This window comes from Microbacterium sp. NPDC064584 (assembly GCF_040687315.1).
GTDB lineage: Bacteria > Actinomycetota > Actinomycetes > Actinomycetales > Microbacteriaceae > Microbacterium > Microbacterium lacus.
Map to the genome: position 1 here is coordinate 55,634 of NZ_JBFBMZ010000002.1, position 222,328 is coordinate 277,961.

Sequence of the window (222,328 nt, forward strand, 5' to 3'; positions counted from 1 at the left end):
AACGAGACCTATTGGATCAATCTCGTCGACCAGGGCCAGTCCGATGTGATCGTCGAGGCTTTCACGGGCATGAAGGGTGTGGAGGAGGTCAAGGATCAGCTCCAGTACCTCGAGCCGCTGTTCTCCGCGCTCACGGTCGCGACCTACATCGCCGTCGGCATCGCCGCGCTCATGCTCGTCGCTGCCGTGCTGTTGATCGCGACGACGATCCGCCTGTCCGCGTACGCCCGACGTCGGGAGCTCGGCATCATGCGGCTCGTCGGCGCGTCGAACCGGTTCATCCAGACGCCGTTCATCCTCGAGGGGGTGTTCGCGGCGCTGCTCGGATCGATCCTCGCGGGCGCGGCGGTGCTCGCCGGCGTGCACTTCGGCGTCGACCAGTACCTTCGTCAGCGCGTGGACTTCGTCACGACGTGGGTCGGCATCTCCGAGGCCTGGATCGTGGTGCCGATCCTGATCCTCATCGGCGTGCTGCTGGCGGCGCTGTCTGCGGGCTTCGCGATCCGCCGGTGGCTGCGCGCCTGAGTCGGGGTGCTAGGCTGACAGGCTGCCGTGCGCCCGGTGCGGCATCCCGAGTCAGTCCCGACCCGGTCATCGAGGAGTCGTCATGCCCAAGGAACGCGGTGAGAAGGTCGTCGCGACCAATCGTCGCGCGCGCCACGAGTACAACATCGAAAAGACGTACGAGGCGGGTCTGGTCCTCACCGGGACCGAGGTGAAGTCTTTGCGGCAGGGTCGCGCGAACCTGTCGGACGGTTACGCCTTCATCGACGGCGGCGAGGCGTGGTTGGACGCGGTGCACATCCCGGAGTATTCGCAGGGCCACTGGACGAATCACGCGACCAAGCGCACGCGCAAGCTCCTCCTGCACAAGGACGAGATCGTCAAGCTCTCGCACGCGATCTCGGCGGGCGGGTACACGCTCGTGCCGCTGAAGCTGTACTTCTCCGACGGTCGCGCGAAGGTCGAGATCGCGATCGCCAAGGGCAAGAAGGAATGGGACAAGCGCCAGACGCTGCGCGAGCGCCAGGACAAGCGCGAAGCCGAGCGCGCGATGCGCTCGCGCAATCGCCTCGGCGAGTGACCGACGGACTCAGCGCACGACAGGGTCGGCAGCTGCCTCGAGCACGGCGCGATCGGTGAAGGCGGTCTTCGGCACGAAGATCAGCGCAACAGCCGCGACGAGCGCGGTCGCGCCGCACACGACCCAGACGGTCACGTAGCCCGAGAACGAGCCGGCAGTGCTCTCCGCGGTTCCGGAGACCGCGCCCTGCAGCAGCGCGATGCCGAACACGCACGATGCGATCGCGCCACCGACGGTCTTCACCGAGTTCGTGAGCCCGGTCGCGACCCCGGTCTGCGTGGCGGGCGCCGCGGATGCCGCCGCCGCGGGGAGCGCGGCGACCAGGGCTCCCGAGCCGAGGCCGACCACGAGCATGTTCACGATGACCTGCGTATACGTGTCATGGAACGGCAGGAACATCAGGAATCCGATCCCGACGAGCGTGGAAGCGCCGATGAGCGTGAGCCGGGGAGCGGTGAGCCGGGCGATGACCGGGAACAGCAGCGCGCCGGCGATCATCGCGATCAGATAGATCCCGATGATGAGCGACGTCGCGAATCCGGTGGTGCCCAGCCCGTACCCGTAGACGTCCGGATCCGTGCGGGCGAACGTCGACAACGGCGCCTGCGCGCCGAGCACGCTCACGCCGAAGAGTCCCGCCGTGAGGAAGACTGGACCGAGGGCGGGGGAGCGGAACATCCGGACGTCGATCAGCGGGTCGTGGTGGCGCAGCTCCCAGAGCGCGAACGGGATCACCAGCATGATGCCGAGCACGACGACCGCCCACGACCACGGGTTCACGAGTCCGCCGTCGAGACGCAGAAGGCTGAGGCCGCCCGTGAAGCAGATGAGCGCGAGAGAGATGAGCACGAGTCCGACCGTGTCGAACACGCCACCGGTGGGCTCGGGCGACTCCTTCACCCCGAACAGGATCACGAAGAAGCACACGACGATCAGGACGGCCGGGATGAGCAGCACCGCTGTGAGCGGGAGGGTGTCGATCAGTGCGCCGCCGACCAGCGCGCCGGTGATCGCGCCGAGCTCGAGCGCGGCCACCAGCAGCCCGGCCGCCCGGGCCGTGATGATCGATCGCCCCTCCATGCGTCGCGAGCGCGACCAGATCAGGGCGATCTCCAGCGGCAGCCACACGACGTAGAAGCCCATGAGCGCCCAGGCGATCAGGAACACCGCGAACGAATCGGTGAACGGCAGCACGAGTGCAGCGGAGCCGGTGAGGGCGGTCGAGATGAGCAGCATGCGCTTGTGCCCGACCATGTCGCCGAGCTTGGCGAAGGCGGGCACCACGAGGGCGGAAAGCATGAGCTGCGCCCCCTCGAGCCAGTTCACATCGGCGTCGTTGATGCCGAGGTGACGGGCGATGTCGGTGAGCATCGGCGTGTAGTAGCCCTGCAGCACGCCGCTGGTGAACTCGACGAAGGCGAGGAAGCCGACGACGCTCGCCAGCGCCCCGAGGGCGGCACGCTTCATCGCGGATCCTTCCGGCGGAGGGGTTCGGGTGCGATCACTGTAGCCGCTGCAGGAGGGTGCGGTGGAACAGCTCACCGCGCTCGAGAGACGCGATCTCGACGCGCTCGTCCACGCCGTGGATCGATGCTCGCTGGGCGCCCGTCATCCGCAGCGGAGCGAACCGGTACACCGCGGGTGCGAAGCGATGGAAGTGCCGGCTGTCGGTGGCCGCCATCATGACGTACGGCACGGTGGTGGCATCCGGATACGACGCGGCGACGGCCGCTGCGATCAGAGCGAACTGGTCGTTGTCGGTCGGAGACTCCGGGGACGGCTCGCTCGATTCGAGGATCGTCACCTGGACGAGAGGGTCGCGGATGCGGCGCGTCACCCGCCGGACGGTGCCGGCAACGGTCTCGCCGAGGGCGATGCGCAGGTTCAGGGTGGCCGATGCGTGTGAGGGGAGGACGTTCGCCGCGGTGCCGCCCTCCTGCATGGTGGCGGCGACGGTCGTGCGGACCAGCGCGGCGGGTTCGCCGCCGAGGCTCGTGAAGATGCGCGCGGTGAGGCGCGGAAACGTCGCCAACGTGCGCAGGATCGTCTGATCCCGCCCGCGCGCCCTGTCGGCGAACACGCTCAGCATCCGCGTGATCGCCGGAGGTGTGCGGGCCCGGAACGTGCCGGGGTCGAGCCGATCGATCGCCCGGGCTATCCGGCCGACGGCCGTCATGCGGGGCGGTGCCGACGCGTGTCCGCCCTCGCCTCGGGTGCTCAGATGCAGGGTCAGGACGCCTTTCTCGCCGACCCCCACCATCGCCGCGTCACCGGCGGCGAACGGGAGGGGAGCGTCCACGACCGCGCCGCCTTCATCGACGACGAGCCACGGGACGATCCCGCGCTCGCGCAGGGTGGTTGCGATCGCCACGGCCGCGGCGCCGTAGGTCTCCTCGTTACCGCCGAAAGAGAGGTATACGTCCCGCGGCGGGGTGAAGTCCGCCTCCAGCAGATTCTCGACGGCCTCGAGGATCACCAGGAGCGGGCCTTTGTCGTCGAGGGCACCGCGACCGTGCACCCAGCCGTTCTCTATCGCACCGGCGAACGGCGGGTGCGTCCAGTCGTCTGATCCGTCGACCGGAACGACGTCGTAGTGCGCCATGAGCACGACGGGCGCTGCGGATGCCGACACCCCGGCCCACCGGAAGAGCAGACCGAACTCGGTGATGCGCTCGAGTTCGAGCCGTTCATGCACGAGCGGATAAAGGTCGGCCAAGAGAGCGACGAAGTTCTCGAACGGCGCGGTCCCGCGGCTGTCGATCTCGGCGCTGACCGTGGGCAGCTGGATCATCCGCGACAGGCGCTCGGGCGCGCCGGTGCGCACGGAGACGGGCAGGTCGGTCATGCGCGCTCTCAACGGGCGACGAAGCGCGCTTCGACCGCAGCGGTCACCACGATGTCTTCGGGCTGGAGCTCGACGGCCGGTGCGGAACCGGCGTCCATCGACATCGCCATCGCGCGCATCATCTTCGGTGCCGGCGCGGGGGAGTCCGACGAGCGGGAGAGCAGTCCCACGTCGGCGATCTCGAGCGGGGTGAGGTTCGCGAGGCCCAGGGCGGCGGCGTAGGCCGTGGCCCGGTCGACGGCGACGCCGACCGCCTGTGCGGCGACCTCCGACTCGGTGGCCTTCGACGTCGCCGGGGTGAGACGCCAGGTCACGGTGTCGACCTGCACGCCGTCACGCTCGGCGACGTCGGTGAGCCACCACGACATGACGGCGAAGTCGCTGAAGGTCGCGGTGATCTCCACGGAGGCGTAGTGGACGAGGGCGAGCTGCTTGCCCTCGTTGTTCCACGGACGGTTCGCCCACACCGAAACGCGCTGGCTCGACCAGTCCACGAGCGCGCCGGCGTCCTTGCGGGCGGCGAGGTCTTCGCGAAGCGGAGCCGCGAGGGCGGCGATCTGCTCCACGACGGGACCCCGTTCGGGTCCCTCCGCCCGGACGGTGAGGTGGGCCACGGCCTCTTCGGGGGCGACGCGGGCTTCGTGCTCGCCCCGGACGGTGATGGTGACGTCGGTCATGGCTCAGACTCTACGCTCAGGGCGGGAATCGCCGAGGAGCGGCATCCGTTGTAGACTGGGATGCTCGGCGCCTCCGGTGCCGAGTGGCAAGACAACTCCACAGAGCGTGACAGCGGCCCTCTGCATGACAGGGGAGACCATGGGGATGATCGGTTTCGACATCGCCTGAGCTCCTGCGAGAAGCGGGCCGAGGATGCAGGGTTATCTCGTAAACGATCTCTGCAAAACAATAAGTGCCGATGCAAAGCGCACTGAGTTCGCCCTCGCTGCCTAAGCGAGCCTGAACTCCGTCAGACCGTAGGTGTTCCCGCTACGGATTCTGGCGTCATCTAGGGGACTTGCTGTGTGGCGGCGTCTGGACGTCACGCGGGACTCTTCCCAGACTGGGCTTGTCGACCTGGATGCCTGTGGCAAAGGTCGGAGCCGAGCAGAACGTCAGCACAGGCTACGCCCGTAGAAGGCGCAGAGACACAGCGATGGACGGGGGTTCGATTCCCCCCATCTCCACCGATCCGCTGTCACGCGGAAGGCCCGAGAGCCGCGGAATTCCGTGGATCTCGGGCCTTTGTGTTCTCAGCCACGAGCCTGTGCTCGGCTGGATCACCAGACCGTTCCGCCGCCGATCGAGATCCCGCCCCACGTGAGTGCGATGAAGATCGCCGCGAACACGACGGGAGCGATTCCCTTGCCGCTGCGTGCGAGCCCTTTCAACAAGGCGATCACGGCGAGGATCGCGGCGACGATCGAGAGGCCGCCGCCGAGGATCAGTCCGATGAAGACCGGGATCGGCATGAGGAGGAGACCGGCCAGCGCGAACCAGAAGGCAGCCCATGCTGCGGGATTCGTGCGGCGTTCGACGGAGGAGGACATGCGTACATCATCCCTCACGCGGCGGCTTCGATCCCGATCGCACGGGGTAGCCTCACCCCGACTCCGCCGTGCGCACCGGCACCGAGCAGCTTCTCAGCCACGGAGCGTAGACTGATTCCGATAGGCGGACTTCTCATCCGTCTCGCCCCGGCTGTGTGGTAACGGTCGGGGCTTCTTCTTTTCGCCGGCGCGACTGCCGGCACTCCAAGGGGAGTTGGGGGCCTGCTCTCCAGCGCGCCACCGTTCGGCCTGTGGGATCATCCGGATACCTGCCCTCGAGAAGGACGTGTCCGGATCGCTCGGTGAGCCGGCTGACGATCAGCGCGCGCCGACCGACCATCCACTCGGGTGTCACCGCGTCCCACTCATCCTCGGGCGGAACATAGAGAACGAGCGGCGTGACACCCCAGCCGGCATCGAAGATGAAGCCGCGGGAGCCTTCCCAGTAGATGACCTCCTCTTTCCACCGACCTTCCACTTCGAAGGTGTCGTCGTCGCCGCGCTGCACACACGGAACAGTAGCGCCGTGCGCGTGGTCCGGGCGACGCGGAATGCCGGCACCCTCATCCGGCTTTCACCTCTCATGCGAACGATCATCTACACCCAGCGCGGCCCGTCTTCCGTCCTCGATCTGGTCGATCGTGAACCGGCTCAGCCCGGGCCCGGCGACGTGCGCGTGCGCATCGCGGTCTCGGGCGTGAACCCGACGGACTGGAAGGCGCGTGCCGGCGGAACACCGATGGGCTTCGATGAGATCACACCGAACCAGGACGGCGCAGGCGTCGTGGATGCGGTGGGCGAGGGTGTCAGCGGTCTGACGGTCGGGGATCGGGTCTGGCTCTTTCTTGCTGCGCACGAGCGCCCGACGGGCACCGCGCAGGAGTTCGCCGTCGTCCCCGCGAGCCGGGCCGTCCGGGTTCCCGACGGCATCGGATTCGACGTCGCAGCCAGCCTCGGCGTTCCCGCCATGACGGCCCATCGCGCCCTGACGGTCCACGAGGACGGTCCTGCGCGACTGTCGCCGGGCTCGCTCGCGGGCCGGACCGTCCTCGTGCAGGGTGGCGCGGGCGCCGTCGGGCACGCCGCGATCCAGCTCGCCGTGTGGGCAGGAGCCACGGTGATCGCGACCGTGAGCAGCGAGGAGAAGGCGGAATTGGCTCGCTCGGCGGGCGCACACCACGTTGTGCAGTACCCGGATGCCGATCTCGTCGGCGCGATCCGCGCCGTGGCTCCGGACGGAGTCGACCAGATCGTCGAGGTCGCACCGGCCCAGAACGCGGCGCTCGATGTCGACGTGATCGCCAATCACGGCAGCATCGCGTATTACGCCAACAACAACGGCGACGAGTTCACGGCGCCGATCGTGGCGAGCTTCGCGAAGAACGTACGGTGGCAGGGTCTGCTGCTCTACACCGTGGGAGATACCGCCCTCCAGGCCGCCGCCGCCGACATCACCGCTGCGCTCCAAGACGGTGCACTGCCCGTCGGAGCTGCCGCGGGACTGCCCCTGACGTGGTTCGCACTCGAGGAGACGGCATCCGCTCACGACGCCGTCGAGGCCGGCGTCACCGGCAAGGTGCTCATCCGCGTGGCGGACGACCTCACCTGATCAGGTCCGGTCAGCGCGCCCAGGCCCGCTCGATCGAGACCTCGCGGCCGAGAACGTTCTCGGCGGCGCGGTGGCCTGAGCACATCGCGGCCGTCACCGTGGCGGGGTCATCCGTCCACGTCGCCTCGCCGGCCAGATGCAGCACACCGCCTCCGATCGGTGCCGCCAGTGCGTCGTGGTCGGCGGTCGTGGATCCGACTTTCATGTAGGCGTAGGAGCCGTGACTGAGCGGATCGTCCTGCCAGTCGGTGATGTGCACGTGCGCCGGCGCGGGGATCTCGGGCCCGTAGAGCCTCCGCAGCTGCTCCATCACGGACTCGACGATCTCGTCCTCGGCCCAGTCCCGTGTCTCCCGGGCGGCCGGGCCGGCGGCGAACGTGAGAAGCGTGGGCGTGCCATGCAGCGCGGTGAGGTCGTACCAGGAGTGCCACCAGCGACCCTCCGGTCCCTGCTGGCGGACCGCATAGACGCCGTCGTCCCAGAACTTGGCCGGAAACCGGAGGAAGACCTTCTCGAAGGCGTTCATCGTCAGGCGTCCGAGGGCACCCGCGACCGGCTCGGGAATCGGCGGGTCGATCTCGAAGTCGTCGGACTGCAGGACGCCGACCGGAACCGTGATGATCGCCCGTGCGGCGCTCACCGTCCCGAAGTCGCTCGTGACCTCGACACCGGTCTCGGTCCACACCACGCGCTCGACCACATGGGTGAGCCGGATGTTCAGGCCCTCGGCGAGATGGGAGGCGAGCCGGTCGTATCCGTCGGGGAACACGACTTCATCGCCGTCGATCGAATCGTCGTCGAGCCCGTGCGCCGCGAGATCGTCGATCCATGCGCCGTACTGCTCTTCCGAGCGGTGCTCCAGGTACTCGCGGACGCGCTGGGCGCGTTCAGGGGCCCACCCCTGCCGCGCGAGAGCGTCCTCGGTCACGTCGCGGTAGGAGGCGTCGGGCGCCGAATTCTCGATCACGTCGCGGAGGGTCGTGTCGACGGTGTGGATGTCGTCGACGAAGCTCTGGGCGTCGGCATCCTCGAGCCGCTCACCGTCGGGGCCGTAATAGGCGATCGGTCGGCTGTCGGGCTGGTAGCCGCCGACGGTGAACTCGACCATGCGCATACCGAACGCCTCGGCCGCAGCGGCGACCGGGGAGTCGGTGATGCCGTGGATCCACGATGCGCCGAGATCGGTCGCGAGTCCGTAGCGACGGTCGGTCACGACGCGACCGCCGACGCGGTCGCGCGCCTCGAGCACCAGGACGTCTTCGCCCTCGCCGCTCAGCAGCCGCGCGGCCGTGAGTCCGGCGACCCCGGCGCCCACCACGATCGTGTCGAAATGTTCCATCCAGACCCGCCTCCTCGCCCGCCCTTCCGACCGTAGCGGACGTAGATTGACCCCATGGCTTTCGAGGACTACAACGACCGGATCATCGCGGAGTTCCGCGCGAACGACGGCGAGGTCGCCCACTTCGGGCGGGATCTCGTGCTCGTGCACCACGTCGGCGCGAAGAGCGGCATCGAGCGCGTGAGCCCGCTCATGGGAATCCGCGTCGACGACGACACATGGCTGATCGCGGCGTCGAAGGCGGGAGCGCCTTCGCATCCTGCGTGGTACCACAACCTTCTCGCTCATCCCGAGGTGCTGATCGAGACGGCGGATGCCGGCACCGTCGCCGTGCGGGCGCGCGAGCTCATCGGCGCCGAGCGTGACGAGGCATGGACGCGCTTCACGACGCGCAGCAAGGGCTTCGCCGATTACGAGGCGCGCACGACGCGCGTGATTCCGGTGATCGCACTGGAGCGCCGCTGACCGGGCCTTTCGCTCCCTGACGCGGTCGCACCGATGTCGGAGGTCGGCTCTAGCGTGGAGTCATGAACGAGGGGTCGCCCACCGCCGAGATGCTCCGCGCGAGCGCTCTCGATCTCGTGGTCGACCTCGGGGCGACGATGGCGATGTGGGCGGCTGACCGTCTCGTGCAGATCGATCTCATGCGTCAGGAATACCTCGCGGACGCCGAGGCGGCCGGGCGACGGCTGACCGATGTCGTGCTGCGCGGGTTGCGACTCGAGCTCGCGGCGGCGATGCGCGTCTCCGAGCACGACGCCGGCACCATGATCACGCGGGCTGAGGCGCTCGTGCATCGCTACCCGCAGGCTCTGGATTCCCTGCAGACCGCACGTATCACCGAGAAGCACGCGGACGTGCTGGTCGCGGGCCTCGACGAGCTGGAGCCCGAGCTGCGCGAACGTCTTCAGGGACGCGTCATCGCAATGGCCGAGCAGCAGCCCGTCGGGCAGTTCCGGCGCTCGCTGCGTGCTCTGGTCGAGCAGACGCGCGTCGTCACTCTGTCCGACCGGCACGAGGCGGCGCTGGCCGCCCGTCGGGTCCACGTGGAGGCGGTGGCCGACGGGATGGCCTGGACTCACCTCTACGGGCCGCTGGTCGAGGCGCACGCGGCGTTCGGTCGGCTGACGCAGATGGCGAAGGTGATCAGCGGACACGAGGAGGAGACGCGGACGCTCGACCAGATCCGTGCGGACGTCATGGGCGATCTGCTCATCGAAGGGACCACCGGCGAACGGCCCGACCAGGGACGCGGCATCCGCGCGACCGTCGTGGTGACGGTCCCGGCGCTCGCTCTGCTCGAAGAGGACGACGCCGCCGTGGCCGCACGGGGGAACGAACCGGCGACGGTCGAGGGTCTCGGGCCCATCCCGATCGAGCGTGCGCGTGAGCTGTGTGGCGGCGACGCGGCGTGGATGCGGGTCCTCACCCACGCCGAGTCCGGAATGATCCTCTCGGTGGGACGCACCCGCTACCGGCCGCCGCCGGAGCTCCGACGGCTCGTGACCTGGCGGGCAGATCGGTGCATGGGCCCCGGGTGCGGGATGCCCGCCTCCCGCTGCGACGTGGATCACACGATCGCCTGGGAGGACGGTGGTGCCACCGGCATGGAGAACCTTGCCCCGCTGTGCAGAGGCCATCACATGGTGAAGCACTACGGCGGGTGGAAACTGCGACAGATTCCGGGCAGTGGCGGGGCCGTGGAGTGGGTGTCGCCTGCAGGGCGCCGATACGCGGTTGGACCCGAACGGCGGGTTCCGGTGTTCAGCGTCACCGGGTCGCCGGCCTCGGGCCACGGCGACGCGCCGTTCTGAGCGGGCCCGGCCGGTCCGCGTCGGCCATGACCGCGGATTCGTCTCGATCGGGAAGTCTCGGGGCGCCCGTGCTGTTCACGTATGGGTGGTTCGCGCGATCCGCGCGGCCACGGCCTCAGATCTACAGCAGGGAGCACCACGAATGCGCGCACTCACCCACCCCACGTTCGCCGACGCCGCGGAGGTCCTCGAGGTGACGGAGGTTCCGCTCCCCACCCCCGGGCCCGGTGAGGTACGAGTGCGCACGGTCCTGTCGCCGATCCACAACCACGACCTCTGGACGATCCGCGGCACGTACGGTTTCAAGCCGGAGCTTCCCGCGCGCAGCGGAACCGAGGCCGTCGGCGTCGTAGACGCGCTCGGTGACGGCGTGGAGAACCTGACCGTCGGACAGCGCGTCGCCACGGGCGGGACGTTCGGGGTGTGGGCCGAGTTCTTCGTCGCTCCGGCGGCAGGTCTCGTCCCGGTGCCGGACGGCATCAGCGACGAGACGGCCGCACAGCTGATCTCCATGCCCTTCAGCGCCCTCAGCCTCCTGGACAGCCTCGACGTCAGCGCCGGCGACTGGATCGTGCAGAACACCGCCAACGGCGCGGTCGGGCGCCTCGTCGCTCAGTTCGCCGCGGCGCGCGGCATCCGCGTTCTCGGGCTCGTGCGACGGGATGCCGGCGTCGACGAGCTCGCAGCGATCGGCATCCGCGACGTCGTCTCGACCGAGAGCGACGGGTGGCGTGAGCGTGCCGCGGCGATCCTCGAGGGTTCCGAGCCGCGCGCTGCGGTGGACTCGGTGGGCGGAAAGGCTGCGGGCGACCTGCTGTCGCTCCTCGGCGTCGGCGGCACACTCGTATCGTTCGGGGCGATGGGCTCCGGCAACCTCGAGATCTCCTCGGGTGACCTCATCTTCAAGCAGGCGACCGTGAAGGGCTTCTGGGGGAGCGTCGTGAGCAGGGAGATGGACGCCGCCAAGCGCGGAGCGCTTTTCGGGGAGCTGCTGCAGCGCATCGGTTCGGGCGAGGTCTCGCTGCCGGTGGAGGCGATCTTCCCCTTCGAGCAGGCGCGTGAGGCCGCGGCGGCCAGCGCACAGCCGGGTCGCGACGGCAAGATCCTGCTGCGCTTCTGACAGGCGCGTCGCGGGGCGAGGTCTGTCAACCCCCGAGCGTTCAGGGTCGGGGCGGCGCAGAGTGGACGAGCCTGACCCGCCCGGCCGGTGACCCACCGACCGGATCCGCCACGGAAGGACGCACAATGAGCACGCCCGCCCCGCACTCGCACCACTCCGACGACGCGACCGCCGACGACGCGCCCCCGACCGACGGCATCACCGACGAGGTGCGCAGCGACTCCGCCGCGCACACCGGGGGTGCTCCGGAAACGGGGGGACCGGACGATCGCGGCGACGGCGACGTCGACCCCGCCGATCTGAACATGCCGGGCCGGGGCGGGACCGAGGGCACCGAGCAGGAGCTCGACGCCGACAACGCCGTCGAGGCCGACACCCTCGCGACGCTCGACCCCGAAGCGCCGCCCGCCTGATCCGCCGGGCGGCTGTCCGGGCCCGCGGGTACCCTCGACGCGTGGTCCATCACCTCACCCGCGACCAAGCACGCCGCATCATCGTGCGCGCGCAGCTGCTCGACGGTGCTCGGCCCGGCGACGTGGTCGAGGTCGCCGAGCAGCTCGGGTACATCAAGATCGATCCGACGGCGGTGATCGCACCGTGCGAGCACACCGTGCTGTGGTCGCGGATCGGCTGGTCTTACGAGCCGGGCCAGCTCGCTAAGGCGGTCGAGATCGATCGCCAGCTGTTCGAATTCGACGGTGCCTTCCGCCCGATGAGCCTCCTGCCGCTCATGAAGCCCGCGATGCGACGCTGGCCGGAGCGCGAGAACACCCGGCAGTGGCTCGAGGCCAACACGCGGTTCCGTGCCGACGTGCTCGCGCGGCTGCGCGCTGAAGGGCCCCTGGAGGCGGGGGCCATCGATGACACGGCGCAGCTTCCTCGAAAGCCCGACGGATGGTCCGGGTCGAACGTCGTGACGATGCTGGAGTGCCTCCTGCGCCAGGGCGAAGTGGCGGTCGCGGGCAGGCATGGTCGGCACCGCCGCTGGGATCTCGCCGAGCGCGTGTACCCGCTCGACCTGCCCGAGTACGACGAGGAGGAGGCGCAGTCGCTGTGGGACGCGCGCCGGCTGCAGGCAGCCGGCCTGGCGAAGCAGCGTTCGCCCTGGACTCCGGTCGGCACGGCGGGGGAGGAGGCGCGCGTGGAGGGGAGCGCGTGGAAGTTCCGCGTCGATCCCGACGCGATCGGCGCGCTGGAGGAGGAGGAGGCGGGGCGAGTCGCGATCCTCAACCCGTACGACGGAATGCTGTTCGACCGGCCCCGTCTCGAGCAGGTGTACGAATTCACGTACGTCCTCGAGCAGTTCAAGCCCAAGCCTCAGCGACGTTACGGCTACTTCGCGCATCCGATCCTCCTGGGCGATCGGCTCGTCGGGATGCTGGATGCCGAGGTGGATCGGACCGGCGACACCCTGAAGATCGCGGCCGTCCATGAGTTCCTCCCGCTCGAGGAGGAGGAGCGCGAGATGGTGGATGCCGAGATCCGCGAACTGGCCGAATGGCTGGGCGTCGACCCGGCCTTTTCCCCCTGATCCGAAAAAGATCATTCAGCTGCATCCAAAACCCGTCCACGCACGGAAGTACTCATCACAGGGCGGAAGAGCCGCCCCCCAAGGAGGACAACGTGCGTAAGACCATCGCTGCCGGTGTCGTTGCCGGCTTCGCCCTCGCGGCGGGCTTCGTCATGCCTGCCCAGGCCATCTCTGCCACCAACGCGGATCTGTATGTGTTCCACGGCATTCCCGACACCCCGGTCGACGTCTACGTCAACGGCGCGCTCACGCTCGACGACTTCCAGCCGGGAACGTTCGCCGGACCGGTCGACCTTCCGGCCGGTGACTACGACATCGCCCTCACGGCCCCGGACGCGGCTGACGCCAGCGCTCCGATCCTCGAGGCGACAGTCACTCTTGCGGCGAACACGAGCTACACCGCCACGGCGAACTTCGCCGAGGACGGAACTCCCGCGCTCAACCTGTTCACGAACGACATCGCCACGACGAACGCCGGAGAGGGCCGCCTGACGGTTCGCCACGTCGCAGCCGCACCCGCGGTCGACGTCCTGGCCGGGGGCACCGCGGTCATCTCCTCCCTCGCGAACCCGGACCAGGCCACGCTGAACCTGCCGGTCGGAACCGTGTCGGCGTCCGTCGCCGCCGCGGGGACCACCGAGCCCGTGCTCGGCCCGGCAGACGTGCCGATCCAGGACGGCGTCCTGACGATCGCGTACGCCTGGGGCAGCCTGGAGGACGAGACCCTCGCCCTGGCCACGCAGAACATCACCATCGGTCACTCGACCCCCGGTGGCGTGCCTTCCGGAACCGCCGGCTACGCGGCCGAGCGTGACGCGATGACGCAGGCGTTCTGGATCGCCGGGGTGGCATTCGCCTTCGCCGCGGCATCCGTCGCCATCGTGGTCGCCCGCCGCGCCCGCGAGTCCAAGATCGAGTCCTGACCCGACTCACCCGAGAGAACTGACGATGACCCTGCGACTGATCGCACCCCTGGTGCTCATCCTCGCTCTCTCGGCCTGTGCGCCCGCCCCCGCCCCCAGCGGGGCGGGCGCACCCGTCACCCCTCCGACCTCGCCGGCCCCCACGGCGACCCCGACCGCCGCCGTCGACGTCCCCATCGTCGACGGATCACTCACGTCGGTGCGTGCACCCGTTCCTCCTGTACGGGTGCAGGTGCCGGCGATCGGCGCGGACATGGAGGTGGTCCCGGTCGGGGTCGAACCGAACGGCGCCATGGAACTGCCTGTCGATCCCGCGGTCGCGGGATGGTATCGGTTCGGCCCCGATCCGTGGAGCCCTGACGGCAACACGGTGATCGCCGCCCACATCGACGCTCCCGACTACCCGATCGGCCCGTTCGCGGGGCTTCGCGATCTGCCCGCGGGAGCGGAGGTCACGGTGACCGGGGCGGACGGCGCGTCCGCCGTCTACACGGTGAGCACCGTCACGTACTATCCCAAGCAGGAACTGCCGACGCAGGACCTGTTCGCCCGCCAGGGCACGAGGGCTCTCGTGCTCATCACGTGTGGAGGCGAGTTCGATGAGACAACAGGTCATTACGACGACAACGTCGTCGTCGTCGCCACTCCGGTGGCGTGACCGGCCCGCGCAGGATGTCGGGCACGATCGGGATGACGAGCGGAGAACGGAGGCGCTTCGGGTGAGCGCGAGGGACGCGGCTGCGGCGAGCGAAAGCGCCGACGCCGAAGCGGCGTGGGACGCCCGGTTCATCACGGGTGACGAACGCGCGCTCGAGCATGTCTATCGCCGATGGTCGCCCGTGGTGTTCACCCTCGCTCTTCGCTCGCTCGGCGACCGAACCGATGCGGAGGACGTCACGCAGAAGACCTTCGTCTCGGCGTGGACGTCGCGTGCGTCCTTCGACCCGTCGCGGGCGCGCCTGTCGACGTGGATCGTCGCGATAGCGAAGCGCCGGATCGCCGACACGCACGAGGCGCGCGCACGCGTGCGTGCTCTGCAAGAGCAGCTCCAACGCGTCACCCGGCCTGACGATCTGGTCACCGACGAAGTCGACCTCGGCGAGACGGTCCTGGTCGCACAGGAGATGGAGCGGCTCGAACCCGACGCCCGGCGGGTGATGAGGATGGCCTTCTTCGACGATCTGACCCACCAGGAGATCTCCCGCCGCCTCGACATGCCGCTGGGGACCGTGAAGAGCCACATACGACGAAGTCTGGAAAGAATGCGCACTCGACTGGAGGTGACACATGCCGCACATTGATCCCGAGAGACTCGCCCTGTTCGCGATGGGTGAGCCTGTCGCTACCGCGAGCGAGACCGAGCATCTGGCCGATTGCGCCGCATGCGTCGATGACCTGGCCGCATTGCGTCACGTCGCCGTCGCCGGTCGGGCCAGCATCGACATCGGCGACCTGGAGTCGCCGCCCGAGGCCGTGTGGGCCCGGATCTCCAGCGAACTCGGATTGGGCACCCGCGTACTCGACGGGGGGGAGGAGTCCGCGCCCGCGGCGGCTGCACAGCCCGCGCCCGTCGATGCACGCCCCGCGCTCCCCGTGGATCCCGAGTCGTCTTCCGTCGAACCGCAGCCGGCGCACGACGCCGCGCCGCCACGCCGGCGTCTGATGACCCGACTCTTCGCCCTCGCGGCATCCGTCGTCCTCGTCGCCGGCGTCAGTCTCGGTGTCTGGGCGATCAACCAAGGCTCCGGGCTCACCGAGGTCGCCGAGGCCACTTTGGATCCGTTCCCCGACCACCCCGACGCCGTCGGTGCCGCCGTCGTGGAGGAGCGTCCCGACGGGACGTTCGCGGTGCGGGTGAAGGTCGACGCGGATGCCGCTCCCGACACGTTCCGTGAGGTGTGGCTCATCACCGCCGACGCGTCGGCGCTCGTGAGTCTGGGCGTCATGGACGGCGAGGAGCAGACGTTCGCGGTCCCGGCGGATGTGGATCTGCGCGACTACGTGCTGGTGGACGTGTCGCAGGAGCCGGTGGACGGCGACCCCACCCACTCGGGTGACTCGATCGTCCGAGGTGAGCTCACGTTCCTCTGACCGCGGCGCGGACTGACCGCGGCGCGGACGGCCGCGGCGCGGCTCAGCCCCAGGTGACCAGCAGCAGGCCCTGCTTGGTGTCGGCGTATTTCACCCAGCCGTCACCGAACAGGTAGGTGAGGCCGTAACCGTCGCCGTCCGTGGCGACCGTCGTGTCGGCGCTCTCGGTGACGATAAGTCCCTCCGGCGACTCCTCGACGCGCCAGCCGAGTGCGACGAGCTCGTCCTGAGCGTCATCCGCGGCCTCCGCCGAGATCGGGGCCCAGCCGTAGATCTGGACGTGGTCGGTCGCGGTCGTGAAGTCTCCCCAGACACACTGGACGCCGCCCTCGAGCTCCTGCTCGCCGATGCGGAAAGGCTCGGCGCGGACGGTCCATCCGACGCTGCCGAAATCCTCCACCGTCGCCGCGGGGATGATCGTCTCGCACGTCGGATCTCCGAGCGGCTCGGTCGTCGCCGTCACGGAGGGTGTGGGCGTCGGCGAGGTCGCGACCGGTTGCGGGCTCGGGGGCGGTCCGGCCTCGGTGGACCCCGCGCAGGCGGTCAGCACGAGCACTCCCGCCGTGAGCAGGAGCGAGGATCCGAAGAAGGTGCGGCGGCGGGTCATGCGGGAGCCTCCGTCTTCGCGTGGAGCAGGTCGAGGAACTTTGTGTGAAGCACTCCGTTCGTCGCCAGTGAGGAACGCTCGGAGAGCGAGTCGCGGCCGGCGAACGAGGTGAACCGGCCCCCCGCTTCGGTGATGATCGGCACGAGCGCGGCGATGTCGTACTCCTTCACGCCGAACTCGGCGACGAACTCGAGGCGGCCCTCGGCCAGGAGCATGTACGGCCACGCGTCGCCGTAGCCGCGATCGCGCCACACGGCGCGGGAGAGCCGGATGACGGCATCCAGCTGACCGGCGTCATCCCACTGACGGATGCTCTGGAAGCTCACACTCGCCTCGGCCAGGGTCGAGACAGCCGAGACGGCGAGAGGAGCGACGCCGCCGTCGGGTGTGTTCGTCCACGCGCCCAGCCCCTTCGCCGCCCACCACCGGCGTCCGAGGGCCGGCTGGCTCGCGACACCCACGCGCGGCACGCCGTCGATCGCCAGGGCGATCAGGGTCGTCCACATCGGGATGCCCTTGAGGTAGTTCGCGGTGCCGTCGATCGGGTCGATGATCCACTGGCGCGCACTGTCGCCGCTCGTCCCGTACTCCTCGCCGAACACGCCGTCGGCAGGGCGCTCCGCCGCGAGGACGCGGCGGAGCTCGCGTTCCGTGGCGAGGTCCGCCTCGGTGACGTGGGACGCATCCGGCTTCACCGCGACGTCCAGATCGGCCGCGTCGAAGCGCGACATGGATGCCGCATCCGCGGCGTCGGCGAGCCGGAGTGCGAGGTCGAGATCGGCCTGGAGATCGCCTTCGAAGGGCGCATCGAACGAGACCGGGCGGGAGGGGGAGGTCACGTCGACCAGCCTAACCGCGCGGTGTCGCCTCGATTTCCGGGTCGGCGGATCGTGATGGTAACGTTGACCCTCGGTTCGCCTCATGCGGATCACGCACCTCTAGCTCAATCGGCAGAGCAACTGACTCTTAATCAGTGGGTTCTGGGTTCAAGTCCCAGGGGGTGCACCATGAGCTCTTACACGGTCGCGACCGACGGCGCCTGCATGCGCAATCCGGGTCCGACGGGCTGGGCGTGGGTCGGTGAGGACGGTCGCTGGGCGGCGGGTTCGCTCGAGGACGGCACGAACAACATCGGCGAACTCCTCGCGGTGCTCAACGCGATCCGCGACAACGCCGACGTCGAGAACCTGCACATCCAGGCCGACTCCATGTACGCGATCAACACCTACCAGTCCTGGATGGACGCGCACCGTCGCCGGGGCTGGAAGACCAGTGCCAAGGAGCCGACGAAGAACGTCGACATCCTGGAGGCGCTCATCGAGGCCCGCGACGCGCGGCGGGCGGCAGAACTGCCCGACGTCACGTTCGAGCACGTGCGCGGCCACGCCGGCCACCGCCTGAACGGCTGGGCCGACGAGCGGGCCGTCCGGGCCTCGCAGCACGGCAACCGCGGCCTCGCGTCGGTGTGGTCCACCGACCGCGGTCAGGAGCGGATCGACGTGAGCGTGGATGCGCCGCGCTCCGGCGAGGACAAGCCCGCCCGCAAGCGCTGAGCGGGCGTCCCCACGGGCCGGATTCGACTCACGCGGCGTCGCCGACCAGGACGGCCGCCCCCTCGTCCGCCGCATCGGCCGCACGCCGGTCGACTCCGGCGAGCAGCCCCCGTCCGACGGCGATGATCACCACGGCGATAAGAACCGATCCCGCTGCGAACAGATAGGGCACGGTGGGACCTGCCAGGTGCCACAGCAGCGCCGCGACCGGGGGAGCGGCGGCGCCACCGAGGAACCGCACCGCGGAGTAGGCCGACGATGCGACGGAGCGCGGCAGGTCGGTCGCCTCCATCACGGATTCCGTCAGCACGGTGTTCACGATCCCGAGCAGGAATCCGCCCGCGACGATGCACGCCACGAGTGCGGCGGGGGAGGTGACCACCAGGCCCGCGGCGACCAGGTCGAGCACGAGCAGCGGCAGGACGAGCAGCAGCACACCGGTCCGCGACATACGTCGAGTCAGCAGGGGAGCGACCCATACGCTCGAGATCGCGAGCGCCACCCCCCATCCGAAGAACGTGAGCCCGATGCCGAGCGCGGAGAAGCCGAGCGGGAACGGCGAGAACGCCAGCAGGACGAAGAAGCCGATGTTGTAGAACAGGGCTGCCGCGGCGAGGAGTGCGAGCGCGGGTTGACGGAGAGCGCGCAGCGGCGCGCTCAGGCGCGTGGGCGTCCGAGGTCCCTCGTCGCCCTTCAGGAGCACTGACACCCCGATCAGGGCGATCGCCATGAGCCCAGCGACACCGAAGAAAGGGCCTCGCCAGCTCACCGAGCCGAGAAGTCCGCCGAGAAGGGGACCGATCGCGATGCCGAGGCCCAGAGCCGCCTCGTAGAGCACGATCGCCGCGCCGCTTCCGCCGGCTGCGGCGCCCACGATCGTGGCGAGCGCTGTGGAGATGAACAGGGCGTTGCCCAGTCCCCACCCGGCGCGGAAGCCGATGACCGCATCGACGCTGCTGCTGAGCGCGCACGCGAGTGCGAAGACCAGGATGAGGGCCAGTCCGATCAGAAGTGTGGCCTTCGCACCGATGCGACTGGAGACGAAGCTCGTCACGAGCATCGCCAGACCGGTCACCAGCAAGTAGCTCGTGAACAGGAGTTCCGTCTCGACGGGGCTCGCCTGGAGCTGGTCGGCGATCGCCGGGAGGATGGGGTCGACCAGGCCGATGCCCATGAAAGCGACGACGCACGCGAACGCGACGGCCCACACCCTCACCGGCTGCCGCCACACGCTGGGGGCCTGGCTCGTCTGTGCGCGGGTCATCGGGCGAGCTCCGCCGCGCCGGTCTTGCGGGCGAGGATGCCGGCGGTGCGGCTCAGCGCCTCCCAATCCTGGTCATCCAGATCGGAGAAGTGCGGAGCGAGGGCGTCCGTGAGCTGGGACATCCATGCTTCCAGCGCGGAGACTCCGAAGTCGGTCACCTCCACCCGCGTGACACGCGAGTCCTCGGCATCCGTCGACTTCCGCACGAGCCCGGCCTCCGTCATCGCGCCGACCAGACGAGTCATGCCCGGCTGGGTGACGCGACTGAGTGAGGCGAGTTCGCCCAGACGCAACGGCCCGTTCTCGCGGAGGATCGTGAGGGTCCGCCACTGGGCGGCGGGCGTCTCGTTGCGCGTTTCCTGCGCAGCGATCCGGGTCAGGGCGTGCGCGGCCACCACCAGGTTCCGCAGATCTTCGGAGTGAGTCATATCTCAAGTATATACCATAGGTATGTTTGTGGCCCCGAGAGCTGCAACGGCGGCGCATTGACAGCGGTCGTCCTCTTTCGTAACGTATCGAGTACCTGAATCAGGTTTCAGGTAGATCCCTTCCAATGGTGAAAGACACGCACATGCGGGTTACGAAGAAGTTGCTCCTGGGGTCCGTGATCGCCACGGCCGCGCTCGCCCTGGCGGCCTGCGCACCCCAGACGGCGCCGAGCGGCGGCGCGACCGAGGAGTCCGGCGGCCCGGCCGAGATCACCGTCGGTATCGTCACGAGCGAGACGGGTCCGCTCGCCGGATACGGCAAGCAGTACCTCGACGGGTTCAAGGCCGGTCTCGATTACGCGACCGACGGCACGGACGAGGTCGCCGGGACGAAGATCGTCGTCGAGTACAAGGACGACGCAGGAGATCCCGACAAGGCCGTCACCGCCGTCAAGGAGCTCATCGGCTCGGGCGTCACCATCATCGGCGGCAGTGCATCCTCGGGTGTCGCCCTCGCTGTGGCCGAGCAGGCCGCGCAGAACAAGGTGCTCTTCGTCTCGGGGCCCGCGGCGGCCGATGCGATCACCGGTGTGAACGACTACACGTTCCGCTCCGGTCGACAGAGCGCGCAGGACGTCGCGACCGCGGGCACGTTCCTCGACGACCTCGAGGGCAAGAAGATCACCGTCCTCGCCCAGAACAATGCGTTCGGGCAGGGAAACGAAGCAGCAGTGAACGCGATCCTGGGTGCGAAGGGAGCGACCGTGGACTCGGTGCTCGTCGCGGAGGATGTGACCGAATTCACGCCGTTCGCCCAGCAGGTGCTCGCCGGCAGCCCGGACCTCGTGTTCGTGGCCTGGGCGGGGGCGACCTCCGGCGCGATGTGGCAGGCGATGAGCCAGCAGGGCGTCCTGGACGAGATTCCGGTCGTCACCGGACTCGGCGACTCGGCGACGTTCGGGGCGTACGGCGAGGCATCCGAGAAGATCAGCTTCCTGAACCACTACTTCCCCGGGGCGAACGACAACGACGTCAACACCGCGATGATCGAGGCGATCGAGGCGGAAGGGGGCACCCCCGACCTGTTCAGCCCTGACGGCTTCAACGCGGCGATCATGATCGTGCACGCGATCGAAGAGGGCAAGGGCGACGTCGATGCGATGATCGCTGCGCTCGAGGGCTTCGAGTTCGACGGTCCCAAGGGTGCGATGACCGTGCGCGCGGAGGACCACGCCCTCATCCAGAAGATGTACCAGGCGAAGCTCGTCGCAGACGGTGACGCGTTCGTCCCCGAACTCGTCGATACGGCCACCGCCGACGAGGTCGCCCCGCCCGCTGCGGCGAAGTAGGTCGCGCGTACCATGAGCGCCCCTGTCCCGTCCGCGCTGAAGATCCAGGCCCTCGGCCTGCAGATCGGCGGTGCGACGATCCTCAAGGATGTCGAACTCGATGTCGCCGCCGGCTCGCTGGTCGGGGTCATCGGACCCAACGGCGCCGGCAAGACGACGCTGTTCAACGTCGTCTCCGGCCTCATGAAGCCCACGGCGGGCCGGGTCCTGATGGACGGCGTCGACGTCACGACGAGCTCGGTGCCCGCACGGGCGCGGGCGGGACTGGGGCGCACTTTCCAGACGTCGAGCCTGTTTCCGCGATTGAGCGTGCTCGAGAACGTCCGACTCGCCGCACAGGTGGCGCTCGGCGGGGACTACAGCCTGTTCCACTTCCCCCGCAGATCGGATGCCGCCACCCGGGTGGCCCTGGACGGCCTCGATGCCGTGGGGCTCAGCCACAAGCGCGACACCGCGGCCGGTGACATCTCGCACGGCGACAAGCGCAAACTCGAGATCGCCGTGCTTCTGGTGACGAAAGCGTCGATCGTGCTGCTGGACGAGCCGATGGCGGGAGTGGGTTCCGGCGACGTCGCCGGGCTGGTGGAGATCATCCGGCAGATGCAGCGCGACACCGGCTGCACGGTTCTCATGGTCGAGCATCACATCGATGTCCTGATGGGTCTCGTCGACAAGGTCGCCGTCATGTACTTCGGCAGCATCATCGCCTACGACACGCCCCAGAAGGTCATGGCCGACCCGCTCGTGCAGAGCGCCTACCTGGGGACGGCGGCATGAGCGCACCCATCCTCGAGGTCGCCGGCCTGCGGTGCTCGATCGCCGGGCAGCAGGTCGTCGAAGACGTCAGCTTCACGGTGCCGGCGACAGGCGTGACCGCCGTGCTGGGTCGAAACGGCGTCGGCAAGACCTCGACGCTGCGGGGGATCCTCGGACTCATCCCGCGTCGCGGAAGGGTCACGCTCGCGGGCGAGCGGATCGACGGGCTCCCCACCCACCGCATCGTCCAGCGCGGTGTGGGCTACGTCCCGGAGGATCGCGAGGTGTTCGCGAAGCTCACGGTGGCCGAGAACCTGTTCCTCGCGGAGCGGCAGAAGAATCCGCGCCGCGACTTCGTCGACCAGCTCTTCCCCGACCTCGTGCAGCGTCGCGCTCAGATGGCCGGCACGCTGTCGGGCGGACAGCAGCAGATGGTCTCCGTCGCCCGCGCCCTTCTCAATGACAACCGCCTGCTGCTGGTGGACGAGCCGACGAAGGGCCTCGCCCCCAAGATCGTCGGCGAGGTCGCCGACGCGCTGCAGGAGGCGTCGCGTATCGTGCCGATCCTCCTGGTCGAGCAGAATCTCGAGGTCGTGCGCCGACTCGCCGACACGGCGATCGTGATCGGCGGCGGCCGCGTCGTCCATACCGGCTCCGCTCGCGGGATCCTCGACGACGAGGAGCTCACCCGCCGCCTGCTCGGTGTCCACGCGGAAGTCGGTGCGGCATGAGCATGCTCGTCCTCACCCTGATCACGGGCGTGGGTCTCGGTGCCCTCTACTTCCTCGTCGCGTCGGGACTGAGTCTGATCTACGGACTCATGCACGTGCTCAACTTCGCGCACGGTGCGTTCCTCACATTGAGCGCCTTCATCGGCTGGGCGGTCGCGCAGGCGCTGGGCACGGCATCCTGGGGCGCATTCCTGCTGTCGATCGTGGTCGGCTCGCTCGTCGGCGCCGCGTTCGCGACGCTCACCGAGCTCATCCTGATCCGTCCGCTGTACGAGCGGCACATCGAGCAGGTGCTCGTGACCGTCGGGCTGTCCTTCGCCGCGGTCGCCCTGTTCGAAGGCATCTGGGGCACGGACGCGATCAACGTCTCGGGGCCGCCGTGGCTCCGGCAGACCACCGAGGTGCTCGGTGCACGGATCCCCAACACGTACTGGGTGCTCATGATCGCCGCCGCGCTCGTTCTCGCGGCTCTCGTGCTGTTCCTGCAGCGCACCCGCTACGGCATGATCATCCGCGCCGGTGTGGAGAACAGGTCGATGGTCACGGCGCTCGGCATCGACGTGCGACGCTCGTTCACGCTCGTGTTCGCGATCGGCGGTGCGGCAGCCGGGATCGGCGGGGTGCTCGCGATGCACTACACCACGTTCGTGTCGGCTCATCTCGGATCGACGCTGCTCATCTTCGCCTTCATCGTCACGGTGATCGGCGGGCTCGGGTCCCTCACGGGTGCGGCGATCGCCTCGGTCCTGGTGGCCGTCCTGCAGCAGTTCGCCAACTCGTATCTGAACGGTACGGGGGACTTCATCGTCGTGATCCTGCTCGCGGTCGTGCTGCTCGTCCGCCCCTCCGGCATCCTCGGGAGGAAGGCATGATCCGTCGCTTCGTCCCGACGATCGTCGGCGCTGGCCTGGTGATCCTGATGGCGGTGCTTCCGCTGCTGAACATCTCGATACCCGGCGTCCTGCCCACCCCGACCTATCTGCCGGGAACCCTCGCGCTGCTCTCCCTGTGCATGGTGTTCGCCGCGCTGGCGCTCTCGTACAATCTCCTGCTGGGCTCTGCCGGCATGCTGTCCTTCGGTCACGCGCTCTACTTCGGGGCGGGCGCCTACGGCCTCGGCATCGCGCTCGAGCGCTTCGGCGTTCCGCTCTGGCCGGGTATCTTCATCGCTCTGATCGGCGGGATGCTGATCGCCCTCGTGACCGGTGCGGTCGCCATGCGCGTCTCCGGCATCCCGTTCGCGATGGTCACGCTCGCATTCGCGCAAGCGGGATCCGTGCTCGTGCGGCGCAACTCCGAGATCACCGGCGGCGAGGAGGGGCTCGGACTGCAGACGAGCGGCGTGCCCGACTTCCTCGTCGGGGTGATGAACACCCGCAATCTGTACTGGTTCACGCTCGTCGTCCTCGTGGTGGTCTACCTCGTCGTGCTGTGGGTGGACACTTCGCGGCTCGGCCACCTCGCCCGCGCGACCCGCGAGAACGAGCAGCGGGTCCGGGTCCTCGGGCTCCGTCCCTACCGGGCGAAGCTCGTCATCTTCGTGATCGCCGCAGTGCTCGCGAGCCTGGCGGGCGTGGCCTACATGCTCCTGCAGTCGGGAACGGTTCCGCGCGCGGTCTCGGCAGATCTCACGATCACGATCCTGGTGATGGTCGTGCTGGGTGGCGTCGGATTCCGCTGGGGTGCCATCGTGGGGGGCGTGCTGTACACCCTGCTCGATCAGCGACTGACCGTGATCGCCGGATCCGACGCCGTCGCGGGCCTCCCCGACGCCCTGCGCATCCCGCTGTCCGAACCGCTCTTCCTGCTCGGTGTGCTCTTCATCCTCGTCGTCATGTTCCTTCCGGGCGGCATCGCCGGCACGGTCGATTCCTGGTGGCGCCGACGCAAGGGCGAGCGGGTCCGCCTGTCGCTGCGTCAGATGGACGATGCGGATGCCGAGGCCGAAGCGCCGGCAGAGGTCAAAGCGTGAGTGCCGAGACAGAGGACGGCCCGCACACGATCGGCCGCTGGCTCACCGACCGCGCGGCGCGCTCACCGCACCGGATCGCGATCGACGACCGCGGCGTGCGGACCGACTACGCGACGCTCGGTCGACGTGCCGAGGATCTGGCCGCAGCACTCCGAGCGGCCGGCTACGGGTCGGGGGACCGCATCGCCACCGTGTCGGGCAACTCGACCGACCACGTCGTCCTGTTCTTCGCCTGCGCCCTGGCGGGGATCGCCCTCGTGCCCTTGTCGTGGCGCAGCACGCCGAGCGAACTGGTCGCGGTGATGATCCGGTGCACGCCCGCGCTCATCCTGATCGACGACGAGTACGCCGCGCTTGCTGACGAAGCGATGCGCGGGCTCGAGAATCCCCCGCCCAGCGCGTTCCTGGGTTCGACCGGCGTCGAAGCGTCGATCCCCGGTGCGCCCACGCCGCGCGAGAGCAGGCGCGTCCGCGACGATGACCCGCTCCTGGTGATCTTCACGTCCGGCAGCGAAGCGACGCCGAAGGGTGTCGTGCTCACGCATGCGAACTGCTTCTGGAACAACCTCGCCCTCGCCCAGGCGCTGCCGCTGACGCACGACGACGTCGTGCTGGCGATTCTGCCGCAGTTCCACGTCGCCGCCTGGAACTGCCAGCCGCTCCTCGCATGGTGGGTCGGGGCCACGGTCGTGCTGGAGCGCACCTTCCAGCCCGCCCGCGCCCTGCAGCTGATCGCCGAGCGACGGGTCACGGCGATGATGGGGGTGCCGACCCAGTACGGTCTCCTCGCCGCCGATCGGGACTGGGAGAGCGCGGACGTCTCCTCCCTGCGGCTGGCGCTCGTGGGCGGAGCCACGATGCCGACCGCGCTGCTCGCGCAGTGGGCTTCGCGCGGCGTGCGGCTCGTCCAGGGATACGGGCTGACCGAAGCGGGACCCAACGTCCTGCACGTCGCACCGGACGATGCCGGCGTCACGTCGGGCGGCGTCGGCCGACCGTACCCGCATGTGAGCGTGCAGATCGTCGATCCGGACACACACCTCCCGCTGCGCGGGAGCGCGACGGGTGAGCTGTGGGTGCGCGGTCCGAGCGTCTTCGCGAAGTACCTCGGCGACGATGAAGCGACGCGGCGCGCGATGGCAGGCGACTGGCTGCGCACGGGTGACCTGGTTCAGCGCGATACGGCCGGCACCTACCGGGTGGTCGATCGACTCAAGGACATCTTCATCTCCGGTGGCGAGAACGTGGCTCCGGCCGAAGTGGAGTCCGCCCTCGTGCAGCATCCCCTCATCGAGGCTGCCGCCGTCGTCGGCGTCCCCGACCCGGTGTGGGGCGAACGCGGCGTCGCGTTCGTCGTCGCCGCGGGTCCGATTTCGCCGGACGAGGTGTTCGCGCATGCGCGTCGCCTGCTCGCCGGCTTCAAGGTCCCCGTGCGCATGGAATTCGTCGATACGCTCCCGACGTCGACGATCGACAAGCTCGCTCGCTCCCGACTCAGGGACCGAGCGCGACGGATGGTGGAAGGTGTGCCGCATGACCGTTCCCGATGAGCTGATCGACGAGGAGGCCGCTCTCGTCTCGCCCGCGACCGGCCGCCCGCTGACCAAGCGCGGCGAGGCGACCCGCCGGCGCCTGCTGGAGGCGGCCGAGGTCGTGTTCGCCGAGCAGGGGTACCACGAGGCGTCGATCGTCAAGATCACCGAGCGCGCCGGGATCGGGCTCGGCACGTTCTACCTGTACTTCGACAGCAAGCAGACGATCTTCGAAGCACTCGTGATCGACTTGAACCGGCGCGTGCGCCACTCGATGTCGGAGGCGATGGCGGGAGCAGCGACGCGACTGGAAGCCGAGCGCGCGGGTTTCGAAGGGTTCTTCCGGTTCACGGCGGCGCACCCGGCGTTGTACCGCGTCGTGCGCGAAGCGGAGTTCGTCTCGCCGGAGACCCTGCGGCTGCACTACAGCCGCATCGTCGACGGATACGAGGCGGGACTGCGCGCCGCGCAGCAGGCGGGCGAAGTGGACCGCGCTCTGGACCCGCACGTGACCGCCTGGGCGCTCATGGGCATGGGTGAGCTCATCGGCATGCGCTTCCTGCTGTGGGAGCGCGACGGCCTCGGCGCCGCGCCGTCCGCGATCGAGCCCGCGGTCTTCGACGACATGATGCGCTTCATCGACAACGCCCTGGCGCCCCGCGCCGGCGCAGACGAGAACGGAACCTCCGAATGACCGAACAGGACCTCGCCGGCAGGCGCGCGCTCATCACCGGCGGCGCGAGCGGCATCGGACTCGCGTGCGTTCGGGAGTTCGCCGCGCGCGGCGCGCACGTCATCGTCGCCGACCACCACGTCTATCTGACCGAGTCCGTGGCCGAAGAGGTCGGGGGTGAGCCGTGGCTCGTCGATCTCGCCGACACGGCAGCGCTCGAGGACGTCTCGCTCGACGTGGACATCCTCGTCAACAACGCCGGCATCCAGCGGGTGAGCCCGATCGCGGAATTCGTGCCCGAGGACTTCCGGCTCATGCAGCGACTCATGGTGGAGTCCCCGTTCCTGCTCATCCGCGCCGTGCTCCCCGGGATGTACCGACGCGGATGGGGCAGGATCCTCAACGTCTCGAGCGCCCATGGACTGCGCGCGAGCCCGTTCAAGTCCGCGTACGTCACCGCGAAGCACGCCCTCGAGGGATTGTCGAAGGTCACAGCCCTCGAAGGCGGACCGCACGGGGTCACGAGCAACTGCATCAACCCCGCCTACGTCAACACACCGCTCGTGCAGAAGCAGATCGCCGATCAGGCGGCGGTGCACGGCATCCCCGAGGACGACGTCGTCGAGAAGATCATGCTCACCGAGTCCGCGATCAAGCGCCTGATCGAACCCGAGGAGGTCGCCTCGCTGGCGGGCTGGCTCGTGTCCGATTCGGCGGGCATGGTCACCGGCGCCTCCTACACGATGGACGGCGGATGGACGGCGCGATGACCGAGACGCTCACGCACTACCGCACGCTCGACGTTCCCGTCGAGGGCGGCGACATGCGGGTGGGGCTGTGGGGCCCGGATGCCGGTCCCGCGGTCCTGCTGATCCACGGGGTGACGGCATCCCACCTGTCGTGGCCGTTCGTCGCCGAGCGGCTGCCGGGCGTCCGGGTGATCGCGCCGGACCTCCGCGGCCGCGGCCGGAGCAACGGTCTGACCGGTCCTGCCGGACTCGCGGCGCACGCGCGGGACCTCGCCGACGTGATGGACGCGCTCGAGGTCGAGCGCGCCGTCGTGGTCGGACACTCGATGGGCGCGTTCGTGGCACTCGTCTTCGGCGATCTCTACCCCGATCGGGTCGACGGCATCGTGCTGGTGGACGGCGGACTGCCGCTCGATCTGCCCGCGGGCATCTCTGCCGACGAGGCGATCCGCACGGTCCTGGGGCCGACCGCCGACCGGCTCGCCCTGCGTTTCGCGAGCGTCGAGTCCTACCGGGACTTCTGGCGGGCGCACCCCGCGTTCGCACGGGATTGGACGCCGGAACTCGAGGCCTATCTCGCGTACGACTTGGTGGGAGAAGAGCCCGAGCTGCGCCCTTCCACGAGCTACGCCACGCTCGAGGAGGACTCGATCGATCAGAACACCGGCACGGCGATCGTCGACGCGCTCGCGCACCTGCGTCGTCCGACGGTGCTGCTCACGGCCGAGCGCGGGCTCCTCGATCAGGTGCCCGCCCTGTACGACGCGGAGCGGGTGCCCGAACTGCTCACGCGGTATCCGGGTCTCGGGCACGTCGCCGTCGAGGATGTGAATCACTACACGATCGCGATGTCGCCGCGGGGCGCTGATGTGATCGCGAGTGTCGTGCGGGAGCGTCTGCCTGCGCGCTGATGCTCAGCGCTGCGCGGACGCGACCCTCGTGGTGAGTTGATGCGCGTGTGCGAGCAGGATGCGTCCGAGTTCGGCAAGCCGATCCGGCCCGAAGCGGAACTGCACCCCGGTCAGGCTCAGCGCCCACTGCGGATGCCCCTCGCGCGTGAACACCGCCGCTCCGAGCCCGAAGCTGCCCTCGACGATGAGCCCGGGGTTCAGGGCGAACCCCCGCTCGTGTGTCTCCTTCAGTCGGGTCCGCAGTCGCGGCTCCGCGTGTGCGGCACCCCAACGCTGCCCGAGCTCGGGGTGACGCTCGAAGTAGGCGTCCACATCGTGGGGTGGGAGGAAAGCGAGGATCGCGAGTCCCGCGGATGCGACACCGAGCGGGAACCGCACGCCTTCCGAGAGGACGAACGACCGGATCGGGAAGCTGCCCTCCTCCCGGAGAAGGCACACCGTCTCATCTCCTCGTCGCACCGACAGAAACGCGCTCTCCTCCGTGCGCACGGCGAGGGATCGCACGACGTCGCGCGCGATCCCGGAGATGTCGTAGCGGGATGCCGCGACCGTGCCCATGAGATACAGCTCGGGCCCCGGCATCCATCGCCCGCTGCGTTCGTCCTGGTCGACGAGTCCCTCATGGCGGAGAGCCGTCAGGAGTCGATGCGCGGTCGGGCGCGTGAGGTCGGCGCTCCGCGCGAGCTCGGCCACGCTGAGCCCGTCCGCGCCGGCCGCGGTCACCAATCGCAGCAGGCGTGCCGCCCTGGCGATCGATTGTGCGCCGGGGACGGATCGACCCGATGATGTGTCCACCATATGGACGGTAGCGGCGCAGGGTTCCACATGACAAGCGCAGGGGTGCGCTCGGCATCCGGTCGGCGCAGGATGGGAGCACCCCGCTCGTACCGACACAGGAGTCGCCCGTGATCGACAAGACCTACGCGTCCGCCACCGAGGCCGTCGCCGACATCCCGGAGGGCGCGTCGCTCGCCGTCGGCGGTTTCGGCCTGTCCGGCAACCCGATCGCGCTCATCCAGGCACTGCTCGCTCAGGGCACCGGCGACCTCAGCATCGTCAGCAACAACTGCGGTGTCGATGACTGGGGACTCGGGGTGCTCTTGAACGCGAAGCGCATCCGCAAGATGACCTCGTCGTACGTCGGCGAGAACAAGGAGTTCGAGCGGCAGTTCCTCTCCGGCGAGCTCGAACTGGAACTCACTCCGCAGGGCACGCTGGCCGAGAAGCTGCGGGCCGGCGGCTCGGGGATCGCCGCGTTCTTCACGCAGACCGGCGTCGGCACGCAGGTCGCCGAGGGCGGTCTGCCGCGTCGGTACGACGGACAGGGCGGAGTCGCCGTCGCCTCACCGGTCAAGGATGTCCGCGAGTTCGTGATGGGCGGGATCGCCGGGGACTACGTGCTCGAGGAGGCGATCGTGACCGACTTCTCGCTCGTGCACGCCCTCAAAGGCGACCGCCACGGCAATCTGATCTTCAACAAGGCGGCGCGCAATTTCAACCCGCTCGCGGCGATGGCCGGCCGGGTGTGCATCGCCGAGGTCGAGGAGCTCGTGGAGCCGGGGGAACTCGATCCCGACCAGATCCATCTGCCCGGAATCTACGTCCACCGCATCATCGAGGTCGGGCACGACATCGAGAAGCGCATCGAGCGCCGCACCGTGTCGGTCGCCGAAGCACTGAGCCGCGACATCCCCGAAGGAGCATGACCATGGCCCTGACCCGCAACGAGATGGCGGCCCGCGCGGCCGCCGAGCTCTCCGACGGCTCGTACGTGAACCTCGGCATCGGGCTGCCCACGCTCGTGCCCAACTACGTGCCCGAGGGCATGACCGTCGTGCTGCAGTCCGAGAACGGCATCCTGGGCGTCGGTCCCTACCCGACCGAGGAGAACGTCGACCCCGATCTCATCAACGCGGGCAAGGAGACGGTCACCACGCTCCCCGGCGCGGCGTTCTTCGACTCCGCCACGAGCTTCGGGATGATCCGCGGCGGCAAGATCGATGCGGCGATCCTCGGTGCGATGCAGGTGTCGGCGCAGGGCGACCTCGCCAACTGGATGATCCCCGGCAAGATGGTCAAGGGCCCGGGCGGCGCGATGGATCTGGTGCACGGGGCCGAGAAGGTCATCGTGCTCATGGAGCACGTCGCAAAGGACGGCTCGGCGAAGATCGTCGATGCGTGCTCGTTGCCCCTCACCGGCAAAGGCGTCGTGGACCGGATCATCACCGACCTCGCCGTGATCGATGTCACCGCCGACGGGCTCGTTCTCGTGGAGACCGCGCCCGGCGTGAGCGTCGACGAGATCATCGCGGCCACCGAACCTCCGCTCATCGTCGCGGATGAGCTCACCGCACGAGAGAAGGAAGTCGTCTCATGACCACCACCGAGGACATCGTCATCGTCGCTGCCGCACGGACGCCGCAAGGGCGGCTGAAAGGACAGCTGTCGTCCTTCACGGCACCCCAGCTCGGCTCGCTCGCGATCGCCGGAGCACTCACCCGGGGCGGTGTGCCGGTGGACGCCGTGGACGCCGTGCTCGTCGGACAGGTGCTGCCGGCCGGCTCGGGTCAGAACGCCGCCCGTCAGGCGGCGATCGGCGCCGGCATCCCGTGGAGCGTCCACGCCGCGTCGATCAACAAGGTGTGCCTGTCCGGCCTGACGGCGATCATCGACGGTGCCCGCATGATCCGCACCGGAGATGCGACCGTCGTGGTCGCCGCCGGCATGGAGTCCATGACACGCGCCCCGCACCTGCTGATGGGATCCCGCGAAGGCTGGCAGTACGGGACGGTCGAGGTGCTCGATCACATGGCGTTCGACGGGCTCACCGACGCGTACGACAAGGTCTCGATGGGCCTTTCGACCGAGCAGCTCAACGATCGCTACGGGCTGACTCGAGCGGACCAGGACGCCGTGGCGGCGCGTTCCCACCAGCGCGCGGCCGCTGCGTACGAGGCCGGTCTGTTCGAGACGGAGATCGTCCCAGTCGAGGTGCCGCAGCGCAAGGGGGATCCGCTCATGCTCACGCGCGACGAGGGCATCCGCCCGGAGACGACGACCGACACGCTCGCGGGCCTGCGTTCCGCGTTCGCACAGGGCGGTTCGATCACGGCCGGCAACTCGTCGCCGATCTCCGACGGCGCATCGGCGGTCGTGCTGACGACGCGCTCGCACGCGGACGAGAACGGGTGGGAGGTGCTCGCCGTGATCGGCGCGTCCGGTCAGGTGGCCGGCCCCGACAATTCGCTGCACGCGCAACCCGCGCGCGCGATCGAGAAGGCGCTCGGCAAGCAGGGCATCACCGCCTCCGATCTGGACGTCGTCGAGATCAACGAGGCCTTCGGCGCGGTCGTCGCTCAGTCGCAGCGCGAGCTCGGGCTCTCCGATGACGTGGTGAACATCCACGGTGGCGGCATCGCGATCGGGCACCCGATCGGTGCGTCCGGAAACCGGCTCGTCGTTCACGCGGTGCACGAACTCGTCCGGCGCGGGGCGGGCACCGCGGCCGTGGCCCTGTGCGGCGGCGGCGGCCAGGGGGACGCGCTCATCCTCACCCGCTGAGCGACTACTCTCGCCACCATGTCCGCGATTGCGCCGCTCGCCCCGCAAGATCACGACGAATGGATGCCGCTCTGGCGGGCGTACCTCGAGTTCTATGAGACCGAGCTCACCGACGCGCAGAACGAGCTGACGTTCGCACGGCTCGTGTCAGCGGACGACGCCGTGCACGGCGCCCTCATCCGCGACGACGCGGGCGCGGCCCTGGGTTTCGTGCACTGGCTCACGCACCCGTCCACGTGGTCGGACGGTCCGTATTGCTACCTGGAGGATCTGTTCGTCCATCCCGACGCGCGCGGTACCGGAGCGGGCGAGTCGCTGATCGCGCACGTCCGGGAGTGGGCGAGGCAGAACGGCAGCCCGAAGGTCTATTGGCTCACTCAGCGCACGAATGCCCGCGCACGTCGACTCTATGACCGGGTGGCCGTCGACACCGGGTTCGTGCACTACGAGATCGACCTGGAGGTCAGCGGCGGATCCGCTTCTTGAGCAGGTCCGTGCGATTGTCGTCGACGGGGGAGTCCGTCGCGATGAGCCTGCCGCGGGACGCACGGCGGGTGTCGACGACGGAGCCGATCGCGAGGGCGAGGGTGATGCCCCAGCTGAGCCACGCGAGCGCCGTCCGCCACGTGAACGTCTCCTCGCTGCGCAGGCTCCGCAGCAGAGTGACGCCGCCCATGACGGCGCTGACGAGCCCGGTTCCGAAGAGGTACTTGCGCATGCCGACAACGCTATCGGCTGACCGCAACCCCCACGGCCCTTGACAGCCCGCTGTTAGCCTGGGAAGCCCCCGAGTCAGGAGTCCTCCGTGCACAAGGCCGAGTTCGTCGTCGTCGCCAACCGCCTCCCGGTGGACCGCGTCTCCGACGCCGGAGAGGGGGAGTGGCGTCGTTCTCCCGGTGGCCTGGTGACCGCGCTGGAACCGGTGATGAAGAAGGCCGACGGCGCGTGGGTGGGCTGGGCCGGTCAGCCCGACGTCGATCTGGACCCGTTCGAGTTCGACGGCACAATGCTCGTGCCCGTCACGCTGAGCGCGGAGGACGTGGAGCTGTACTACGAGGGTTTCTCGAACGACACGATCTGGCCGCTGTACCACGACGTGATCGCCGAACCGCGCTACAAGAGAGTCTGGTGGGAGTCGTATGTCCGGGTGAACCGCCGCTTCGCGCAGGCGGCCGCCGACGCGGCGGAGCCGGGAGCCACGGTGTGGGTACAGGACTACCAACTGCAGCTCGTGCCGCGGATGCTGCGCGATCTGCGGCCGGATCTGGTCATCGGCTACTTCCACCACATTCCGTTCCCCGCATACGGTCTGTACTCGCAGCTGCCGTGGCGTCGGCAGGTGCTGGAGGGCCTGCTCGGCGCCGACGTCATCGGCTTCCAGCGCGTCGCGGACGCCGGCAACTTCGCCCGTGCCGTGCGCCGTCAGCTGCGGTACGAGACGAAGGCCTCCGGCATCGTCGTACCCGAGAAGGACGGCACGACCCGCCGTGCCCTCGCGAAGGCCTTCCCCATCTCGATCGACGCGACCTCCTACATCGAGCTCGCACACCGTGACGACGTGCAGGCCCGCGCCCGTGAGATCCGCGAGAGCCTCGGCAATCCGAAGCGCATCTTCCTCGGCGTCGACCGTCTCGACTACACCAAGGGGATCCGTCATCGCCTGAAGGCGTTCGGCGAGCTGCTGACCGACGAGAAGCTCAGCGTCGACGACGTCACGCTCGTGCAGGTCGCGAGCCCCAGCCGCGAGCGCGTCGCCGCCTACATCCAGTTGCGCGACGAGATCGAGCTCACGGTCGGACGCATCAACGGCGATTTCGACACGATGGGGCACACGGCGATCCGCTATCTCCATCAGGCCTACCCGCGCGAGGAGATGGTCGCCCTGTTCCTCGCGGCCGACGTCATGCTCGTGACGGCCCTGCGCGACGGCATGAACCTCGTGGCGAAGGAATACGTCGCGTCCCGGGTGGACAACCGCGGCGTCCTGATCCTGAGCGAATTCGCCGGCGCCGCCGATGAACTCGGCACCGCCCTGCGGGTCAATCCGCACGACATCGAGGGCCTCAAGGAGACCATGATGCGCGCGGTCGAGATGGCGCCCGCCGAGCAGGGGCGACGCATGCGCGCGGCGCGGCGCCGAGTGCTCGAACACAGCGTCGAGGACTGGTCCCGCGAATTCCTGGAGGCACTCGCGCAGTTCCACGGCGCGGGCCGGTCCGGAGTCGACGCGTGAGCGGCGGGTACCTCCACGACGCGCTGGCCCGGGTCGCGGCATCCGATCGGCTCCTGGTCGCCCTCGACTTCGACGGCACGCTCGCTCCGCTCGAGGACGACCCGATGAGTGCTCGGGCGCTGCCGGAGGCGGCGGCCGCCGTCGCGGCGCTGGCAGAGCTTGCGGATACGCCGGTCGCCTTCGTCTCGGGCCGGAGCCTGCACGATCTGCGGGAGATCGCGGAGCACGGCGACGACTCGCCCGTGTACCTCGCCGGATCGCACGGGGCCGAATTCTGGGTGCCCGGCGAAGGACAGGTGGCCACCGGCGGCGACGCGGCGGCAGACGCGCTCCGCGACGTGCTCCGCGAAGAGCTCACCTCGCGGTTGGCGGATCTGGACGGAGTGTGGGTCGAGCCGAAGACGTACGGATTCGGCATCCACACCCGCGTCGCGAGCGCCGCGGACGCCGCCACCGCACGCGACGCCGCCGACCGGCTCGTGGCCGAACGTGCGCCGCACTGGCGGCGCCGCACCGGCCACAACATCGTCGAGTACTCCTTCCGCCACGAGGGCAAGGACTCCGCCATCGCGGCGCTGCGCGAGCGGCTCGGCGCGACCGCGGTGCTGTTCGCGGGAGACGACGTCACGGACGAGGACGCACTGGCGAGCCTCGGGGATGCCGATCTCGGCATCCGCGTCGGCGACGGCCAGACGGCGGCTTCGGTGCGTGTCGGAAGCATCCAAGAATTGGCCGACGCGTTGAGCGCGCTGGCACGGATGCGAGCATCGTCGCGGCAATAGACTTTCAGGATGCCCGGTCCTGAGATCTCCATCGACATCAAACCCCGCAGCCGTGTCGTCACGGACGGCATCGAAGCCACGACGTCGCGAGGCATGCTCCGCGCCGTCGGCATGGGCGACGCCGACTGGGACAAGCCGCAGATCGGCATCGCCTCCAGCTGGAACGAGATCACCCCCTGCAACCTGAGCCTCGATCGCCTCGCGCAGGGTGCGAAGGAGGGCGTGCACTCGGGCGGCGGCTATCCGCTGCAGTTCGGAACGATCTCGGTGTCGGACGGCATCTCGATGGGTCACGAGGGCATGCATTTCTCCCTAGTGAGCCGCGAGGTCATCGCCGACTCCGTCGAGACGGTCGTGATGGCCGAGCGCCTCGACGGCACCGTGCTGCTGGCCGGCTGCGACAAGTCCATCCCGGGGATGCTGATGGCCAGCGCGCGCCTGGACCTGTCCAGCGTCTTCCTCTACGCCGGATCGATCGCGCCGGGCTGGGTGAAGCTCTCCGACGGCACCGAGAAGGACGTCACGATCATCGACTCGTTCGAGGCGGTCGGAGCGTGCCTCGCGGGGAAGATGAGCCAGGAGGACCTCAAGCGCATCGAGTGCGCGATCGCGCCGGGCGAAGGCGCGTGCGGCGGGATGTACACGGCCAACACGATGGCCTCCGTCGCCGAGGCGCTCGGTCTGAGTCTGCCCGGCTCCGCGGCGCCGCCCGCCGCCGACCGCCGCCGCGACTATTTCGCCCACCGCTCGGGTGAGGCCGTGGTCAACCTGCTCAAGCTCGGCATCACGACGCGGGACATCCTCACGCCGGAGGCATTCGAGAACGCGATCGCCCTCGCGATGGCGCTCGGCGGATCGACGAACGTCGTGCTGCACCTGCTCGCGATCGCGAACGAGGCCGAGGTCGAACTCACTCTCCACGACTTCAACCGCATCGGCGACAAGGTGCCGCACGTGGCGGACATGAAGCCCTTCGGGCAGTTCGTCATGAACGACGTCGACCGCCACGGCGGCATCCCCGTCATCATGAAGGCGATGCTCGACGAGGGACTGCTCCACGGCGATGCGCTCACGGTGACCGGCAAGACGCTCGCGGAGAACCTCGCTGACCTGAACCCCGACCCGGTGGACGGCACCGTCATCCACTCCTTCGACAACCCGATCCACGAGAAGGGCGGCATCACGATCCTGCACGGCTCGATCGCGCCCGAGGGCGCGGTCGTCAAGTCAGCGGGCTTCGACTCCGACGTGTTCGAGGGTCCGGCGCGCGTCTTCGAACGCGAACGCGCCGCGATGGATGCGCTGGAAGCGGGCGAGATCTCGGCCGGCGATGTCGTCGTGATCCGCTACGAGGGCCCCAAGGGCGGCCCCGGCATGCGCGAGATGCTGGCCGTGACCGCCGCCATCAAGGGCGCGGGGCTCGGAAAAGATGTACTACTCTTGACGGACGGCAGATTCTCAGGCGGCACAACCGGCCTGTGCATCGGCCACATAGCACCCGAAGCGGTGGACGCAGGTCCGATCGCCTTCGTGCGCGATGGTGATCTGATACGGGTCGATATCGCGGCTCGCACTCTCGACCTACTCGTCGATGAGGCTGAGCTTGACTCCCGCCGCTCCGGCTGGGAGCCGCTTCCTCCGCGCTATACCCGTGGCGTCCTGGCCAAGTACTCCAAGCTCGTGCGCTCCGCTGCGGAGGGCGCGGTCACGGGATAGGCCCGACTTCCTGCTCTTTCATCCCCGACAGAGGACCATCATCATGCCCGCCGAAACCGCCACGGCCGTTCCCCGGCCCCCCGCTCGCACCGCTTCGGCGCCCGTGCTCACGGGCGCGCAGGCGGTCGTCCGTTCGCTCGAACTGCTGGGTGTGACCGACGTGTTCGGTCTGCCCGGCGGCGCGATCCTTCCGGTCTACGACCCGCTCATGGACAGCTCCGAGCTGCGTCACATCCTCGTTCGCCACGAGCAGGGCGCCGGACACGCCGCCGAGGGCTATGCCGCGGCGTCCAACAAGATCGGCGTCGCGATCGCGACGTCCGGTCCCGGGGCGACGAACCTCGTCACCGCGATCGCGGACGCCTACATGGACTCCGTCCCGATCGTCTGCATCACCGGTCAGGTGTTCTCGACCCTGATGGGAACGGACGCCTTCCAGGAGGCCGACATCGTCGGCATCACGATGCCGATCACCAAGCACTCGTTCCTCGTGAAGGACGCCTCCGAGATCCCGGGCGCGATCGCCGCGGCATTCGAGATCGCCGGAACCGGTCGTCCGGGGCCCGTGCTCGTGGACATCACGAAGGACGCGCAGCAGGCGGAGGTGCCCTTCGTCTGGCCGCCGAAGATCGATCTGCCCGGCTACCGTCCGGTCACGAAGGCGCACGGCAAGCAGATCCTCGCGGCGGCACAGCTGCTCGCCGAGGCGAAGAAGCCGGTGCTGTACGTCGGCGGCGGTGTGATCCGCTCGCAGGCATCCGCCGAGCTCCTGGCCCTCGCCGAAGCGACCGGTGCTCCGGTGGTCACGACCCTGATGGCGCGCGGCGCCTTCCCGGACTCGCACCCGCAGCAGCTCGGCATGCCCGGCATGCACGGCACGGTGCCCGCGGTGCTCGCCCTGCAGGAGGCCGACCTGCTCGTGTCGCTGGGCGCGCGCTTCGACGACCGCGTGACCGGCAAAGCGGCGCTGTTCGCTCCGCACGCGAAGGTCGTGCACGTGGACATCGACCCTGCCGAGATCGGCAAGATCCGCACGGCCGACGTGCCGATCGTGGGTGACCTGAAGGAGGTCCTCGTGGACCTCGAGGCCGCATTCCGGACCCAGGTGTCCGCCGCCGGGCCCGACACCGAGGAGTGGTGGTCCTACCTCGACGGCCTGCGCACCGAGTTCCCGCTCGGCTACGCGCAGCCCACCGACGGACTCATGGCGCCCCAGTACGTCATCCAGCGGATCGGCGAGCTCACCGGCCCGGAGGGCGTCTTCGCCGCCGGTGTCGGACAGCACCAGATGTGGGCGGCGCAGTTCATCAAGTACGAGCGCCCGAACGCATGGCTCAACTCCGGCGGAGCCGGCACGATGGGCTACTCCGTACCCGCCGCGATGGGCGCGAAGGTCGCCGAGCCCGACCGGGTCGTGTGGGCGATCGACGGCGACGGCTGCTTCCAGATGACCAATCAGGAACTCGCCACGTGCGCGATCAACAACATCCCGATCAAGGTCGCGGTGATCAACAACTCCTCGCTCGGGATGGTGCGCCAGTGGCAGACGCTGTTCTACGACGGCCGCTACTCGCACACCAACCTCAACACCGGACACGGCACGGTCCGCATCCCCGACTTCGTCAAGCTCGCCGAGGCGTACGGCTGCCTCGCGATCCGCGTGGAACGCGAAGAGGATGTGGATGCCGCGATCAAGCTCGCGCTCGAGACGAACGACCGCCCCGTCGTGATCGACTTCGTCGTGAGCGCGGATGCCATGGTGTGGCCGATGGTCCCGCAGGGTGTCAGCAACAGCTTCGTCCAATACGCCCGCGACCACTCGCCCGCGTTCGATCAGGAGGCCTGAGCCATGTCCACGCACGTGCTGAGCCTCCTCGTGGAGGACAAGCCCGGTCTGCTGACCCGTGTCGCCGGGCTCTTCGCCCGCCGCGGCTTCAACATCGAATCCCTCGCCGTGGGCGTCACCGAGGTGCCGGGCCTGTCGCGCATCACGGTGGTCGTCGATGTCGATCAGCTGCCGCTCGAGCAGGTGACCAAGCAGCTGAACAAGCTCATCAACGTGATCAAGATCGTCGAGCTCGACGCATCTGCATCCGTCCAGCGCGAGCACGTGCTCGTGAAGGTGCGCGCGGACAACGCGTCGCGATCGAACGTCCTCGAAGTCGTGAACCTGTTCCGCGCGTCCATCGTCGACTACGCGCCGGACGCCCTCGTGATCGAGGTCACCGGGGACAAGGGCAAGGTCGAGGCGTTCCTGAAGGCGCTGGAGCCCTTCGGGATCAAGGAGCTCGCGCAGTCGGGTCTGCTCGCCCTCGGCCGCGGCGGCAAGAGCATCACCGAGCGCGTCCTGCGCGGCTGACCCCAGAACCAGAAAAACAAGGAGAAACACACCCCATGGCCGAGATCTTCTACGACGCCGACGCCGACCTCTCGCTCATCCAGGGCAAGAAGGTCGCGATCGTCGGCTACGGCTCCCAGGGCCACGCCCACGCCCAGAACCTCCGCGACTCCGGCGTCGAGGTCGCCATCGCGCTGAAGGAGGGCTCGAAGTCCGCTCCGAAGGCCGAGGAAGACGGCTTCGCCGTCAAGAGCGTGGCCGACGCGACCGAGTGGGCCGACGTCATCATGATCCTCGCTCCGGACCAGCACCAGCGCGGCATCTACACCGACAGCATCAAGGACAAGCTGACCGAGGGCAAGACGCTCGCGTTCGCGCACGGATTCAACATCCGCTTCGGCTACATCGACGCGCCCGAGGGCGTCGACGTGATCCTGGTCGCCCCGAAGGCGCCCGGACACACCGTCCGCCGCGAGTTCGTCGCCGGCCGCGGCATCCCCGACATCATCGCGGTCGAGCGTGACGCATCGGGTCAGGCGTGGGACCTCGCCCTGTCCTACGCGAAGGCGATCGGCGGCACGCGTGCCGGCGTGATCAAGACGACGTTCACGGAAGAGACCGAGACCGATCTGTTCGGCGAGCAGGCAGTGCTGTGCGGTGGCACGTCGCAGCTCGTCCAGTACGGCTTCGAGACGCTCGTCGAGGCCGGCTACCAGCCCGAGATCGCGTACTTCGAGGTTCTCCACGAGCTCAAGCTCATCGTCGACCTCATGTGGGAGGGGGGCATCGCCAAGCAGCGCTGGTCGATCTCCGACACGGCGGAGTACGGCGACTACGTGTCCGGACCCCGCGTCCTGGACGCCAAGGTCAAGGAGCACATGAAGGAGGTGCTCGGCGACATCCAGTCGGGTGCGTTCGCGAAGCGCTTCATCGCCGACCAGGACGCCGGCGCACCGGAGTTCCTCGCGCTGCGTGAGAAGGGTGCCGCGCACCCGATCGAGGCCACCGGCAAGGAGCTGCGTTCGCTGTTCGCGTGGAAGCAGACCGACGCCGACTACACCGAGGGCAGCGCCGCGCGCTAACCGTCCCTGAGACCGCCGTCCGATCCGGCACGGCTTCGGCCCGGTTCCGCTCCTTGCACCACGAGGAGCGGAACCGGGCCACTTCTGTATCGCCGGTGGGCGGAGTAACCTCCCGAACGGGAGGTCCCGATGAGCGAGGGAAGCGGCACGAGGGACGATCCGTGGCGGCTGACCACTGCGCCGGGAACCTCTGCGTACACGATGTACCGCGATGAGGACGCGGACCCTCCGGCGCTCGTCTGCCAGGTCGGATCGACGCGGTTGACGTATCGGTTGAGGGCCGTGGAGGATCTCACGAACTGGCTCCGCGCGCAGGAGGAGTGGGTTCCCCTCGGCGCAGCCGATGAGCAGAAGCCGGCCGCTGAGGGGTCGGTCGAGGCGTGGGGTCGCAGTCAGAGCAATCCGGTCGGCGGCTGGTACGGCCTGCGGAAGGGATATCGAGGCCGATTCGGCATGTACCTCCCGCCGCTCCTCGAGGCGCTCGGTCTGGCTGAGATGACACACGACCCGCGCAACAACCGCGTCCGCGCGATCTGAGAGCTCAGGTCGTCTCGCGCAGGCGTGCGATGCGCGTCAGCGCGGCCTCCTCCGACGTGGACCGCTCGCCCAGGAGCGACCGGGCGGACCGCAGCACCAGGCCGGTCGCCGGCACCGCCAGCGGAGCTGGACGACCGAGGCCGAGCATCGCGCGCTGCGAGGGATCGAGCGAGGCGATCGCGCCCTGGAACATGATCCGGTACGCCGGCAGCATCCCGGGGACGAGGGGAGGCCGGCGGATGAAGCGCACGACGTCGTGGACGCGGTCATCCGCCCGCAGGGTGCCGGCCTCGGAGAAGCCGCGTAGGCGCGCCCGCATGTCCGCGGCGGTGAGCGGGGGATCGGTGAGGCCGATGAGCTCTCCGGCCACGGCCCATTCCCGCACGTACGCGTCCGGTCCGCCCGGGATCTCCGTCTCCCAGATCTCGTGGCACGTCAGGAACGCGTCGGTGAAGGCCAAGTGAACCCACTCGATCAGGTCGGGATCGCCGGCGCTGTAAGGCACGGAGCGCCCAGACGCGTCGAGGTAGGTGCCGCGCACGCGCTCGTGGAGCGCGCGCACCATCGCCGAGGAGCGTTCGGCGGTCGCGCGATCGCCGAACGTGACGGTGATGAGCCAGCGGATCGTCCCGGTCAGCCTGCCGAGCGGATCCTCCCGATACCGCGACCAGTCGTGAACGCCCGCCATCGCACCCGGGTGCATCGCCTGCACGAGCAGGGCGCGGATGCCGGCGACCATCGTGGCCATGCCGCCGTGCACGGCCCATGACGCCGACCCGGGACCGAAGTACCCGGCATCCGTGCCCTCGGCGAGCTGCCTGACCCACGGCGGCGAGCCGTCGTCGGTGCCGGACAGCGTCTGCAACAGGTGCGACCGCCACCGATCCCGCATCGCCGTCATCCCGCCAGTACAGCACGCGCCGGAGCGCCGAGGGTCGGATCGGTCTATTCGCGCGGCTACGCTGGCACCATGGCCCGCGGCACAGACGACGACGCGCTCTCCTGGGACGGCGACGACGACCCGACGCTCGCGGTGGGGCAGACCCAGGATGCCGCTCCCGCCACCCTTCCGGAGGGCTTCACGCCCGTCGGACGCGGGAGCGAGAACGTCGGCGCTGTCTCGACCGGTTCGGCGGCGGATGCTGCGGCGGCGGGGGAGCCTGTGGTCAAGGCTCCCATGGGCAACGTGACGCTCGTGTCGCTCGGGATCCTCGGCGGCGTGTACCTGCTGTACGCCCTCGGCTGGGCGATCGGCGGACTGCGCCTGCAGGGTCGCGCCGCCTACCTGGTGACCGATGTGATGTTCCAGGGGAGCTTCTGGCTCGCCGTGCTCGCAGCGCCGCTCTGGTTCGCCACGGTCTACCTCCTGACGGCCGGAGGGAAGGCGTGGGTGCGTTTCGCGTGGCTCATCGGCGGCGTGGCGCTCCTGCTGCCGTGGCCCTTCGTGATGATCGGGGCGGTGGGCTCATGAGCGGGGATGCCGTCGCACCGGAGACCGCGACCGTCCCGCGCCGCACACCGACCTGGCTCGTGGCCACGATCGCGGGCGGCTTCGGGCTCTTCTACGCCTACGCGGTCTGGAACGCTCTCGGAAACCTGATCCAGAGCGTGCAGTTCGCGGGCGAGAACGGTTTCGTGCTGAGCCCGATCGGCTGGGTCATCTGGATCCTCGCGGTCATCTTCCCGATCGCCGCGTTCGCCGCCGCGTTCGCGATCGGGTATCGACGTCCGGCCCACCATCTGATCCTCGTCCTGCTCACGGGGCTCGCCCTGACCGCCGTGTTCTGGCTCAACGTCGTCGCGTACACCGAACTGAACTACGCCTCGCTGCTGGCGTAGCCGGGTGTCCCGGCCGTCATACGGGCGGGTCCTCACGGGGCGAGCCGATAGAGTGTGAGTGAATGCGCCCCGATGGCGTGCGGCGCAGCATCCACTCGTCTGTTCGGCCGCGATTCGCGCGCCCACGCTCCAAAGGATCCGCTGTCGTGACGAAGCCCGTCGTGCTCATCGCCGAAGAACTCTCTCCCGCCACGATCGACGCGCTCGGTCCGGACTTCGAGATCCGCCAGATCGACGGGACTGACCGCCCCGCGCTCCTGGCCGGTCTCGCCGACGCCAGCGCCGTGCTCGTGCGGTCGGCGACGCAGATCGATGCGGAGGCGATCGCCGCCGCTCCCGTGCTGAAGATCGTCGCCCGAGCCGGCGTGGGCCTGGACAACGTCGACATCAAGGCGGCCACGACCGCGGGTGTGATGGTCGTGAACGCGCCCACATCGAACATCATCTCCGCAGCCGAGCTGACGATCGGGCACATCCTGAGCCTCGCCCGGCACATCCCGGCCGCGCACGCTTCTCTTGCCGCGGGCCAGTGGAAGCGCAGCGCCTACACCGGCACCGAGCTGTTCGAGAAGACCGTCGGCATCGTCGGACTCGGGCGCATCGGCGCCCTGATCGCCGAGCGGCTGCGCGCCTTCGGCGTGCGGGTGGTGGGCTATGACCCCTACGTCACGCCCGCGCGCGCCCAGCAGCTGCAGGTCGAGCTCCTGCCGTTCGATGACGTGCTGCGCCAGAGCGACTTCGTGACGGTGCACATGCCGAAGACGCCGGAGACCACCGGCATGATCGGCGCCGAGCAGCTCGCCCTGATGAAGCCGTCGGCCTACGTGATCAACGTCGCCCGGGGTGGTCTCATCGACGAGGTCGCGCTGCGCACGGCGCTCGTGGACGGGGTGATCGCCGGTGCCGGCCTCGACGTGTTCACGTCCGAGCCTCCCGTCGCCGACTCCACGGCGGCGGCGCTCCTGGACCTTCCGAACGTCGTCGTCACGCCGCACTTGGGCGCCAGCACCGACGAAGCGCAGGAGAAGGCCGGCATCTCGGTCGCCCGCTCGGTCAAACTGGCACTCGAAGGCGATCTGGTCCCGGACGCCGTGAACGTCGCGGGCGGCATCATCGATCCGTTCGTGCGCCCGGGGATCGCCCTGGTCGAGAAGCTCGGACAGTTCTTCACGGGTCTTGCGCACGCCGCCGTCACGAGCCTGGACATCGAGGTCCGGGGCGAGCTCGCCGCCTACGACGTCAGCGTGTACCGGCTCGCGGCGCTCAAGGGCATCCTGACGAACATCGTCAGCGAGAACGTCTCGTACGTGAATGCGCCGCTGTTCGCCGAGCAGCGGGGCATCGAGACGCGGCTCGTCGTCGAAGCGGACAGCCCGCTCTACCGCAACCTCACCGTGCTGCGCGGGACGCTCGCGGACGGGACCGTGCTCACGGTCGCGGGGACGCTGGCGGGCACCCGCATGGTGCCGAAGGTCGTCGGCATCAACGGGTACGAGATCGAGGTGCCGTTCGAGCAGCACCACATCGTGATGCGGTATGCCGACCGCCCGGGAATCGTCGCGATCTACGGGCAGCGCCTCGGCGATGCCGGCATCAACATCGCAGGACTCCAGGTCGCGCACCCGGACGCCTCCGGTCGTGCCCTGTCCGTCCTCACGGTCGACTCGCCCGTGCCCGAGGAGATGCTGACCGAGCTGCACGCCGCGGTCCAGGCAGATCTCTTCCGCCAGATCGAGATCACCGAGCCGTAGTCAGCGCTTCGCGGCGCGCTCCACCAGGGCGATCAGTGCGTCCATCTCGGGTCCACGGGGCACCGGGCCGGGTATCGAGCCGCCGGCCAGGGCATTGTTGAAATAGAGCCCGTCGCTGACGAGCATCACGAGGTCGAGGGATGCGGCATCCCTCGTGTGCGGTCGCAGCGCGTCGCCCCAGCGTTCCCGCACCTCACGCAGCGCGGTGCTCGCCGCCGCGTTCCCGCCCTGAGCGAGCCGCGACGTCGCGAGGATCGCGCGGTCCAGCGGATCGTTCTGCATGATCGAGGATCGCAGGAAGTACGAGATCGGCCCGTCGGGGGCGGACGACATCTGCGTGATGTCATCGCTGACGAGCAGATCGAGCCGCTCGATGACGCCGCGCTCGAGCGCGTCCTTCGACCCGAAGTGATACAGCAGTCCGCCCTTGGAGACGCCGGCCGCGCGGGCGGTCGCGTCCATCGTGGCGGAGCGCTCACCGTCTTCGATCAGGATCGCCTCGAAGGCGTCGAGCACGCTCTCTCGGGCATGCGGGGGACGGCTCATCGCTCGATCGTATCCGTCGGGTTGGTCGCCACATCTGATACTATACCGGCTGGACGGTTTAGAAACTGAGGATGACATGACGGACACACTGACCAGGATCCCGACGACGGTGGCACCGCGCGTCGGATGGCGCGGCTGGGCCGCCCTGGTCGTGCTCATGCTGCCGGTCCTGCTCGTCTCCGTCGACAACACGGTGCTGAGCTTCGCCCTTCCGCAGATCGCGCTCGACCTCGAACCGACCGCGACGCAGCAGCTGTGGATCATCGACGCCTACCCGCTCGTGCTCGCGAGTCTGCTCGTGACGATGGGCGTGCTGGGGGACCGCTTCGGCCGCCGCCGGATGCTCCTGATCGGCGCGACCGGGTTCGGCGTCGTCTCGGCGCTCGCGGCCTTCGCGCCCAGCGCCGAGTGGCTGATCGCCGCGCGCGCGGCGATGGGCGTGTTCGGGGCCATGCTCATGCCCTCGACGCTCTCGCTCCTGCGGAGCATCTTCACGAACCGCGATCAGCGCCGTCTCGCGATCGCGGTATGGGCTGCCGGGTTCTCGGCCGGTGCGGCCCTCGGCCCGGTCGTCGGCGGCATCCTGCTCGAGCACTTCGCGTGGGGAGCTGTGTTCCTCATGGCCGTGCCCGTGCTGGTGCCGCTGCTGATCCTCGTGCCGATCCTGGTGCCGGAGAGCCGGGACCCGAACCCCGGTCGCTTCGACCCGATCAGTGTCGCGCTGTCGCTGCTGACGATGGTGCCGATCGTCTACGCGATCAAGGAATTCGCGGTGCACGGCACGGAGACCGCGATCCCGTTCGTGCTCGTCATGGTCGGCATCCTGTTCGGCGTGCTCTTCGTCCGTCGCCAGAACCGGCTCGAGACGCCCATGCTCGACATGGCGCTGTTCCGTACGCCGAGCTTCTCCGGCTCGATCCTGGTGAACCTGCTGAGCGTGATCGCGCTCGTCGGCTTCCTCTACTTCGTCGCCCAGCACCTGCAGCTCGTGGTCGGGCTCTCGCCGCTGGATGCCGGACTCGCCCTCGTGCCCGGCCTGCTCGCGATGATCGTCGCGGGGATCGGCGTCGTCCCGATAGCGAAGCGCGTCGCCCCGCGGCTCGTGGTGCCGATCGCGCTGCTGTTCTCGATCGCCGGCTACCTCCTGGTCGCGGTGAGCGCGCAGACGGGTGCCCTCGCGGTGCTGATCGTCGCGTTCATCGCCCTCGGCATCGGCATCGGCGCTGCGGAGACGGTCTCGAACGAGCTCATCCTCGCCAGCGCCCCGCCCGCGAAGGCCGGCGCCGCGAGCGCCGTCTCTGAGACGGCGTACGAGCTCGGGGCGGTCCTCGGAACGACGATCATCGGCGGACTCCTCGCCGCGTTCTACCGTGAGAACCTCGTGCTTCCCGACGGCCTGCCCGCGACGATCTCCGAAGCCGCACGCGAGACGCTCGCGGGCGCGGTCGCCGGCGCGGCCACGCTCGACGAGGCTCTCGGCGACGCGCTCCGAGAGGCCGCGGCGCACGCGTTCGACGCGGGCGTCGGGGTGACCGCGCTGATCGGCGCAGGTCTGATCGTGATCGCCGCGGTCATCGCGGCGGTGACCCTGGGCGGTCGCCCGCACCGCGAGCGCGTGGAGCACTGATCCGTCGAGTGTCCAGGGCGCGCCGTGTGCGCACCCGCTGAAGCGGCGCGCCTTGGACACTCAACGCCGATGTCACGCCGGTACGCTGGTCGGATGCACCCCGAACGCACCGTGAAGCTCGCCGTCATCCCGGGTGACGGCATCGGACCCGAGGTGATCACCGAGGCCGTGAAGGTCCTCGACGCGGTCACCGCAGGTTCCGGCATCCGTTTCGACAGGACGACGTTCTCGCTCGGCGCCGCGCGCTACCTCGAGACCGGCGACACGCTGACGGATGCCGACCTCTCGGCGATCGCCGAGCACGACGCGATCCTGCTCGGCGCCGTCGGGGGAGTGCCCGGCGACGCGCGCCTGAAGAACGCGAACATCGAGCGCGGGCTGCTGCTGAAGCTGCGCTTCGCGCTCGATCACTACGTCAATCTGCGCCCGTCGAAGCTCTACCCCGGCGCTCCCGGACCGCTCGCCGACCCCGGTGAGATCGACTTCGTCGTCGTCCGCGAGGGCACGGAAGGCCCGTATGTCGGCAACGGCGGCTCGATCCGCACGGGAACCGCGCACGAGATCGCGAACGAGACGTCGGTGAACACCGCGTACGGGATCGAGCGGGTCGTGCGGTACGCCTTCGACCTCGCCGAGCGGCGCCGCAAGAACCTCACGCTCGTGCACAAGACGAACGTGCTCGTGCACGCGGGCGGCATGTGGCAGCGCATCGTGAACGAGGTGGCGGGGGAGCACCCCGATGTCGCGGTAGATTATCTGCACGTCGACGCGGCGACGATCTTCCTGGTCACAAACCCGTCCCGCTTCGACGTCATCGTCACCGACAACCTCTTCGGCGACATCCTGACAGACCTGGCCGGCGCCGTCACCGGTGGCATCGGTCTCGCCGCTTCCGGGAACATCAATCCGGACGGCGCGTTCCCGTCGATGTTCGAGCCCGTCCATGGCTCGGCGCCGGACATCGCGGGTCAGCAGAAGGCCGATCCCACCGCCGCCATCCTCTCCGTCTCGCTCCTGCTCGACCACCTCGGGCTGCGCGAGGAGGCCGAGCGCGTGACCCGCGCCGTCGAGGACGACATTCAGGCGCGGGATGCCGCTCCCCGACCCACCGCGCACATCGGCGACGCGATCGTGGCACGGCTGCAGGCGTAGCCTGGAGCACGCGCGCGTCGCCCGCACTCTCACTCAGGACGTGAAATGACACTCATCGGAACCGACCCCGACACGGGCCTTGCCCCTCTGCAGTTCGCCGTGACGAAGAACCTCGCCGCGAAGAGCCCGGCAGAGCGGGACGCGATCCTCGCGAATCCCGGATTCGGCCAGCACTTCACCGACCACATGGTCGACATCTGCTGGTCCACCGGCGGCGGGTGGCACCGTCCGCGCGTCCAGCCCTACGGCCCGATCACCCTCGAGCCTTCCGCCGCGGTCCTGCACTACGGGCAGGAGATCTTCGAGGGCATCAAGGCCTATCGGCACGCCGACGGATCGATCCACACGTTCCGACCGGATCAGAACGGCCGCCGACTGCAGCGATCCGCCCGGCGTCTCGCTCTTCCCGAGCTTCCGGTGACGTACTTCATCCAGTCGCTCCGCGAGATCATCAAGGCCGATGGCGCGTGGGTGCCGTCGGGCGAGGACCAGAGCCTGTACCTGCGCCCGTTCATGTTCGCGAAGGAGGCGTTCCTCGGCGTCCGCCCGGCGCACAAGGTCGCGTACTACGTGATCGCCTCGCCCGCGGGGGCCTACTTCCACGGGGGCGTGAACCCGGTGAGCATCTGGCTGAGCGAGGACTACGCGCGCGCCGGGAAGGGCGGCACGGGCGCGGCCAAGACCGGTGGCAACTACGCCGCTTCGCTCCTCCCGCAGTCCGAGGCGTACGAGAACGAGTGCGACCAGGTGGTGTTCCTGGACGCGGACCGCAACGTGGAGGAGCTCGGCGGCATGAACGTCGTGTTCGTCTACAAGGACGGCACGATCGTCACCCCGCAGTCCCCGTCGATCCTCGAGGGCATCACGCGCGACTCGATCCTTCAGCTCGCGAAGGATCGCGGTCACAAGGTGGAGGGACGTGCGGTCTCGCTCGACGAGTGGCGCCGGGGTGTCGCCTCCGGCGACATCGTCGAGGTGTTCGCGTGCGGCACGGCCGCCGTCGTGACGCCGATCGGCGTGCTCAAGGGCGCCGACTTCTTCGACGAGCAGCCCACCGGCACACTGGCCCTCGAGCTGCGCAAGGAGCTCACGGACATCCAGTACGGGCGCGTCGAGGACCGTCACGGCTGGCTGCTTCGTCTGGACGAGTGACCGGTCTGCGGGCCGGGGAGGCGGATGGCTGCCCTGAGTAGGCTGATCGGGTGAAGATCGCTCGATTCAGCCACCAGGACACCATCCGCTTCGGAATCGTCGACGAGACGGACGTCGTCGTCCTGGACGGCGACCCGATGTTCGCGGGGTTCGACACGACCGGTGAACGGATTCCGCTCGCGGACATCGCCTTGCTCGCACCGGTGATCCCGCGGTCGAAGGTCGTGGCCGTCGGGCGCAACTATCGCGCGCACGCGGAAGAGCTCGGCAACGAGGTCCCCGCGGAGCCGATGCTGTTCTTCAAACCCAATACGTCGGTGATCGGACCCGGGGACACGATCGTGCGCCCCCGGCAGTCGCAGTTCACCTCGTTCGAAGGGGAGCTCGCGGTCGTGATCGGCTCGATCGCGAAGAACGTCGCCGCCGAACGCGCATCCGAGGTGATCTTCGGCTACACGATCGCGAACGACGTGACCGCCCGCGATCTGCAGAAGACCGACGGGCAGTGGGCGCGCGCGAAGGGCTTCGACACGTTCTGTCCGCTCGGACCGGTCATCGAGACCGAGTTCGATCCCGCCTCGGCCACTGTGCAGACGCGCCTGAACGGGCAGACCGTGCAGGACGCGCCGCTCACGGACATGATCCACTCGATCGGCGACATCATCGCCTTCGCGTCGGCGGCCTTCACCCTGCTCCCGGGCGACGTGATCCTCACCGGCACGCCCTCCGGCGTCGGCGCCTTCGTGGCCGGCGACACGATCGAGGTCGAGATCGACGGGCTCGGCATCCTCCGCAACACCGCGCGCGACGCGTGAGGTCCCCGCGTGGGTGAGTCGGCGCCGCTGGGCGCCGAGGACCTCGCGCGCATCCAGCGCCGCACCGTCTGGGTGCTCTCGATCGCCCAGGTGCTCGGAGGTCTCGCGTTCGGCGCGACCATCTCGCTCGGGGCGGTGCTCGCTGCCGACATCTCCGGGGACGAGGCGTTCTCCGGGCTCGCCGCAGCTGCCGTCACGTTCGGAACAGCGCTCATCGCGATCCCGTTGGCACGGCTCGCCCGGTCGCGCGGTCGCCGGCTGTCCCTCACGGGCGGCATGGCCGTCGCGCTCGTGGGTGTCGGCCTCGTGGTCTTCGCGGTCGGCATCGGCTCGTTCCCGCTCCTCCTGCTGGCATTCCTCCTGATCGGCGGCGGTCAGGCCGCGAATCTGCAGTCGCGGTTCGCGGCGGCCGATCTCGCCACCGACGCATCGCGCGGCCGGGATCTGTCGATCGTCGTGTGGGCGACCACGATCGGCGCCGTCCTCGGCCCCAACCTCACCGGACCGGGCGCGGTCGTCGGAGACGCGCTCGGGATGCCGCCCCTGACCGGTCCGTATGTCTTCACGATCATCGGCCAGACGCTTGCGATCGTCCTCTACGTCACGGCACTGCGGCCGGACCCACTGCTTCTCGCCCAACGCGTGGTCGCGTCCAAGGACGACGCCGCAGGAGCGATCGCCCGGCCGGACGACCCGCGGCTCGCGCGCTACGCGATCTTCGCGATCGCCGCCTCCCACGGCGTCATGGTCGCCATCATGGCCATGACTCCGGTCCACCTTCTGCATCAGGGGGCGAGTCTCAGCATCATCGGCCTGACGATCAGCCTCCACATCGCAGGGATGTACGCGCTGTCGCCGGTGTTCGGCATCCTCGCCGACCGGGTGGGACGCATCCCCGCGATCCTGGTCGGACAGGTGATCCTCGCCGCCTCGCTCGTCACGGCCTCCTTCGGGCAGGACTCGCCCGCGGCCGTGACGATCGCCCTCATCCTGCTGGGCCTCGGCTGGAGCGCGACGACGGTGGCCGGTTCGGCGCTGCTGACGGAATCCTCCTCCGAAGCGCAGCGGACCCGCCGACAGGGCCTCAGCGACTTCACGATGAGCATGGTCGCCGCAGTGGGGGCGATTCTGGCGGGCGTCGTCCTCGGTCTCATCGGCTACGGCGGACTCGCGCTCGTCGTCGGTGTGGCGGTGGTCGCGGTCTTCGCCCTCGCGCCGTTCGCGACGCGTTCGAGTCCGGTCAGCGGCCGAGTGCGCTGAGGGCGGCGTCGACGTCGTCGCGGTCGTTGAAGACGTGGAAGGCCACGCGCGCGCGTCCCGCGCGACCGGATGCCGTGATGCCGGCATCCGCGAGTCTTTTCAGGTCCGTCCCGGCGGCATCGGCCCACGTGACGATCGCGCTCGGGCGCTCGGGGAGATCGAGACCCATCCCGAGGCGGAAGGCGGTCGCGAGCTGCGTCGCGTGCGCGTACAGGGCGGCGCGATCCGTCGCGGCGAAGAGCTCGAGGACGGGTTCGGCGCCCACGAACGCCTGCCATGCGGGGGAGACGTCGAAGCGCGTGGCGTCGTCCGCGAGGGCGCCGGCTGACCCGTAGCACGAGGTCCACGGGTCTGCGGCGGAATACCAGCCCGCGAAGATCGGAGGCACCGCCGCGGCGAACGTCTCGCTGATCGCGAGGAACGCCACGCCCCGCGGTGCGCAGAGCCACTTGTACGCATGGCAGATGAGCGCGTCGTGGTCCTTCGCGTTCACGGGAAGCCAGCCGATCGCCTGCGTCGCATCGCACAGCGTGCGTGCTCCGTGCCGGTGTGCGGCGGCGGAGATCCCCGCCGCATCGGCCACCTCGCCCGTCGCGGACTGCACGATCGAGTACGCCACGAGCCATGTGTCGGCGGTGATCGCGTCGGCGAGCTCGTGCACCGGCGCGGTGCGCAGCCGGATGCCGCGCCCGGCGTGTGCGAACGGCTGCACCATCGACGCGAAGTCGCCGTCGGCGCACAGCACCTCGGCGCCGTCCGGCACCGCCGCGGCGATCAGACCCGCGAACACCGAGGTCTGCGATCCGATCGCGATGCGCGCGGGGTCCGTATCGACCAGTCGCGCGAAGTGGCCTCGCGTGCGCTCCACCACGGCGGAGTACGCCACCGCGCACGCGCGACCGGACGCCGCGGCATCCAGGTCGGCGATCATCGCAGCGCGGCTCGCCCGTGTCGGCAGGCCCAGCGTGCACGCCGCGAGGTACGACCGCCCACCGGTGAACTCCGCGCGCACGGAGAGCAGGTCGGGAGGGGCGAGAGTGGTCATGACCCCAGCGTGCTCCGCGCCGAATCATTCGTCTACAGCAGGTCTTCGATCGGAATCATGCTCAGACGTTATTCTTGCGGAATGACTGATGCCCTCGATGTGGACGTGCAGTCGCTTCGGGTGCTCAAGGCGATCGCCGATGAAGGGTCTCTGACCGCGGCGGCAGCGGCCCTCGGCTACAGTCAGCCCGCCGTCAGTCAGCAGGTCAAGCGGCTCGAGCAGCGGCTGGGGCTCGCGGTGATCGAGCGCGCGGGCCGCCGGGTGCGGCTCACGGAGGCGGGGCGCGTGCTGGCCCGCCACGCCTCGGCCGTCACGAGTGCCCTGGACGCCGCAGCGGGCGAGCTCGCCGAGCTGCAGGGTCTGCGCGCGGGACGCGTCCGCATGGTGGGGTTCCCGTCGGCGTCGCCGGGGGTCATTCCGCGTCTCCTCGCCGATCTGGGCGAACGCCGCCCGGGCATCACGATCACCTATGTCGAAGCCGAGCCGCCCGAGGCGGTCGCCGCCGTCCGTGAGGATCGCGCCGACATCGCGCTGACGTTCAGCTATCCCGGCGACCGGAGCGATCCCCACGGGGCCAGCGCACGGGGGCTGTCGGTGCGCACGATCGGCACCGACGATCTGGTCGCGGTGCTGCCGGAGGGGCACCCGGCGGCCGCCGCCGCCGCTGTGGATGTGTCCCTCCTCGTGGACGAGAACTGGATCGCCGGCTGCCCGCGGTGTCGTGGCCATCTGCTCGAGCTGTGCGGACGTGCCGGGTTCACTCCGCGCATCGGCTTCGAAACCGACAACTTCGTGGCCGTCGAAGGGCTCGTGGCGCAGGGTATCGGCGTCGCCACCCTTCCCCGGATGGCGATCGAGTCGTTCCCCCGCATGCCGGGCGTCCGCACGGTCGCGCTCCCGGCACAGGAGGCGCGGACGCTCCACGTGGTCACGGCGTACCGCGCTGATCGGGTGCCGGCGATCCGCAGTGCGCTCGACGCGCTGGATCGTGTCCTCGCCCCGGTGGGTCTCGCCCCGGTGGGGCACGACGCGGCGAACTAAGCTGGGGGGCGATGTCTACTCCCGATCCTCGCACCACGACCGCTTCCGGCTCCGACGTCCGGGTCCGCTTCTGCCCGAGCCCGACGGGACTGCCGCACGTCGGTCTCATCCGCACCGTGCTGTTCAACTGGGCCTACGCCCGTCACAACGGCGGCACGCTCGTGTTCCGCATCGAGGACACGGACGCCGCGCGCGACAGCGAGGAGAGCTATCAGCAGCTTCTCGATGCGCTGCGGTGGCTCGAGATCGACTGGGACGAGGGCGTGGAGATCGGGGGACCGCACGCGCCCTACCGGCAGTCCCAGCGTCACGACATCTACTTCGACGTGCTCGAGAAGCTCAAGGCGACGGGAGCGGTGTACGAGAGCTATTCCACGCCCGAGGAGATCGATGCCCGCAACGTGGCGAACGGGCGCGCGAAGCAGCTCGGCTACGACAACTTCGATCGCGACCTCACCGAGGACCAGAAGGCGGCCTTCCGTGCCGAAGGTCGCGAGCCCGCGTGGCGGGTTCGCGTCCCCGACGAGGATCTGACCTACGTCGACCTGATCCGCGGAGAAGTCACCTTCCCGGCAGGATCGTTCCCGGACTTCGTGATCGTCCGGGCGGGAGGGGTACCGCTGTACCCGTTCGTGAACCCGGTCGACGACGCGCTCATGGGCATCACGCACGTGATCCGCGGCGAGGACCTCATGCCCTCGACGGCCCGTCAGCTGGCGCTGTACCGCGCGCTCGTGGATGCCGGCGTCACGGAGTTCATCCCTCGTTTCGCGCACATGCCGCTCGTGTTGGGCGACGAGGGGAACAAGAAGCTCTCCAAGCGCGACCCGAAGGCCGACCTCTTCCTCCAGCGTGAGCGCGGTTTCATCCGCGAAGGACTGCTGAACTACCTCTCGCTGCTGGGCTGGTCGCTCTCACATGACCGCGACGTGTTCTCGCTCGATGAGCTCGTCGCCGCGTTCGACATCGCCGACGTGAATCCGAATCCGGCCCGGTTCGACCAGAAGAAGGCCGAGTCGATCAACGGCGACCACATCCGGATGCTGGAGCCGGAGGACTTCGCGCGCCGACTCGTCCCGTATCTGGCGTCCGCCGGCGTCGTGAGCTACCCGCCGACGATCCCTCAGGGCGAGCTCCTCGCGCAGGCCGCGCCGCTCATCCAGGAGCGCCTCCAGCTCCTCGGCGATGCGCCGGGTCTCCTCGGCTTCCTCTTCACGGATGACGTCGTCTATGCGGACGACGCGCTGGCCGCCCTGCCCGAGAACACCGGGCTCGTGCTGGCCGCCTCCGTGAGCGCGCTCGAGCTCATCCCCGAAGCCGACTTCACCGCGGCGGCCGTCCAGGAGGCGCTCTCCGGTGCGCTGATCGACGGGCTCGGACTCAAGCCGCGGGTCGCGTACGGCCCGCTGCGGGTGGCGGTCAGCGGCCGGCGCGTCTCGCCGCCGTTGTTCGAGTCGATCGAGTTGTTGGGCAAAGCGGAGTCGCTCCGACGACTCGCCGCGCTCGAGGCGTTCCGCGCGGGCTGAGCCTCCGCCCGGTTTGGCGAGGCCGCGCTCGTCACGTAGACTTGATCTTCGGCACGGGCTCCGGCTCAGCGCCTTGGGGTATGGTGTAATTGGCAACACGGAGGTTTCTGGTACCTTTGTTCTTGGTTCGAGTCCAGGTACCCCAGCCATCGAAAACCCCCGCTGAGCGGGGGTTTTCGGCATTCCGGCCCTACTCGCCCGACACCTCGGGATAATTGAGGCATGAGCGCTCCGCTGCGATCGTCCGGGTCGCCGGAGGCGCAGGCTGAGCTCGACGCCCTGCGCTCCCGCGCGTACGGACCGGATGCCGACATCGATCGCGATGCCGATGCGCTCGCGCGACTGGTCGAGTTGGAGGAGCAGCTGCGCAGCGGTGCCGCGCCCGAAGAGGCGGTCGAGCTCGGTGTTCGGCAGGCCGTGGACCCCGAGGTCCCCGTGCCGGACGGAGCAGTGGTCACCGTTACGCCGGACGGTTCGGCGTCCGACGTGCGTCGGCGCGGCCTTCGGCGCGTTCCGGTGTTGGTCTGGGTACTGCTGGCCCTTGCCCTCGGGGCGGCCGGCGGGTTTCTTCTGCCCTTCGTCGGAGCACCGCAGCCGGTGACCACCCTCGAGCGTGCACCACTCGGAGATGCACCGGTGGACTTCGAACTGTACGGCGTGAGCGCGGAGTCACCCATCCGCTACGAGCCCTACCACGACCTGCAGATCTGGTCGGGGATCACCGAGCAGGGCTCGACCTGCATCGTGATCACGAACGATGCGGGGGAGTGGATCGCCGCCGGGTGCGCGCCTGAGCCGCTGCATCCCGTCGCCGATGTCATCTTCTTCCCGGGCATGCGCCAGATCGAGGGACTCGACCTGCCCGACGGCAGTGTTCTCCGTTTCACGCTGCGTGACGACGTCATGGAGGTCTGGGTCGCCGAGACCGTCGGCGACGCTCAGTCCTCCGCCGCGACGAGCTCGGCGACGGCCTCGGCGCCGAGCTCGGCGTACGGCGGATCGTTGTCGCTCTGACCGAGCAGCATGAGCGCCACGGCGGCCGCCCATCCTTTCGCCCGGGTCCACGTCGCTTCGTCGTACCGATCCGACAGCTCGGCGCGGAACGCGGTCCGCCCGTCCCGGTCGAACGCCATCCAGGCCACCGAGAGGTCGTACGCCGGGTCGCCCGCCGTGACGTCTCCGAAGTCGATCATCGCGACGAGTCGTCCGCCGCGGGCGACGAGGTTGCCGGGATGCAGATCGCCGTGGATCCATACCGGGCCGTCCGACCACGCGGGGGCCCGCAGTGCGGCATCCCAGATCAGAGCGAGCCGCGCCAGCGCGTCGGCAGCGACCTGACCCTTCAGGGCATCCACCCGGGCGTGCACGGCCGCGGCGCGGGTCCGCAGTGCGACGCCGCGGACGGGGTTCGGCGGAAACCCGGGCGCAGCCGGAGTGTGCAGCAGCCGGACGGCCCGCGCCAGCGGTGCGGCCCAGCCGATGCGTCGGACGCGCGGGACGACGAGCCCGGTGTCGCCCGCGAACCACGGCACGATCGACCACGCCCAGGGGTAGCGCCTTGCCGGGCGACCCGTCACGAGTGGGACGGGAACTCCGAGGCCAGCGGGAGCGAGGCGGCGCGCGATCCCGGGCAGCACCTGCTGTTCGTGCAGGATCAGCGGTGCGGCCACGGCGCGCCGCGGCAGGCGGACGGCGAGATCGTCGCCGAGACGCCAGACCGCGCAGTCCCACCCGTCCGCGACGTGACGGAGGCCCTCGTCTGCGGCGCCGGCGAGCTGGGGTGCCTGCTCCTGCAGGAGGTCGCGGACGAGCTCCGCATCGATCCGGATCTCCGCGGCCGGCTTGTCGGGCATTCCCCGACGCTAGTGCAGCGGCATCCGACTGAAGAAGAACTCCGCGACAGTGCTTGTGTTCATGTTGGTTTGTGTTGTAATGTGTGGGAAATTCCAGTGGAGCCCTCGCAGACGAAGGAACACGATGTACGCAATGGAGCGCCAAGAGCTCATCGAGCGGATCCTGCTCGATGAGGGCAGGGTGAGCGTCGTCGATCTGTCCCGTCGCTTCGACGTCACGACCGAGACCGTGCGGCGCGACCTCGATCAGCTCGAGCGCAGCGGCGCCCTCCGCCGGGTGCACGGCGGCGCGGTCAGCCGCGAGCGCGACAGCACCGCCGAGCCGACGCTCGCGGAGCGCACGCGGGTCCGCAGCGAGGCGAAGTCGGCGATCGCGCGCCGCGCGATGGAAGTGATCGGGCCCCGGTTCCACGGATCTCTGTACCTCGACGCCGGCAGCACGACCCAGGCGATCGCCACGCAGCTGCCCGAGCGGCTGTCCCTCGCGGGCGGGCAGGTCGAGATCGTCACGCACGCGATGCCGCTGGCCTACGCGCTCGCGGGGACCCCGGATGCCGACGTCACCGTCATCGGCGGACGCGTGCGCACCGCCACGGCGGCGGCCGTGGGCGCCGACACGGTTCGTTCGATCGAGCGGCTGCGGCCCGACATCGCGTTCCTCGGAACCAACGGCATCTCCGCCTCGTTCGGTCTGAGCACCCCCGACCCCGATGAGGCGGCCGTCAAGTCCGCGATCGTCGGCGCGGCGCGGCGCGTCGTGGTCGTCGCCGACACCGACAAGCTCGGTACCGAGCTCCTCGTCAGCTTCGCCCGGCTCGACGCGATCGACGTCCTCGTGACGGATGCCGCTCCCGACGCCGCGCTGGCCGCAGCCCTGTCCGACGCCGAAGTGGAGGTCTGGATCGCATGAGTCCGATCGCACCGGCGGGTTCCATCGTCACCGTGACCGCGAACCCGTCCCTGGACCGCACGATCACCCTCGATGCCGCGCTGCAGCCAGGCGAGGTGCAGTCCGCCGTCTCCTCCCGCGAGGACGCCGGCGGCAAAGGCATCAACGTCGCCCGCGTGGTCGCCGCCGCGGGCGTGCCCACGACCGCGGTGCTGCCGCTCGCCCAGGACGACCCCTTCTCGACGGCGCTGCGCGCCTCGCACGTGCCGGCCCACCCGGTCGAGGTCGCAGGGCACGCCCGCGCGAACGTGACGATCACGGATCCCGCGGGCGTCACGACGAAGCTCAACCTGCCGGGCGCGGCGCTCTCCACCGCAGATGTCTCCGAGCTCATCGCGGCGGTCGTGACGGCGAGCGAAGGTGCGGCGTGGCTCGTGCTGGCGGGCTCGCTGCCGCCGGGGGCGGGCGACGGCCTCTACGTCGAGATGATCCGCGCGGTGCGCGCACGCTGGGGGGCGGGCGCTCCGCGGATCGCCGTGGACACCTCCGGACCTGCTCTTCGCGCCGTCGTCACCGAAGCCGCGCCGGATCTGATCAAGCCGAACGACGAGGAACTCGCCGAACTGGCCGGGGTCGACCTGGAGGCGGGCGCCGACCTCGCCGCCGCGGTGCTCCCCGTCGCGCGAGCGCTCGTCCCCGCGCAGGTCGCTGCGGCCCTGGTGACCCTCGGCGCGGACGGGGCCGTCCTGGTCAGCACGGACGGCGCCTGGCAGGCCACACCGCCGCGCATCCGCGTCGTGAGCACCGTCGGCGCAGGCGACAGCTCGCTCGCCGGCTACCTGCTCGCCGACGTCGCCGGCGACGCGCCGGCCGATCGGCTGCGTCGATCCGTGCGGTACGGCGCGGCAGCGGCATCCCTCCCCGGAACCCAGGCACCCACCCCCGACGATCTGCCTCCGGGCGAGGTCGTCGTCCGAGAACTGAACGACTGACGAACCCACCGCATCATCCGCACTACCGACCATTGGAGGTCATCGTGTCCCAGACCATCACCGCCGAGCTGGTGTCACTCGACACCCCGCTCGGATCCGACAAGGCGGCGGTGATCCGCTCCCTCGCTGCGCGCGTCGCGCAGCAGGGTCGCGCCACCGACGCCGAGGCGCTCTTCGCCGACGCATGGGCGCGCGAGCAGAAGGACGAGACGGGCCTGCCCGGCGGCATCGCGATCCCGCATGCCAAGAGCGCCGCCGTCGTCACGCCGTCCCTCGCCTTCGCGCGGCTCAAGCCCGGAGTGGACTTCGGCGCCACCGACGGCCCCGCCGACCTGGTCTTCCTGATCGCGGCGCCGGACGGTGCCGCCGAGGCGCACCTGGCCGTGCTCTCCAAGCTCGCCCGGAGCCTCATGCAGGACGACTTCACCGCCGGGCTGCGCGCGGCCACGACCGCGGACGACGTCGTCGCGATCGTGAACGCGGCGATCGGCGAGGGGCAGGCCCCGCGAGCCGCGGCCCCGGCGGCGGCTGCCACGGCCACGGCGTCGGACGCCCTCAGCATCGATGGACACCCCGCGCGCATCGTCGCCGTGACCGCGTGCGCGACCGGCATCGCCCACACCTTCATGGCGGCGGATGCGCTGACGGCCGCGGGCAAGAAGGCCGGCATCGACCTCGTCGTCGAGCCGCAGGGCTCCAGCGGCTACCAGGCTCTTCCGCGCGACGTGATCGACGGGGCGGATGCCGTCATCTTCGCCACCGATGTGGACGTGCGCGAGCCCGGGCGCTTCGCCGGCAAGCCGGTCGTCCGTTCGGGGGTCAAGCGCGGTATCGAGCAGCCCGACCAGCTGATCGCCGAGGCGATCGCCACGGCGAAGAACCCGAACGGCGCCCGGGTGAGCGGCAATGCCGAAGCGGCATCCGCGAGTTCGGCCGCGCCGATCTCGTTCGGCGCCCGCATCCAGCGGATCCTGCTGACCGGTGTCAGCTACATGATCCCGTTCGTCGCCGGCGGAGGCCTCCTGATCGCGCTCGGCTTCGCGCTGGGCGGGTACGAGATCACCGCCGACGCCGGCACGATCATCACCCAGAACTCGCTGTGGGATCTGCCGACCGAGAACATCACCTCGCCGTTCGGGCCGTTGGGTCAGTACCTGGGCGCGGTGTTCTTCATGATCGGCGCCACCTCGATGGGCTTCCTCGTCTCGGCGCTGGCCGGATATATCGCCTACGCGATCGCCGACCGGCCGGGTATCGCTCCCGGCTTCGTGGCCGGCGCGGTCGCGGTGCTCATGAACGCGGGCTTCATCGGCGGTATCGTCGGCGGTCTGCTCGCCGGTGTGGTGGCGTGGTGGCTGGGACGACTGCCGGCTCCGCGCTGGCTGCGCGGCCTGATGCCGGTCGTGATCATCCCGCTCGTGGGATCGATCGTCGCGTCCGGCCTGCTGATCCTCTTCCTCGGTCGACCGATCGCGACGCTCATGACCTGGCTCACCGACTGGCTCACGAGCCTGACCGAGTCGGGCGGATCCGCGGTCGTCCTCGGCATCATCCTGGGTCTCATGATGTGCTTCGACCTCGGCGGTCCGGTCAACAAGGTGGCGTACTCGTTCGCCGTCGCCGGGCTCGCCGCCGGCTCGATCGACAACCCCGCGCCGCTGTACATCATGGGTGCGGTGATGGCCTCCGGCATGGTCCCGCCGCTCGCCATGGCGCTCGCCTCGACGGTGCTCGCCCGCAAGCTCTTCACGCCGGTCGAGCGCGAGAACGGCAAGGCCGCGTGGCTGCTGGGCGCATCGTTCATCTCCGAGGGTGCGATCCCGTTCGCCGCAGCCGACCCGTTGCGCGTGATCCCCGCCTCCATGGTCGGCGGCGCCGTGACCGGTGCGCTGTGCATGCTGTTCCAGGTCGGCTCGTACGCGCCGCACGGCGGCATCTTCGTCCTCTTCGCGATCAGTCCGATCTGGGGCTTCCTGGTGGCGCTGGCGGCGGGCGTGGTCGTGACCGGATTCCTCGTGGTCGGCTTCAAGCGCTTCATCGCTCCGAAGGAGCTCGCGCAGGCGGAGTCGAACCTCCAGGTCGCGGCCGTTCCGGCCTGACCCCTCGCCACAGCATTCCGGATGAGGAATGCTGGATCCTGCGATCTCTACGAAAGGCACATCATCATGGCAGAACGTCAGGCAACCATCGCCAGCAGCTCGGGCCTCCACGCCCGCCCCGCGAAGCTGTTCGTGCAGGCGGTGCAGGAGAAGAAGGTGCCGGTCACCATCTCGGCCGACGGTGGACCCGACCTGAACGCCGGCAGCATCCTCTCCCTCATGGGCCTGGGTGCGTCGCACGGCACGGTCGTCACGCTCAAGGCGGAGGGCGACGGTGCCGAGCAGGCGCTGGACGAGCTCGTGGCGCTCCTGGAGACGGACCTGGACGCCGTCGAGTAGAAGCGGGAACGACGGATGCCGCGGACCGACCGGTCCGCGGCATCCGTCGTTCGCGCTCAGAGGTCGACGGAATCGCCCGGGTCGAGGTCGAGGAACTCTCCGCCGTTCTTCTCCGTCGCCCACCGCAATCGGGCGCGGTGCATGTTGCGGCCGATCACCGAGAGAGTCATGTCGTGCGTGCCGAACGCCTGACGCGGCGCGACGGCCAGGACGAAGTCCATCGCGTCGCCGATCTTGAGCCACGGCGCGCCGAGCGGCGCCGCGAGAAGCGCCACCTCTACGCCTTCGGGAACCTCGTACGAGTCGCCGGGGTAGTACAGCTCGTCATTGACCAGGACCCCGACGTTGTCGACGACGGGCAGGGTCTCGTGGATCACCGCGTGCGTTCCGCCGAAGAAGCGCAGGGTGAACGGCTCGACCGATACGGTCTCGCCCGGTCGGACGACGGTGATCGGGTACCCGGCGGCGGCTTTCGCCACGCCTTCCGGCGCGAAGATCGGGACGCCCGGCGCCTTCTCCAAGAGCCGGTCCAGATGTTCCGGCGTCCAGTGATCGGGGTGCTCGTGCGTCAGCACGATCGCGACCACCTCACCGAGGTCGACGAGGGGATCGGTGAAGGAGCCGGGGTCGATGACGAGGGTCTTGCCCGACTCATGCACGGTCAGGGCGGCGTGGTGGAACTTCGTGACTCGCATGTCTCGAGTCAACCGACCGCGCGCGGTGCTGGCAAGCGGTCCGCGGATGCTCGTGTTGATTTGTGGCGTCGCCGGGCGCATGGCATAATCGAACGGTTGCGTGAACGGCCCCATCGTATAGCGGCCTAGTACGCCGCCCTCTCACGGCGGTAACGCGGGTTCGAATCCCGCTGGGGTCACCAACGAGAAATCCCGGTCTTCCAGACCGGGATTTCTGCGTTTCCCGCCGACCCGCGGAGTACCCTCACGACATGGATCACTCTCCGCACACGGATGAGCCCGGCTGGTCGGACGAAGTCTCGGCGGCCCGCGACGCACTGGGCGGCCTGCACGCACCGCTCGCGGGTCGACCTGCTCGCGCCGGCGACCGTGCGGTGCCGAATCTGCCCGCCCGCGACTTCGCGGCCACGATCGCGTTCTACGGCTCGTTCGGTTTCGAGGTGTCCTACCGCGACGGGGGCTGGCTCATCCTGCGCCGCGGCGGCATCGTGCTGGAGTTCTTCCTCGCGCCCGAACTGGATCCGTACTCGAGCGGCTACATGGTCAGCATCCGTGTGGCCGACCTCGATGCCTTCTACGCCGCCGTCCGCTCCGCGGGCATCGCCGAACGGACCACGGGGATCCCGCGGCTCGTTCCGGTCGCCCTGCGCGAATGGGGTCAGCGGGCGGGCTATCTCGTCGATCTCGACGGAACCCAGCTGCACCTCATCGAGGACGCCGGATGACGTCGGAGCCGCGTGCCATGATCGCGGCATGACGCGCTTCGCCATCGACGCAGCTACCGCGCTGCGGATCGTCCTCGAGGATCGCACCGTACGGCCGGAGCACGCCCTCGTCGGCCCCGTCGTCCTCCGATCGCACGTGCTGTCCTCGCTCTATCGGCAGACCCGCGCCGGGCAGCTCGACGAGAAGGCGGCGCGAGCGGCACTGGACCGGCTCGCGACCATGAAGATCAGGCTGCTGGGCGATCGGGTCTCGCGCGCCACGGCCTTCCGCATCGCCGGGTCCCTCGACGGGGAGGACACCGCCCTCGCCGAATACCTTGCGGTCGCGACGCTGCAGGCAGATGTGCTCGTGACAGACGATCGCGAGCTTCGACGGGCCGCCGAAGGCCTGATCGCGATGGACGGCTATGACGCGCTCTGGCGCTGACGACTCCCGCCCGGGGGGCCGAGAGTGCGTCGCAGGGCTCGTCGCGTCACCCGCACCGGCGGCAGATCGTGGGGCCAGTGGACGAAGACGGTCCGGTATCCGCGTGAGAGCCGACGTACCAGGGCACGTCCGTCGCGGAACGGTCGCATCGACATGCCCATCGCGGCGCCCGGCAGATAGCGGATGCTGTGGCGCTCGCCCAGGTGGAACGACAGATCAAGATCGTCGTGGACCTCGGGATCGTTTCGATGCACACGCGAACGTATGCCGAGCCAGGCTTCGCGGCGGAACGCCAGATTCGATCCGAACAGTGGGAGGTGGCCCAGTGCGGTCGCCGCAGAGACGTTGTATGCGGTGAGATATGCGGCGGCGGAGATCCGCGCCGGTGTGCGGCGCGATCGCCCCGTCATCCGCCCGCTGGGTTGTCGACCGGGCGGCCGTTCTCGTCGGTCGTGTCGGGCAACTCGACCGTGTCGGACGTGTTCTGTCGATCCTGGGGGTCGTGATCCGGCTCGCGCTCTTCCGAATTCCTCGGGTCGCTCATGTCTGTCTCCGTTCGTCGGGAAGTGCAAGGCAATCACACCGCCCGTCTCCGGGAGAGGGGCCTTGCCAGGCGCGGGCTGCTGTGCATGAGTGCACCCCCGCGGGGTCAGCTGAGCGCGCGCAGGGCGGACCCCTTGTGCGCGGCACGGTCGCCGCTCTTCTCGGATTCGACGATGTAGCTCGGCTCTTCCTCGGATGCCGTGAAGTGCTGACCGGCGAACTCGAAGTCCTTCACCCGCCGCTCGACCACGGTCCCGCTCGTGCGCCCCTGCGACGTGTTCCAGCTGACACGGTCGCCTTTCGACAGATCCTTCGACATCGGCTCCTCCTCGTCCTCATCGATAGCGGTAGTGCTCCGACGAGGCATTCACCCATGTCGCGAACCTGCCGGCTTGGACATCCTGACCTGCGGGCACGGGGACGAGCCAGACCTTGCCCTGGACGTCGATCACGAGGTAGAGGGCGGTCGGATCGACCGCCCGGGGGAGGAGTCGGGGCGTGATGCCGCCCGCGGGGCCCGCGAGAACGCGGGCCCGGGCTGCCGCTCCGAGCTTTCCGGTGCGCAGCAGATCCGCACCGCGCGCGACGACCGCGACGGCCCCGGCGATCTGCTCGCTCAGCCGTCCGAATCGGATCGTCCGGCCGTCGACGACGATGCCGCCGAAGGCATCCGGAGTGCCGAGACTGTCGCCTTCACGGAGCGCGACGTCGCGTTCGCGGAGATCGATGAAATGCTCCGTCCACTGCCGACCGTCCCACCATCGCTGCGCGCCGCGTCCGTCGTCGTACCAGCCGGGCTCAGGTCCACTCGCCATGCACTGAGCGTACGACCGCGGCGCCGCCGGTCGCCGTCAGGATGCCGAGAGGATCGCGGCGATCCGACGGAAGAGCTGGTCGGCAGGGTGCGCCTTGGGCTCCACATTCGACTCGTTCATGAACACCGCGATGGTCGCTGCGGTCGCCGGATCGTGGAACACCGCGGCGGTGAAGCCGAGTCCCTCCCCGTTGTGGCCCCACCACCCGTCGGTCTCGCCGATGCCGAGTGCGTACAGGTCGTACGGCGGGCCGACCTCCAGCGGCGCCCCATCGAGGCGCTCGGCCTGCGTCTCGGGACTCAGCAGCGCTCCCGTGGCGAGCGCCGTGCCCCAGACCCGCATGTCGTCGATCGTGGAGACCATCGAGCCGGCGGGCCCGAAGATCGACAGGTTGTCGGGTTGCACCAGGGGATCGCCGTCGTCGATCACGTAGCCCACCGGGTGGGGCTGCTCCCAATCCGCGGCGTCGAGGATGTAGCGAGTGTCGGTGAGCTCGAGCGGAACGAGGATGCGCTCTTCGAGCACGTCCCCGAAAGACTCACCCGTCACCTTCTCGACGACCGCGCCGAGCAGGTTGGTGTTCGCGTTCGTGTACACGTGCCGTGCGCCGGGATCGAACTGCGCGGGCTGACCGAGGACGAAGCCGTTCAGTTCCTCCAGCGTGAACAGACGGGTGGGGTCGGCGCTGAACTCCGCCACGAACGCGTCGTTCGTGTAGTCGGCGTTGCCACTGGTCATGTTCGCGAGCTCGCGGAGTGTGATGCGATCGCCGTTCGTGATCCCGTCCACGTACTCGTCGATCGTGTCGTCGAGGCGCACACGGCCTTCGTCGACCAGCTGCAGGATCAGGGTGACCGTGAACGATTTCGTGACGCTGCGCAGGGGCCACTGCATGGTCGGATCCGCGACCGTGCCGGTGGAGAGGTCTGCTGAGCCTGCAGCGAAGACCCAGCTGCCCTGGCCGGGTACCCAGACCCCCACCACCGCTCCCGGGACCGCATACTCGGCGACCGTCGCGTCGAGCGTGGTCGCCAGCGCGGTGCGCACATCGTCGTCGAACTCACCGGTCGGCGCGTCGGGGATGATGAGGGCCCCGCCGGGTGGCGGAGATGTGTCGGGGTCCGGGGTCGCCGTGCACCCGGACAGAAGGGACATGGTCGCCGCAAGGGCGACGAGCGCGGCAGCGGCGCGACGCGTCTGTGATCCCGACATCGGTACCCTCATGAGATGACTGTACGACCCCTTGCCGACGGCGCGACGCTCAGGGCTGCCGAGCCCGGCGACGAAGACGGCATCCTCGCCGGCATCCACGCCCTCGCCGTCTACGAACGCGAGCCCGATGCCGTCGCGAACACGGCTTCCGCCCTCGCCGACACGCTGTTCGGCCCTGCGCCCGCCGCGTTCTGCCATGTCGTCGAGCGTGAAGGTCGAATCGTGGGCATCGCGCTCTGGTTCCTGACGTACTCGACGTGGACGGGACGTCACGGGATCTGGCTCGAGGACCTCCATGTCGATGAGACCGAACGGGGACGAGGCTACGGGAAGGCGCTCATCGCCTCCCTCGCGGAGCTGTGCGTCCAGCGCGGCTACAGCCGCCTCGAGTGGACCGTGCTCGACTGGAACGCGCCGTCCATCGCGTTCTACCGGGCCCTCGGCGCCGAGCCGATGGACGAGTGGACGACGCAGCGTCTGACGGGGGAGCCCCTGACGGTGCTCGCGCGGCACGCCGCGAGCTGATCGAGCGACAGGACCAGGCAAGCGGAAGGATCGACGCGTGTACCCGATACCGGCACCGAGCGCGCAGGGGGATGGACCCGGCGGGCACTCCTACGGAGCGATCATCGCCCCGGACGGCGAGGATGCGTCAGCTCGAGTGGACCGCGTTCTTCGCGACATCCGCTTCTCGGGCTGGATCGCCCCGCCGGCCGACGGGGTGATCGTGGTGGTCGGTGATCCGGGCGACGGGGTCGTGGCCGATGACCGACGCGGGATCATCGAGGTGGCGGGCCAGCTGGCGGCGGTGATCCGCGGTCCGGTGCTGGCTGTGCGCGTGCGCGGCGACCGGCAGCTCGCGCTGGTGGCATGGAGCAGTGCGGAGGAGGTCGTCCGCTATTGCAGTGACCCGTCCCGGGAGCCGGGCGCGGATCCGGAAGTGCTCACCGATCCGATCGGCGCGGAGGGCGCGGGCGTCCTGGCCGACCTGTGGCACCGTCCGGACGCCGAGGAGAAGCTCGGCGAGCTGCTCGAGGAGGAGCTCGACCCCGACAGCGTGAACGAGTCGGAGCGCCTCGGCATCGTGCTGCGGCTGCTCGGGCTCCCGACCTGGATCGTGTCCGCGGGAGCCCTCCCGCGGGCCATGCCCCGGGGGCCCGCCGTGTCCGAGCTGACGCGGCTGCGCGCCGGTGCGACCGGCATCGCCGGCCGCTCCCGGGATGCCGCCCTGGGGCCGCTGCGGAAACGCCAGCAACCGCCGCCCGTCATCGAGGATCCACCCACAGGGATGGCCCCGGAGCCCTGGATGTTCTGATCCGGGTCAGACGCGCGTGCCCACCCAGCCGAGTGCCGGCGCGACGTAGCGCGCGAAGGACTCCACGACCCGGAGGTTGAAGGCGACCCCGAGCTGGCTCGGGATCGTGAGCATGAGCGTGTCGGCGCTCCTGATCGCGGCATCCTGCAGCAGCTGCTCGACCAGCACGTCCGGCTCCGCCGCGTACGTCTTGCCGAACGTCGACCGCATGCCGTCGATCACGCCGATCTGGTCGCCGTCCTGGCGTCCGCCGAAGTACATGTGCTCCTCGGCGGTCGTGATCGGGAAGATCGACCGGCTCACGGACACGCGCGGCTTACCCGCGTGTCCGGCATCGCGCCAGGCGGTCCGGAAGGTCTCGATCTGCTGGGCCTGGAGCTCGTCGAACGGCTGCCCGCTCGCTTCGGTCAACAGGGTCGACGACATGAGGTTGACCCCGACGGTTCCCGCCCAGCGCGCGGACTCGCTGTTGCCGGCGCCCCACCACACGCGGGATCGCAGCCCGGGCGACTGCGGCTCGACGGCCTGGAGTCCGGTGCCGCCGCCGAAGGGGCTGTGCGGATCGCGCTCGGCGAAGCCCTCGCCGTCGATCGCCCGCAGGAACGTGGCGAAGTGGTCGCGCGCGAGATCCGCACCACGCGGGTCGCTCGACCCGGTGTAGCCGAACGCCTCGTACCCGCGCAGAACCGTCTCCGGTGAGCCGCGGCTCACGCCGAGGGCGAGCCGCCCATCACTGATGAGGTCCACCGCCGCCGCTTCTTCCGCGAGCGCGAGCGGGTTCTCATAGCGCATGTCGATCACGCCGGTCCCCACCTCGATGCGCTTCGTCGTCGCGGCGATCGCGGCCAGGAGCGGCATCGGGGAGGCCTGCTGACGCGCGAAGTGGTGGACGCGGAAGTAGGTCCCGTCCACGCCCAGCTCGTCCATGCCCTGGGCGAGCTCGATCGCCTGTTTCATCGAGTCGCCGGCCGAGAGCGTCCGCCCGCCACCCAGCGGTCCGTAGTGCCCGAAGGAGAGGGTTCCGAAGCGTTCCATATCGGGTGCAACGATATCGGGCGCAATCTGTATTCCGCTGAATACAGCAAGTGCCGCGTCGTCGTCGTCGTGCGCTATTTTCACGGCATGAGCGATACGAGTCCGGAGATCACGTCCGACCGTCGCCGCGACATCCCCCTCGCGGTGATCTCGGTCGGCATGGCCGTCGTGGTCTGGTGGCCGGCCTTCCAGCTCGGCGCGTGGGGCACTCTGTTCTTCGACACGCTGCTCACCCTGTGGGCGGCATCCACAGCGGCGTTCGTCTTCGTCCTCGTGGAGCGTCGGCCCACCGGCAGCCGACTCTGGCGTGCTTTCGTCCTGCTGCTTCCGTCGGTCTGGCTCATCCTGTCGTTCATCGACATCGACACCACCGATATCTTCGCCTTCCTCGCCACGGTCTTCGGGCTCCTCGTGGTCCTGGTGGCGAGTCCGTTCACCGTCTGGGTGCTGGCGCGCATCATGTGGCCGGACTTCGGCGAGAACTCCACGCGGCGCCAGCGGTGGCTGATCGTCGGCGTCGTACTGGGCGTCGCCGTGGTCGCGTTCTTCCTCGGGCTGAACCAGGACCAGTTCCTGACGTGCCAGGAGTTCACGATCAGCGGCAACTCCGAACCCGCGGGGTGTGTGGACGCCCCCGAGTAGCAGCGGCGTATCCTGTCCGGACCATGACCGAAGACCCGCGAGAGGCCGCGGCCCGGTATCGCCTGCACAGAGAGGATCCGGATGCCGCCGCACAGGCGGCCGCCGAGGCCGAGGCCTCCGCGGCGCGGTTCCGCAGCGAGGCGGACCGCGCCGCAATCGTCGAGACGGCGATCCAGCAGGCGATCAGGCGCGGCGATTTCGACGACCTGCCGGGTGCCGGCAAGCCGATTCCCGGACTCGGGTCGACGACGGATCCGGATTGGTGGATCCGACGCAAGATCGAACGGGAGCGTCTGACCGGGCTCGGCCCGCCGGCACTCACGTTGCGGACCGAGTACGCGGGTCTCATGGAGCGGGTGGACGGGATGTCCTCCGCGACCGACGTCCGCGAGCACCTCGAGGATTTCAACCGCCGCGTGATCGACGCGCGCCGGCAGCTGCTGGGCGGACCGCCCGTGGTCACTCCGACGGTGGACATCGAGGAGTGGGTGGCCGCGTGGCACGCGCGCCGTATCGAGGAGACGCCACGCCGGTCCGTTCCCGCCGAGCCTCGCCCGCGACGCCGACGGTTCGGCTGGTTGCGACGCTGATCAGCGGGCGCGCGGGTCCTCGCCGACGTGCTCCTGATAAAGGTCGACCACCCGCCGCAGATAGCGCGTGATCGTCTCCTGCTCACCGGCGGAGAAATGGTCCAGCTGCGCGTCCACGCCGATGATCATCGGCATGAGACGCGCCATCGCCCGTGCGCGCGATGCCTCGTTGGGGACGACGAGGACACCTCGCCGATCACGGGGATTGGGTTCTCGGGTGACGTGCCCGACGGCGACCAGGCGGTCGATCGCGGTCGTGGCGGACGCGGTCGAGATGCCGAGTCGTCGGGCGAGTTCGCTCGGGCCGAGCGGTCCGCTCATCAGGAGGTGCTCCATCGCCTCCAGGTCGGTCTGATTGACCTCGAGCTCGACGCCGAGAGAGCGCTCGAAGGCGTCGCTGACGTCCAGGAACTCCCTGAGCAGGCGCGTGGCATCGCGGACCCGGGGTTCGCCCATTCCCGCGTCGGTCCCGAGGAATTCCTCTTCCTCCGTTTGCATGGCCCCCACGATATCGCTATTGTCTCTAGATAACCTGGTAGTTAGAGAAACTAGCTACATTTTCTCCTCGCAACCGAATGAGGCGCGCATGTCCGGCCTGCTCCGATTCATCACCTCGGCGAAGACGTCGTGGATCGTCCTGGTGCTCGCCGCACTGGCCGCCGGGGCGCTGTTCGCTCTCGCCGGGGGAGAGGAGTCGGACGCCGCGCCCACTGTGGGGCTGCCCGACTCTGCGGAGTCCGTCCAGGCCGACAGGCTGCTCGACGAATTCGACAGTGCCGACGGCACCTCGGCGCTCCTCGTGTTCGCCGCCGACGACGGAGAACTCAGCGCGGAGACCCTCGCCGCGATCGACGCGAAGGCGTTCGGAGAACTCGCGGACCTCTCCAGCGACGGGTTCGTCCCGCCGGCGCAGGTGTCCGAGGACGGCACCGTCGCGTTCCTCGTCGTGCCGTTGGACCCCGAACCGGACGTGGCGGCTCAGACCGAGCGCGCCCAGGAGCTGCGGGACGCGGCATCCGCAGATCTGGAGGGCGTGCGCGTCTATCTGACCGGCGCCGAGGGATTCGAGGTGGACATCGCCGCCGTCTTCGCCGGTGCCGACTTCACGCTTCTGCTGACGACCGTCATCGTCGTGGCGATCCTCCTTCTGGTCACCTACCGCAGCCCGTGGCTGTGGCTCGTGCCCCTCGTGGTGATCGGTGTCGCTGACGCCCTCGCGGGTATCGTCGCGCGCCTGGTCGCCTCGGCGGTCGGTGTCACCCTGGACGCGTCCGTCACCGGCATCCTCTCGGTCCTCGTCTTCGGCGCGGGGACGAACTACGCCCTGCTGCTCATCGCGCGCTACCGCGACGAGCTGCGGCTGCACGAGGACCGCCGGGAAGCGATGCGCCGGGCCCTGCGCGGTGCCGGCCCCGCGATCATCGCGAGCGGCTCCACGGTCGCCCTGGCCCTGGCCACTCTGCTGTTCGCGGAACTCGCCGGCAACCGGGCGCTGGGCCTGGCCTGCGCGGTCGGCATCATCGTCGCGATGATCTTCGCGCTTTTCGTCCTTCCTGCGGCGCTCCTGCTGTTCGGTCGCGGCCTCTTCTGGCCTTACGTTCCGCGCTTCGGATCGCCCGACGCGATCTCGCGGAGCGTCTGGGGCAAGCTCGGGCGCGCGGTCTCCAGGCGTCCGGTGATCGTCGCCACGAGCGGCTTCATCGTGCTCGGCATCCTCGCGAGCGGCCTGTTCTTCGTGCAGACCGGCCTGTCGCAGAACGATCGCTTCCTGCAGAAGCCCGAGGCCGTGCAAGGTCAAGAAGTGCTGGCCGAGGCGTTCTCCGCCGGTGCCACCTCGCCTGCGGCGGTGGTCGTGCCGGTCGAGGACGCCGACGAGGCCGCCGCGGTGCTCGCCGACACGGAGGGCGTGGATGCCGCCGTCATCGGGGAGACGACGGAAGACTGGGCGCGCATCGACGTCACGCTGAGCGCCGCCGCAGAGACTCCCGAGGCGTTCGCGACGATCGAGCGGATGCGCGCGGAGCTGGACGACATCGGCAACGGTGAAGGACTCGTGGGCGGGCTGGACTCCCAGGCCCTCGACGTCACGAACGCACAGGCCCGCGATCAGGCCCTGATCATCCCGTTGATCCTCGTGCTCGTCTTCGTGGTGCTCGTCGTCCTGCTGCGGGCGCTCGTCGCTCCGCTGCTGCTCCTGATCGCCGTCGTCGCGAGCTTCTTCTCCGCTGTGGGGGCGGCGTGGTGGCTCTTCCAGACCCCGCTGTTCGGGTTCCCCGCGATCGACACGAACGTGCTGCTGTTCAGCTTCCTGTTCCTCGTCGCGCTGGGCGTGGACTACAGCATCTTCCTCGTGACGCGGGCGAAGGAGGAGAGCGACAGGCTCGGGATCACCCAGGGGATGATCCGCGCCCTCGCCGCCACCGGCGCGGTGATCACGAGCGCGGGCATCCTGTTGGCGGCGGTCTTCGCGGTGCTGGGCGTGCTGCCGCTGATCACACTCACGCAGATCGGCATCATCGTGTGCATCGGCGTGCTCATCGACACCCTGCTCGTGCGCACGGTGATCGTTCCGGCGCTGGCGTTCATCACGAAGGACGCGTTCTGGTGGCCCCGCAAGCCGGTCCTGCGTGACGCCGACGCCGCAGCGCAGGGAGCCGATGCCCTCGCTCCGGTCAGCAATGAAGAGGCGCTCGCCCGCGAAGGTGCGGAAGCGACGGCCAAGGTCTGAGTCAGAGGACCGGCTCGGGCGGGAGGACCATCTCCCGCTCGAGCCGGTCGACGTCCTCGGCCCGGCACAGGTCCGTCGCGGACAGCATCGCCGTCGCGCTGCCCGCACAGACCGCGGTGCGGAAGGCGGCGGCCGGTTCTCGGCCCTGTGCGAGTCGCAGCACGAGTGCGCCGAGGAAGGCATCGCCGGCACCGACCGTGCTGCGCACCGCCACCCGCGGCGAGTCCAGTGCGAGCGTGCGGTCGCGCGTGACCAGCGCCGCCCCACGTTCGCCGAGGGTGAGCGCCACGATCTCGCACCGGCCCGATCGCACGAGTTCGCGCGCGGCATCCCGCATCGCGGGGTCGTCGTCGATATGGACACCGAGCAACTCGCCGAGCTCGCGCCTGCTGGGCTTGACCAGGAAGACGCCCTCGTCGAGGGCCGCTCGCAGCGCCGGGCCGGACGTGTCCACGACGCAGCGGGTGCCCCGCTCGCGCGCGATCCGGGCGATCCGCGCGTAGAGGTCCTCGGGCGCACCGGGCGGAAGACTGCCACTCGCGACGACGTACCCGCCGGAGGGCATGTCATCGCCGACGGCGGACAGGAGCGCCCGCCACTCCGGTTCGCGCAACGTCGGCCCCTGCAGCACGAAGCGGAACTGCGCACCGGTCGAGGTCTCGTCCACCGTGAAGCTCTCGCGGGTGCTCGCCCGGATCCGCACGGCGCGGCCGACGATCCCCTCGCGCTCCAGAAGTTCTCGATAGGCCTGGCCGGTGGGGCCCCCGACCGCGTACACGGCGGTTGATCGGCCGCCCAGATTCCGGACGACGCGCGAGACGTTGACCCCGCCGCCGGGATCCAGATCCGTCGGTCCGCAGCGCATCTTGTGCTCCGGCACGACCTGCGCGACCGACGTGCTGACATCCAGCGCCGGGTTGGGCGTCACGGTCAGGATCGGATCGTGGCGGAGCGGATGCCGCACCCCGCTCGCCGGTGCTGCCATGGGGCCAGTGTAGGACTCAGGCCTTCCGGCGGCGACGGCGGACGAGTGTGACGACCCCCCAGACGATCAGGGCGACGACCCCTGCCACTGCGAGCCAGGGGAGCAGGAACCCGAGCGCGATCACGATGCCGTTCAGTGTGGCGACGAGGCCGTTCCAGCCCGCCGCGAGGCCGTCGCCGAACCCGGCGTGGTCGGCTGCGACGCTCTGCGCCGGCTCGGTGAGCGTGACGGTCAGGGTCGACATCGCGACCTGCTCGTCGTAGTACTTCAGCTGCTGCTGATACGACTCCAGAGTGGCCTGGCGTTCGGCCAGAGCGGACTCCGCCGCGATGAGGTCGGTGAGATTGGTGGCACCGGCGAGCAGCTCGGTCATGCGATCCACGGACGCCTGCGCGGCATCCACGCGCGCCCGGAGATCGACCGTCACCTCGGTGACGTCCTGCCGGTTCACGGAGGAGGCGGTGACATCGCCGAGGCCGGAGAGCTGGTCCACGAGCGAGTCGAGCGCATCCGCGGGCACCCGCAGGGTGACCCATGCCGCGTCGGCCGCCGGCGTGGGATACGGCATCGACGTGTCCGTGGTCCCGCCCATCATCGGGTCGATCGGCATCACGACGCCGGACTGCCCCACACTCATCGACTCGACATAGCCGTCGCGCGACGTCGCGGCATCCGTCAGGGCGTCGACCGCGTCGGCGATGTCGTCGACGACCACGGTGGCCGAAGCCGTCGTGATGATGTCGCGCGCTGCGGTCGAGTCGACCGTCGAATCGGCGCCCGAGCTCAGACTCTCCTTCGAGATCGCGGTGTCCTCGGCGGCTCCACCCGCGTCCGAGAACGGTGTGGCGGGGGCGACGGCGGCATCGGAGGACGTGGTGACACCGGCCGGGGCGAGCACCCCGCCCACGCTCGGCGCGATCACGGCGGCGACCGCGATCACGGCGGCGGCAGCGCCGCCGAGGGCCCAACCGCGGGCACGTCGCGTGCGGTGGGTGCGGCGGTCCGCGGCGATTCCGGCGAAGACGGCATCCTCCATGCGGTCCACGCGCTCATCGTCGATCGGGGGCAGCGATCGTGTTTCGGCGGGTCGATCGGGCATGTGCGGGTCGATGGTCATGTGCTGCTCTCCTCGGCGACGGTCCGCAGGCGCGTGCGGATGCGGGAGAGACGGTTGCGGACGACACCGTGCGCCACGCCGAGCTGTTCGGCGGCGGCGGAGTAGGCGTACCCCTCGGTGGCGCACAGGCGGAAGATCTCGCGATCCAGGCTCGACAGGCCCTGCACCTCGCGAAGGATGCGCTGCGCGAACTCGGCGTCGATGATCTGCTGTTCGACGTCCACGGTCGAGCGGATGCCGTCATCGGGCGCTCCGGCGGTGTGGGCTCGGTCTCGCTGCTGACGCCGGATCCGGTTCGCCGCCTGGAAGCGGCACACCGTCACGAGCCACGGCAGCAGCGAATCTCCCGCGAGTTGCAGGCCGCCGAGCTTGCGCCACGCGACCAGGAACGTCTCCTGCGTCACGTCCTCCGCGTCGGCGGGGTTGCCGACCAGTTCGTGCGCGAGCCAGTACACCGGCCGGACATAAGCCCGGTACAGCGCGCGGAACGCGAGCTCGCTTCCCGCGGCGGCGCGGGCCACGAGCGTCGCGTCATCCGTCGAGCGCTGCTCGGTCATCGGCATCCCTTCCCGTCGCCGACGGTGTCGGCGAGCGGAGCTTCATTGTCTCTCACCGGATAAGTGTCGACGCGGTGCGGATCGTCTCACGCGCTATCCTGGGGAGCGCGAGGGGGAGTATCCCGTCATCGCGTGCCCGTCATCACGGGAGCCGTCGTCGGCTCCCCGGGCCCGCGCCGCCGCGGGGGACACCCCCGCGCACGGGGGAGAGACTTTCGACGATCCGTCGACCCCACCTCCGAAAGGCCTCCATGGACCTGCAGCTGCCTCTTTGGTTCGAAATCGGCTCGCTGGTCGTGCTGACCCTCATCCTGGCGGCCGACCTGCTGCTGATCCTGAAGCGCCCGCACATCCCGTCCACGCGCGAATCGACCCTGTGGGTCGTGTTCTACGTCACGCTGGCGCTGCTCTTCGCGGGCCTGATGTGGATCTTCGCCGGGGGCGAGTACGCCGGTCAGTTCGTGGCCGGGTGGCTGACGGAGTACAGCCTGTCGATCGACAACCTGTTCGTCTTCGTCCTGATCATGAGCCAGTTCGCGGTGCCGCGGCGCTATCAGCAGGAAGTGCTGATGGTGGGCATCATCATCGCGCTCGTGCTGCGCGGCATCTTCATCCTGATCGGCGCGGCGGCGATCGAGCAGTTCAGCTGGATCTTCTACATCTTCGGCGCGTTCCTGGTGTGGACCGCGTACCGACAGGCGTTCCCCGGCGGCGATCACGACGACGACGTGCAGAAGGAGAACTTCATCGTCCGGCTCCTTCGCCGCACGATCGACATCAGCGACCACTACGACGGCGCGAAGATCCGCACCGTGGTGAACGGCAAGAAGATGTTCACGCCGATGATCATCGTCTTCGCCGCGATCGGTGTGACCGACCTGCTGTTCGCGATCGACTCGATCCCGGCGATCTTCGGCATCACCACGAGCCCCTTCATCGTCTTCACGGCGAACATCTTCGCCCTCATGGGACTTCGCCAGCTCTACTTCCTCCTCGGCGACCTGCTCGATCGCCTGCGGTACCTCCACTACGGCATCGCGTTCATCCTCGCCTTCATCGGTCTCAAGCTCGTCTTCCACGCGATGCACGTGAACGAGCTGCCCTTCATCAACGGCGGGGAGCACATCGAGTGGGCGCCGGAGATCTCGACCTGGATGTCGCTCGCCGTGATCATCCTGTCGATGGCGGTGGCGACCGTCGCGAGCCTGATCGCCTCTTCGCGAGAGAAGAAGGCGGGCAGCGCGGATGCCGCCGCCCAGGTGGTCGCCGATGAGAAGGGCACGCCCCCTACCGTGGACCAGCCCGCCTCGTCCGAGCCTCAACGGGGCGCGTGATCCCGCGGACCCCGCTTCCCGCCGCCGAAGTCTGTGAGACGTCCAGGGAGCGGGCGTAGGTTTCGAGCATGACAGCGGGCGCAGCCCGGCCCGCCGCATGAATCGACCTCTGGAGGTCGTCATGTCCGCAGGCATCATCCTCACCAAGCCCCGAGTTCCTCGGACCGGGACGAGCGATTTCACCGAGCTGGCGGCGATCGTCCGCCGCTCCGGACTGCTCCGGCGTCGCTACGGCTACTACTGGACGAAGCTCGCCGCGGTGCCCGTCGTCCTCGCCGGCGCGATCCTCGCGTTCATCTGGATCGGCGACACGTGGTGGCAACTGTTCACGGCCGCCGGATTCGCCGTCCTCTTCACGCAGATCGCGATGCTCGGCCATGACGCGGCTCATCGGCAGATCTTCGTGTCGGGCAAATGGAACGACTGGGTGAGCCTGATCCTCGGCGATCTCCTCGTGGGGATGAGCTACGGCTGGTGGCGGCACAAGCACACCCGCCATCACGCGAATCCCAACAAAGCCGGTACCGATCCGGACATCGACCTCCCGGTCATCGCGTTTACCCCGGAGCAGGCGCGAGCCCCTCGGTCCCGAGCCGCGCGCTGGCTGGTCGCGCACCAGGGGGTTTTCTTCTTCCCGATCCTCCTGCTCGAGGGTGTGTCTCTGCACGCCTCCGGCGTGCGCCGGGTGGCATCGCGCGAGAAACTCGACCGGCGATGGGTTGAGATCGGCTTCCTGTCGATTCGCCTTGCGGGCTTCGGCACGCTGGTGTTCCTCGTCCTCTCCCCGGGGATCGCGGCCGTCTTCCTCGTTGTCCAGCTGGGACTCTTCGGGGTGTACATGGGGATGGTCTTCGCCCCCAATCACAAGGGCATGCCGATCGTGCCCGGCGACGCGAAGCTGGACTTCCTGACCCGTCAGGTCCTGATGAGCCGGAACGTGCGCGGCACGCGCGCGCTGGACGTGATGATGGGGGGACTGAACTACCAGATCGAGCATCACCTGTTCCCCTCGATGCCTCGTCCGCACCTGCGGCGGGTGGCACCGATCGTGCGGGAATACTGCCAACGCCACGGTGTGATCTACACGGTGACCGGCCTGTGGCAGTCCTACGCGATCGTGGTCCGATACATCAACAGGGTCGGTCTGGGCGAAAGGGATCCCTTCGCCTGCCCGCTCGTCCAGCAGCGCGCCGTCATCTGAGCAGGGAGGGGTCCCCGTCCGCCGCCGGTGTTATCCTGGGCCGATGCGCACCGCTCTCCTTCTCCTTAGCGGCCGCGGCGAGTCCTCGTAATCTCAGGCCTTCCTCGTCGCGGAGTCCGTCGGGCTTGATCCCTCTTCCTGGAGAACGACAGACATGACCACCGACATCCCCGATCACCCGCGCACTCTGGCCGAGAAGGTGTGGGACGACCACCTCGTCGTCAAGGGCGAGAACGGCGAGCCCGACCTGATCTACATCGATCTGCACCTGGTCCACGAGGTGACCAGCCCGCAGGCGTTCGACGGCCTGCGCGCCGAGGGCAGGGGTCTGCGGCGCCTGGACCTCACGATCGCGACGGAAGACCACAACACCCCGACGCTGGAGATCGACAAGCCGATCGCCGACCTCACCAGCCGGACGCAGATCGAGACGCTGCGCCGCAACGCCGAGGAGTTCGGCGTGCGCCTGCACTCGCTCGGCGACAAGGAACAGGGCATCGTGCACGTCGTGGGTCCGCAGCTCGGTCTCACGATGCCGGGCATCACCGTGGTCTGCGGCGACTCGCACACCTCGACGCATGGCGCGTTCGGTGCGATGGCGTTCGGGATCGGCACGAGCGAAGTCGAGCACGTCATGGCGACGCAGACGCTGCCGCTCAAGCCCTTCAAGACCATGGCCATCACGGTCGAGGGGACGCTTCGACCCGGCGTCACCGCGAAGGACATCATCCTGGCGGTCATCGCCAAGATCGGCACCGGCGGCGGCCAGGGCTACGTCCTGGAGTACCGCGGCAGTGCGATCCGCGCCCTGTCGATGGAGGGCCGGATGACGATCTGCAACATGTCGATCGAAGCCGGTGCCCGCGCGGGCATGGTCGCCCCCGACGAGACGACGTTCGCGTACGTCAAGGACAAGCCGCACGCGCCGCAGGGGCAGGACTGGGAGGACGCCGTCGCCTACTGGCGTACGCTCCCCTCCGACGAAGGCGCGGTGTACGACGCCGAGGTCTACCTCGACGCCGACGAGCTGGAACCCTTCGTCACGTGGGGCACGAACCCCGGACAGGGCGTGTCGCTGAACGACGTCGTCCCCTCGCCTGCGGACTATGCCGACCCGAACGACCGCGCCGCGGCCGAGCGAGCGCTCGAGTACATGGACCTGGAGCCGGGGACGCCGCTCAAGGACGTCGCCGTGGATGCCGTCTTCATGGGCTCGTGCACGAACAGCCGGATAGAGGACCTGCGGGCGTTCGCCTCGATCGTGCGAGGGCGGAAGAAAGCGGAGGGCGTGCGGGTCATGGTCGTCCCGGGATCGGCGCGCGTCCGGCTCGAGGCCGAGGCGGAGGGCCTGGACAAGGTCTTCACCGAGTTCGGCGCGGAATGGCGTTTCGCGGGCTGCTCGATGTGTCTCGGGATGAACCCCGATCAGCTCGCTCCCGGGGAACGCTGCGCGTCCACGAGCAACCGCAACTTCGAAGGACGCCAGGGCAAGGGCGGACGCACGCACCTCGTCTCGCCGCTCGTCGCGGCGGCCACGGCGGTACGGGGGACTCTGTCCAGCCCGAGCGACCTTCCGCCGCGTGCGGACGACGATCTGTCCGAGACTCCGATCTTCGCGCGCGTCCAGGCGGGGGAGGCCTGATCATGGAGAAGTTCACCACCCACACCGGCATCGCCGCGCCGCTGAAGCGCTCGAACGTCGACACCGACCAGATCATCCCCGCGGTCTACCTCAAGCGCGTGACCAAGACGGGGTTCGATGACGCCCTGTTCGCGGCGTGGCGGCAGGACCCGGACTTCGTCCTGAACCAGCCCGCGTACCAGGGCGCGAGCGTCCTGGTCGCCGGACCCGACTTCGGGACCGGGTCCAGCCGGGAGCACGCCGTCTGGGCACTGCGCGATTTCGGATTCGCGGTCGTCCTCAGCCCGAAGTTCGCCGACATCTTCCGAGGGAACTCCGGCAAGCAGGGACTGCTGACCGGCGTGATCTCCGAAGCGGACCTCGAGCGCATCTGGGCGGCGATCGACGCCGAGCCCGGCATCCGCATGACGGTCGATCTCGAGGCCCGCACCGCGTCGATCGGCGACCTCCAGGTGCCGTTCGAGATCGACGATTACACTAGGTGGCGGCTTCTCGAAGGGCTCGACGACATCGGGCTCACCCTGCGCAACGAGGACAAGATCGCGCAGTTCGAGGCTCGCCGAGAGGCGTGGCGCCCTCGGACACTGCCTGTTCCATAGACTCAGTCGGTTCCGTAGGCTCGGGCATCCAGCCCACGAGGCTGGGCGCGGACGGCCGTTCCCTCGAGACACAAGTGAGGATCCACCGGATGAAGACGCTTCTGGACGACCAGGCACGATCGAAGGCGACAGGGGGCGGCATGACCGGTGAGACGCTCGCGATCCGCGGCGGTCGCCCACTGACCGGACGCGTGGAGGTCAAGGGCGCGAAGAACCTCGCCACGAAGGCGATGGTGGCGGCACTCCTCGGAGAGACGGTCAGCGTCCTGCGCGACGTGCCCGACATCAGCGACGTACAGGTCGTCCGGTCCCTGCTCGAGGTGCACGGCGTGACCGTGCAGGAGGGTGACGAGGAAGGCTCCCTCGTGTTCGACCCGAGCGGGGCCGTCTCGGCGCACTTCGAGGAGATCGACGCGCACGCCGGGGCCTCCCGCATCCCGATCCTCTTCTGCGGCCCGCTGCTGCACCTCCTCGGCGAAGCCCTCATCCCCGACCTCGGCGGCTGCCGGATCGGCGACCGCCCCATCAATTTCCACATGGACGCACTCCGCGCGTTCGGCGCGATCGTCGACAAGACCTACGAGGGCATCCGCATCACGGCACCGAACGGCCTGCACGGCGCGGACATCGAGCTGCCTTACCCGAGCGTCGGCGCGACCGAGCAGGTCCTGCTCACCGCCGTGCGAGCGAAGGGTGTGACCGAGCTGCGCAACGCGGCGATCGAGCCCGAGATCATGGATCTCATCGCCGTCCTGCAGAAGATGGGCGCGATCATCTCCTACGAGCCCAACCGGGTGATCCTGATCGAGGGCGTGGAGAGCCTGCGCGGGTACGACCATCGCTGCATCTTCGACCGCAACGAGGCAGCGTCGTGGGCGTGCGCCGCGCTCGCGACCGACGGCGACATCTACGTCGGCGGCGCGAAGCAGCAGGAGATGCTGACGTTCCTCAACGTGTACCGCAAGGCAGGCGGCGAGTTCGACGTGCACGAGGACGGCATCCGGTTCCGCCGGGGAAGCGCGCTCAAGCCGGTCGTCGTCGAGACGGACGTGCATCCCGGCTTCATGACGGACTGGCAGCAGCCCCTCATCGTCGCGCTCACCCAGGCGCCCGGCACGTCGATCGTGCACGAGACCGTATACGAGAACCGTCTCGGATTCACCGAGGCCCTCGTGCAGATGGGCGCGGACATCGTGGTGCATCCGCAGGGGATCGACAGCCCCGACCGCCGCGTGCCGCGTCGCGCGCTCGAGCAGGCAGCGGTGATCAACGGCCCGACCCCGTTGCACGGCGCCGATGTCGTGGTGCCCGACCTGCGGGGCGGGTACAGCTACCTGATCGCGGCTCTGGCGGCCGAAGGCGAGTCCGTCGTCCGCAACGTCGGCATCATCCGCCGCGGCTACGAGAAGCTCTTCACGAAGCTCGACGCCCTGGGCGCCGATTTCGACGTCATCGGCTGACGCGTGGCCACCGCCTCACCCCGCACTCCGGGCGCGCGTACGCCCCGACGCAGCACGGAGCGAACCCGCCCGAGCGTGTTCTGGCCGCTCTCCTGGGTCGTCGTGCCGCTGACCGCAATTTTCGCCAAGATCGAGATCATCGACGCTCACAAGCTCCCGCAGGAGGGCGCGTACGTCCTCGCGCCGAGCCATTCGACGGAGTTCGACCCCCTCATCGTCGCCGTCGCCGTGTGGCGGATGGGGCGCGCGCCGCGCTTCATGGCGAAGGAGAGCCTCTTCAAGGTTCCGGTGCTCGGATGGGCGCTGCGGGCGACCGGCATGGTCCCCGTCGCCCGTTCCTCCTCGGCATCCGCCGCACGCCAGACGATCGAGGCGTCCGAGATCCTGGTCGAGCACGGCCGGGGGGTCATCGTCTACCCCGAAGGCACTCTGACGCGCGATCCGGACCTGTGGCCGATGCGGGGGAAGACCGGTGCGGTGCGCCTGGCCCTCGCGGACGGCATCCCGCTCATCCCGATGGCGCACTGGGGAGCCCAGGACATCCTGCCGCGGTACGGCAGGCTGAGCTTCTGGCCGTTGCGGCGGCCCGTGCAGGTCATCGTCGGCGATCCGGTCGACCTCGGTGAGTATGCCGGGAAGGGGACGCAGCCGGCCGCCCTCGTAGCCGGAACCGACCGCCTGATGAATGCGATCGCCCAGCTGCTCTCGCAGTTGCGTGGCGTTCCCGCTCCCGCGAAGCGCTGGAACCCCAGCGAGCACGGGCAGAAGGAGACGGGTCGCCTTGAGCCGTAGACAGGAAGCCGCCCTGCCGCGCGTGGCCGTGATCGGCGCAGGCAGCTGGGGGACGACGTTCGGCAAGATCCTCGCGGACGGCGGTGCGCACGTCACGATGTGGGCACGTCGACCCGAGCTCGCGAACGAGATCCACGAGGCCAAGCGCAACAGCGAGTATCTCCCGGGGATCAACCTGCCGCGCGACATGCACGCGACGCATCATCTGTCGGAAGCGCTCGACGGCGCCGAGCAGATCTATCTGTCCATCCCGAGCCAGGCGCTGCGGGAGAACCTCAAGGCGGTCCGTCCGCTCGTGACGGGCACGGACGCGCCGATCGTCTCTCTCATGAAGGGCGTCGAGCGGCGCTCCGGCCTGCGCATGAGTCAGGTCATCGAGCAGGAGCTGCACTGCGACCCGGCGCGCATCGCCGTGGCCTCGGGGCCCAACCTCGCGCTTGAGATCGCCCGCGAGCAGCCGACGGCGGCGGTGATCTCCTCGATCAGCCAGGAGACCGCCGATGCGGTCGCCCGCCGTGCGCGCAACCGCTACTTCCGCACGTTCGTGAACACGGACGTGATCGGCACCGAGTTCGGCGGAGTGCTCAAGAACCTGATCGCCGTGGCGATCGGGATCGTGGACGGGGTCGGATACGGGGAGAACACGAAGGCCTCGATCATCACGCGCGGTCTCGTGGAGATGAGCGATTTCGCGGTCGCCCAAGGCGCGGAGGTGGAGACGTTGCAGGGCCTCGCGGGCCTCGGCGACCTCATCGCGACGGGCCAGTCGCCGCTCAGCCGGAACAACACGGCGGGCCGACTTCTCGGCCAGGGCTACAGCTTCCAGGACGTCGTGAAGCAGATGAACCAGACCGCCGAAGGCCTGGCTTCGGTCGCGCCGGTGCTGCAGCTCGCCCGCGAGGCCGGCATCCAGATGCCGATCGTCGAGCAGGTGAAGATGGTGCTGGACGGAACGATGGACCCGCGTGAGATCGCACCACACCTCACGACGGATGACGATGAGCCCCAGGGCGAAAGGACGCAGAATGGACAGGCCGGCGGTGGTGGTGCTCTTTGGAGGTCGCTCCAGCGAACACTCGATCAGTTCCGCAACGGCGGGCGGCGTTCTCCGCGCGATTCCGCGTGACCGCTACGCGGTGATCCCGGTCGGGATCACCCGCGAGGGTGTGTTCGTCCTCGAGGACGACGATCCCGACAAGTTCGGCCTCGACGCCGACCGGCTTCCGGAGGTCATCGACAACGGCTCGCGGATCCTGTGGCCCGAAGGCGGTGGCGATCGGACGCTGCGCGTGCGCCGCGCGGACGGTGACATCGCCGATCTCGGGAACGTCGATGTCGTCCTGCCGATCCTGCACGGCGTGCACGGCGAGGACGGCACCGTCCAGGGGTTCCTGGACACCCTCGAGCTGCCGTACGCCGGTGGCGGGGTGCTGGATTCGGCGCTGTGCATGGACAAGCACTTCATGAAGATCGTGCTCCGGTCAGCGGGCGTGCCGGTCTCTCCGTGGGTGACCGTGACGGCCGCCGGTTGGGCGCGCGATCCCGACGCAGTGCGGGCGGACGCCGTGGCCCTGGGTCTTCCGTTGTTCGTCAAGCCCGCGCGCGCGGGTTCGAGCGTGGGTGTGTCCAAGGTCGCCGCGCCCGATGAGCTGGACGACGCCCTCCGGGTCGCCTTCGCGGAGGACGAGAAGGTCCTCATCGAGACGGCGATCGTCGGGCGCGAAGTGGAGGTCGCGATCCTCGAAGGCCGCCGCGGTGGCCGCGCGCGGGCGTCGCTCCCGGGCGAGATCGTCCTCACCACGCGCGAGTTCTACGATTTCGAGGGGAAGTACCTCGGCGGTGACGGGGCCGAGGTGGTGTGCCCCGCCGAGCTGACCGACGCCGAGATCGCCGCGATCCAGGAGCTCGGCATCCGCGCGTTCGAAGCCGTCGACGGGCGGGGACTCGCGCGGGTCGACTTCTTCCTCGCGTCCGACGGGCTCGTCGTGAACGAGCTGAACACGATGCCCGGGTTCACGCCGATCTCGATGTTCCCGAAGTGCTGGATCGCGTCCGGCATGACCTACCCCGAGCTGATCGCCGAGCTGATCGACACTGCACTCGAGCGCGCCTAACCCTGCGCTTCAGGATCCGCCGACTCGGGAGCGATGCATTCGCGATCCTTCGGTAGCTGACCGACGGCTCCGGAGAGATCCGACAGCACGTTGTTGGGCGAGACGACCTCGTTGTCGACGAACAGCTCGACAGCCGGCGTCCGCCCATACGTGGTGAGTCGGAAGCGCGGCGCCTCGCTCTCATCGACGAGCCAGTCCACACCCCCGATCGTGATGCAGCGGAGGGTGGACGGGCCGGGTGCTTCGAGCCCGCACGTCAGGATCACCGCGGCCGGATCGCCCCACGCCCCGGTCGCCTGCGCGTCCGTCCAGCGGCGCTCCTGGCCGTCCACGGTGTCGGGCATCCGCACGGTGACGTCCGCGCACTCCGGCGTGTTCGCCTCGGGAGCGGCCTCCAGCGACACCGTCGAGGCGCAGCCGGACAGCGCCACGCCGAGCAGGGTGACCAGCGCTACGGACACGAGGGCAGCGGATCGGTGGGACACTCCTCCAGGCTACCTGCGGGCCCGTTCGCGTGCCTCGCTGCGAGTCGTGGACGCTACCGTGGACGGATGAGCTCGCGCGCGGACGAACGGACGGTCGGTGAGCTCAGCGAGGCGGCGGTCCTTGCGAGGATCCTCGAGCGGATCGGGCCGTCGCGCGCCCTGGTCGGTCCCGGAGACGACGCCGCCGTCGTGTCCGCACCCGATGGGCGGGTCGTGGCGACCACCGACACCCTCGTCCACGGCCCGGACTTCCGGCTCGCGTGGTCGAACGGGTTCGACCTGGGGTGGAAGGCGGCGGCGGTCAATCTCGCCGACATCGCGGGAATGGGCGCGAGGCCCACGGCGCTGCTCGTCGCCCTCGCGATGCCGGGCAGCACCACCGTCGCTTTCGTCGAGCGGTTCGCGGAGGGGCTGTGCGCCGCGTGCGAGGCGCTCGCACCGGGCTGCACGATCGAAGGGGGCGATCTCACGGTCTCGGACACGCTCACGATCGCCGTCACGGCGCTCGGCAGCCTCGACGGGAGACAACCTGTGCTCCGCGGCGGCGCACGCGCGGGCGATGTGATCGCCGTGGCCGGCGCGCTCGGACTCGCCGGACGCGGGCTCGGCATCCTGTTCGATCGTTTCCGCGACGCCTCCGGTGAGGCGGTCCCCGTCGACGCCGACCTCCTCGACGACGCCGAGCGCGACGCGCTCCGCGCGCAGCTGGCGCCGACGCCGCCGATCGCCCTTGGGCCGGTTGCGGCGGACGCGGGGGCGACGGCCCTCATGGACGTCTCGGACGGACTCCTGCTGGACGCATCGCGCATGGCCGCGGCATCCGAGGTATCGATCGGGATCGACTCCGCAGCGCTCGGACCCGATCCTCAGACGGCCCTCACCGGAGGCGAGGACCACGCGCTGCTCGCGGCCTTCCCGGATTCCGATCCGCTGCCCTCCGGCTTCCGGGCGATCGGACGCGTCCTGCCAGCGGGTCCGCATCGCGTGCTCGTGGACGGCAGAGCCCACGACGGTCGCGCCGGGTGGGATCCCTACCGGGACTGGGACGCCCACCGCGGCTGATCAGCCGACCGGCGTCGCCCACCACAGGACGGTGTCGCCGTACCTCTTGGAACGCTCGTGGCGCAGCCCGGGCGGCAACAGCGGCTGCGGGGCGCGAGCGGCCCGCTCGACCACGACGGTGGCCTCCGCCGACAGTGAGGGGACGAGTAAAGAGAGCGCATGTGTCAAGTCCGCCTCGGACAGCTCGTAGGGCGGGTCGAGGAACACGAGATCGTACGGTCCGCGCGGCCCGCCGAGGAAGGTCGCCACCGCATTGCGGTGCACCGTGATCGCGACGTCGCGCCCGACGGACTTGCCGACCTTCGCCGCATTGCGCTGCACGATCGCCGCCGCCTGCGGCGACTTCTCGACGAGATCCGCGGATGCCGCGCCCCTGCTCACCGCCTCAAGTCCCAGCGCCCCCGATCCCGCGTACAGGTCCAGCACCGCGGCACCTCGCAGCGCGTCGGCGGATTCGAGGGCACCGAACAGCGACTCTCGGACCCGATCGCTCGTGGGACGGGTTCCGCTGTCGGCGACGTCGAGCACGATCGATCCGGCACGTCCTGCAATGATCCGTGGCACGCCCCCAGCCTATGCACCCTTATGCTCGGGTCAGGGGGGATCTTCGAGAGAATCGGAACGGCGATGATCCGCACACGCACACGCACGCGCACCCTGTCCACGCTCGTCTTCGCCGGGATCCTGGCGCTGGGCCTCTCTGCGTGCGACGGGGCGGAGAACACCCCCACGGCATCGCCCACGAGCGCCGCGCCGACCGCGAGCGGCTCGCCCACGCCGACGGCGACCCCCACGCCGACGGCGACGGTTGCGCCGGTGACGCTGCCCACCGACTGCGCCGCACTCGGGACGGAGCAGTCACGTGCCGCAGTGCTCGACGGGCTCGACTTCCAGGGCGGCGACTACACGCAGTTCGTCCGACCGGTGCCCGCGAACGCGACGCTCGCCCTGGGCTGCGACTGGTTCGCGGGTGACGCGACCGGGCTGCTGGTGCTCATCAGCACTGCGCCGGCGTCCGATGTCGCCGCCGCCGCGGCAGCGTTGCCGGCGGACGGGTTCACGTGCACGACGGATGACTTCGGGGCTCCGGTCTGCCAGAAGACGACGCCGAACAGCCAGTATCCGGTCGACGTCGTCGAAACGGTCGTCGCGCGCGAGGGTGTCTGGGTCTTCATGGAGACCTCGAACCTGGACGGGACGCCGCTGCTGTCGGACATCGTCGACGGGATCTTCGGGATCACCAACGGGCAGTGACCCGATCGCGGCGCGTCGGGAGGCGTGCCTAGACTCGGAGCATGCCCGCCCTCGCGCTGGAATCGCGTCTCGACGGCGCCGTGGGCGGGAAGACCGCCACGGCGCTCGAGCGTGCGTTCGGCATGCGTACAGTGGGCGATCTGCTCGCTCACTACCCCCGCCGCTACGCGAAGAGGGGTGAGCTGACCCCGATCTCCTCTCTGCCGATCGGCGAGCCCGTGACGATCGTCGCCGAGGTGAGGCGTGCGTCCGAGCGCCGTATGCAGAATCGGAAGGGATCATTGCTGGAAGTCGTGATCAGCGACGGCGCGGGCGAACTGTCGCTGACGTTCTTCAACCAAACCTGGCGATTGAAGGACCTGCAGCCGGGGCGGCGGGGGGTTTTCGCCGGGAAAGTGGGGGAGTACCGCGGCGCCAAGCAGCTCGCGCACCCCGATTACGAACTGTTCGACGACGAGCAGACGGCGCGACTGACCGCGGAGGCGAACGCGAACCTGCCGATCCCGATCTATCCCGCGACGAGCACGATCGCGAGCTGGCAGCTGCGCAAGATCGTCGAGCTGGTCCTCGACGGCCTCGGCCCGGTGGCCGACCCCCTGCCCGAGAGCCTCCGCCGCGAAGAGGGTCTGCTGGACGCGCGCACTGCGATCGACCGCATCCACCGTCCCGAGGTCGAGGGCCAGATCGATCAGGCCCGCGCCACCCTCCGTATGCACGAGGCGTTCGTCCTGCAGGTGGCCCTGCTGCAGCAGCGGCAGTCCGTCCGTGCACTGTCGGCGACGAGCCGGGCGCCGGGTGCGCTCCTGGCGGGTTTCGACGCGGCTCTGCCGTTCGAGCGCACGCCGGATCAGATCTCGGTGGGCGATCGCATCGAGCGCGATCTGCAGGGCGACTGGCCCATGAACCGGCTCGTGCAGGGCGAAGTCGGTTCGGGCAAGACGCTCGTGGCACTGCGTGCGATGCTCCAGGTCGCCCAGAGCGGTGGACAGTCCGCTCTCATCGCACCGACGGAAGTGCTCGCCGGCCAGCACCTGCGCTCGATCGCGCGGATGCTCGGTCCGCGTCTGGCCCCCGAGCTCATGCCCACGCTGCTGACCGGGCAGATGCCGGCCGCGGAGCGGCGCAAGGCGGCACTGCGCGTCGCCTCGGGCCAGGCGCTCATCGTGGTCGGAACGCACGCCCTGTTGAGCGAGTCGACCACGTTCGCCGACCTCGGTCTCGTCGTCGTCGACGAGCAGCATCGCTTCGGCGTCGAGCAGCGCGAGTCCCTGCGGGCGAAGGGCTCTGCTCCGCACGCGCTCGTCCTCACCGCGACCCCCATTCCACGCACCGTGGCGATGACGGTCTTCGGCGACCTCGACGTCTCCACGATCCGCACGATGCCGCAGGGACGGGCTGGAATACAGACGTTCGTCGCGCCCCTGGCCGAGAAACCGGGATGGTTCGCCCGCGTGTGGGACCGGATCGCCGAAGAGGCGGCCGCAGGTCATCAGTCGTTCGTCGTGTGTCCGGCGATCGACGCGGAGTCGCAGACGAAAGATGACACCGCCGACGAGCCGGCGGGGCCCTCGGACGGCGAAACGGTACGCACGCGGTGGGGGGTTGCGCAGGTGCTGGACCTGCTCTCGCGCCATCCGTCGTACGCGCGGCTGCGCGTCGCCGGGCTCCACGGCAAGATGCCCGCGGACGAGAAGGACGCCATCATGCAGTCCTTCGCGCGGGGCGAGATCGACGTGCTGGTCGCGACGACCGTCGTCGAGGTCGGGGTCGACGTCGCGAATGCCTCGACCATGGCGATCCTCGAAGCCGATCGGTTCGGGGTTTCGCAACTTCACCAGCTGCGCGGACGCGTGGGACGCGGCGGAGTGCCGGGACTCTGCCTGCTCGTGACGGAGGCGGCACTCGGAACGCCCGCCCGTGACCGTGTCGAAGCGGTCGCCGGCACGCTCGACGGCTTCCTTCTCGCCGAGATCGACCTCGATCTCCGCGGCGAGGGCGATGTGCTCGGCGACGCGCAGTCCGGCGCACGATCGTCGCTGCGGCTCCTGCGGGTCGTGACGGATGCCGATCTGATCGCCCACGCGCGCAACGTCGCGGAGCAGGTACTGGAGGAGGATCCGGCGCTGCGTGCGCACCCAGGACTCGCGAGCGCCCTGGAGCGGAGGCTCGGGCAGCACGAGCGGGCGGCACTCGCGAAGAACTAGGTATCGCCGCCGCCGATAGGCTCGCCTCATGAGCAGCCGGATCGCCGTCGTTCCAGGATCTTTCGACCCGCCGACCCTCGGGCATCTCGATGTCATCCGGCGGGCGGCGGCGCTGTACGACGAGCTGCACGTGCTGGTCGTCCACAACCCGGGCAAGGAAGCGTTGCTGCCGATCGCGCAGCGGCTCGCGCTGCTCGAGCAGTCGATCGAGGAGAGCGACATCACAGGCCAGGTCATCGTGGCCTCCTGGAGCGTCGGCCTGCTCGTGGACTACGCCACCGACGTCGGGGCGGGAGTCCTGGTGAAGGGCATCAGGTCGCAGATCGACGTCGCGTACGAGACCCCGATGGCGATCGTGAACCGGCACCTCGCGCACGTCGAGACCGTCTTCCTGCTGCCCGACCCGGCCCACGCGCTGGTCTCCAGCTCGCTCGTCCGGCAGGTCTCGTCCCTCGGTGGCGACGTGTCGCCGTTCGTGCCCCCTGCGGTCGCCCGGTTCCTCGACCCGGGAGCTTCGCGCACCTGACCCGGTAGGCTTGAGGATCGTGAGAAATCATCGTCCAGGGCCCTTCGCGCTGCCCGTGCGCGACATCGTCCACCACCCCGGGGAGATGCGCGAGTTCACGATCGACGCGCCGGCGCCGGAGAAATGGGGCGAGGGACTGGTGAGCGTCGCGGCGGGCCGCGACGTGCGGGTCGAGGTCCGGCTCGAATCCGTCCACGAGGGGATCCTGGCCAGCGGGAGCCTCGAGACCGAGTACGACGGAGTGTGCGGTCGCTGTCTGATCGACATCGCCGCACCCGTCGAAGTCGAGTTTCAGGAGCTTTTCGCGTATCCTGGGGAGGAAGCATCTGACTTCGAGGTTCAAGACGACCACGTGGATCTTGAAACTCTGGTCAGGGACGCGGCCGTGTTGTCGCTTCCGTTTCAGCCGGTGTGTCAGCCGGATTGCCCCGGCCTCGATCCGGTCACGGGCGAGCGGCTGGCCGGAAGCACCGGGACAGAGCAGGGCGATCCCCGCGACATCCGCTGGGCCGCGCTCGAGCAGTTCACCCCAGACCACGACGACGAAGAGCCGCGCGCGTAGCGCCGGGATCATCGTCGCGAACACAGAAGAGAGCAAGCCATGGCTGGTAACCCCCCGAAGCGGAAGGTCTCCCGCTCCAACACCCGTTCGCGCCGCGCGCAGTGGAAGGCGGCGCCCATCGCGCTGACCAAGACCATCGAGAACGGCAAGGTCGTCTACGGGCGTCCCCACCAGGCGAAGGTCGTCACCGACTCGCAGGGCACGGAGCTGTTCCTGGAGTACAAGGGCCGCAAGGTCGCCGACGTCTGATCCCGCACCGGCGGATCGTGACACAGGTCGCACCTGAGCGCAGTGCGCTCACCGACAAGCTCGGAGTCGATATCGACCCCGAGCTTTTGTCGCTGGCGCTCACGCATCGTTCCTGGGCGTACGAACACGGCCAGGGGCCGCACAACGAGCGCCTCGAATTCCTCGGCGACTCCGTGCTCGGGCAAGCCGTGACCGTGCGGCTTTTCACGGCCAACCCTTCGCTCGACGAGGGTGCGCTCGCCAAGCGTCGTGCGAGCGTGGTGTCGACCGTCGCGTTGGCCCAGGTCGCCCGCGGCATCGGCCTCGGCGCGCACGTGAAGCTCGGCCGGGGCGAAGAGCAGACGGGCGGCCGCGACAAGGACTCCATCCTCGCCGACACGATGGAAGCGGTGATCGGCGCGACCTATCTGTCGGTGGGCCCGGAGGCCGCGACCGGTCTCGTGCTGCGGTTGATCGACCCTCTCCTGGCGGATCCCGACCGCTACGGCGCCGCCGTGGATCCCAAGACGACGCTTCAAGAACTCGCGTCCCGCACCGGATCGACGCCTCCGGTGTACGAGGTGACCTCGACCGGTCCTGACCACAACCGGCTCTTCTCCGCCACCGTCACCGTCGGAGACTACTCCGCCCACGGAACGGGTTCGAGCAAGAAGCAGGCCGAGATGGCGGCTGCGCTGCACGCCTGGCGCGAGCTCAGCGCACGAGGCTGAGCGCGCCGTGCCGGAGCTTCCCGAGGTCGAGGTCGTCCGAGCGGGCCTCGACCCCGCCGTGTCCGGCGCCACCGTCGTCGGCGTCAGCGCGTGGGATGAGCGCGCACTGACGAGATACGACGGCACGGCCGCGGACTTCGAACGCGTCCTGACGGGACGGGTGCTGCACGGAGCGGCGCGACGCGGCAAGTTCCTCTGGATCCCGCTCGCGCCGGCGGCAGGCGAGTCACAGCCCGCCCACGCCCTCCTCGCTCACCTGGGCATGAGCGGACAGCTGCTCCTGCGGACGCCCGGTGCGCCTGCCGAGAGGCATGAGCGCATCCGCCTGGAGATCCAGCATCCGCAGCACGGTGAGCTGGCCGTCGTCTTCGCCGACCAGCGCACCTTCGGCTCACTCACGGTGGACCCCCTCACGTCGACGCCGGATGCCGCGCCCGGTGGGCTCGGCACGGATCAGCCGCTCGTCCCGGAACAGGTCGCCCACATCGCTCGCGATCCGCTCGATCCCGCTTTCCGCGACGACCGGTTCCGCGAGGCGCTGCGGCGGAAGGGGTCCGCGATCAAGCGGGTCCTGCTCGATCAGACGGTCATCAGCGGCATCGGCAACATCTACGCCGACGAAGCACTCTGGCGCACCCGGCTGCACCCTGAGACTGAGTCGAGAGCGCTCGCGACTCGTACCGTCAACCGTCTGCTGGGCGAGATCCGCGCGGTGCTGCACCAGGCGCTCGCGGAGGGGGGCACGAGTTTCGACGCCCAGTACGTCAACGTCAACGGGCAGGCCGGCTACTTCGCGCACTCCCTGAATGCCTACGGCCGCACCGGACTTCCCTGCCCGCGCTGCGGGCGCGCGATCGTACGCGTCTCCTTCATGAACCGCTCCAGCCACTACTGCCCTGGCTGCCAGCGATTTCGGCCGACGCGCGAGTCCTCTGCACTGGCTAGGATGAAGAGCTCCCCTCCGTCCCCCCGAAGGAACCCTGATGTCTGACAACGAATCCGTGGCGCCCGGTCTGTCCCGCAGGACGGTCACCAAGGCGGCGGCGTGGGCTGTCCCCGCGATCGTCTTCGCCGCTCCCGTTCCCGCTTTCGCCGCCAGCAGCGATGTCGCGGTATCGATCACGGGATCCTGCGCCGGAAGCGGGCCCACCGGTTCGTTCACCTTCACTTCCGGTCCCATTCCGGTCGGCCAGGAGATCGTGATCACGCTCTCGCACTCAGGGGCTGGTTCGTTCGGCTCCTCCGTGAATTTCGTCGCCAGCGGAATGAACCCCTACACCATCACCGGCACCGGAGCCGCGGTCAGTGGCGTGATCACGGTGTCGTTCACCCTCCCCACCAACGGCACGGGGCGCGTGACGGCCACCGTCTCGAGCGGATCCGGAGCCCTCGTCAGCGGCAAGCTCACCGGATTCGTGGAGAAGCGCCGCGACGGCAACAGCAGCAACTACAACCAGTGCTCCGCCGGCTGAGGGCCTAGGTGAGCATTTTCTTCCACGCCCCTGCGTAGGACACCGCCTCGAACCCGATCGCCTCGTTGATGGCGAGCATGTGGCGGTTCTCTTCGGCGTTGAACGTGGTCACGCGCGGCGACTCGGGCACGAGATCGCGCCAGCGGATGAGATTTGCGCATTTGACGACGGTGCCGAGCCGTCGTCCCCGGTGTTCTCGCACGACCAGCGTGCCGTACTGCTGGGTGGCCGCGCTGCGGTCCTCGCCGATCACGAGCTCGTTGAACGCGACGATCGCGCCGGTGGGCACATGGACGACGCACGCGAGCGAAGCCAGCAGACCCTGGCTTCTCAGTCGCTCGTCGCGCGCACGGACGCGCTCGGCATCCCACTTCTCCTCCTCGATGACGAGTCCACCTTGCGGCGCATCCGTCGACATCCGGGAGATGGCGTAGGCGAAGCTGTCGAGATGCTCGGGAGGGGTGGGCGAGGTCCACTCGACGACGCGGTAGTCGTCGCCGGCGGCGCGCAGCGAGTCGTGGAGCATGCGCTCGACGAGTTCGAACGATCCGCGGAGGTCGAACGCGCTGTTGCGCTCGACCTGCTCCAACGTGAAGCCGTGCGTCAGGTGGAGGACGGTCTGGCGATCCTCTGCGGGGATCGAACCCCACCCGGTGGAGGGTTCGAGCCGATGCCCGCCCGCGTCCGGTCGGTGCAGCGTCCAGGTCTGCACGACCGTACGACCGAGCGATCGTGCTTCATCCTCGACGACGCCGAGCAGCGCCTGCTCGGCGCCCTCGCCCCAGTGCTCGGGGTCGACCATGAGGTCGAACTCGAGGGCGGTCGCCCCGTCCTCCTTCGAGTAGGACAGCTTCAGGGCACCGATGATGGCCCCGTTCCGCTCGGCGACGAACCCTTCCTGACCCCAGTAGGTCTGGTCCTGCCAGAAGCCGAGCATCTCGGCCGGTTCCTGGGCCAGGTCGTCGTGTCCCGTGTCGTGCCGGCAGACGGCGTTGCCGATGCGGACCATCTCGAGGAAGGGCGCCGCTTCGGGACCATCGAGACGCGCGGGCGGAGCGATCCGTGTGACCGCCACCTGCTCCGTCGAGATGTCAGGCATCGAGCACCTTCTTCCATGCGCCGTTGTAGGCGATCGGGACGAAGCCGATCGCCTCGTTGATGTCGAGCATGGGGCGGTTCTCCTCCGCGTTGTACGTCAGCACGCGCGGCGACTGCGGGACGAGTGCTCGCCACGTCAGCAGTCCGGCGCACTTGACGAGGGTGCCGAGCCTGTGGCCCCGGTGCTCTTTCAGGACGAGCGTGTCCTCCTGGTGCGATGCCTCCGTCCGGTCTCGGCCGACGACGAGTTCGTTGAAGGCGCACAGCTCGCCGCTCTCGATGTGCTGGGCCGCCGTCACCAGAAGGAGCCGGCCGCCGTCGGTGTAAAGGGCGTCGTGCCGTGAGACGCGCGCCGCGTCCCACAATTCCTCGTCGAATTCCATGGCGGCTGCGGGTGCATCCGTGTTCATCCGTGACTTCATCCAGGCGTAGCCGTCGATGTACTCCGCGGGCGTCGGAGGAGACCATTGCACGATGCGATAGTCGCTCGAGGCTTCTTCCGCCGTCGCGAGGAGCCGATCGACCTCGTCGAACGAGCCCTGCAGCTCGAAGGCGCTGTTGCGTTCGATCTGCTCGAGCGTGTGACCGTGCCGCAGGTAGAAGCGCGCCGCCCGGTCGTGCGGGATCGACCCGAAGCCCGTCGGCGCGGCCAGCTCTGGACCGTCGGTGGCGCGGTGCTCGGCCCAGGATTGCAGGATGGTGCGGCCGTGCTCGCGCGCGGTCTGCTCGACGAGCTCGTATGCCGTCGAGCCGATGCCCTGACCCTGCGCCGCCTCGAGCAGCTCGACGAGCCAGAAGGCCACGCGAGACCCAGGGTGCAGCGGGACGTCCACGCCGACCCTGCCGACCAGGATCCCGTCATGGAGCACGAGCCAGCTGAAGCGCAGCTCGTACTCGTCGGGCAGGTAGTGCGGGAGAAGCTCAGCCGCGGTGATCGCTTCGTCGCCGTGACCGGAGATCTCGCGGTAGATGCGGTTGCGCACGTCGACCATCGCAAGGAAGTCGGCGGCGTCGGGCGCATCGAGCGACGCCGGGATCGTGAGCGGCCGAAGTTCGATGCCCGTGGGGGCGGGGGCGGTGATCATGACGATCTCCGTTCTGTGTGAAGTGAGGGCGCGCGGGGCCTCCGGAGGGCCCCGCGCGGGTCAGGCGCGGATGCTGTCGAGTGCGTGGACGCGAAGGGCAGCATGGTGGAGATCGGAGCGAGCCCGATCATTGCGGATACGGCGTGCGTGCGCGTCGCGATCGCGCGCGCCCTCCTGGCGGCGGGCGCTGCGCAGCAGCAACCAGAGTCCGATCCGCAGTTCGAAGCGGTCGACGGGCGTCAGGTGCGCGCCGTCCGCCGTCGTGGCGAAGTCGAGTCGTCGCTCCGTGCCGGGAGACCGGACGGGCGTCAGGGTGTCGTTCATGATGGTCTCTTCCGAGTGAAGGGTGGTGGGGGAGGGAGGCGCACGAGAGGGCGTTAGATCGCGGAGACGCGACGGACGCGGACCCGCAGGAGGCGCCTGCGCGGACAGCCGCGACGACGCCGGTGGCACCTTCCGCGGAGGCGCAGGGACCGCCTGCAGGGCGGAGTCCTCCTGCGCGGCGGGTCAGACGGCCGTGAGAGCGGTCGCGCCGAACGACGAGGTCACCGGAGCGGATCCGCGGAACGGCGTACGGCAGACAGGCGCGAAGCCGGGTGTGATCATGTGCATCATCGGTGACCTCCTTTCGTGGGTGTGGACGCGAAGAGAGACGTTAGCGCGTGTCCGATACGCTCGTCAAGCGAATTTTCAGTTTCGAGGGATGACGGGCGTGTCGGGCATCGCCGCCCCGCGTGCGTGCTCCTTGCGCCGTGTGCGGCCCCGCCTCCTCTGACGAAGCCGACTCCTCCGGTAGCGTGATGCGGTGAACCGAGCGGGATGGAAGGCGTCCGTATGCACCTGAAGAGCGTGACGCTCAAAGGGTTCAAGTCGTTCGCCCAGCCGACGACGTTCGCGTTCGAGACCGGTGTGACCTGCATCGTCGGACCCAACGGCTCGGGCAAATCGAACGTGGTCGACGCCCTCGCGTGGGTCATGGGTGAGCAGGGCGCCAAGACGTTGCGCGGCGGCAAGATGGAAGACGTCATCTTCGCCGGTACCGCGACGCGAGGACCGCTCGGTCGTGCCGAAGTGCAGCTCACGATCGACAACGCGGATGGCGCGCTGCCCATCGAGTACTCCGAAGTGACGATCAGCCGGACGCTGTTCCGCAACGGTTCCAGCGAGTACGCGATCAACGGTGCGGTGTGCCGGTTGCTGGACGTCCAGGAGCTCCTCAGTGATTCCGGTCTCGGCCGCGAGATGCATGTGATCGTCGGGCAGGGTCGACTGGACAGTGTCCTGCAGGCGACCCCGGAGGAGCGGCGCGGCTTCATCGAGGAGGCGGCCGGCATCCTGAAGCACCGACGCCGCAAGGAGAAGACCCTTCGCAAGCTCGACGCAATGGAGGCGAACCTGACGCGGCTGAGCGACCTGGCCGGAGAGCTGCGACGCCAGCTCAAGCCGCTGGGGCGCCAGGCCGAGATCGCGCGCGAGGCCGCGACGATCGCAGCGGTCGTGCGCGATGCCCGCGCCAGACTGCTCGCCGACGAACTCGCGACGCTCCGTGCGGAGCTCGCCGCCCACGCGCGCAGCGAGCAGGAGCGGCACACCGAACGGCTTGCCGTCCAGGATCAGAGCGAGAACCTCCGCGCGCGGATCGCCACCCTGGAGCAGCAGCAGCGATCCGAGCAGGTCGATCAGGCCCGGACGGTGGCGCACGGCCTGGAGAGGGTGCAAGAGCGACTGCGGAGCCTGTTCACCCTCGCCGGCCAGCGTCTCGCGTTGCTGGGGGACGGCCCGGACGAGGACGGGATCGAGCTCACGACCGTGTCGCAGGCGATGATCGATGACGCCCGCGCCGAGATCGACGACATCGCGGCCGGACTCGGCGACGCTCAGGATGCCGCCGCCGAGGCTTCCCGCGAGGTGATCCGGGCCCGCGCGGAGCTCGACGCGCTCGACGTCGACATCGCGGCCCAGAGCGCGCTCGTCTCCGAGCACGACATGCGCCTCACGGCGCTGCGCGGTTCCTTCGAGGCTGCTTCCTCCGCGCTCACCGCCGTCCGGGCGGGCGTCGAACGGCAGCGTGCTGCGCTGGAGGCCGCGCTCGCACGGCGTGCCGAGGCGGAGCTCGAACTCGATGGCGTGCAGCCCGGGCTGGTTCCCGAGGGGTCGGCGGCCGAATACGCCGCGGCCTACGAGCGTGCGCAGCGCGACGCGGCCGACGCGGAGACCGCAGCGGCGTCGCTCCGCGAGCGTCTGCACGCCGCGGAGCGCGAACGCGAGTCGCTCACCGCGCAGACGGCCGCCCTCGGACGGGCGCTGGATGTGCGCAACGCGGCGGCGGAGCTGATCGAGGCGGGGGGATCCGGCGTCGAAGGGCTCGTGGGCGACGCGATCAAGGTCACCGCGGGCTACGAGGCGGCGATCGCCGCCGCCCTCGGCCCGCTCGCCGAGGGCGTGCTCGTGCGCGGACGCGACGATGCCTTCCTCGTCGCGCAGACCGTCCAGGACGGCGACCTCGGCGTGATCGACATCGTCATCGCGGAGCCGGTCGCGGGTATCCGCCCGGCCGACGCGGTCATGTCCGTGCCGGGAGTGACGCCCGCGGGCGATGTCGTGACCGGGCCGGCGGGGGTGCTCGGCATCCTGGCACGGGTGGTCGTCGCTGACGACCTCGCGGCGGCGCAGGAAGCGGCGGCGCAGGCCGGTGATCTCACGATCGTCACCCGTTCGGGCGAAGTGGTGACCCGGCACACGATCCGCTCCGGATCGGGGCAAGGCCGATCTCGGCTCGAGCTCGCCGCCGAGCGTGACGCAGCCGCCGACCGGCGCGACGAGATCGTGGTCGTCGCGGATTCGCTGCGCGCCGCGTTGTCCGACGCCACGGAGTCGCTCGACGCGGCCCGTGGGCGGACCAAGTCCGCCCTCCAGGCCCTGCGCGAGCATGACGCCGCGCTCGCGGCCCACACCGAGAAGGTCAACCGCGCGAGCGTTCGGCACGAGGCCGCCGTCGCCGAGTGTGATCGCCTCACGGCTTCCCTCGCGCAGGCGACGGCAGCGGTCGAGGATGCCGAGAGAGCGGCTCAGGCCGCGGAGGAGCGTCTGCGGGCGGCCTCCGAGGCGCCGCGCCCGATCCTGGACGCCTCCTCCCGGGAAGGCATGCTCGCCGAGTTGGAGGCCGCGCGCGACGGCGAGATGCGCGCGCGGCTGGACGTCGAGACGCTCAAGGAGCGCGTCCGGGCAGGCGAGGCCAGGGTCGTCCAGCTGGAGCGACAGCGGGAACGTGAGCGGGAGGCCGCAGCCGAGGCCGCTCGGCGCGCGGTGATCCGACGCGCGCAGCGCGATGTCGCGGCCGGCGTCGCGGCAGCGTTGCCCGCGGTCCTGGACTCGGTGGACCGCTCGGTCAGCCAGGCCCGCGTGGAACTGACCGCCGCGGAGACGGCTCGCACCGCCGTGACCGCGGAGCTCGCCGAGCTGCGCAGGCAGGAGAGCGCGGTACGCGAGCGCCTCGCCGGCCTCACCGAAAGCGTCCACGGTCTCGAGCTGCAGATCCACGAGAAGCGTCTGCACGTGACGAGCCTGCTGGAGCGCGTCGCGTCCGAGCTCGGCCTCGAGGAGGATATTCTCCTTTCGGAATATGGACCCGACCAGCCGGTTCCCCGCGACGACGCCGGAGAAGGAGGGGCCGAAAGCGTCCCGTTCGACCGTGCCGCCCAGCGGCGCCGCCTGCAGGATGCCGAGCGCAAGCTCGCGCAGCTGGGCCGGGTCAATCCGCTCGCCCTCGAAGAGTTCGCCGCGCTCGAGCAGCGGCACAAGTTCCTCGTCGAGCAGCTGGCCGATCTCACTCAGACGCGCGCGGACCTGCTGACGATCATCCAGGACCTGGACGAGCGCATGCAGACGATCTTCGCGGCCGCGTTCGAGGACACCCGACGTGCGTTCGGCGAGGTCTTTCCGATCCTCTTCCCCGGCGGAACCGGCAGTATCGCTCTGACGAACCCGGATGACATGCTCACGACCGGAATCGAGGTGTCGGTACGGCCGGTCGGCAAGAAGATCGAGCGGCTGTCGCTCTTGAGCGGCGGTGAGCGTTCACTCGCGGCCGTGGCGTTGCTGACCGCGATCTTCATGGCGCGACCCAGTCCCTTCTACATCTTGGACGAGGTCGAGGCCGCGCTCGACGACGCGAACCTCGGTCGCCTCCTGGGCGTGTTCGAGCGTCTCCGCGAGAGCAGCCAGCTCATCGTCATCACACACCAGAAGCGGACGATGGAGATCGCGGATGCGCTGTACGGGGTCTCGATGCGGCAGGACGGGGTCTCCGCCGTCGTCGGGCAGCGCGTCGGCGAGCGCGCGAGCGCCTGAGTCGTCCCCGTAGGCTGAGATCATGGCAGAGAAGTGGTCCCTCGGCAGTGCTCTGCGCGGGATGTTCGTGCGCCCCACGATCGACGAGACGACGTGGGACGACCTCGAGACGGCTCTTCTGACCGCCGACTTCGGACCGGACATCAGCGAGCGGATCATCGACGAGCTGCGCGCCAAGGTCGAGCGCTACCGCACGACCGATCCGCGAGATCTCCAGCGCATGCTGAAGGAGACGCTCGAGGAGCACTTCGCCAAGTTCGACACGACTCTGCGACTGACCGAACGTCCCGCCGTCGTACTCGTGGTCGGCGTGAACGGCGTCGGCAAGACGACGACGATCGGCAAGTTCGCGAAGTTCCTCCAGCGATACGGACGCAGCGTCGTCGTCGGGGCGGCCGACACGTTCCGCGCGGCCGCCGTCGACCAGCTCGCGACCTGGGCCGAACGCGGGGGAGCCACGATCGTCCGCCCGCAGCAGGAGGGTCAGGATCCGGCATCCGTCGCCTTCCAGACGATCGATTACGCCAAGCGCACCGGCACCGAGATCGTGCTGGTCGACACGGCAGGCAGGCTGCACACCAAGGGCGGCCTCATGGATGAGCTCGGCAAGATCCGCCGCGTCATCGAGAAGCAGGCGCCCATCAGCGAAGTGCTGCTGGTGCTCGACGCCACGACGGGGCAGAACGGTGTGATGCAGGCGCAGGCTTTCCTCGAGCATGCGGGGGTCACGGGTCTCGTCCTGACCAAGCTCGACGGATCGGCCAAGGGCGGATTCGTGCTGGCGGTGCAGGAGCGCACCGGAATCCCGGTCAAGCTGCTCGGTCAGGGCGAAGGCATCGGCGACCTCACGGGCTTCACTCCGCACGTGTTCGCCGCATCGCTCGTGGACTGATCGGCCGGCGCATCCGGGCGGCGCGCCGTCACAGGATGGCGCCCGTCGTCGCGTCCTGGTTTCATGGGGGCATGGCGATCGAACACGACTTCTTCGGACTGCTCGAGTCCGGACCGGACGGGTCGATCTTCTGGTCCGAGAACGTCGACCTCGGCGATCAGAGCGTGACGGTCGATCTCACCGCCCCTGACCAGGACGACGTGTCGGAGGCGGCTCTGGATGTCGCGGCCGCGCTCATCTCGTCGATCGAGGCGATCGATCGCACGGCGCGCAATGCGATGGTCTCCGAGTTGGACGACCGCACGAGCGAGGTCATCGAGTACATCCTCCAGCAGCAGGAGCAGCTGGGCGACGAGCTCGAGGACCTCCTCGTGGACATCTCCGGCGACGTGCAGGTGGACGTGATCCGCTCGCTGCAGCTCATGAGCATGACGATCCTCGCCGACGAGCACGGCGGTGCAGACCCCTTCGCGGTCCTCGAGTACGCGCTGGACCCCGACGCGACCGACGACGTGCTGCTGGTGAACCTCGATTCGGACGGAGACGTCCTGTCGGTGACCAGCGCCGACTGATCGCAGCGCCGCTCAGACCGCCTGAGCGAATCCCCGCTCGACGTGCACGTCGGCGGCGATGTGCGCCAGGTGGGGCGGGATCTCGCGGCCCTTCGAGATCATCGACTGCGCCCAGAGGCGCCCTGCGCGGTACGACGAGCGCACGAGCGGCCCCGCGAGCACCCCGAGGAAGCCGATGCGCTCAGCTTCCTCCTTGAACGCCACGAACTCGTCCGGCTTGACCCAGCGGTCCACCGGCAGATGCCGAGGGGAGGGCCGCAGGTACTGCGTGATCGTGATGATGTCGGTTCCGGCATCGTGAAGGTCCTGCAGGGCCTGGACGACCTCCTCCGGCTCCTCGCCCATCCCCAGGATGAGGTTCGACTTCGTGATGAGGCCGAACGCGCGCGCCTGCGTGAGGACATCCAGCGAGCGCTCGTACCGGAACGCCGGCCGGATGCGCTTGAAGATGCGCGGCACGGTCTCGACGTTGTGGGCGAAGACCTCGGGCCGGCTCTCGAACACCTCGCGCAGGAGCGCCGGATCGCCGTTGAAGTCCGTCGCCAGAATCTCCACGCCCGTGTTCGGGTTCATCTCGTGGATGCGGCGGACGGTTTCGGCATGCAGCCATGCGCCGCCGTCGGGCAGATCGTCGCGGGCGACGCCCGTGACCGTGGCGTAGCGGAGGTTCATCCGCACGACGCTCTCCGCGACGCGGCGTGGCTCGTCCACGTCGTAGTCCGCGGGCTTGCCGGTGTCGATCTGGCAGAAGTCGCACCGCCGGGTGCACTGCGAACCGCCGATGAGGAACGTGGCCTCGCGGTCCTCCCAGCACTCGTAGATGTTCGGGCATCCCGCTTCCTGGCAGACGGTGTGCAGCTCCTCCGTCTTCACGAGTGAGTGCAGCGCCTGATACTCCGGGCCCATCTTCGCCCGGGTCTTGATCCACTCCGGCTTGCGCTCGATGGGCGTCTGGGCGTTGCGGACCTCCAGTCGCAGGAGCTTGCGTCCGTCGGGCGCGGACGTGCTCACGCGGGGACCGCCTCTCGGGCGAATTCCGCGCGGAAGACGGCGGAGACGGTCCCGATCAGATCCGTCGGCGACGTGTCGGCACCGATCACCTCGCTGACGGTGGTCACACCGGCATCCGTGATCCCGCACGGGATGATCCCTCGGAAGCCCGCGAGGGAATTGTCGCAGTTGATCGCGAAGCCGTGCATCGTGACGCCCTTCTCGACGCGGACGCCGATCGCGGCGACCTTGTCCTCGGACAGGGGACGGCGCACCCAGACTCCGCTGCGGCCGGCGACCTGGTACCCGTCGACGCCGTGCTGCTGCAGCACGTCGATCAGCAGACGCTCCAGGCGCCGGACGTGCGCGACGACGTCGATCGGCTCGGCGAGCCGGACGATCGGATAACCCACGAGCTGCCCCGGTCCGTGCCACGTGATCTTCCCGCCCCGGTCGACGTCGATCACCGGCGTCCCGTCGACGGGTCGCTCGTGCGCCTCCGTGCGCTTGCCGGCGGTGTAGACCGCCTCATGCTCGAGGAGCAGCAGGGTGTCTGGGCGCGCATGCTCGACCACGTCGGCGTGGATGCGCCGCTGCAGCGCCCACCCGTCGAGGTACGGCACATACGTCGGCGCGGTGCCGACGTCGAGGATGTCGAGCATGATGCTCCTCCGATGAGTGACGGGGGTGGTGTTTCTGGATCGAGTGCAACAATACGCTGTACGGCGATGACCGCGACCCGCCGACGCGCTGCTCGTACGCTGTCCGCATGACCGATCAGCGCGCCGGCCGCCCGAAGTCCTCCTCACGCGAGGTCCTCGCCGAGGCCGCGTGCGAGCTCTTCCTCGAACGCGGCTTCCCCGCGACGACGATCGCCGACATCGCGACGCGCGCGGGCGTCAGCCGTTCCAGCTTCTTCAACTACTTTTCGTCGAAGTCGGACATCCTCTGGTCGGGACTGGACGGACGCATCGCGGATGTCGAGCGCCGCCTGCTCTCATCCGACGGTGTGGATGCCGGGGCCGACGTCCGCGCGGCGGTTCTGCCCCTTGCGGACGGGTTCGCGCCGGACAGTCTCGCGCTCGCGCTCGTGAACGCGGGTCCGATGCAGCTTCTCGAGGAACTGCAGCGCGAAGCCGCGGTGCGTCGGTCACGCCTGGCAGCCGCCGTGTCTGACCGCTTCGTCCGCGCCGGGACCGATCGCCTCGCCGCCGAGGTCCGCGGCGCAGCGTGGGGTGGCGCCGTGCTCGCCGCCGTGGAGGCGTGGGCGCGCGACGGCGCCGGGCGCACCGCGCTCGACGGCTTCCTGATCCGAGCCGCGGACGTCGTGGCGGGTGGTCCGGAGGGTCCGGTGCGGCAGCTCCGCGTCGTCGCGCGGGCGGAGGACTTCGACGAGGCGCTCGCGTTCTACCGCGACGTGGTCGGGATGCCGCAATCGGAGGCGTACGAGGCGGAAGGCGGGGCGCGCGTGGTGATCCTGGACGCCGGCCGCGCCACGCTCGAGTTGAGCAACCCCGCACAGATCGCGTTCATCGATGCCGTCGAGACCGACGGGGGAGAAAGCGACCCGATCCGGATCGCCCTCGAGGTCGGCGACACGGTGGCGATGACGGACCGGCTCGAAGCCGTCGGCGCCGTCGTCGAAGCGCCGGCGCGACAGACCCCGTGGCGATCGGTCAACGCCCGGCTGCGCGGCCCTGCCGGCCTGCAGCTGACGCTCTTCCAGGAGCTCGACCCGCGCTGAGCTCGCGCGCAGGCGGACGCGCGCGGAGGCCTCGCGTAAACTCGAAAGCACTATGGCAACCTTCGGCACGCTCTCCGATCGTCTCACCGAGACCTTCCGCAATCTGCGCACGAAGGGAAAGCTCACTCCCGCAGACGTCGACGGCACCGTCCGCGAGATCCGCCGCGCGCTGCTGGACGCCGACGTCGCTCTTCCCGTGGTCAAGGAGTTCACCGCCAAGGTGCGCGAACGCGCGCTCGGCGATGAAGTCAACAAGGCCCTCAATCCTGCCCAGCAGGTTGTGCAGATCGTCAACGAGGAGCTCATTGCGATCCTCGGCGGGCAGCAGCGGCGTCTCCAGTTCGCCAAGAACCCGCCCACGATCATCATGCTCGCGGGTCTCCAGGGCTCCGGCAAGACGACGTTCGCCGGAAAGCTTGCGAAGATGCTCGAGAAGGAGGGGCACACTCCTCTTCTGGTCGCCGCCGACCTGCAGCGTCCGAACGCCGTGAACCAGCTCCAGGTCGTCGCCGGTCAAGCCGGCGCCGCGATCTACGCGCCCCAGCCCGGCAACGGCGTCGGGGATCCCGTCCAGGTCGCTCGCGACGGCGTCGAGGTGGCGCGGCGCCACCAGCACGACGTCGTGATCATCGACACCGCGGGACGCCTCGGTGTGGATGCCGAGCTCATGAAGCAGGCGGCGGACATCCGCAGGGCGACCGATCCGGATGAGGTCCTGTTCGTCATCGACGCGATGATCGGTCAGGACGCGGTCAACACCGCCAAGGCCTTCCAGGAGGGTGTCGACTTCACCGGCGTGGTCCTGTCCAAGCTCGACGGCGACGCCCGCGGTGGTGCGGCGCTCTCGGTGGCCTCGGTCACCGGACGCCCGATCATCTACGCGTCCACGGGTGAGGGGCTGGACGACCTCGAGCCGTTCCACCCCGACCGGATGGCCTCGCGCATCCTCGACCTCGGCGACATCCTGACCCTCATCGAGCAGGCGCAGCAGGCCTTCGACGAGGCCGAGGCCATGAAGATGGCCGAGAAGCTCGCGACCGACAGCTTCACCCTCGAGGACTTCCTCGATCAGATGCAGCAGCTCAAGAAGATGGGCTCGATGAAGAAGATGCTCGGGATGCTCCCGGGTATGGGCCAGATGAAGCAGCAGCTCGAAGACTTCGACGAGCGCGAGCTCGACCGGACCGAGGCGATCATCCGCTCGATGACTCCGATCGAGCGGCGCAACCCGAAGGTCCTGAACGGATCGCGGCGGCTGCGTATCGCCCGCGGCTCCGGCATGACGGTCACCGACGTCAACGCGCTCGTGAATCGCTTCGAGCAGGCCGCGAAGATGATGAAGACCGTGGCGCGCGGCGGCACGCCGAACATCCCGGGCATGGGCCCGATCCCCGGCTCGCGTCCCGGCGCGTCCGCCAAGCGCGGCAAGCAGCAGAAGGCGAAGGGCTCGCGCTCCGGCAACCCCGCCAAGCGCGCCGCCGAGAACGCCGGCATCGCGGCGGCCGCTCCCGCGGCCCCGACCGGATCGGGCTTCGGGCTCGGCGGCGCCGGCACGCCCGGCGCGCCGAGTGAGGCGGACCTCGCGCAGCTGCAGAAGCTCCTCGGCAAGAACTGACCTCCTCGCCGGGCGCAGGCGAACACCCGGTCTGCAGGAGGGACGTCCGCGTTTGGTCCTGCAGAGTAGGCGAAGGCCAGCCGAAGCGACCGCTCCTCCCCAGGTCGGCGTGTGCGGCATCCTTCGACCGCCGGCCGCATGCCGCGCGCGGTGAGGCGATGGGGTGGGGCATGCTCTGCGGATGCCGCTCCTCCGACTCTCCGATTGGCTCACCGCTCGCTCGGGACTTGCGCACCGCTCCCAGGCGTTGGACGCGGGCTATACCGAGTACGCGATCCGCCAGGAGGTCGCCGGCGGACACGTGGTCAGACTTTCTCGCGGCTGGTTGAGCGCACGCCGCAGCGACCCGCTCCTCCGTCTCGCGGCCGGCGGCGGCGGGCGTCTGACGTGCGTGAGCGCCGCCCGGAAGCTCGGGCTGTGGGTGCCCGACCATGAGACCGGGTCGCGGGCGCACGTGCGGGTTCCCTCCTCCTCGGCGCGACATGGCACGGGGCTGGTGCTGCACTGGAGCACACCGCCGGCGCCGGCTGCGCGCTACGCCCTCATCGACCCGATGATCGATGTGCTCGAGGCGGTCGACCGCTGCCTGCCGTTCGAATCCGCCTTGGCCGTGTGGGAGTCCGCCGTGCGCAGTGGCGCGACGGGCGTCGCTGCCCTGAGGCGGGTGATGTGGCGGTCGCGCTCCGCCCAGCGCCTCGCCGCACGCGTGGGAGCCCTTTCCGACTCGGGTCTGGAAACGATCTTCATCGACAGGTTGCGTCCGTACGGGCTTGTGGTGCGCCAGCAGGTCTGGATCGACGATCATCCGGTGGACGCCCTCATCGGCGAGCGGCTCATCGTGCAGATCGATGGCTTCACTCACCATGCGGATGCCGCGCAGCGGCGTGCGGACATCCGTGCCGACGCGCGTCTTGTGCTCCTGGGCTACACCGTCCTGCGCTTCGACTACCAGCAGGTGCTCTTCGACTGGGCCCACGTGGAAGCCACCATCATGAGCGCGGTGGCGCAGGGTCTGCACCTCGCCGCCTGAACGCAGGCGAACACCCGATCCACAGGAGGATCGTCCGCGAACTGTCCTGCGGATGCGGCGAATTCCGGCGCAGCGGTCAGTGGGGGAGAGCCGCGAGGTGCTCGCGCAGCGTGGGGCCGGCGCGGAACTCACGGATCAGATGCGCCACGACCTCGCGGAGATCTCCGGCGGCGGCATCCGCCACGGTCGTCTGGCGTGCGTAGCTCGCCCCCTCGGTCATGATCGTGCGCAGACCCGCGAACTCGCGCGCGCAGTGCAGGTCGACCGCCACGGGCGCGAGGTGCTCGATCGTCTCCGCGAGGTGCTCCCGCACGGGCACCTGCCGCCCGGCGCGATCCACGATCACGCGGGCGTCCAGCCCGTAGCGGGCCGCGCGCCACTTGTTCTCCCGCACGAACCACGGCTGGATCGTCGGCAGGTCCCGCCCCTCGTCGAGCTCGCGCGAGAAGTGCTCCACGAGCACCTGCACGAGCGAGGCCACGGCCGCGAGTTCGGGAAGCGTCGACATGCCGTCGCACGCACGCACCTCGATCGTGCCCCAGCGCGGCGCGGGGCGGATGTCCCAGCGCACTTCGCTCGCGTCCGCCATGACGCCCGTCGCGACCATGTCGGCCAGATATCCCTCGAATTCCGCCCAGGACTTCAGCGGCCACGGGAGTCCCGCGGTCGGCAGCTGCTGGAACACGAGGGACCGGTTCGAGGCGTACCCGGTGCGCTCACCGGCCCAGAAGGGACTGGAGGCGGAGAGCGCCTGCAGGTGGGGGAGATACACCGACAGCGCATTGATGATCGGGATGACCTTGTTCACATCCTCCACGCCGACGTGCACGTGGATGCCCCAGATCATCATGTTCCGGCCCCACCACTGCGTCCGCTCGATCAGCGTGTGGTAGCGGGTCTTGTCGGTCACCTGCTGGTCGTACCACTGCGCGAACGGGTGGCTGCCTGCGCACAGCAGCTCGACTTGCATCGGATCGGTCACGGTGCGGATCGCGGCGATGCCGTCGGCGATATCGTCCACCGCCGCGGCGACGGTGTCGCCGATGCCGCTCGTGACCTCGACGGTATTGGTGAGAAGCTCACCGGTCACGGTGTAGCGCTCGAGCGCCGTGCGCTCTTCCAGCAGTGCGAGGACGTCCGGTCCGCGCGGCACGAGATCGCCCGTCGCGCCGTCGGCGAGCATGAGTTCCCATTCGAGACCGACCGAGGATCGCGCCGAAGTCGCGAAGGGCACCGTCATGCGCACAGTTTGACACGCGGATGCCGCCGCCCCGCGCAACCGGACGGCGGGAGGACGCCGGGCGTCATGCGGCCGTGCCGGTTCGCACCAGGCTCCGCGTTATGAGAGAATTGCGGGTCGGATCACCCTGCTCGACCCTCTATCCAGCTCGGTGATCCTCCTTTGGAGCTTCCGCCGGGTGTGCACCCCACTCTCCAGGCGACCAGTTCATCTCACTTCACACCATTCAGGAGAATCGTGGCTGTCAAGATCCGTCTCAAGCGCATGGGCAAGATCCGCGCGCCGTACTACCGCATCGTCGTCGCCGACTCGCGCACCAAGCGCGACGGCCGCGTCATCGAGGAGATCGGGAAGTACCACCCGACCGAGGAGCCCTCGTACATCGAGGTCGACTCCGAGCGCGCGCAGTACTGGCTCGGCGTCGGCGCGCAGCCGACCGAGCAGGTCGCGGCGCTGCTGAAGCTCACCGGCGACTGGGGCAAGTTCAAGGGCGATGCGAACGCCGTCTCGACCGTGAAGGTCAAGGAGCCCAAGGCCGCGTTCGAAGCCGACGCGAGCAAGGTCGTCATCAAGCCGAAGGCCGAGAAGAAGGCCGACGAGCCTGCGGCGGACGCCGACGCCGACGCCTCGACCGACGCAGAGTAATCGTGGTGCTGTCCGCTGCGCTCGAGCACGTCGTCAAGGGGATCGTGGATCACCCGGACGACGTGTCCATCCGTTCGTCGACGTCGCCGCGGGGCGACGTCCTCGAGATCCACGTGCACCCCGATGACCGGGGTCGTGTGATCGGGCGCGGCGGCCGCACGGCGAAAGCCCTGCGCACCCTCATCGCGGCTCTCGCCGACGGCCGACGCGTCCGCGTCGACGTCGCGGACGACTGACGTGTCGGTCCCCGAGAACACCGCACCCGACGAGGCGGCGCCGATTGCGGCGTCTTCCGCCCGACCGCCTCGTCAGCCCAGGACGCAGTTGCGCGTGGGCCGTCTGGTCAAGGCGCACGGACTGAAGGGTGCGCTCAAGCTCGAGCTCTACACCGACGACCCGGAGGGTCGGTTCGTCCCCGGTGCGTCGTTCACGCTCCAGGTGCCCGAAGCGTCTCCGTGGCACGGCAAGACGCTCACCGTCCGGGAGTTCCGCTGGATGAACTCGCACCCGGTGGCGTTCTTCGACGGTGTCGATGACCGCACGGCCGCCGAGGAGCTCGTGCGGGCGATCCTGTGGATCGACCAGGACGACGAGCCCCACGCGGCCGAAGAGGACGCCTGGTACGACCACCAGCTGGTCGGACTCGAGGTCATCCGCGACGGCAGCGTGGTCGGGCGAGTCGTCCGCGTCGAGCACTTCCCGGCTCAGGACCTGCTGACCGTGCGCGTCGACGGCGATCGCGAGGTCCTCGTCCCGTTCGTGAAGGCGATCGTCCCCGAGGTCGACGTGCGCGCCGGGCGTGTGACGGTGACACCCCCCGCTGGTCTGTTCGAGGACCTCCCCGCCGACGACGAGGATGAATCGGATGCCGACCCCGCGGCATCCGCCGCTGACCCGGACGGCGCCGACGAGGTCTGACGTGCGCATCGACGTCGTCTCGATCTTCCCCTCGTTCTTCGACGTCCTCGACGTCTCCCTGCTCGGCAGGGCTCGCGCACAGGGCCTGCTCGATGTGCGCGTGCACGACCTGCGCGACTGGACGAGCGACCGTCACCGCACGGTCGATGACACCCCGTACGGCGGCGGCGCGGGAATGGTGATGAAACCCGAGCCCTGGGGCGCGGCGCTGGATGACATCGCGACGGATGCCGCGCCCGGCCGCCCGCTGTTCGTCTTCCCCTCGCCCGCGGGTGAGGTGTTCACGCAGGCCACCGCCCGCGAGTTCGTCGCGCGCGACCACCTCGTCTTCGGGTGCGGCCGCTACGAGGGGATCGACGAGCGCGTGTTCGCGCACGCCGCGTCGCTCGGCGAGGTGCGACTCGTGAGCCTCGGCGACTACGTCCTCAACGGCGGCGAAGTGGCCGCGATGGCGATCATCGAGGCGGTCGGGCGACTCATCCCCGGCGTCGTGGGCAATCCGGAGAGCCTCGTGGAGGAGTCGCACGAAGACGGCCTGCTGGAGTACCCCTCGTACACCAAGCCCGCGGTGTGGCGCGGAGTCGAGGTTCCCGCCGTGCTCCTGAGCGGCAATCATGCGGCGATCGCGCAGTGGCGCCGCGCGCAGCAGATCGAGCGGACGAAGGTTCGCCGGCCCGATCTGCGGATCCCGGGCGAGAACGTCGGCGACCCGGCATCATAGCGGCTCGTCCGGCGGCGAAACGGTGCCCGCCGCGGCCAGTAATCTGGGACTCCCGACCCCTCCTCTCGAGGCGGTCAGCGATGGAGGCGACGTGCAGACCTGGCCCGGATCGAGCTACCCGCTCGGAGCGACCTTTGACGGAAACGGCACGAACTTCGCACTGTTCAGCGAGGGCGCAGAGCGCGTCGAACTCTGCCTGTTCGGAGACCGCGGCAAGGAGACCCGCATCGAGGTGCGTGAGGTCGACGCCTTCGTCTGGCACGTCTACCTGCCGCAGGTCCGTCCCGGTCAGCGGTACGGCTACCGGGTGCACGGCGAGAACGACCCGGCGACCGGGGCACGGTTCAACCCGAACAAGCTGCTGCTGGACCCGTACGCCAAGGCCGTGGACGGCCAGGTGAAGTGGGGTCAGCCGGTCTTCGGCTACACGTTCGGCGATCCGGACTCCCGCAACGATGAGGATTCGGCCTCGTCGATGATGAAGGGCGTCGTCGTCAATCCGTTCTTCGACTGGGCGGGGGATCGTCAGCCGAAGACCCCCTACTCCGAGTCCTTCATCTACGAAGCGCACGTCAAGGGCCTGACCGAGACCCACCCGGGGATCCCCGAGGAGATCCGGGGAACCTACAGCGCCATCGCGCACCCCGTGATCATCGACCACCTGAAGAAGCTCGGTGTGACGGCGATCGAGCTCATGCCGGTGCACCAGTTCGTCAACGACTCCACGCTCCAGGAGAAGGGGCTGTCCAACTACTGGGGCTACAACACGATCGCCTTCCTCGCGCCGCAGAACACGTATGCCTCCACCGGAGAGCGCGGTCAGCAGGTCGAGGAGTTCAAGGGCATGGTGCGCACGCTCCACGCCGCGGGCATCGAAGTCATCCTGGACGTCGTGTACAACCACACGGCGGAGGGCAACCACATGGGTCCGACGCTGTCCATGAAGGGCGTCGACAACGTCGCGTACTACAAGCTCGAGGACGACGACAAGCGGTACTACACCGACTACACGGGCACCGGCAACAGCATGAACGTCGGCAACCCGCACACGCTGCAGCTCATCATGGACTCCCTGCGCTATTGGGTGCTCGAGATGCACGTGGACGGCTTCCGCTTCGATCTCGCCTCGACCCTCGCCCGCGAGTTCTACGAGGTCGACCGGCTCTCGACGTTCTTCGAGCTCGTGCAGCAGGATCCGGTGGTCTCGCAGGTCAAGCTCATCGCCGAGCCGTGGGACATCGGCCCCGGCGGCTACCAGGTGGGCAATTTCCCCCCGCAGTGGACCGAGTGGAACGGCAAGTATCGAGACACGGTCCGCGACTTCTGGCGGGGCGAGCCGCAGGCGCTCGGCGAGTTCGCGTCGCGTCTGACCGGTTCGGCCGACCTGTACGAGCACTCCGGACGGCGTCCGGTCGCCTCGGTCAACTTCGTCACGGCGCACGACGGGTTCACGCTGCGCGACCTCGTGAGCTACAACGACAAGCACAACGAGGCCAACGGCGAGGACAACAACGACGGAGAGTCCCACAACCGGTCGATGAACTTCGGCGTCGAGGGCCCCACGGACGATCCGACGGTCAACACGATGCGCGCCCAGCAGCAGCGCAACTTCATCGCCACGCTGCTGCTCTCCCAGGGCGTCCCGATGCTCCTGCACGGCGACGAGCTCGGCCGCACGCAGCGCGGCAACAACAACGGCTACGCGCAGGACAACGAACTGACCTGGGTCGACTGGTCCAACGTGGACCAGCCGCTCATCGAGTTCACCGCCGCGCTGGCACGGCTGCGACACGATCACCCCACGTTCCGCCGCCGTCGCTTCTTCAACGGGCGCCCCGTCCGGATGGAGGTCGGTCAGGGACTGCCCGACATCGCCTGGCTGCGACCGGACGGCACGGCGATGCAGCCCGAGGACTGGGACTCCGGCTTCGGGCGCGCGGTGGGCGTCTTCCTGAACGGCCGCGGCATCCGTGAGCGCGACCGCCGCGGCGAGCCCATCGAGGACAAGCACTTCATCGTGCTGTTCAACGCCGGTGACGACATCATGGACTTCACCATCCCCGCCGTCGAGTACAGCCCGAAGTGGGACGTGCTCGTCGACACCGCGGGCGATCTCGCCGACAGCGATCCGCACGAACCGGGCTCCATCGTGCGCCTGCACGCGAAGTCCCTCGTCGTGCTGTGCGAGCACGACCTTCCCGAGCCCGAGGTCGACCATTCCGTGGCGGCTTCGCTCGCAGCCCTCGCGGAGGGATCCATGCCGGGGCAGTCGCCCAAGCAGGAGATGGAGCGGTAGCGATGAGCGCACCCCGATCGACGTACCGCCTGCAGATCAGGAAGAGCTTCGATCTGGATGCCGCCGCCGAGGTGACGGACTATCTCCGTGATCTGGGCGTCTCGTGGGCGTACCTCTCGCCACTGTTGAAAGCCACGTCCGGCTCCGACCACGGCTACGACGTCGTGGATGCGGGCGAGGTGGATCCGGACCGCGGCGGACGTGACGCCCTGGTGAGATTCGCCGCCGCCGCTCGAGCGGCCGGGCTCGGCATCCTGGTCGACATCGTGCCCAACCACATGGGGATCTCCGCTCCCGAGGAGAACCCGTGGTGGTGGAGCGTGCTCAGCGAGGGCCGCGCGTCGCGCTACGCCGAGGCCTTCGACATCGATTGGGAGTTCGGACAGGGTCGTGTCCGCGTTCCGATCCTCGGAGCCGACATCGCGCAGGTGATCGCCGACGGCCAGGTCGTGATCGACCCGACTCCGACACCATCGTCACCCGACGGCGTGGTGCGGTTCTACGACGAGCACGAGCTGCCGCTCGCGCCCGGATCCGTGACGTCGGACGACAGTGCGCGGGACGATCCGGCGGTCATCGCCCGCATCCTCACCCGGCAGCACTGGGAGGCGATCTTCTGGCGTCGTGAGGCCGGCGAGCTGAACTATCGGCGTTTCTTCGCCGTGACGACCCTCGCGGGCGTCCGCGTCGAGATCCCCTGGGTGTTCGACCGCACCCACGCGGAGATCCTGACCTGGGTGCGCGACGGCCTCGCAGACGGCCTGCGCGTGGATCATCCGGACGGACTCCTGGATCCCGGTGCCTATCTCGCGCGCCTCGCGGAGGCGACGCAGGGTGCCTACGTGCTCGTGGAGAAGATCCTCGAGCACGGCGAAACGCTGCCCGGATGGTGGGACACCGCGGGGACGACGGGTTATGACGCGCTCGGCGAGGTCGAGCGCGTGCTGATCGATCCGACCGGGGAAGATGCGCTCGCCCGGCTGGATGCCCGGCTTCGCGACGCGGGCGACGATCCCGCGGACTACGCGCAACTGATCCACGACACGAAGCGCATGATCGCCGACACGATCCAGGGCTCGGAGATCGCCCGACTCGTGCGCGAGCTGGACGGCACCGGAGATCTGGATCCCGCCCGCGCGCACGACGCCCTCGCCGAGCTCCTCGCGTGCTTCCCCGTCTACCGGTCGTACCTGCCGGCCGGACGCGAGCACCTCGATGCGGCCGCGGCCGCGGCATCCGCTCACCGCCCCGACCTCTCGGCCGCGATCGAGGCGCTCGTGCCGGTCCTCGCCGATCCGACACGGCCCGTTGCGCGGCGTTTCCAGCAGACCACGGGCCCGGTGATGGCCAAGGGCGTCGAAGACACCGCGTTCTACCGCTACACCCGGCTCGGCTCACTGACCGAGGTCGGCGGTGACCCCACGCAGTTCGCCCTGACCACGCGCGGCTTCCACGCCGCGCTCGCCCATCGTCAGGCGAGCTGGCCGGATGCGATGACGACGCTGTCCACGCACGACACCAAACGCGGTGAAGACGTCCGCGCCCGGCTCGACGTGCTCGCGGAAATCCCCGGGCGCTGGGCCGAGGTCCTGGACACGCTGCGCGCCGTTTCGTCGACCGGTCACGGGCCGTTCGACTCTCTGCTCTACCAGGCCGTGATCGGAGCGTGGCCGGTGACGCGGGATCGCGTGCACGCCTACGCGGAGAAGGCGTCGCGGGAGGCCGCGGAAGCCACCGGGTGGTGGGACCCGCATGAGGAGTTCGAGAGGCGCATGCACGCGACGGTCGACGCCGTGTTCGACGACCCGTCGCTGCGTCGTGTGATCGAGGACTTCGTCGCGGAGATCTCCGCCGACGGCTGGTCGAACGGCTTGTCCGCCAAACTCATCCAGCTGACCGCTCCCGGCGTCCCGGACGTGTACCAGGGCTCCGAACTGTGGGAGACCTCGCTGGTCGACCCGGACAACCGACGCGCCGTCGACTTCGCGGAGCGCCGACGGATGCTGGCGCAGCTGGATACCGCCGGGGGTGAGCTTCCGTCCGTCGACGTGTCGGGGGCCGCCAAGCTCCTCGTCACTTCGCGCGCGCTGCGTCTGCGCCGGGATCGGCCCGATCTGTTCACGCGGTACACCCCGGTCACCGCCGTCGGGGCCGCCGCCGATCACGTCGTCGCCTTCGATCGCGGGGGAGCGGTGAGCATCGCCACGCGTCTCCCGATCGGTCTGACCAGGCGCGGCGGATGGGGCGACACCGCGGTGATGCTGCGGTCTGCACCTGTCATCGACGTCCTCACCGGTCGCACGTACGCCGGCGCTCCTGTTCCGCTCTCCGAGGTGATGGCGACCTACCCCGTCGCGCTTCTCATCCCGACGGTGGCGGACGACGGGAGCCGCGCATGATCGAGGTCTGGGCCCCCCGCGCCGAACGGGTGCGTCTGGATCGCCCCGGTCACGAACCGATCGACCTGGCAGTCCGGGGCGACGGCTGGTTCGGCGCCCCGATCGAGCTGGTCGACGGCGACGAGTACGGCTTCCTGCTCGACGACCGGGACGACGTGCGGCCCGATCCCCGCTCGCGCCGTCAACCGCACGGCGTCCACGGGCACAGCGCATGGTTCGATCCGTCTGCGCACGACTGGCAGGACGCGCAGTGGACCGGCCGTCAGCTCGCAGGCTCGATCGTCTACGAGCTGCACATCGGGACGTTCACGCCCGAAGGCACGCTGGATTCCGCCGTCGAGCGACTCGATCATCTCGTCGCCCTCGGCGTCGGCTTCGTCGAACTCCTGCCCGTGAACGCGTTCAACGGCACGCACAACTGGGGCTACGACGGCGTGCTCTGGTATGCCGTGCACGAGGGCTACGGCGGGCCGGCGGCCTACCAGCGCTTCGTCGACGCGTGCCACGCGCGCGGACTCGCGGTGATCCAGGATGTCGTCTACAACCATCTCGGGCCGAGTGGGAACTACCTCCCCGAATACGGTCCCTACCTCCGCGACGCCGAGCGCAACACATGGGGGTCCTCCGTGGACCTCGATGAGCCGCAGGTCCGCCGGTACATCGTGGACAACGCGCTCATGTGGATGCGCGACCATCACGTCGACGGTCTGCGTCTGGATGCGGTCCACGCCCTGAAGGACTCCTCGAACCGACACATCCTCCGGGAGCTCGCTGAGGAGACCGACGCGCTCAGCGCGCACGTCGGCCGCCCGCTCACACTGATCGCCGAGTCCGACATGAACGACGCGCGTCTCATCACGGCGCGAGAGGCCGACGGGTACGGCCTCGCGGCGCAGTGGAGCGACGACTACCACCACGCTCTGCACGTCGCGGTGACGGGTGAGACCTCCGGCTACTACGCCGACTTCGCTCCGCTGGCGGCGCTCGCGAAGGTCTGTACCGGCGGCTTCTTCCACGACGGCACGTGGTCCTCGTTCCGGGGCGTGATCCACGGCCACCCGATCGATCCCCGCATCCCCACCTCGCGGCTGGTCACATTCAGCCAGGATCATGATCAGATCGGCAATCGCGCCGCCGGCGACCGTCTCTCGCAGACCCTCGATCAGGGCGGACTCGCGATCGCGGCCGTGCTCACCGTCCTCAGCCCCTTCACGCCCATGCTGTTCATGGGGGAGGAGTGGGCCGCCTCGACCCCGTGGCAGTTCTTCACCTCCCACCCCGAGCCGGAGCTGGGCCGGGCGACCGCCGAGGGGCGCATCGAAGAGTTCGCCGCGATGGGATGGGACCGCAGCGTGGTTCCCGACCCGCAGGATCCGGCCACGTTCGAACGCTCGCGGTTGCGGTGGGACGAGCGCGAGTCCGGCATCCACCGTCGCATCCTGGATCTCTACACGCGGCTGATCGCCCTCCGCCGGGAACTGCCCGACCTCACGGACCCGGATTTCACCGCGGTCTTCGCAGAGGCGGATGAGGACCGGCGGCTGTTCCGGCTCCGCCGGGGAAGCACGCACATCCTGGTCAACTTCTCCGAGCGGGCCTCGCGGATGCCGGTTCCGCCGCACGCCGAGATCGTCCTCGCCACCGCATCCGGAGTCGCCCTCGCGGGCGAAGAGGTCGCCCTTCCGTCGCGTTCGGCGGTGGTGCTGACCGTCGCCGAACGCTGATCACCCGATCAGTCGACGCCCAGCCAGGATCGGTCGGTCAGGATGATCGGACCGTTCGCCGTGACGGCGATCGTGTGCTCGGCGTGCGCGCCGCGGGATCCGTCCGCGCTGCGCAGCGTCCAGCCGTCCGGATCGGTGATGAGCTCGTCCGTGGTCTGCAGGAACCAGGGTTCGAGCGCGACCACGAGACCGGCGCGGAGCGGATAGCCGCGGCCCGGTTTGCCGTCGTTGGGCACGTGCGGGTCGCCGTGCATGATCCGACCCACGCCGTGCCCACCGAAGTCGGTGTTGATGAGGTATCCGTCGGCATGGGCGACCTGCGCGATCGCGTGCGAGATGTCGCCGACGCGCTGACCTTCCACGGCCGCTCCGATCGCGGCATCCAGGGCGCGCTGCGTCGTGTCGATGAGGGCGAGATCCTCGTCACGGGGCGTGCCCACGATGAAGGACACCGCGGAGTCCGCCACCCATCCGTCGACGGACACCGCGAAGTCCAGAGTGACCAGATCGCCGTCGCGCAATGCGTAGTCGAACGGCAGACCGTGCAGGACGGCGTCGTTGACCGACGTGCAGATGACCTTGCCGAACGGCCTCGCCCCGAACGACGGGTGGTAGTCGATGTAGCAGGACTCCGCCCCGGCGCGGCGGATCAGATCGTGGGCGCGTCGGTCGATCGCCAAGAGGTTCGTGCCGACCCGTGTCTCCTCGCGCAGCGTCGCCAGCGTCTCGGCCACGAAGCGCCCGGCAGGGCGCATGGCCTCGATCTCAACGGGTGTGCGCAACTCGATCATCCGGTTCCTCTCGTCGTGATCATTCTCCCAGGCCGCACCTGGCACAGTGCGCGTACCATCAAGGCTATGTGGGTTCGTCGGGTGTTCTACGGCTGGATGATCCCGGCCGCGTTCGTGCTGCCGCTGTGGCTCCTCGTGGGCTGGGGGGTCTTCAACGCGGGAGGATGGGCGTTCCTCTGGGTGCTGTTCATCGCGATCCCCTCCGTGTTCATCGGTCAACTGCTGCTCACGCTGCTCGTGCGGGCCCGCGGAACGGTTCGCGCCGAGCGGGCGGTGTCCTGGTGGGACGTTCTCGGTTTCGGCGTCTGGCATGCGCTCACGATCGCCCTGGGATTCTTCAACCAGGCCTGGTGGGCACCGGTCATGGTGCTCACGATCATCGTCGGGCTCGCCCTGTTCTGGCTGGAACTGGTCCAGCTCTGGCGCGAGGCGAAGCCGTCGGCCGTGCTGATGAGGACGACCGAGGGCATCGGGTACATCCCCGCGCAGACCCCACCCCCGCCCCGTCATGCGGGCTCCGACCGCGATGTCATCGTGATCACGGAGCGTCCGCCTGCGGTCTGAGCCGTTTTGGCGGCTCGTGGCATCCGTGGCAGAATGATCCTTTGTGTCCTGACCAGGCTCTGCCTCAGGGGAGCCGGACTTCAGACGATCGTCGAAGGCCTCGGACACGCACCTTTCTTTCCCACCAGTACCCGCGGTCGACCTGTGGCGGCCGCAGAGAGCAATGATCATGCAGATCCTCGACGCCGTCGACGCAGCATCCCTGCGTTCGGACATCCCCGCCTTCAACGCCGGCGACACCGTGAAGGTGCACGTCAACATCACCGAGGGCAACCGCTCGCGTATCCAGGTCTTCCAGGGCGTGGTCATCGGCCGCTCCGGCGACGGCGTGCGCGAGACCTTCACGGTCCGCAAGATCAGCTTCCAGGTGGGCGTGGAGCGCACGTTCCCCGTCCACAGCCCGGTGATCGACCACATCGAGGTCGTCACCCGCGGTGACGTCCGCCGCGCGAAGCTCTACTACCTGCGCAACCTCCGCGGCAAGAAGGCCAAGATCAAGGAGAAGCGCGACAACTGACGCGATTCCCGCGAAACCCCGGTGCTCGGCACCGGGGTTTCGTCGTCCCCGGGGTGCCAGATGTGCGACCCTTGATCCAGAGCGCGCTGAGGTGCGGTGCGCCCGCCGAAGGAATCTGAATGACCACCGAGCAGACGGCTCCCGCAGCGCCGGCGTCCTCTTCCCGCTCCGGGTCGGCCGGCGGCCGGGACCGTCGACGCGGATGGCTGGCGTTCCTCCGCGACGTCATCATCATCGTGCTCGTCGCGGTGCTCGTCTCCTTCCTCGTGAAGACTTTCCTGGTCCGCTCGTTCTACATCCCGTCCGGGTCGATGGAGGACACGCTGCTCGTGAACGACCGCATCCTCGTCGACGAGATCACACCCCGGTTCGGCGGGTACGAGCGCGGTGACATCGTCGTGTTCCGCGACCCCGGTGGCTGGCTGCCGGCGCGCACCGAACCGCCGCGCTCGGTTCTGGTCGAGGCGCTCGACTGGACGCTCTCGCTCGTGGGTCTTTCCGCACCCGACAGCGATGACCATCTCGTGAAGCGCGTCATCGGGATGCCGGGAGACCACGTGGTCTGCTGCAACGACCTCGGGCAGATCACCGTGAACGATCAGGCGATCGACGAGAGCGCCTACCTGAAGCTGCCGACGCCCGACAGCCCGGCATCCGCCGACGACTTCGATGTCGTCGTCCCGGAAGACCGCCTGTGGGTCCTCGGCGACAACCGCTACTCGTCCAAGGACTCGCGCTACAACCAGGATCAGCCCGGCAAGGGGTTCGTGCCGGTGGAGAACGTCGTGGGCCGGGCTTTCCTGATCACATGGCCGTTCGACCGGTTCGGGACGCTGGACTTCCACCATGAGGTGTTCGAGAGCGTGCCGGACGAGGCGCCCGCCGAATCCTCGAAGTGACGACGCGCCCATGGTCGTGACCGAGCCGCGCCTGACCCTCGAACGGCGTCTGCTCCGCGAGCATCCCCTGTTGATCGCGTGCGATGAGGTCGGTCGCGGCGCTCTCGCAGGTCCGGTCGCCGTCGGTGTCGTCGCGATCGACGCCGCACGTTCGCGCAAGCGCGTCCCTCAGGGCCTGCGCGACTCCAAGCTCGTGCCGGAATCGCGCCGCGCAGGCGTCGCGGAACGCGCCGCAGCGTGGGTGAGCGTCAGCGCCGTCGGCTGGGCGAGCCCGCAGGAGATCGATGAGATCGGCATCATGCGCGCGCTCGGACTCGCCGCTTCACGCGGACTCCAGCAGCTCTCCGCCGCCGGATTCACCCCCGAGGAGGGGATCGTGGTCCTGGACGGCAATCACGACTACATCACCCCCGTGCACGGTGACGCGCTCACGGTGCGACCGGTGATCAAGGCTGACCGCGACTGCGCGAGCGCCGCGGCGGCTTCGGTGATCGCGAAGGTGGCGCGCGACGCGCGCATGATCGAGCTGCATGACGCGGAGCCGCACTACAACTGGGTTCGCAACAAGGGCTATGCGAGCATCGATCACCGCGAGGCGATCCTGCGGCACGGCATCAGCGCGCACCACCGCGCATCCTGGTCGTTCATCGGCTCGCCGACGCTCTTCTGAGGACCGATCAGGAGTCGAGCGACAGCTCCTCGGGGAGCTGGAAGTCGCGCCGCGAGAGCTCCTCGACGTTGACGTCCTTGAATGTGAGGACGCGAACGCCTTTCACGAACCGGTCGGCACGGTAGATGTCCCACACCCAGACGTCGGTCATCGTGATCTCGAAATAGAAGTCGTGCTCCGTGTCCCGGCGGACGACGTTCACTTCGTTCGCGAGATAGAAGCGGCGCTCCGTCTCGATCACGTACTGGAACTGAGAGACGACATCGCGGTACTCGCGGTACAGCGCGAGTTCCAGTTCGCGGTCATAGTCCTCGAAGACTTCGTCATCCATGGTGACTCCATCCTAGAGTCGTCACCCTCTCAGCGTCGGCCGCTCCTCCCCAGGCAGCCGAGCCCACGACTTGTGCACCGTCCGCTCTCGCTCGCTCCGGCAGTGTCCCTGCGCCCGGCACGATCGCTTCATGGCAGCCAAAGATGTGCTCGGCAGAGCGGGGGAGGAGCGTGCGGCGGCGTACCTGAGCGCCGCCGGCTACGAGATCCTGGATCGCAACTGGCGGATCCGCGAGGGTGAACTCGACCTCGTGGCCACCCGTGGCCGTGCACTCGTGGTCGTGGAGGTCAAGACCCGCAGCGGTCGGGCCTTCGGGCACCCGTTCGAAGCGATCGACGCGCGCAAGCACGCGCGGCTGTGGCGCCTGGCGATCGCGTGGATCGCCGAGCATCCCGACCAGGCGCAAGGGCGGCGGCTTCGCCTGGATGTCATCTCGATCGTCGGACCGGACCCGCGCGTCGGCGACCTCGAGCACCTGCAGGACCTCCGATGACGATCGCCCGCACGTGGGCCGTCGCCCTGACCGGACTCGACGGTGCGCTCGTGGAGGTCGAGGCGGATCTGTCGAACCAGCGACCGGAGTTCCGCATTATCGGGCTGCCCGACAAGGCGCTCGGTGAGGCGGTCCAGCGTGTGCACAACGCCAGCGCGAACTGCGGTCTCGTCCTGCCGCATCGACGGCTCACGGTGAACCTCTCGCCGGCGAGTCTGCCCAAGCACGGTTCGTCCTTCGACGTCGCGATCGCGATCGCCGCGCTCGCGACGGAGGCGCCGATGGATGCCGCGTCCCTCGCCCACACCGTCCACATCGGCGAACTGGGACTCGACGGCAGACTGCGACCCGTGCCGGGCGTCCTGCCGGCCGTCCTGGCCGCGGCGCGACTGGGTATGCGACGCGTGATCGTCCCCCACGCCAACCACGCCGAGGCAGCCCTCGTGGACGGGATCGAGGTGATCGGCGCGATCTCGCTCGGCGACGTGGCGCGCCGCCACGGCATCGACGTCGAAGAGCGCCCGCTCAATCCGGTCCCGGGGCCGGCCGTCGCTGACGAGGATGCTCCGAACGCGGAACTGGCGGAGGTGATCGGTCAGCGCGATGCCGTCGATGCACTCATCACTGCGGCCGCCGGGGGTCATCACATGCTCATGAGCGGACCCCCGGGCGCGGGGAAGACGATGCTGGCGACGCGTCTGCCCGGCATCCTCCCTTCGCTCGGCGATGCGCAGGCACTCGAGGTCGCGTCGATCCGCTCGTTGTCCGGGCAACCGGTCGCCGCACTCCAGAGGCGACCGCCCCTGGAGGCGCCTCACCACAGTGCGAGCATCGCGGCACTCGTGGGCGGGGGATCCCGTATGCTCCGCCCCGGCGCGATCGCGCGGGCGACCCACGGGGTGCTGTTCCTGGATGAGGTGGGAGAGTTCGCGCCCAGCGTCCTGGATGCGCTGCGCCAGCCGCTGGAGAAGGGGGAGATCACGATTCACCGAGCGGGGGTGACGGCATCCTTTCCCGCCAGCTTCCAGCTGATTCTTGCGACCAACCCCTGTCCGTGCGGAAATTACGGCGTGCGTGGAGGCACGTGCGTGTGCCCACCCGTCTCCATCCGCCGCTACCTCGGCCGGCTGTCCGGACCGCTGCGCGATCGGGTCGACATCGAGCTGTCGCTGGCACGTGTCTCCGTGGCGCACGCGTCGTCGACGCTGAACACGGGGCTGGTCACGACCGCCGAGGCTGCTGCACGCGTCCTGGCCGCCCGCGACCGCGCAGAGCATCGCCTGCGCGAGACGCCGTGGTCGCTGAACGCCCGTGTGTCCGGCCCGTGGCTGCGTGAGGGACCCCTCGCGCTCCCGCCGGCGATCCGTCGTCCGATCGACGCCGCGCTGCATCGCGGCTCCCTCACCCTTCGTGGCTACGACCGGGTCCTCCGAGTCGCGTGGACGCTCAGCGATCTGGCCGATCAGCCCGGTCCGACCCTCGGCGACATCGGACGCGCGCTGTTCATGAAGAAAGGCATCACGACATGACCCCCCAGCTACCCACCTCCGCGCAAGTGCGGGCCGCGATCGCCCCCGTCGTGGACGCCGACGTGGACGAGGATCGGGCGCGGCGCATCTTCGCGGCTCACGTGTGGAGCTGCGTGGCGGAGCCGGGCGACGGAGTCGCCGGAAGGATCGTGGCGGCCGTAGGAGCAGAGACGGCCTTGATCGAGGTCGCCGGCGGGGGCTCGGACGGCCTTGCACGGGAGACCGCGGAGCTGTCCGCGCAGCAGTGGAGGGAAGCGCGAAATCGGTGGATGCCGCGCCTGGAGCGCCTGGATGCGCGGATCCCGCTCGACACCGCCCGGCGGGCGGGGCTGCGCCTGATCGTCCCCGAGGACGAGCACTGGCCGGCTGCGCTGGGAGACCTCGGCGTCCATGCGCCGTTCGTCCTCTGGGTGCGCGGCGCTCCGGACGCGCTGACGCGCGCCGCGCACACCGTCGCCCTCGTGGGAGCGCGCGCCTCGACCTCGTACGGGGAGCACGTCACGACCGAGATCGCGGCCGAGCTCTGCGGTCGCGGAGTCGGCGTGATCTCCGGAGCGGCGTTCGGCATCGACGGGGCGGCGCACCGTGCTGCTCTGCTGGCCGGAGGCACGACCATCGCGGTGCTCGCCGGGGGCGTGGACCGCCCGTATCCCCGGGCGCATGCGCACCTGCTCGACCGCATCGCGACGACGGGGGCGGTCATCAGCGAGGTGCCGTGCGGTTCGGAGCCGACGAAGTGGCGTTTCCTCCAGCGCAACCGCGTGATCGCCGCACTCGGAGATGCCACGGTCGTCGTGGAAGCGGGTCACCGCAGCGGGTCGTTGAACACTGCGGGCCACGCCGCCGCGATGTCCCGTCCCCTGGGTGCCGTGCCGGGCCCGGTGACCAGCGCCGCGTCCGCCGGATGCCATCGGCTGCTGCGCGAGTACGACGCGCGGTGCGTGACCAGCGCCGACGACGTCCTGGAACTCATCGGCGCCCCGGACGGACAGACGGCACTGTTCGACGTGACCGGCGAGCCCCGTCTGCGCAGCGGATCGGCAGGGAGGACCGACGATGCGACGCGGGTCCTCGATGCCATGAGCTTCCGCGCGCCGCGCGAGGTCGCGGAGATCGCCCGCAGATCCGGAATCGCCGTGGATGACGCGTCCGCGATCCTCGGTCTGCTCTGGCTCGAAGGCGCGGCGGTCGACGGTCGGGACGGATGGCGACGCGTGCGGCGGTCCGGCTCCGCGTGATGCCGGGCGTGGGGCATGCTGAGAGGATGCAGATCGAGCAGGCGGCCGATGCGTATGCGGATCACCTCGCCCGCGTGCGTCGGCTGTCTCCGGCGACGGTCCGCGCGTACCGAGCGGACCTGCGGGATCTCGCCGCAGCCGTCCCGTCGCCCGACCTGGACGCGCTGGACCTCGAAGCCCTTCGAGAGTGGCTGTGGCGGGCGACGCAGCGCGGCGACGCCCGATCGACTCTCGCGCGCCGCACCGCTGCGGCGCGTGGATTCTGCGCCTGGGCGACCGAGGAGGGTCTTCTCGGCGCCGACCCGAGCCTGAGGCTGGTCGCCCCGAAACGGGGCCGAACCCTGCCCCGGGTGGCGACGGCGGATCGGATGCGCCTGATGCTCGATGACCTGGGCTCCCGCGCCGCCGGCGGTGACCCGGTGGTGCTGCGCGATCACGCCATGCTCGAGCTGCTCTATGCCTCCGCGATCCGGGTGTCCGAGCTCACCGCGATCGATCGCGACGACATCGACGACAGCCGGGCCACCGTGCGGGTCACCGGCAAGGGCGACAAAGAGCGTGTCGTCCCGTTCGGCGTGCCGGCGCACCGAGCTCTGCAGTCCTACTTGATCAGGGCACGCCCCGCTCTGGTCGACCGGTCGGAAGACGGTGCAGGACCCGCGGTCTTCCTGGGCAGTCGCGGCCGCCGCATCACGGCACGGGCCGTCTACGACGTCGTCTCTCGAGAGCTCGGTGCGGTTCTCGAGTCGGCAGCCGTGGGGCCGCACGCACTGCGCCACTCCGCCGCGACGCATCTGCTGGACGGCGGCGCGGATCTTCGGGCCGTGCAGGAGCTTCTCGGACACGCCAGCCTCGGCACGACCCAGATCTACACGCACGTCTCCTCCGAGCGCCTCGCCGCCACGTATCGCCTCGCACACCCCCGGGCCTGAGCGGCCGGCCCGCGGGTCATTCGCAGCAGGGGAGGAGGATCGCGCGCGGCACCTCCCCGAGCAGGAGCATCGGGTTGATGTAGGAGTCGTTCAGCCGGACTCCGAAGTGCAGCTGTCCGAGCGGTGCATGTCCGCCGGATGTCACGGCCCCGATGTGCTCACCCTTGCCGACCGGAGTCCCGGGACTCAGGACGCTCTGCACGGGTTCGAAAGTGGAGACCAGGCCATCGCCGTGGTCGATCGTCAGGATGCCGCGCCCGGCCACCATCCCCGAGAAGGCGACGACGCCGGAGGCCGGAGCGGAGACATCCGCCCCGGCGGGGGCCTCCACGTCGATGCCTCGATGCCCCGGACCGTACTCATGGGCCGGGGCGATGAAGGCGCGCACGACGCGGAACGGAACGACCGGCCGCGCCCAGTCCCGCTCAGCGAGCATCGTCCGCGTCGACGGGACCGTCACGCCTGCCGCTCCGTGCGCGCCCTCCGGCAGGGCGCTCGCACCACAAGCGACGGCGAGAGCGGCGACGAGCGTGATCGCCGGCAGGCGCCGTGCCCGCGTACGCGACAGTTCCACACCGCCAGCGTGCCTTCGACCGCGCAGCCGGTGAGCCCGAACCGTGCGAACGGGGGAGAACCACGTGCATCGAAGAGCTGGGGAGGAGGGACGACTGATACACTGGCAGGACACCCCGTTCATCGAGGTGAATACGCGTGCCCTCAGCGGCCTGCGGACCCCGGTCCGCAGAATCGCGGCATCCACTCCCACCGGTCTGTCTGGCGAAAGCCCGAGAGCGGGGGTGCGCCGGGCACCAGGCCCGCCGATCGACCCGATCGAGCGAGAGAACAACCGCAAGCGGCGCATTCGTGCGTCGAGAACAGGAGAACGGCCATGGCCGTCGTCACCATCCGCCAGCTGCTCGACAGCGGCGTGCACTTCGGACACCAGACCCGCCGGTGGAACCCGAAGGTCAAGCGCTTCATCCTCACCGAGCGCAGCGGCATCCACATCATCGACCTCCAGCAGTCGCTGACGTACATCGACAAGGCGTACGAGTTCGTCAAGGAGACCGTCGCCCACGGCGGAACGGTCCTCTTCGTCGGCACCAAGAAGCAGGCCCAGGAGATCATCGCCGAGCAGGCGACCCGCGTCGGCCAGCCCTACGTCAACCAGCGCTGGCTCGGTGGCCTCCTCACGAACTTCCAGACGGTCTCCAAGCGCCTCGCGCGGATGAAGGAGCTCGAGGAGCTCGACTACGACAACCCGGCGGACAGCGGCTTCACGAAGAAGGAACTCCTCCTCAAGAAGCGCGAGCTGGACAAGCTGCACAAGTCCCTCGGCGGTATCCGCAACATGACCAAGACGCCGTCGGCGATCTGGGTCGTCGACGCGAAGCGCGAGCACCTGGCCGTCAACGAGGCGAGCAAGCTCGGAATCCCGATCATCGGCATCCTGGACACGAACGCGGACCCGGACGAGTTCCAGTACCCGATTCCCGGCAACGACGACGCGATCCGCTCGGTGGGCCTGCTCACCCGCATCATCGCGGATGCCGCCGCCGAGGGCCTCATCCAGCGTCACAACCCGACCGACGAGTCCGCCGAAGCCGCCGAGCCGCTGGCCGACTGGGAGCGCGAGCTGCTCGAGCAGGGCGCGCCGGAGCAGTCCTCCGCCGAGACCGCGAAGGTCGCCGACGAGAAGATCGCCGAGAGCGACCTCGCGGATGCCGTCGAGGCCGAGCAGGCGAGCGAGGGCGAGTCGGCCACCGAGACCGCGGATGACGCCGCCGGCGCGGAAGCGCACGACGAGGCCATCGCGGACGCCGCGGGGCAGGACGTCGCCGAGGTCGAGGCCGCCGAAGCCGCGGACGCGAAGTAAGCACATTCATCGCACGTCGGCGGGGTCGTTCGCGGCCCCGCCGACGCATCCCACTGGACTGAACTACATCAAGGAGCCGCCACACATGGCAAACTTCACGATCGCCGACATCAAGGCGCTGCGCGACCAGCTCGGCACGGGCATGGTCGACACCAAGAAGGCTCTCGAAGAGGCCGACGGCGACGTCGAGAAGGCCGTCGAGATCCTGCGTCTGAAGGGCGCGAAGGGCAACGCCAAGCGCGCTGACCGTTCCACGAGCGAAGGCCTCGTCGCGGCCCGTGAGTCCGATGGCAAGGTCACCCTGATCGAGCTCGCGTGCGAGACCGACTTCGTGGCCAAGAACGATCGCTTCATCGCTCTGGCGGACAAGGTCGCGGACGCCGCGGCCGCCGTGTCCGCCGACTCGGTCGAGGCCGCCCTCGCCGCCGACGCCGGCGGGCAGTCCGTCGAGCAGCTCATCGCCGACGAGGCAGCGATCATCGGCGAGAAGGTCGAGCTGCGCCGCGTGCGCACGCTGGTCGGCGACAAGTTCGAGGTGTACCTGCACAAGACCAGCAAGGACCTGCCCCCGCAGGTCGGTGTCGTGCTGGCCTACTCGGGTGAGGACGCCGAGACCGCGCGCAGCATCGCACAGCACATCTCGTTCGCGAACCCCACGTACCTGTCGCGTGACGAGGTCCCCGAGTCCGAGGTCGAGAAGGAGCGGGAGATCGTCACCGAGATCTCGCGCCAGGAGGGCAAGCCGGAAGCCGCCCTGCCGAAGATCGTCGAGGGTCGCGTCGGCGCCTTCTTCAAGCAGGTCGCTCTGCTGGACCAGGACTACGCGAAGGACAACAAGCAGTCCGTCGCGCAGGTCGCGAAGGATGCCGGGCTCACCCTGACGGGCTTCGCCCGCTTCAAGGTCGGCGCGTAATACACCCGGAAGGCCCGCATCGGATTCGATGCGGGCCTTTTGCCTGGGCGGTCACCGATGGGTGACCCGCTCGGCTAGTTTTTGTACAGGCGACGGAAGGAAGACACGTGATCGATGAGGCGACCGGGACGAGGCGCGTCCTTCTGAAGCTCTCCGGAGAGGCGTTCGGAGGCGGCTCCCTGGGGGTCAACCCCGACGTCGTCAGTCAGATGGCGCGGGAGATCGCCGAAGCGGTCGACCGCGTGGAGATCGCCGTCGTCGTGGGCGGCGGCAATTTCTTCCGTGGAGCCGAGCTCAGCCAGCGCGGAATGGACCGCGGCCGGGCCGACTACATGGGCATGCTGGGCACCGTGATGAACGCTCTCGCGCTGCAGGACTTCCTCGAGCAGGCCGGGGCCGCCACGCGCGTGCAGTCCGCGATCTCGATGACCCAGGTCGCCGAACCCTACATCCCGCGCCGCGCGGAGCGGCATATGGAGAAAGGGCGCGTCGTGATCTTCGGCGCCGGAGCCGGACTGCCGTACTTCTCCACCGATACGGTGGCCGCCCAACGCGCGCTGGAGATCGGTGCGTCCGAGGTCCTGGTCGCGAAGAACGGCGTGGACGGCGTGTACACCGCCGATCCGAACAAGGATCCGAACGCGACGAAGATCGATCGCATCACGTACCTCGATGCACTGCAGCGGGGCCTCAAGGTGGTGGATTCGACCGCGTTCAGCCTGTGCATGGACAACAAGATGGACATGCGGGTGTTCGGGATGGAGCCGGCGGGCAACGTGACCCGGGCGCTGCTCGGAGAGCACATCGGCACGCTCGTCACCGCCTGAGGTGCGCGGGGTCCGCGCACTAGACTGACAGTTCTGGATCTACCGATAGGAGTCACTGTGATCGCGGACGTCTTGGCTGAGGCCGGATCGCGCATGGACCGTGCCGTCGAGGCGGCGAAGGACGATTTCGCCACCGTTCGGACCGGGCGGGCGAACCCCCAGCTGTTCCAGAAGATCCTGGTGGACTACTACGGCACGCCCACGCCCCTCGCCCAGCTCGCCTCGCTGAACAACCCGGAGGCGCGGACGCTCGTGGTCACGCCCTATGACAAGTCCGCACTGAAGGCGATCGAGCAGGCCATTCGCGACACACCGAACCTCGGTGCGAATCCGACGAACGACGGCAACCTGGTGCGCGTGACCCTGCCCGAGCTGACCGAGGAGCGCCGCAAGGAGTTCGTCAAGCTCGTGCGCTCGAAGGGCGAGGACGCGAAAGTGCACGTGCGCGGCATCCGTCGCAAGACGAAGGACGATCTCGACGCCCTCAAGAGCGAGATCGGCGAGGATGAGCTCGGACGTGCGGAGAAGGAACTCGATGCGCTCACGCGCGCCCACGTCGACGCGATCGACGAGGCGCTCAAGCGTAAAGAGGCCGAGCTCCTCGAGGTCTGACCCCGCTCATGACCGACGCATCCGGCGATCTCCCGGACTCCCCGCCCCCGCCGCTGACGCGCCGCGAGGCGGCAGGAGCGCGCAGGGGCGCCGCCGCCCCCGATCTCAACGCCGACTTCCAGGCCCACGTGCGCGCAGCGCGCAGCGAGTTCGAGAATCAGGTCGCCCAGAAGCGTGCGGAGTTCGAAGAGGCGAATGAGCGGATCAAGCAGCGGACGGGTCGGGACCTGATCGTCGCAACGCTGATCGGACTCGCGATCGGCGCGGTCCTGATCGCGTCGCTCATCTTCCTGAAATGGCTGTTCGTGCTCTTCGCCCTCGGCGCGGCGATCCTCGGGATCTTCGAGTTCAGCCGGGCACTGATCGGTTCGGGCCGGAAGGTCGACCTCGTCCCGCAGCTGGTCGTGGGTTCGGTGCTGGTCCTGTCCGGATTCTTCCTGGGTCTGTGGCTGCACTGGGTCGTCGTCTTCGTCGCCATCGCGCTCGTCATCGTCTGGCGGCTCATCGCGCAGATGTTCGCGCGCGACGGCCGCACGTACGGCGCCGTCCTGGGCGACGTCCTGATCGCCGGGTTCATCCAGCTCTACGTCCCTTTCCTGACGAGCCTGTGTCTGATCCTGCTCCGCCAGGACGGCGGGGAATGGTGGGTCCTCGCGTTCATCATCATCGCCGTGGCCTCGGACACCGGTGCCTACGCCGCCGGGCTGTCCTTCGGCAAGCATCCGATGGCGCCGAAGATCAGCCCGAAGAAGACCTGGGAGGGTTTCGCGGGCGCGGTCCTCGCGGCTCTGATCGCCGGAGTGCTGCTCTCGCTGTTCATGCTGGGCCTGCCCTGGTGGCCGGGTCTGATCCTGGGCGCGATCGTGGTCGGCACCGCGACGGCCGGTGACCTCGGCGAGTCGATGATCAAGCGCGATCTCGGCATAAAGGACATGAGTTCGTGGCTTCCGGGTCACGGGGGGGTGCTCGATCGCCTCGACTCGATCCTCCCGTCCGTCGTCGCGGCGCTCGCGCTGTACTACCTCTTCTCACCCTTGGCGGCATGATGAGCACTTCCGGATCACCGGCGATCACGTTCCCCGAGACGCGCGGTGCGGCGAAGGGGTACGACAAGCGGGCCGTGGACGAGTTCCTCACCCGGGCCCGCGAGGCCTTCGAGGCCGACGCCGAGCCGATGACCTCCGGCGACGTGCGTCGAGCGGCGTTCCCGCTCGTGCGCCGCGGGTACGCCATCCCCGCGGTGGATGCCGCTCTCGGACGCATCGAGGATGCCTTCGCCGCCCGCGAACGGGAGGCGGCCGTCGGAGCGGAGGGCGCGCACGCGTGGGTCGGCCAGACGCGGGAGACCGCTCAGGTCGTGCTCGATCGTCTCTCGAGACCGCGCGGTCGCCGATTCGACCGCGTCAGCGTGCTGAGATACGGCTATCGGATCGACGAGGTGGACCTCGTCGCGGACAAGCTCGCGAAATACCTCGAGACGGGGGACTCCGTCACGGTCGAGCAGGTGCGTGCCGTCGCGTTCCGGATGCAGCGCGGGGGCTACCGTGAAGCGCAGGTGGATGCGGTGCTCGACGCCGTCATCGAGGTCATGCTCGCGGTCGCGTGACGCAGGAGAGCGGCCGGATGGCGGGCCACGGAGGGCCCGGGTAGACTCGCACCACTGTGACTGCCGGTGACGAGATGACGCGCGCGAGCGACGCGCCCGTGGTCCGTCCGTCTGCACGTCGGTCCGCACCCGCGCCGGCACCCCGGTGGTCACGTCGCCGCGGCGTGCTCGGGGCCTTCGCCGGGTTCGCCGCGCTCGGATTCGTCGTGGCGTACATCGGACCGACGGGTGTCGCACTCTCGCAAGCCAGTGCGCAGGAGCGCCAGCCGATCACGCTGTACTCGAGCACCCTCGGGGATGCGCAGCGCCTCGATGCGGACGCCTCCGCCGCGAGCGAGGTCACGCCGCTCGATCGCGACAACTACACCGTGTACGTCACGCCCACACCGACCCCGACACCGGAACCGGTCGTGGCCGAGTCGTCGTCCTCGTCCGGCGGTGGGTGGACACCACCCTTCGTCTCACCCGACCCCGGCACCGCTCAGGCGATCGCGTACGACATGGTGCGCGCACGAGGCTGGGGCGATGACCAGTTCGCCTGTCTCGTTGCGCTGTGGAACCGTGAATCGGGGTGGCGCGTGAACGCCTACAACGCCGGAAGCGGGGCGTACGGCATCCCTCAGGCTCTTCCCGGAAGCAAGATGGGATCTGCCGGCGCGGACTGGGAGACCAACCCCGCGACGCAGATCTCCTGGGGGCTGGGGTACATCGGCGGGCGCTACGGCGACCCCTGCGGCGCATGGGCGCATTCCGAATCGGTCGGCTGGTACTGATCCCATGCCGCGCGCGAACCGTCGTCGCCCCGACGGAGCAGACGACGACGGCCTGGACCGGCTGATCGCCGGCTGGAAGCGGTCCGAGATCAGGCGCGGTGTGAGGTGGACGGTGCAGCCCGTGTCGGCGTCGCAGGCGACGAAATCGTACGTGTGCCCGGGCTGCGGTCGGTCGGTGGCTCCGGCGACGGCGCACGTGGTCGTGTGGCGCTCGGACGGGGTTCTGGGGGATCAGGCGGATCTCGCCGCCCGACGACATTGGCATACGCACTGCTGGAGGATCGCCTGACATGGACATCAGAGGACCCGTGCTTCTGCCCGCTCGCCGCGAGGCGATCACGCTCCGGACGCTCGACGAGCTCACTCTCGTGGGCGAGCTCGCCCAGCCGTCGGAGACTCCGCCCGTCGCGACGCTCGTGACGCTGCATCCGCTGCCCACCGCGGGTGGCTTCATGGATTCGCACATCCTCCGCAAAGCGGCGGCGCGACTGCCCGCTCTCGCCGATCTCGCTGTTCTGCGCTTCAACACGCGCGGCACGACGTCGCCGCACGGGACGAGCGAGGGCACATTCGACGGGGGCGCGTCCGAAGCCTTCGACGTCGCAGCCGCGATGGATCTCGTGCGTGAGCGGGGGCTGCCTCGTCCATGGCTGGTCGGGTGGTCCTTCGGCACGGAGCTCGCCCTCAAGTACGGACGCGACCATGACATCGAGGGCGTCATCCTGCTCTCTCCGCCGCTGCACCGTGCGACACCCGAGGAGGTCGCCGCCTGGGCGGGCGACTCCCGTCGCGTGATCGTGATCGTGCCGGAGTTCGATGACTACCTCCGGCCGGATGCGGCCGCCGAGCGTTTCGCGAGCATCCCGGATGCCGTCATGATCGCCGTCGAGGGCGGCAAGCACCTGTGGGTGGGGGAGAACCAGACCAGACGCGTTCTGACGGAGATCGTCGCCGCCGTCAACCCGGATGCCCTTCCGCTGCCCATCACGTGGGACGGTCCTCTCCCGGAGGACTGAGCGGCAGGTCTCAGCGTTCGTTCTGCCGCGGGATGATCACCTGGCGGTAGATGATGAGGATGCTCGCGGCCACCGGGATCGCGATGAGCGCACCGAGCAGGCCGAGCAGTGATCCGCCCGCGAGTGCAGCGATGACGACGACGGCACCGGGCACCGACACCGCGCGGTTCATGACCCTCGGCGAGATCACGTACGCCTCGATCTGCATGTAGATCAGGTAGTAGATCGCCGCGACGAGCGCGGTCGTCGGCGAGCCGAGACCCAGGCAGATCAGGACGATGATCGCGGAGCCGGTGAGGGTTCCTACCAGGGGGATGAGCGAGAAGAAGAAGGCGACGACGGCCAGGACGGCGGGGAACGGAGCCTGGATGATCGACAGGAAGATCGCGCTCAGCACGCCGTTGATCACACCCATCGTGACCTGGCCCATCACGAAATAGCCGACGGACTTCGTGATCTGCTCCGCGATGTCGATGAACCGCGCACGCTTGGAGGCGGGGACGAGCTGGTAGACGGCGGCCTTCAGATTCGGCGTGGAAGCGGTGAAGTAGATCGTGAGGATCAGCACGATGAAGGCGCCGGCGAGGCCCGCCAGCACCGAGGCGCCGACGGCGAGGACGCCCTGGCCGATCGAGGCGTAGTCGAGATTGGAGATCCAGTCCTCGACGAAGGCGACCACCTCGTCGATCTTGAGGTTCGGGAAGATGCCGCCCAGCCACGCCTTGAAGTCGTCGAGTGTCGTCCCGCTCTCGACGAGCTTCGTGATCGCTTCCACGAGCTGACTGATCTGGCCGGCGATGATCGGCACGAGCATCAGCACGATCCCGGCGAAAGCGGCCAGCACACCGAGGATCGTGATCAGCACCGCGGCCCACCGGGGAAGCTTGCGCCGCTCGAGGAAGGAGATGGCCGGCTCGAGGCCGAGGCTGAGGAACAGCGCGGTGCCGACGTAGAGCAGGATCGTCGACAGCGTCTGGACGCTGCTGATCAGCAGCAGGCCCACGCCGACGCCGAGGGTCGCCACGAGGGCGACGCGGAACGGATTGTGCACCTTCACGGTGGCTCCTGTCTGTGCCGAGGTTCTCGGCGGTACGGCGATGAGCTGTCAGGTCAGGATATGCACTCCACCCGCGCAGCGCGGGGATTGGCACCTCCCGGGCGACGCACAGGTCTCCTTCGCTAGTCTGAAATGTCGAGTCGACGACCCGCGGTGACGACAAGCGGGTCCGGGAGAGGTGTTTTCGTGCGTTTCGTGTGGGCTGTGGCGGCCTTCGTGCTCGCCGCCGTGATGATCGGAGCGGGCATCGCCCAGCGCACCGTCTTCCAGGGCCCACGGTCCGAATCCGTCGACATCGCCGTCTCGCAGGAGGCGCCGTACCTGCTGATCGACGGCGCGGTGCTCAACCGCCTTCCTGGTGCGCAGACGCTGCGTGCACAGGGCGACGGCGAGATCTTCGCCGCCTACGGGCGCACCGCCGACATGAAGGCCTGGCTGGCGGACACCGAGTACGTGGAGGCGACGCTCACCTCCTCCGGTGACGTCGACTCCGAGAGCGTGACGCCGGCTCCGTCGGAAGAGCCCTCCGCCGAAGAGGACGTCGCCGTCGAGGGCGAGACCGACGGGAGCGCCGATGCGACGGCGGAGGCGCGGAGTCCGATCGGCTCCGACCTGTGGCTGGACGAGTTCCAGCAGGAGGACCTGCTGATCGCTCCGCTGCAGCTTCCCGAGGGAATGAGTGTGATCGTCGCCACCGACGGCGTGGCTGCCGCTCCCTCCGATGTCAGCGTGTCCTGGTCGGTCGCCCGCGCGACTCCCTGGGCGGGTCCCCTCATCGTCCTCGGGGCGATCCTGATGGCGGTGGGGGTCTTCCTGTACATCCTCGGCATCCGTCATGTGCGCAGGTCGCGCGGCCCGCGCCGCAAGGGTCTGCCGCTGCCGGTGACGGAACCGATCGATCTCGCGGTCGAGGGCGCGGACAAGGGCGTGATCAGCGCGGCACCGACACGGCGATCGGTGGGACCCGGCCGGAAGGCTCTCGTCGTCGCGCCGGCGCTGGCGGTGTCGGCACTTCTCTTCGCCGGCTGCTCGGCGGACTCCTGGCCGCAGCTCGCCGCGAGCCCCACGCCGAGTCCCAGCGAGTCGGTGATCATCCCCGAGGGTCAGCAGGCTCCCGCCGTGACGAAAGCGCAGGCGGAGCGGATCATCGCACGCATCGCGCAGACAGCGGCGGACGCGGACAGCGCGCTCGATGCCACGCTGGCAGCGACCCGACTGGACGGCGCCGTCCTCGAGGAGCGCGCGACGAACTACCGGCTGCGCGCGGCTCTGCCCGATGAGGCGGCCCTCGCGGCGATTCCGACGAAACCGCTCGAGATCGTCCTTCCGCAGGCGTACGACGGATGGCCGCGGTCGGTGATGGCCGTCGTGAACGACGACGCCGACAAGACCGCGAGCATCATGCTCCTCACGCAGCAGGATCAGTGGGCGCCCTACAAGCTCACGTATCTGTCGAGCCTGGAGGCATCGACCCAGATGCCGGACCTGGCTCCGGTGTACGTCGGGGCGCAGCAGGTTCCGCCTGACTCCTCCTTCCTGCTGATGGCCCCGGATCAGCTCGCGGCCGCGTACGCCGACGTGCTCAACAAGGGTGCGGACAGTGAGTTCTACGACCAGTTCGAGGCGGATGGCGACCAGTTCCGCGCGAGCGTGACGGCTGACCGCGAGAAGCGCCTCGCCGATTTCAACACCACCGCGGCCTCGACCGGCAGTCTCACCTTCGACACGGTCGCGGGATCCCATCCTCCGCTCGCGCTGGCGACGCTCGAAAGCGGCGCGATCGTCGCGGTGAACGTGAACGAAGTCGACACGGTCAAGCCGACGAACGCGGATGCCGTCATCAAGCTCGACACGAACCCCACGGTGAAGACCCTTGCGGGTGCCGAACAGTCGGCCACGGGCTTCACGACCACATTCAGTGATCAGCTGTTCTTCTACGTGCCCGGTCTCGGGTCCTCCGAGAAGATCCGGCTGCTCGGCTATTCATCCGAGATCCTCGATGCAAAGGTGATCAATTGACCGACGTCTCTCCGACCGCTCTCCGCGGTGCCGTCGACCTGTCGGCTCTGCGCAATCGACCCGCCGCGCCTGCCCCGGGTACCGCGCCGACGTCGACGCCCTCACCGTCTCTCATCATGGACGTCACCGACGACACCTTCCCGCAGATCCTGGAGCTCTCGCGTTCGGTGCCCGTCGTGATCGACCTGTGGGCGGAGTGGTGCGGCCCCTGCAAGCAGCTCAGCCCGATCCTCGAGGCCGTCGTGACCGAACTCTCGGGTCGCCTCGTGCTCGCCAAGGTCGATGTCGACGCGAACCCGCAGCTCGCGCAGGCGTTCCGTGCGCAGTCGATCCCGATGGTGGTCGCCCTGGTCGGCGGCCAGCCGGTGCCGCTGTTCACGGGGGCCGTCCCCGAGCAGCAGGTGCGCGAGGTCTTCGCCCAGCTCCTTCAGCTCGCCGCCCAGAACGGGGTGACGGGTTCGGTGGATGTGTCCGGCGACGGCAACGCCGCAGACGGCGAGCCGGTGGAGGCACCCCTGCCTCCGCTGCACGCCGAGGCGTATGAGGCGATCGAAGCGGGCGACTACGCCCGCGCAGTGGTCGCCTACGAGAAGGCCCTCGCCGAGAATCCCCGCGATGAGGATGCCCGCGCCGGTCTCGGTCAGGTGCGTCTGCTCGACCGGGTCCAGCATCTCGATCTGCAGGCCGCGCGGGCGGCAGCGGCGGCGGGCCCCCTCGACATCGAGGCTCAGTTCGCCGTCGCCGACCTTGACATCGCGGGTGGGCATGTGGACGATGCGTTCGGGCGACTCCTGGATCTGTTCGGTGCCCTGCCCGCGGATGACCGGTCCGCGGTGCGCGAACGCCTTCTGGAGCTGTTCGGTCTGATCGGGGATGCCGACCCGCGGGTCCTTCGCGCCCGTGGCCGACTGGCCTCGCTCCTGTTCTGAGCGCGGCCGGCCGGGCCGTCAGGGAAGCAGCAGCTGTCCGGAACTCGTTTGCGGCGGCAGGTGCTGCTGCGCGGCATGTCCGAGCCAGAGGACCCCGAGCGGGGGCAGGACCATCGTGGCCCGTCCGGATTCTCCGGCGTGGACCGCACCCAGATTGCCGACGCCTGAGCCGCCGTACTCCTGACCGTCGGAGTTGAGGATCTCGTGCCACACGCCTGATTCGGGCAGATCCAGCGCGTACCCGTGGATCGGCACGCCGGAGAAGTTCGCGATCACGACGACCGTGTTGCCGTGATGGTCACGACGGGAGAAGGCCACGACATTCGGGTTCCAGGTGGGGGCGCCGATGCGGGAGAACGCCGCGCCGTCGCTGTCGCGCGACCACAGTGCGGACTGCGCCTTGTAGACGCTGTTGAGCGTCGCCACGAAGCCGTGCAGCTGCGCGTGCGAAGGCTGGTCCAGCAGCCACCAGTCCAGACCACGGCCCTCCGCCCATTCGGAGAGCTGGCCGAACTCCTGTCCCATGAACAGCAGTTGCTTGCCGGGGTGGCCCCACATGTACGCGAGGAACGCACGCATGTTCGCGAGCTTCTGCCAGTGGTCACCGGGCATTCGCGCGAACAGACTGCCCTTGCCGTGGACGACCTCGTCATGGCTGATGGGCAGCACGAAGTTCTCGCTGAACGCGTAGACGAACGAGAACGAGAGCTCTCCTTCGTGGTGCGCGCGGTACATCGGGTCCCGGGCGATGTACTGGAGCGAGTCGTTCATCCAGCCCATGTTCCACTTGAAGCCGAAGCCGAGACCCGCCTGACTCGTCGGAGCGGTCACGCCCGGGAAGGACGTGGACTCCTCGGCGATCAGGGAGATCCCCGGATAGCGCTTGTACGACGTGGCGGTCACTTCCTGGAGGAATCTGATGGCCTCCAGGTTCTCGCGCCCGCCGTGGATGTTCGGGACCCACTCCCCGTCCTCGCGCGAGTAGTCGAGGTACAGCATCGACGCGACGGCGTCGACGCGGAGGCCGTCGACGTGGAATTCCTCGAACCAGTACAGCGCGTTGGCGACGAGGAAGTTCCGCACCTCGTTGCGTCCGTAGTCGAAGATGTACGTGCCCCAGTCGCGGTGCTCGCCGCGCCGCGGATCGGGATGCTCGTACAGCGCCTCGCCGTCGAAGCGGGCGAGCGCGAAAGCGTCCTTCGGGAAGTGACCGGGCACCCAGTCCATGATCACGCCGATACCCGCCTGGTGCAGCCGGTCGATCAGGTAGCGGAGGTCATCGGGCGACCCGAACCGACTGGTGGGGGAGTAGTACCCGGTCACCTGATAGCCCCAGGAGCCCCCGAACGGGTGCTCCGCGAGCGGCAGGAACTCCACGTGGGTGAAGCCCTGCGCCGTGACGTAGTCGATCAGCTGGTCCGCACCCTCGCGATACGAGAGCCCCGGACGCCACGAGCCGAAGTGCACTTCGTAGATCGACATGGGCTGCGACACAGGCTGGCTGGACGCGCGCGCCTTCAGCCATGCGGCATCCGCCCATGCATATCCCGAATCCGTCACGACGGATGCCGTCGCCGGGGGGATCTCGGCGAATCGCGCCATCGGATCGGCTTTGAGCACCCACTCACCGCCGCGGGAGAGGAGCTGGAACTTGTAGGCGGTGCCGACCCCGATGCCGGGGACGAAGATCTCCCAGACGCCGCTGGATCCCATGGACCGCATGGCGTGGGCGGGGCCGTCCCATCCGTTGAAGTCGCCGACGACACGCACGGCCCGGGCGTTCGGCGCCCACACGGAGAAGGCCGTGCCCGCGACGCCGTCGATCGTGCGCACATGCGCGCCGAGGACGCGCCAGAGCTCTTCGTGACGCCCCTCGCGGATCAGGTGCAGATCGAGTTCGCCGATCGTCGGGGCGAACCGATACGGGTCCACCGCGGTGAAGTCGGGCGCGTCGGGGTACGTCGTCACAAGTTCGTACGAGCCGCCCTCACCGGCGCGCTGACCTTCCCAGATGCCGGCGCGCACGTGCTCGAGCGGGACACGGGTGCCGTCGTCGAACACGGCGGTGACGCTGCGGGCCAGCGGCCGACGCGCTCTGATCGTCCACTCGGGCGCACCCTCGGCATCCTGTCCGAAATGCATGCCGAGGACGGAATGCGGATCGTGATGCGAGCCCGCCGCGACGGCGTCGAGCAGGTCATCGGTGGGACTCGTCATCGAGACTCCTTCACGTGCAGGATGTGGACGGGTTCGGTGAACGCGTCGAGACGGACGAAATTGTGATCCGACCAGGTCCAGTGCTCACCCGTGATCAGGTCTTCGACCTCGAACGGCGTCCCGGACGGCACGCCCCAGACGCGGGTGTCCAGGTGGACCATCGTCTGACGCACGGAATGCGGGTCGACGTTGGCCACCACGATGATCGTGTCGGCGTGTCCGCTCGGCGAGAGCGCGGCGTCGATCCGCTTCGAGAAGACGAGGATCGCGTCGTCGTCGCTCCAGTGCACCGAGATGTTGCGCAGCTGCCGCAGCGCGGGGTGCTCCCGGCGGATCTGGTTCAGGCGAGTCAGGTACGGGGCGAGCGAATCTCCGCGCGCCTCCGCTGCCGCCCAGTCGCGGAGCTTGTACTCGAACTTCTCGTTGTCGATGTTCTCTTCCGCGCCGGGACGCGCGACGTTCTCGTACAGCTCGTATCCGGCGTACACCCCGTAGGTCGGTGCTCCCGTGGCCGCGATCGCCGCGCGGATCTTGTAGCCCGGTCGGCCGCCGTACTGCAGGTACTCCGTGAGGATGTCGGGCGTGTTGACGAAAAGATTCGGGCGCAGGAAGTCGGCTGTCTCGGTCGCGAGGCCCGTCAGGAACTCCTCCAGCTCGGCCTTCGTGTTGCGCCAGGTGAAGTACGTGTAGCTCTGCTGGAAGCCGGCTCTCGCCAGCGACTGCATCACGGCCGGCCGCGAGAACGCCTCGGCCAGGAACACGACGTCCGGGCGCTCCGCGTTGACGGTGGAGATCAACCACTCCCAGAACTGCAGCGGCTTGGTGTGGGGATTGTCGACTCGGAAGATCGCGACGCCCTGGGCGATCCAGTGGCGGACCACCCGCAGAGCTTCGGCGGAGAAGCCCTCCGGATCGTTGTCGAAGTTGATCGGGTAGATGTCCTGATACTTCTTCGGGGGGTTCTCTGCGTACGCGATCGTCCCGTCCGGGAGGGTGGTGAACCACTCCGGGTGGGCGGCGACCCACGGGTGATCCGGCGCGGCCTGGAGAGCGAGATCCAAAGCGACCTCGATACCCTCCGCGCGCGCGGCGCGCACGAAGGCGCGGAAGTCCGCCAGGGTCCCGAGATCGGGGTGGATCGCGTCATGCCCGCCCTCGTCGGATCCGATCGCCCAGGGCGATCCCGGATCGCCGGGCTTCGGGTCGAGCGTGTTGTTCGGGCCCTTGCGGTTGAGCCGGCCGATCGGGTGGATCGGTGGCAGGTAGAGCACGTCGAAGCCCATCGCCGCCACGGCGGGGAGGCGCTTCATCGCCGTCCGGAAGGTGCCGCTCTTGATCGTGCCGTCCTTCACACGGCGTGCGCCCTCCGAGCGGGGGAAGAACTCGTACCACGCACCGACTCCGGCCCGCTCGCGTTCGACGAGCAGCTCATGACGCTCACCGAGCGTCATGAGCGACGTCAGCGGGCGCGCCGTGAAGAACGCGGCGATCGACGGGTCGCGGACGATCTCCAGAGCCGCATCGTCGTCGACCGCGCTGTCGCGCAGGCTGACGGCGGCGCTCTCCAGGCGACGGCGCTCCGTGATCGGCCGCGACTTCTCCTTCACCGCCCGGTCGAACAGTCGCGCGCCGATCTCGCGCATGAGCGCGGCATCCACCCCCGCGGCGATCTTCAGGTCGGCCGCGTGCTCCCACGTCGCGAAGTCGTCCGCGAAAGCCTCGAAGCGGAAGCCCCAGACACCTTCCTCGAGCGGGGTGACGGCGGTCTCCCACCGGTCGAACCCGTCGTGCAGGGCGCGGAGACGGTGCAGCGACTCGTCGCCGGACGGAGCGAAGAGGCGGACGTGGACGCCGATCAGGTCATGTCCCTCGCGGAACGCCACGGCCCGGAACGGGACGATCTCACCGGCGTAGGCGCTCGGGCGGAACGAGCCGCCGGGCACCGCCGGGGAGATCAGGGTGACCGGTATGCGCGGCGTCGCGGTCGTGCGGTTCGGCTGGAAGTCCGTGGCCTCCCTGACGGGGACCGGAGAGATGCTTCGCCAGGAAAGGGGGCGCGTCGCGCGCGTCGTCGTGACCACCTCTCGAACCTACCGCGCACCCCGGCGGCAGGACAGCTTCCGCCGCGCCGGATCGACTACTCGACCCGGAAGAGCCGCATCGACGTGCCCACGAGAGGCACGACATCCCCGGGAGCGAAGGTCTCCTCGACGTCGACGGGCCGCTCGTCCGCACTGGACCACAGCGAAACGAACGAGGTCACCCCCTCGATCTCGGGCAGCGTCACCGCGGTGGGGCGTTCGTTGCCGTGCACCATGAGCAGGATCCGGTTGTAGGCCTCGAACTCGGGGGTGGAGGCGGCGACGTACTGCAGCGTGCGGTGGGCGGGGTCCGTCCACTTGTCGATCGACATCGTGCTGCCGGTCTGGTCGTACCACTCCATCACGGATGCCGAGGGGGTGTGCTCGTCGAGCTTGGCGAATCTGCTCGGTCGCAGAGCGGGGTTCTCGGCGCGAAGGCGGATGAGGCGACGCACGTGCGCGAACAGATCGTCCTGCCACGGCGCGTGGTCCCACGACAGCCAGGTGAGGGCGGAGTCGTGGCAGTAGGCGTTGTTGTTGCCGCGCTGCGTCCGGGCGAACTCGTCGCCCGCGGTCAGCATGGGCACCCCCGCCGACAGCAGCAGAGTGCCCAGGATGTTCCGCATGGCCTTGCGGCGGGTGGCGAGGATCCCCGCGTCGGTCGTGGGTCCTTCCGCGCCGTGGTTGAACGAGCGGTTCGTGTCGGCACCGTCGCGGTTCTGCTCGCCGTTGCCCAGGTTGTGCTTCACGTCGTACGACACCAGATCACGGAGGGTGAACCCGTCGTGTGCGGTGACGAAGTTCACGCTCGCCAGCGGCCCCCGCTCGACGCTGAACGTGTTCGACGAACCGGACAGGCGCGTGGCGAAGCCGCCGATCCCGACCGGCGCCGTGGACGCGCGGCGTGCGTAGTCGACGTCGCTCAGCCAGAAGTTGCGCACGCGGTCGCGGTAGCGGTCGTTCCACTCGTGCCAGCCGTCCCCGAAGTTCCCGGTCTGCCAGCCGCCCATGCCCACATCCCAGGGCTCCGCGATGCGCTTGACGCCGGCGAGCGCCGGATCATCGACGATCGCACGCAGGAGAGGGTGATCCGGCGTGAAGTGGTGGTTCGCATCCCGGCCGAGCGTTGCCGCGAGGTCGAACCGGAACCCGTCCACCTGCAGGTCGACGGCCCAGTAGCGCAGCGAATCGAGGATGAGCCGGGCGGCGGCATCCGTGGAGGTGTTCACCGAATTCCCGCATCCCGTGACGTCGATGTACGCGCCGTCGTCCTGCTGCCGATAGTAGGAGCGGTTGTCGATGCCGCGCAGGCTCGAGCGCGGTCCGCCGATGCTCTCTTCGGCGGTGTGGTTGTACACGACGTCGAGGATGACCTCGAGGCCCGCCTGGTGCAGCAGCTTCACCATGCCCTTGAACTCGCGCAGGATCGCCTCGGGTCCCTGCCGTCGGTTCTCTTCGGTCGCGTATGCGCCGTGCGGCGTGAAGAAATTGAGGGTGTTGTAGCCCCAATAGTTCGTGAGGCCGTGCTGGAGCAGACGAGGCTCGGTCGCGAACGCGTGCACCGGCAGGAGCTGGATGCTCGTGACGCCGAGCGCGAGGAAATGCTCGATCATCGCCGGGTGCGCGAGGCCCGCATACGTGCCGTGCAGAGCCGGCGGAACGAGCGGATGCCGCTTGGACATGCCCTTGAGATGGCCCTCGTAGATGACCGTCCTGTCCATCGGGATCGCGGGTTTCGTCACGCCGCCCCAGTCGAAGGATCCGTCCACCACGACGGCGCGCCAGTCCTCGAAACCGCCGCTGACCAGCCCCCTCGCATACGGTTCGACGAGGAGGGTGCCGGGGTTGAATGTATTGCCGGGGCCGTGGGGGCCGTCGACACGGATCGCGTAGCGCGTCCCCGGCCGCAGGAGCGGCGTCGTCACGCTCCACACCCCCGCACCGACCGGCTCGAGCGGGACCGTGTCGGTGATCCAGTCCAGATCGGTGTCGTCGAACACCACGAGTTCTATTCCGCTCGCGTTCGCGGACCAGACGCGCAGAGTCGCACCGTCGGGTCCGAGCGTGACGCCGAGATCGTCGAGCTCGGAGCTCAGCAGTCCCGGCGGCGGAGCGAGCGCGGTCAGGGATTCGGGCGAGACCATGCGCTCTACAGTAGTAACGCCGCGAGTCGGCGAGGTGACGTTGAGGCGGGGGGACCGGAATGGTCGTATATCTCGACCACGCCGCGACGACGGGCATGCGGCCCGAAGCACGGGACGCGTGGTTGCATGCCGCCGAGGCGGCGGGCAACCCCTCATCGATCCATGCTGCGGGTCAGGCGGCGCGGCGCGTGCTCGAGGACGCACGCGAGCGACTGGCCGCGACGCTGGGATGCGAGCCGATCGAGGTCGTGTTCACGTCGGGCGGCACCGAGTCGGTGAACCTCGGGATCACAGGTCTGTACCGCGCCCGGCGCGAGCGCACCGGGCGCACGGCGATCGTCGCGCCGGAGGGCGAGCATCACGCCACTGTGGACACGCTGGACTATCTGCACGAACACGAGGTCGCCGACGTGGAATGGGTCCGGGTGGACCGCGATGCCCGACTCGATCCGGACGCTTGGGAGGGTGCGGTCGGCAGCGGCGACGCGGCCGTCGCCACTCTGCTCGCCGCGAACAACGAAGTCGGGACGCTGCAGCCGCTGGAGGAGGCGGCATCCGCCTGCGCGCGGGCCGGCGTGCCGATGCACGTGGACGCCGTGGGCGCTTTCGGCCACGTGCCGCTGTCCTTCCGCGGCCTGCGCGCGGCGAGCGGATCCCGAAGCGCGGGCCTGGTGGCGATGAGCGTCGCCGCGCACAAGCTCGGCGGTCCGATCGGCGTCGGTGCCCTCGTCGTCGCCCGGGACGCGGCCGTCGAGCCTCTCCTGCACGGGGGCGGTCAGCAGCGCGGAGTGCGGGCGGGCACGCAGGATCCCGCCGGTGCGGCGGCGTTCGCCGCAGCGGCGGAGCTCGCTGTCGCCGAGCTCGCGGTCGAGGCCGCCCGCATCGGCGCGCTCCGAGACCGGCTCGAAAGCGCACTGCGGGAGCGCCTTCCCGAGATGCGCGTCTCGGCGCTCGGGGCAGAGCGTCTTCCGGGACACTTCCACGCGGTCTTCCCCGGCGCACAGGGCGACTCCCTCCTGATGCTGCTGGACGCGGCCGGCATCGCCGTCTCGACGGGGTCGGCATGTCAGGCCGGCGTCCCGGAACCCTCGCACGTCCTGCTCGCGATGGGCATGGGCGACGCGGCGGCACGCAGCGCACTGCGTCTGACGCTCGGGCGTACCACCACTGCGGAGGACGTCGATGCGGTGATCGCGACGCTTCCCGGGGTCTACGAGCGAGCGCGGGGAGCCGGGTTGTCCACACGGCGCGTGGCGGCGTCCCGCCCCGCAGGGGACGCGCTCTCGTAGAATCGTCTGATGCGTGTTCTGGCGGCGATGAGCGGGGGAGTGGACTCCGCGGTGGCCGCCGCGCGCGCCGTGGATGCCGGCCACGACGTGGTGGGCGTGCACCTTGCTCTCTCGCGCGCCGGCGGGACGCTGCGCACGGGCAGCCGCGGGTGCTGCACGATCGAGGACGCGATGGATGCGCGACGGGCGGCCGATCGCCTCGGGATCCCGTTCTACGTGTGGGACTTCTCGGAGCGCTTCCGCGACGACGTGATCGAGGATTTCGTCTCGGAGTACCGTGCCGGGCGGACACCCAACCCGTGCATGCGCTGCAACGAGCGGATCAAGTTCGCCGCGGTCCTCGAGAAGGCCCTCGACCTCGGGTTCGACGCCGTCTGCACAGGCCACTACGCGCTCCTTCGCACCGGGACGGACGGGACGCTCGAACTGCACCGCGCGAGCGACGCGGCCAAGGACCAGTCGTACGTGCTCGGCGTCCTCACCGCAGACCAGCTGGAGCACACGCTGTTCCCGCTGGGCGAGACTCCGTCGAAAGAACTCGTCCGGCAGGAGGCGGAGGCGCGCGGTCTGACCGTCGCCCGCAAGCCGGACAGCCACGACATCTGCTTCATTCCGGACGGAGACACCCGCGGCTGGCTCGCCGAGCGGGTGGGCGCCGCGCGCGGCGACATCGTCGACGACTCCGGCACGGTCGTGGGTTCGCACGAGGGGGCGCACGCCTTCACGGTCGGACAGCGCCGCGGGCTGTCGCTCGGTGTGCCGGCGGCAGACGGGAAGCCCCGCTTCGTCCTGGAGGTGCGACCGGTCAGCAACACGGTCGTCGTCGGTCCGAAGGAGGCGCTGGCGATCGCGCAGATCTCCGGCGCCCGATTCACGTGGGCCGGCGCCGTCCCCGCCCGCCGGGAGTTCGAGTGCCACGTCCAGATCCGCGCGCACGCCGATCCCGTGCCGGCGACCGCCGTCGTCTCCGCGGCGCTCGTGACGGTGACGCCCGATGAGCCCCTCGACGGCGTCGCGCCCGGGCAGACCGCCGTCCTATACGACGGCACGCGTGTTCTGGGCCAGTTCACGATCGATCACACGGTCTCGGCGGTGCCGGTCACGACGTGACGATCCGGCCCGTATCACTGTCGGTGCCCGCTCGTAGACTTGCCGGGTGACGGACTCCGAAGCCCCCGATGAGCTGTCCCTTGCGTCCCTGGACGACGCGCGGCAGGAGAGCGTGCGTCTGACCGAGCTGATCCTGCAGGCGCGCGACGCGTACTACGGGCGCGACACGGTCGTCGTGGACGACGCGACCTACGACGGATGGATGCAGCGGCTCGAGCGCATCGAGCGTCTCCACCCCGAGCTGCAGGGCCAGGACTCGCCCACCCTCACCGTGGGTGCGGCATCCGGATCCCTCTTCGCACCCGTCGAGCACGCCGAGCGCATGCTGAGCCTGGACAACGTGTTCAGCGACGAGGAGTTCCTCGCCTGGGCGGCGAAGGTGCAGCGCGATGCCGGACGCCCGGTGCACTACCTGTGCGAGCTGAAGATCGACGGGCTCGCGCTGTCGCTGCGCTACGAGCACGGCCGTCTGGTCTCCGCGGCGACGCGCGGCGACGGGCGCGTGGGCGAGGACGTGACGGACAATGTGCGGCAGGTGGCCGGCATCCCGCATCGCCTCGAGGGCTCCGGACACCCGCCGCTGGTCGAGGTGCGCGGAGAAGTCTTCTTCACCGTCGCCGATTTCGAATCCCTGAACGCCTACCAGGAGGCGATGGGCGACCGGCTGTTCGCCAATCCTCGCAACGCCGCGAGCGGCTCACTTCGTCAGAAGACCGAGGGCAAGAACGAACGCCAGCTCGACGCCGTGCATCAGCGCCTCTCGCGGCTGCGCATGACGGTGCACGGCATAGGTGCATGGCCCGACCCGCCGGTGCGGACGCAGAGCGAGGTCTACGGGCTGCTGGCCTCGTGGGGGCTGCCCACAAGTGCGTACTTCCGCGTGGCGGACTCGGCGGAGGCGGCCGACGACTTCATCCGTCACTACGGCGCGCATCGTCACGACGTCGAGCACGAGATCGACGGCATCGTGATCAAGGTGGACGAACTCGCGCTGCACGATGAGCTGGGGGCGACGAGCCGGGCGCCGCGCTGGGCGATCGCGTACAAGTATCCGCCCGAGCAGGTGAACACCGTCCTGCGGGACATCGTGGTGTCGGTCGGCCGCACCGGCCGTGCGACGCCGTTCGCCGTGATGGAGCCGACGCGCGTGGCCGGGAGCGTCGTGCGCCAGGCCACGCTGCACAATCAGGACGTCGTGAAGGCGAAGGGCGTGCTTATCGGGGACACCGTCGTCCTGCGTAAGGCCGGTGACGTGATCCCCGAGGTGCTCGGGCCGGTCGTCGAGCTGCGGGACGGCACCGAGCGCCCGTTCGTGATGCCGAAGGACTGCCCGGAGTGCGGCTTCCCGCTCGCACCTGCGAAAGAGGGCGACATCGACCTGCGCTGCCCGAACGCGCGGTCGTGCCCCGCGCAGGTGCGCGGACGCGTCGAGCACATCGGATCCCGCGGCGCGCTGGATGTCGAAGGACTGGGCGAGGTGTCCGCCGCGGCGCTCACACAGCCGATCCGACCGGAGACGCCGCCGCTGGTGACCGAAGCCGCTCTGTTCGACCTGCGCGCGGAGGACCTCTTCCCGATCGATGTCGTCGTCCGGGATGCCGAGACCGGACTCCCGCGTCTGAGCGAGGACGGCACCCCCGACACCCGCTCGCCGTTCCGGCGCCAGCGGAAGAAGACCGACCCGCCGTACTCCGCCGACGGACCCTTCGACGGAGACGAGTCATCCATCCTGTCGGCTGCTGCGACGGTGCTGCTGGCCAACGTCGAAGGCGCCAAGACGAAGGATCTCTGGCGGTTCCTCGTCGCCCTCAACATCCGCCACGTGGGCCCGGTGGCCGCACGGGCGCTCGCGCAGTGGTTCGGCTCCGTCGACGCGATCCGGGCAGCCACCCGCGATGAGCTCGCGGCCGTCGAGGGCGTCGGCGGCATCATCGCGGACTCGCTCCTGGAGTGGTTCGAGATCGACTGGCACCGCGAGATCGTCGAACGCTGGAGCGCCGCCGGAGCGCAGCTGCGCACTCCTGGTCACGCCGGTCCGGGCGCGGCGGTGGCCGCGGGCGGCGTGCTGGAGGGTGTCACCGTCGTCGCCACCGGATCGCTTGAGGGCTTCAGCCGTGAAGGAGCGCAGGAGGCGATCATCGCGGCCGGCGGCAAGGCGGCGTCGAGCGTGTCCAAGAAGACCGACTTCGTCGCGGCCGGTCCCGGTGCGGGCTCCAAGCTCACCCGGGCGGAAGAGCTCGGCATCCGCATCATCGACGCCGCTCAGTTCCGACTTCTCGTGACCGAAGGCCCCGCCGCCCTCGACCAGGGGTAGCGGGCGCGTCAGCCTCCGGAGGTCAACTGCAGCAGCGAGTCGCGCACCTGGCGACGCAGGACCTTGCCGATGAGCGACTTCGGCAGCTCATCCACGACGAAGATCCGGCGCGGCACTTTGTACGGCGTCAGGATGCCGCGCGCGAACTCCCTGATCGCCTCGATGTCGGGCTGCCCGGCGCCCGCCGCGAGCACGACGGCCGCGACGACTTCTTCCCCCGATTGGGCGCTGGGGAGCCCGACCACCGCGGCGTCATCGACCTGGGGATGCTGGCGGAGCGCGATCTCGACCTCGGTCGGCGCGACGTTGAATCCGCCCGTGATGATGAGTTCCTTGATGCGATCGACGATCCGCACGAAGCCACCGGCGTCGACTGTGACGATGTCGCCGGTGCGGAACCAGCCGTCGACGAACACCTTCTCGGTCTCCTCGGGCTTGCCGTAGTACCCGCCGAAGACCTGCGGACCCCGGACGATGAGCTCCCCGGGCTGACCGGCAGGCACATCGCGGGTGGGCTCGTCCGGGTCCACGACCCGCACCTCCGTTCCCGGGAGCGGCAGTCCGACGGTGCCCGGCACACGGTTCTCGGCGACCGGATTGGCCATCAGCACCGGCGAGCATTCGCTCAGACCATAGCCCTCGACCAGGTATCCCCCCGAAGCGGCCTCGAACGGCACGACGAGTTCGTGCGGCAGCGCCATCGCTCCGGAGATGGCGACCTGCGTGCCCTCCAGCGAGACGCCCTTCTCGCGCGCCGCCTTCAGCAGGCGATCGGCGATCGGCGGGACGAGCGGAAGGAAGGTCGCGGGGTGCTTCTTGGTGACCTCTAGCACCATGTCCGGGTCGAAACGCGGGAACAGCACCAGACGCGCTCCCATCGACATCGCGAAGGTGAGGCACAGCGTCAGGCCGTAAGCGTGGAACATCGGCAGCACCGCGTAGACCACGCACCCGTCGCCGCGGACGATCGAGGGGACCCATGCGCGTGCTTGCGCGGCGTTGGAGAGAAGGTTGCGGTGCGTGAGGGAAGCGCCCTTCGGTGTCCCGGTCGTGCCGCTGGTGTACTGGATCAGGGCGAGATCGTCCGTGGCGGGCTTCGGATGCGTCGCCGGGAGCGGTGCCGAGCCGACGACCGACTCCCACGACACCGTCCGGGTGACCTTCGCGTACAGCGCCTCGCGTGCCTCGCGGGCCTTCGCGATCGGCAGGCGCAGGGCCAGACGGGTGGTGAACGGCATCGCCTTGGTGATGTCGACCGAGATGAGGGAGTCGACGGCGAGGTCTTCGGGGAAATCCTGCACGAGCCCGGCCACCTTGGTCCACACGATCGCATGCTTTGCGCCGTGATCCTCGAACTGCTTGCGCAGTTCCCGAGGGGTGTACAGCGGATTGTGCTCGACCACGACCGCACCCAGCCGCAGGATCGCGTAGAACGCGACGATGTGCTGCGGGCAGTTCGGGAGGACGATCGCCACCGGATCGCCGGCGCGCACGCCCTGTTCCAGGAGACCGGCGGCGGCGCGGTCGATCGCCTCGTGGAGTTCGCGGTACGAGGTCGTGCGGCCGAAGAACTGCAGCGCGGGGGCGTCGGGATAATCCCGTGCCGAGGCCTCCACGATGTCGACGAGTGAACCCGTCACCGGGTCGAGATCATCCGGCACACCCTCCGCATAGCTGGCGATCCAGGGGCGAGGAGGCTCGTACGTGGTCACCGCTCCACCCTAGTGATCGGTCTCGTCGGCCACACCGGCGCTCGTAGGATGGACGGGTGTCTGAAATCACCCCCGATCTCGTGCGCCATCTCGGTGTGCTCGCCCGGATCCAGTTGAGCGAAGAGGAGATCTCTCGCTTGACGGGTCAGCTCGACGCGATCGTCGACAACATCGCCAAGGTGTCCGAGGTCGCGACGCCGGACGTCCCCGCGACGAGCCACCCCATTCCGCTGCAGAACGTCGCGCGTCCCGACGAGGTCGGGGACATGCTGACGCCGGAGCAGACGCTGCAGAACGCACCGGACGCCGCCGACGGTCGCTTCCGGGTGACCGCGATCCTGGGGGAGGAACAGTGACCGCGGAACTGACGCGTCTGAGCGCGGCCGAACTCGGCGCGCGACTGTCCGCCGGCGAGGTCTCCAGTGTCGAGGTCACGCGCGCGCACCTGGATCGGATCGCGGCGGTGGATGCCGACATCCACGCATTCCTCCACGTGAGCGATCACGCCCTCGAGGTCGCCGACGACATCGACCGACGGCGTGCCGCAGGGGAGGACCTCGGTCCGATCGCGGGCGTACCGCTGGCGATCAAGGACGTTCTGGTCACGACCGACATGCCCTCCACGAGCGGGTCGCGGATCCTCGAGGGGTACATGTCGCCGTTCGACGCTACTGTCGTCGCACGCTCCCGCGCGGCGGGTCTCGTCCCGCTCGGCAAGACGAACATGGACGAGTTCGCGATGGGCTCGTCCACCGAGCACTCCGCGTACGGACCGACGCGCAATCCGTGGGATCTGGACCGCATTCCGGGCGGCTCAGGGGGCGGCTCGGCGGCGGCCGTCGCGGCCTTCGAGGCGCCCCTCGCCCTCGGGTCCGACACGGGCGGGTCGATCCGTCAGCCCGCGCACGTCACCGGCACCGTGGGTCTCAAGCCGACGTACGGCGCCGTCAGCCGGTACGGCGCGATCGCTCTCGCGTCGAGCCTGGATCAGGTCGGGCCCGTGACGCGCACCGTCCTGGACGCGGGTCTGCTTCACGACGTGATCGGCGGGCACGATCCGCACGATTCGACCTCGCTCACCGACGCGTGGCCGTCCTTCGCCGCGGCCGCGCGGGAAGGCGCGAACGGCGAGGTCCTCCGGGGCCTCCGCGTCGGGGTCATCAAGGAGCTTCCGGACTCGGGCTTCCAGCCCGGCGTTTCGGCGTCGTTCCGCGCCGCCCTGGCCGCGATGGAGGCGCAGGGTGCCGAGATCGTCGAGATCAGCGCCCCGCACTTCGAGTACGGAGTCGCGGCCTACTACCTGATCCTGCCTGCGGAGGCGTCGAGCAACCTCGCCAAGTTCGACTCCGTGCGCTTCGGTCTGCGAGTGACTCCCTCCGGGACTCCGACCGTCGAGAGCGTCATGGCCGCGACGCGCGACGCCGGATTCGGTGACGAAGTGAAGCGCCGCATCATCCTGGGGACCTACGCGCTGTCGGCGGGCTACTACGACGCCTACTACGGCTCCGCGCAGAAGGTGCGGACGCTCATCCAGCGCGACTTCGACGAGGCGTTCTCGAAGGTCGATGTGATCGCGACTCCGTCGGCTCCGACCACCGCGTTCCGGCTCGGCGAGAAGATCGACGACCCGATGCAGATGTACCTGAACGACGTGACGACCATCCCGGCGAACCTCGCCGGCGTCCCGGGCATTTCGATACCTTCGGGGCTCGCCGCGGAGGACGGCCTGCCGGTCGGCATCCAGTTCCTCGCTCCCGCGCGCGCCGACGCGCAGCTCTATCGGGTGGGCGCGGCCCTCGAGGCGCTGCTGGTGGATTCGTGGGGCGCTCCGCTGCTGGATCGCGCCCCGGTACGGGGAGGTGTCGCCTGACATGGCGAAAGACAAGATCATGGACTTCGACGAGGCTCTCGAGCTTTTCGAGCCCGTCCTCGGGTTCGAAGTCCACGTGGAGCTGAACACCAAGACGAAGATGTTCTCAGCCGCGGCCAACCCCGCGCACGATGACAACCACGGCGCCGCCCCGAACACGCTGATCGCCCCGGTGGACCTCGGTCTGCCCGGATCGCTGCCGGTCGTCAACGAGACCGCGATCCGCTCATCGATCAGTCTCGGGCTCGCGCTGGGTTGCTCGATCGCTCCGTCGAGCCGCTTCGCGCGCAAGAACTACTTCTATCCCGATCTCGGCAAGAACTATCAGATCTCCCAATACGACGAGCCGATCGCCTTCGAAGGACGCGTGGAGGTCGAACTCGAAGACGGCACGATCGTCGAGGTTCCGATCGAGCGTGCGCACATGGAGGAGGATGCGGGCAAGCTGACGCACGTCGGCGGCTCAACCGGTCGCATCCAGGGCGCGGAGTACTCCCTCGTCGACTACAACCGCGCCGGCGTCCCGCTGGTGGAGATCGTGACGAAGCCGATCTACGGCGCCGAGCACCGCGCGCCCGAGGTGGCGAAGGCCTACGTCTCCACGATCCGTGACATCGTCCGCGCCCTCGGCATCTCCGAGGCGCGCATGGAGCGTGGCAACCTCCGATGCGATGCGAACGTCTCGCTGCGTCCCCGCGGTCAGGCGGCGCTCGGGACCCGCACGGAGACGAAGAACGTCAACTCCATGCGGTCGGTGGAGCGTGCCGTCCGATACGAGATCCAGCGCCAGGCCGCGATCCTCGCAGCCGGCGGGACGATCACGCAGGAAACGCGGCACTGGCACGAGGACACCGGGACGACCTCACCGGGACGCCCCAAGTCCGACGCGGACGACTACCGGTACTTCCCCGAGCCCGACCTCCTGCCCGTCGTCCCCTCCGCCGAGCTCGTCGAGCAGCTGCGCGCGGCGCTGCCCGAACCGCCGGCCGCGCGACGTCGTCGTCTGAAGGCGGACTGGGGATTCAGCGACATCGACTTCCAGGGTGTGGTGAACGCCGGCCTGCTCGTCGAGGTGGAGGAGACCGTGGCCGCCGGCGCTACCCCCGCCGCGGCGCGCAAGTGGTGGACCGGTGAACTGGCGCGCATCGCGAATGCGGAGGGCAAGGAGCCTGCCGAGCTCGTCTCGCCGCGGGATGTCGCCGAACTGCAGAAGCTCGTGGACGCCGGCACCCTCACCGACAAGCTCGCCCGTCAGGTGCTGGAGGGCATGATCGCGGGCGAGGGCACGCCGCAGGAGATCGTGGACGCCCGCGGGCTCGCCGTCGTCTCGGACGACGGCGCCCTGATCGCGGCGATCGACGAGGCGCTCGCGTCTCAGCCCGATGTCCTGGAGAAGATCCGCGACGGCAAGGTTCAGGCCGCTGGTGCGGTGATCGGCGCGGTGATGAAGGCGATGCGAGGCCAGGCGGATGCCGCACGGGTGCGCGAGCTCGTGCTGGAGCGGGCAGGGCACTGATACGCCTGCATGTCGGTGCCCGGTGAGATCATCGGCTGATGGGACGCGGTGACGGGACCGGGCGGCTCGTGTCGCCCGACGGTGCCGACGACACCGGCACCGGCATCCTGCACGTCGATATGGACGCGTTCTACGCGGCCGTAGAGGTTCTCGACGACCCCTCGCTGAAGGGCAAGCCCCTCATCGTCGGCGGTGTGGAGGGGCGCGGCGTCGTTTCGAGCGCCTCCTACGAGGCACGACGGTTCGGCGTGCGCTCGGCGATGAACATGGCGCAGGCACTGCGCCTGTGTCCGACGGCGATCACGGTGACACCCCACTTCGAGCGATACCTGGCGGTGTCGGCGCAGGTGATGAGCATCTTCCACGACGTCACGCCGCTCGTCGAGCCACTGTCGATCGACGAGGCGTTCCTGGACGTGCGCGGTGCGCGCCGGCTGTGGGGGAGTCCGGGTGAGATCGCGCGTTCGCTCCGTCGACGCGTGCGTGAGGAAACCGGCCTGACCTGCAGCATCGGCGTGGCCGCGACGAAGCACGTTGCCAAGATGGCCTCGACGATCAGCAAGCCCGACGGTCTGCTGATCGTGGCGGCCGACCGGACCGAGGACTTCCTGCGGCCCCGCTCGGTCCGTGCGCTCTGGGGCATCGGCCCCAAATCCGCCGAGGCGCTCGAGGCACGCGGCATCCGGACGATCGCCGACATCCTCGACACGCCCCGCGGGGTGCTCGACCGTGCACTCGGCAGCGCGATGGGCGAGCGCATCTGGCAGTTGTCGCGCGGCATGGATGCGCGCGAGGTCGACACCGAACGTGTCGAGAAGAGCGTCGGCCACGAGGAGACGTTCCACTCCGACATCGACGAGCCGACGATCCTCCGTTCAGAGCTGCGACGGCTGGCCGACCGCGTGGGTGCTCGCCTGCGCTCGAACGGCTGGGAGGCGCGCACGATCGCGATCAAGATCCGCTTCTCGGACTTCACGACGCTCACGCGGTCGCAGACCCTTCCCGAACCCACGGCGGTGGGTCAGCGCATCGGCGAAGCCGCGCTGGGGATGTTCGACGCGCTCGACCGACCACTCCCGGTCCGCCTGGTGGGAGTGCGCGCAGAGAAGCTGCGCCCGTCGGGCGGTGGCGATCTCGCGCTGTGGGACGACGACGAGGAGTGGCGCCGCGTGGAGGGCGCGCTCGATGACGCGGCGGCGCGGTTCGGGCGCGGCGCCGTGACCCGCGCGACGCTGATCGGGGGGCCGCGCGGCGGCACCGCGCTGCCGTCGCACCCGCGCGCGCCGGGGTCGGATTCCGCCGGGCCGGGCTCGGGCCTGGGCAGCGCGCGTCACGACGGGTAGCGTGAAGGAATGCCCAACATCGCACTTGAACTCGGTCAGCAGTCCGCGAATCTCGGCGTGCACAGCGCGTACGGCGAGCCCATCGACGTCGACGGCGTCAAAATCGTCCCCGTCGCGCTGTCGTGGTCGGGCTTCGGTGGAGGATCCGACGAGTCCGGAAACGGCGGCGGCGGTGGCGGCAGCTGGGCGGCTCCCCTGGGGGCGTACGTCCGCAAGGGCGACTCGCTGAGCTTCGAGCCGAACATCGTGTCCTTCCTGGCGGTGGCCATCCCCTTCGTATGGGTCGCCGGTCGTGCACTCAGCCGTGTCATCCGCGCCCTCAAGCGCTAGGGCCGATCCGGTCGCACACGCGCTCGATCTCGCCGCCACGCACATCACGCAGGCAGTCGTCGGGGTGGCGGCATCCAATCCGGTCGTGCTCATCGACGGGCGCAGCGGATCGGGGAAGACGTCCTTGGCGCGCCGGCTCGTCGCCCAATGGCCCTTACGCGGGCGCGTGCAGCTCGTCGCGCTGGACTCGCTGTACCCGGGCTGGGACGGTCTCCGCGACGGCGTGGAGCTCGCCAGAGATGCGATCCTCCGGCCGCACGCCCGCGGACTCGTCGGAGTCTGGCAGCGGTGGGACTGGGAGGTGGGCGCACCGGCGGAGGCGCATGCCGTCGACCCGTCCCTCCCGCTGATCGTCGAGGGCTCAGGCCTGTTGACCGCGGAAACCTCCGCACTCGGAGACGTCCGCGTCTGGCTCGAGTCCCCGGCGCCCTCGCGCATGCGCCGCGCCCTGGCGCGCGACGGCGATACGTATCGCCCGCACTGGGCGCGGTGGGCGGCACAGGAGGAGGAACACCTCGTCACCGACGGACCGCCGTTGCGGGCGACGCACGTCTTCGCGATTCCCTGAGGATCTGCGATTCAGGTCTCGTTCTCGACCGCGCGGACGAGACCGTCCAACCGGTAGCCCAACCAGTCATAGATCCCGAACCGGGGATCCTCGTCGTCGTGATCGTCTTCGGACTCGATGCCGAGCCGGTTCGCGAGCACGAGGCGGATGGCGGCCAGAGCGCGCAGCCATGCCTGGACGGCATCGGCATCCAGCGTGAGGTGGACGACCTCCATCGGGTCGTCCGCGTCCGCGAAGCTCGCGGCGGGTGAGAGAGACCCGAGGACGATGCCCGCGTCCGCACGGCGGCGTTCCAGCAGATCGCGCTCGGTGAGCTCGCGGAACTCGCGCGCTGCGCCGGCGTCATCGGCGTACGCGTCCGGCACCAGCCGGAGCACCGCCGGATCCGTGCCCGACGCCGCGCCGGAGTCCTCCAGAAGCTCGGCGAACTGCGCCACCAAGCCGGCGAGGTGGGTGGCCTCGAGGCGTGTCAGTTCGAGGACCACGCTGCGATCACCGGTCACCGTGGCGCCTGCCGAACTGTCGCCCAGAGCCCGTAGTCGTGCATGGCTTGAGTATGCAGCTCCATCTGCTCCCTCGCGCCTTCTGCGACGACCGCGTGCCCGTCATGATGCACAGCGAGCATGAGCCGTTCGGCTTCGGGGCGATCGAACCCGAAGTACTCGCGGAAGACATGGGCGACGTAGCTCATCAGATTGACGGGGTCGTTCCAGACGACCGTCTGCCAAGGATGATGAGGGTGCTCGGAACCCGTGGTGCGGAGGTCTTCGCCGAGATCGGGGAGTGCGACCGACATCACGCCCATCCCAATTCGTGCAGGCGTTCGTCGTCGATGCCGTAGAAATGGGCGATCTCATGCACGAGCGTCGTATGCACTTCGTCGCGCAATTCATCGGCCGTCTCGCATGCCGCCAGGTGGGGCTCGCGGTAGATGATGATCCGGTCGGGCAACTCGCCGATGCCGTAGCGGTCGCGTTCGGTCAGAGCCCAACCGTCATACAGACCGAGGAGGTCGAGGCTTCCATCCTCCGGACGGTCTTCCACCACGAACACGACGTTCTCCAGACCATCGACCATGTCGTCGGGGAGCCGATCGAGTTCGGCCGTGACGAGTGCTTCGAACCCCTCGGGATCCATCTGCATCAGATGCTCTCCTGCTTGGGGTGAGTAACGGGGCTCGAACCCGCGACATCGGCCACCACAAGGCCGCGCTCTACCAACTGAGCTATACCCACCATGTCTCCCGCGCGAGCGGGCAACCCGAAGATTCTCTCATACTTCGGGCGCGAACGACGAAAGCGCCGCCGATGCCGCGGCGCGTGCCGTGTCGCTGGTCGGCCCCGGTTCGGGGACGAACACGGCCGAGCGGTAGTAGGACAGCTCGAGGATCGATTCGCGGATGTCCGCCAACGCGCGGTGACCGCCGCCCTTCGCCGGCGCGTGGATATAGGCACGGGGGTACCAGCGTCTACTGAGCTCCTTGATGCTGGACACATCGACGTTGCGGTAGTGAAGCCACCTGTCGACGCGCGGCATGTACTTGGCCAGGAACATGCGGTCGGTGCCGATCGTGTTGCCGGCCAGCGGCGCCTTGCCCTGCAGTGGCACGAAGCGCTGGATGTATTCGAGTGCCTCGAATTCGGCTTCGGCGAGGCTCACGCCGTGGGGAATCTCCGTCAAGAGCCCTGACTTCTCGTGCATCGCCGTCACGAAGTCGTTCATGTGCGCGAGCGCGGAGTCATCGGGCTTGATGACGATCGAAAACCCTGGGTCGAGAGGGCGGAGTTCGAAGTCGGTCACGACAACGGCGATCTCGACGAGTTCGTCGATCGCGAGGTCGAGGCCCGTCATCTCGCAGTCGATCCATACGAGACGATCGTTCTCGGAAGCGCCCACCATTGCTCCATCCTAGCCAGGGGGCACGGACACGGATCTCGGGCGAAGCCCCCCCGGAGAGATTCGAACTCCCGACCAGCCGGGTAGAAACCGGACGCTCTTCCACTGAGCTACGGAGGGTGACGCATCTACGCTACCCGTCCGCCTCGCACAGCCGGAAGTCGCCGCCGCGTGGCACTGGCAGCGCGCGCGCCGGCGGCGTACGTTCGAAGACACGGAAGGAGTTCGATGATGAGCACGACCGAGACACACCACGCCCTCTGGGTCGCCTATGGAGCGTCAGGAGTCGCCGGCAGCATCCGCAAGGATGACGACGGCTACACCGTCACGATGGCCGGGGCGGACACGACCGCGGGAACGTACCCGTCGATGGAGGTCGCGAAGAGCGCCCTGCATTCCCGGATGCCCGCCGGAAGCGACTGGCCCCGGTTCCAGGAGCACTGATCCATCCCACGGGGACGGAGCCGTCAGACGCGGGCGACTGACGCGTCGGACGGCTTCGCCGCGAGGGCGGTGTTCGCGCGCGCTGTGTCGAGGAGCGGGAGCGCGACGTGCACGAGCGGGCCGATGAGCGCGGCGAAAAGGACCGTGCCGATGCCCACGGTGCCGCCCAGAAGCCAGCCGATCGCGAGCACGGAGATCTCGACGGACGCACGGCACGCCCAGATCGGCCAGCCCAGACGTGCGTGGAGCCCCGTCATGAGCCCGTCTCGGGGACCGGGCCCGAATCGCGCCCCGATGTAGAGTCCCGACGCCAGGGCGACCAGGACGATGCCACCCAGCAGCACGGCCACCTGGAGGAGGACGCCCGAGACCGGCGGCACGAGCCAGAGCACGGCCTGCATGCTCGTCCCGACCAGGAGGATGTTGGCGATCGTGCCGATTCCGGGCTTCTGGCGGAGCGGGATCCAGACGAGCAGGACGAGGAAGCCCACGATGTTCGTGACCCACCCGATGCCGATCCCCGTGTGGACCGAGATGCCCTGGGCGAAGACGGTCCACGGATCCACCCCGAGCCCCGCCTCGACCGTGAGGGCGCACCCTGCCCCATAGAGGAAGAGGCCGACCAGGAGCTGCACCACACGACGCGTCATGGCCCCATTTCATCGCATTATTGGACTGGTAGCACCAGGCCAATGCGGATAGTCTGGCCCGGTGGACTCCCGCATATCGGCTCGTTCCCTCGGAGCGGCACTGGGTGGTTGGCGTACGCGTGAGCCGGCATATGAGGCCCTCGCCGATGGCATCCGTCTTCTCTGCCTCGACAACCGCATCGCGCCACGTACGACGCTTCCCGCCGAGCGCGAACTGGCGTCGGCGCTGCAAGTGAGTCGAAGCACTGTCGCGACGGCGTACCGGAGCCTGCGCGATTCGGGACATATCGCGAGTCTGCGAGGGTCGGGGAGCATGACGCTGCCTCTACGGCGAGCGGATGCCGGCGCTGTCGCTCCGCGAGAGGGGGCCATCGACCTCCAGCAGGCGAGCCCACCGGCATGGCCCGGACTGGCCGGACTGTTCTCGGATGTCAGTCTGTCCGCCTCCTCGATCGTCGCGCGGACGGGGTACGACATGGTGGGCCGGAGCGATCTGCGCGAAGCGATCGCGGGCCGGTACCGCGAGCGCGGCATCCCGACGTCCGTCGACGAGGTGCTGGTCACCACGGGTGCGCAGAGCGCGATCCACCTCCTCGCCGCCGTGTTGCTGGGCAGGGGGGATCGTGTCCTGATCGAGACGCCCACTTACCCACACGCTGCCGATGCCCTGCGGCGCGCGGGCGCCCGGCTGATCGGTGTACCGGTGACCCCGGAGGACGGCTGGGATCTGGACCGCGCCGAGCAGGCGTTTGCGCGCGCGTTGCCGGTGCTGGCCTACCTGATGCCCGACTTCCAGAACCCGACCGGGCGTTCGATGTCCGCAGACGAGCGGATCTCGATCGGCGAGGCCGCACAGCGCGCGGGTACGTTCCTGGTCCTCGATGAGACCACGGCCGACCTCGACATCGATCGCGGGTTGCAGTCGCCCGCCTTCGCGAGCGATCCGGAGTCGGTCATCCGGATCGGCTCGCTGGGCAAGACGGTGTGGGGAGGGCTGCGCGTGGGATGGGTCCGGGCCGGCGCGGATCTGATCCGCCGTCTCGTGGCCGCTCGTCCGGCGCACGATCTGGGCACCCCGGAGTTCGAGCAGGCGATTGCGACAGCCGCTCTGCGGCGATTCCCGGAAGTGATCGCGCAGCGCTCCCATCTGCTCCGGGCAGGCCGGGATGCCGCTCGCGAGGCGCTCGCGACGCTGCTCCCGGACTGGCGGACTCCGGTCGTACACGGGGGAGTGTCGCTGTGGATCGGGCTGGATGCCCCGCTGAGTTCACCGCTCGTGATGGACGTGCGATCGCGAGGCCTGCTGCTGTCGGCCGGCTCGAGATTCGCGGTGGACGGCGGGTACGACCGGCACCTTCGCCTTCCCTTCACGAGCGGGCCTGCCGAGCTCATCCGCGCCGTCGAGATACTCGCCGACGCATGGCCCCGGGTGCGCGGCGGGGCGCCCGTGCAGTCATCGATGCAGCTCGACGCCGTCATCTGATCCCGGCACGCCGTCATCTGAGCCCCGCCCGCCGTCAGCGGGAGAACCTCAGGCAATCGATGGCGTCGTCAGCCGCCCAGAATTCACCCAGCTCGCGGAATCGACCGGATGCCGCGTGGAAGCGACGAGCGCGATACCGCGTGTCTGCGCCGGCGGTCATCACCTGGAGGTGGCCGATCACCCGGCCGGGGCGGTCGATCACCCGCCACAGGGCGGGCCCCGCGGCCGTGAGTGACACCGCACGGGTGAGGACGGGCGGTGACAGGTCGGGTGCGGCATCGCGGCGCGACGCCGAGAGCCGGGCGGCGGTCGATGGTGCGGTCATGATCGTTCTCCCCTCCCATCGAAGATACGTTCGACCTCCGACACGCCGGCAGTTCGTCGATTCCTCCCCAGGACGCCTCGGCGCGACGTTGTCCGCAGATCTCCGCTCGACCCGCACCTGTTGGCCCTTAGACGGGCATCGTGGAGCTGCGCCGGCGCTCTCAACGGGCACGGGGCGCCGGCGCAGCCCGAGGACGGACTTCGGGAGGAGAGGATGCGAGATGAACGACACGATCACGATCGTCGGAACGATCGGCACGGACCCCGAGCGGAAGGTGCGCGGCGGCGTGCCCATCACGACGTTCCGCGTCGCGAGCAAGGAGCGCCGCTTCGACAAGGCATCCGGGGCATGGGTCGACGGCGAGACGAACTGGTACACGGCATCGGCGTACCGAAGGCTCGCCGACCACGTCTACGAGTCGCTGCATCGCCGGGAACGCGTCATCCTGACCGGGCGGCTCAAGGTGCGCAACTGGGACACCGGCGAGAAGCGCGGCACGTCGGTCGACATCGACATCGATGCGATCGGTCATGACCTGCTCTTCGGCACGACGGCATTCCGTTCCGACGACGCTCGCTCGGACGAATCGGGCTCGGCGGCCGCGCCCGCCGAGGAATGGGCGACGACTTCTTCCGACGGTGGCTGGGACGTGGTGGAGCAGTCGACGTCGAGCTCGGCGAGCCCCGCACTCCCGTCCCCGGCGGTGGAGCCGGCGCAACCGAGAGAGCCTGAGCTCGTCGGTGCCGAGACGCCGTTCTGACCGCGGAGACGGGCATGGGGCGGGCGGGGCAACCGTCGCGACTTACACTCGAGACGTGCCCTGCCGCCCCGAGTGCCACCCGGACATCCCCCGTCCGAGCGCGCCGCGGGCCGCGATCGGAAATGTCTCCCTCCGCCGACGCGCGACCGGAGCGCCGGTCCCGGCGATCCTCCTTGCAGGCCTCATCGCCCTCTCCGGGTGCACACCGGCCGGGCAGGACGCCGAGCCGCTCACGACGGCGACGACGGCCGTCGAGACGGCGACTCCGTCTGCGTCACCGTCAGCGGGTGAACCCACGGGGCCCGTGCTGATCCCGGACGGCACGGCCGAGGACAACCTGCCGCTGTTCTCGAGCATCGTCGCGGCGGTCTGGGCCACGCCCCAGCAGGTCACCGGACAGGCATATGTCGACGCTCTTGTCGCCGCCGGCTTCGACAAGGCTGCGATGCAGCTGACACCCGATCGGAGCACCGTCGGCAATCCCGCCGAGAGCATCCAGTTCTCGGTGCGCTGGGGTCAGGATTGCCTCGTCGGTCAGGTGGGGCCGGCCACCGGGGAGCCGGTCGCCGTCATCGTGCCCGTCCTCGCGGAGGGCACCTGCTTGGTCGGTCAGACGCGCCCCATCGACTGGTGACGGCGGATGGGCACGACCGCGCGCACGTAGACTGGACCGGTTATGGCTGAATACATCTACTCGATGGTCCGTGCCCGCAAGGCAGTCGGCGACAAGGTGATCCTCGACGACGTCACGATGGCGTTCCTCCCGGGGGCCAAGATCGGCGTCGTCGGGCCCAACGGCGCGGGAAAGTCCACGATCCTGAAGATCATGGCGGGAATGGACACGCCGAGCAACGGCGAGGCCAAGCTCAGCCCCGGCTACAGCGTCGGCATCCTGATGCAGGAGCCCGAGCTCGACGAGGACAAGACGGTCCTGGAGAACGTCCAGCAGGGCGTCGGTCCGATCAAGCAGCAGCTCGACCGGTTCAACGAGATCTCCGGGCTCATGGCGGACCCCGATGCCGATTTCGACACGCTGCTGGCCGAGATGGGGACGCTCCAGGAGGCGATCGACGCGGCCGACGCCTGGGATCTGGACTCCCAGCTCGAGCAGGCGATGGACGCGCTGCGGACGCCTCCGTCCGAGGCGATCGTGGCCAACCTGTCCGGCGGTGAGAAGCGGCGTGTGGCGCTGTGCAAGCTCCTCCTGCAGAAGCCCGACCTCCTGCTGCTCGACGAGCCCACGAACCACCTCGACGCCGAGAGCGTGCTCTGGCTCGAGCAGCACCTCGCGAAGTATCCCGGCGCCGTCCTCGCCGTGACCCACGATCGCTACTTCCTCGATCACGTCGCTGAGTGGATCTGCGAGGTCGACCGCGGCCGCCTCTACCCGTACGAGGGCAACTACTCGACCTACCTGGAGAAGAAGCAGGAGCGTCTCCAGGTTCAGGGCAAGAAGGACGCCAAGCTCGCCAAGCGTCTTGCGAGCGAGCTCGAGTGGGTGCGCAGCAACGCGAAGGGCCGTCAGACGAAGTCGAAGTCGCGCCTGGCCCGCTACGAGGAGATGGCCGCAGAGGCGGATCGCACCCGGAAGCTGGACTTCGACGAGATCGTCATCCCGCCGGGTCCGCGCCTGGGACAGGTGGTGCTCGAGGCCAAGAAGCTCCAGAAGGGCTTCGACGGCCGCAGCCTGATCGACGGGCTGAGCTTCAGCCTCCCGCGCAACGGCATCGTCGGCATCATCGGCCCGAACGGCGTCGGCAAGACGACGCTCTTCAAGACGATCGTGGGTCTCGAACCGCTCGACGGCGGCGAGCTGAAGGTCGGTGAGACCGTCGACATCTCGTACGTCGACCAGAGTCGCGGCGGGATCGACCCGAACAAGACCCTGTGGGAGGTCGTCAGCGACGGTCTGGACTGGATCCAGGTCGGCAAGGTCGAGATCCCGTCCCGCGCGTACGTCTCGCAGTTCGGCTTCAAGGGTCCCGACCAGCAGAAGAAGGCGGGCGTCCTCTCCGGTGGTGAGCGCAACAGGCTGAACCTCGCCCTCACCCTCAAGCAGGGCGGAAACCTCCTCCTCCTGGACGAGCCGACCAACGACCTGGACGTCGAGACGCTCGGCAGCCTGGAGAACGCGCTGCTCGAGTTCCCCGGATGTGCGGTCGTCATCACTCACGACCGGTGGTTCCTCGACCGCATCGCCACGCACATCCTGGCGTACGAGGGCACCGCCGACGACCCCGACAACTGGTACTGGTTCGAGGGCAACTTCGAGGCGTACGAGGAGAACAAGATCGAGCGTCTCGGCGCGGACGCGGCCAACCCGCATCGCTCCACGTACCGCAAGCTCACGCGTGACTGACGAGGAGTTCGTGGTGTCGGCGACCGCGGACGGTCGCCGACTCCACATCCCCATCCACTTGCGGTGGGGTGATCTGGACGCCTTCAATCACGTCAACAACGCCTCGATGCTCAAGCTCCTCGAAGAGGTGCGTGTGCGCGCCTTCTGGCGACCCGGAGCGGACGAGGCCGCGCCGCCGACGGCCGTGCTCGACTCCGGCATCGACGCCGGCACGCTGACGCTCATCGCCCGGCAGGAGATCGAGTATCTCCGCCCCGTGCCGTACCAGAGGAACCCGCTCGACGCTCAGCTGTGGTTCGGCAAGATCGGCGGCTCGAGCATCGAAGTCTGCTACGAGGTCTTCAGCCCTGCCTCCGGTGCGACGCAAGAGCTGTACGCGCGTGCATCGGCCGTCGTCGTCATGGTGGATGCGACCACCGGAAGACCGGTTCGCCTCACCGACGAACAGCGCTCCGCGTGGGAACCGTTCCTCGGCGCGCCGGTGGAGTACGCCCACCGGCGCTGAAGGTCCTCACTCGCGCGGCGCCTCGGGGAGCCGGATCATGATCTCCTGCGCGACGCTGGCCACGAGAACGCCGTCGCGGCTGAAGATCCGCCCTGTCGCCAATCCTCGTCCGCCGCGCGCGTTCGGGGACTCCTGAACGTAGAGCATCCATTCGTCCACGCGACCGGGACGGTGCCACCACATCGCGTGATCGAGACTCGCGACCTTGAGCCCGGGCGTCGCCCACGCCACACCGTGTGCGCGCAGGATCGACTCCTGGATCGTCATGTCGCTGAGGTAGGCGAGTGCCGCGCGGTGCGTCGCCGGGTCGTCGGGGATCTCGCGCCGCGTGCGCATCCAGACGGCCTGCCGGGGCACGCGCTCGCCCTGCACCGACAGATAGATCGGCGAGGGCACGTGACGAAGATCAAGCGGCCGGTCGGTGAACAGTCTCTTGGAGACCGGGTGGAGGCCGGCGAGGTGGTCCTCCAGGTCGGGCAGGTCCTCGGGAGCGGGGAGCCCTGCCGGCATCTCCGCCTGGTGCTCGATCCCGGGGTCCTCGTCCTGGAAGGAGGCGATCATGGAGAAGATCGGCACGCCCTGCTGGAACGCCTGGGTGCGACGTGTGGAGAACGAACGGCCGTCGTGGATGCGGTCGACGGAGAATGTGATGCCCTGGGATGCGTCGCCGGGGCGCAGGAAGTATCCGTGCATCGAATGCACGGATCTTCCGTCCGGGATCGTCCGCTCCGCGGCGACGATCGATTGGGCGAGCACCTGGCCGCCGTACACACGCCCGAGAGGCATCGACTGGGACACCCCGGTGAAGATGTCCTCGGTCGTGCGCGCACCGGACTGCGACAGATCCAGCACCGCGAGCATCGAGGCGACCGGGTCGGGATCGGGGGAGTAGTCGTCGGCGGCGGGGGTGGTGTGCGGGGCGTCGATCACAGTGTTGTAGCTTAGGCGGATGTCGTCGCGCCTGATCTTCACGGACGCCGCGGCGGCCGCGGACGCCCTGACTTTCGCGGGCCGGACGGCACGCCTCGGCGATGAAGCCGTGCGCCTGCAGGCTTCGAGCGGCACGCTCCTGATGACGGCGGCTCCGCTCGCTCCGAGAGGGCTGTTCGATGCGACCCCCACGGTGCTGGCGATGCGCGCGCTGCCGGTGGACCCCGAGCTCGTGTGCGATCTGGTCGTGTCGGCGGGGAGTCTGCAGCCCGCGGATGACGATGCGGCACACCTCGTCCTTCCCGACACGGCGCTGTCACCGTCCTGGGCGGGTGTCACCCCGCCGCGAGCCGGGTGGACGGAGATCGCCGAGGTGCCGGCATCCGTCCTCGCCTCCCGCGCCCAGTGGGGGATCGCCGCAGTCGCTGAGGCGCTGCCGCAGGATTCGGGGGAGGATGCCGTCCGCGCGGTGCGTGCGGCCGTCTGGGGCGCCCCGGACGAGGCCTTGGGGGGGATATCGCTCGGCGCGGCCTTCGCCGCCTTCGTGCTGGGCTTCATCGTCGGCGAGGAACAAGCGGCCGTGCGCGAAGCAGGGGCCTGGACGAGGCTGTCCCTCGTTCGCGGACACGTCGTGGTGAGGGGACCGGCACGCACCGGCCTCACCGCCGTGCGGTCGACCGGCGCGCCGGTCGTTTAGACCGCAGTCGCTGCCGCACGTCCTGCCGCTCGGCCCGAGAACAGGCACCCGCCGAGGAACGTCCCCTCGAGCGCGCGGTACCCATGCACGCCCCCGCCGCCGAACCCGCTCGCCTCACCGGCGGCGTAGAGCCCGGGGACCGGCCGGCCGTCGACGCCCAGCGCCCGCCCGTCCAGGTCCGTCTCGATGCCGCCGAGCGACTTCCGGGTGACGATGTGGAGCTTGACCGCGATGAGAGGTCCGGCCTTGGGGTCGAGGATCCGGTGCGGGTCGGCGGTGCGCACGAGCCGGTCGCCGCGGTAGGCGCGGGCGGAGCGCAGCATCGCGATCTGCGCGTCCTTCGTGAAGTCGTTGTCGATCTCACGGTCGCGTGCCTCGATCTCGAGGCGAACCCGATCGGCATCCAACGCGTCCCCTCCCGGTGCGGCGCGCATCGCAGTGATGAGGTCATGCAGGTCATCACGGACGATGAAGTCCTCTCCGTTGTCCATAAAGGCCTGAACGGGTGCTGCGGCCCCTCTGCCCAGTCGTGACTTCACCAGGAGCGGGATGTCGCGTCCGGTGAGGTCGGGGTTCTGCTCGCTGCCGGAGAGGGTGAACTCCATCTCGATGATCTGCCGCGACAGCACGAACCAGGAATGGTCGTACCCGGTGGTGCGCAGGTGCTCCAAGGTGCCGAGCGTGTCGAATCCGGGGAACAGGGGGACGGGAAGGCGTCGGCCGGTCGCGTCGAGCCATACCGACGAAGGACCCGGCAGGATGCGGATGCCGTGCTGCGGCCACACCGGATCCCAATTGCGGACGCCCTCGACGTAGTGCCACATCCGGTCGCCGTTGATGAGTCTGGCGCCGGCCTTCTCGCCGACGGCCAGCATGGATCCGTCGACATACTCGGGAACCCCCGCGATCATCGACGCAGGAGGCTCGCCCAGCCGAGCGGGCCACTGACGTCGGACGAGGTCGTGATTGCCGCCGATTCCACCCGATGAGACGATCGTCACGCCCGCAGTGACCTCGAACTGCCCGATCGGTTCGCGGGCGGACGCCGCGCCCCGGACGGCACCGGACGGGGCGAGCACGTCGCCGGTGGCCCCGATGACTCGCCCGTCCGCGGAGCTGAGCGCCGTCACGCGGTGGCGCGGCAGGATCGTCAGCGTTCCCCGGGTCTCCGCCTCCTCGACCGCGGCGACGAAGGGCGCCACGATCCCCGGCCCCGTTCCCCACGTGATGTGAAAGCGCGGGACGGAGTTGCCCGGGCCGGTCGCGGTGTATCCGCCGCGCTCGGCCCAGCCCACGACCGGGAAGAAGCCGACGCCCTTCTGGCGCAGCCATGAGCGCTTCTCCTCGTGGGCGAAGTGAAGGTAGGCCTCGGCCCAGCGCCGCGGCCACGCGTCCTCCTCGCGGTCGAACCCCGCAGTGGCGAACCAGTCCTGGCGGGCGAGATCGATCGAGTCCCGGATTCCCATGCGGCGCTGCTCGGGGGAGTCGATGAAGAACAGACCGCCGAACGACCACCACGCCTGGCCGCCGAGGTTCGTCCGCGGCTCCTGGTCGACGATCGTGACCGTCCGCCCCGCCGCGACCGCCTCGGAGGCGGCGACGAGGCCGGCGAGCCCCCATCCGATCACCAGGAGATCCGTGGTGTGGTGCGTACCTGAGGACATGGCGACTCCTTCGTCGACGGACGGTCAGGGCGTGGGTTCGAACGTATTCACCATCGCGAATGCGGCGCGCTGCAGGTAATCCCACAGTGTCGCCTCCTGCAGCGGTGGGAGGTCGAGCTCGTCGACGGCGGCGCGCATGTGCTGGAGCCAGCGGTCGCGGGCGTCGGGATTGACGTGGAACGCGGCGTGCCGCATGCGCAGACGAGGATGTCCGCGCTGCGCGCTGTAGGTCGTGGGTCCGCCCCAGTACTGCTCGAGGAACAGCGTCAATCGCTCCGCCGCCGGTCCGAGATCCTCCTCGGGGTACATCTGACGCAGCACATCGTCGGTCGCGACACCGCGGTAGAACGCGTTCACGAGCCTCGCGAAGGTCTCGTGTCCTCCGACTTCGTCGTAGAACGAGAGCGTCACGCCGAGCCCTCGGGGTTCTCCGGAGGGGACTTCGGCGTGCGCTTGGGCCGCCAGATGGGGCGCTCGGGCGGCGGGGGCGCCGTGACGGCCGTCGTGGGCTTCGTGCGCGGCGGGTTCGCTCCCCGCACCCGCTGCGCCCCTTCGGGACCGGACAGCACGATCGAGTTGAGCTGGGGGAGGGTGAGCCCCATCGTGTCGATGGCCTTCATCACCCGCATCCGCAGTTCGCGTGCGACGTCGTCCTTCGCGTTCGTGCGCGTCTTCATCACGAGTCTGATCACCAGTGCATCGCCCGAAATGGACTCGAGGCCCCAGACTTCGGGCTTCTCGATGATGCGCGTGCGCCACTTCGGGTCCTTGGCCAGCTCCTTCATCGTCTCCATCATGGCCGCCTCGACCTCGTCGACATCGGTATCCACCGGCAGCGCGAGGTCCACGATCACGCGCGACCAGCCCATCGACATGTTGCCGATGCGGGTGATCTCGCCGTTGCGGACGTACCAGAGCGTGCCGTTGACGTCACGCACGGTCGTGATCCGCACACTGACGTGTTCGACGATGCCGGTCGCGAGCCCCAGGTCCACGACGTCGCCGATCCCGACCTGATCCTCGGCGACGATGAAGATTCCGTTGAGGACGTCCTTGACGATGTTCTGCGCGCCGAAGCCGAGCCCGGCGCCGACCGCCGCCGTGAGGAGCGTCAGCGACCCGAGCGCGTTCGGCGCGACGAGTGTCACGACGAGCAGGATGGCGATGACCACGATCGAGACGTTGACGACGTTCTGCAGGATCGACCCGAGCGTGCGCGTGCGCTGGACGAGGCGGATCGATGCCAGCGGGGAGCGCTCCAGCGCCTGGGTGTCATCGACGTTGGCCTTGCCTTTCGCGCCGTTGACGATGCGATTGACCACCCTGCGGATCACGAGCTTGAGGATCCAGCTCAGCAGGAGCGCGCCGACGATGATGCCGAGCACGCCCAGGATCAGCAGGCCGAAGTCGCGCAGGAGGATCAGCAGATCCGACCAGAGGGTCGGGGTCTCCTCGGGCGGGGTTTCTGCGAGGGGAACGAATCTCATCGTCCCGATCCTAGTTCGACGCGTCTCCGTGACACCTGGACGCGCGGATGCCCCGGTCCGCCGAGGCGGGCCGGGGCATCCGGGGGTGTGAACTAAGAGGCGTCGCGATCCTGGACGGCGAGGGCGCGCTCGACACCTGCGAGGTTCTCATCGACCAGACGACGGAGCGCCGGCGCGGCCTCCGGGTTGGCACGCAGCCATGCGCGGGTGGCGTCCTGCAGTTCGCGATCGGCCAGAGGCGCCGGGTACAGGCCGACGATGATGTACTGGGCGATCTGGTACGACCGCGAGTTCCAGATCGGCAGCAGCATGTCGAAGTACTCCGTCACGAAGCCGCGCAGCTGCTCCACACCGGCCGGGTGCTGGAAGCCCAGTGCGGTGGACCGCACGATCGTGTTCGGCTTGTCGTCCTTCCCGATGAGCGAATCCCAGGCGGCGCGCTTGGCCTCCGCGGTCGGAATCGACGCCTTAGCCTGCGCGGCGAACTCGCCGCCCTTCGCCGTGTTGTCCGCCGCCAGAGCCTCGTCGATCGCGGCGACATCCGCGCGCCCACCGGCTGCCAGAGAGATCAGAAGCTGCCAGGCGAGGTCGGTGTCGATGTCCAGGCCCGGCAGCGTGAGCGCGCCGTCGCGGAGCGTCTGTACCGTGTCCCAGTGAGCCGGGGTGGAGGCCGCGGTGGCGAAGGCGGTGACGAACTGCAGCTGGCTGTCGCTGCCGGCTTCGGCGGTCTGCGCGAGCTGCCACAGTCCATCGGCGACCTTCGCACGGGTCTCGTCCCGCTTCTGCGGGGACACGTACGAATTGGCGGCGAGCTGGAGCTGGGCCAGCGTCGTCCGCACCGTCGTCGACTCGGACTCGCGTCCGATGTTTCGCAGCACGAGGTCGACGTAATCGGACGGCGAGGATTCGGCATCCCGGGTCTGATCCCACGCGGCGCCCCACACGAGCGAGCGAGCGAGAGGGTCTGCGATGCCCCCGAGGTGCTCGATCGCGGTGCGCAGAGACCGCTCGTCCAGGCGGATCTTGGCGTACGCGAGATCTTCGTCGTTGAGCAGGACGAGATCGGGCCGGCGCTGTCCCTTGAGCTCCGGCACCTCGGTGAGGTCGCCGTCGACGTCGAGCTCGACGTGGTGGACGCGCTCGAGGGCGCCGTCGGTCACGTTGTAGAAGCCCACGCCCAGACGGTGCGGACGGATCGTCGGGTAGTCGGCGGGCGCGGTCTGGGTGATCGCGAAGCGCGTGATCACCCCGTCGGCGTCCTCGGAGATCACCGGCGCGAGGGTGTTGACCCCCGCCGTCTCGAGCCATTTCTTGGCCCACGTCCCGAGCTCCCGCCCGCTCGTGGTCTCGAGCTCGGTCAGGAGGTCGGACAGCTCGGTGTTGCTCCACTCGTTCTTCTTGAAGTAGGCGGCGACGCCCGCGAAGAACTGCTCGATGCCCACCCACGCGGCGAGCTGCTTGAGGACCGATCCGCCCTTGGCGTACGTGATCCCGTCGAAGTTCACCTGCACGTCTTCGAGGTCGTTGATCTCGGCGACGACGGGGTGGGTCGAGGGAAGCTGATCCTGGCGGTACGCCCAGGTCTTCTCCATCGCGTTGAACGTCGTCCAGGCCTCGGTCCACTCCGTGGCCTCGGCCGTCGCGATCGTGGAGGCCCACTCGGCGAAGGACTCGTTCAGCCAGAGTCCGTTCCACCACTTCATGGTGACCAGGTCGCCGAACCACATGTGGGCGAGTTCGTGCAGGATCGTGACGACGCGGCGCTCCTTGACGGCGTCGGTCACCTTGCTGCGGAAGACGTACGTCTCGGTGAAGGTCACCGCGCCGGCGTTCTCCATCGCTCCGGCGTTGAATTCGGGGACGAACAGCTGGTCGTACTTCGCGAACGGATAGGGGTAGTCGAACTTCTCCTCGTAGTACGCGAATCCTTCGCGCGTCTTGTCGAAGATGTAGTCGGCGTCCAGGTGCTGCCAGAGGCTCTTGCGGCCGTAGACGCCGAGCGGGATCACGCGACCTGACGCACTGGTCAGCTCGGAGCGGACCTCCTCGTAGGGTCCCGCGACGATCGCCGTGATGTACGACGAGATCCGCGGCGTCGGTTCGAAGACCCACGTCGCGCGGCCGTCGCCGTGCTTCTTCGGCTCGGGGGTCGGCGAGTTGGAGATGACCTTCCAGGGCTCCGGAGCGGTCACGGTGAACACGAAGGTCGCCTTCAGGTCGGGCTGCTCGAAGACCGCGAAGACGCGCCGGGAGTCCGGCACTTCGAACTGCGAGTACAGGTACACCTCGCCGTCGACCGGGTCGACGAAGCGGTGCAGGCCCTCACCGGTGTTCGTGTAGAGGCAGTCCGCCTCCACGACGAGCTCGTTCTCGCGCTGGAGTCCCTCCAGCGCGATGCGCGAGTCGGCGAACGCGCTCACCGGCACGTCGCGGCCGTTGAGCGTGATCGACTGCACCTCGCGGGCGATCAGATCGATGAACGTGTCCGCGCCTTCCGTGGCCGAGAATCGCACGACGGTGCGCGACCCGAAGATCTCGGCGCCCCTCGTGAGATCGAGTCCCACCTCGTAGGAGTGGGTGTCGACGATCGCGCGGCGCTCCTGCGCCTCGATGCGGGTGAGGTTCTCTCCAGGCACTGCTACTCCCAGGTTCTACGGGGTCGTGTAGGGGGTTCGGATATCGCGAGACCGGCGGGTGGCCGACGCTGGCAACCTCCCCAGCCTACGTCAGGCCCGCGCGGCGGACCCGGTGTCGTCATCGGGCGCCGGCGGCACCGGCGCGCGGACGATGTGGCTGCGGGCATGGGCGACCGCCGGTGCGAGCTCCGCGAAGAGGTGCTTGCTGTGGCGCAGGGAGCTGAGCACACCGACGGTCCTGAACAGCTCCACATGACCTTCGCGCACGCCCTTGATCAGGACCGTCACGCCGCGGCGCTCCAGCTGCTGGACGATCTCGGAGAGCACGTGCGCACCGGTCGCGTCGACCAGCTCGAGGTGAGACATGCGCAGGATGACCACCGTCACGCCGTGCAGCGACGTGACCGTCGCCAGGACGCGGTCCGCCGCCGCGAAGAACAGCGGGCCATCCAGCCGGACGACCGCGATCCGGTCATCACCCGGCTCGGCCGGTCCGTCGATGGGCTCGCGATGCACCCCGGTAGCACGCGACAGTCCCCGGATCGCGAAGATGCCGGCCACCGCCATCCCGATGACGACCGCGACGATCAGGTCCACCGAGACGGTGACGACCGCCGTGAGGAGGTATGCGATCGCGTCCGCGCGCGTGGAGCGCAGGATTGAGCGGGCGGTGGCCAGGTGCACCATCCGCACGGCGGTGACCATGAGGACACCCGAGAGCGCGGCGAGCGGAATGGCGCCGACCGGTCCCGCCGCCACGAGCACGACCAGCAGCAGGACGAGGGCGTGGAAGATCGCGGCGAGCCGGGTCTTGGCGCCCGCGCGCACGTTCACCGCGGTCCGCGCGATCGCGCCGGTGGCCGGAATGCCGCCGAACAGGCCTGCGCCGATCGAGGCGAGTCCCTGTCCGACCAGCTCGCGGTCGGGGTCATACGGACCGGTGTCGGCAAGCGACGCCGCGACCCGAGCGGACAGCAGCGACTCGATCGCGGCGAGGGCGGCGACGGCGACCGCGGGAAGCAGGAGCCGGGCCAGCGTGTCGATCGAGAACGTCGGCAGGCCGGGCGCGGGCAGACCCGTCGGCAGCCCGCCGATCACCGCGAGCGGCGAGGGAAGTATGAGCGCGAGCACGGTGACGATGACGATGCCCACCAGCGAACCCGGAATGGCGTGATGCCAGAGGGGCAGCAGGGACATGCACGCAGCGACCACCGCGACGGCGGCGAGCGACCACGCGAGATAGCGCGGGTCGGCCCCGGCGAGCGAGGACAGGGCGGTCACGACCACGTTCGAATGCAGGATGCCGTCGACGTCGGCGCCGGTGAGTGCGGGGATCTGCTGCAGGAAGATGATGACGGCGATACCGAGCGTGAACCCCTCGATCACCGGCCACGGAATGAAGGACACGGCGCGGCCGAGTCTGGCGGCCCCGGCGATGAGCACCATGATGCCGGCGAGCACGCTCACGATGGCGACGGCACCCACGCCGTGGGCGGCGACGATGGGCGCCAGCACGACCACCATCGCCCCGGTCGGCCCCGAGACCTGCACGTGGGATCCGCCGAACACCGCCGCGATGACGCCGGCAACGATCGCGGTGATGAGGCCGGCGGCAGCGCCGGCGCCGGAGGCGATGCCGAACCCGAGGGCCAGCGGCAGCGCGACGATGCCGACGGTGAGACCGGCGAGCAGGTCTCCGCGCCAGGTTCGGCGCACTGCCTGATAGTCCCGCCGCGCGGGCAGGAGGGCGCGCAGGTTCTGCCCGGCCCGGGTCACTCCGTCGGTCCGAGCGCGGGCAAGGAGGCTGCGTCGGCGATGCGTTCGCCGTCGGCGGTCACCATGAGCAGCAGCAGGCGGCGGGCGATCGTCAGCAGTTCCGCCACCTCTGGGTAGGCGAGCCGATAGTAGACGCTGCTCGCCCGGCGCTCCGAGAGGACGAGGCGATGACGTCGCAGCACCGACAGATGCTGCGACAGGTGGGACGCCTCCAGACCCGTCTCGGTCTGGAGCTGCGCGACGGATCTTTCCGGACTCAGCGACAGAAGCTCGAGGATGCGGATGCGCAGCGGATGCGACAGCCCCTTGAACAGCCCGGCTTTGACCTCGTAGAGCGGACGCTGATCAAGGGTTAACGACATGATGAACCCATCATATCGGTGGATCGAAGCCGTCGACCGGGTCACCTGGCGCCTCCCTAGAATGAAGGCCATGCGCATCCACATCGCGACCGACCACGCCGGCCTCGAGTTCTCCACCCAGCTGCAGCATCACCTCGCTGGACAGGGCCACGAGGTCGTCGACCACGGTCCTCTCGAGTACGAGCCGCTGGATGACTACCCCGCGTTCTGCATCCGTGCCGCCCAGGCGGTCGTGCGCGATCAGGAGGCGGGCATCGAGGCGCTCGGCGTCGTCTTCGGCGGCTCCGGGAACGGCGAGCAGATCGCTGCGAACAAGGTGCGCGGCATCCGGGCGGCTCTGGCGTGGAGCATCGCGACCGCCGAACTCGCACGCGAGCACAACGATGCCAATGTGATCGCGATCGGCGCCCGCCAGCACACGTTCGAGGAGGCCGCGTCCTTCATCGATCTCTTCATCGCCACGCCGTTCTCGGGGGAGGAGCGGCACTCGCGCCGCATCGCGCAGATCGCGGCGTTCGAGACGGACGGATCGCTCGAGCCCGATCCGCGCGCCGCTGCCGGGACACCCGACGTCCTCGCTGCCGACGACAGCTCGTTCGACCCCGAAGCCGGCTGATGCCGGAGGGGCATTCCGTCCACCGCATCGCCCGTCAGTTCGACCGTAACTTCGTCGGTCGCGAAGTGGCGGCATCCAGTCCGCAGGGACGATTCGCGGAGGGCGCGAGCGTGATCTCCGGGCGCACGGCGACGCAGGTGCGCGCGGTCGGCAAGCAGATGTTCCTCGCGTTCGACGACGATCTCTGGCTGAGGGTCCATCTCGGGATGTACGGCGCCTGGGACTTCGCCGGTGAGGTGCTTGTCGATCCCACGATCGCCTCGGCCAACGGGCGCATGGGGCAGACGAATCAGCGCGGGACGGCACTCGAGGTCCCGATCCTGGACGACGCGGGGGAGAACTCTCTCACGTCGATCGGCGCACCTCGGCGCGCCCGCGTCCACGTGCGCATGTCCGAGCAGACGACGGGCCTGCACGATGAGGCGGACCAGTGGCCCCCGCCCGTGGTCGGGCAGGTGCGATTGCGTCTGCTGACCGAGATCACGTGCGCAGACCTGCGCGGCCCGACGGCGTGCGAATTGCAGACCCCCGGCGAGGTCGCCGCGACGATCGCCCGGCTCGGACCCGATCCGCTCGTGGACGACGTGGCCGAAGGGGAGGAGCGCTTCACCGAGGTGGTACGCCGCAAGCCGACCTCGATCGGTCAGTTGCTGATGGACCAGTCCGTCGTGAGCGGCATCGGCAACGTCTATCGGGCGGAGCTGCTGTTCCGCGCGCGTCAGAATCCGCACACGCCCGGGCGTGACGTCCGCGAAGAGGTCGTCCGGGAGCTGTGGCGCGACTGGGTGCGGCTGCTCGCGATCGGCGTCGAGACCGGCCAGATGATGACGATGGACGATCTCGACCCCGATGCCTATCGCGCGGCGATGGCCCATCGCGATGACCGGCATTGGGTGTACCACCGGGCGGGACTGCCGTGCCGGGTGTGCGGCACGGCGATCGTCGTGGAGGAGATGGCGGCCCGAAAGCTCTACTGGTGCCCGCGGTGCCAGGCGTGAACTGCCTAGGCTGAGGGGATGCGTCAGAACCCGAGTTTCGCCCTGGCCGATGTCGCGGAGCTGCGCCTTCTGATCGAACGGAACCCGTGGGTCACGCTCGTGAGCTCCACACCGGAAGGCCTCGTGGCGTCCCACTACGCCGTCGTGCTCGACCCGGAACGCGACGACCTCACGATCCTCGGGCACGTCGGAAAGCCCGACGACCTCATCCATGCGCTGGGAGAGCAGGAACTGCTCGTCGTCGTACAGGGACCCCACGGCTACATCTCACCGGGGTGGTACGGCGACGTCGCAGCCGTACCCACATGGAACTTCATCTCGGCGCACCTCGCCGGGGTCCCCGAACTCCTCTCCGCCGAGGAGAATCTTCGTGTGCTGGAGCATCTCGTCGCCCACTTCGAAGAGCGGATGCCGGACCCCCGGCTCATGTGGGCGCCGCCGAACGATCCCTCGTACATCGACCGGCTCGAGCGGGGCACCGTGGGATTCCGGCTCACTCCCGCGCGGGTCGTCGCGAAGCGCAAGCTCAGTCAGAACAAGCCCGCCGAGGTCGTCGAGACGGTGATCGCCGAGCTCAACGCGGATGGTCCGTTCGCCAACCCCGCCCTCGCGGCCGAGATGCGTCGCGCGCAGGATGCGCGGGTGCGCCCGTGAGCGCGCCGGCGATCGGACAGACGGTCGGGACGATCACCCGCGCCCGGGTATCCGGAGCCGGCCGGGAGTTCCTGCCGGTCGACGGCCCGGTGGATGTGTTCGTCGCGGACGGCCGGATCATCGACATCGCTCCGGCCGGCGTCCTGCGTCCTCGCGGTGACGTGCTCGACGCCGACGGCGCCTGGCTGATCGCGGGGCTGTGGGACCACCACGTCCACGTCACTCAGTGGGCCCTGGTCGCGCAGCGCCAGGCGCTCGGACACGCCGAATCCGCGGCTCACGCGGCGCGGATCATGGCTGACGCGCCCGTGCTGTCGGACGGACGGCGCATCGGAACCGGGTTCCGTGACGCGCTCTGGGGCGATCTGCCGACGCGCGAACTGCTGGACGCCGCCACGGGCGTCGAGCCGACCTACCTGATCAACGCGGACGTGCACAGCGTGTGGCTGAACACCGCGGCGCTGCGGCGGGAGGGACATCCGACCGACGGTGACGGGATGCTGCGCGAAGCCCCCGCGTTCGAGATCTCGCGGCGCCTGAACGACGTCGAACCCGCGGTCGCGGACGCCCTCGTGTCCGCGATGGCGCAGGATGCGGCATCCCGAGGCGTCGTGGGACTCGTCGATCTGGACATGGCGTGGAACGAGACCGCCTGGCAGCGGCGCCTGGACGCGGGCTTCGACACCCTGCGGGTCGAGTTCGGCGTCTACCCCGATCTCTTCGAGCGCGCGGTCACCGAGGGCCTGCGGACCGGTGACCCCGTACGGGGGTCGCACTCGGACCTCGTGCACATGGGACCGCTGAAGATCATCACCGATGGGTCGCTGGGTACCCGCACGGCCGCATGCACGCACTCGTACCCTGGCGATCCGCACAACCACGGGATGCTGACCGTGTCTCCCGAGCGACTCGTCGAACTCCTGACGACCGCGACCGGTGCCGGGTTCGCGTGTGCGGTCCACGCGATCGGTGACGTGGCGAACTCGCACGCGCTGGACGCGTTCGCCCTGACGGGCGCGGACGGCACGATCGAGCACGCGCAGCTCGTGGCGCACGCCGACATCCCCCGGTTCGGGCGTTTGGGCGTCGGCGCGAGTGTGCAGCCCGAACACGCGATCGACGACCGGGATCTGACCGATTCGCTGTGGGCGGCGCAGACGGCGCTGCCGTATCCGCTGCGATCCCTCGCCGACACCGGCGCGAATCTCCTGTTCGGCTCGGACGCGCCCGTCTCGCCGTTGGACCCGTGGGCGGCGATCGCCGCAGCGGTCTGGCGGACACGGGACGGCCGGCCCGCGTGGCGGCCGGAGCAGGGACTGGATGCCGCGACGGCGCTGGCCGCCTCGACGCACGGCGGATCGGCGCACGGCGCGGTGATCGAGCCGGGCGCGGTCGCCGACCTCGTGCTGTGTGAGCGCGATCCGCTGCGGGCCGCGGAGGGGGAACTGCGGACGATGATCGTGCGGGCGACGATGATCGGCGGCCGACTGACGCACGTCCGCTGACGAGAAAGTGCCCCCGACCGGACGGCCGAGGGCACTTCTGCGGAATGCGGGTCAGCCCGCGAGGTGCGCGAAGAGGAACCACCGGTCCTTCTCGAGCTGTTCGCGGATCGAGATCGCGATGTCCTGGCTCGTCAGGTCCACCTCGTCCAGCCCGTCGATCGCGGCCTTCACGTCGACCAAGACCGTGTCCATGTCGGCGATCACCGCGCGGATCATGTCCTCCCACTGCGTGAAGCCGGCGGGGACCTGCGTGGCGGTCGTCTTCGCGGCGACCGTGCCCAGGCGGGCATCGATCGGCAGGCCGAGGGCGACGATCCGCTCGGCGGCGAGGTCGGCGCCGTCCTGCGCGTGCGTGACGATCGTGTCCAGCAGCTCGTGGATCGCGATGAAGTTGGCGCCGCGCACGTTCCAGTGCGCCTGCTTTCCGTTCACGGCCAGCGCCTGCATGCCGAGCGCGATCGGCGTGAGGAACTGAGCCGTTCCGGCCGCGACCGTGGGGTCGGCGGCGGTTGCGGGGGTGGTCTGCGTGTCGGTCATCTGTCTCGCCTCCATATGAGCGGTTCGTGCGCCGGGGTGCACCGTCCGTCTGCGTGCTCCAACGCTACTCACGCCTCCGCATTCCGCAAGCAAGCACAGGCTCCGCTAACCCGCAGCACACGGAGTCGGCGCCGGTCGCCGGGTCGGGTAGGGATGCCGCCGCCCACCGACTAGCGTCGAGGGGTGCCCTCCGCCGATCACGACCTCGGACCCCAGCACCTGAACGTCCCGTCGCGGAGCGTCGTGCGGGAGCCCGCCGACCGCTCGCCCGAACACGCCGAGCCCTCGCGCTTCATCCCGCACGTGCAGGGGCTGCGCGCGATCGCGGTCCTCGCGGTCGTGCTCTACCACTTCTGGCCGGCTCGGTTCTCGGGCGGCTACGTCGGCGTCGACATCTTCTTCGTCATCTCCGGCTTCCTGATCACCGCGCACCTGATGCGCGAGCTGACCGCGACCGGCACGGTGCGTCTCAGCCAGTTCTGGGCGCGGCGCGCGCGTCGTCTGCTGCCGGCCTCCCTGCTGGTGCTGCTCTTCTGCGCGCTCGTGGCGATGTCGCCGTACCTCACGCCGACCTCGGCGCTCCCGAACGAGGTGCGCGAGATCCTCGCGTCGACCTTCTACGTCGAGAACTGGTACCTGGCTCTCAACTCCGCCGATTACCTGAACCACGCGGGCGATCCCACGACCGTCCAGCACTACTGGTCGCTCTCGCTCGAGGAGCAGTTCTACGTCATGTGGCCGCTCATCATGCTGCTGGCGGCGTGGCTCGGCATCCGCTTCTTCCGCGGCGCCCGACGGCGTGCTGTCCTGATCGCGCTCGGTGCGGTCACGATCGCTTCGTTCATCTTCTGCGTGATCTTCACGATCACCGACCCCGCGCCGGCCTACTTCGTCACTTTCGGTCGGATGTGGCAATTCGGCGTGGGCGCGATGGTGGCGCTCATCCCCGCGCTGCGGATCCGCAACGCGATCGGCAGCTTCGTCCTCGGCTGGGCCGGGGTCATCGTGCTGCTCGTCGTGATCTTCCGCTTCGACGGGCAGACCCCGTTCCCCGGCTACATGGCGGCGATCCCGACACTCGCCGCGGCCGCCGTGATCGCGGCGTCCAACACGGAGCGCTGGTGGTATCCGACGCGCCTGCTCGGCATCCGGCCCGCGCAGTTCGTCGGCGACATCTCGTATTCGCTGTACCTCTGGCACTGGCCGCTCATCATCATCGCCCCGTCGGTGCCGTTCTGGGGGCTGACGATCTACCACCGGTTGGCTCTCCTGGCGCTGTGCTTCGTGCTCGCCTGGCTCACGAAGCGCTTCGTCGAGGACCCGGCACGCGGTTGGAAGGTGCTCACTTCGCGCCCCGCGCGGGTGACCCTGTGGTCCTCGCTGGCCGCGATGCTGGTCGTCGCCGCCACGGCGGGCCTCGCGTGGTCCGTGAACGCGCCGACCTACAACGCGGGAGTGCGGGCGATCGCGGAGCTCAGGCAGAACCCGCCGGAATGCTTCGGAGCGGCGGTCGTGCTCGACGCGTCGTGCGCCGGGACGGACTTCGGCACGACGATCCTGCCCGCGCCGGGATTCGCCGGGGTCGACCGCCCGAGCGACGAGCAGTGCTTCGTCCAGCTCAACGACGCGCGGCCGGTGTCTTGCGAGTTCGGCTCGGACGACCCCGAGGCGCCGCGCATCGCCCTCGTCGGCGACAGCCACGCTTACCAGTTGCTCTCGACGTTCCAGACGATGGCCGAGCAGAACGGCTGGCACCTCACCACGTTCTTCAAGGGCGCGTGCCCGTGGAACACCACTCCGCTGTCCACCCCGGGTGCCTTCGGCGAGGCCTGCTCCGAGTGGCGCGCGGGCGTCACCGAGGCACTGGCGGATGCCGATCTCGATGCGGTGTTCACCGCGGCGATCGCCACCACGCCCTATTCCGCCGCCGGCTACGACTCGGCGCACGACGCCGCCGTGGCCGGATACCGCGACGCGTGGAGCGAGGTCCTCGATCGCGGGATCCCTGTCATCACGGTCGTCGACAACCCGGTGTGGGAGACGGATCCCAACAAGTGCCTGCGCACGAAGGACCTGAGCTTGTGCGACGGTCCCCGCTCCGAGCTGCTCGTCGCCGACGATCCGCTTCGGGACGCGGCATCCGGTCTGGAGGGCGTCACACTGCTGGACTTCACCGATGTGTTCTGCGACGCCGACACGTGTGCGCCCGTCGTGGGCGGCGCCAACGTGTACCGCGACCAGGATCATCTGACGGTGAGCTTCGTGGACACCCTGGCACCCTGGTACACCGCAGCGATCTCCGACGCGCTGCAGGAGAGGACGACACCATGACGATCGCTGAAGGCGCTTCCGTCCTGTCCGCCGCCGGACGCACCCCCGAACTGCATCCCACCGTCTTCGTCGCAGCCGGTGCTCGCGTGGTCGGAGGGGTGAGCCTCGGCGAGGGGACGAGCGTCTGGTACAACGCGGTGCTGCGGGCCGACGGCGCCACGATCACGGTCGGTGCGGGGAGCAACCTGCAGGACAACGTGTCCGTCCACGTCGATCCCGGCCACGCCGTCGTGATCGGCGAGAACGTGTCCGTGGGGCACAATGCCGTGATCCACGGATGCACGATCGGCGACGCGTCACTGATCGGCATGGGCGCCGTGGTGCTCAACGGCGCCGTGATCGGCGAGGGATGCCTGGTCGCCGGGGGAGCGGTGGTGCTCCAGGACGCGGTCATCCCGGCCGGGTCGCTCGTCGCCGGTGTGCCGGCGAAAGTGCGCCGCGAGCTCACCGAGGAAGAACGGGCGGGTATCCTCCGGAACGCCGTCGTCTATCGCGAGCACGTCCGCGAGCACGAGGGCGCCCGGCCGGTCTGAACAGGCATCAGTCCTCGGACGCGACGGGATGGTACGCGCCGCGGAAGATCTCGAAGACGCGCGCCGTCGAGGTGCCGGGCAGGCTCGTGATCGGCTTGTCGTCCATGAACAGCCGGATCAGATGAGCGAGCTCTCGCGGGTGGCTGAAGTTGATCGCGTGGGCGGCGCCGTCCAGCACGACCAGCAGCACGTGGTTCTCGTCCTGCGACGCGACCTCCTTGATGCGATCGGGGCCGGGCAGCAGCGGGTCGCGCGTGCCGAGCACCACCAGCGTCGGGATCTTCAGCTGCAGCAGCCGCTCCAGCGAGGGGTACTGCGTGAGTGCGCGGAACATCTTGAACGTGCTCGGGACGCCGAAGCGAAGGTAGTCGGGCGTCGCGACGGTGACCATCTTGCGCGGTTCGCGTCCGCCGTCCTTCGCGAGCTGCCCGACGGCCCGCCGCAGCGGCTGATTGTGGATGCCGCCCGCGGGGGAGACGAGGACCGCCCGCTCGACGCGCTCGGGGTAGCGATGCGCGACCTCGAGGATCACGGGGCAGCCCATCGAATTGCCGACGAGGCTCGTCGTCTTCACACCTCGGTCGTCGAGGAAGCGCACGGCGGCGTGGGCGAGATCGGGGATGTCCAGAGCCGCGCCCTGCTTGCCGCTGCGTCCGAAGCCGGGCAGATCGGGCACGAACGTATGGAACTCGTCGGCCAGCAGCTCGGCGGTCGGCAGCAGGTAGCGCCCCGACAGGCCGAAGCCGTGGAGGTGGGTCATGACGCGGGAATCCGGTGGGTTGGTCGACTCGCGGTAGAAGACATCGACCCCGTCGACCGTCGTCCACCGCTCCGCGAGCCCGGAGGCGGGCCGGCGCGGCGTCATGCGAGCCCGGTGCCGATAGGACTCCTTCTCGGGGTTCTTGACCATCGCCGCTCCTTCCGCGTGGCACCGATCATGCCGCGCGGGGATGGCGGGGGCATCGCCCGGCGAGGGTGAGGGACGAGACGGGACGGAATGAACCTCTGCACCGGCGCGGTCGGTCCGGCGCGAGCGGAATGACGGAAATGTGCAGAATCACGGATGCCGGGCACGAGTTCCGTCCGTCATCCTGCACATCTCCGCAAAGGCCCGCGCATCGGAGGGGCCGACGCGAAGCGGATCGGTTCCTACGGCATCCACACGAATGCCCCGCTGCGCCGACTTCGTCGGCACATCGGGGCATTGGAGGGGATGACGGGAATCGAACCCGCGTAATCAGTTTGGAAGACTGAGGCTCTACCATTGAGCTACATCCCCGCAGCGGCGAGCCGCGGCATCCACGATTCTATGGCATGACGCGACCGTGCCTGTGCCGCGCGGCCCGTCGGCTAGACTTCTGGGGGCCGATCCGCACGTATCCGCGTGCGCAACCCGCCCGGGGCGTAGCTCAGCTTGGTAGAGCGCCCGCTTTGGGAGCGGGAGGCCGCAGGTTCAAATCCTGTCGCCCCGACATACGGCCCCGAGAACCCACGAACTTCAGCTGCTGCGCCGCCGTGCGCGGTCGATCACAAGGAGAACGAAAAGCCATGGTCACCAGCACCGTCGAGAAGCTCACCCCGACCCGGGTGAAGCTGCACATCACGGTCACCCCGGAGGAGCTCAAGCCGAGCATCACGCACGCGTACGAGCACATCGCTCAGGACGTGCAGATCCCCGGGTTCCGCAAGGGCAAGGTTCCCGCACCCATCATCGACCAGCGGGTCGGCCGCACCGCGGTGATCGAGCACGCCGTCAGCGAGGGCCTGGACACGTTCTACCGCCAGGCGGTGGAGGCCAACGAGCTGCGCGTCCTCGGTCGTCCCAGCGCCGACGTGAAGGAATGGCCTAACGAGAAGGACTTCTCCGGTGATCTGCTCGTCGAGGTCGAGGTCGACGTCCGCCCCGAGTTCGACCTGCCGGCCTTCGAGGGCACGACCGTCGAGGTCGACGCGATCGCCGTCGACGAGGCCGCGATCGACGAGGAGCTCGACCGTCTGCGCGCCCGCTTCGGCACGCTCGTGACCGTCGACCGCCCCGCGAGCACCGGCGACTTCGTCGAGCTGAACCTGGTCGCCACGATCGACGGCGCCGAGATCGACCGCGCCGAAGGCGTCTCCTACGAGGTCGGCTCCGGCGAGCTCCTCCAGGGCATCGACGAGGCCATCGACTCGCTGACCGCGGGCGAGGACACCACGTTCCGCTCCACCCTCATCGGTGGAGATCACGCCGGCGAAGAGGCTGAGGTCGCCGTGACCGTGACCGCCGTCAAGGAGCGCGAGCTCCCCGAGGCCGACGACGACTTCGCGCAGATCGCAAGCGAGTTCGACACGATCGCCGAGCTGCGCGAAAGCCTCACCGAGCGCGTCGAGCAGCAGTCCAGCTTCACCCAGGGGAGCGCCGCTCGCGACAAGCTCATCGAGAAGCTCCTCGCCCAGACCGACATCCCGGTTCCGCCGGCGCTCATCGAAGACGAGGTGCACAACCACCTCGAGGGTGAAGGACGCCTCGAGGATGACGTGCACCGCGCCGAGGTCACTGAGGCCAGCGAGAAGCAGTTCCGCACGCAGATGCTGCTGGACGCGCTCGCGGAGAAGCTCAACGTGCAGGTGTCGCAGGACGAGCTGACCCAGTACCTCATCCAGTCCGCCGCGCAGTACGGCATGGCGCCGCAGGACTTCGTCGAGGCGCTGCAGCAGAACAACCAGCTCCCGGCCCTCGTGGGCGAGGTCGCTCGCAGCAAGGCCGTCGCCGTGGCTCTCGGCCAGGTCGTCGTCGTCGACACGAACGGCAAGGTCGTCGACCTCACCGGAATCGTCGTGGACGACGAGGCCGAGGAAGAGGTCGTCGAAGAGGCCGAGGAGATCGCGGACGCGGCCGCCGAGGCCGACGAGATCATCGCCGCCGAGGAGACCGAGGCTCCCGCCAAGCCCAAGCGCAAGGCTCCCGCCAAGAAGAAGGCCGACGCCGCCGAGTAAGGTCGGACAGTCGTCAGGAAGGGGACGGATGCTGCGGCATCCGTCCCCTTCCCGCGTTGCGACGCGGCGCACTCTGCCCAGGGCGAACACGGGCGGGTCGCCGGGGACGCGCCGGTAGATTCGTAGCCACGACCACCGAATCAGGAGTGAACATGGCCGATCCCCTTATCGCGACAAGCGTCTTCGACAGGCTGCTCAAGGACCGCATCATCTGGCTGGGCTCGGAGGTGCGCGACGAGAACGCGAACGAGATCTGCGCGAAGATCCTGCTGCTCGCCGCCGAGGACCCCGAGAAGGACATCTTCCTCTACGTGAATTCTCCCGGCGGCTCGATCACCGCAGGCATGGCGATCTACGACACGATGCAGTTCGTCCCGAACGACATCGTCACGGTCGGCATCGGCATGGCGGCCTCCATGGGCCAGCTCCTGCTGACCAGCGGCACGAAGGGCAAGCGCTACATCACCCCGAACGCCCGCGTGCTGCTGCACCAGCCGCACGGCGGCTTCGGCGGAACCTCGAGCGACATCCAGACCCAGGCTCAGCTCATCGTGTCGATGAAGAACCGACTCGCCGAGATCACCGCCGCCCAGACCGGCAAGTCGGTCGAGCAGATCAACGAGGACGGCGACCGCGACCGCTGGTTCACGGCGCAGGAAGCGCTCGAGTACGGCTTCGTCGACCACATCCGCGCACACCTCGAGGACGTCGTCGGCGGCGGCGGAACCGATCAGGACTGACGAAGGCGAATGAGAAGGAACAACGACGACATGACCATCCCCACCTTCGGCGGCACCGCGCACAACGGGCTCGCGATGCCCTCCAGCCGGTACATCCTGCCCCAGTTCGAAGAGCGCACCGCCTACGGCTACAAGCGCCAGGACCCGTACAACAAGCTGTTCGAAGACCGCGTGATCTTCCTCGGCGTGCAGGTCGACGACGCGTCGGCGGACGACGTCATGGCCCAGCTCCTCGTCCTCGAGAGCCAGGACCCCGACCGCGACATCATCATGTACATCAACTCGCCCGGTGGATCGTTCACGGCGATGACCGCGATCTACGACACGATGCAGTACATCTCTCCCCAGATCCAGACGGTCGTCCTCGGGCAGGCGGCCTCGGCAGCCGCGGTGCTCCTGGCGGCGGGCGCGCCCGGCAAGCGGTTGGCGCTGCCGAACGCCCGCGTGCTGATCCACCAGCCCGCGATGGGCGAGGCCGGTCACGGCCAGGCCTCGGACATCGAGATCCAGGCGGCGGAGATCCTGCGCATGCGGACGTGGCTCGAGGAGACGCTCGCGTCGCACTCGAACCGCTCGATCGAGCAGGTCAACCGCGACATCGACCGCGACAAGATCCTCAGCGGTCGCGAGGCGGTCGAGTACGGACTGGTCGATCAGGTGCTCACGACGCGCAAGCGCGTACCCGCTGCACTCACCAGCTGAGAACGGATGCCGCGACGCCCCGTCCCCTCGACGCGAGGGGACGGGGCGTCGCCGTTCGGGTGATCGCGATTTCGCCCACAGGAGACAACGCGTCGCAATCCCCACGCTTGTCGGTCCCAGAGGTTAGGCTCGACAGGACGATCGGGGTCACAGCCCGTCGCACGGGGGCTCCCCACATGCAAGGAAGGCGACCTGATGGCGCGCATCGGCGAGAGTGCAGACCTGTTCAAGTGCTCCTTCTGCGGCAAGAGCCAGAAGCAGGTCCAGCAGCTGATCGCCGGCCCCGGCGTCTACATCTGCGACGAGTGCGTCGAGCTGTGCAACGAGATCATCGAAGAGCGGATGGCCGAGTCCTCGACGGGTGAAGTCGCCGAGTTCGACCTCCCGAAGCCCCGCGAGATCTTCTCCTTCCTCGACGAATACGTCGTCGGCCAGATCGCCGCCAAGCGCGCGCTTTCGGTCGCGGTCTACAACCACTACAAGCGGGTGCGCGCGCACGGCACGATCCAGTCCGCCGAGCAGCGGGCCGAAGAGATCGAGATCGCCAAGAGCAACATCCTGCTCCTGGGTCCTACCGGCTGCGGCAAGACCTACCTCGCTCAGACCCTGGCCAAGAGATTGAACGTCCCGTTCGCCGTGGCGGACGCCACGGCGCTCACGGAGGCCGGCTACGTCGGTGAAGACGTCGAGAACATCCTCCTGAAGCTCCTGCAGGCCGCTGATTTCGACGTGAAGCGCGCAGAGACGGGCATCATCTACATCGACGAGGTCGACAAGATCGCCCGCAAGGCGGAGAACCCGTCGATCACGCGTGACGTCTCGGGTGAGGGTGTGCAGCAGGCGCTGCTGAAGATCCTCGAGGGAACGGTCGCCTCCGTCCCGCCGCAGGGAGGCCGCAAGCACCCGCACCAGGAGTTCATCCAGATCGACACGACGAACGTGCTGTTCATCGTCGCCGGGGCCTTCGCGGGGCTCGAGGACATCATCTCCAGCCGGGTCGGCAAGCACGGCGTCGGCTTCGGCGCGCCGCTGCACGACAAGGGCGACGACCTCACGCTGTTCGGCGAGGTGCGTCCGGAGGACCTGCACAAGTTCGGCCTCATCCCCGAGTTCATCGGCCGCCTTCCGGTCGTCGCGTCGGTGACTCCTCTGGACCAGACCGCGCTCATGGAGATCCTCACCGAGCCGAAGAACGCCCTGGTCAAGCAGTACCAGCGCATGTTCGAGCTCGACGGCGTCGCCCTCGAGTTCGACGACGGCGCGCTGCTGGCGATCGCCGACCTCGCGGTGGAGCGCAAGACCGGCGCCCGCGGACTCCGCGCGATCCTCGAGGACGTCCTAGGGCCGATCATGTTCGACATCCCGTCGGACGACGAGATCGAGAAGGTCATCGTCACACGGGAGTCCGTCCAGACCGGCGCGGCACCGACCTACACGAAGCGGCGCGCGCGCAAGAGCGCCTGAGCCTTTCGACTCAGGCGCCTCGTCGCGTCAGACGGTCATGCGTTCGCGCGTGAGCACACCGTCATTCATGGTTCGAACCTCGTGCAGGCCGGCTGCGATCGATCTGTCGTGGGTGACGAGCATCGTCGCCGTGGAGCGCTCCTCGGTGAGTTCGAGAAGGACGCGCATCACCTGCGCGCCGCTCTCGGAGTCGAGCGCGCTCGTCGGCTCGTCGACGATCAGCACGCGGGGATCATTCATGAGCGCGCGCGCGATGTTGACGCGCTGACGCTGTCCTCCGGAGAGCTGGTGCGGCCGCTTGTCCCGATGTGCCGTGAGTCCGACCGCATCCAGGAGGTCCACCGCTCGGGCCTTCTCCTGACGCCGCGGGCGTCGGCCCGCCCGCCCGAGCTCGTTCATGACCATGAGCTGCTCGAGCGCCGTCAGCGACGGGAGCAGATTGGACTGCTGGAAGACGATCCCGATGTGCGTGCGGCGCAGCTCCGACGCCTCCGCGGGGGAGAGGGCCGAGGCCTCGACGTCGTCGATCACCACACGACCGGAATCCGGTCGGATGAGGGTGGACGCGACGGCGAGGAGACTCGACTTGCCGGAACCGGAAGGCCCGGTGATCCCCGTGATCGTCCCCGGACGCACGACGAGCGAGACGGCGTCGAGGGCACGCACGCGGGCGGCGCCGTCCGGGAAGGTGAGGGTGACATCGGTCATGGTGATCATCGGTTGCTCCCGAGGGCGGTGAGGGGGCTGGCAGTGGTGACGGCACGGAGGGCGAACGCGGCGCCGATCAGGCCGACCGCGATGAGCAGCACCGCGGGCGCGATCGTCGTCCACGGGCTGAGGAGGTAGGGCAGTGTGCCCGAGACCGCGAGACCCGCGATCAGCACGATGACGGTTCCGATCAGGGTGCCCGCCGTGAGGACCACGAGCGCCTGACCGAGCGCATCCCGCACGAGCGCGCCGTCAGTCGCGCCGAGCGCCTTGAGGATCGCGACGTCGCCGCGGCGCTGCATCGTCCACACCGTGAAGAACGCACCGATCACCAGAGCGGAGATGCCGAACAGGAGCACGACGATCAGCAGGAGCGACCCGATCTCGGACCGGAAGGCCGGCAGGAGGGTGAGCGAACCGAGGCTCGACTGGGATGTCGTCCCCGCGGACGCATCCACGCTCGCCCAGTCCGCGGCGCCGGTGACGAGGATCGCCGTCGCGGTGTCGGCTTCGCCGCCGGTGCGGGACTGCAACTGCTGCCACTGCGACAGCGCCATCCGCACGACGGGGGTGTGGCTGTACCAGTCGTCGCCGGCGATGGACGTCACCTCGTACGGATCGTCCGCGATCGTGATGACGTCCCCGACATCGGCACCGAGCGCGACGGCGGCGGGCGCGGACAGCGCGATCGCCCCGTCCGCGGCCGGCGCCCCCTGCGCGCCGTCGGGCGTCGCGAAGACGGTGACCGCGACCCTCTCACCGGCACTCTGCGCGCGGATCTGCGAGACCCCGAGCGGGATGGCGTCGTCGACGCCGTCGGCACCCTTCCACAGCGAGAGCTGATCGGCCGTGACGGTCGAGTCGGACCAGGTCGGCGACGCGCCCGGAGCGCTCGGGGCCAGGACGATGCGGTCGGCTCCGAGGGTGAGGATGCCGGTGACGTTCTGAGCGGCCAGGCCCCCGGTGAGGCCGCTCAGAAACCCGACCAGGATGCTGATCAGGGTGACGACGATGGCGATCAGGACGAATCGACCGCGGGCGAAGCGCAGATCGCGCCAGGCGACGAACATGTGGTTCCTTTCGGTGGTGTGCCACCAGCCTCGCCGCAGGGGCGCGGCGCCACATCGGCGCCCCGGATGCTTCTTCCGCGCGGAGAGGTGGAGCGCGATCTCCACCTTTCAGATGACGTGCCCGCCGATGCTTCCGCGTAGCGTGGGAGGGTCATGCCCTCCTCGCACGCGTCCGTGAACCCGATCGTCCTCGGGCTGCAGATCGGGCTCCAGATCCTCTTCCTGTCACTCCTGGGCTTCGCCGTTGTGATGGCCCTGCTCTCCGGTGACGACGTCATCCTCGTCGTCGCGATATCCGCGCTCATGCTGCTCACCTATGCCGCGGCGTTCTTCGCCCACGCCGTCACCGCGCCCGCCTGGCGGCGCACTCTGCGGTGGGTGTGGGTGCTGGCCCTCACGGTGGAATGGGCTCTCCTGGTGAGCCTCACGCCGTTCGCGGCCTACCTCGTCTTCCCGCTGTTCTTCCTCTATCTCGAGCTGCTGCCCGAGCCCGCGGCGACGCTGGCGGTGGGGGTCACCACCGCAGCAGCGGTGCTCGCCCTCGGACTCCACGCGGGATGGAGCGTCGGGGGCGTGATCGGACCCATCGTCGGCGCGGGTGTGGCGGTGCTGATCGGCCGGGCGTACCGCGCGCTGCGCCAGGAGGCGGCGGACCATCAGCGACTCTACGAGGAGCTCCAGTCCGCCCAGAGCGCGCTGGCCGCCGCCGAGCGCGAGAGCGGCGTCGCTGCCGAGCGTGCCCGACTCGCGCGCGAGATCCACGACACCGTCGCGCAGGGGCTCGCCAGCATCACGCTGCTCCTGAACGCGGTCGAACGTGCCGACCCGCAGGCGGTCACCGGAGAGCAGGTGCGCCTGGCCCGTGACACAGCCGCGGCGGGTCTCGCCGAGACCCGCCGCTTCATCCGCGAGCTGACACCGCCGGTACTGGACGAGCAGAGCCTCGGGGGAGCGCTGCGGCGGCTCGCCGAGAAGTCCTGGCGCCGACCCGGTCTGCACATCGTCGTCCGCGCCCCCGATGCCCTTGCTCTGCCCATGGACCAGCAGGCGGCGCTGCTGCGTGTCGCGCAGGGGGCGATGGCGAACGTCCTCACCCACGCGGGCGCGACGCGGGCGACGATCACGCTCTCGGCATCCGTCGAGGACACATGTCTGGAGATCATGGATGACGGGGTCGGATTCGACCCCGCCGCGAATGCCGGCCCGTCCGGTCCGTCGTTCGGCTTGCGCGCGATGCAGGAACGCGCCGAGCAGCTCGGCGGCACCGTGTCGGTGCAGAGCGCGGTGGGCGACGGCACCGTCGTCCGCGTCTGCATACCGCGGGAGCACGGGTCATGACCGCGGGGCGGATCACGATCCTCATCGCGGACGATCACCCCGTGGTGCGCGCGGGACTGCGCGCGCTGATCGCGACGGATGCCGCGCTGCAGGTGGTCGGCGAGGCCGACACTCCGGCGGCAGCGGTGCAGGCTGCCCGCGAGCTGAGTCCCGACGTCGTCCTGATGGACCTGCGGTTCGGCACCGCGGAGACGGGCGCGGACGCCACCCGCGTGATCCGGGCGTCCCCGGACGCGCCGGCCGTGCTCGTGCTCACGAATTACGACAGCGACGCCGACATCCTCGCCGCGGTCGAAGCGGGGGCGAACGGCTACCTGCTGAAGGACGCACCGCCCGATGACCTGCTCGCAGCGATCCGGGCGGCGGCGGCGGGGGAGAGCGCACTCGCCCCGGCCGTCGCCGGGCGACTCCTGCATCGTCTGCGCACCCCCGCGACGTCCTTGACCGCTCGAGAGCTGGACGTGCTGCAGCGTGCCGCCGACGGACTCTCCAACGCCGAGATCGCCGCCGCGCTGCACGTGTCCGAAGCGACGGTCAAGTCGCACCTCGCCCACGTGTACACCAAGCTCGACGTGCGCTCCCGCAGCGCCGCCGTCGCCGCGGCCCGCGCGTCCGGGATCCTCGCCTGACCCACGCGCCCTCTCTCAGGCGACGAGGCCGCGCCGATCCAGCAACGGCTGGATCTCGGCATCCCGGCCCCGGAAATCGCGGTAGGCCGCCAGCGGATCCTTCGACCCGCCGACCCCGAGCAGCCGGGTGCGGAACCGGTCGCCGTTCGCGCGCGTGAGCCCGCCGTTCTCCCGGAACCACTCCACGGTGTCGGCGTCGAGCACTTCGCTCCAGATGTACGAGTAGTATCCGGCGCTGTATCCGCCGGAGAAGACGTGCGCGAAATACGTCGATGAGTAGCGGGTCGGCACGGCGGGGTTGTCCAGACCGATGTCGGCGAGGGCGGCCCGTTCGAACGCGACGACGTCGATCTCGGATGCCGCCTCCTCAGCGGTGAGGGAGTGCCAGGCCTGATCCAGCCACGAGGCGGCGAGGTATTCGCTCGTTGCGAACCCCTGGTTGAAGGCCTCCGAGGCGTGCAGCTTCTCGATCACGTCACGCGGCAGCGGCTCGCCGGTCTCGGCGTGGCGTGCGTAGTTGTCGAGCACCTCCGGCCAGTAGATCCACATCTCGTTGACCTGACTCGGGAACTCGACGAAGTCGCGGAAGACGTTCGTCCCCGCGAAGTGGGGGTAGGTGACGGTCGCGAACAGGCCGTGCAGCGCGTGTCCGAACTCGTGGAAGAGCGTGGTCACCTCATCCAGGGTCAGCAGGGTCGGGCGCCCGGCTGACGGCTTGGGAACGTTGAGGTTGTTCACCACGACCGGTGCCGTACCGCGCAGGCGGGACTGCGACACGATCGAGTTCATCCACGCCCCACCCCGCTTCGTGTCGCGCGTGTAGAGGTCGAGGATGAACAGACCGAGCGGCGCGGAATCCGCGTTGAACACCTCGAACACGCGCGCGTCCGGGTGATACGCCCTCAGATCCCGTCGCTCGGTGAACGTCACACCGTACAGCGCGGTCGCCGCGTGGAAGACCCCTTCCTGCAGCACGCGCTCGGCCTCGAACCAGGGTCGGAGGGCACTGCGGTCCAGGTCGTACTGCGCCGCCCGTACCTTTTCGGTGTAGAACGCCCAGTCGTGCGCCTCGAGCGGGAAGGGTTCGGGTTCGCCGTCGATGATCGCCTGCAGCGCCGCCTGCTCGCGCTCGGCGTTGCGGGCCGCGGGTCCGGCGAGGCGGCGCAGCAGGTCGTGGACGGCACCGGGTGAGCCGGCCGTCTCGTCGGCGGTGACGTACGCGGCGTGCGATTCGTAGCCGAGCAGGCGGGCCCGCTCGGCGCGGAGCCGGACGATCTGCGTGAGCACGGCGGTGTTGTCGTTCTCGCCTCCGCGCGAGCCTCGCGCACGCGAAGCATCCAGGATCCGCTTGCGGCTGGTTCGATTCGTGAGCGAAGACAGGTACGGGTGGCCGGTGAAGAGGGTCAGGGTCACCACCCACTTTCCGTCCAGACCACGGTCCGCGGCCGCCTGCGCGGCGGCGGAGAGCTCGCCGTCGGAGAGTCCGTCCAGCTCGGCGGCGTCCTCGAAGACCACGGCGAGGTCGTTCGTGTCGCGCAGAAGGTTCTTCTCGAATGTGGTCGTCAAGGTCGACAAGCGCTGGTTCAGCGCGGTGAGCTCCTGCTTGGCCGCATCGTCGAGTCCCGCGCCGGCATGGGCCATCTCGCGGAAGCGGCGCTGCACGAGGTAGCGCTGCTCGGCATCCAGGTCGAGCGCTTCGAGCTGGTCGTGCAGCGTGCGGATGCGCCAGAAGAGTGCGGAGTCGAGGTCGATCGAATCCTGGTGCGCCGCCATGAGCGGCGCGAGCTCTTCCTCGATCGCCTGGATCTCGGCGGTGGCGTCAGCCGAGGAAACCGTGTAGAAGGTCCGGGCGACATCGCCTAGGAGCTTCCCGCTCGTCTCCAGCGGCAGCATCGTGTTCTCGAACGTGGGCATCGACCGGGCGCGCGTGATCGCGGAGATCTCCGCGCTGTGAGCTGCGAAGGCCTCGCGGAAGGCGGGGAGGTAGTGCTCGGGCTCGATCGCGGCGTAGTCGGGCAGGTCGTAGGGGAGCGTGGGGGGAGACAGGAGGGGGTTCGCATTCGCCATGTCGGTCAGCCTAGCCGCGCCCGAACACACCGCCGCCGTTCCTTTGCAAAGAAACACTTGCAAAGGAATCTTTGCATCTGTATCCTCCTGGGTATGGAAGACGTCGAGCCGGAGCTGTCCCCCACCGAGCAGCGCCACGCCCAGGACAGGGTCCTCGACACCGGTGCGCTGCGCGCACTGGCGCACCCTCTACGCGTGCGCATCTACGACATCCTGAGCCAGTACGGACCGCAGACGGCGAGTTCGCTCGCCGAGATGCTGGGGGAGTCTTCGGGGTCGACGAGCTACCACCTGCGCGCCCTCGCCAAGCACGATCTCATCCAGGAGGCCGCGGACAAGGGCACCGCACGCGAGCGCTGGTGGGAGCGACCCATCGGCGGTGTGTCGTTCGCGAACGCGGACGCGATGAAGACGCCCTCGGGTCGCGCGGCAACCCAGATCGTCATGAACGAATTCATGCGCAACCGCCAGGAACAGCTCATGCGTTTCGTCGACGAGGGGCTGAGCGAGGTCAGCGAAGCCTGGCAGGAGGGCAGCCTCATCTCCACGGCGACGGCCCGCCTCACGCCCCAGCAGAGCAGAGAGCTTTCGCTGAAGATCATGGCGCTGATCGACGACGCCGTGGACACCTATCGCCATCAGACCGGCGAGGACGTACGACCCGTGAGCATCCGAGCCGACCTGTTCCCGCTGCCCGACCTGGGAGAGAAGTCATGACCGCCTTTCCCGCACCGCGCACCCTCGTCCGTGTGACCCGATTCGAGCGGATGCTGCTCGCCGCGGCATCCGCCATCGCCTCGCACGTCGACGCCCGACTCGAACACCGCGCCGGCCCCGCCTATCGTGCGGCGACGCAGGTCCGGAACGGGATGGAGGAGTCCCGTCGGGCCGCGCAGGCTCGCGGCGCCGTCGGGCTCTTGCCGCGATGAGCCCTCACTCCGCCTCGACGGAGACCGGCGCGGCCGACGTGCCGCTGAGCACGCGCAAGACCCAGCTCGGCCGCGACTTCGGGCGATTGTGGACCGCTGCCGCGTTCAGCAATCTGGCCGACGGCATCGGACGCACCGCCGTGCCCCTCATCGCGACGACCCTCACGCGGGACCCCCTGGCCATCGCGGTCATCGGGGCGCTGGCGTTCCTGCCGTGGCTCGTGTTCGGGTTGCCGGCCGGGATGACCGTCGACAGGTTCGACCGGCGCTGGATCATGGCGATCGCCAACACCCTCCGCGGCGGCGTGGCCCTCTGGCTCGCGGTCCTCACCGTGACGGGGGACATCAGCCTGTGGGCCCTCTGGATCGGCACGCTCGTCTTCGGTCTCGGCGAGACGCTGTTCGACAACGCCACGAACGCCGTGATCCCGGGACTTGTCACACGCGCACAGCTCGACCGTGCCAACGGTCGCATGCAGGCCGCGCAGGTCACGATCGACAGCTTCATCTCGCAGCCGATCGCGGGTGTCCTCTTCGCCGTGTCGCTGGCGCTCCCGCTGTGGATCGGCAGCGCGGGCTACCTCGTGCCGATCGCGCTCGCCCTCCTCCTGCCGCTGTCCGCAGCACGTCCGCTGCGCTCGGAGAGCGACGGGGGAGGGAGAGCCCCCGCCGTGCCGGCGCGGGAGGCGATCGCCTACCTGTGGAGTCACCGCTACCTGCGGACGATGGTGCTGTTCACCTCGCTCGTGGGGTCCGCCTTCGCGTTCGCCCAAGCCGCCACGATCCTGTACTTCCTCGACGAGCAGGGCGTGCCGGCGGCGGCGATCGGCTTCGTGACGGCCGGGATCGGCGTCGGCGCCCTCGTCGGCGCACTGCTGGCCCCCACGCTCGTGGCACGCCTCGGCCGCGGGTGGGTCATGCTCGGTGCGAACATCGTCGCCGCGGGCGCGATGATCCTCACCGGGCTCGCCCCGAACGTCATCGTGGCGATCATCGCCTACGCGCTCTTCGCGTTCGCGGTCTCCACCTGGAACGTGCCCTGGGGTGCTCTGCGTCAGCAGATCGTGCCGGCCCACCTTTTCGGGCGGGTCCTCGGCATCATCCGGATGCTGACCTGGGGCATGTTCCCACTCGCCACGCTGCTCGGGGGCTGGGTCGCGAGAGTGGACCTGCGCCTGCCGTTCCTGATCGGCGCCGTCGTCGTCCTGACGGCGAGCATCGCCGCGGCGCGGCTGCTCGTCCTCGGCACGCGCGCTGCGGGTGCCGAGGCGGCCACCGAGGTGTGAGGCCCCGACTCAGCCGAAGCCGTCGCCCTCGTCATGCCGCACGATCGCCCGCCCATCCTCGTCGAGCATCACGATCACGCCCGTGTCCAACTCCGCGATCGGCCGCCCCTCCAGCCAGGTGAGGGTCCACCGGGGTGCCGGCTGACCGAACTGGTCCGCGGGAGTCACGGCTTCGACCGCGGCGATCTGCGCCCGCATCGCCGCAGGCACCGCAGCGGGTGGTTCGTCGCCGGCGGTCCATCTCGTACCGAGCTGCATGTCAGACCTCCTGCGGGGCGAGTTCGATGTCCGAGATGCCCAGGGCGTCGGCATCCGCGTACGTGATCTCGGCGATGCGGCCCACGGCCTTCAGGTCGCCCTCCGCGAGCTGTACGAGTGCGAGCGTCGCGGTGGGGCCGGTGATCGTCATGCTCCGCACCGGGGTCTTCTGCGACGCCTTCGCCTCCGTCTTGGCGCGCCGGATGCCGATGAGCGCGGCACTGACCGCCGACAGGACGGCGGGGTCGCCGCCGCTGCCGGAGTCGGTGGGCCACGGCGCCGTGTGCACGGAGCCCTCGTTGAACCATGACCAGGGCTCTTCCGTCGCGAAGACGAGCACGGGAGCGAGGAGCCGCAGCAGGGTCGACAGAGCGGTGCGCAGCGCGAGCGCCGCAGAGGCTTGTCCGACATCGGTGCGGTCGTACGCGCGCTCCTTGACGAGCTCGAGGTAGTCGTCGCAGAACGTCCAGAAGAACTGCTCGGTCAGCTCGAGTGCGCGGGCGTGGTCGTACGCGTCGAAAGCCTTCGTCGCCTCGCGGACCACGCCGTCGAGCGTCGCGAGCATCGCGGCGTCCAGCGCGTGTGTGACTTCGGCTCCCTCGGGCACCGGGAAGGACAGGACGAACTTGGCGGCGTTGAGCACCTTGATCGCGAGGCGACGACCTATCTTCACCTGCGTGGGGTTCTGCGGGTCGAATGCGGCGTCCGCGCCGAGCCGGCTGGACGCCGACCAGTAGCGGACGGCGTCGGTGCCGTGCTGATCGAGGATGTCCGCCGGAGTCACGACGTTGCCCTTGGACTTGGACATCTTCTTGCGGTCGGGGTCCACGATGAATCCCGAGATCGCCGCGTCCGTCCACGGGGCGCGTCCGTCCTCGAGGGCGCTGCGCAGCATCGTGGAGAACAGCCACGTGCGGATGATGTCCTGCCCCTGCGGCCGAAGGTCGAACGGGGCGACGAGGTTCCAGAGCTCTTCATCGCGCTGCCAGCCGCCGGCGAGCTGCGGGGTGAGCGACGAGGTCGCCCAGGTGTCGAAGATGTCCTTCTCGCCCTCGAACCCGCCGGCGAGGCCGCGCTGGTCTGCGGTGTAGCCGGGCGGGACGTCGGTGGTGGGGTCGACGGGAAGGCTCGCGAGGTCGGGGGTGATCACGCGGTCGTAATCGCGGTCGCCGTTCTCGTCCAGCCCGTACCAGACCGGAATCGGCACGCCGAAGAAGCGCTGGCGAGACACCAGCCAGTCGCCGGTCAGACCGCCGACCCAGTTCTCGTAGCGCACGCGCATGAAGTCGGGGTGCCAGGCCATCTCGGTGCCGAGCGAGATCAGGCGATCCCGGAGGTCCTGGTCACGGGCGCCGTTGCGGAGGTACCACTGCCGCGTCGACACGATCTCGAGCGGACGGTCGCCCTTCTCGAAGAACTTCACCGCATGGGTGAACGGCTTCGGCTCGCCGTCGAGCTCACCCGACGCGCGCAGCAGGTCGACGACGGCCTTCTTCGCGCTGAACACCGTCTTGCCCGCGATCTCGGCGTACGCCGCTCGAGCGGCATCCGTCACGATCACGTCGGGCGCGTCCGCGATCACGCGGCCGTCCTGGCCGAGGATCGTGCGGTTGGGCAGGTCGAGTTCGCGCCACCAGATGATGTCGGTCACGTCGCCGAACGTGCAGATCATGGCGATGCCCGATCCCTTGTCCTTCTGGGCGAGCGGGTGCGCGAGCACCGGCACCTCCACCTCGAACAGGGGGGTGCGCACCGTGGTTCCGAAGAGCGGCTGGTACCGCTCGTCGTCGGGGTGGGCGACGAGGGCGACGCACGCGGCCAAGAGCTCCGGGCGCGTGGTCTCGATGTGCACATCCCCCGAGCCGTTGGTCTTGTGGAACGCGACGCGGTGGTACGCGGCGGGCTGCTCCCTGTCTTCGAGCTCGGCCTGCGCGATCGCCGAGCGGAAGTCGATGTCCCAGAGCGTCGGCGCGAGTGCCTGGTACGCCTCGCCGCGCTCGAGGTTGCGCAGGAACGCGAGCTGGCTCGTGCGGATCGTGTCGTCCGAGATCGTCCGGTAGGTCTGCGTCCAGTCCACGCTCAGCCCGAGCTGGCGGAACAGCGCCTCGAAGTGCTTCTCGTCCTCGAGGGTGAGCGATTCGCACAGCTCGATGAAGTTGCGCCGGCTGATCGGAATCTGATCCGCCGCCTTCGTGCTCTTGTTGTCGCCTCCCTCGAACGGGGGAGTGAAGTCGGGGTCGTAGGGGAGCGACGGATCGCAGCGCACGCCGTAGAAGTTCTGGACACGTCGCTCGGTCGGAAGCCCGTTGTCATCCCAGCCCATCGGGTAGAACACGCTCTTGCCGCGCATGCGCTCGTACCGCACCTTGATATCCGTGTGCGTGTAGGAGAACACGTGTCCGATGTGCAGGCTCCCGCTCGCCGTCGGCGGAGGGGTGTCGACCGAGAAGACGCCCTCCCGCCCCGCCTGGGCGGCACGAAGACGGTCGAACAGGTACGTGCCCTCGGCATCCCACCGATCCGACCATTTGCTCTCGAGCCCCTCCAGGGCGGGCTTGTCGGGAATCAGCGCGTCGGCCATGAGGGTCTCCTTGGCGATATGTGCGGCACCGTGTCTGCGTGCCTGAGTATGGGATGCCCCTCGATTCTACGCGGCGGATCAATCCACGACGCGGATGCCGAGCGCTGCGGCGAGAGCGGGGGCGAGTTCCTGCACTTGACGGGCGGACAGGATCACGCCGCGGACCGAGGCAGGATCGAGGAAGGACAGCGCTTCGAGTCCTCGCAGGTCGAGGTCCTGGGCCCGGACGCCGCGGGTGTCGACGTCGTCCGCACGGCTGTCGATGAAGGACGCCCTCGATACGGAGGACTGCGGCAGGTCCAGCGTGCCGATCGTGCATCCGGCGACAAGGAGATCCGACACCCGCGACGCCGCGAGGGAGAGGTAGGCGACGCGGACGCCGCGCAACTCGAGCTCATCGACGTCGGCATCGGCCAGATCGAGCGTCCCGATGCGGCCGCCGGTGATGCGCACCCGCCGCAGCCGGGCGCCGCGCGCGGTGAAGGTCGTCGCACGCAGGTCCCGGACATCCACATCCACGAGCGTCGCTCCGGTCAGGTCGAGACGATCGACCGAGGCGCCGAAGATCGCGCACTCGGTGATCGCGGCGTGCGCGGCATCCGTCTGGTCCGCAAGCTCCGTCCATCGCTGCTGGAACGACTCCGAGCCGCGACGAGGTGGCACTGCGTCCTGCAGATGCGGGGGGAGATCGGGGGGCGAGACCCGGGGGGCTGCCGGAGCGGAGGGACGGCGCATCCCCTCACGCTACGCCCGGGATCTGCGGGTAGAATCAGAACACCAGCATCGATCCGGCATCACCGGGGAGCTTCCGGAAGAACAGGGCGCGAGCCCCCAGTAGAACCGGACGGGGCAGGCCCGTCACAGCCGCTGTGAAAGGGGCCCTTCCGACGACGTCGGAAGGGCAACGCGGGGTGGTACCGCGGTTTCTCCGTCAGGAGAGGTCGTCCCAGCACGGAAGCACTGCGACCTGCTGGAGCGAGATGACCTACCCCAAGAGCGGCCCCGACGTCCCCCCGAGCCCGCGATTCCCCGCGATCGAGCGCGAGATCATCGACTTCTGGCGCGCCGATGACACCTTCCGCGCCTCGATCGAGAACCGGTCCGGGGAAGAGGAATGGGTCTTCTACGACGGACCTCCGTTCGCGAACGGTCTGCCGCACTACGGGCACCTGCTCACCGGTTACGCGAAGGACCTGTTCCCGCGCTTCCAGACGATGCGCGGCAAGCGCGTCGACCGTGTGTTCGGCTGGGACACGCACGGCCTTCCGGCTGAGCTCGAGGCGATGAAGCAGCTCGGCATCACCGAGAAGGACGAGATCGAGCGCATGGGGGTCGCGACCTTCAACGGCAAGGCCCGTGAATCCGTGCTCGCCTACACGCGCGAGTGGGAGGAGTACGTCACCCGCCAGGCCCGCTGGGTCGACTTCCAACGCGGCTACAAGACGCTGGACACGTCATACATGGAGAGCGTGCTCTGGGCGTTCAAGACCCTGTTCGACAAGGGGCTCGCCTACGAGGGATATCGCGTGCTGCCGTACTGCTGGCGCGACCAGACGCCGCTGTCCAGCCACGAGCTGCGCATGGACGACGACGTGTACAAGATGCGCCAGGATCCGTCCGTCACCGTGACTTTCCCCCTCGTGGGCCTGAAGGCCGAGGCACTGGGCCTCACGGGTGTCCGCGCACTCGCGTGGACGACGACGCCGTGGACGCTGCCCACGAACCTCGCGCTGGCCGTGGGGCCCGGCATCCGTTACGTCGTCCTGCCAGGCGGACCCGGTGGCGCCGCCGACGTGCACCACGGACCGGACGGCCGCAGCGATGAGACCGTCGAAGCCGAAGCGCACCGCTACCTGCTCGCCGAGGATCTGCTTCCGAACTACGCGAAGGACCTCGGCTATGCGACAGCTGCGGACGCCGTCGCGGCGATCGAGGCCGTGCACATGGGCGCAGACCTCGCCGACGTGCATTACGACCGCTTGTTCGACTACTACGCGGATGCCGAGACGTGGGGCACCGAGAACGCCTGGCGGATCCTCGTCGACGACTACGTGACCACGAGCGACGGCACCGGCATCGTGCACCAGGCGCCGGCCTACGGCGAGGACGACCAGCGCGTCGCCGAAGCGGCCGGGATCCCCACGATCCTGAGCCTCGACGACGGCGGGCGATTCCTGCCGACCGTGACGGACGTCGCCGGTGAGCTGTGGATGGACGCGAACACGCCGCTCATCCGCATCCTCCGGCAGGACGGTCGACTCCTGCGCCTGGCGAGCTACGAGCACTCCTACCCGCACTGCTGGCGGTGCCGGAACCCCCTGATCTACAAGGCGGTCTCGAGCTGGTTCATCCGGGTCACCGACATCAAGGACCGCCTGCTGGAGAACAACGAGCAGATCACCTGGGTCCCCGAGAACGTCAAGCACGGTCAGTTCGGCAAGTGGCTCGAGGGCGCACGCGACTGGTCGATCAGTCGCAACCGATACTGGGGCTCGCCGATCCCGGTGTGGAAGAGCGACGATCCCGAGTACCCGCGCGTCGACGCGTACGGTTCGCTCGAAGAGCTCGAACGTGATTTCGGCCGGCTGCCGCGCAACGCCGAGGGCGAGGTCGACCTGCATCGTCCGTACATCGACGACCTGACACGGCCGAACCCGGACGATCCCACGGGGCGCAGCACGATGCGCCGCATCGAGGACGTCCTGGACGTGTGGTTCGACTCGGCCTCGATGCCGTATGCGCAGGTGCACTACCCGTTCGAGAACCACGAGTGGTTCGACGAGCACTCGCCGGCGGATTTCATCGTCGAGTACATCGGGCAGACACGCGGCTGGTTCTATGTGATGCACGTGCTGTCGACGGCGCTGTTCGATCGGCCGGCATTCACGGGTGTGAGCTGTCACGGCATCGTGCTCGGCAACGACGGGCAGAAGATGTCCAAATCGCTGCGCAACTACCCCGACGTCTCGGAAGTGTTCGACCGGGACGGCTCCGACGCGATGCGCTGGTTCCTCATGGGCAGCTCGGTCCTGCGCGGCGGCAACCTCGTCGTCACCGAGGAAGGCATCCGGCAGGGGGTGCGCGAGTTCCTGCTTCCGCTGTGGAACGCGTGGTACTTCTTCTCGACGTACGCGAACGCCGCCGGCGGACAGGGCGGCGTCGGCTACGACGCGGTGTGGCGAACGGACAGCCCGGACGTCCTGGACCGCTACATCCTCGCGCTCACCGGCGACCTGGTGCGCGGTGTCGGCGCCGATCTGGAGGGTCTGGATTCGACCTCCGCGGCGGCGAAGCTGCGTGATTTCGGCGAGGCGCTGACCAACTGGTTCATCCGACGCTCGCGCGACCGGTTCTGGGTCGGGGTGAGCGAAGACCCCCGCAGTCGTGATGCGTTCGACACGCTCTACACGGTGCTCGAGACGCTCACCCGGGTGGCCGCACCGCTCATCCCGCTCGTGTCCGAGCGCGTCTGGCAGGGCCTGACGGGCGGACGGAGCGTCCACCTTCAGGACTGGCCGGACGCGGATGCCTTCCCCGCCGCCGATGACATCCGCTCGGCGATGGATGCCGTCCGGGAGGTGTCGTCGACGGCCAATGCGCTGCGCAAGCGCGAAGGCAAGCGCGTGAGGCTCCCGCTGGCCCGGCTCACCGTCGTGGTCGCGCACGCGGCGGATCTCGCCCAGTTCGAAGACATCCTGCGCGACGAGCTCAACGTCAAGTCGGTCGAGCTCGTCGAGCTCGCCGCGGACACCGCCGCCTCCTTCGGAATCTCCCACCGGCTCTCCGTGAACGCGCGGGCGGCAGGACCCCGCCTGGGCAAGCAGGTGCAGCAGGCGATCCAGGCGGCCAAGGCGGGGGACTGGTCGGAGACCGGCGGCGCCGTGACCGCCGGATCGATCGCCCTCGAACCGGGCGAGTACGAACTGGTGCTCGAGACGACCGGCCGGCCCGAGGGGGAGGCCCTGGCGGTCCTGCCCAGCGGGGGCTTCGCCCTGCTGGACACGACGACGACTCCGGAGTTGGAAGCGGAAGGTCTCGCGCGCGATGTCATCCGCGCCGTGCAGGACACGCGGAAGGCCGCCGGCTTCGATGTCAGCGACCGCATCCGGCTCGAGATCGTGTTCGACGAGCGGGCTGACGCGGAGGCCGTCGCGGCCGCGTTCGCGACGGCCGACGTCGCGAGGGAGACTCTCGCCGTCGCCTCCGGCATCTACCTGGCCGGTCCCGGTGAGGAGCTTCAGACGCTGCATGAGGAGTGGTCCGCCGTGGGGGAGCGCGAGCACACCGAGCGGATCGCCGCCGGCACGTACGCGAACGCCGGCGCCTTCCGGGTCATGGTCGGCAGGGCGGGGGAGCAGCGATGAGCGAACGGGCCAGCGCGGACGCGGTCTACGCCGCCCTCCTGAAGCGGCAAGGCGAGCAGTGGGTGCAGCCCCGCGTGGAGCGGACGCGTCGCGTACTCGAGCTCCTCGACGACCCGCAGCGCACGTATCGCGTGATCCACGTCACCGGCACGAACGGCAAGACCTCGACGAGTCGCATCATCGAGAGCCTCGTGCGGGCACACGGCCTCCGCACCGGGCTGTTCACGAGTCCGCACCTCGAGCGCTTCACGGAGCGCATCATGATCGACGGCGAGCCGGCTCCGGATGCCGCCGTCGCCGAAGCGTGGGACGAGATCGCCCCGTTCGTCGACATCGTGGATGCCGAACTGGCCGCCGCGGGAGACGCACCGCTGACATTCTTCGAGCTTCTGACTGTGCTCGCGTTCGTGGTGTTCGCCGACGCGCCGATCGACGTGCTGGTGCTCGAAGTCGGCATGGGCGGCGCCTGGGACTCGACGAACACCGCTGATGGAGACGTGGCCGTGTTCGCCCCCGTCGACCTCGATCACGCCGATCGACTCGGATCGACGATCCGCGAGATCGCGGGTGTCAAGGCGGGGATCATCAAAGACGGCGCCGCCGTGGTCTCCGCTGCGCAGCATCCCGAGGCAGCTTCTGTCCTGCGCCAGACCGCAGCCGCGCGCGGCGCGACCATCGCGTTCGAGGGCGAGGACTTCGCGCTCACCGAGGCTCGACTTGCCGTCGGCGGCCAGCAGATCTCGGTGCAGGGCATCGCCGGGGCGTACGCGGACGAGTACCTGCCGCTGTTCGGAGAGCACCAGGCGCAGAACGCCGCACTGGCGATCGCGGCCGTGGAGTCGCTCATCGGGGGAGGCGCCCAGCAGATCAGCGGCGACATCCTCGCGGAAGGCCTCGCGCAGGCGACGTCCCCCGGCCGTCTCCAGCTCCTCGGGATCAGCCCCACCGTCATCGTGGATGCCGCCCACAACCCGCACGGCGCGCGGGCGCTCGCAGCGGCGCTGAGGTCCTCGTTCGACTTCGACGAGTGGGGCATCGTGCTCGGCGTCCTTTCCGACAAGGACGCCGAGGGCATCCTCCGGGAGCTCGCGCCACTGGCCTCCCACGTCTTCGCCACGGCGCCGGACTCGGAGCGGGCGAACGACGCCGATACGATCGCCGACCTCGCCGAAGCGCTCGAACTGCCCGTGACGGTGCACGACGACCTCGTGGGCGCCGCCGAGGCCGCGCGGGAGTGGGCGGCGGCATCCGATCGCCGTGCCGTCGTGATCACGGGGTCGGTGATCCTCGCCGGCGAGGCGATCGGTCTCGCGGAGGCTGACGGGTGGAAGGCGGGGTGGGGCGAATGACCACGGCGCCCGAAGAGCCCCGCCGTGCCGCTCGACCGCGGCGCGCCCGCGGCGCCGCGGAGTCGCTCGGATCCATCGTGCTCGCTTTCGAGTCGGTCATCGTCTTCCTCGGGGGACTGGTGATCTTCGGACTCGGCGCGCTGCCGACCGGAATCCCGTCCTGGTGGGGGATCGTCGCCGGCACCTTGCTCGCCGTCGTGATGATCCTCACGGCAGGCATGCTGCGGCACCGCTGGGCTATCGTCCTCGGCTGGCTGCTCCAGGCGGTCGTCGCGCTCGGTGGTTTCCTCGTGCCCTCGCTGTTCCTCGTCGCCCTCATTTTCGGGGGGATGTGGGCGTATGCGACGATCAAAGGGGCTTCGCTGGACGCGCGCAACGCGCGACTGGCCGCCGAAGCCGATTCCCCGAACGGAGACTGACACATGGCCACCGAAGAGACACTCGTCCTCGTCAAGCCCGACGGCGTCGCGCGCGGCCTGACCGGCGCGATCCTCGCGCGCATCGAGGCGAAGGGGTACTCCCTCGTCGATCTGCGGCTGGTCGAACCCGACCGCGACACGCTCGAGCAGCACTACGCCGAGCACGAGGGCAAGCCGTTCTACGAGCCCCTGCTCGAGTTCATGATGTCGGGCCCCTCGGTCGCGATCCGCCTCGCCGGCAATCGCGTGATCGAGGGCTTCCGCTCGCTGGCGGGGACCACCGACCCCACCACGGCCGCGCCCGGCACGATCCGCGGCGATTTCGGGCGCGACTGGGGCCTGAAGGTCCAGCAGAACCTCGTGCACGGGTCGGACAGCCCGGAGTCGGCGGCGCGCGAACTCGCGATCTGGTTCGACTGAAACCTCAGAACAGCGAGCCGAGCACGTCCAGCCGCAGCTGGGCGATGATCGCGATGATCGCGTAGCTGACGACGGCCAGCAGCGGAATCCAGCTCATCAGGCGATCCGCGCCGCCACGGACGCGGCGTGGCGCGGGGAGGATGCCGGTGCGCAGCACGTGCAGGAGCACGGCGTAGAACGTCGGGATCGTGACCACCCAGGTCACCATGCACCACGGGCAGAGCGTGCCGAGCACGAAGACGCTCTGGCTGATGAGCCAGATCACGAAGACGAACGCCAGGGTGACCCCGGCGAGGAACAGCAGCCAGAACCAGCGCGCGAATCGCGCACCGGCGAGGATCGCCGCTCCGACCACGATCGGCGCGACCCAGCCGGTCAGCCCGAGGATCGGATTGGGAAAGCCGAACAGGGCGCCCTGCCACGAGGTCAGGTTCTTCCCGCATTGGACGAGCGGGCTGAAGTTGCAGCCCAGGATCGCGTCGGGGTCGGACAGCAGGTGCAGGCGCTCCATCGTGAGCGAGAACGCGGCCCACCAGCCGATCGCGCCGGCGATGATGAACCACACCGCCAGTGCCGTCGGACGGGTGCGGCTCACGGACTGCGTCATGGTTCGGATTATGACATCGCGCGCTGAGCACACGCCGCGTGAGCGCGCCGTCGAAAACATCCGCGGTGACCGGCCGCGCATTCGGCCGGTGAAAGTGCGATAATGATCTCCGACGCTTCGCGGCCGCGCCGCAGAGGTGTCACCCAGAAGACTTCGGGCGATGAACGCCCATCGCAGCATGAGCCACGGGCCGGCTGCAGACCGAGTGAGTTCGCGGCACCGCAGGTGCGGCACCGCACGAGATTTCGCCGGACGACGCGCGGTGTCGTTCGCAGGGAGTAAGCCAGTGATGGCCGATGAGACCGATGCACACCTCCAGCCCCCGACAGACGCAGACGGCGCCTCAGCGCCTGTGGGACCGACCGACGCCGAGGCGCCGGTAACCGACACCACAGACGCACCCCCCGCTGAGGACGCGCCCGCGGCCGAAGAATCGCCCGCGCCCGCCGAATCGCCCGCGGCCGAAGGCGCGCCCGCCGAAGGCGCGCCCGCCGAGGACGCGGCAAACGGCGAGGAGCCGCTCGCGGTGGCCCCCACGGCACCCGCCGAGCCAGCCGTCGTCGAGCCGAGCGGACCCAAGTCCGCCGTGGAGCTCGGCCTGCTTCCGCCGGTCTTCGTGTCGGCCGTCTCCACGCAGCTGTTCTTCCACGCGCCGCCGCCGCTCCCGCCGCTCCCCGCCGAGCCGGACGTGCAGGCCGAGGGTCCGTCGTCCACGAGCGCGCGCCGGCGCAGCCGCCGGCGCGGGGGAGAGGGCGGCGATTCCGCCGGCCCCACGGAGGCACCGCCTGCGCCGCGTCAGCGCACCGTCGAACTCATCACCGAGCCGCAGCGCATCAAGGGCTCCACCCGGCTCGAGGCGAAGAAGCAGCGCCGCCGCGACGGGCGTGAGGCCGGCCGCCGCCGGGCCGTCGTCACCGAGGCCGAGTTCCTCGCACGCCGTGAGGCCGTCGACCGCGAGATGATCGTGCGCTCGAAGAACGGACGCATCCAGATCGCGGTCCTCGAGGACAACGTCCTCGTCGAGCACTACGTCGCCCGCAACCAGGACGCGTCACTCATCGGCAACGTGTACCTCGGTCGCGTCCAGAATGTTCTCCCGAGCATGGAGGCGGCTTTCGTCGACATCGGCCGCGGCCGCAACGCGGTGCTGTACTCGGGCGAGGTCGACTGGGACGCTGTCGAGACCGGCAACCAGCCGCGTCGTATCGAGCTGGCTCTCAAGAGCGGCGACCGTGTGCTCGTCCAGGTCACGAAGGACCCCGTCGGGCACAAGGGCGCCCGTCTGACCAGCCAGATCTCGCTCCCTGGTCGCTACCTCGTGTACGTGCCGGGCGGCGCCATGAACGGGATCTCCCGCAAGCTCCCCGACACCGAGCGCGCACGCCTGAAGAAGATCCTGAAGGAAGTCCTCCCGGAATCCTCCGGCGTGATCGTGCGCACGGCCGCCGAGGGCGCGACCGAGGATCAGCTGACACTGGACGTGCAGCGTCTCACGAGCCAGTGGGAGCACATCAGCCGCCAGGTGGAGTCGATCCAGGCCCCGGCGCTTCTGCACTCGGAGCCCGATCTGCTCGTCAAGATCGTCCGCGACGTCTTCAACGAGGACTTCACGAAGATGCTCATCCAGGGCGAGGACGCGCACCAGACGATCACGGCCTACCTTCAGAGCGTCGCCCCCGATCTCCTGGACCGCGTGAGCGTCTACGACAGCGAAGCCGACCCGTTCGACGAGTTCCGGGTGACCGAGCAGATCGAGAAGGCGCTCGACCGCAAGGTGTGGCTGCCCTCGGGCGGATCCCTCGTGATCGACCGCACGGAGGCGATGACGGTCGTCGACGTGAACACCGGCAAGTTCGTCGGCTCGGGCGGAAACCTCGAAGAGACCGTCACGAAGAACAACCTCGAAGCCGCCGAAGAGATCGTCCGTCAGCTGCGGCTGCGGGACATCGGCGGCATCATCGTCGTGGACTTCATCGACATGGTGCTCGAATCCAACCGCGACCTGGTCCTCCGGCGCCTCGTGGAGTGCCTGAGCCGCGACCGGACGAAGCATCAGGTGGCCGAGGTCACCTCGCTGGGTCTGGTCCAGATGACGCGCAAGAAGCTCGGACTCGGGCTGCTGGAGACCTTCAGCGAAGCGTGCGAGGTCTGCGCCGGTCGCGGGGTGATCGTTCACCACGATCCCGTCGTCAAGCACCGGGCGCCGATCGGCAACGGGCAGCCTCCGGGACGTCGCCCCCGCACGCCCGCGGCGAACGGAAACGGCAGCACCGGCGGCACGCATGTGATCACGGAGGGCGTGAAGTCCGCGCTCGCCCAGATCGCGGCATCCACGATCCACTCACATCACGAGGAAGAGCTCGCCCCCGTCGCGGCACCCGTGGTCGAGGAAGCTCCGGTGGAGCGTCCGAAGAAGCAGCGCAAGAAGCGGGCGGATGCGGCGGCCAAGACCCCGCGGACCGAGAAGGATGCGCTGCTGGACTCCGTCCTGAGTGCCCTTCCCGAGCCGAAGGCGCCGGGACAGGGCCGATCACGCCGACGCGTCACGACGGCGGCGCTGACCGGAACACCGGTCTCGCACACGCCCGCGGAGGAGTGATCAGCCGGCACGACGCTCGCGCGCCGTCACCCGCAATCCTGAAGCGATGAGGGAGCGGACGAGGGTGCGCCCGTCCACGTGACGGGCGCCGGCGGCGATCAGACGCCCGTGCGCCTCATCGGGCACGTCGTAGTGGTCGCGGTCGAAGCCGCGGCGAGGGATGCCGTTCGCCGCGGCGAACGCGTGGAGCTCCTCCAGGCTCGTGTCGCTCACAAGGTGCGCCCACAACCGGCCGTGTGCCGGCCAGCGCGCGTCGTCGATCAGGATCGCCACGCCCCGATCCTACGCAGGGCCGCGCCGCGACCTGCCGCGCTTTTGCCCTTCTCCGCCCGATCCGGTAATGTATTCCTTTGGTGCGTTGACGACATTTCTGCTCCGCACCGAGTCTTTCCTCAGGCACCCGGAGCCGCGCGCTCCCCGAAGAAACAGGTATGAAGTGGTCTACGCAGTTGTGCGCGCCGGTGGTCGGCAGGAGAAGGTCCAGGTCGGCACGATCGTGGTCCTGGATCGTCAGGCCGCGAAGATCGGCGACAAGATCCAGCTCCCCGCGGTGCTGCTGGTCGACGGCGACGCCGTCACGACCGACGCCGACAAGCTCGCGAAGGTGACCGTCACGGCCGAGGTCCTCGGCGAGGAGCGCGGCCCCAAGATCGTCATCCAGAAGTTCAAGAACAAGACCGGCTACAAGAAGCGCCAGGGGCACCGTCAGGACCTCACGCGCGTCAAGGTCACCGGCATCAAGTAAGCACGGAAGAGGCTGAAGACATGGCACACAAAAAGGGCGCAAGCTCCACCCGCAACGGTCGTGACTCCAACGCACAGCGCCTCGGCGTGAAGCGCTTCGGCGGCCAGCAGGTCCTCGCCGGCGAAATCATCGTCCGCCAGCGCGGCACGCACTTCCACCCCGGCGCGAACGTCGGCCGCGGCGGCGACGACACGCTGTTCGCCCTCGAGGCGGGCGCCGTGCAGTTCGGCGCGAAGGGCGGCCGCAAGGTCGTCAACATCGTCGTCCCGGCGGAGTAGTCCGCCGCACGCAGTTTCTCGTGGAGGGGGCGGGCTTCGGCTCGCCCCCTCCACGCATTCACACCCGCTGTCGCTGTGCGGCACGACTGATCTGAGGGGGAGCGCATGGTCACCTTCGTCGACCGCGTCACGCTGCACCTGTCCGCCGGCAAGGGCGGCAACGGCTGCGTGTCGGTCAAGCGCGAGAAGTTCAAGCCCCTGGCAGGTCCGGACGGCGGCAACGGCGGCCACGGCGGCGACATCGTGCTCGTGGCCGACCCGCAGGTGACGACGCTGCTGTCGTATCACCACTCGCCGCACCGTTCCGCGGGCAACGGCGGATTCGGCATGGGCGATCACCGGTCGGGAGCTCTCGGCGAGACGCTCGAGCTCCCCGTGCCCGTGGGCACCGTGGTGAAGGACGTCACCGGCGAGACGCTCGTCGACATGATCGAGCCGGGGATGCGCTTCATCGCGGCGCCCGGAGGCATCGGCGGCCTCGGCAATGCGACCCTCGCCACCCCCAAGCGCAAAGCGCCCGGGTTCGCGCTCCTCGGCACGCCGGGGTGGCAGGGCGATGTCCTGCTCGAGCTGAAGACCGTCGCCGACGTCGCCCTGGTCGGGTACCCGTCTGCGGGCAAGTCGAGCCTGATCGCGGCGATTTCGGCCGCTCGACCGAAGATCGCCGACTACCCGTTCACCACTCTGCATCCGAACCTCGGCGTCGTGCAGGCCGGCGACGTGCGCTACACGGTCGCCGATGTCCCCGGCCTCATCGAGGGCGCGAGCGAGGGCAAGGGGCTCGGTCTCGAGTTCCTCCGGCACGTCGAGCGCTGCACCGCGCTCGTGCACGTCCTGGATTGCGCCACCCTCGAACCCGGCCGTGATCCGATCAGCGACCTCGAGGTGATCCTCGCCGAGCTCGGCGCCTACCCCGTCCCCGAGGGGCAGCGCCCGCTGTTGGAGCGCCCGCAGATCGTCGTGCTCAACAAGATCGATGTCCCCGAGGCAAAGGACCTCGCCGAGCTCGTGCGACCGGATCTGGAAGCGCGCGGATTCCGCGTCTTCGAGATCTCGACGGTCAGCCACGAGGGGCTCCGTCCGCTCACGTTCGCGCTGGGTCAGATCGTCGCCGAGCACCGGGCCGTCGAGGCGAGCAAGCCTCCCGTGGAGCGCATCGTCATCCGCCCGCAGGGCGCCGAGCGCGAGTTCACGATCCGGGTGGAAGGCGGCACGTACGGCGACATCTACCGCGTGCTGGGCGTCAAGCCCGTCCGCTGGGTGCAGCAGACCGACTTCCAGAACGAGGAGGCCGTCGGCTACCTCGCGGACCGGCTCGAGAAGCTCGGCGTCGAGGACGAGCTGTTCAAGGCGGGCGCCCAGCCCGGCTCGACCGTCGTGATCGGCGAAGGGGACGGCGTCGTCTTCGACTGGCAGCCGTCGCTCGGCTCGGTCGCCGAGCTCATGACCGCGCCGCGTGGGACCGACCCGCGCCTGGACATGAACCCGCGACGCACCACGTCGCAGCGCCGCGAGAAGTACTACGCGAGCATGGACGCCAAGGCGGAGGCCCGCGCGGAGCTCGAGGCCGAGCGCATCGCGGCGAAGAACGGGCAGATCGGCACGGGCGACGAGGGGGTCGAGTGACCATCTCCTCGCGCGCGGACATCCCGGGGTCGCGTCGCATCGTCGTCAAGGTCGGCTCGAGCTCGATCAGCGGCGAGAACGCCGGCAAGATCCAGCCGCTGGTCGAGGCCCTCGCCGCGGCGCACGGTCGCGGCACCGAGGTGGTGCTGGTCTCCTCCGGCGCGATCGCCACGGGGATGCCGTACCTCCGCCTCGCGGAGCGGCCGAGCGATCTGGCCACGCAGCAGGCCGCGGCGGCCGTCGGTCAGAACGTCCTGATCTACCGTTACCAGGAGGCGCTGCGACCGTTCGCGATCGTCGCCGGCCAAGTGCTCCTCACCGCCGGTGATCTGGAGAACGCGACGCCGCGCTCGAATGCGCGGCGGGCGATGGAGCGACTGCTCGGTCTGCGCATCCTCCCGATCGTCAACGAGAACGACACCGTCGCCACGCACGAGATCCGCTTCGGCGACAACGACCGGCTGGCAGCTCTCGTCGCGCAGCTCATCGGCGCGGACGCCCTGGTGCTGCTGAGCGACATCGAGTGCCTGTACACGCGTCCGCCGGACGAGCCTGGGGCCGAGCCGATCCGCCGCGTCCGGCACGGGGACGATCTAAGCCGCTACGAGTTCGGCTCGGTCGTGGTCAACAGCGTCGGCACCGGTGGCGCGGCGACGAAGGTCTCCGCGGCACGCGTCGCGACGGCATCCGGTGTGGGCGTTCTCGTCACGAGCGCCGACCTCGTGGACGCGGCCTTGCGCGGCGAGGACATCGGCACGTGGTTCGACCCGCATCCCGACCCCGTCGGGACCGCGGCTGGACCCGTCACCGCGCCGGTGCCCCGTACGGGCGGCGATACACTGGGCCGATGACCATGACCGCAACGACGGCACGCGAGCGGATGCTGCTCGCGAAGTCCGCGGCTCGCACGATCGGTCTGCTCTCGGACCACGCGAAGCGCGACGCCCTGCGTTCGATCGCCGATGCGATCGAGGCGGCCACGCCCGAGATCGTCGCCGCGAACATCGACGATCTCGACCGCGGACGTGCCGGCGGACTGTCGACGGGGCTCCTGGACCGGCTGCGCCTGGACGCACCGCGGGTCGCCGCGCTGGCCGCCGCCGTCCGCGACATCGCGGAGCTGCCGGATCCGGTCGGACGCGTGCTCGACGAGCGCACGCTGCCCAACGGGGTCGAACTCACGAAGATCAGTGTGCCTTTCGGGGTCGTCGGCTCGATCTACGAAGCGCGCCCCAACGTCACGGTCGACATCGCGGCCCTCGCCCTGCGCTCCGGCAACGCCGCGGTCCTGCGCGGCGGGTCGGCGGCCGAGCAGACGAACGCGGCCCTCGTCGCCGCGATGCGCGGTGCGCTGGCGGCCGAAGGCATCGATCCCGAGGCGATCCAGACCGTCGATGAGTTCGGCCGCGACGGCGCCCGCGAGCTCATGCAGGCGCGCGGTGTGGTGGATGTCCTCGTGCCTCGGGGGAGCGCCCATCTGATCGAGACGGTCGTCACCGAATCCTCCGTGCCCGTCATCGAGACCGGAGCGGGCGTGGTCCACATCGTGCTCGACGAATCAGCCCCGCTGGAGTGGGCGCGCGAGATCGTCGTGAACGCGAAAGTGCAGCGGCCGAGCGTCTGCAACGCCGTGGAGACGGTACTCGTGCACCGCGACGCCGCCGCACGCCTCCTGCCGGATGTCATCGGCGACCTGCAGGCCCACGGGGTCACCGTCCACGGCGACGACGTCGTCGCGGGGCTCGTGAACGGGATCGTCCCGGCGGTCGAGGAGGACTGGGCGACCGAGCACATGAGCCTGGACATCACCGTCGGTGTCGTGGCCGATCTCGACGAGGCCCTCGCGCACATCCGCCGGTACTCCACGCAGCACACCGAATCGATCATCACGCAGGACTCCGCCAACGCTGAGCGGTTCCTCGCCGAAGTGGATTCGGCGGTGGTCATGGTCAACACGTCGACCCGGTTCACGGACGGCGGCGAGTTCGGCTTCGGCGCCGAGGTCGGCATCTCGACCCAGAAGCTGCACGCCCGCGGGCCGATGGGGCTAAATGAGCTGACGAGCACCAAGTGGCTCGCGCGCGGCTCCGGACAAGTCCGGGCCTGACCGATAAACTGAGAGCGCGTCGCACGAGCACGCGGACCCGAACGGAGCACGAATGACCCTGGCCTCGCTGGTCGCCCTCGCCGCCGAAGAATCCGGGCACGGCAACGTCGCCCTCGAGACCGTCGTGTTCGGCATCATCGCCATCGCGGTCTTCGGCGTCCTCGCCCTCGTCACCCTTTCGTATCGCAACGTCGCCAACCGGCACTCGCACAAGGCCGAGGCGTACGCGGCCAAGCACGCGAATGACGTGCAGCAAGCGGGGCACGGCCACTAGGCCGACTGCATGTCGGTGACGCGCGCCCCGAGGATCGGGGTCATGGGTGGGACTTTCGATCCCATCCACCACGGTCACCTGGTGGCGGCCAGCGAGGTCGCGCAGTCTTTCGACCTCGACGAAGTCGTCTTCGTGCCGACCGGCCGGCCATGGCAGAAGAGCGATGTCTCCCCGAGCGAGCACCGCTATCTGATGACCGTGATCGCCACGGCATCCAATCCGCGTTTCACGGTGAGCCGCGTGGACATCGACCGCGCCGGTCCCACCTACACGATCGACACCTTGCGCGAGCTCAAGAAGGAGCGACCGGAAGCTGAGCTGTTCTTCATCACCGGCGCGGACGCGATAGCGCAAATTCTCAGTTGGAGGGACCATGATGAACTGTGGGACCTCGCGCATTTCGTCGCCGTCTCCCGGCCCGGTCATGATCTCAGCACCGCGGGTCTGCCGACCGACGACGTGAGTCAACTCGAGATCCCCGCACTGGCCATCTCCTCCACGGACTGCCGCGAACGCGTGGAGAGCGGAAACCCCGTGTGGTACCTCGTTCCCGACGGGGTCGTCCAATACATTGCGAAGCACCACCTCTACCGGAGCAAGGAATGAGCACACCCGAGCAGCCGGCAACACCAGCCCTCACCCGCAAGCAGTTGCGCGACCTCCGCAACACGGGATCCAACCCGATCATCCCGACCGATTCCGAGCTGACCGGCGAGAACCCCATCGTCGAGCCGTCCGGGGCGGAGACGACCCCTGAGGCCGAGACGCCCGCGCCGCCGCCGCACGCCGCGGCCCCGCTCCCTCGCGCCGCGGTGCCCGTCCCCGTGCACGACCTCCCCGGCGCGGATTCGAGCGTCGACCTGGGCGTCTCGCCGTTGACGCGGCGCCAGGCGCGTCAACAGGAGCGCATCCGCACCGCATCCGTCCCGGTGATCACTCCCGAGGTCATCGCGGCGCAGGTCGTGCCGAGCGAGACCGTGGCCGATGGTTCGGCTTCCGCCGAGGTGGTGATCGATGAGGCGCCCCGCGAGGAATTCCTGATCGAGGCGGCGCCGGACATCGAGGTGTCCGACCCGGACCCGATCGACGAGGTCCCGGCGGCGGCGGAGGACGACGGCCACGCGGACGCGGCCGAAACCGCCGCGGGTGCCGAGGCGGATCCCGCCGAATCCGACGAGGAGCACGAGCGAGCGGTGGTCAACCCCGCGTTCGGCGCAGAGCTGCTGGCGGGGGAGGGCACGGTCACCGAGGTGCCGGCATCCTTCGATCAGCTCATCACCCGCTCGGTGACGGGCGGGGTCAGCACCGGCAGCGCGCTCATCCTCACCGACACCCCGGCGTCGTCGCCGCTCGTTGCTCCGGTGACGGCGACCGGCGAGGTGCTCATCACGGGTTCGTTCAATCTTCCGGAAGGACTCGGCTCCACCGGGCACGCTCCCGGCACGGCCGACGGCAAGGAGGTCGACGCCGTCCTCGTCGACGGCGAGCTCCCGGCGCACTCCTCGCCGACCCCGATCGCCGCGAGCGCCGCGATCAGCACCGTGAAGAACAACGGGGACATCATCACGCCTCCGGCGCCGGAGAAAGGCAGCCGCCTCATGCTCACCCTCGCCATCACGGCCGGCGTGCTGGCTCTCGCGCTCGTAGGCGTGCTCATCCTCGCCTTCGTGACAGGGGTGTTCTGATGGTCGCCACGGAGCAGGGCCGCGAGATGCTGCGCATCGCCGCGCTGGCCGCCGATGCGAAGGGCGGCGAAGACCTCGTCGCGCTGGACGTGTCGGACCCGTTGCCGCTCGTGGACATCTTCCTGCTCGTGACCGGTCGCAGTGAGCGCAACGTCGCCGCGATCGCGGATGAGATCGAGGACCGGCTGGTCGAGTCCGGTCACAAGCGCCTGCGGCGCGAAGGCCGGCAGGAGGCCCGCTGGGTCCTGCTCGACTTCGGCGACCTCGTCGTTCACGTGTTCCACGAGCAGGAGCGCATGTACTACGGCCTGGAACGCCTGTGGAAGGACTGCCCGGTCGTCCCGATCGAGTTGCCTGCCGCATCCCACGTCGAGTCCTGAGCCGGTTCGGGAGAGCTCCGGCGATGTAGTAATCTATTCAAGTTGCCTCCGCAGGGAGGCGACGGGCCTGTGGCGCAGCTGGTAGCGCACCTGCATGGCATGCAGGGGGTCAGGGGTTCGAGTCCCCTCAGGTCCACCAAAACTCCCGGTAATGCACCAAAACTTCACTCCCCGATCAGGGAGTTTGAATGTTTGGTAGTCGTTTACTGGACACTTCGCCGAGTAGCCGCAGGGCGCTCTCGAGCCTTCTAGAGCTATCTGTAAGGTACGCGGTGACGCCCGCGTACCTTCGCTGTATGGACAGCGGTGGCACCTCAGAGTCGGGACTCGGCAACTACGTCTCGCTGTCTGAACTTGCCGCCGCGTTGAAGGTCTCCATTCAGACGATCTACGACCTACGAAGCAAGGGGCGCGGTCCGCACGGATTCCGTGTCGGCACGCAGCTGCGGTTTCGCAAGACCGAGATCGATGCTTGGGTCGAGCGCATGGAACAAGCTGATGAGCAGCGCCACGCCGGCGGCGCAGCATGAACGGCGGACGGCCACGCACCCTGATCGGCTCCTACGGGACCATCAGCATCACCAGGCGCGGCACCTCCTACGTGGCTCTCGCGCGCATCCGCGACGCCGACGGGCGCCTGCGCAGAGTCACCGGTGCTGCTCGCACCAAATCGGCGGCTCGAGCCCGTTTGAAGGAGCGTCTCCTCGACAGACCCGGGTTCGGAGCCAGCGGCCTCCTCGACCTCAGTAGCTCCTTCCGTGACCTCGCCGACCTGTGGCTCGAGGATCTCGAGCTGCGCGATCTGTCGGACGGGACGAAGAAGAACTATCGCGACGATCTCCGGCTCCGAGTGAGGCCGCAGTTCGAGCACTTCTCACTCGGCGAGATCACCACGGGCCGCGTGGAGTGGTTCCTCCGATCCGAAAGCGCAGTGTCCTTCTCTCGCGCGCACCACTCGCGAACCGTCCTCAACCAGCTCTTCGCGTTTGCGCTCCGACACGATGCGATCCCGCGGAATCCCGTGCAGGGGACGAGTCCGATGCGGCGTCCGAAGGGCGAGCGGCAGGCGCTGAACATCGAGCAGATCAGTGCAATCCGCGACGCTGCCACTCGCTGGCGGACCGGTCCCGACGTCAAGGGTCCCAAGCCCGACGGTCAGGTGCGCGACATCATCGAAGTGCTCCTCGGCACCGCGCTGCGCATCGGGGAGTGCCTCGCTCTTCGCCTGTGCGATGTCGATGACGGTCCTGGCGGGATGACGATCTCCGTGACAGGAACGGTCGTCTTGCGCACCGGCAGCGGCGCGGTGAGGCAGGACCACCCCAAGACCGAGCACTCCATCCGCCGCATCGCGGTCCCCGACTTCGCGGCTGTCGTGCTGCGCGCGCGGCTCGCCGGCATCCCGACCAGTGACCCGGAACGGACGATCTTCGCCAATCGCTCGGGCAAGCCCCTCAGTCCGTTCAACGTGCGACGGACCTTCCGCGCGTTCCTCGAGTTGGCGGATCTGGCGGGGGAGGGGATCACCCTTCGCTGGTATCGGCGAACTGGTGCGACAGTTATCGCGCGCGGGGCGAGCGCCGATGCTGCCGCCACGTTCCTGGGACACGGATCGACCGCGATCACCGAGGGGCATTACATCGAACCTGACCGCACCGTGGATAGGGGGCCCGCAGGAATTCTCGAGCGAACGCTGCGCCGCGAGAGCCCTGATACCTCGCTGCTCTCAAACGACGATGGCGCGGCCGAGGACCCGACGCTCGACTTCCTCGACGAGGAAGACATCGAAGCGGCATAGGGCCTCTCGACCTATCAATCTCGTTTGCTCACGCCCCAGCTTGCGATCGGTCCGCCGTTGGGTCCGTGGCTGCGCAGGAACTCTGCGTGCAGCCGCTCACACGCGAGACGGAGGGTCGTTGACCAGCCGATGAGCTCGCCGCGGAAGCTGGCTCGGTAACGTAGGTAGGTGGCGCTCACGCGACGCAGCTCAATGGTTCCGTAGACGCGGTCGAACGCGTCGACCAAGCTCCACGTGCCCGTCGGACGTTCCTGCGCTGCAAGAATCGGGTGCCACCGGCTCTGTTCGGCCACGAGCGTCCTCCCTCCGGCCGAACACGGATGAGCGTAGAACGGGTCCCAGACATCGCCGAACGGCTGGTGGGCGCGGCACGCGCACCTTTCTGCCATGAGCGATCGTGAGCGCGTTGACGCTGTCCTGGAGCACGTGGCCGTGCTCGCGTTTCTGTACTACCCCGGCATTGAGGAACATGATCCGGGCTACAGCCTCGCCGAGGACATCGAATGGTGCCTCGTGCGGCTCGGTGACGTGTCCGACGCCGAGCGCGAACGAATGAGCGGGCTGTTCGCGCGAGCGATCACCGACCCGACAGCGACGCGTGAGGAACTGTTCACAGCGCTCGCGGAGCTCGACGGTGTGCTCACGGCGGATGGCCATGAGTGACGCGCATTCGCGCGATGAAGAGCGCGCGGCGCGGCTCGCCGCGCAGCGCAAGGCATGGAACGACGCCCACCCGACGTACTACGCCGAGTACCGTGACCGGAACCGTGAGGAGATCCGCCGCAAGAACCGCGAGTACATGCGCGATCAGGCTCAACGCGAGCGCGACGAGAAGGAGCGGCGCCAGAAGGGGATCGATCGCGCGAAGACGTGGGCGAAGGAGCACCCACAGGAGCGTCAGCAAGCCCGCGAACGGTACAAGCAGAAGCATCCAGAGGCGTACAAGCAGGCTCAGCGCGACTACTACCACCGGAATCGTGAGGCGATCGCCGAGCGCCGACGCGCTCGGGAGGCTGCCGACCCGGAGAGGGCGAACGAGGCGCGTCGCCGGGCGGTCGACCGAGCCCGGGAGGCTGGCCGCGACGCGACCTGGTCACCGACCCCCGATCAGCGGGCCACCTACCGTGAGCGGGAGAACGAGGCGAGGCGCCAGGCTCGTCGTCGCGCGCGAGCCGGGCTACCAGAGCGCCAGCTGCACCGCGTGCACGCGCCGGAGCGGCGCCACAACGATGCCGCGGCAAACGCATTCTTCGCGCAGCGGCGCACCGGTCAGGACATCGCCAGGATCAGAGATCAGGACGAGCCGACACCTCCAGAGCTGGTACACGCTCTGCAGGAGCGGTCGGAGAACCGTCGTGTAGTGCGCGAGATTCTCGCGATTGCGGAGGAGTACTTCGTCGACCACGAGGTCGAGTTGCGGGCGCGGGTCGCTGAGGTGTCTCGCGCGCGGTTTCGGGCCGGGATGCTGCCCCTCGACGTGTACACGGAGCCGCGCCGTCACGCGCTGGAGTTCGCGAGCCGGGGCTACCTCCGCGCCAACGTCGCTTCCCCGAGGTCATCACTGACGGTCTTTCGCTGGCTCACGAGCGATTATGCTCAACGGCGACCCGACATCAGCCTTTGATCGATCCGCATTCGGGAATGCCTTGAGAGTCGGGCGCTTCGCAAGCAGCGTCACCGCGCACCTCTAGGCTGAGCGAATGGTCGACTACGGGGAAGTCGTTGGGGACGGCATTGCCGCCGGGTTCGGAAGGCTGTGGGCCGGAATCACGGCGAACCCGTGCACGGTGATCCTGTTCGTGGGGATTGTCGTCGGCGCACTTTGGTTACAACTGACACCCACGCGACGGCGTCGCCGATGACGGCGGCTGTACCTGCGGATGCGGTCGGCTCGGTCCCGGCCGCGGCAGTGATCTCGGCGTGCCTAAGTGCTCAGGCCGGTGTCCCTGCCCGATCGCGGGTGTCGCGCGTGTTCGGTCGGTCCCCGCTGTCGGTCGACTCGCGGCCCTGGTATCTCGGCGCACTCGGTGAACTCGAGGTCGCGAAGCGCTTGGCGAAGCTCGTGCCCGACTGGACGGTGCTGCACTCCGTCCCGATCGGCGATCGGGGGAGTGACATCGACCACGTCGTTGTCGGTCCTGCCAGAGTGTTCACGATCAACACGAAGTTTCACGACGACGCCCGGATCTGGGTCGGAAGCAAGCGTCTTTTGGTCAACGGCCAGAAGACCGACCACCTCCGCAACTCCCGCTACGAAGCGCAGCGGATCGCCAGGAAGCTGATGGCGGTCGCGGGGGAGCCGATCGACGTCTACCCGGCGATCGTTCTCGTCGGAGCGCGCAGCGTCACTATACGTGAGCGACCCGTGGACGCGACGGTGCTCCGAGACACCGAGCTGGTCCGCTGGCTCACCCGCCGCGAAGCCGCGCTCACGGCTGATGCGCGCGACCGCCGCGCTGAGATGCTGACGCGCCCGGAGACGGGGGCTACGACATCCGGCGCCTTCTCGGAAGTAGACCTCCCGGCGTTTGCCGCTCTTCGCCGCGAAGTGGGCGCCGCACGGCGCGTGCGGATGCTGTGGGGAACAACCGGTCTCTTTGGCGGCGTAGCGGTGGCCGCGGCTCTCTCCATCAACGCATACGCAACGCTCCTTGGCGGATAGGTCGCATGATGGACTCATGCCGCTTAGTCCGACCGTCGCGATGCTTCCCGACACTCCCGATTCGTGGCTGCTCGCCGAGTTGAGTTCCTACTCGGACGACTTGTCCGAGGCGAGTGACGCGATCGAGCAAGCACTGGAAGCAGGACACGAATCGCCGCTCTGGCAGCCGCTGACAAGCTACGCCGTGGTCGCCTACATGCGCGCGTTCGCGCACTCCAACGTTCGGTCCCGCCTCCCCGCGCATGACCCGGTCCCTGACGATCTCGTCGAAACGCACGACATGATTCGCGGCTACCGGAACACGACCATCGCGCATTCGCAGTCGGAACTGTCGATGTCGTTGCCACTGGCCACATTCACTCCGGAAGGGACCGTCCACCAGGTGCTGCCGATCACAATCCGCCATAACCTTCCGGAGACCACGGCTCGCCGCATCGCCGACTTTATCGACCGGATGAGCGCCCTGTTAGCCGAGTTGATCCAGCCACTTGCCGAGCGGCTCACCACTGAGTACCTTCACGCGGGCGTTGCCACGATTGCAGGCTGGCCCGTCCCCGACCTAGATCATGAACGCGCTGACCGATTCACTGCGCAGTCAAGGAGGGGGCGCGAGCCACGATTCGTTGCGTATGAACACCCCCGACGACATCGCCGTGATGGTCTCCTCGCTGGTCGGTGACGCATGGTGGGAGAACCGAGATGCCTTGCTGGCAATAGTGTCTAGGGCCGATCTGCTCCTGAACTGGGTCTGTCGTACTGCGCGCCCATCCAAGCGGAGGTCTTCTTGGGGCCCTCCAAGCCGAGTGCCAAGAGCAGGTACCCGAAGAAGCCAACCGCCAGGCCGATCGAGTACCACGCGAAGAGTGCCTCGTCGAAGAGGGCGGTGACGGCCGCGCCGCCCACGGCGCCAATGACGGTGGCGATGTCGGACAACCCCACCGATGCTGCGTTGCGTCGAAGGGTGCGGTATGTCACCCAACCGACAACCAGACCGAATAGGGCGGCCCCGAGTTCTTCCATGATGTTCCCTTTCTACGTGTTAACTGCGAGCGAGGTGGAGGTCGGCAAGGCAATAGGGCGTGTACGCCAGTCCGAGCGGGTTCCGGAGTACCAGCAGTTCGAGTCGAAGGTCCTGGATGATCTGTCCGACCCTTGTGCCCTGGAGCATCCGGGTGAAGAACGACGAGGCGAAGTAGTCCGCTAGCGTCTCGGGCACCGAGACCTCAGTGCCGATCACGCCGGAGGCGAATGCTCGCGCGAACTGCTCGATGAAGGTCGACAGGTCATCGGGTGACACGTCAACCGTGTTGCAGCCGTTGAGGAAGATCAGCGGATGTGTGCCGGGCCACGCGACCCGCCACGCCCGAAGCGCTCCGGGTTCGAGCTCTTCGGCTGGCTTGTCGCCGACCCCGAGCCAGGCTTTGCCGTGTCGCTTGCCGCCGTGGCAGTAGAAGTAGACGAGCGACAGGTCATCATTCCCGAGCCCTTGGCCGATGGCGTGGAGTTCGAACTCCTGCCGCACCGTCCCGTCCGAGATGAGCGCTGCGATGTCGTCGCAGTGCTGGCGGTACTTCTGCAGCTGCTTGCTGTATCCAATGAACAGGTTCGGCGTCGTGCCCGTGATCGTCGACACGGCATCGATCGGTTGATCCAGCCCGCTGACGGAGCTCCCGGCGTCCTGCGGCGGAACTCCTTGCAGCGGCTGCTCGACTATGTGACGGTAGCCCCAAAAGCCCGAGGGGCACACCACGTCAGGGTCCTCGCGGTGCCGGCATCCCTTGACGAAGCATTCGCTCGTCCTAAGGGTTCCGGCGTTCACCGTCGCAGCTTCGAGGACCGCCTCGAATTCGGGGCATAGGCGGAGCCGGGAGCTGCGCAGAAAGAGATGATCATAGATGAGCGCCCACGGGAACACCCGGTCGGCCGATCGGACGGATGCCGCCTGGATGACGGTGGGGGCGGCGAGCAGACTCTCTAACTCGGCCTCGAACTCCTGCCCACCGGGGCTCAGGATGCGCAGGTATAGGTCGCTGCCTAGCGAAGCCAACTCGGTCAAGTACTTCAGCAGATCGCTGCGCCCACCGGTGTTGTCGGGTTCGAATTTGTAGTCTTCGTTCTTTGCAGGGTCGCCGCACACCCACTGCAAGTAGGCGCGGGCAGCCTTCACGGCGCCGTGCGCCTCAAGTTCGCCGAACTCGTACGCCTGCCGGAAGGCAGATCCCACGACCACCAGCGTGTGCGAGCCGTTCGGATTCTCGTTGGCGAGGATGCTGACGCCTTTCGGGCGGTAATCCTCGACATTCTTCAACGATCCGCTGAGCGCCCATTCGATCTCGCCCCGCACCGGCTGCACCGCCGCTTGCTCGACTTCGGCGACGGAGCCTGTGAGCAACACCGACTGGATGAGGTTGTTCTCGTGATACAGGCCCACGCGGACGCGGAACGGGCCGCGGTGGCGCGTCCGGATTGAGATCGACACCGTCGCTGACGCGGCCGGCGGCGAGGGCAGCAGGAGTATCTCCGATGCCGTGGACACATCGACGTCGAGAGACGTGACGACGACGTTCAGGGACACGTGGCCTTCGCGGTACAGGTCGGCGACTCTTGATTCGGGGAACGTGATGTCCCTGGGAACCAGGCTGTTGTCCACAGGCGGACCCACCTGCACGTTCACTCGGTACTCGTAGTCTTGGGCGAGCGTCGATTCCGGCTCGACGATCGTTTGATCCGGTCGAGTGAGCCAGACGTTGGTGACGCGGTCAGTGACGGCGCGGTCGCCCGCCACATCCACTTCGTCGAGTTCAGCGGTTGCGGCCATCATCGGCTCGAGCGCGCCGCTCTCAAACGCGTAGTCAAGTTTGCGCAGCCGCTCGGACTGGATGCGTCCGAGCGACTCGTCCGCAAGCGCAAGCCGCTCCGACAAGGCCTGGACCCACGTCGACGATGAGTCAAGGTCGCGGAGCTCGTCAAGGGCGCGGCGCGTGCGCTCGTGCTCGGCGTTCGCGCGAAGTTTCAGAACGCGCGCGGTCTGTTGAAGGTTGAACGCCGATGCGCCGCCGCGAGCGAGGAGCATTGCTGGCGCTTCGCCGCGGCGCGGGTATCCGAACGCTGCGTCGAGGTCGAGACTGTGCGTGATCGCGTAGTAGAACTCTTCGACGTCGAACTGCCCGCGCGGTGCGACGATGACGCTGCAACGCGCAACACGAAAGATCGCGTGCGCCAGGTCGAGGGCCGTGCCGGACTCCCCAGCGTCCGACTCGATGACGACTAATCGGGTGGTCCGGTCGCGGCCGGTGAAGAGACGACGCATCCGGCCGCTCGAGAACTCGTTGAGCATTCTCTCGAGCGCGGGCCCGCCGCTTCTCAGATGAATGATGTCGAAAGGGCTCCGCGCGATCTGCTCGAGACGGCCCGGTGACGTTCGTTGCGTGTGCACCGTGCGAAAGTGCCGAAGGGCGTGGGGCAGTGGTTCATCGGTGACTTCGGGCGATATGTCGGCGATGAGAACGTCGAGGGGGACCTCGACCGGCGTTGCCCCGAAGGGCGCGGGCAGTGGCGAGTAGCGCAGCACGAGCCGCGAGGAGTCACCGAAACGCGGGCGCCGGAATTCGGTCTCCCATGACAAGCCGTGAAGCTCTGCCGACCTCAGGTCCAATAGGATCGGCTTCCCTGGGTGGTCACGAAGTAATGCCGCGAGATCGTCCGCGTCAGTCAGCAGCTCCTCCCACGGCCGCGCGTCTAAACGCCACTCGTCGCCGCGAGTCGTGTTCACTTGTACTTCGAACCGGCGGTCGACGGAGGACTCGAGGCGTGGATCGGTGACCACGCAATGGATATACAGCTCGTCTCCGAGAGCGGCGGACCGCATCTCAAGATGCACCGCGTAGTAGTCGTCGATCATCCGGCCCTCACAAGTTCGTCACACTCGATGTGCCGCTCGGAGAGGCGACGTGAAAGCCCCAGTCCGTGCCCCCGCAGGATTTGTGTCGATGATGGACTCGTCGATTCCCCGTGTCAATACGCGCATCGTCCAATCGTGCGTTCAGGGCTGTTGCGTGGGGCTAGAGCACGACAATGAAGCCGAGCATGAGTACGTAGCCCATTGACATCGGCCTCCGACCTCGATTCAGTGCCCTAGTTCGCGGGCACCTTGGACGAGGCGTCGACCCGCATCGCGAGCTCTAGCAGGAGTCACGTGCGCCGATTGCGCGACGCGATTCGAAGCGCTAAAGTGCGGGTCACTGGAAGGACTTAAAGATGAAGCATTAGAGATGTGACTTGGCGCAGGAAAACTGAGAATTAGCATCATCAGAAGAAGCTTTCAGTTCAGAAAAGGACCTCGGCTACGGCTCGGGGCCTTTTCGCTGTAACGACGACCTGGCGCCGCGACCGATCGCGCTTCCCCTTTCGCCCGCGGGAATGATCTGCCACTATTCCTTCCATACGGGGTGAACTCTCGCCTTTCCGGTCCGACTTGTCGCCGTGACCGCTTCTGCTGCAACCGCGGATGATCGACTGTTCCACCTCCACGCGCTTCGAAGGGGAGTCCGGTGGTCGATGCAATGTCTCGAGCGTCCTCTGAGAAGCTGCTGGCGCTTTCTCCCGGTCGGCGCCGCACCCTCGCCGCCGCTCGAATCCTGTCGTCGATGGGCGGTGACGGTCAGAAGACCGAGGCGACGATCGCCGCGGCATCCCGCGCCCTGGTCGAATTCCAGGAGAAGGCCGGGCTGCCTCCGAGCGGCGCCGCCGACGACACGACGGTCGCGAGGCTCGTGGCGGAAGTCGCGCATACGCACATCGCCACTAGCCCCATGCGCACACAACGCGTGCAAACTCTCCTCGCCAAGGCCGGGTTCGAGCCGAGCGCCGACGAGCGGGGGACCAGGATGGTCGGCCACTCCACGCTCGAGGCCGTCAAGGGATTCCAGGAGAGCGCGGGCCTTAAGGTCGACGGGCTCGTTGGCAAGCAGACCCTCGCCGCGCTGCGCGAAGCGGCGCTCACGAGCACGCTCTCGAGTCGTCGACAGACCGCGAAGCTGCAGAGCGCCGTTCTGAAGGTGGTCGCGGTGCGCAAGCTCGACGTCCGCGTCGATGCGGGGGAGCTCCGGTCACGGACCCTGGGCGACACGACCGCGGCCGCTGTGTCGGCGCTTCAAAAGTCGTTCGGGCTTCCTGTCACCGGGCGGGTCGATGTCGCGACCTTCGAGAGGATCACGGCCGCGGCGGCGAGTCGGCGTCCTCCCCCCAAGCCGTTGCAGCCACCGACGCTGAAGGAACTGCAGACGGTGCGCCGCAACGTCCGGCTTAACATGTCGAGCAAGGATGTCACCGTCGTGCAGAGCGCGCTAGCGTATCTCGGCCATCCTCCCGCCGAAGCGGAATTCGCCGCGGCCCGGTTCGGAAAGAGCACCCGGCTCGCGGTCCTCGCGTTCCAATCCGCCAACAAGCTTCCCCCGACCGGCGCGGTGGATGGCCCGACGCGCGCCGCCATCAACAGGCACATCCGCGCCGCCGCACCGGGGCCCGACTACCCTCGTCGCATCAGAGGAGCAGTTCGGAATGCGGCCTGGGAGGGACGCCCCGACGTCACCGTGGAACTCTCCACAGATCCCCCCACCGGTGCAGCGACGGTCATCGCAACCCGGCGAACCCTTCCCAACGGGTTCTTCGACATCCCGTACACCGCCCCGCACGACCCCGCGAGCGGCCAGCCGGTGACGCCCCTCGCCCTGAAGGTCCGCTACGTGGACGACGGCGGAAACGAGCTCGGCGTCAAGCGACTGCTCAACCCCACCGCGACGTGCTGGGCGAACTTCACCGAGGGGCCTTACCCCTATCGCGGTGACAGCCTCGAGGACACCCTTCTGAGGGCTCTGGCCGGCGTGGGCGTAACCGACGTGTCGGTAGTGCAGGAGACGGCCGAGCGCACGGATGTCTCGAGGGCCGCGGCGCAGGCGGGGCTGTCCCAGGACGATGTCATGCGCCTCATCCTTGCGGCGCGCTGTGAGACGGTGCTCGGTGGTCGGATCGATCGCCATGTGTGCTTCGCGCTGCTCGCA

General features: G+C 69.0%; 224 protein-coding genes, 8 tRNA genes and 1 other RNA gene (2 of these 233 cut by a window edge). 162 read left to right on the forward strand and 71 right to left on the reverse strand.

The features are described from left to right. Both ftsX and smpB read left to right on the forward strand, forming a co-directional pair. Positions 1-525, forward strand: partial view of a permease-like cell division protein FtsX gene (gene ftsX / locus AB0P18_RS04685; RefSeq protein WP_363359154.1) — the 3' portion only. 390 nt of this gene lie to the left of the window's left edge; the window shows 525 of its 915 coding nt (coding positions 391-915); its start codon lies off the left edge, out of view; its stop codon occupies positions 523-525. Positions 526-607: 82 nt separating this feature from the next. Next, the gene (gene smpB / locus AB0P18_RS04690; protein ID WP_344054210.1) at positions 608-1,084 is read left to right on the forward strand and encodes an SsrA-binding protein SmpB; all 477 of its coding nucleotides are present in this window, start codon (positions 608-610) and stop codon (positions 1,082-1,084) included. Between the two features lie 9 nt (positions 1,085-1,093). Here smpB and AB0P18_RS04695 read toward each other — a convergent pair whose 3' ends face one another. The 3 genes from AB0P18_RS04695 to AB0P18_RS04705 are packed head-to-tail and all read right to left on the reverse strand — an operon-like array spanning position 1,094 to position 4,606. Beyond that, positions 1,094-2,551 carry an MFS transporter gene (locus tag AB0P18_RS04695; RefSeq protein WP_344054209.1) on the reverse strand — a complete coding sequence of 486 codons (1,458 nt, stop codon included), beginning with the start codon at positions 2,549-2,551 and terminating at the stop codon, positions 1,094-1,096. A 34-nt stretch (positions 2,552-2,585) separates the two neighbouring features. Beyond that, positions 2,586-3,929, reverse strand: coding sequence for a M20/M25/M40 family metallo-hydrolase (locus AB0P18_RS04700; RefSeq protein ID WP_363359155.1), 1,344 nt, complete (start codon positions 3,927-3,929; stop codon positions 2,586-2,588). A gap of 8 nt (positions 3,930-3,937) precedes the next feature. Next, on the reverse strand, positions 3,938-4,606 hold the full coding sequence (locus AB0P18_RS04705) for an SIMPL domain-containing protein (RefSeq protein ID WP_344054204.1): 669 nt from the start codon (positions 4,604-4,606) through the stop codon (positions 3,938-3,940). A gap of 141 nt (positions 4,607-4,747) precedes the next feature. Between AB0P18_RS04705 and ssrA the strand changes: the two genes are divergently transcribed. After that, positions 4,748-5,116, forward strand: a transfer-messenger RNA (tmRNA) gene (ssrA, locus tag AB0P18_RS04710). A 90-nt stretch (positions 5,117-5,206) separates the two neighbouring features. Here ssrA and AB0P18_RS04715 read toward each other — a convergent pair. Further along, complete coding sequence (locus tag AB0P18_RS04715) at positions 5,207-5,476, reverse strand: hypothetical protein (protein WP_344054202.1); 270 nt, start codon at positions 5,474-5,476, stop codon at positions 5,207-5,209. Positions 5,477-5,609: 133 nt separating this feature from the next. Then, the gene (locus tag AB0P18_RS04720) at positions 5,610-5,984 is read right to left on the reverse strand and encodes a hypothetical protein (RefSeq protein WP_363359156.1); all 375 of its coding nucleotides are present in this window, start codon (positions 5,982-5,984) and stop codon (positions 5,610-5,612) included. Positions 5,985-6,059: 75 nt separating this feature from the next. Here AB0P18_RS04720 and AB0P18_RS04725 point away from each other — a divergent pair, with 75 nt between their 5' ends. Then, a complete protein-coding gene (locus tag AB0P18_RS04725; RefSeq protein WP_363359157.1) occupies positions 6,060-7,085 on the forward strand; it encodes an NADPH:quinone reductase in 1,026 nt (341 codons plus the stop codon). 10 nt (positions 7,086-7,095) lie between these two features. Here the strand turns inward: AB0P18_RS04725 and AB0P18_RS04730 are convergent, their stop codons facing one another. Further along, positions 7,096-8,424, reverse strand: a complete 1,329-nt coding sequence (locus tag AB0P18_RS04730) for an NAD(P)/FAD-dependent oxidoreductase (RefSeq protein ID WP_363359158.1) — start codon at positions 8,422-8,424, stop codon at positions 7,096-7,098. Between the two features lie 54 nt (positions 8,425-8,478). Here AB0P18_RS04730 and AB0P18_RS04735 point away from each other — a divergent pair, with 54 nt between their 5' ends. The 9 genes from AB0P18_RS04735 (at position 8,479) to AB0P18_RS04775 (ending at position 15,903) form a co-directional block, all read left to right on the forward strand. Further along, entirely contained in the window at positions 8,479-8,889 is a 411-nt protein-coding gene (locus AB0P18_RS04735) for a nitroreductase/quinone reductase family protein (RefSeq protein WP_344054196.1), read from the forward strand. Between the two features lie 62 nt (positions 8,890-8,951). Continuing rightward, positions 8,952-10,238 (forward strand): DUF222 domain-containing protein, encoded by a 1,287-nt coding sequence (locus AB0P18_RS04740; RefSeq protein WP_363359159.1) that lies wholly within the window; start codon positions 8,952-8,954, stop codon positions 10,236-10,238. Positions 10,239-10,380: 142 nt separating this feature from the next. Continuing rightward, positions 10,381-11,358 carry a zinc-binding dehydrogenase gene (locus AB0P18_RS04745; RefSeq protein WP_363359160.1) on the forward strand — a complete coding sequence of 326 codons (978 nt, stop codon included), beginning with the start codon at positions 10,381-10,383 and terminating at the stop codon, positions 11,356-11,358. 125 nt (positions 11,359-11,483) lie between these two features. Beyond that, the gene (locus AB0P18_RS04750; protein WP_363359161.1) at positions 11,484-11,771 is read left to right on the forward strand and encodes a hypothetical protein; all 288 of its coding nucleotides are present in this window, start codon (positions 11,484-11,486) and stop codon (positions 11,769-11,771) included. A 41-nt stretch (positions 11,772-11,812) separates the two neighbouring features. Continuing rightward, positions 11,813-12,889 (forward strand): crosslink repair DNA glycosylase YcaQ family protein, encoded by a 1,077-nt coding sequence (locus AB0P18_RS04755; RefSeq protein ID WP_363359163.1) that lies wholly within the window; start codon positions 11,813-11,815, stop codon positions 12,887-12,889. Positions 12,890-12,981: 92 nt separating this feature from the next. Then, the gene (locus tag AB0P18_RS04760; protein ID WP_363359164.1) at positions 12,982-13,812 is read left to right on the forward strand and encodes a DUF4397 domain-containing protein; all 831 of its coding nucleotides are present in this window, start codon (positions 12,982-12,984) and stop codon (positions 13,810-13,812) included. Positions 13,813-13,837: 25 nt separating this feature from the next. Next, complete coding sequence (locus AB0P18_RS04765; protein ID WP_344054183.1) at positions 13,838-14,470, forward strand: class F sortase; 633 nt, start codon at positions 13,838-13,840, stop codon at positions 14,468-14,470. A 61-nt stretch (positions 14,471-14,531) separates the two neighbouring features. Further along, positions 14,532-15,113: a sigma-70 family RNA polymerase sigma factor gene (locus AB0P18_RS04770; protein ID WP_363359165.1), complete on the forward strand. Its 582-nt coding sequence runs from the start codon at positions 14,532-14,534 to the stop codon at positions 15,111-15,113. After that, positions 15,100-15,903, forward strand: coding sequence for an anti-sigma factor (locus AB0P18_RS04775; protein WP_363359166.1), 804 nt, complete (start codon positions 15,100-15,102; stop codon positions 15,901-15,903). The genes AB0P18_RS04770 and AB0P18_RS04775 overlap by 14 nt, the downstream gene beginning before the upstream one ends. Before the next feature lie 43 nt (positions 15,904-15,946). Here AB0P18_RS04775 and AB0P18_RS04780 read toward each other — a convergent pair whose 3' ends face one another. Together AB0P18_RS04780 and AB0P18_RS04785 are read right to left on the reverse strand one after the other, a co-directional pair. Next, entirely contained in the window at positions 15,947-16,510 is a 564-nt protein-coding gene (locus AB0P18_RS04780) for a hypothetical protein (RefSeq protein WP_344054177.1), read from the reverse strand. Next, a complete protein-coding gene (locus AB0P18_RS04785) occupies positions 16,507-17,349 on the reverse strand; it encodes an inositol monophosphatase family protein (protein ID WP_363359167.1) in 843 nt (280 codons plus the stop codon). The genes AB0P18_RS04780 and AB0P18_RS04785 overlap by 4 nt, the downstream gene beginning before the upstream one ends. 93 nt (positions 17,350-17,442) lie before the next feature. Here AB0P18_RS04785 and AB0P18_RS04790 point away from each other — a divergent pair. Together AB0P18_RS04790 and AB0P18_RS04795 are read left to right on the forward strand one after the other, a co-directional pair. Then, positions 17,443-17,518 (forward strand) — tRNA-Lys (locus AB0P18_RS04790). Further along, positions 17,518-18,063 (forward strand): ribonuclease H, encoded by a 546-nt coding sequence (locus AB0P18_RS04795; RefSeq protein ID WP_363359168.1) that lies wholly within the window; start codon positions 17,518-17,520, stop codon positions 18,061-18,063. The genes AB0P18_RS04790 and AB0P18_RS04795 overlap by 1 nt, the downstream gene beginning before the upstream one ends. A gap of 28 nt (positions 18,064-18,091) precedes the next feature. On the opposite strand, the gene AB0P18_RS04800 is transcribed toward AB0P18_RS04795, so the two are convergent. Together AB0P18_RS04800 and AB0P18_RS04805 are read right to left on the reverse strand one after the other, a co-directional pair. Beyond that, positions 18,092-19,327, reverse strand: a complete 1,236-nt coding sequence (locus AB0P18_RS04800; RefSeq protein ID WP_363359169.1) for an MFS transporter — start codon at positions 19,325-19,327, stop codon at positions 18,092-18,094. Then, positions 19,324-19,755: a MarR family transcriptional regulator gene (locus AB0P18_RS04805; RefSeq protein WP_363359170.1), complete on the reverse strand. Its 432-nt coding sequence runs from the start codon at positions 19,753-19,755 to the stop codon at positions 19,324-19,326. Before AB0P18_RS04805 ends, AB0P18_RS04800 begins: the two co-directional genes overlap by 4 nt. A 143-nt stretch (positions 19,756-19,898) precedes the next feature. Here AB0P18_RS04805 and AB0P18_RS04810 point away from each other — a divergent pair, with 143 nt between their 5' ends. The 9 genes from AB0P18_RS04810 to AB0P18_RS04850 are packed head-to-tail and all read left to right on the forward strand — an operon-like array spanning position 19,899 to position 28,428. Then, positions 19,899-21,104 carry a substrate-binding domain-containing protein gene (locus AB0P18_RS04810; RefSeq protein ID WP_363359171.1) on the forward strand — a complete coding sequence of 402 codons (1,206 nt, stop codon included), beginning with the start codon at positions 19,899-19,901 and terminating at the stop codon, positions 21,102-21,104. Positions 21,105-21,116: 12 nt separating this feature from the next. Next, entirely contained in the window at positions 21,117-21,881 is a 765-nt protein-coding gene (locus AB0P18_RS04815) for an ABC transporter ATP-binding protein (RefSeq protein WP_363359172.1), read from the forward strand. Continuing rightward, a complete protein-coding gene (locus AB0P18_RS04820) occupies positions 21,878-22,591 on the forward strand; it encodes an ABC transporter ATP-binding protein (RefSeq protein ID WP_363359173.1) in 714 nt (237 codons plus the stop codon). Before AB0P18_RS04815 ends, AB0P18_RS04820 begins: the two co-directional genes overlap by 4 nt. Then, entirely contained in the window at positions 22,588-23,463 is an 876-nt protein-coding gene (locus AB0P18_RS04825) for a branched-chain amino acid ABC transporter permease (protein ID WP_344054163.1), read from the forward strand. The genes AB0P18_RS04820 and AB0P18_RS04825 overlap by 4 nt, the downstream gene beginning before the upstream one ends. After that, positions 23,460-24,563 carry a branched-chain amino acid ABC transporter permease gene (locus tag AB0P18_RS04830; RefSeq protein WP_363359174.1) on the forward strand — a complete coding sequence of 368 codons (1,104 nt, stop codon included), beginning with the start codon at positions 23,460-23,462 and terminating at the stop codon, positions 24,561-24,563. The genes AB0P18_RS04825 and AB0P18_RS04830 overlap by 4 nt, the downstream gene beginning before the upstream one ends. Next, complete coding sequence (locus AB0P18_RS04835) at positions 24,560-26,113, forward strand: AMP-binding protein (protein ID WP_363359175.1); 1,554 nt, start codon at positions 24,560-24,562, stop codon at positions 26,111-26,113. Before AB0P18_RS04830 ends, AB0P18_RS04835 begins: the two co-directional genes overlap by 4 nt. After that, positions 26,097-26,789: a TetR/AcrR family transcriptional regulator gene (locus AB0P18_RS04840; protein WP_363359176.1), complete on the forward strand. Its 693-nt coding sequence runs from the start codon at positions 26,097-26,099 to the stop codon at positions 26,787-26,789. The genes AB0P18_RS04835 and AB0P18_RS04840 overlap by 17 nt, the downstream gene beginning before the upstream one ends. After that, entirely contained in the window at positions 26,786-27,538 is a 753-nt protein-coding gene (locus AB0P18_RS04845; protein ID WP_363359177.1) for an SDR family oxidoreductase, read from the forward strand. The genes AB0P18_RS04840 and AB0P18_RS04845 overlap by 4 nt, the downstream gene beginning before the upstream one ends. Then, positions 27,535-28,428 carry an alpha/beta hydrolase gene (locus tag AB0P18_RS04850; RefSeq protein ID WP_363359178.1) on the forward strand — a complete coding sequence of 298 codons (894 nt, stop codon included), beginning with the start codon at positions 27,535-27,537 and terminating at the stop codon, positions 28,426-28,428. The genes AB0P18_RS04845 and AB0P18_RS04850 overlap by 4 nt, the downstream gene beginning before the upstream one ends. A gap of 3 nt (positions 28,429-28,431) precedes the next feature. On the opposite strand, the gene AB0P18_RS04855 is transcribed toward AB0P18_RS04850, so the two are convergent. Next, on the reverse strand, positions 28,432-29,226 hold the full coding sequence (locus AB0P18_RS04855; protein ID WP_363359179.1) for an IclR family transcriptional regulator: 795 nt from the start codon (positions 29,224-29,226) through the stop codon (positions 28,432-28,434). Positions 29,227-29,333: 107 nt separating this feature from the next. Between AB0P18_RS04855 and AB0P18_RS04860 the strand changes: the two genes are divergently transcribed. From AB0P18_RS04860 to AB0P18_RS04875, 4 genes are read left to right on the forward strand one after another with little or no spacing between them, the layout of a single operon-like run. Then, positions 29,334-30,134: a CoA transferase subunit A gene (locus AB0P18_RS04860; protein ID WP_363359180.1), complete on the forward strand. Its 801-nt coding sequence runs from the start codon at positions 29,334-29,336 to the stop codon at positions 30,132-30,134. 2 nt (positions 30,135-30,136) lie between these two features. Then, complete coding sequence (locus tag AB0P18_RS04865) at positions 30,137-30,805, forward strand: CoA transferase subunit B (RefSeq protein ID WP_344054147.1); 669 nt, start codon at positions 30,137-30,139, stop codon at positions 30,803-30,805. Beyond that, positions 30,802-31,989: an acetyl-CoA C-acetyltransferase gene (locus tag AB0P18_RS04870; protein ID WP_363359181.1), complete on the forward strand. Its 1,188-nt coding sequence runs from the start codon at positions 30,802-30,804 to the stop codon at positions 31,987-31,989. Before AB0P18_RS04865 ends, AB0P18_RS04870 begins: the two co-directional genes overlap by 4 nt. Positions 31,990-32,007: 18 nt before the next feature. Further along, positions 32,008-32,475, forward strand: a complete 468-nt coding sequence (locus AB0P18_RS04875; RefSeq protein WP_363359183.1) for a GNAT family N-acetyltransferase — start codon at positions 32,008-32,010, stop codon at positions 32,473-32,475. Here the strand turns inward: AB0P18_RS04875 and AB0P18_RS04880 are convergent. Beyond that, the gene (locus AB0P18_RS04880) at positions 32,453-32,707 is read right to left on the reverse strand and encodes a hypothetical protein (protein WP_363359184.1); all 255 of its coding nucleotides are present in this window, start codon (positions 32,705-32,707) and stop codon (positions 32,453-32,455) included. The genes AB0P18_RS04875 and AB0P18_RS04880 overlap by 23 nt on opposite strands. 87 nt (positions 32,708-32,794) lie before the next feature. Between AB0P18_RS04880 and AB0P18_RS04885 the strand changes: the two genes are divergently transcribed. The 7 genes from AB0P18_RS04885 (at position 32,795) to AB0P18_RS04915 (ending at position 40,677) form a co-directional block, all read left to right on the forward strand. Beyond that, entirely contained in the window at positions 32,795-34,222 is a 1,428-nt protein-coding gene (locus AB0P18_RS04885; RefSeq protein WP_363359185.1) for a trehalose-6-phosphate synthase, read from the forward strand. Continuing rightward, the gene (gene otsB / locus AB0P18_RS04890) at positions 34,219-35,004 is read left to right on the forward strand and encodes a trehalose-phosphatase (protein WP_363359186.1); all 786 of its coding nucleotides are present in this window, start codon (positions 34,219-34,221) and stop codon (positions 35,002-35,004) included. Before AB0P18_RS04885 ends, otsB begins: the two co-directional genes overlap by 4 nt. A 9-nt stretch (positions 35,005-35,013) precedes the next feature. Continuing rightward, positions 35,014-36,720 carry a dihydroxy-acid dehydratase gene (gene ilvD, locus AB0P18_RS04895; RefSeq protein WP_363359187.1) on the forward strand — a complete coding sequence of 569 codons (1,707 nt, stop codon included), beginning with the start codon at positions 35,014-35,016 and terminating at the stop codon, positions 36,718-36,720. 43 nt (positions 36,721-36,763) lie between these two features. Then, positions 36,764-38,566 carry an acetolactate synthase large subunit gene (locus tag AB0P18_RS04900; protein WP_344054133.1) on the forward strand — a complete coding sequence of 601 codons (1,803 nt, stop codon included), beginning with the start codon at positions 36,764-36,766 and terminating at the stop codon, positions 38,564-38,566. A 3-nt stretch (positions 38,567-38,569) separates the two neighbouring features. Further along, positions 38,570-39,079, forward strand: a complete 510-nt coding sequence (gene ilvN / locus AB0P18_RS04905) for an acetolactate synthase small subunit (RefSeq protein WP_344054132.1) — start codon at positions 38,570-38,572, stop codon at positions 39,077-39,079. Between the two features lie 35 nt (positions 39,080-39,114). Further along, positions 39,115-40,140, forward strand: a complete 1,026-nt coding sequence (gene ilvC, locus AB0P18_RS04910; protein ID WP_363359188.1) for a ketol-acid reductoisomerase — start codon at positions 39,115-39,117, stop codon at positions 40,138-40,140. Between the two features lie 129 nt (positions 40,141-40,269). Next, the gene (locus tag AB0P18_RS04915) at positions 40,270-40,677 is read left to right on the forward strand and encodes a DUF6855 family protein (protein ID WP_344054128.1); all 408 of its coding nucleotides are present in this window, start codon (positions 40,270-40,272) and stop codon (positions 40,675-40,677) included. A gap of 4 nt (positions 40,678-40,681) precedes the next feature. Here the strand turns inward: AB0P18_RS04915 and AB0P18_RS04920 are convergent, their stop codons facing one another. After that, complete coding sequence (locus AB0P18_RS04920; RefSeq protein ID WP_363359189.1) at positions 40,682-41,578, reverse strand: oxygenase MpaB family protein; 897 nt, start codon at positions 41,576-41,578, stop codon at positions 40,682-40,684. 69 nt (positions 41,579-41,647) lie between these two features. Between AB0P18_RS04920 and AB0P18_RS04925 the strand changes: the two genes are divergently transcribed. The 3 genes from AB0P18_RS04925 to serA all read left to right on the forward strand — a co-directional run bounded on the left by AB0P18_RS04925 (position 41,648) and on the right by serA (position 44,267). Continuing rightward, positions 41,648-42,148 carry a DNA polymerase III subunit gamma/tau gene (locus tag AB0P18_RS04925; RefSeq protein ID WP_344054124.1) on the forward strand — a complete coding sequence of 167 codons (501 nt, stop codon included), beginning with the start codon at positions 41,648-41,650 and terminating at the stop codon, positions 42,146-42,148. After that, positions 42,145-42,516: a bacitracin resistance protein gene (locus tag AB0P18_RS04930; protein ID WP_363359190.1), complete on the forward strand. Its 372-nt coding sequence runs from the start codon at positions 42,145-42,147 to the stop codon at positions 42,514-42,516. The genes AB0P18_RS04925 and AB0P18_RS04930 overlap by 4 nt, the downstream gene beginning before the upstream one ends. A gap of 146 nt (positions 42,517-42,662) precedes the next feature. Next, a complete protein-coding gene (serA, locus tag AB0P18_RS04935; protein WP_363359191.1) occupies positions 42,663-44,267 on the forward strand; it encodes a phosphoglycerate dehydrogenase in 1,605 nt (534 codons plus the stop codon). On the opposite strand, the gene AB0P18_RS04940 is transcribed toward serA, so the two are convergent. Beyond that, positions 44,268-44,813 carry a TetR/AcrR family transcriptional regulator gene (locus tag AB0P18_RS04940; protein WP_344054118.1) on the reverse strand — a complete coding sequence of 182 codons (546 nt, stop codon included), beginning with the start codon at positions 44,811-44,813 and terminating at the stop codon, positions 44,268-44,270. Positions 44,814-44,889: 76 nt separating this feature from the next. Between AB0P18_RS04940 and AB0P18_RS04945 the strand changes: the two genes are divergently transcribed. From AB0P18_RS04945 to AB0P18_RS04965, 5 genes are all read left to right on the forward strand, one after another. Continuing rightward, a complete protein-coding gene (locus tag AB0P18_RS04945) occupies positions 44,890-46,440 on the forward strand; it encodes an MFS transporter (RefSeq protein ID WP_363359192.1) in 1,551 nt (516 codons plus the stop codon). A 93-nt stretch (positions 46,441-46,533) separates the two neighbouring features. Beyond that, positions 46,534-47,592, forward strand: a complete 1,059-nt coding sequence (locus AB0P18_RS04950) for a 3-isopropylmalate dehydrogenase (RefSeq protein WP_363359194.1) — start codon at positions 46,534-46,536, stop codon at positions 47,590-47,592. Between the two features lie 45 nt (positions 47,593-47,637). After that, positions 47,638-48,744 (forward strand): branched-chain amino acid aminotransferase, encoded by a 1,107-nt coding sequence (locus tag AB0P18_RS04955; protein WP_363359195.1) that lies wholly within the window; start codon positions 47,638-47,640, stop codon positions 48,742-48,744. 50 nt (positions 48,745-48,794) lie between these two features. Continuing rightward, entirely contained in the window at positions 48,795-49,559 is a 765-nt protein-coding gene (locus tag AB0P18_RS04960; RefSeq protein WP_344054110.1) for a fumarylacetoacetate hydrolase family protein, read from the forward strand. A gap of 9 nt (positions 49,560-49,568) precedes the next feature. After that, positions 49,569-50,819, forward strand: a complete 1,251-nt coding sequence (locus AB0P18_RS04965; protein ID WP_363359196.1) for an MFS transporter — start codon at positions 49,569-49,571, stop codon at positions 50,817-50,819. Here AB0P18_RS04965 and AB0P18_RS04970 read toward each other — a convergent pair. Further along, a complete protein-coding gene (locus tag AB0P18_RS04970; protein ID WP_363359197.1) occupies positions 50,800-51,864 on the reverse strand; it encodes an aminotransferase class V-fold PLP-dependent enzyme in 1,065 nt (354 codons plus the stop codon). The genes AB0P18_RS04965 and AB0P18_RS04970 overlap by 20 nt on opposite strands. Positions 51,865-51,945: 81 nt before the next feature. Between AB0P18_RS04970 and AB0P18_RS04975 the strand changes: the two genes are divergently transcribed. The 4 genes from AB0P18_RS04975 (at position 51,946) to AB0P18_RS04990 (ending at position 55,445) form a co-directional block, all read left to right on the forward strand. Then, the gene (locus tag AB0P18_RS04975; RefSeq protein ID WP_363359198.1) at positions 51,946-52,905 is read left to right on the forward strand and encodes a LysR family transcriptional regulator; all 960 of its coding nucleotides are present in this window, start codon (positions 51,946-51,948) and stop codon (positions 52,903-52,905) included. 11 nt (positions 52,906-52,916) lie between these two features. Beyond that, on the forward strand, positions 52,917-54,431 hold the full coding sequence (gene gltX, locus AB0P18_RS04980) for a glutamate--tRNA ligase (protein ID WP_363359199.1): 1,515 nt from the start codon (positions 52,917-52,919) through the stop codon (positions 54,429-54,431). Between the two features lie 74 nt (positions 54,432-54,505). Next, a tRNA-Gln gene (locus AB0P18_RS04985) sits at positions 54,506-54,580 on the forward strand. A gap of 73 nt (positions 54,581-54,653) precedes the next feature. Further along, positions 54,654-55,445, forward strand: coding sequence for a hypothetical protein (locus AB0P18_RS04990; RefSeq protein WP_363359200.1), 792 nt, complete (start codon positions 54,654-54,656; stop codon positions 55,443-55,445). Here the strand turns inward: AB0P18_RS04990 and AB0P18_RS04995 are convergent. Further along, positions 55,370-56,284: an aminoglycoside phosphotransferase family protein gene (locus AB0P18_RS04995; protein WP_363359201.1), complete on the reverse strand. Its 915-nt coding sequence runs from the start codon at positions 56,282-56,284 to the stop codon at positions 55,370-55,372. The two genes, AB0P18_RS04990 and AB0P18_RS04995, sit on opposite strands and share 76 nt — an antisense overlap. 124 nt (positions 56,285-56,408) lie before the next feature. Between AB0P18_RS04995 and AB0P18_RS05000 the strand changes: the two genes are divergently transcribed. The 4 genes from AB0P18_RS05000 (at position 56,409) to AB0P18_RS05015 (ending at position 60,603) form a co-directional block, all read left to right on the forward strand. Continuing rightward, positions 56,409-57,194: a DeoR/GlpR family DNA-binding transcription regulator gene (locus AB0P18_RS05000; RefSeq protein ID WP_363359202.1), complete on the forward strand. Its 786-nt coding sequence runs from the start codon at positions 56,409-56,411 to the stop codon at positions 57,192-57,194. Beyond that, positions 57,191-58,165: a 1-phosphofructokinase gene (gene pfkB / locus AB0P18_RS05005; protein ID WP_363359203.1), complete on the forward strand. Its 975-nt coding sequence runs from the start codon at positions 57,191-57,193 to the stop codon at positions 58,163-58,165. The genes AB0P18_RS05000 and pfkB overlap by 4 nt, the downstream gene beginning before the upstream one ends. 44 nt (positions 58,166-58,209) lie before the next feature. Next, entirely contained in the window at positions 58,210-60,264 is a 2,055-nt protein-coding gene (locus tag AB0P18_RS05010) for a fructose-specific PTS transporter subunit EIIC (RefSeq protein ID WP_363359204.1), read from the forward strand. A 66-nt stretch (positions 60,265-60,330) separates the two neighbouring features. Further along, positions 60,331-60,603, forward strand: coding sequence for an HPr family phosphocarrier protein (locus tag AB0P18_RS05015; protein WP_344054089.1), 273 nt, complete (start codon positions 60,331-60,333; stop codon positions 60,601-60,603). A 56-nt stretch (positions 60,604-60,659) separates the two neighbouring features. Here AB0P18_RS05015 and AB0P18_RS05020 read toward each other — a convergent pair whose 3' ends face one another. Beyond that, entirely contained in the window at positions 60,660-61,298 is a 639-nt protein-coding gene (locus AB0P18_RS05020) for an MBL fold metallo-hydrolase (RefSeq protein ID WP_363359205.1), read from the reverse strand. A 106-nt stretch (positions 61,299-61,404) separates the two neighbouring features. Between AB0P18_RS05020 and AB0P18_RS05025 the strand changes: the two genes are divergently transcribed. From AB0P18_RS05025 to AB0P18_RS05035, 3 genes are all read left to right on the forward strand, one after another. Beyond that, positions 61,405-61,480: transfer RNA gene (locus tag AB0P18_RS05025), tRNA-Glu, on the forward strand. 69 nt (positions 61,481-61,549) lie between these two features. Continuing rightward, entirely contained in the window at positions 61,550-62,023 is a 474-nt protein-coding gene (locus tag AB0P18_RS05030) for a bleomycin resistance protein (protein ID WP_363359206.1), read from the forward strand. A 28-nt stretch (positions 62,024-62,051) separates the two neighbouring features. Further along, complete coding sequence (locus AB0P18_RS05035; protein ID WP_363359207.1) at positions 62,052-62,450, forward strand: hypothetical protein; 399 nt, start codon at positions 62,052-62,054, stop codon at positions 62,448-62,450. Between the two features lie 406 nt (positions 62,451-62,856). Here the strand turns inward: AB0P18_RS05035 and AB0P18_RS05040 are convergent, their stop codons facing one another. From AB0P18_RS05040 to AB0P18_RS05055, 4 genes are all read right to left on the reverse strand, one after another. Next, positions 62,857-62,994 carry a hypothetical protein gene (locus tag AB0P18_RS05040; RefSeq protein WP_363359208.1) on the reverse strand — a complete coding sequence of 46 codons (138 nt, stop codon included), beginning with the start codon at positions 62,992-62,994 and terminating at the stop codon, positions 62,857-62,859. A gap of 105 nt (positions 62,995-63,099) precedes the next feature. Continuing rightward, the gene (locus tag AB0P18_RS05045; RefSeq protein ID WP_363359209.1) at positions 63,100-63,312 is read right to left on the reverse strand and encodes a DUF2945 domain-containing protein; all 213 of its coding nucleotides are present in this window, start codon (positions 63,310-63,312) and stop codon (positions 63,100-63,102) included. A 16-nt stretch (positions 63,313-63,328) separates the two neighbouring features. Then, on the reverse strand, positions 63,329-63,808 hold the full coding sequence (locus AB0P18_RS05050) for a DUF2510 domain-containing protein (protein ID WP_363359210.1): 480 nt from the start codon (positions 63,806-63,808) through the stop codon (positions 63,329-63,331). A 36-nt stretch (positions 63,809-63,844) separates the two neighbouring features. Then, positions 63,845-65,032 (reverse strand): serine hydrolase domain-containing protein, encoded by a 1,188-nt coding sequence (locus tag AB0P18_RS05055; protein WP_363359211.1) that lies wholly within the window; start codon positions 65,030-65,032, stop codon positions 63,845-63,847. Positions 65,033-65,035: 3 nt separating this feature from the next. On the opposite strand from AB0P18_RS05055, the gene AB0P18_RS05060 reads away from it, so the two are divergent. Both AB0P18_RS05060 and AB0P18_RS05065 read left to right on the forward strand, forming a co-directional pair. Beyond that, positions 65,036-65,545: a GNAT family N-acetyltransferase gene (locus tag AB0P18_RS05060; protein WP_363359212.1), complete on the forward strand. Its 510-nt coding sequence runs from the start codon at positions 65,036-65,038 to the stop codon at positions 65,543-65,545. A gap of 37 nt (positions 65,546-65,582) precedes the next feature. Further along, entirely contained in the window at positions 65,583-66,335 is a 753-nt protein-coding gene (locus tag AB0P18_RS05065) for a hypothetical protein (RefSeq protein WP_344054071.1), read from the forward strand. Between the two features lie 6 nt (positions 66,336-66,341). Here AB0P18_RS05065 and AB0P18_RS05070 read toward each other — a convergent pair whose 3' ends face one another. Then, positions 66,342-67,370, reverse strand: coding sequence for an LLM class flavin-dependent oxidoreductase (locus tag AB0P18_RS05070; RefSeq protein WP_363359213.1), 1,029 nt, complete (start codon positions 67,368-67,370; stop codon positions 66,342-66,344). Between the two features lie 87 nt (positions 67,371-67,457). On the opposite strand from AB0P18_RS05070, the gene AB0P18_RS05075 reads away from it, so the two are divergent. Then, positions 67,458-68,012: a hypothetical protein gene (locus AB0P18_RS05075; protein WP_363359214.1), complete on the forward strand. Its 555-nt coding sequence runs from the start codon at positions 67,458-67,460 to the stop codon at positions 68,010-68,012. 23 nt (positions 68,013-68,035) lie between these two features. Then, on the forward strand, positions 68,036-68,602 hold the full coding sequence (locus AB0P18_RS05080; protein ID WP_363359215.1) for a DUF1992 domain-containing protein: 567 nt from the start codon (positions 68,036-68,038) through the stop codon (positions 68,600-68,602). Here AB0P18_RS05080 and AB0P18_RS05085 read toward each other — a convergent pair whose 3' ends face one another. Next, positions 68,603-69,100, reverse strand: coding sequence for a MarR family transcriptional regulator (locus AB0P18_RS05085; protein WP_363359216.1), 498 nt, complete (start codon positions 69,098-69,100; stop codon positions 68,603-68,605). An 88-nt stretch (positions 69,101-69,188) separates the two neighbouring features. On the opposite strand from AB0P18_RS05085, the gene AB0P18_RS05090 reads away from it, so the two are divergent. Continuing rightward, positions 69,189-71,330, forward strand: a complete 2,142-nt coding sequence (locus AB0P18_RS05090; protein ID WP_363359217.1) for an MMPL family transporter — start codon at positions 69,189-69,191, stop codon at positions 71,328-71,330. 1 nt (position 71,331) lies between these two features. Here AB0P18_RS05090 and AB0P18_RS05095 read toward each other — a convergent pair whose 3' ends face one another. Genes AB0P18_RS05095 through AB0P18_RS05105 form a run of 3 tightly spaced genes read right to left on the reverse strand, consistent with a single transcriptional unit; the run spans position 71,332 to position 73,989 of the window. Then, on the reverse strand, positions 71,332-72,315 hold the full coding sequence (locus AB0P18_RS05095; protein WP_363359219.1) for a 1-phosphofructokinase family hexose kinase: 984 nt from the start codon (positions 72,313-72,315) through the stop codon (positions 71,332-71,334). Positions 72,316-72,331: 16 nt separating this feature from the next. Beyond that, positions 72,332-73,432, reverse strand: coding sequence for a DUF4349 domain-containing protein (locus AB0P18_RS05100; RefSeq protein WP_363359220.1), 1,101 nt, complete (start codon positions 73,430-73,432; stop codon positions 72,332-72,334). Then, the gene (locus tag AB0P18_RS05105) at positions 73,429-73,989 is read right to left on the reverse strand and encodes a sigma-70 family RNA polymerase sigma factor (RefSeq protein WP_344054054.1); all 561 of its coding nucleotides are present in this window, start codon (positions 73,987-73,989) and stop codon (positions 73,429-73,431) included. Before AB0P18_RS05105 ends, AB0P18_RS05100 begins: the two co-directional genes overlap by 4 nt. Before the next feature lie 251 nt (positions 73,990-74,240). Here AB0P18_RS05105 and AB0P18_RS05110 point away from each other — a divergent pair, with 251 nt between their 5' ends. From AB0P18_RS05110 to AB0P18_RS05145, 8 genes are all read left to right on the forward strand, one after another. Next, positions 74,241-75,323: a TerC family protein gene (locus AB0P18_RS05110; protein ID WP_363359221.1), complete on the forward strand. Its 1,083-nt coding sequence runs from the start codon at positions 74,241-74,243 to the stop codon at positions 75,321-75,323. Between the two features lie 121 nt (positions 75,324-75,444). Continuing rightward, complete coding sequence (locus AB0P18_RS05115; RefSeq protein WP_363359222.1) at positions 75,445-76,524, forward strand: acyl-CoA desaturase; 1,080 nt, start codon at positions 75,445-75,447, stop codon at positions 76,522-76,524. A 154-nt stretch (positions 76,525-76,678) separates the two neighbouring features. After that, positions 76,679-78,166 carry a 3-isopropylmalate dehydratase large subunit gene (gene leuC, locus AB0P18_RS05120; protein ID WP_363359223.1) on the forward strand — a complete coding sequence of 496 codons (1,488 nt, stop codon included), beginning with the start codon at positions 76,679-76,681 and terminating at the stop codon, positions 78,164-78,166. Between the two features lie 2 nt (positions 78,167-78,168). Then, positions 78,169-78,765 (forward strand): 3-isopropylmalate dehydratase small subunit, encoded by a 597-nt coding sequence (gene leuD, locus AB0P18_RS05125; protein WP_344054046.1) that lies wholly within the window; start codon positions 78,169-78,171, stop codon positions 78,763-78,765. Between the two features lie 89 nt (positions 78,766-78,854). Continuing rightward, positions 78,855-80,225, forward strand: coding sequence for a UDP-N-acetylglucosamine 1-carboxyvinyltransferase (murA, locus tag AB0P18_RS05130; RefSeq protein ID WP_363359224.1), 1,371 nt, complete (start codon positions 78,855-78,857; stop codon positions 80,223-80,225). A gap of 3 nt (positions 80,226-80,228) precedes the next feature. Continuing rightward, positions 80,229-81,017, forward strand: coding sequence for a lysophospholipid acyltransferase family protein (locus AB0P18_RS05135; RefSeq protein ID WP_363359225.1), 789 nt, complete (start codon positions 80,229-80,231; stop codon positions 81,015-81,017). Continuing rightward, positions 81,007-82,143 (forward strand): NAD(P)H-dependent glycerol-3-phosphate dehydrogenase, encoded by a 1,137-nt coding sequence (locus AB0P18_RS05140; protein WP_363359226.1) that lies wholly within the window; start codon positions 81,007-81,009, stop codon positions 82,141-82,143. Before AB0P18_RS05135 ends, AB0P18_RS05140 begins: the two co-directional genes overlap by 11 nt. Further along, a complete protein-coding gene (locus AB0P18_RS05145) occupies positions 82,043-83,131 on the forward strand; it encodes a D-alanine--D-alanine ligase family protein (protein WP_363359227.1) in 1,089 nt (362 codons plus the stop codon). The genes AB0P18_RS05140 and AB0P18_RS05145 overlap by 101 nt, the downstream gene beginning before the upstream one ends. On the opposite strand, the gene AB0P18_RS05150 is transcribed toward AB0P18_RS05145, so the two are convergent. Continuing rightward, complete coding sequence (locus AB0P18_RS05150; RefSeq protein ID WP_344054037.1) at positions 83,128-83,616, reverse strand: DUF3515 domain-containing protein; 489 nt, start codon at positions 83,614-83,616, stop codon at positions 83,128-83,130. The genes AB0P18_RS05145 and AB0P18_RS05150 overlap by 4 nt on opposite strands. 66 nt (positions 83,617-83,682) lie before the next feature. Between AB0P18_RS05150 and thiL the strand changes: the two genes are divergently transcribed. Continuing rightward, the gene (gene thiL / locus AB0P18_RS05155) at positions 83,683-84,678 is read left to right on the forward strand and encodes a thiamine-phosphate kinase (protein WP_363359229.1); all 996 of its coding nucleotides are present in this window, start codon (positions 83,683-83,685) and stop codon (positions 84,676-84,678) included. Here the strand turns inward: thiL and rsmD are convergent, their stop codons facing one another. Continuing rightward, complete coding sequence (gene rsmD / locus AB0P18_RS05160; protein ID WP_344054033.1) at positions 84,679-85,242, reverse strand: 16S rRNA (guanine(966)-N(2))-methyltransferase RsmD; 564 nt, start codon at positions 85,240-85,242, stop codon at positions 84,679-84,681. A 63-nt stretch (positions 85,243-85,305) separates the two neighbouring features. Here rsmD and AB0P18_RS05165 point away from each other — a divergent pair, with 63 nt between their 5' ends. From AB0P18_RS05165 to AB0P18_RS05200, 8 genes are all read left to right on the forward strand, one after another. After that, positions 85,306-85,932, forward strand: coding sequence for a hypothetical protein (locus AB0P18_RS05165; protein ID WP_363359230.1), 627 nt, complete (start codon positions 85,306-85,308; stop codon positions 85,930-85,932). 41 nt (positions 85,933-85,973) lie between these two features. Further along, positions 85,974-88,136 (forward strand): ATP-dependent DNA helicase RecG, encoded by a 2,163-nt coding sequence (locus AB0P18_RS05170; protein ID WP_363359231.1) that lies wholly within the window; start codon positions 85,974-85,976, stop codon positions 88,134-88,136. Between the two features lie 28 nt (positions 88,137-88,164). Then, on the forward strand, positions 88,165-88,662 hold the full coding sequence (gene coaD, locus AB0P18_RS05175; protein WP_363359232.1) for a pantetheine-phosphate adenylyltransferase: 498 nt from the start codon (positions 88,165-88,167) through the stop codon (positions 88,660-88,662). Positions 88,663-88,747: 85 nt separating this feature from the next. Beyond that, positions 88,748-89,224, forward strand: coding sequence for a DUF177 domain-containing protein (locus tag AB0P18_RS05180; RefSeq protein ID WP_344055836.1), 477 nt, complete (start codon positions 88,748-88,750; stop codon positions 89,222-89,224). A gap of 39 nt (positions 89,225-89,263) precedes the next feature. Continuing rightward, positions 89,264-89,473 (forward strand): 50S ribosomal protein L32, encoded by a 210-nt coding sequence (gene rpmF, locus AB0P18_RS05185; protein WP_344054025.1) that lies wholly within the window; start codon positions 89,264-89,266, stop codon positions 89,471-89,473. A 17-nt stretch (positions 89,474-89,490) separates the two neighbouring features. Beyond that, positions 89,491-90,183, forward strand: coding sequence for a ribonuclease III (rnc, locus tag AB0P18_RS05190; protein WP_363359233.1), 693 nt, complete (start codon positions 89,491-89,493; stop codon positions 90,181-90,183). A gap of 7 nt (positions 90,184-90,190) precedes the next feature. Continuing rightward, entirely contained in the window at positions 90,191-91,174 is a 984-nt protein-coding gene (gene mutM, locus AB0P18_RS05195) for a bifunctional DNA-formamidopyrimidine glycosylase/DNA-(apurinic or apyrimidinic site) lyase (RefSeq protein WP_363359234.1), read from the forward strand. After that, complete coding sequence (locus AB0P18_RS05200) at positions 91,167-91,655, forward strand: hypothetical protein (protein WP_363359235.1); 489 nt, start codon at positions 91,167-91,169, stop codon at positions 91,653-91,655. Before mutM ends, AB0P18_RS05200 begins: the two co-directional genes overlap by 8 nt. Before the next feature lie 4 nt (positions 91,656-91,659). On the opposite strand, the gene AB0P18_RS05205 is transcribed toward AB0P18_RS05200, so the two are convergent. Genes AB0P18_RS05205 through AB0P18_RS05215 form a run of 3 tightly spaced genes read right to left on the reverse strand, consistent with a single transcriptional unit; the run spans position 91,660 to position 94,162 of the window. Next, on the reverse strand, positions 91,660-92,754 hold the full coding sequence (locus AB0P18_RS05205) for a GNAT family N-acetyltransferase (RefSeq protein ID WP_363359236.1): 1,095 nt from the start codon (positions 92,752-92,754) through the stop codon (positions 91,660-91,662). Next, positions 92,747-93,838, reverse strand: coding sequence for a GNAT family N-acetyltransferase (locus AB0P18_RS05210; RefSeq protein ID WP_344054016.1), 1,092 nt, complete (start codon positions 93,836-93,838; stop codon positions 92,747-92,749). The genes AB0P18_RS05205 and AB0P18_RS05210 overlap by 8 nt, the downstream gene beginning before the upstream one ends. Before the next feature lie 60 nt (positions 93,839-93,898). Then, positions 93,899-94,162 carry a hypothetical protein gene (locus AB0P18_RS05215; protein ID WP_363359237.1) on the reverse strand — a complete coding sequence of 88 codons (264 nt, stop codon included), beginning with the start codon at positions 94,160-94,162 and terminating at the stop codon, positions 93,899-93,901. Between the two features lie 510 nt (positions 94,163-94,672). Between AB0P18_RS05215 and smc the strand changes: the two genes are divergently transcribed. From smc to AB0P18_RS05230, 3 genes are all read left to right on the forward strand, one after another. Further along, positions 94,673-98,188: a chromosome segregation protein SMC gene (gene smc / locus AB0P18_RS05220; RefSeq protein ID WP_363359238.1), complete on the forward strand. Its 3,516-nt coding sequence runs from the start codon at positions 94,673-94,675 to the stop codon at positions 98,186-98,188. A gap of 22 nt (positions 98,189-98,210) precedes the next feature. Continuing rightward, complete coding sequence (gene ftsY, locus AB0P18_RS05225) at positions 98,211-99,080, forward strand: signal recognition particle-docking protein FtsY (RefSeq protein ID WP_344054010.1); 870 nt, start codon at positions 98,211-98,213, stop codon at positions 99,078-99,080. 71 nt (positions 99,081-99,151) lie between these two features. Continuing rightward, positions 99,152-99,652, forward strand: a complete 501-nt coding sequence (locus tag AB0P18_RS05230) for a DUF2004 domain-containing protein (RefSeq protein WP_344054008.1) — start codon at positions 99,152-99,154, stop codon at positions 99,650-99,652. A 12-nt stretch (positions 99,653-99,664) separates the two neighbouring features. Here AB0P18_RS05230 and lipA read toward each other — a convergent pair whose 3' ends face one another. After that, complete coding sequence (gene lipA / locus AB0P18_RS05235; protein WP_363359239.1) at positions 99,665-100,663, reverse strand: lipoyl synthase; 999 nt, start codon at positions 100,661-100,663, stop codon at positions 99,665-99,667. Continuing rightward, positions 100,660-101,304 (reverse strand): lipoyl(octanoyl) transferase LipB, encoded by a 645-nt coding sequence (gene lipB / locus AB0P18_RS05240; RefSeq protein ID WP_363359240.1) that lies wholly within the window; start codon positions 101,302-101,304, stop codon positions 100,660-100,662. Before lipB ends, lipA begins: the two co-directional genes overlap by 4 nt. Before the next feature lie 107 nt (positions 101,305-101,411). On the opposite strand from lipB, the gene AB0P18_RS05245 reads away from it, so the two are divergent. The 3 genes from AB0P18_RS05245 to AB0P18_RS05255 all read left to right on the forward strand — a co-directional run bounded on the left by AB0P18_RS05245 (position 101,412) and on the right by AB0P18_RS05255 (position 105,031). After that, entirely contained in the window at positions 101,412-102,386 is a 975-nt protein-coding gene (locus AB0P18_RS05245) for a TetR family transcriptional regulator (RefSeq protein ID WP_344054001.1), read from the forward strand. Positions 102,387-102,438: 52 nt separating this feature from the next. Further along, positions 102,439-104,001, forward strand: coding sequence for a signal recognition particle protein (ffh, locus tag AB0P18_RS05250; protein ID WP_344053999.1), 1,563 nt, complete (start codon positions 102,439-102,441; stop codon positions 103,999-104,001). A gap of 181 nt (positions 104,002-104,182) precedes the next feature. After that, a complete protein-coding gene (locus tag AB0P18_RS05255; protein WP_363359241.1) occupies positions 104,183-105,031 on the forward strand; it encodes a DUF559 domain-containing protein in 849 nt (282 codons plus the stop codon). Between the two features lie 76 nt (positions 105,032-105,107). Here the strand turns inward: AB0P18_RS05255 and AB0P18_RS05260 are convergent, their stop codons facing one another. Then, positions 105,108-106,271, reverse strand: a complete 1,164-nt coding sequence (locus tag AB0P18_RS05260; protein WP_344053995.1) for a glutamate--cysteine ligase — start codon at positions 106,269-106,271, stop codon at positions 105,108-105,110. Positions 106,272-106,508: 237 nt separating this feature from the next. On the opposite strand from AB0P18_RS05260, the gene rpsP reads away from it, so the two are divergent. The 7 genes from rpsP to treZ all read left to right on the forward strand — a co-directional run bounded on the left by rpsP (position 106,509) and on the right by treZ (position 114,974). Beyond that, positions 106,509-106,916: a 30S ribosomal protein S16 gene (rpsP, locus tag AB0P18_RS05265; RefSeq protein WP_344053994.1), complete on the forward strand. Its 408-nt coding sequence runs from the start codon at positions 106,509-106,511 to the stop codon at positions 106,914-106,916. A gap of 5 nt (positions 106,917-106,921) precedes the next feature. Beyond that, a complete protein-coding gene (locus AB0P18_RS05270) occupies positions 106,922-107,152 on the forward strand; it encodes an RNA-binding protein (protein WP_344055835.1) in 231 nt (76 codons plus the stop codon). A gap of 43 nt (positions 107,153-107,195) precedes the next feature. Beyond that, positions 107,196-107,834 carry a ribosome maturation factor RimM gene (rimM, locus tag AB0P18_RS05275; protein WP_363359369.1) on the forward strand — a complete coding sequence of 213 codons (639 nt, stop codon included), beginning with the start codon at positions 107,196-107,198 and terminating at the stop codon, positions 107,832-107,834. A gap of 1 nt (position 107,835) precedes the next feature. After that, the gene (gene trmD / locus AB0P18_RS05280) at positions 107,836-108,555 is read left to right on the forward strand and encodes a tRNA (guanosine(37)-N1)-methyltransferase TrmD (RefSeq protein ID WP_363359242.1); all 720 of its coding nucleotides are present in this window, start codon (positions 107,836-107,838) and stop codon (positions 108,553-108,555) included. 91 nt (positions 108,556-108,646) lie between these two features. Then, positions 108,647-110,851: a glycogen debranching protein GlgX gene (gene glgX, locus AB0P18_RS05285; protein ID WP_363359243.1), complete on the forward strand. Its 2,205-nt coding sequence runs from the start codon at positions 108,647-108,649 to the stop codon at positions 110,849-110,851. 2 nt (positions 110,852-110,853) lie between these two features. Further along, positions 110,854-113,250, forward strand: a complete 2,397-nt coding sequence (gene treY / locus AB0P18_RS05290) for a malto-oligosyltrehalose synthase (RefSeq protein ID WP_363359244.1) — start codon at positions 110,854-110,856, stop codon at positions 113,248-113,250. After that, a complete protein-coding gene (gene treZ, locus AB0P18_RS05295) occupies positions 113,247-114,974 on the forward strand; it encodes a malto-oligosyltrehalose trehalohydrolase (RefSeq protein ID WP_363359245.1) in 1,728 nt (575 codons plus the stop codon). Before treY ends, treZ begins: the two co-directional genes overlap by 4 nt. A gap of 8 nt (positions 114,975-114,982) precedes the next feature. Here the strand turns inward: treZ and map are convergent, their stop codons facing one another. Next, on the reverse strand, positions 114,983-115,765 hold the full coding sequence (map, locus tag AB0P18_RS05300) for a type I methionyl aminopeptidase (protein ID WP_363359246.1): 783 nt from the start codon (positions 115,763-115,765) through the stop codon (positions 114,983-114,985). Between the two features lie 66 nt (positions 115,766-115,831). On the opposite strand from map, the gene AB0P18_RS05305 reads away from it, so the two are divergent. The 4 genes from AB0P18_RS05305 to AB0P18_RS05320 all read left to right on the forward strand — a co-directional run bounded on the left by AB0P18_RS05305 (position 115,832) and on the right by AB0P18_RS05320 (position 118,415). Beyond that, positions 115,832-116,329 (forward strand): MFS transporter permease, encoded by a 498-nt coding sequence (locus tag AB0P18_RS05305; protein WP_363359247.1) that lies wholly within the window; start codon positions 115,832-115,834, stop codon positions 116,327-116,329. A gap of 169 nt (positions 116,330-116,498) precedes the next feature. Further along, positions 116,499-116,846, forward strand: a complete 348-nt coding sequence (gene rplS / locus AB0P18_RS05310) for a 50S ribosomal protein L19 (RefSeq protein ID WP_179432961.1) — start codon at positions 116,499-116,501, stop codon at positions 116,844-116,846. Positions 116,847-116,965: 119 nt separating this feature from the next. Next, positions 116,966-117,745 (forward strand): signal peptidase I, encoded by a 780-nt coding sequence (gene lepB, locus AB0P18_RS05315; protein ID WP_363359248.1) that lies wholly within the window; start codon positions 116,966-116,968, stop codon positions 117,743-117,745. A gap of 10 nt (positions 117,746-117,755) precedes the next feature. Beyond that, positions 117,756-118,415, forward strand: coding sequence for a ribonuclease HII (locus AB0P18_RS05320; RefSeq protein WP_363359249.1), 660 nt, complete (start codon positions 117,756-117,758; stop codon positions 118,413-118,415). Between the two features lie 7 nt (positions 118,416-118,422). Here the strand turns inward: AB0P18_RS05320 and AB0P18_RS05325 are convergent, their stop codons facing one another. After that, entirely contained in the window at positions 118,423-118,746 is a 324-nt protein-coding gene (locus AB0P18_RS05325; protein WP_344053977.1) for a DUF2469 family protein, read from the reverse strand. A gap of 130 nt (positions 118,747-118,876) precedes the next feature. On the opposite strand from AB0P18_RS05325, the gene AB0P18_RS05330 reads away from it, so the two are divergent. The 4 genes from AB0P18_RS05330 to AB0P18_RS05345 are packed head-to-tail and all read left to right on the forward strand — an operon-like array spanning position 118,877 to position 122,938. Next, on the forward strand, positions 118,877-119,239 hold the full coding sequence (locus AB0P18_RS05330; RefSeq protein WP_363359250.1) for a YraN family protein: 363 nt from the start codon (positions 118,877-118,879) through the stop codon (positions 119,237-119,239). Further along, positions 119,236-120,768 carry a YifB family Mg chelatase-like AAA ATPase gene (locus AB0P18_RS05335; protein WP_363359251.1) on the forward strand — a complete coding sequence of 511 codons (1,533 nt, stop codon included), beginning with the start codon at positions 119,236-119,238 and terminating at the stop codon, positions 120,766-120,768. Before AB0P18_RS05330 ends, AB0P18_RS05335 begins: the two co-directional genes overlap by 4 nt. Then, entirely contained in the window at positions 120,765-122,006 is a 1,242-nt protein-coding gene (dprA, locus tag AB0P18_RS05340; protein ID WP_363359252.1) for a DNA-processing protein DprA, read from the forward strand. Before AB0P18_RS05335 ends, dprA begins: the two co-directional genes overlap by 4 nt. A 26-nt stretch (positions 122,007-122,032) precedes the next feature. Then, positions 122,033-122,938 carry a tyrosine-type recombinase/integrase gene (locus AB0P18_RS05345; protein ID WP_344053969.1) on the forward strand — a complete coding sequence of 302 codons (906 nt, stop codon included), beginning with the start codon at positions 122,033-122,035 and terminating at the stop codon, positions 122,936-122,938. Between the two features lie 16 nt (positions 122,939-122,954). On the opposite strand, the gene AB0P18_RS05350 is transcribed toward AB0P18_RS05345, so the two are convergent. Further along, positions 122,955-123,512 carry a M23 family metallopeptidase gene (locus AB0P18_RS05350; protein ID WP_363359253.1) on the reverse strand — a complete coding sequence of 186 codons (558 nt, stop codon included), beginning with the start codon at positions 123,510-123,512 and terminating at the stop codon, positions 122,955-122,957. Between the two features lie 315 nt (positions 123,513-123,827). Here AB0P18_RS05350 and rpsB point away from each other — a divergent pair, with 315 nt between their 5' ends. The 9 genes from rpsB (at position 123,828) to AB0P18_RS05395 (ending at position 130,561) form a co-directional block, all read left to right on the forward strand. Beyond that, the gene (gene rpsB / locus AB0P18_RS05355) at positions 123,828-124,814 is read left to right on the forward strand and encodes a 30S ribosomal protein S2 (RefSeq protein WP_363359254.1); all 987 of its coding nucleotides are present in this window, start codon (positions 123,828-123,830) and stop codon (positions 124,812-124,814) included. Between the two features lie 85 nt (positions 124,815-124,899). Then, positions 124,900-125,727: a translation elongation factor Ts gene (tsf, locus tag AB0P18_RS05360; protein ID WP_363359255.1), complete on the forward strand. Its 828-nt coding sequence runs from the start codon at positions 124,900-124,902 to the stop codon at positions 125,725-125,727. Between the two features lie 107 nt (positions 125,728-125,834). Continuing rightward, positions 125,835-126,554 carry a UMP kinase gene (pyrH, locus tag AB0P18_RS05365; RefSeq protein ID WP_344053960.1) on the forward strand — a complete coding sequence of 240 codons (720 nt, stop codon included), beginning with the start codon at positions 125,835-125,837 and terminating at the stop codon, positions 126,552-126,554. A gap of 57 nt (positions 126,555-126,611) precedes the next feature. Next, on the forward strand, positions 126,612-127,166 hold the full coding sequence (gene frr, locus AB0P18_RS05370; RefSeq protein WP_344053958.1) for a ribosome recycling factor: 555 nt from the start codon (positions 126,612-126,614) through the stop codon (positions 127,164-127,166). 8 nt (positions 127,167-127,174) lie between these two features. Continuing rightward, positions 127,175-128,212 carry a phosphatidate cytidylyltransferase gene (locus AB0P18_RS05375; protein WP_344053956.1) on the forward strand — a complete coding sequence of 346 codons (1,038 nt, stop codon included), beginning with the start codon at positions 127,175-127,177 and terminating at the stop codon, positions 128,210-128,212. Continuing rightward, the gene (locus AB0P18_RS05380; RefSeq protein ID WP_363359257.1) at positions 128,212-128,772 is read left to right on the forward strand and encodes a DivIVA domain-containing protein; all 561 of its coding nucleotides are present in this window, start codon (positions 128,212-128,214) and stop codon (positions 128,770-128,772) included. The genes AB0P18_RS05375 and AB0P18_RS05380 overlap by 1 nt, the downstream gene beginning before the upstream one ends. 56 nt (positions 128,773-128,828) lie before the next feature. Next, entirely contained in the window at positions 128,829-129,545 is a 717-nt protein-coding gene (locus tag AB0P18_RS05385) for a lytic transglycosylase domain-containing protein (RefSeq protein ID WP_363359258.1), read from the forward strand. A gap of 4 nt (positions 129,546-129,549) precedes the next feature. Beyond that, positions 129,550-129,834, forward strand: coding sequence for a hypothetical protein (locus tag AB0P18_RS05390; RefSeq protein WP_363359260.1), 285 nt, complete (start codon positions 129,550-129,552; stop codon positions 129,832-129,834). 1 nt (position 129,835) lies between these two features. Continuing rightward, entirely contained in the window at positions 129,836-130,561 is a 726-nt protein-coding gene (locus tag AB0P18_RS05395) for an alpha/beta hydrolase (RefSeq protein ID WP_344053950.1), read from the forward strand. 10 nt (positions 130,562-130,571) lie between these two features. Here the strand turns inward: AB0P18_RS05395 and AB0P18_RS05400 are convergent, their stop codons facing one another. Next, complete coding sequence (locus AB0P18_RS05400; protein ID WP_344053948.1) at positions 130,572-131,618, reverse strand: AI-2E family transporter; 1,047 nt, start codon at positions 131,616-131,618, stop codon at positions 130,572-130,574. Between the two features lie 186 nt (positions 131,619-131,804). Here AB0P18_RS05400 and AB0P18_RS05405 point away from each other — a divergent pair, with 186 nt between their 5' ends. Then, on the forward strand, positions 131,805-133,637 hold the full coding sequence (locus AB0P18_RS05405) for a glycosyl transferase (RefSeq protein ID WP_363359261.1): 1,833 nt from the start codon (positions 131,805-131,807) through the stop codon (positions 133,635-133,637). After that, the gene (locus AB0P18_RS05410; RefSeq protein WP_363359262.1) at positions 133,634-134,566 is read left to right on the forward strand and encodes a tetratricopeptide repeat protein; all 933 of its coding nucleotides are present in this window, start codon (positions 133,634-133,636) and stop codon (positions 134,564-134,566) included. Before AB0P18_RS05405 ends, AB0P18_RS05410 begins: the two co-directional genes overlap by 4 nt. An 18-nt stretch (positions 134,567-134,584) precedes the next feature. On the opposite strand, the gene glgB is transcribed toward AB0P18_RS05410, so the two are convergent. The 3 genes from glgB to glgX (AB0P18_RS05425) are packed head-to-tail and all read right to left on the reverse strand — an operon-like array spanning position 134,585 to position 141,008. Continuing rightward, on the reverse strand, positions 134,585-136,783 hold the full coding sequence (gene glgB / locus AB0P18_RS05415) for a 1,4-alpha-glucan branching protein GlgB (protein ID WP_363359263.1): 2,199 nt from the start codon (positions 136,781-136,783) through the stop codon (positions 134,585-134,587). Continuing rightward, the gene (locus AB0P18_RS05420) at positions 136,780-138,864 is read right to left on the reverse strand and encodes an alpha-1,4-glucan--maltose-1-phosphate maltosyltransferase (protein WP_363359264.1); all 2,085 of its coding nucleotides are present in this window, start codon (positions 138,862-138,864) and stop codon (positions 136,780-136,782) included. The genes glgB and AB0P18_RS05420 overlap by 4 nt, the downstream gene beginning before the upstream one ends. Positions 138,865-138,920: 56 nt before the next feature. Then, positions 138,921-141,008 carry a glycogen debranching protein GlgX gene (gene glgX, locus AB0P18_RS05425; protein WP_363359265.1) on the reverse strand — a complete coding sequence of 696 codons (2,088 nt, stop codon included), beginning with the start codon at positions 141,006-141,008 and terminating at the stop codon, positions 138,921-138,923. 59 nt (positions 141,009-141,067) lie between these two features. Here glgX (AB0P18_RS05425) and AB0P18_RS05430 point away from each other — a divergent pair, with 59 nt between their 5' ends. From AB0P18_RS05430 to ligA, 3 genes are read left to right on the forward strand one after another with little or no spacing between them, the layout of a single operon-like run. Beyond that, positions 141,068-142,297, forward strand: coding sequence for a cysteine desulfurase family protein (locus AB0P18_RS05430; protein ID WP_344053936.1), 1,230 nt, complete (start codon positions 141,068-141,070; stop codon positions 142,295-142,297). A 9-nt stretch (positions 142,298-142,306) separates the two neighbouring features. After that, positions 142,307-143,407, forward strand: coding sequence for a tRNA 2-thiouridine(34) synthase MnmA (mnmA, locus tag AB0P18_RS05435; protein ID WP_344053935.1), 1,101 nt, complete (start codon positions 142,307-142,309; stop codon positions 143,405-143,407). Positions 143,408-143,453: 46 nt separating this feature from the next. Next, positions 143,454-145,721 (forward strand): NAD-dependent DNA ligase LigA, encoded by a 2,268-nt coding sequence (ligA, locus tag AB0P18_RS05440; RefSeq protein ID WP_363359266.1) that lies wholly within the window; start codon positions 143,454-143,456, stop codon positions 145,719-145,721. Between the two features lie 8 nt (positions 145,722-145,729). Here the strand turns inward: ligA and AB0P18_RS05445 are convergent, their stop codons facing one another. Beyond that, positions 145,730-147,433 (reverse strand): long-chain-fatty-acid--CoA ligase, encoded by a 1,704-nt coding sequence (locus AB0P18_RS05445; protein WP_363359268.1) that lies wholly within the window; start codon positions 147,431-147,433, stop codon positions 145,730-145,732. Positions 147,434-147,489: 56 nt separating this feature from the next. Here AB0P18_RS05445 and gatC point away from each other — a divergent pair, with 56 nt between their 5' ends. Genes gatC through AB0P18_RS05475 form a run of 6 tightly spaced genes read left to right on the forward strand, consistent with a single transcriptional unit; the run spans position 147,490 to position 153,060 of the window. Next, positions 147,490-147,789, forward strand: a complete 300-nt coding sequence (gene gatC, locus AB0P18_RS05450) for an Asp-tRNA(Asn)/Glu-tRNA(Gln) amidotransferase subunit GatC (RefSeq protein ID WP_344053931.1) — start codon at positions 147,490-147,492, stop codon at positions 147,787-147,789. Further along, complete coding sequence (gene gatA, locus AB0P18_RS05455; RefSeq protein ID WP_344053929.1) at positions 147,786-149,303, forward strand: Asp-tRNA(Asn)/Glu-tRNA(Gln) amidotransferase subunit GatA; 1,518 nt, start codon at positions 147,786-147,788, stop codon at positions 149,301-149,303. Before gatC ends, gatA begins: the two co-directional genes overlap by 4 nt. A gap of 1 nt (position 149,304) precedes the next feature. Then, positions 149,305-150,819 (forward strand): Asp-tRNA(Asn)/Glu-tRNA(Gln) amidotransferase subunit GatB, encoded by a 1,515-nt coding sequence (gene gatB, locus AB0P18_RS05460; RefSeq protein WP_344053927.1) that lies wholly within the window; start codon positions 149,305-149,307, stop codon positions 150,817-150,819. 38 nt (positions 150,820-150,857) lie between these two features. Beyond that, positions 150,858-152,162, forward strand: a complete 1,305-nt coding sequence (locus AB0P18_RS05465) for a DNA polymerase IV (protein ID WP_363359270.1) — start codon at positions 150,858-150,860, stop codon at positions 152,160-152,162. A 9-nt stretch (positions 152,163-152,171) separates the two neighbouring features. Next, entirely contained in the window at positions 152,172-152,492 is a 321-nt protein-coding gene (locus AB0P18_RS05470; protein WP_344053923.1) for a hypothetical protein, read from the forward strand. Beyond that, positions 152,467-153,060 carry a hypothetical protein gene (locus AB0P18_RS05475; RefSeq protein WP_344053921.1) on the forward strand — a complete coding sequence of 198 codons (594 nt, stop codon included), beginning with the start codon at positions 152,467-152,469 and terminating at the stop codon, positions 153,058-153,060. Before AB0P18_RS05470 ends, AB0P18_RS05475 begins: the two co-directional genes overlap by 26 nt. 11 nt (positions 153,061-153,071) lie before the next feature. Here AB0P18_RS05475 and AB0P18_RS05480 read toward each other — a convergent pair whose 3' ends face one another. From AB0P18_RS05480 to AB0P18_RS05505, 6 genes are all read right to left on the reverse strand, one after another. After that, positions 153,072-153,563, reverse strand: coding sequence for a DUF2017 family protein (locus AB0P18_RS05480; protein WP_363359271.1), 492 nt, complete (start codon positions 153,561-153,563; stop codon positions 153,072-153,074). Continuing rightward, a complete protein-coding gene (gene clpS, locus AB0P18_RS05485) occupies positions 153,560-153,865 on the reverse strand; it encodes an ATP-dependent Clp protease adapter ClpS (RefSeq protein ID WP_363359272.1) in 306 nt (101 codons plus the stop codon). Before clpS ends, AB0P18_RS05480 begins: the two co-directional genes overlap by 4 nt. Continuing rightward, positions 153,856-154,197 carry a metallopeptidase family protein gene (locus AB0P18_RS05490; RefSeq protein WP_363359273.1) on the reverse strand — a complete coding sequence of 114 codons (342 nt, stop codon included), beginning with the start codon at positions 154,195-154,197 and terminating at the stop codon, positions 153,856-153,858. Before AB0P18_RS05490 ends, clpS begins: the two co-directional genes overlap by 10 nt. A 22-nt stretch (positions 154,198-154,219) precedes the next feature. Continuing rightward, a tRNA-His gene (locus tag AB0P18_RS05495) sits at positions 154,220-154,295 on the reverse strand. A gap of 37 nt (positions 154,296-154,332) precedes the next feature. Next, positions 154,333-154,959 carry an oligoribonuclease gene (gene orn / locus AB0P18_RS05500; protein ID WP_363359274.1) on the reverse strand — a complete coding sequence of 209 codons (627 nt, stop codon included), beginning with the start codon at positions 154,957-154,959 and terminating at the stop codon, positions 154,333-154,335. 45 nt (positions 154,960-155,004) lie between these two features. Continuing rightward, positions 155,005-155,076 (reverse strand) — tRNA-Arg (locus AB0P18_RS05505). Positions 155,077-155,187: 111 nt separating this feature from the next. On the opposite strand from AB0P18_RS05505, the gene AB0P18_RS05510 reads away from it, so the two are divergent. Beyond that, a complete protein-coding gene (locus AB0P18_RS05510) occupies positions 155,188-155,400 on the forward strand; it encodes a methyltransferase (protein ID WP_363359275.1) in 213 nt (70 codons plus the stop codon). A gap of 23 nt (positions 155,401-155,423) precedes the next feature. Here the strand turns inward: AB0P18_RS05510 and AB0P18_RS05515 are convergent, their stop codons facing one another. Beyond that, the gene (locus AB0P18_RS05515; protein WP_363359276.1) at positions 155,424-156,050 is read right to left on the reverse strand and encodes a hypothetical protein; all 627 of its coding nucleotides are present in this window, start codon (positions 156,048-156,050) and stop codon (positions 155,424-155,426) included. Between the two features lie 61 nt (positions 156,051-156,111). Here AB0P18_RS05515 and AB0P18_RS05520 point away from each other — a divergent pair, with 61 nt between their 5' ends. Continuing rightward, positions 156,112-157,533 (forward strand): PLP-dependent aminotransferase family protein, encoded by a 1,422-nt coding sequence (locus AB0P18_RS05520; RefSeq protein WP_363359277.1) that lies wholly within the window; start codon positions 156,112-156,114, stop codon positions 157,531-157,533. A gap of 34 nt (positions 157,534-157,567) precedes the next feature. On the opposite strand, the gene AB0P18_RS05525 is transcribed toward AB0P18_RS05520, so the two are convergent. Then, complete coding sequence (locus AB0P18_RS05525) at positions 157,568-157,858, reverse strand: hypothetical protein (protein WP_363359278.1); 291 nt, start codon at positions 157,856-157,858, stop codon at positions 157,568-157,570. 220 nt (positions 157,859-158,078) lie between these two features. On the opposite strand from AB0P18_RS05525, the gene ssb reads away from it, so the two are divergent. Genes ssb through AB0P18_RS05545 form a run of 4 tightly spaced genes read left to right on the forward strand, consistent with a single transcriptional unit; the run spans position 158,079 to position 161,482 of the window. Next, on the forward strand, positions 158,079-158,618 hold the full coding sequence (gene ssb, locus AB0P18_RS05530; protein ID WP_363359279.1) for a single-stranded DNA-binding protein: 540 nt from the start codon (positions 158,079-158,081) through the stop codon (positions 158,616-158,618). A gap of 55 nt (positions 158,619-158,673) precedes the next feature. Beyond that, positions 158,674-159,252, forward strand: a complete 579-nt coding sequence (locus AB0P18_RS05535; RefSeq protein WP_363359280.1) for a hypothetical protein — start codon at positions 158,674-158,676, stop codon at positions 159,250-159,252. 42 nt (positions 159,253-159,294) lie between these two features. Beyond that, the gene (gene ettA / locus AB0P18_RS05540; protein ID WP_344053899.1) at positions 159,295-160,977 is read left to right on the forward strand and encodes an energy-dependent translational throttle protein EttA; all 1,683 of its coding nucleotides are present in this window, start codon (positions 159,295-159,297) and stop codon (positions 160,975-160,977) included. After that, complete coding sequence (locus AB0P18_RS05545) at positions 160,970-161,482, forward strand: thioesterase family protein (RefSeq protein ID WP_344053897.1); 513 nt, start codon at positions 160,970-160,972, stop codon at positions 161,480-161,482. The genes ettA and AB0P18_RS05545 overlap by 8 nt, the downstream gene beginning before the upstream one ends. A 6-nt stretch (positions 161,483-161,488) precedes the next feature. Here the strand turns inward: AB0P18_RS05545 and AB0P18_RS05550 are convergent, their stop codons facing one another. Further along, complete coding sequence (locus AB0P18_RS05550) at positions 161,489-162,343, reverse strand: acyl-CoA thioesterase II (protein WP_344055831.1); 855 nt, start codon at positions 162,341-162,343, stop codon at positions 161,489-161,491. An 88-nt stretch (positions 162,344-162,431) separates the two neighbouring features. Between AB0P18_RS05550 and AB0P18_RS05555 the strand changes: the two genes are divergently transcribed. After that, positions 162,432-163,109: a hypothetical protein gene (locus tag AB0P18_RS05555; protein ID WP_363359281.1), complete on the forward strand. Its 678-nt coding sequence runs from the start codon at positions 162,432-162,434 to the stop codon at positions 163,107-163,109. Here AB0P18_RS05555 and AB0P18_RS05560 read toward each other — a convergent pair. The 6 genes from AB0P18_RS05560 to AB0P18_RS05585 all read right to left on the reverse strand — a co-directional run bounded on the left by AB0P18_RS05560 (position 163,106) and on the right by AB0P18_RS05585 (position 171,034). Then, positions 163,106-164,773: an FAD-binding dehydrogenase gene (locus tag AB0P18_RS05560; protein ID WP_363359282.1), complete on the reverse strand. Its 1,668-nt coding sequence runs from the start codon at positions 164,771-164,773 to the stop codon at positions 163,106-163,108. The genes AB0P18_RS05555 and AB0P18_RS05560 overlap by 4 nt on opposite strands. 24 nt (positions 164,774-164,797) lie before the next feature. Continuing rightward, positions 164,798-165,184: a globin gene (locus AB0P18_RS05565; protein WP_344053889.1), complete on the reverse strand. Its 387-nt coding sequence runs from the start codon at positions 165,182-165,184 to the stop codon at positions 164,798-164,800. Beyond that, on the reverse strand, positions 165,181-166,260 hold the full coding sequence (locus AB0P18_RS05570) for a mechanosensitive ion channel domain-containing protein (protein WP_363359283.1): 1,080 nt from the start codon (positions 166,258-166,260) through the stop codon (positions 165,181-165,183). Before AB0P18_RS05570 ends, AB0P18_RS05565 begins: the two co-directional genes overlap by 4 nt. 92 nt (positions 166,261-166,352) lie before the next feature. Then, entirely contained in the window at positions 166,353-168,896 is a 2,544-nt protein-coding gene (gene pepN / locus AB0P18_RS05575; protein WP_363359284.1) for an aminopeptidase N, read from the reverse strand. A gap of 90 nt (positions 168,897-168,986) precedes the next feature. After that, entirely contained in the window at positions 168,987-170,672 is a 1,686-nt protein-coding gene (locus AB0P18_RS05580; protein WP_363359285.1) for a SulP family inorganic anion transporter, read from the reverse strand. Beyond that, positions 170,669-171,034 carry a metalloregulator ArsR/SmtB family transcription factor gene (locus tag AB0P18_RS05585; protein ID WP_344053881.1) on the reverse strand — a complete coding sequence of 122 codons (366 nt, stop codon included), beginning with the start codon at positions 171,032-171,034 and terminating at the stop codon, positions 170,669-170,671. The genes AB0P18_RS05580 and AB0P18_RS05585 overlap by 4 nt, the downstream gene beginning before the upstream one ends. A gap of 70 nt (positions 171,035-171,104) precedes the next feature. Between AB0P18_RS05585 and AB0P18_RS05590 the strand changes: the two genes are divergently transcribed. From AB0P18_RS05590 to AB0P18_RS05605, 4 genes are read left to right on the forward strand one after another with little or no spacing between them, the layout of a single operon-like run. Continuing rightward, entirely contained in the window at positions 171,105-171,650 is a 546-nt protein-coding gene (locus AB0P18_RS05590) for a ribose-5-phosphate isomerase (RefSeq protein WP_344053879.1), read from the forward strand. Beyond that, complete coding sequence (locus tag AB0P18_RS05595) at positions 171,650-172,648, forward strand: DNA-formamidopyrimidine glycosylase family protein (RefSeq protein ID WP_363359286.1); 999 nt, start codon at positions 171,650-171,652, stop codon at positions 172,646-172,648. Before AB0P18_RS05590 ends, AB0P18_RS05595 begins: the two co-directional genes overlap by 1 nt. 18 nt (positions 172,649-172,666) lie before the next feature. Further along, positions 172,667-173,302 (forward strand): FMN-binding negative transcriptional regulator, encoded by a 636-nt coding sequence (locus AB0P18_RS05600; RefSeq protein WP_363359287.1) that lies wholly within the window; start codon positions 172,667-172,669, stop codon positions 173,300-173,302. Continuing rightward, entirely contained in the window at positions 173,299-174,807 is a 1,509-nt protein-coding gene (locus tag AB0P18_RS05605) for an amidohydrolase family protein (protein ID WP_363359288.1), read from the forward strand. Before AB0P18_RS05600 ends, AB0P18_RS05605 begins: the two co-directional genes overlap by 4 nt. A 51-nt stretch (positions 174,808-174,858) precedes the next feature. On the opposite strand, the gene AB0P18_RS05610 is transcribed toward AB0P18_RS05605, so the two are convergent. Continuing rightward, on the reverse strand, positions 174,859-175,344 hold the full coding sequence (locus AB0P18_RS05610; protein WP_344053872.1) for a DNA starvation/stationary phase protection protein: 486 nt from the start codon (positions 175,342-175,344) through the stop codon (positions 174,859-174,861). Positions 175,345-175,527: 183 nt separating this feature from the next. Between AB0P18_RS05610 and AB0P18_RS05615 the strand changes: the two genes are divergently transcribed. Next, the gene (locus AB0P18_RS05615) at positions 175,528-177,675 is read left to right on the forward strand and encodes an acyltransferase family protein (RefSeq protein ID WP_363359289.1); all 2,148 of its coding nucleotides are present in this window, start codon (positions 175,528-175,530) and stop codon (positions 177,673-177,675) included. Further along, positions 177,672-178,208, forward strand: coding sequence for a gamma carbonic anhydrase family protein (locus AB0P18_RS05620; protein WP_363359290.1), 537 nt, complete (start codon positions 177,672-177,674; stop codon positions 178,206-178,208). Before AB0P18_RS05615 ends, AB0P18_RS05620 begins: the two co-directional genes overlap by 4 nt. A gap of 7 nt (positions 178,209-178,215) precedes the next feature. Here AB0P18_RS05620 and AB0P18_RS05625 read toward each other — a convergent pair whose 3' ends face one another. Both AB0P18_RS05625 and AB0P18_RS05630 read right to left on the reverse strand, forming a co-directional pair. Beyond that, positions 178,216-179,118, reverse strand: coding sequence for an alpha/beta hydrolase (locus AB0P18_RS05625; protein WP_363359291.1), 903 nt, complete (start codon positions 179,116-179,118; stop codon positions 178,216-178,218). A 295-nt stretch (positions 179,119-179,413) separates the two neighbouring features. Continuing rightward, positions 179,414-179,487 (reverse strand) — tRNA-Gly (locus AB0P18_RS05630). Positions 179,488-179,606: 119 nt separating this feature from the next. On the opposite strand from AB0P18_RS05630, the gene AB0P18_RS05635 reads away from it, so the two are divergent. The 5 genes from AB0P18_RS05635 (at position 179,607) to clpX (ending at position 184,090) form a co-directional block, all read left to right on the forward strand. Continuing rightward, positions 179,607-179,680: transfer RNA gene (locus AB0P18_RS05635), tRNA-Pro, on the forward strand. A 76-nt stretch (positions 179,681-179,756) separates the two neighbouring features. Then, on the forward strand, positions 179,757-181,184 hold the full coding sequence (gene tig / locus AB0P18_RS05640; protein WP_363359292.1) for a trigger factor: 1,428 nt from the start codon (positions 179,757-179,759) through the stop codon (positions 181,182-181,184). A 152-nt stretch (positions 181,185-181,336) separates the two neighbouring features. Next, positions 181,337-181,924, forward strand: a complete 588-nt coding sequence (locus AB0P18_RS05645) for an ATP-dependent Clp protease proteolytic subunit (RefSeq protein WP_344053863.1) — start codon at positions 181,337-181,339, stop codon at positions 181,922-181,924. A 30-nt stretch (positions 181,925-181,954) separates the two neighbouring features. Continuing rightward, positions 181,955-182,626 carry an ATP-dependent Clp protease proteolytic subunit gene (locus tag AB0P18_RS05650; protein WP_344053861.1) on the forward strand — a complete coding sequence of 224 codons (672 nt, stop codon included), beginning with the start codon at positions 181,955-181,957 and terminating at the stop codon, positions 182,624-182,626. Between the two features lie 195 nt (positions 182,627-182,821). After that, positions 182,822-184,090: an ATP-dependent Clp protease ATP-binding subunit ClpX gene (clpX, locus tag AB0P18_RS05655; RefSeq protein WP_363359293.1), complete on the forward strand. Its 1,269-nt coding sequence runs from the start codon at positions 182,822-182,824 to the stop codon at positions 184,088-184,090. 27 nt (positions 184,091-184,117) lie between these two features. Here the strand turns inward: clpX and AB0P18_RS05660 are convergent, their stop codons facing one another. Together AB0P18_RS05660 and AB0P18_RS05665 are read right to left on the reverse strand one after the other, a co-directional pair. Then, the gene (locus AB0P18_RS05660) at positions 184,118-184,807 is read right to left on the reverse strand and encodes an ABC transporter ATP-binding protein (RefSeq protein WP_363359294.1); all 690 of its coding nucleotides are present in this window, start codon (positions 184,805-184,807) and stop codon (positions 184,118-184,120) included. Beyond that, on the reverse strand, positions 184,804-185,868 hold the full coding sequence (locus AB0P18_RS05665; RefSeq protein WP_363359295.1) for an ABC transporter permease: 1,065 nt from the start codon (positions 185,866-185,868) through the stop codon (positions 184,804-184,806). The genes AB0P18_RS05660 and AB0P18_RS05665 overlap by 4 nt, the downstream gene beginning before the upstream one ends. Before the next feature lie 153 nt (positions 185,869-186,021). Between AB0P18_RS05665 and AB0P18_RS05670 the strand changes: the two genes are divergently transcribed. Together AB0P18_RS05670 and AB0P18_RS05675 are read left to right on the forward strand one after the other, a co-directional pair. After that, a complete protein-coding gene (locus tag AB0P18_RS05670; RefSeq protein WP_363359296.1) occupies positions 186,022-187,206 on the forward strand; it encodes a sensor histidine kinase in 1,185 nt (394 codons plus the stop codon). Beyond that, positions 187,203-187,835 (forward strand): response regulator transcription factor, encoded by a 633-nt coding sequence (locus AB0P18_RS05675; RefSeq protein ID WP_363359297.1) that lies wholly within the window; start codon positions 187,203-187,205, stop codon positions 187,833-187,835. Before AB0P18_RS05670 ends, AB0P18_RS05675 begins: the two co-directional genes overlap by 4 nt. Positions 187,836-187,850: 15 nt before the next feature. Here AB0P18_RS05675 and AB0P18_RS05680 read toward each other — a convergent pair whose 3' ends face one another. Then, positions 187,851-189,902: a M3 family metallopeptidase gene (locus AB0P18_RS05680; protein ID WP_363359298.1), complete on the reverse strand. Its 2,052-nt coding sequence runs from the start codon at positions 189,900-189,902 to the stop codon at positions 187,851-187,853. Between the two features lie 93 nt (positions 189,903-189,995). On the opposite strand from AB0P18_RS05680, the gene AB0P18_RS05685 reads away from it, so the two are divergent. The 3 genes from AB0P18_RS05685 to AB0P18_RS05695 are packed head-to-tail and all read left to right on the forward strand — an operon-like array spanning position 189,996 to position 192,117. After that, on the forward strand, positions 189,996-190,619 hold the full coding sequence (locus AB0P18_RS05685) for a helix-turn-helix domain-containing protein (protein ID WP_363359299.1): 624 nt from the start codon (positions 189,996-189,998) through the stop codon (positions 190,617-190,619). Continuing rightward, positions 190,616-190,831 carry a hypothetical protein gene (locus AB0P18_RS05690; RefSeq protein WP_363359300.1) on the forward strand — a complete coding sequence of 72 codons (216 nt, stop codon included), beginning with the start codon at positions 190,616-190,618 and terminating at the stop codon, positions 190,829-190,831. Before AB0P18_RS05685 ends, AB0P18_RS05690 begins: the two co-directional genes overlap by 4 nt. Further along, entirely contained in the window at positions 190,828-192,117 is a 1,290-nt protein-coding gene (locus AB0P18_RS05695) for an MFS transporter (RefSeq protein WP_363359301.1), read from the forward strand. The genes AB0P18_RS05690 and AB0P18_RS05695 overlap by 4 nt, the downstream gene beginning before the upstream one ends. Before the next feature lie 9 nt (positions 192,118-192,126). On the opposite strand, the gene AB0P18_RS05700 is transcribed toward AB0P18_RS05695, so the two are convergent. The 3 genes from AB0P18_RS05700 to AB0P18_RS05710 all read right to left on the reverse strand — a co-directional run bounded on the left by AB0P18_RS05700 (position 192,127) and on the right by AB0P18_RS05710 (position 195,691). Further along, positions 192,127-192,375 carry a hypothetical protein gene (locus tag AB0P18_RS05700; RefSeq protein WP_344053841.1) on the reverse strand — a complete coding sequence of 83 codons (249 nt, stop codon included), beginning with the start codon at positions 192,373-192,375 and terminating at the stop codon, positions 192,127-192,129. A 1-nt stretch (position 192,376) separates the two neighbouring features. Beyond that, the gene (gene valS, locus AB0P18_RS05705; protein WP_363359302.1) at positions 192,377-194,956 is read right to left on the reverse strand and encodes a valine--tRNA ligase; all 2,580 of its coding nucleotides are present in this window, start codon (positions 194,954-194,956) and stop codon (positions 192,377-192,379) included. Positions 194,957-195,034: 78 nt separating this feature from the next. After that, on the reverse strand, positions 195,035-195,691 hold the full coding sequence (locus AB0P18_RS05710; protein ID WP_363359303.1) for a pentapeptide repeat-containing protein: 657 nt from the start codon (positions 195,689-195,691) through the stop codon (positions 195,035-195,037). A gap of 245 nt (positions 195,692-195,936) precedes the next feature. Between AB0P18_RS05710 and ileS the strand changes: the two genes are divergently transcribed. From ileS to ndk, 4 genes are read left to right on the forward strand one after another with little or no spacing between them, the layout of a single operon-like run. After that, positions 195,937-199,320 carry an isoleucine--tRNA ligase gene (gene ileS / locus AB0P18_RS05715; protein ID WP_363359304.1) on the forward strand — a complete coding sequence of 1,128 codons (3,384 nt, stop codon included), beginning with the start codon at positions 195,937-195,939 and terminating at the stop codon, positions 199,318-199,320. Then, positions 199,317-200,669: a folylpolyglutamate synthase/dihydrofolate synthase family protein gene (locus AB0P18_RS05720; RefSeq protein ID WP_363359305.1), complete on the forward strand. Its 1,353-nt coding sequence runs from the start codon at positions 199,317-199,319 to the stop codon at positions 200,667-200,669. Before ileS ends, AB0P18_RS05720 begins: the two co-directional genes overlap by 4 nt. Next, positions 200,666-201,088, forward strand: a complete 423-nt coding sequence (locus tag AB0P18_RS05725) for a DUF4233 domain-containing protein (protein ID WP_363359306.1) — start codon at positions 200,666-200,668, stop codon at positions 201,086-201,088. The genes AB0P18_RS05720 and AB0P18_RS05725 overlap by 4 nt, the downstream gene beginning before the upstream one ends. Positions 201,089-201,091: 3 nt before the next feature. Then, positions 201,092-201,508: a nucleoside-diphosphate kinase gene (gene ndk / locus AB0P18_RS05730; protein ID WP_344053829.1), complete on the forward strand. Its 417-nt coding sequence runs from the start codon at positions 201,092-201,094 to the stop codon at positions 201,506-201,508. Between the two features lie 4 nt (positions 201,509-201,512). On the opposite strand, the gene AB0P18_RS05735 is transcribed toward ndk, so the two are convergent. Beyond that, positions 201,513-202,115: a vitamin K epoxide reductase family protein gene (locus AB0P18_RS05735; protein WP_363359307.1), complete on the reverse strand. Its 603-nt coding sequence runs from the start codon at positions 202,113-202,115 to the stop codon at positions 201,513-201,515. Positions 202,116-202,404: 289 nt separating this feature from the next. Here AB0P18_RS05735 and AB0P18_RS05740 point away from each other — a divergent pair, with 289 nt between their 5' ends. Continuing rightward, positions 202,405-204,714 (forward strand): Rne/Rng family ribonuclease, encoded by a 2,310-nt coding sequence (locus tag AB0P18_RS05740; RefSeq protein ID WP_363359308.1) that lies wholly within the window; start codon positions 202,405-202,407, stop codon positions 204,712-204,714. Here the strand turns inward: AB0P18_RS05740 and AB0P18_RS05745 are convergent, their stop codons facing one another. Beyond that, complete coding sequence (locus AB0P18_RS05745) at positions 204,715-204,987, reverse strand: DUF4031 domain-containing protein (RefSeq protein ID WP_344053823.1); 273 nt, start codon at positions 204,985-204,987, stop codon at positions 204,715-204,717. It abuts the gene before it with no gap. 163 nt (positions 204,988-205,150) lie between these two features. On the opposite strand from AB0P18_RS05745, the gene rplU reads away from it, so the two are divergent. The 12 genes from rplU (at position 205,151) to AB0P18_RS05805 (ending at position 213,607) form a co-directional block, all read left to right on the forward strand. Further along, the gene (rplU, locus tag AB0P18_RS05750) at positions 205,151-205,459 is read left to right on the forward strand and encodes a 50S ribosomal protein L21 (RefSeq protein WP_344053820.1); all 309 of its coding nucleotides are present in this window, start codon (positions 205,151-205,153) and stop codon (positions 205,457-205,459) included. A gap of 20 nt (positions 205,460-205,479) precedes the next feature. Further along, on the forward strand, positions 205,480-205,737 hold the full coding sequence (gene rpmA / locus AB0P18_RS05755) for a 50S ribosomal protein L27 (protein ID WP_344053818.1): 258 nt from the start codon (positions 205,480-205,482) through the stop codon (positions 205,735-205,737). 105 nt (positions 205,738-205,842) lie between these two features. Further along, entirely contained in the window at positions 205,843-207,363 is a 1,521-nt protein-coding gene (obgE, locus tag AB0P18_RS05760; protein ID WP_363359309.1) for a GTPase ObgE, read from the forward strand. After that, on the forward strand, positions 207,360-208,214 hold the full coding sequence (gene proB, locus AB0P18_RS05765) for a glutamate 5-kinase (RefSeq protein ID WP_363359310.1): 855 nt from the start codon (positions 207,360-207,362) through the stop codon (positions 208,212-208,214). The genes obgE and proB overlap by 4 nt, the downstream gene beginning before the upstream one ends. Continuing rightward, positions 208,211-209,470, forward strand: coding sequence for a glutamate-5-semialdehyde dehydrogenase (locus tag AB0P18_RS05770; protein WP_363359311.1), 1,260 nt, complete (start codon positions 208,211-208,213; stop codon positions 209,468-209,470). Before proB ends, AB0P18_RS05770 begins: the two co-directional genes overlap by 4 nt. A 52-nt stretch (positions 209,471-209,522) precedes the next feature. Beyond that, positions 209,523-209,744, forward strand: coding sequence for a hypothetical protein (locus AB0P18_RS05775; RefSeq protein WP_344053810.1), 222 nt, complete (start codon positions 209,523-209,525; stop codon positions 209,742-209,744). A gap of 9 nt (positions 209,745-209,753) precedes the next feature. Beyond that, on the forward strand, positions 209,754-210,350 hold the full coding sequence (gene nadD / locus AB0P18_RS05780; RefSeq protein ID WP_344053809.1) for a nicotinate-nucleotide adenylyltransferase: 597 nt from the start codon (positions 209,754-209,756) through the stop codon (positions 210,348-210,350). Continuing rightward, positions 210,347-211,429, forward strand: a complete 1,083-nt coding sequence (locus AB0P18_RS05785) for a hypothetical protein (protein ID WP_363359312.1) — start codon at positions 210,347-210,349, stop codon at positions 211,427-211,429. Before nadD ends, AB0P18_RS05785 begins: the two co-directional genes overlap by 4 nt. After that, the gene (rsfS, locus tag AB0P18_RS05790) at positions 211,429-211,809 is read left to right on the forward strand and encodes a ribosome silencing factor (protein ID WP_363359313.1); all 381 of its coding nucleotides are present in this window, start codon (positions 211,429-211,431) and stop codon (positions 211,807-211,809) included. Before AB0P18_RS05785 ends, rsfS begins: the two co-directional genes overlap by 1 nt. Positions 211,810-211,872: 63 nt before the next feature. Further along, positions 211,873-211,948 (forward strand) — tRNA-Ala (locus AB0P18_RS05795). 157 nt (positions 211,949-212,105) lie between these two features. Further along, positions 212,106-212,339 carry a helix-turn-helix domain-containing protein gene (locus tag AB0P18_RS05800; RefSeq protein ID WP_363359315.1) on the forward strand — a complete coding sequence of 78 codons (234 nt, stop codon included), beginning with the start codon at positions 212,106-212,108 and terminating at the stop codon, positions 212,337-212,339. Continuing rightward, entirely contained in the window at positions 212,336-213,607 is a 1,272-nt protein-coding gene (locus AB0P18_RS05805; protein ID WP_363359316.1) for a tyrosine-type recombinase/integrase, read from the forward strand. The genes AB0P18_RS05800 and AB0P18_RS05805 overlap by 4 nt, the downstream gene beginning before the upstream one ends. A 14-nt stretch (positions 213,608-213,621) precedes the next feature. Here the strand turns inward: AB0P18_RS05805 and AB0P18_RS05810 are convergent, their stop codons facing one another. Further along, a complete protein-coding gene (locus AB0P18_RS05810; RefSeq protein WP_363359318.1) occupies positions 213,622-213,900 on the reverse strand; it encodes a hypothetical protein in 279 nt (92 codons plus the stop codon). Between the two features lie 94 nt (positions 213,901-213,994). Between AB0P18_RS05810 and AB0P18_RS05815 the strand changes: the two genes are divergently transcribed. From AB0P18_RS05815 to AB0P18_RS05830, 4 genes are all read left to right on the forward strand, one after another. Beyond that, entirely contained in the window at positions 213,995-214,270 is a 276-nt protein-coding gene (locus AB0P18_RS05815) for a hypothetical protein (RefSeq protein ID WP_363359319.1), read from the forward strand. Further along, positions 214,263-215,231 carry a hypothetical protein gene (locus tag AB0P18_RS05820; RefSeq protein WP_363359320.1) on the forward strand — a complete coding sequence of 323 codons (969 nt, stop codon included), beginning with the start codon at positions 214,263-214,265 and terminating at the stop codon, positions 215,229-215,231. Before AB0P18_RS05815 ends, AB0P18_RS05820 begins: the two co-directional genes overlap by 8 nt. A 345-nt stretch (positions 215,232-215,576) precedes the next feature. Continuing rightward, the gene (locus AB0P18_RS05825) at positions 215,577-216,269 is read left to right on the forward strand and encodes a nuclease-related domain-containing protein (RefSeq protein WP_363359321.1); all 693 of its coding nucleotides are present in this window, start codon (positions 215,577-215,579) and stop codon (positions 216,267-216,269) included. Positions 216,270-216,285: 16 nt separating this feature from the next. Next, positions 216,286-216,948, forward strand: a complete 663-nt coding sequence (locus AB0P18_RS05830) for a hypothetical protein (protein WP_363359322.1) — start codon at positions 216,286-216,288, stop codon at positions 216,946-216,948. Positions 216,949-216,989: 41 nt separating this feature from the next. On the opposite strand, the gene AB0P18_RS05835 is transcribed toward AB0P18_RS05830, so the two are convergent. Both AB0P18_RS05835 and AB0P18_RS05840 read right to left on the reverse strand, forming a co-directional pair. After that, positions 216,990-217,289, reverse strand: coding sequence for a hypothetical protein (locus tag AB0P18_RS05835; RefSeq protein WP_363359323.1), 300 nt, complete (start codon positions 217,287-217,289; stop codon positions 216,990-216,992). Positions 217,290-217,308: 19 nt separating this feature from the next. Next, positions 217,309-220,170 carry a CHAT domain-containing protein gene (locus AB0P18_RS05840; RefSeq protein ID WP_363359324.1) on the reverse strand — a complete coding sequence of 954 codons (2,862 nt, stop codon included), beginning with the start codon at positions 220,168-220,170 and terminating at the stop codon, positions 217,309-217,311. A gap of 649 nt (positions 220,171-220,819) precedes the next feature. Here AB0P18_RS05840 and AB0P18_RS05845 point away from each other — a divergent pair. Continuing rightward, on the forward strand, positions 220,820-222,328 hold the 5' end (the start) of the coding sequence (locus AB0P18_RS05845; protein WP_363359325.1) for a neuraminidase-like domain-containing protein. It continues 8,139 nt past the right edge of the window; 1,509 of the gene's 9,648 nt are visible here — the first part of the coding sequence; its start codon is at positions 220,820-220,822; the stop codon falls past the right edge of the window.

What these genes read in the sequence shown, in the direction of transcription:
- ilvN (WP_344054132.1), top strand. Translation starts at nt 38,570, where the DNA reads ATGTCCACGCACGTGCTGAGCCTCCTCGTGGAGGACAAGCCCGGTCTG.
- gltX (WP_363359199.1), top strand. Translation starts at nt 52,917, where the DNA reads ATGTCTACTCCCGATCCTCGCACCACGACCGCTTCCGGCTCCGACGTC.
- AB0P18_RS05470 (WP_344053923.1), top strand. Translation starts at nt 152,172, where the DNA reads ATGCCCAACATCGCACTTGAACTCGGTCAGCAGTCCGCGAATCTCGGC.
- AB0P18_RS04970 (WP_363359197.1), bottom strand. Translation starts at nt 51,864, where the DNA reads ATGACCACTCTCGCCCCTCCCGACCTGCTCTCCGTGCGCGCGGAGTTC.
- AB0P18_RS05710 (WP_363359303.1), bottom strand. Translation starts at nt 195,691, where the DNA reads ATGCGCCGTCCCTCCGCTCCGGCAGCCCCCCGGGTCTCGCCCCCCGAT.
- AB0P18_RS04925 (WP_344054124.1), top strand. Translation starts at nt 41,648, where the DNA reads ATGGCCCGCGGCACAGACGACGACGCGCTCTCCTGGGACGGCGACGAC.
- AB0P18_RS05775 (WP_344053810.1), top strand. Translation starts at nt 209,523, where the DNA reads ATGACCCTGGCCTCGCTGGTCGCCCTCGCCGCCGAAGAATCCGGGCAC.
- AB0P18_RS04700 (WP_363359155.1), bottom strand. Translation starts at nt 3,929, where the DNA reads ATGACCGACCTGCCCGTCTCCGTGCGCACCGGCGCGCCCGAGCGCCTG.
- AB0P18_RS05165 (WP_363359230.1), top strand. Translation starts at nt 85,306, where the DNA reads ATGATCCGCACACGCACACGCACGCGCACCCTGTCCACGCTCGTCTTC.
- AB0P18_RS04725 (WP_363359157.1), top strand. Translation starts at nt 6,060, where the DNA reads ATGCGAACGATCATCTACACCCAGCGCGGCCCGTCTTCCGTCCTCGAT.
- AB0P18_RS04715 (WP_344054202.1), bottom strand. Translation starts at nt 5,476, where the DNA reads ATGTCCTCCTCCGTCGAACGCCGCACGAATCCCGCAGCATGGGCTGCC.
- AB0P18_RS04735 (WP_344054196.1), top strand. Translation starts at nt 8,479, where the DNA reads ATGGCTTTCGAGGACTACAACGACCGGATCATCGCGGAGTTCCGCGCG.
- thiL (WP_363359229.1), top strand. Translation starts at nt 83,683, where the DNA reads ATGAGCTCGCGCGCGGACGAACGGACGGTCGGTGAGCTCAGCGAGGCG.
- AB0P18_RS04930 (WP_363359190.1), top strand. Translation starts at nt 42,145, where the DNA reads ATGAGCGGGGATGCCGTCGCACCGGAGACCGCGACCGTCCCGCGCCGC.
- AB0P18_RS05840 (WP_363359324.1), bottom strand. Translation starts at nt 220,170, where the DNA reads ATGATCGACGACTACTACGCGGTGCATCTTGAGATGCGGTCCGCCGCT.
- AB0P18_RS04945 (WP_363359192.1), top strand. Translation starts at nt 44,890, where the DNA reads ATGACGGACACACTGACCAGGATCCCGACGACGGTGGCACCGCGCGTC.
- AB0P18_RS04765 (WP_344054183.1), top strand. Translation starts at nt 13,838, where the DNA reads ATGACCCTGCGACTGATCGCACCCCTGGTGCTCATCCTCGCTCTCTCG.
- AB0P18_RS05095 (WP_363359219.1), bottom strand. Translation starts at nt 72,315, where the DNA reads ATGGCAGCACCGGCGAGCGGGGTGCGGCATCCGCTCCGCCACGATCCG.
- AB0P18_RS05015 (WP_344054089.1), top strand. Translation starts at nt 60,331, where the DNA reads ATGGCAGAACGTCAGGCAACCATCGCCAGCAGCTCGGGCCTCCACGCC.
- murA (WP_363359224.1), top strand. Translation starts at nt 78,855, where the DNA reads ATGAAGACGCTTCTGGACGACCAGGCACGATCGAAGGCGACAGGGGGC.
- smpB (WP_344054210.1), top strand. Translation starts at nt 608, where the DNA reads ATGCCCAAGGAACGCGGTGAGAAGGTCGTCGCGACCAATCGTCGCGCG.
- AB0P18_RS04875 (WP_363359183.1), top strand. Translation starts at nt 32,008, where the DNA reads ATGTCCGCGATTGCGCCGCTCGCCCCGCAAGATCACGACGAATGGATG.
- AB0P18_RS05080 (WP_363359215.1), top strand. Translation starts at nt 68,036, where the DNA reads ATGACCGAAGACCCGCGAGAGGCCGCGGCCCGGTATCGCCTGCACAGA.
- AB0P18_RS04865 (WP_344054147.1), top strand. Translation starts at nt 30,137, where the DNA reads ATGGCCCTGACCCGCAACGAGATGGCGGCCCGCGCGGCCGCCGAGCTC.
- AB0P18_RS05570 (WP_363359283.1), bottom strand. Translation starts at nt 166,260, where the DNA reads ATGAGATTCGTTCCCCTCGCAGAAACCCCGCCCGAGGAGACCCCGACC.
- AB0P18_RS05690 (WP_363359300.1), top strand. Translation starts at nt 190,616, where the DNA reads ATGACCGCCTTTCCCGCACCGCGCACCCTCGTCCGTGTGACCCGATTC.
- AB0P18_RS05650 (WP_344053861.1), top strand. Translation starts at nt 181,955, where the DNA reads ATGACCATCCCCACCTTCGGCGGCACCGCGCACAACGGGCTCGCGATG.
- AB0P18_RS05180 (WP_344055836.1), top strand. Translation starts at nt 88,748, where the DNA reads ATGCGCGAGTTCACGATCGACGCGCCGGCGCCGGAGAAATGGGGCGAG.
- AB0P18_RS04780 (WP_344054177.1), bottom strand. Translation starts at nt 16,510, where the DNA reads ATGACCCGCCGCCGCACCTTCTTCGGATCCTCGCTCCTGCTCACGGCG.
- valS (WP_363359302.1), bottom strand. Translation starts at nt 194,956, where the DNA reads ATGGCCGACGCGCTGATTCCCGACAAGCCCGCCCTGGAGGGGCTCGAG.
- AB0P18_RS04820 (WP_363359173.1), top strand. Translation starts at nt 21,878, where the DNA reads ATGAGCGCACCCATCCTCGAGGTCGCCGGCCTGCGGTGCTCGATCGCC.
- AB0P18_RS05115 (WP_363359222.1), top strand. Translation starts at nt 75,445, where the DNA reads ATGTCCGCAGGCATCATCCTCACCAAGCCCCGAGTTCCTCGGACCGGG.
- AB0P18_RS05685 (WP_363359299.1), top strand. Translation starts at nt 189,996, where the DNA reads ATGGAAGACGTCGAGCCGGAGCTGTCCCCCACCGAGCAGCGCCACGCC.
- AB0P18_RS05305 (WP_363359247.1), top strand. Translation starts at nt 115,832, where the DNA reads ATGTGGGTTCGTCGGGTGTTCTACGGCTGGATGATCCCGGCCGCGTTC.
- ssb (WP_363359279.1), top strand. Translation starts at nt 158,079, where the DNA reads ATGAACGACACGATCACGATCGTCGGAACGATCGGCACGGACCCCGAG.
- AB0P18_RS05785 (WP_363359312.1), top strand. Translation starts at nt 210,347, where the DNA reads ATGAGCACACCCGAGCAGCCGGCAACACCAGCCCTCACCCGCAAGCAG.
- AB0P18_RS05645 (WP_344053863.1), top strand. Translation starts at nt 181,337, where the DNA reads ATGGCCGATCCCCTTATCGCGACAAGCGTCTTCGACAGGCTGCTCAAG.
- leuC (WP_363359223.1), top strand. Translation starts at nt 76,679, where the DNA reads ATGACCACCGACATCCCCGATCACCCGCGCACTCTGGCCGAGAAGGTG.
- AB0P18_RS04870 (WP_363359181.1), top strand. Translation starts at nt 30,802, where the DNA reads ATGACCACCACCGAGGACATCGTCATCGTCGCTGCCGCACGGACGCCG.
- leuD (WP_344054046.1), top strand. Translation starts at nt 78,169, where the DNA reads ATGGAGAAGTTCACCACCCACACCGGCATCGCCGCGCCGCTGAAGCGC.
- ilvD (WP_363359187.1), top strand. Translation starts at nt 35,014, where the DNA reads ATGCCCGGTCCTGAGATCTCCATCGACATCAAACCCCGCAGCCGTGTC.
- AB0P18_RS04920 (WP_363359189.1), bottom strand. Translation starts at nt 41,578, where the DNA reads ATGACGGCGATGCGGGATCGGTGGCGGTCGCACCTGTTGCAGACGCTG.
- AB0P18_RS05085 (WP_363359216.1), bottom strand. Translation starts at nt 69,100, where the DNA reads ATGCAAACGGAGGAAGAGGAATTCCTCGGGACCGACGCGGGAATGGGC.
- ilvC (WP_363359188.1), top strand. Translation starts at nt 39,115, where the DNA reads ATGGCCGAGATCTTCTACGACGCCGACGCCGACCTCTCGCTCATCCAG.
- AB0P18_RS05720 (WP_363359305.1), top strand. Translation starts at nt 199,317, where the DNA reads ATGAGCGAACGGGCCAGCGCGGACGCGGTCTACGCCGCCCTCCTGAAG.
- AB0P18_RS05145 (WP_363359227.1), top strand. Translation starts at nt 82,043, where the DNA reads ATGGACAGGCCGGCGGTGGTGGTGCTCTTTGGAGGTCGCTCCAGCGAA.
- AB0P18_RS05390 (WP_363359260.1), top strand. Translation starts at nt 129,550, where the DNA reads ATGCCGCGCGCGAACCGTCGTCGCCCCGACGGAGCAGACGACGACGGC.
- AB0P18_RS04880 (WP_363359184.1), bottom strand. Translation starts at nt 32,707, where the DNA reads ATGCGCAAGTACCTCTTCGGAACCGGGCTCGTCAGCGCCGTCATGGGC.
- AB0P18_RS05335 (WP_363359251.1), top strand. Translation starts at nt 119,236, where the DNA reads ATGACGATCGCCCGCACGTGGGCCGTCGCCCTGACCGGACTCGACGGT.
- AB0P18_RS05055 (WP_363359211.1), bottom strand. Translation starts at nt 65,032, where the DNA reads ATGAGGGTACCGATGTCGGGATCACAGACGCGTCGCGCCGCTGCCGCG.
- AB0P18_RS04775 (WP_363359166.1), top strand. Translation starts at nt 15,100, where the DNA reads ATGCCGCACATTGATCCCGAGAGACTCGCCCTGTTCGCGATGGGTGAG.
- AB0P18_RS05090 (WP_363359217.1), top strand. Translation starts at nt 69,189, where the DNA reads ATGTCCGGCCTGCTCCGATTCATCACCTCGGCGAAGACGTCGTGGATC.
- AB0P18_RS04940 (WP_344054118.1), bottom strand. Translation starts at nt 44,813, where the DNA reads ATGAGCCGTCCCCCGCATGCCCGAGAGAGCGTGCTCGACGCCTTCGAG.
- treZ (WP_363359245.1), top strand. Translation starts at nt 113,247, where the DNA reads ATGATCGAGGTCTGGGCCCCCCGCGCCGAACGGGTGCGTCTGGATCGC.
- smc (WP_363359238.1), top strand. Translation starts at nt 94,673, where the DNA reads ATGCACCTGAAGAGCGTGACGCTCAAAGGGTTCAAGTCGTTCGCCCAG.
- AB0P18_RS04850 (WP_363359178.1), top strand. Translation starts at nt 27,535, where the DNA reads ATGACCGAGACGCTCACGCACTACCGCACGCTCGACGTTCCCGTCGAG.
- AB0P18_RS05590 (WP_344053879.1), top strand. Translation starts at nt 171,105, where the DNA reads ATGCGCATCCACATCGCGACCGACCACGCCGGCCTCGAGTTCTCCACC.
- AB0P18_RS05680 (WP_363359298.1), bottom strand. Translation starts at nt 189,902, where the DNA reads ATGGCGAATGCGAACCCCCTCCTGTCTCCCCCCACGCTCCCCTACGAC.
- AB0P18_RS05075 (WP_363359214.1), top strand. Translation starts at nt 67,458, where the DNA reads ATGAGCGATACGAGTCCGGAGATCACGTCCGACCGTCGCCGCGACATC.
- AB0P18_RS05835 (WP_363359323.1), bottom strand. Translation starts at nt 217,289, where the DNA reads ATGGAAGAACTCGGGGCCGCCCTATTCGGTCTGGTTGTCGGTTGGGTG.
- AB0P18_RS05215 (WP_363359237.1), bottom strand. Translation starts at nt 94,162, where the DNA reads ATGAACGACACCCTGACGCCCGTCCGGTCTCCCGGCACGGAGCGACGA.
- AB0P18_RS05030 (WP_363359206.1), top strand. Translation starts at nt 61,550, where the DNA reads ATGGATCACTCTCCGCACACGGATGAGCCCGGCTGGTCGGACGAAGTC.
- AB0P18_RS04995 (WP_363359201.1), bottom strand. Translation starts at nt 56,284, where the DNA reads ATGCCCGACAAGCCGGCCGCGGAGATCCGGATCGATGCGGAGCTCGTC.
- AB0P18_RS05830 (WP_363359322.1), top strand. Translation starts at nt 216,286, where the DNA reads ATGCCGCTTAGTCCGACCGTCGCGATGCTTCCCGACACTCCCGATTCG.
- ffh (WP_344053999.1), top strand. Translation starts at nt 102,439, where the DNA reads ATGGCAACCTTCGGCACGCTCTCCGATCGTCTCACCGAGACCTTCCGC.
- AB0P18_RS05330 (WP_363359250.1), top strand. Translation starts at nt 118,877, where the DNA reads ATGGCAGCCAAAGATGTGCTCGGCAGAGCGGGGGAGGAGCGTGCGGCG.
- AB0P18_RS05510 (WP_363359275.1), top strand. Translation starts at nt 155,188, where the DNA reads ATGAGCACGACCGAGACACACCACGCCCTCTGGGTCGCCTATGGAGCG.
- AB0P18_RS05395 (WP_344053950.1), top strand. Translation starts at nt 129,836, where the DNA reads ATGGACATCAGAGGACCCGTGCTTCTGCCCGCTCGCCGCGAGGCGATC.
- rpmF (WP_344054025.1), top strand. Translation starts at nt 89,264, where the DNA reads ATGGCTGGTAACCCCCCGAAGCGGAAGGTCTCCCGCTCCAACACCCGT.
- AB0P18_RS05465 (WP_363359270.1), top strand. Translation starts at nt 150,858, where the DNA reads ATGGGACGCGGTGACGGGACCGGGCGGCTCGTGTCGCCCGACGGTGCC.
- AB0P18_RS05610 (WP_344053872.1), bottom strand. Translation starts at nt 175,344, where the DNA reads ATGACCGACACGCAGACCACCCCCGCAACCGCCGCCGACCCCACGGTC.
- AB0P18_RS04990 (WP_363359200.1), top strand. Translation starts at nt 54,654, where the DNA reads ATGAGCGCTCCGCTGCGATCGTCCGGGTCGCCGGAGGCGCAGGCTGAG.
- AB0P18_RS05050 (WP_363359210.1), bottom strand. Translation starts at nt 63,808, where the DNA reads ATGGCGAGTGGACCTGAGCCCGGCTGGTACGACGACGGACGCGGCGCG.
- AB0P18_RS05670 (WP_363359296.1), top strand. Translation starts at nt 186,022, where the DNA reads ATGCCCTCCTCGCACGCGTCCGTGAACCCGATCGTCCTCGGGCTGCAG.
- AB0P18_RS05230 (WP_344054008.1), top strand. Translation starts at nt 99,152, where the DNA reads ATGGCGATCGAACACGACTTCTTCGGACTGCTCGAGTCCGGACCGGAC.
- AB0P18_RS05585 (WP_344053881.1), bottom strand. Translation starts at nt 171,034, where the DNA reads ATGTCGTTAACCCTTGATCAGCGTCCGCTCTACGAGGTCAAAGCCGGG.
- AB0P18_RS05595 (WP_363359286.1), top strand. Translation starts at nt 171,650, where the DNA reads ATGCCGGAGGGGCATTCCGTCCACCGCATCGCCCGTCAGTTCGACCGT.
- AB0P18_RS05560 (WP_363359282.1), bottom strand. Translation starts at nt 164,773, where the DNA reads ATGTCCTCAGGTACGCACCACACCACGGATCTCCTGGTGATCGGATGG.
- AB0P18_RS04815 (WP_363359172.1), top strand. Translation starts at nt 21,117, where the DNA reads ATGAGCGCCCCTGTCCCGTCCGCGCTGAAGATCCAGGCCCTCGGCCTG.
- AB0P18_RS05620 (WP_363359290.1), top strand. Translation starts at nt 177,672, where the DNA reads ATGACGATCGCTGAAGGCGCTTCCGTCCTGTCCGCCGCCGGACGCACC.
- AB0P18_RS05550 (WP_344055831.1), bottom strand. Translation starts at nt 162,343, where the DNA reads ATGCTCGCGGTGCTGGATCTGTCGCAGTCCGGTGCGCGCACGACCGAG.
- AB0P18_RS04955 (WP_363359195.1), top strand. Translation starts at nt 47,638, where the DNA reads ATGACACTCATCGGAACCGACCCCGACACGGGCCTTGCCCCTCTGCAG.
- glgX (WP_363359265.1), bottom strand. Translation starts at nt 141,008, where the DNA reads ATGGTCTCGCCCGAATCCCTGACCGCGCTCGCTCCGCCGCCGGGACTG.
- AB0P18_RS05210 (WP_344054016.1), bottom strand. Translation starts at nt 93,838, where the DNA reads ATGATCACCGCCCCCGCCCCCACGGGCATCGAACTTCGGCCGCTCACG.
- AB0P18_RS05375 (WP_344053956.1), top strand. Translation starts at nt 127,175, where the DNA reads ATGACCGACGCATCCGGCGATCTCCCGGACTCCCCGCCCCCGCCGCTG.
- AB0P18_RS05660 (WP_363359294.1), bottom strand. Translation starts at nt 184,807, where the DNA reads ATGATCACCATGACCGATGTCACCCTCACCTTCCCGGACGGCGCCGCC.
- AB0P18_RS05700 (WP_344053841.1), bottom strand. Translation starts at nt 192,375, where the DNA reads ATGCAGCTCGGTACGAGATGGACCGCCGGCGACGAACCACCCGCTGCG.
- AB0P18_RS05815 (WP_363359319.1), top strand. Translation starts at nt 213,995, where the DNA reads ATGAGCGATCGTGAGCGCGTTGACGCTGTCCTGGAGCACGTGGCCGTG.
- AB0P18_RS05170 (WP_363359231.1), top strand. Translation starts at nt 85,974, where the DNA reads ATGCCCGCCCTCGCGCTGGAATCGCGTCTCGACGGCGCCGTGGGCGGG.
- AB0P18_RS05820 (WP_363359320.1), top strand. Translation starts at nt 214,263, where the DNA reads ATGAGTGACGCGCATTCGCGCGATGAAGAGCGCGCGGCGCGGCTCGCC.
- AB0P18_RS04705 (WP_344054204.1), bottom strand. Translation starts at nt 4,606, where the DNA reads ATGACCGACGTCACCATCACCGTCCGGGGCGAGCACGAAGCCCGCGTC.
- AB0P18_RS05515 (WP_363359276.1), bottom strand. Translation starts at nt 156,050, where the DNA reads ATGACGCGTCGTGTGGTGCAGCTCCTGGTCGGCCTCTTCCTCTATGGG.
- AB0P18_RS05255 (WP_363359241.1), top strand. Translation starts at nt 104,183, where the DNA reads ATGCCGCTCCTCCGACTCTCCGATTGGCTCACCGCTCGCTCGGGACTT.
- AB0P18_RS05735 (WP_363359307.1), bottom strand. Translation starts at nt 202,115, where the DNA reads ATGACGCAGTCCGTGAGCCGCACCCGTCCGACGGCACTGGCGGTGTGG.
- AB0P18_RS04750 (WP_363359161.1), top strand. Translation starts at nt 11,484, where the DNA reads ATGAGCACGCCCGCCCCGCACTCGCACCACTCCGACGACGCGACCGCC.
- AB0P18_RS05805 (WP_363359316.1), top strand. Translation starts at nt 212,336, where the DNA reads ATGAACGGCGGACGGCCACGCACCCTGATCGGCTCCTACGGGACCATC.
- AB0P18_RS05000 (WP_363359202.1), top strand. Translation starts at nt 56,409, where the DNA reads ATGTACGCAATGGAGCGCCAAGAGCTCATCGAGCGGATCCTGCTCGAT.
- AB0P18_RS05345 (WP_344053969.1), top strand. Translation starts at nt 122,033, where the DNA reads ATGCAGATCGAGCAGGCGGCCGATGCGTATGCGGATCACCTCGCCCGC.
- AB0P18_RS04740 (WP_363359159.1), top strand. Translation starts at nt 8,952, where the DNA reads ATGAACGAGGGGTCGCCCACCGCCGAGATGCTCCGCGCGAGCGCTCTC.
- AB0P18_RS05695 (WP_363359301.1), top strand. Translation starts at nt 190,828, where the DNA reads ATGAGCCCTCACTCCGCCTCGACGGAGACCGGCGCGGCCGACGTGCCG.
- clpS (WP_363359272.1), bottom strand. Translation starts at nt 153,865, where the DNA reads ATGGGCGTGATGTCGGTCGCACTCCCCGATCTCGGCGAAGACCTCCGC.
- rsfS (WP_363359313.1), top strand. Translation starts at nt 211,429, where the DNA reads ATGGTCGCCACGGAGCAGGGCCGCGAGATGCTGCGCATCGCCGCGCTG.
- ftsY (WP_344054010.1), top strand. Translation starts at nt 98,211, where the DNA reads ATGGCAGAGAAGTGGTCCCTCGGCAGTGCTCTGCGCGGGATGTTCGTG.
- rpmA (WP_344053818.1), top strand. Translation starts at nt 205,480, where the DNA reads ATGGCACACAAAAAGGGCGCAAGCTCCACCCGCAACGGTCGTGACTCC.
- AB0P18_RS05105 (WP_344054054.1), bottom strand. Translation starts at nt 73,989, where the DNA reads ATGACCGAGCAGCGCTCGACGGATGACGCGACGCTCGTGGCCCGCGCC.
- mnmA (WP_344053935.1), top strand. Translation starts at nt 142,307, where the DNA reads ATGCGTGTTCTGGCGGCGATGAGCGGGGGAGTGGACTCCGCGGTGGCC.
- obgE (WP_363359309.1), top strand. Translation starts at nt 205,843, where the DNA reads ATGGTCACCTTCGTCGACCGCGTCACGCTGCACCTGTCCGCCGGCAAG.
- AB0P18_RS05245 (WP_344054001.1), top strand. Translation starts at nt 101,412, where the DNA reads ATGACCGATCAGCGCGCCGGCCGCCCGAAGTCCTCCTCACGCGAGGTC.
- tsf (WP_363359255.1), top strand. Translation starts at nt 124,900, where the DNA reads ATGGCAAACTTCACGATCGCCGACATCAAGGCGCTGCGCGACCAGCTC.
- dprA (WP_363359252.1), top strand. Translation starts at nt 120,765, where the DNA reads ATGACCCCCCAGCTACCCACCTCCGCGCAAGTGCGGGCCGCGATCGCC.
- glgB (WP_363359263.1), bottom strand. Translation starts at nt 136,783, where the DNA reads ATGACGAGTCCCACCGATGACCTGCTCGACGCCGTCGCGGCGGGCTCG.
- AB0P18_RS04795 (WP_363359168.1), top strand. Translation starts at nt 17,518, where the DNA reads ATGAGCTCTTACACGGTCGCGACCGACGGCGCCTGCATGCGCAATCCG.
- nadD (WP_344053809.1), top strand. Translation starts at nt 209,754, where the DNA reads ATGTCGGTGACGCGCGCCCCGAGGATCGGGGTCATGGGTGGGACTTTC.
- AB0P18_RS05380 (WP_363359257.1), top strand. Translation starts at nt 128,212, where the DNA reads ATGAGCACTTCCGGATCACCGGCGATCACGTTCCCCGAGACGCGCGGT.
- treY (WP_363359244.1), top strand. Translation starts at nt 110,854, where the DNA reads ATGAGCGCACCCCGATCGACGTACCGCCTGCAGATCAGGAAGAGCTTC.
- AB0P18_RS05555 (WP_363359281.1), top strand. Translation starts at nt 162,432, where the DNA reads ATGTCGTCGCGCCTGATCTTCACGGACGCCGCGGCGGCCGCGGACGCC.
- AB0P18_RS04800 (WP_363359169.1), bottom strand. Translation starts at nt 19,327, where the DNA reads ATGACCCGCGCACAGACGAGCCAGGCCCCCAGCGTGTGGCGGCAGCCG.
- AB0P18_RS04805 (WP_363359170.1), bottom strand. Translation starts at nt 19,755, where the DNA reads ATGACTCACTCCGAAGATCTGCGGAACCTGGTGGTGGCCGCGCACGCC.
- coaD (WP_363359232.1), top strand. Translation starts at nt 88,165, where the DNA reads ATGAGCAGCCGGATCGCCGTCGTTCCAGGATCTTTCGACCCGCCGACC.
- AB0P18_RS05020 (WP_363359205.1), bottom strand. Translation starts at nt 61,298, where the DNA reads ATGCGAGTCACGAAGTTCCACCACGCCGCCCTGACCGTGCATGAGTCG.
- AB0P18_RS04810 (WP_363359171.1), top strand. Translation starts at nt 19,899, where the DNA reads ATGCGGGTTACGAAGAAGTTGCTCCTGGGGTCCGTGATCGCCACGGCC.
- AB0P18_RS05070 (WP_363359213.1), bottom strand. Translation starts at nt 67,370, where the DNA reads ATGGAACGCTTCGGAACCCTCTCCTTCGGGCACTACGGACCGCTGGGT.
- pfkB (WP_363359203.1), top strand. Translation starts at nt 57,191, where the DNA reads ATGAGTCCGATCGCACCGGCGGGTTCCATCGTCACCGTGACCGCGAAC.
- AB0P18_RS05665 (WP_363359295.1), bottom strand. Translation starts at nt 185,868, where the DNA reads ATGTTCGTCGCCTGGCGCGATCTGCGCTTCGCCCGCGGTCGATTCGTC.
- gatB (WP_344053927.1), top strand. Translation starts at nt 149,305, where the DNA reads ATGGCGAAAGACAAGATCATGGACTTCGACGAGGCTCTCGAGCTTTTC.
- ndk (WP_344053829.1), top strand. Translation starts at nt 201,092, where the DNA reads ATGGCCACCGAAGAGACACTCGTCCTCGTCAAGCCCGACGGCGTCGCG.
- AB0P18_RS05740 (WP_363359308.1), top strand. Translation starts at nt 202,405, where the DNA reads ATGGCCGATGAGACCGATGCACACCTCCAGCCCCCGACAGACGCAGAC.
- AB0P18_RS05725 (WP_363359306.1), top strand. Translation starts at nt 200,666, where the DNA reads ATGACCACGGCGCCCGAAGAGCCCCGCCGTGCCGCTCGACCGCGGCGC.
- AB0P18_RS04845 (WP_363359177.1), top strand. Translation starts at nt 26,786, where the DNA reads ATGACCGAACAGGACCTCGCCGGCAGGCGCGCGCTCATCACCGGCGGC.
- AB0P18_RS04695 (WP_344054209.1), bottom strand. Translation starts at nt 2,551, where the DNA reads ATGAAGCGTGCCGCCCTCGGGGCGCTGGCGAGCGTCGTCGGCTTCCTC.
- AB0P18_RS05035 (WP_363359207.1), top strand. Translation starts at nt 62,052, where the DNA reads ATGACGCGCTTCGCCATCGACGCAGCTACCGCGCTGCGGATCGTCCTC.
- AB0P18_RS05260 (WP_344053995.1), bottom strand. Translation starts at nt 106,271, where the DNA reads ATGACGGTGCCCTTCGCGACTTCGGCGCGATCCTCGGTCGGTCTCGAA.
- AB0P18_RS05040 (WP_363359208.1), bottom strand. Translation starts at nt 62,994, where the DNA reads ATGAGCGACCCGAGGAATTCGGAAGAGCGCGAGCCGGATCACGACCCC.
- AB0P18_RS05430 (WP_344053936.1), top strand. Translation starts at nt 141,068, where the DNA reads ATGGTCGTATATCTCGACCACGCCGCGACGACGGGCATGCGGCCCGAA.
- AB0P18_RS04855 (WP_363359179.1), bottom strand. Translation starts at nt 29,226, where the DNA reads ATGGTGGACACATCATCGGGTCGATCCGTCCCCGGCGCACAATCGATC.
- AB0P18_RS04830 (WP_363359174.1), top strand. Translation starts at nt 23,460, where the DNA reads ATGATCCGTCGCTTCGTCCCGACGATCGTCGGCGCTGGCCTGGTGATC.
- AB0P18_RS04900 (WP_344054133.1), top strand. Translation starts at nt 36,764, where the DNA reads ATGCCCGCCGAAACCGCCACGGCCGTTCCCCGGCCCCCCGCTCGCACC.
- AB0P18_RS05045 (WP_363359209.1), bottom strand. Translation starts at nt 63,312, where the DNA reads ATGTCGAAGGATCTGTCGAAAGGCGACCGTGTCAGCTGGAACACGTCG.
- ileS (WP_363359304.1), top strand. Translation starts at nt 195,937, where the DNA reads ATGACCTACCCCAAGAGCGGCCCCGACGTCCCCCCGAGCCCGCGATTC.
- map (WP_363359246.1), bottom strand. Translation starts at nt 115,765, where the DNA reads ATGATCGAGTTGCGCACACCCGTTGAGATCGAGGCCATGCGCCCTGCC.
- orn (WP_363359274.1), bottom strand. Translation starts at nt 154,959, where the DNA reads ATGGTGGGCGCTTCCGAGAACGATCGTCTCGTATGGATCGACTGCGAG.
- rpsB (WP_363359254.1), top strand. Translation starts at nt 123,828, where the DNA reads ATGGCCGTCGTCACCATCCGCCAGCTGCTCGACAGCGGCGTGCACTTC.
- AB0P18_RS05200 (WP_363359235.1), top strand. Translation starts at nt 91,167, where the DNA reads ATGTCTGACAACGAATCCGTGGCGCCCGGTCTGTCCCGCAGGACGGTC.
- rplS (WP_179432961.1), top strand. Translation starts at nt 116,499, where the DNA reads ATGCAGATCCTCGACGCCGTCGACGCAGCATCCCTGCGTTCGGACATC.
- tig (WP_363359292.1), top strand. Translation starts at nt 179,757, where the DNA reads ATGGTCACCAGCACCGTCGAGAAGCTCACCCCGACCCGGGTGAAGCTG.
- clpX (WP_363359293.1), top strand. Translation starts at nt 182,822, where the DNA reads ATGGCGCGCATCGGCGAGAGTGCAGACCTGTTCAAGTGCTCCTTCTGC.
- AB0P18_RS04840 (WP_363359176.1), top strand. Translation starts at nt 26,097, where the DNA reads ATGACCGTTCCCGATGAGCTGATCGACGAGGAGGCCGCTCTCGTCTCG.
- AB0P18_RS04950 (WP_363359194.1), top strand. Translation starts at nt 46,534, where the DNA reads ATGCACCCCGAACGCACCGTGAAGCTCGCCGTCATCCCGGGTGACGGC.
- AB0P18_RS04825 (WP_344054163.1), top strand. Translation starts at nt 22,588, where the DNA reads ATGAGCATGCTCGTCCTCACCCTGATCACGGGCGTGGGTCTCGGTGCC.
- AB0P18_RS04745 (WP_363359160.1), top strand. Translation starts at nt 10,381, where the DNA reads ATGCGCGCACTCACCCACCCCACGTTCGCCGACGCCGCGGAGGTCCTC.
- AB0P18_RS05625 (WP_363359291.1), bottom strand. Translation starts at nt 179,118, where the DNA reads ATGGTCAAGAACCCCGAGAAGGAGTCCTATCGGCACCGGGCTCGCATG.
- AB0P18_RS05770 (WP_363359311.1), top strand. Translation starts at nt 208,211, where the DNA reads ATGACCATGACCGCAACGACGGCACGCGAGCGGATGCTGCTCGCGAAG.
- ettA (WP_344053899.1), top strand. Translation starts at nt 159,295, where the DNA reads ATGGCTGAATACATCTACTCGATGGTCCGTGCCCGCAAGGCAGTCGGC.
- AB0P18_RS04915 (WP_344054128.1), top strand. Translation starts at nt 40,270, where the DNA reads ATGAGCGAGGGAAGCGGCACGAGGGACGATCCGTGGCGGCTGACCACT.
- AB0P18_RS04730 (WP_363359158.1), bottom strand. Translation starts at nt 8,424, where the DNA reads ATGGAACATTTCGACACGATCGTGGTGGGCGCCGGGGTCGCCGGACTC.
- AB0P18_RS05110 (WP_363359221.1), top strand. Translation starts at nt 74,241, where the DNA reads ATGGACCTGCAGCTGCCTCTTTGGTTCGAAATCGGCTCGCTGGTCGTG.
- AB0P18_RS05675 (WP_363359297.1), top strand. Translation starts at nt 187,203, where the DNA reads ATGACCGCGGGGCGGATCACGATCCTCATCGCGGACGATCACCCCGTG.
- AB0P18_RS05320 (WP_363359249.1), top strand. Translation starts at nt 117,756, where the DNA reads ATGGTCGTGACCGAGCCGCGCCTGACCCTCGAACGGCGTCTGCTCCGC.
- AB0P18_RS04975 (WP_363359198.1), top strand. Translation starts at nt 51,946, where the DNA reads ATGACTGATGCCCTCGATGTGGACGTGCAGTCGCTTCGGGTGCTCAAG.
- AB0P18_RS05205 (WP_363359236.1), bottom strand. Translation starts at nt 92,754, where the DNA reads ATGCCTGACATCTCGACGGAGCAGGTGGCGGTCACACGGATCGCTCCG.
- AB0P18_RS05100 (WP_363359220.1), bottom strand. Translation starts at nt 73,432, where the DNA reads ATGACCATCGACCCGCACATGCCCGATCGACCCGCCGAAACACGATCG.
- AB0P18_RS05525 (WP_363359278.1), bottom strand. Translation starts at nt 157,858, where the DNA reads ATGACCGCACCATCGACCGCCGCCCGGCTCTCGGCGTCGCGCCGCGAT.
- AB0P18_RS05490 (WP_363359273.1), bottom strand. Translation starts at nt 154,197, where the DNA reads ATGGATCCCGAGGGGTTCGAAGCACTCGTCACGGCCGAACTCGATCGG.
- AB0P18_RS05600 (WP_363359287.1), top strand. Translation starts at nt 172,667, where the DNA reads ATGCGTCAGAACCCGAGTTTCGCCCTGGCCGATGTCGCGGAGCTGCGC.
- AB0P18_RS05800 (WP_363359315.1), top strand. Translation starts at nt 212,106, where the DNA reads ATGGACAGCGGTGGCACCTCAGAGTCGGGACTCGGCAACTACGTCTCG.
- lepB (WP_363359248.1), top strand. Translation starts at nt 116,966, where the DNA reads ATGACCACCGAGCAGACGGCTCCCGCAGCGCCGGCGTCCTCTTCCCGC.
- AB0P18_RS05060 (WP_363359212.1), top strand. Translation starts at nt 65,036, where the DNA reads ATGACTGTACGACCCCTTGCCGACGGCGCGACGCTCAGGGCTGCCGAG.
- AB0P18_RS05325 (WP_344053977.1), bottom strand. Translation starts at nt 118,746, where the DNA reads ATGGATGACGAAGTCTTCGAGGACTATGACCGCGAACTGGAACTCGCG.
- lipB (WP_363359240.1), bottom strand. Translation starts at nt 101,304, where the DNA reads ATGCTCGACATCCTCGACGTCGGCACCGCGCCGACGTATGTGCCGTAC.